155 protein-coding genes, 1 rRNA gene, 2 pseudogenes and 4 riboswitches (1 of these 162 running past the window's edge) are annotated in these 230,686 nt (G+C 44.3%); of the genes and pseudogenes, 64 read left to right on the top strand and 94 right to left on the bottom strand.

Annotated features, from left to right (window positions below; all coding sequences use genetic code 11):
* The 12 genes from HMPREF1536_RS11500 to HMPREF1536_RS11445 all read left to right on the top strand — a co-directional run.
* Nucleotides 1–666, top strand: the end of a protein-coding gene (locus tag HMPREF1536_RS11500) for a hypothetical protein (RefSeq protein ID WP_028728099.1). 1,350 nt of this gene lie to the left of the window's left edge; only the last 666 of its 2,016 coding nucleotides appear in the window; its start codon lies beyond the left edge, outside the window; it ends in the stop codon at nucleotides 664–666.
* A 68-nt stretch (nucleotides 667–734) separates the two neighbouring features.
* Nucleotides 735–1,559, top strand: a complete 825-nt coding sequence (gene lepB / locus HMPREF1536_RS11495; RefSeq protein ID WP_044192352.1) for a signal peptidase I — start codon at nucleotides 735–737, stop codon at nucleotides 1,557–1,559.
* Nucleotides 1,560–1,569: 10 nt separating this feature from the next.
* Nucleotides 1,570–3,489 carry a discoidin domain-containing protein gene (locus tag HMPREF1536_RS11490; RefSeq protein WP_028728097.1) on the top strand — a complete coding sequence of 640 codons (1,920 nt, stop codon included), beginning with the start codon at nucleotides 1,570–1,572 and terminating at the stop codon, nucleotides 3,487–3,489.
* Nucleotides 3,486–5,333, top strand: coding sequence for an O-antigen ligase family protein (locus tag HMPREF1536_RS11485; RefSeq protein ID WP_028728096.1), 1,848 nt, complete (start codon nucleotides 3,486–3,488; stop codon nucleotides 5,331–5,333). The genes HMPREF1536_RS11490 and HMPREF1536_RS11485 overlap by 4 nt, the downstream gene beginning before the upstream one ends.
* An 87-nt stretch (nucleotides 5,334–5,420) precedes the next feature.
* Complete coding sequence (locus HMPREF1536_RS11480) at nucleotides 5,421–6,494, top strand: efflux RND transporter periplasmic adaptor subunit (protein ID WP_044192372.1); 1,074 nt, start codon at nucleotides 5,421–5,423, stop codon at nucleotides 6,492–6,494.
* 5 nt (nucleotides 6,495–6,499) lie between these two features.
* Nucleotides 6,500–9,580 (top strand): efflux RND transporter permease subunit, encoded by a 3,081-nt coding sequence (locus HMPREF1536_RS11475; protein ID WP_028728094.1) that lies wholly within the window; start codon nucleotides 6,500–6,502, stop codon nucleotides 9,578–9,580.
* Between the two features lie 21 nt (nucleotides 9,581–9,601).
* On the top strand, nucleotides 9,602–11,089 hold the full coding sequence (locus tag HMPREF1536_RS11470; protein ID WP_028728093.1) for a TolC family protein: 1,488 nt from the start codon (nucleotides 9,602–9,604) through the stop codon (nucleotides 11,087–11,089).
* Nucleotides 11,090–11,232: 143 nt separating this feature from the next.
* Entirely contained in the window at nucleotides 11,233–14,469 is a 3,237-nt protein-coding gene (locus HMPREF1536_RS11465; protein ID WP_028728092.1) for an efflux RND transporter permease subunit, read from the top strand.
* A gap of 269 nt (nucleotides 14,470–14,738) precedes the next feature.
* Complete coding sequence (locus HMPREF1536_RS11460; RefSeq protein WP_028728091.1) at nucleotides 14,739–16,568, top strand: O-antigen ligase family protein; 1,830 nt, start codon at nucleotides 14,739–14,741, stop codon at nucleotides 16,566–16,568.
* A gap of 326 nt (nucleotides 16,569–16,894) precedes the next feature.
* Entirely contained in the window at nucleotides 16,895–20,113 is a 3,219-nt protein-coding gene (gene carB, locus HMPREF1536_RS11455; protein ID WP_028728090.1) for a carbamoyl-phosphate synthase (glutamine-hydrolyzing) large subunit, read from the top strand.
* Nucleotides 20,114–20,200: 87 nt separating this feature from the next.
* Complete coding sequence (locus HMPREF1536_RS11450) at nucleotides 20,201–22,273, top strand: ligand-binding sensor domain-containing protein (protein WP_028728089.1); 2,073 nt, start codon at nucleotides 20,201–20,203, stop codon at nucleotides 22,271–22,273.
* A 205-nt stretch (nucleotides 22,274–22,478) separates the two neighbouring features.
* On the top strand, nucleotides 22,479–23,852 hold the full coding sequence (locus HMPREF1536_RS11445) for an NAD(P)/FAD-dependent oxidoreductase (RefSeq protein WP_028728088.1): 1,374 nt from the start codon (nucleotides 22,479–22,481) through the stop codon (nucleotides 23,850–23,852).
* Between the two features lie 447 nt (nucleotides 23,853–24,299).
* Here the strand turns inward: HMPREF1536_RS11445 and HMPREF1536_RS11440 are convergent, their stop codons facing one another.
* The 3 genes from HMPREF1536_RS11440 to HMPREF1536_RS11430 are packed head-to-tail and all read right to left on the bottom strand — an operon-like array spanning nucleotide 24,300 to nucleotide 28,861.
* Nucleotides 24,300–25,409, bottom strand: coding sequence for an ABC transporter substrate-binding protein (locus tag HMPREF1536_RS11440; protein ID WP_028728087.1), 1,110 nt, complete (start codon nucleotides 25,407–25,409; stop codon nucleotides 24,300–24,302).
* A gap of 1 nt (nucleotide 25,410) precedes the next feature.
* Complete coding sequence (locus tag HMPREF1536_RS11435) at nucleotides 25,411–26,835, bottom strand: DUF5074 domain-containing protein (protein WP_028728086.1); 1,425 nt, start codon at nucleotides 26,833–26,835, stop codon at nucleotides 25,411–25,413.
* 19 nt (nucleotides 26,836–26,854) lie between these two features.
* Nucleotides 26,855–28,861, bottom strand: coding sequence for a TonB-dependent receptor plug domain-containing protein (locus HMPREF1536_RS11430; RefSeq protein WP_028728085.1), 2,007 nt, complete (start codon nucleotides 28,859–28,861; stop codon nucleotides 26,855–26,857).
* A gap of 34 nt (nucleotides 28,862–28,895) precedes the next feature.
* Nucleotides 28,896–29,099: riboswitch (cobalamin riboswitch) on the bottom strand.
* A gap of 156 nt (nucleotides 29,100–29,255) precedes the next feature.
* On the opposite strand from HMPREF1536_RS11430, the gene HMPREF1536_RS11420 reads away from it, so the two are divergent.
* The 10 genes from HMPREF1536_RS11420 (at nucleotide 29,256) to HMPREF1536_RS11375 (ending at nucleotide 38,043) form a co-directional block, all read left to right on the top strand.
* The gene (locus tag HMPREF1536_RS11420; RefSeq protein WP_028728084.1) at nucleotides 29,256–30,590 is read left to right on the top strand and encodes a threonine/serine exporter family protein; all 1,335 of its coding nucleotides are present in this window, start codon (nucleotides 29,256–29,258) and stop codon (nucleotides 30,588–30,590) included.
* A 365-nt stretch (nucleotides 30,591–30,955) separates the two neighbouring features.
* A complete protein-coding gene (gene atpD / locus HMPREF1536_RS11415; RefSeq protein ID WP_028728083.1) occupies nucleotides 30,956–32,473 on the top strand; it encodes a F0F1 ATP synthase subunit beta in 1,518 nt (505 codons plus the stop codon).
* Nucleotides 32,474–32,479: 6 nt separating this feature from the next.
* Nucleotides 32,480–32,734, top strand: coding sequence for a F0F1 ATP synthase subunit delta/epsilon (locus tag HMPREF1536_RS11410; RefSeq protein ID WP_028728082.1), 255 nt, complete (start codon nucleotides 32,480–32,482; stop codon nucleotides 32,732–32,734).
* A gap of 26 nt (nucleotides 32,735–32,760) precedes the next feature.
* Nucleotides 32,761–33,162 (top strand): hypothetical protein, encoded by a 402-nt coding sequence (locus tag HMPREF1536_RS11405; RefSeq protein WP_028728081.1) that lies wholly within the window; start codon nucleotides 32,761–32,763, stop codon nucleotides 33,160–33,162.
* Entirely contained in the window at nucleotides 33,143–34,204 is a 1,062-nt protein-coding gene (atpB, locus tag HMPREF1536_RS11400) for a F0F1 ATP synthase subunit A (protein ID WP_028728080.1), read from the top strand. The genes HMPREF1536_RS11405 and atpB overlap by 20 nt, the downstream gene beginning before the upstream one ends.
* A gap of 49 nt (nucleotides 34,205–34,253) precedes the next feature.
* A complete protein-coding gene (gene atpE, locus HMPREF1536_RS11395; protein ID WP_007655657.1) occupies nucleotides 34,254–34,508 on the top strand; it encodes an ATP synthase F0 subunit C in 255 nt (84 codons plus the stop codon).
* A 14-nt stretch (nucleotides 34,509–34,522) separates the two neighbouring features.
* The gene (gene atpF / locus HMPREF1536_RS11390; protein WP_028728079.1) at nucleotides 34,523–35,023 is read left to right on the top strand and encodes a F0F1 ATP synthase subunit B; all 501 of its coding nucleotides are present in this window, start codon (nucleotides 34,523–34,525) and stop codon (nucleotides 35,021–35,023) included.
* Between the two features lie 3 nt (nucleotides 35,024–35,026).
* A complete protein-coding gene (locus tag HMPREF1536_RS11385) occupies nucleotides 35,027–35,569 on the top strand; it encodes a F0F1 ATP synthase subunit delta (RefSeq protein ID WP_028728078.1) in 543 nt (180 codons plus the stop codon).
* 13 nt (nucleotides 35,570–35,582) lie between these two features.
* Nucleotides 35,583–37,172, top strand: a complete 1,590-nt coding sequence (gene atpA / locus HMPREF1536_RS11380) for a F0F1 ATP synthase subunit alpha (RefSeq protein WP_028728077.1) — start codon at nucleotides 35,583–35,585, stop codon at nucleotides 37,170–37,172.
* A gap of 16 nt (nucleotides 37,173–37,188) precedes the next feature.
* Complete coding sequence (locus tag HMPREF1536_RS11375; RefSeq protein WP_028728076.1) at nucleotides 37,189–38,043, top strand: F0F1 ATP synthase subunit gamma; 855 nt, start codon at nucleotides 37,189–37,191, stop codon at nucleotides 38,041–38,043.
* Between the two features lie 120 nt (nucleotides 38,044–38,163).
* Here HMPREF1536_RS11375 and HMPREF1536_RS11370 read toward each other — a convergent pair whose 3' ends face one another.
* The 5 genes from HMPREF1536_RS11370 to HMPREF1536_RS27085 are packed head-to-tail and all read right to left on the bottom strand — an operon-like array spanning nucleotide 38,164 to nucleotide 43,687.
* A complete protein-coding gene (locus tag HMPREF1536_RS11370) occupies nucleotides 38,164–39,840 on the bottom strand; it encodes a putative transporter (RefSeq protein ID WP_028728075.1) in 1,677 nt (558 codons plus the stop codon).
* An 18-nt stretch (nucleotides 39,841–39,858) separates the two neighbouring features.
* Nucleotides 39,859–41,391, bottom strand: a complete 1,533-nt coding sequence (locus HMPREF1536_RS11365; RefSeq protein WP_028728074.1) for an acyl-CoA carboxylase subunit beta — start codon at nucleotides 41,389–41,391, stop codon at nucleotides 39,859–39,861.
* A 1-nt stretch (nucleotide 41,392) separates the two neighbouring features.
* Nucleotides 41,393–41,914, bottom strand: a complete 522-nt coding sequence (locus HMPREF1536_RS11360; protein ID WP_028728073.1) for an acyl-CoA carboxylase biotin carboxyl carrier protein subunit — start codon at nucleotides 41,912–41,914, stop codon at nucleotides 41,393–41,395.
* Between the two features lie 41 nt (nucleotides 41,915–41,955).
* Nucleotides 41,956–43,470, bottom strand: a complete 1,515-nt coding sequence (accC, locus tag HMPREF1536_RS11355; protein WP_028728072.1) for an acetyl-CoA carboxylase biotin carboxylase subunit — start codon at nucleotides 43,468–43,470, stop codon at nucleotides 41,956–41,958.
* Nucleotide 43,471: 1 nt separating this feature from the next.
* The gene (locus HMPREF1536_RS27085) at nucleotides 43,472–43,687 is read right to left on the bottom strand and encodes a cysteine-rich CWC family protein (RefSeq protein WP_081693338.1); all 216 of its coding nucleotides are present in this window, start codon (nucleotides 43,685–43,687) and stop codon (nucleotides 43,472–43,474) included.
* Nucleotides 43,688–43,748: 61 nt separating this feature from the next.
* A riboswitch (cobalamin riboswitch) is annotated at nucleotides 43,749–43,958 on the bottom strand.
* Between the two features lie 285 nt (nucleotides 43,959–44,243).
* Between HMPREF1536_RS27085 and HMPREF1536_RS11340 the strand changes: the two genes are divergently transcribed.
* Together HMPREF1536_RS11340 and nrdG are read left to right on the top strand one after the other, a co-directional pair.
* Nucleotides 44,244–46,451 carry an anaerobic ribonucleoside triphosphate reductase gene (locus HMPREF1536_RS11340; protein WP_028728070.1) on the top strand — a complete coding sequence of 736 codons (2,208 nt, stop codon included), beginning with the start codon at nucleotides 44,244–44,246 and terminating at the stop codon, nucleotides 46,449–46,451.
* A gap of 16 nt (nucleotides 46,452–46,467) precedes the next feature.
* Nucleotides 46,468–46,968 carry an anaerobic ribonucleoside-triphosphate reductase activating protein gene (gene nrdG, locus HMPREF1536_RS11335; RefSeq protein WP_028728069.1) on the top strand — a complete coding sequence of 167 codons (501 nt, stop codon included), beginning with the start codon at nucleotides 46,468–46,470 and terminating at the stop codon, nucleotides 46,966–46,968.
* Between the two features lie 93 nt (nucleotides 46,969–47,061).
* On the opposite strand, the gene HMPREF1536_RS11330 is transcribed toward nrdG, so the two are convergent.
* Nucleotides 47,062–47,691 (bottom strand): hypothetical protein, encoded by a 630-nt coding sequence (locus tag HMPREF1536_RS11330; protein WP_147337568.1) that lies wholly within the window; start codon nucleotides 47,689–47,691, stop codon nucleotides 47,062–47,064.
* A 5-nt stretch (nucleotides 47,692–47,696) separates the two neighbouring features.
* Complete coding sequence (locus HMPREF1536_RS11325; RefSeq protein WP_081693337.1) at nucleotides 47,697–48,797, bottom strand: C10 family peptidase; 1,101 nt, start codon at nucleotides 48,795–48,797, stop codon at nucleotides 47,697–47,699.
* A 140-nt stretch (nucleotides 48,798–48,937) separates the two neighbouring features.
* Nucleotides 48,938–49,138: riboswitch (cobalamin riboswitch) on the bottom strand.
* Between the two features lie 819 nt (nucleotides 49,139–49,957).
* Nucleotides 49,958–50,163: riboswitch (cobalamin riboswitch) on the top strand.
* A 79-nt stretch (nucleotides 50,164–50,242) separates the two neighbouring features.
* Here HMPREF1536_RS11325 and HMPREF1536_RS11320 point away from each other — a divergent pair.
* The 6 genes from HMPREF1536_RS11320 (at nucleotide 50,243) to HMPREF1536_RS11295 (ending at nucleotide 58,988) form a co-directional block, all read left to right on the top strand.
* The gene (locus HMPREF1536_RS11320) at nucleotides 50,243–52,471 is read left to right on the top strand and encodes a TonB-dependent receptor (RefSeq protein ID WP_147337569.1); all 2,229 of its coding nucleotides are present in this window, start codon (nucleotides 50,243–50,245) and stop codon (nucleotides 52,469–52,471) included.
* 36 nt (nucleotides 52,472–52,507) lie between these two features.
* Entirely contained in the window at nucleotides 52,508–53,155 is a 648-nt protein-coding gene (locus HMPREF1536_RS11315; protein ID WP_028728065.1) for an HmuY family protein, read from the top strand.
* A 93-nt stretch (nucleotides 53,156–53,248) separates the two neighbouring features.
* Nucleotides 53,249–57,499 (top strand): cobaltochelatase subunit CobN, encoded by a 4,251-nt coding sequence (locus tag HMPREF1536_RS11310; protein ID WP_044192341.1) that lies wholly within the window; start codon nucleotides 53,249–53,251, stop codon nucleotides 57,497–57,499.
* Between the two features lie 3 nt (nucleotides 57,500–57,502).
* Nucleotides 57,503–58,057, top strand: a complete 555-nt coding sequence (locus HMPREF1536_RS11305; RefSeq protein ID WP_028728063.1) for a hypothetical protein — start codon at nucleotides 57,503–57,505, stop codon at nucleotides 58,055–58,057.
* A gap of 21 nt (nucleotides 58,058–58,078) precedes the next feature.
* Nucleotides 58,079–58,675 (top strand): MotA/TolQ/ExbB proton channel family protein, encoded by a 597-nt coding sequence (locus HMPREF1536_RS11300; RefSeq protein WP_028728062.1) that lies wholly within the window; start codon nucleotides 58,079–58,081, stop codon nucleotides 58,673–58,675.
* On the top strand, nucleotides 58,662–58,988 hold the full coding sequence (locus tag HMPREF1536_RS11295; protein ID WP_028728061.1) for a DUF2149 domain-containing protein: 327 nt from the start codon (nucleotides 58,662–58,664) through the stop codon (nucleotides 58,986–58,988). Before HMPREF1536_RS11300 ends, HMPREF1536_RS11295 begins: the two co-directional genes overlap by 14 nt.
* Before the next feature lie 24 nt (nucleotides 58,989–59,012).
* On the opposite strand, the gene HMPREF1536_RS11290 is transcribed toward HMPREF1536_RS11295, so the two are convergent.
* Nucleotides 59,013–59,924, bottom strand: a complete 912-nt coding sequence (locus HMPREF1536_RS11290; protein ID WP_225607946.1) for a helix-turn-helix domain-containing protein — start codon at nucleotides 59,922–59,924, stop codon at nucleotides 59,013–59,015.
* A gap of 197 nt (nucleotides 59,925–60,121) precedes the next feature.
* Between HMPREF1536_RS11290 and dinD the strand changes: the two are divergent.
* From dinD to HMPREF1536_RS11255, 7 genes and pseudogenes are all read left to right on the top strand, one after another.
* A pseudogene (gene dinD / locus HMPREF1536_RS11285) lies at nucleotides 60,122–60,958 on the top strand (DNA damage-inducible protein D).
* A 266-nt stretch (nucleotides 60,959–61,224) separates the two neighbouring features.
* Nucleotides 61,225–62,340, top strand: a complete 1,116-nt coding sequence (locus HMPREF1536_RS11280; RefSeq protein ID WP_028728060.1) for an efflux RND transporter periplasmic adaptor subunit — start codon at nucleotides 61,225–61,227, stop codon at nucleotides 62,338–62,340.
* Between the two features lie 14 nt (nucleotides 62,341–62,354).
* Nucleotides 62,355–65,567: an efflux RND transporter permease subunit gene (locus HMPREF1536_RS11275; protein ID WP_028728059.1), complete on the top strand. Its 3,213-nt coding sequence runs from the start codon at nucleotides 62,355–62,357 to the stop codon at nucleotides 65,565–65,567.
* Nucleotides 65,568–65,571: 4 nt separating this feature from the next.
* Nucleotides 65,572–66,939, top strand: coding sequence for a TolC family protein (locus tag HMPREF1536_RS11270; RefSeq protein WP_028728058.1), 1,368 nt, complete (start codon nucleotides 65,572–65,574; stop codon nucleotides 66,937–66,939).
* Nucleotides 66,940–67,168: 229 nt separating this feature from the next.
* Nucleotides 67,169–71,269, top strand: coding sequence for a hybrid sensor histidine kinase/response regulator transcription factor (locus HMPREF1536_RS11265; protein ID WP_028728057.1), 4,101 nt, complete (start codon nucleotides 67,169–67,171; stop codon nucleotides 71,267–71,269).
* Between the two features lie 156 nt (nucleotides 71,270–71,425).
* Nucleotides 71,426–74,506: a SusC/RagA family TonB-linked outer membrane protein gene (locus tag HMPREF1536_RS11260; RefSeq protein WP_028728056.1), complete on the top strand. Its 3,081-nt coding sequence runs from the start codon at nucleotides 71,426–71,428 to the stop codon at nucleotides 74,504–74,506.
* A gap of 25 nt (nucleotides 74,507–74,531) precedes the next feature.
* Nucleotides 74,532–76,013, top strand: a complete 1,482-nt coding sequence (locus tag HMPREF1536_RS11255; RefSeq protein WP_028728055.1) for a RagB/SusD family nutrient uptake outer membrane protein — start codon at nucleotides 74,532–74,534, stop codon at nucleotides 76,011–76,013.
* A 77-nt stretch (nucleotides 76,014–76,090) separates the two neighbouring features.
* Here HMPREF1536_RS11255 and rocF read toward each other — a convergent pair whose 3' ends face one another.
* The 7 genes from rocF to HMPREF1536_RS11220 form a co-directional block, all read right to left on the bottom strand.
* Nucleotides 76,091–76,987 carry an arginase gene (gene rocF, locus HMPREF1536_RS11250; RefSeq protein WP_028728054.1) on the bottom strand — a complete coding sequence of 299 codons (897 nt, stop codon included), beginning with the start codon at nucleotides 76,985–76,987 and terminating at the stop codon, nucleotides 76,091–76,093.
* Between the two features lie 9 nt (nucleotides 76,988–76,996).
* The gene (rocD, locus tag HMPREF1536_RS11245) at nucleotides 76,997–78,205 is read right to left on the bottom strand and encodes an ornithine--oxo-acid transaminase (protein WP_028728053.1); all 1,209 of its coding nucleotides are present in this window, start codon (nucleotides 78,203–78,205) and stop codon (nucleotides 76,997–76,999) included.
* Between the two features lie 196 nt (nucleotides 78,206–78,401).
* Entirely contained in the window at nucleotides 78,402–81,161 is a 2,760-nt protein-coding gene (locus HMPREF1536_RS26625) for a GLUG motif-containing protein (RefSeq protein WP_157395718.1), read from the bottom strand.
* Nucleotides 81,162–81,412: 251 nt separating this feature from the next.
* Nucleotides 81,413–81,880 (bottom strand): hypothetical protein, encoded by a 468-nt coding sequence (locus HMPREF1536_RS26620; RefSeq protein WP_150115618.1) that lies wholly within the window; start codon nucleotides 81,878–81,880, stop codon nucleotides 81,413–81,415.
* 180 nt (nucleotides 81,881–82,060) lie between these two features.
* Entirely contained in the window at nucleotides 82,061–82,459 is a 399-nt protein-coding gene (locus HMPREF1536_RS11230) for a hypothetical protein (protein WP_028728050.1), read from the bottom strand.
* Nucleotide 82,460: 1 nt separating this feature from the next.
* Nucleotides 82,461–83,354 (bottom strand): hypothetical protein, encoded by an 894-nt coding sequence (locus tag HMPREF1536_RS11225; protein ID WP_028728049.1) that lies wholly within the window; start codon nucleotides 83,352–83,354, stop codon nucleotides 82,461–82,463.
* 359 nt (nucleotides 83,355–83,713) lie between these two features.
* On the bottom strand, nucleotides 83,714–84,949 hold the full coding sequence (locus HMPREF1536_RS11220) for an MFS transporter (protein WP_028728048.1): 1,236 nt from the start codon (nucleotides 84,947–84,949) through the stop codon (nucleotides 83,714–83,716).
* A 222-nt stretch (nucleotides 84,950–85,171) separates the two neighbouring features.
* Here HMPREF1536_RS11220 and HMPREF1536_RS11215 point away from each other — a divergent pair, with 222 nt between their 5' ends.
* The 3 genes from HMPREF1536_RS11215 (at nucleotide 85,172) to HMPREF1536_RS11205 (ending at nucleotide 90,789) form a co-directional block, all read left to right on the top strand.
* Nucleotides 85,172–89,131: a hybrid sensor histidine kinase/response regulator transcription factor gene (locus HMPREF1536_RS11215; protein ID WP_028728047.1), complete on the top strand. Its 3,960-nt coding sequence runs from the start codon at nucleotides 85,172–85,174 to the stop codon at nucleotides 89,129–89,131.
* A 163-nt stretch (nucleotides 89,132–89,294) separates the two neighbouring features.
* Nucleotides 89,295–89,816: an RNA polymerase sigma factor gene (locus tag HMPREF1536_RS11210; RefSeq protein WP_181988981.1), complete on the top strand. Its 522-nt coding sequence runs from the start codon at nucleotides 89,295–89,297 to the stop codon at nucleotides 89,814–89,816.
* An 88-nt stretch (nucleotides 89,817–89,904) separates the two neighbouring features.
* Nucleotides 89,905–90,789 (top strand): FecR family protein, encoded by an 885-nt coding sequence (locus tag HMPREF1536_RS11205; protein WP_044192365.1) that lies wholly within the window; start codon nucleotides 89,905–89,907, stop codon nucleotides 90,787–90,789.
* Nucleotides 90,790–90,890: 101 nt separating this feature from the next.
* On the opposite strand, the gene HMPREF1536_RS11200 is transcribed toward HMPREF1536_RS11205, so the two are convergent.
* Nucleotides 90,891–92,702, bottom strand: coding sequence for a reverse transcriptase/maturase family protein (locus HMPREF1536_RS11200; RefSeq protein WP_046151773.1), 1,812 nt, complete (start codon nucleotides 92,700–92,702; stop codon nucleotides 90,891–90,893).
* An 871-nt stretch (nucleotides 92,703–93,573) separates the two neighbouring features.
* Between HMPREF1536_RS11200 and HMPREF1536_RS11195 the strand changes: the two genes are divergently transcribed.
* From HMPREF1536_RS11195 to HMPREF1536_RS11185, 3 genes are all read left to right on the top strand, one after another.
* Complete coding sequence (locus HMPREF1536_RS11195; protein WP_225607947.1) at nucleotides 93,574–96,927, top strand: TonB-dependent receptor; 3,354 nt, start codon at nucleotides 93,574–93,576, stop codon at nucleotides 96,925–96,927.
* An 11-nt stretch (nucleotides 96,928–96,938) separates the two neighbouring features.
* On the top strand, nucleotides 96,939–98,411 hold the full coding sequence (locus tag HMPREF1536_RS11190) for a RagB/SusD family nutrient uptake outer membrane protein (protein WP_028728281.1): 1,473 nt from the start codon (nucleotides 96,939–96,941) through the stop codon (nucleotides 98,409–98,411).
* Between the two features lie 77 nt (nucleotides 98,412–98,488).
* On the top strand, nucleotides 98,489–101,089 hold the full coding sequence (locus HMPREF1536_RS11185; RefSeq protein ID WP_028728280.1) for a glycoside hydrolase family 3 C-terminal domain-containing protein: 2,601 nt from the start codon (nucleotides 98,489–98,491) through the stop codon (nucleotides 101,087–101,089).
* A 104-nt stretch (nucleotides 101,090–101,193) separates the two neighbouring features.
* On the opposite strand, the gene HMPREF1536_RS11180 is transcribed toward HMPREF1536_RS11185, so the two are convergent.
* The 6 genes from HMPREF1536_RS11180 to HMPREF1536_RS11160 form a co-directional block, all read right to left on the bottom strand.
* The gene (locus HMPREF1536_RS11180) at nucleotides 101,194–102,354 is read right to left on the bottom strand and encodes a 1-acyl-sn-glycerol-3-phosphate acyltransferase (protein WP_028728279.1); all 1,161 of its coding nucleotides are present in this window, start codon (nucleotides 102,352–102,354) and stop codon (nucleotides 101,194–101,196) included.
* A 12-nt stretch (nucleotides 102,355–102,366) separates the two neighbouring features.
* Nucleotides 102,367–103,356 carry a D-alanine--D-alanine ligase gene (locus tag HMPREF1536_RS11175; RefSeq protein WP_028728278.1) on the bottom strand — a complete coding sequence of 330 codons (990 nt, stop codon included), beginning with the start codon at nucleotides 103,354–103,356 and terminating at the stop codon, nucleotides 102,367–102,369.
* Nucleotides 103,357–103,358: 2 nt separating this feature from the next.
* A complete protein-coding gene (locus HMPREF1536_RS11170; RefSeq protein WP_028728277.1) occupies nucleotides 103,359–104,435 on the bottom strand; it encodes an RluA family pseudouridine synthase in 1,077 nt (358 codons plus the stop codon).
* A gap of 2 nt (nucleotides 104,436–104,437) precedes the next feature.
* A complete protein-coding gene (locus HMPREF1536_RS11165) occupies nucleotides 104,438–105,061 on the bottom strand; it encodes a PASTA domain-containing protein (protein ID WP_028728276.1) in 624 nt (207 codons plus the stop codon).
* 123 nt (nucleotides 105,062–105,184) lie between these two features.
* Entirely contained in the window at nucleotides 105,185–105,337 is a 153-nt protein-coding gene (gene rpmH, locus HMPREF1536_RS27080; RefSeq protein ID WP_075555701.1) for a 50S ribosomal protein L34, read from the bottom strand.
* A gap of 174 nt (nucleotides 105,338–105,511) precedes the next feature.
* Complete coding sequence (locus HMPREF1536_RS11160) at nucleotides 105,512–106,477, bottom strand: tetratricopeptide repeat protein (protein WP_028728275.1); 966 nt, start codon at nucleotides 106,475–106,477, stop codon at nucleotides 105,512–105,514.
* A gap of 1,012 nt (nucleotides 106,478–107,489) precedes the next feature.
* On the opposite strand from HMPREF1536_RS11160, the gene HMPREF1536_RS11145 reads away from it, so the two are divergent.
* The 5 genes from HMPREF1536_RS11145 to HMPREF1536_RS11125 all read left to right on the top strand — a co-directional run bounded on the left by HMPREF1536_RS11145 (nucleotide 107,490) and on the right by HMPREF1536_RS11125 (nucleotide 114,256).
* Nucleotides 107,490–107,762 (top strand): OadG family protein, encoded by a 273-nt coding sequence (locus tag HMPREF1536_RS11145; protein WP_028728272.1) that lies wholly within the window; start codon nucleotides 107,490–107,492, stop codon nucleotides 107,760–107,762.
* Between the two features lie 17 nt (nucleotides 107,763–107,779).
* Nucleotides 107,780–109,675, top strand: coding sequence for a biotin/lipoyl-containing protein (locus HMPREF1536_RS11140; protein ID WP_028728271.1), 1,896 nt, complete (start codon nucleotides 107,780–107,782; stop codon nucleotides 109,673–109,675).
* Nucleotides 109,675–110,910: a sodium ion-translocating decarboxylase subunit beta gene (locus tag HMPREF1536_RS11135; RefSeq protein WP_028728270.1), complete on the top strand. Its 1,236-nt coding sequence runs from the start codon at nucleotides 109,675–109,677 to the stop codon at nucleotides 110,908–110,910. The genes HMPREF1536_RS11140 and HMPREF1536_RS11135 overlap by 1 nt, the downstream gene beginning before the upstream one ends.
* Nucleotides 110,911–111,143: 233 nt before the next feature.
* Nucleotides 111,144–112,997 carry a DUF349 domain-containing protein gene (locus HMPREF1536_RS11130; RefSeq protein WP_028728269.1) on the top strand — a complete coding sequence of 618 codons (1,854 nt, stop codon included), beginning with the start codon at nucleotides 111,144–111,146 and terminating at the stop codon, nucleotides 112,995–112,997.
* Between the two features lie 50 nt (nucleotides 112,998–113,047).
* Nucleotides 113,048–114,256 (top strand): hypothetical protein, encoded by a 1,209-nt coding sequence (locus HMPREF1536_RS11125; RefSeq protein WP_028728268.1) that lies wholly within the window; start codon nucleotides 113,048–113,050, stop codon nucleotides 114,254–114,256.
* Nucleotides 114,257–114,269: 13 nt separating this feature from the next.
* On the opposite strand, the gene HMPREF1536_RS11120 is transcribed toward HMPREF1536_RS11125, so the two are convergent.
* From HMPREF1536_RS11120 to HMPREF1536_RS11100, 5 genes are all read right to left on the bottom strand, one after another.
* Nucleotides 114,270–114,758: a cupin domain-containing protein gene (locus HMPREF1536_RS11120; RefSeq protein WP_028728267.1), complete on the bottom strand. Its 489-nt coding sequence runs from the start codon at nucleotides 114,756–114,758 to the stop codon at nucleotides 114,270–114,272.
* A 12-nt stretch (nucleotides 114,759–114,770) separates the two neighbouring features.
* On the bottom strand, nucleotides 114,771–115,445 hold the full coding sequence (locus HMPREF1536_RS11115) for a porin family protein (RefSeq protein WP_028728266.1): 675 nt from the start codon (nucleotides 115,443–115,445) through the stop codon (nucleotides 114,771–114,773).
* Nucleotides 115,446–115,523: 78 nt separating this feature from the next.
* Nucleotides 115,524–116,219: a LytR/AlgR family response regulator transcription factor gene (locus tag HMPREF1536_RS11110; RefSeq protein ID WP_028728265.1), complete on the bottom strand. Its 696-nt coding sequence runs from the start codon at nucleotides 116,217–116,219 to the stop codon at nucleotides 115,524–115,526.
* Nucleotides 116,216–117,238, bottom strand: a complete 1,023-nt coding sequence (locus HMPREF1536_RS11105; protein WP_028728264.1) for a sensor histidine kinase — start codon at nucleotides 117,236–117,238, stop codon at nucleotides 116,216–116,218. The genes HMPREF1536_RS11110 and HMPREF1536_RS11105 overlap by 4 nt, the downstream gene beginning before the upstream one ends.
* 21 nt (nucleotides 117,239–117,259) lie before the next feature.
* The gene (locus tag HMPREF1536_RS11100) at nucleotides 117,260–119,461 is read right to left on the bottom strand and encodes an outer membrane beta-barrel family protein (protein ID WP_028728263.1); all 2,202 of its coding nucleotides are present in this window, start codon (nucleotides 119,459–119,461) and stop codon (nucleotides 117,260–117,262) included.
* 125 nt (nucleotides 119,462–119,586) lie between these two features.
* Between HMPREF1536_RS11100 and HMPREF1536_RS27075 the strand changes: the two are divergent.
* Nucleotides 119,587–119,697: pseudogene (locus HMPREF1536_RS27075) on the top strand (type II toxin-antitoxin system mRNA interferase toxin, RelE/StbE family); the annotation flags it as partial.
* Here the strand turns inward: HMPREF1536_RS27075 and HMPREF1536_RS11095 are convergent.
* Both HMPREF1536_RS11095 and HMPREF1536_RS11090 read right to left on the bottom strand, forming a co-directional pair.
* On the bottom strand, nucleotides 119,694–120,278 hold the full coding sequence (locus tag HMPREF1536_RS11095; protein ID WP_028728262.1) for a hypothetical protein: 585 nt from the start codon (nucleotides 120,276–120,278) through the stop codon (nucleotides 119,694–119,696). The pseudogene HMPREF1536_RS27075 and the gene HMPREF1536_RS11095 overlap by 4 nt on opposite strands.
* Nucleotides 120,279–120,290: 12 nt before the next feature.
* Entirely contained in the window at nucleotides 120,291–120,779 is a 489-nt protein-coding gene (locus HMPREF1536_RS11090) for an RNA polymerase sigma factor (RefSeq protein ID WP_028728261.1), read from the bottom strand.
* Between the two features lie 168 nt (nucleotides 120,780–120,947).
* Between HMPREF1536_RS11090 and HMPREF1536_RS11085 the strand changes: the two genes are divergently transcribed.
* On the top strand, nucleotides 120,948–123,311 hold the full coding sequence (locus HMPREF1536_RS11085; protein WP_028728260.1) for an HzsA-related protein: 2,364 nt from the start codon (nucleotides 120,948–120,950) through the stop codon (nucleotides 123,309–123,311).
* A gap of 150 nt (nucleotides 123,312–123,461) precedes the next feature.
* Here the strand turns inward: HMPREF1536_RS11085 and folE are convergent, their stop codons facing one another.
* From folE to recG, 7 genes are all read right to left on the bottom strand, one after another.
* Nucleotides 123,462–124,055: a GTP cyclohydrolase I FolE gene (gene folE, locus HMPREF1536_RS11080; protein ID WP_028728259.1), complete on the bottom strand. Its 594-nt coding sequence runs from the start codon at nucleotides 124,053–124,055 to the stop codon at nucleotides 123,462–123,464.
* Nucleotides 124,056–124,058: 3 nt separating this feature from the next.
* Nucleotides 124,059–124,562 carry a cell division protein gene (locus HMPREF1536_RS11075; protein ID WP_028728258.1) on the bottom strand — a complete coding sequence of 168 codons (504 nt, stop codon included), beginning with the start codon at nucleotides 124,560–124,562 and terminating at the stop codon, nucleotides 124,059–124,061.
* A gap of 146 nt (nucleotides 124,563–124,708) precedes the next feature.
* Nucleotides 124,709–125,464, bottom strand: a complete 756-nt coding sequence (gene tpiA / locus HMPREF1536_RS11070) for a triose-phosphate isomerase (protein WP_028728257.1) — start codon at nucleotides 125,462–125,464, stop codon at nucleotides 124,709–124,711.
* Between the two features lie 39 nt (nucleotides 125,465–125,503).
* Nucleotides 125,504–126,781 (bottom strand): BT_3928 family protein, encoded by a 1,278-nt coding sequence (locus HMPREF1536_RS11065; protein ID WP_028728256.1) that lies wholly within the window; start codon nucleotides 126,779–126,781, stop codon nucleotides 125,504–125,506.
* A gap of 3 nt (nucleotides 126,782–126,784) precedes the next feature.
* The gene (locus HMPREF1536_RS11060; protein ID WP_028728255.1) at nucleotides 126,785–127,330 is read right to left on the bottom strand and encodes a DUF1599 domain-containing protein; all 546 of its coding nucleotides are present in this window, start codon (nucleotides 127,328–127,330) and stop codon (nucleotides 126,785–126,787) included.
* Between the two features lie 94 nt (nucleotides 127,331–127,424).
* Nucleotides 127,425–128,681 carry a M23 family metallopeptidase gene (locus HMPREF1536_RS11055; RefSeq protein ID WP_028728254.1) on the bottom strand — a complete coding sequence of 419 codons (1,257 nt, stop codon included), beginning with the start codon at nucleotides 128,679–128,681 and terminating at the stop codon, nucleotides 127,425–127,427.
* A 209-nt stretch (nucleotides 128,682–128,890) separates the two neighbouring features.
* Nucleotides 128,891–130,987 carry an ATP-dependent DNA helicase RecG gene (gene recG / locus HMPREF1536_RS11050; RefSeq protein WP_028728253.1) on the bottom strand — a complete coding sequence of 699 codons (2,097 nt, stop codon included), beginning with the start codon at nucleotides 130,985–130,987 and terminating at the stop codon, nucleotides 128,891–128,893.
* Between the two features lie 162 nt (nucleotides 130,988–131,149).
* Between recG and HMPREF1536_RS11045 the strand changes: the two genes are divergently transcribed.
* Both HMPREF1536_RS11045 and HMPREF1536_RS11040 read left to right on the top strand, forming a co-directional pair.
* The gene (locus HMPREF1536_RS11045; protein WP_028728252.1) at nucleotides 131,150–131,410 is read left to right on the top strand and encodes a hypothetical protein; all 261 of its coding nucleotides are present in this window, start codon (nucleotides 131,150–131,152) and stop codon (nucleotides 131,408–131,410) included.
* A 65-nt stretch (nucleotides 131,411–131,475) separates the two neighbouring features.
* Nucleotides 131,476–131,709, top strand: coding sequence for a type II toxin-antitoxin system RelE family toxin (locus HMPREF1536_RS11040; protein ID WP_310591729.1), 234 nt, complete (start codon nucleotides 131,476–131,478; stop codon nucleotides 131,707–131,709).
* Nucleotides 131,710–132,125: 416 nt separating this feature from the next.
* Here HMPREF1536_RS11040 and HMPREF1536_RS11030 read toward each other — a convergent pair whose 3' ends face one another.
* From HMPREF1536_RS11030 to HMPREF1536_RS10980, 11 genes are all read right to left on the bottom strand, one after another.
* Nucleotides 132,126–132,584: a hypothetical protein gene (locus tag HMPREF1536_RS11030; RefSeq protein ID WP_028728249.1), complete on the bottom strand. Its 459-nt coding sequence runs from the start codon at nucleotides 132,582–132,584 to the stop codon at nucleotides 132,126–132,128.
* Between the two features lie 90 nt (nucleotides 132,585–132,674).
* Nucleotides 132,675–133,874, bottom strand: coding sequence for a hypothetical protein (locus tag HMPREF1536_RS11025; RefSeq protein WP_028728248.1), 1,200 nt, complete (start codon nucleotides 133,872–133,874; stop codon nucleotides 132,675–132,677).
* Nucleotides 133,875–133,947: 73 nt separating this feature from the next.
* Nucleotides 133,948–134,283, bottom strand: coding sequence for a DUF3244 domain-containing protein (locus HMPREF1536_RS11020; RefSeq protein WP_028728247.1), 336 nt, complete (start codon nucleotides 134,281–134,283; stop codon nucleotides 133,948–133,950).
* Nucleotides 134,284–134,480: 197 nt separating this feature from the next.
* Nucleotides 134,481–136,091, bottom strand: a complete 1,611-nt coding sequence (locus HMPREF1536_RS11015; RefSeq protein ID WP_028728246.1) for a tetratricopeptide repeat protein — start codon at nucleotides 136,089–136,091, stop codon at nucleotides 134,481–134,483.
* Nucleotides 136,092–136,444: 353 nt separating this feature from the next.
* Nucleotides 136,445–137,380, bottom strand: coding sequence for a DMT family transporter (locus HMPREF1536_RS11010; RefSeq protein ID WP_028728245.1), 936 nt, complete (start codon nucleotides 137,378–137,380; stop codon nucleotides 136,445–136,447).
* Nucleotides 137,381–137,544: 164 nt separating this feature from the next.
* Nucleotides 137,545–138,894 carry a sedoheptulokinase gene (locus HMPREF1536_RS11005; protein ID WP_028728244.1) on the bottom strand — a complete coding sequence of 450 codons (1,350 nt, stop codon included), beginning with the start codon at nucleotides 138,892–138,894 and terminating at the stop codon, nucleotides 137,545–137,547.
* Nucleotides 138,895–139,044: 150 nt separating this feature from the next.
* Complete coding sequence (locus tag HMPREF1536_RS11000) at nucleotides 139,045–140,208, bottom strand: MFS transporter (RefSeq protein WP_028728243.1); 1,164 nt, start codon at nucleotides 140,206–140,208, stop codon at nucleotides 139,045–139,047.
* A 9-nt stretch (nucleotides 140,209–140,217) separates the two neighbouring features.
* Nucleotides 140,218–141,750, bottom strand: a complete 1,533-nt coding sequence (locus HMPREF1536_RS26615) for a glycoside hydrolase family 32 protein (RefSeq protein WP_052349857.1) — start codon at nucleotides 141,748–141,750, stop codon at nucleotides 140,218–140,220.
* Between the two features lie 95 nt (nucleotides 141,751–141,845).
* Nucleotides 141,846–143,564: a RagB/SusD family nutrient uptake outer membrane protein gene (locus HMPREF1536_RS10990; protein ID WP_028728242.1), complete on the bottom strand. Its 1,719-nt coding sequence runs from the start codon at nucleotides 143,562–143,564 to the stop codon at nucleotides 141,846–141,848.
* A gap of 23 nt (nucleotides 143,565–143,587) precedes the next feature.
* Nucleotides 143,588–146,788 carry a SusC/RagA family TonB-linked outer membrane protein gene (locus tag HMPREF1536_RS10985; protein ID WP_028728241.1) on the bottom strand — a complete coding sequence of 1,067 codons (3,201 nt, stop codon included), beginning with the start codon at nucleotides 146,786–146,788 and terminating at the stop codon, nucleotides 143,588–143,590.
* Between the two features lie 336 nt (nucleotides 146,789–147,124).
* Nucleotides 147,125–148,606 carry a glycoside hydrolase family protein gene (locus tag HMPREF1536_RS10980; protein ID WP_028728240.1) on the bottom strand — a complete coding sequence of 494 codons (1,482 nt, stop codon included), beginning with the start codon at nucleotides 148,604–148,606 and terminating at the stop codon, nucleotides 147,125–147,127.
* A 518-nt stretch (nucleotides 148,607–149,124) separates the two neighbouring features.
* Here HMPREF1536_RS10980 and HMPREF1536_RS10975 point away from each other — a divergent pair.
* Together HMPREF1536_RS10975 and HMPREF1536_RS10970 are read left to right on the top strand one after the other, a co-directional pair.
* Nucleotides 149,125–150,216: a GntR family transcriptional regulator gene (locus HMPREF1536_RS10975; RefSeq protein ID WP_028728239.1), complete on the top strand. Its 1,092-nt coding sequence runs from the start codon at nucleotides 149,125–149,127 to the stop codon at nucleotides 150,214–150,216.
* A gap of 130 nt (nucleotides 150,217–150,346) precedes the next feature.
* On the top strand, nucleotides 150,347–152,419 hold the full coding sequence (locus HMPREF1536_RS10970; RefSeq protein WP_028728238.1) for a glycoside hydrolase family protein: 2,073 nt from the start codon (nucleotides 150,347–150,349) through the stop codon (nucleotides 152,417–152,419).
* A 119-nt stretch (nucleotides 152,420–152,538) separates the two neighbouring features.
* On the opposite strand, the gene HMPREF1536_RS10965 is transcribed toward HMPREF1536_RS10970, so the two are convergent.
* The 5 genes from HMPREF1536_RS10965 to HMPREF1536_RS10945 form a co-directional block, all read right to left on the bottom strand.
* Nucleotides 152,539–155,073: an alpha-L-arabinofuranosidase C-terminal domain-containing protein gene (locus HMPREF1536_RS10965; protein ID WP_028728237.1), complete on the bottom strand. Its 2,535-nt coding sequence runs from the start codon at nucleotides 155,071–155,073 to the stop codon at nucleotides 152,539–152,541.
* A gap of 16 nt (nucleotides 155,074–155,089) precedes the next feature.
* A complete protein-coding gene (locus HMPREF1536_RS10960) occupies nucleotides 155,090–157,396 on the bottom strand; it encodes a glycoside hydrolase family 3 N-terminal domain-containing protein (RefSeq protein ID WP_044192510.1) in 2,307 nt (768 codons plus the stop codon).
* Nucleotides 157,397–157,484: 88 nt separating this feature from the next.
* Nucleotides 157,485–159,041, bottom strand: a complete 1,557-nt coding sequence (locus tag HMPREF1536_RS10955) for a RagB/SusD family nutrient uptake outer membrane protein (RefSeq protein ID WP_028728235.1) — start codon at nucleotides 159,039–159,041, stop codon at nucleotides 157,485–157,487.
* A gap of 22 nt (nucleotides 159,042–159,063) precedes the next feature.
* The gene (locus HMPREF1536_RS10950; protein WP_044192508.1) at nucleotides 159,064–162,426 is read right to left on the bottom strand and encodes a TonB-dependent receptor; all 3,363 of its coding nucleotides are present in this window, start codon (nucleotides 162,424–162,426) and stop codon (nucleotides 159,064–159,066) included.
* A 233-nt stretch (nucleotides 162,427–162,659) separates the two neighbouring features.
* On the bottom strand, nucleotides 162,660–163,580 hold the full coding sequence (locus tag HMPREF1536_RS10945) for a FecR family protein (protein WP_028728233.1): 921 nt from the start codon (nucleotides 163,578–163,580) through the stop codon (nucleotides 162,660–162,662).
* 93 nt (nucleotides 163,581–163,673) lie between these two features.
* Here HMPREF1536_RS10945 and HMPREF1536_RS10940 point away from each other — a divergent pair, with 93 nt between their 5' ends.
* On the top strand, nucleotides 163,674–164,258 hold the full coding sequence (locus HMPREF1536_RS10940) for an RNA polymerase sigma-70 factor (protein ID WP_028728232.1): 585 nt from the start codon (nucleotides 163,674–163,676) through the stop codon (nucleotides 164,256–164,258).
* Here the strand turns inward: HMPREF1536_RS10940 and HMPREF1536_RS10935 are convergent.
* The 10 genes from HMPREF1536_RS10935 to HMPREF1536_RS10890 all read right to left on the bottom strand — a co-directional run bounded on the left by HMPREF1536_RS10935 (nucleotide 164,255) and on the right by HMPREF1536_RS10890 (nucleotide 175,943).
* Nucleotides 164,255–164,983: a 2-C-methyl-D-erythritol 4-phosphate cytidylyltransferase gene (locus HMPREF1536_RS10935; protein ID WP_028728231.1), complete on the bottom strand. Its 729-nt coding sequence runs from the start codon at nucleotides 164,981–164,983 to the stop codon at nucleotides 164,255–164,257. The two genes, HMPREF1536_RS10940 and HMPREF1536_RS10935, sit on opposite strands and share 4 nt — an antisense overlap.
* Complete coding sequence (gene xseB / locus HMPREF1536_RS10930; RefSeq protein WP_028728230.1) at nucleotides 164,983–165,180, bottom strand: exodeoxyribonuclease VII small subunit; 198 nt, start codon at nucleotides 165,178–165,180, stop codon at nucleotides 164,983–164,985. The genes HMPREF1536_RS10935 and xseB overlap by 1 nt, the downstream gene beginning before the upstream one ends.
* Before the next feature lie 13 nt (nucleotides 165,181–165,193).
* Nucleotides 165,194–166,537, bottom strand: coding sequence for an exodeoxyribonuclease VII large subunit (gene xseA, locus HMPREF1536_RS10925; RefSeq protein WP_044192501.1), 1,344 nt, complete (start codon nucleotides 166,535–166,537; stop codon nucleotides 165,194–165,196).
* Nucleotides 166,518–167,894 carry a S8 family peptidase gene (locus tag HMPREF1536_RS10920; protein ID WP_028728228.1) on the bottom strand — a complete coding sequence of 459 codons (1,377 nt, stop codon included), beginning with the start codon at nucleotides 167,892–167,894 and terminating at the stop codon, nucleotides 166,518–166,520. The genes xseA and HMPREF1536_RS10920 overlap by 20 nt, the downstream gene beginning before the upstream one ends.
* A 100-nt stretch (nucleotides 167,895–167,994) precedes the next feature.
* On the bottom strand, nucleotides 167,995–168,462 hold the full coding sequence (locus tag HMPREF1536_RS10915; protein ID WP_028728227.1) for an Lrp/AsnC family transcriptional regulator: 468 nt from the start codon (nucleotides 168,460–168,462) through the stop codon (nucleotides 167,995–167,997).
* 170 nt (nucleotides 168,463–168,632) lie between these two features.
* Nucleotides 168,633–169,349: a BamJ family beta-barrel-assembly machinery protein gene (locus HMPREF1536_RS10910; RefSeq protein ID WP_028728226.1), complete on the bottom strand. Its 717-nt coding sequence runs from the start codon at nucleotides 169,347–169,349 to the stop codon at nucleotides 168,633–168,635.
* Between the two features lie 13 nt (nucleotides 169,350–169,362).
* Nucleotides 169,363–169,950 carry a BamJ family beta-barrel-assembly machinery protein gene (locus tag HMPREF1536_RS10905; RefSeq protein WP_028728225.1) on the bottom strand — a complete coding sequence of 196 codons (588 nt, stop codon included), beginning with the start codon at nucleotides 169,948–169,950 and terminating at the stop codon, nucleotides 169,363–169,365.
* A 117-nt stretch (nucleotides 169,951–170,067) separates the two neighbouring features.
* Nucleotides 170,068–170,568 carry a DUF1062 domain-containing protein gene (locus HMPREF1536_RS10900; RefSeq protein ID WP_316929441.1) on the bottom strand — a complete coding sequence of 167 codons (501 nt, stop codon included), beginning with the start codon at nucleotides 170,566–170,568 and terminating at the stop codon, nucleotides 170,068–170,070.
* 610 nt (nucleotides 170,569–171,178) lie between these two features.
* The gene (locus HMPREF1536_RS10895) at nucleotides 171,179–175,240 is read right to left on the bottom strand and encodes a DUF6383 domain-containing protein (RefSeq protein ID WP_147337570.1); all 4,062 of its coding nucleotides are present in this window, start codon (nucleotides 175,238–175,240) and stop codon (nucleotides 171,179–171,181) included.
* A gap of 466 nt (nucleotides 175,241–175,706) precedes the next feature.
* Nucleotides 175,707–175,943: a DUF4248 domain-containing protein gene (locus HMPREF1536_RS10890; protein WP_028728222.1), complete on the bottom strand. Its 237-nt coding sequence runs from the start codon at nucleotides 175,941–175,943 to the stop codon at nucleotides 175,707–175,709.
* 555 nt (nucleotides 175,944–176,498) lie between these two features.
* Here HMPREF1536_RS10890 and HMPREF1536_RS10885 point away from each other — a divergent pair.
* The 4 genes from HMPREF1536_RS10885 to HMPREF1536_RS10870 all read left to right on the top strand — a co-directional run bounded on the left by HMPREF1536_RS10885 (nucleotide 176,499) and on the right by HMPREF1536_RS10870 (nucleotide 181,214).
* On the top strand, nucleotides 176,499–177,680 hold the full coding sequence (locus tag HMPREF1536_RS10885; RefSeq protein WP_028728221.1) for a glycoside hydrolase family 76 protein: 1,182 nt from the start codon (nucleotides 176,499–176,501) through the stop codon (nucleotides 177,678–177,680).
* A gap of 26 nt (nucleotides 177,681–177,706) precedes the next feature.
* A complete protein-coding gene (locus HMPREF1536_RS10880; RefSeq protein ID WP_028728220.1) occupies nucleotides 177,707–179,176 on the top strand; it encodes a glycoside hydrolase family 125 protein in 1,470 nt (489 codons plus the stop codon).
* Nucleotides 179,177–179,250: 74 nt separating this feature from the next.
* Entirely contained in the window at nucleotides 179,251–179,949 is a 699-nt protein-coding gene (locus HMPREF1536_RS10875; protein WP_028728219.1) for an SIR2 family NAD-dependent protein deacylase, read from the top strand.
* 17 nt (nucleotides 179,950–179,966) lie between these two features.
* On the top strand, nucleotides 179,967–181,214 hold the full coding sequence (locus HMPREF1536_RS10870; protein ID WP_052349853.1) for a serpin family protein: 1,248 nt from the start codon (nucleotides 179,967–179,969) through the stop codon (nucleotides 181,212–181,214).
* 917 nt (nucleotides 181,215–182,131) lie between these two features.
* On the opposite strand, the gene HMPREF1536_RS10865 is transcribed toward HMPREF1536_RS10870, so the two are convergent.
* The 6 genes from HMPREF1536_RS10865 to HMPREF1536_RS10840 all read right to left on the bottom strand — a co-directional run bounded on the left by HMPREF1536_RS10865 (nucleotide 182,132) and on the right by HMPREF1536_RS10840 (nucleotide 195,769).
* The gene (locus HMPREF1536_RS10865) at nucleotides 182,132–185,590 is read right to left on the bottom strand and encodes an SUMF1/EgtB/PvdO family nonheme iron enzyme (protein WP_028728218.1); all 3,459 of its coding nucleotides are present in this window, start codon (nucleotides 185,588–185,590) and stop codon (nucleotides 182,132–182,134) included.
* Nucleotides 185,591–185,596: 6 nt separating this feature from the next.
* The gene (locus HMPREF1536_RS10860) at nucleotides 185,597–188,479 is read right to left on the bottom strand and encodes a hypothetical protein (protein WP_028728217.1); all 2,883 of its coding nucleotides are present in this window, start codon (nucleotides 188,477–188,479) and stop codon (nucleotides 185,597–185,599) included.
* 179 nt (nucleotides 188,480–188,658) lie between these two features.
* Nucleotides 188,659–189,216: an RNA polymerase sigma-70 factor gene (locus HMPREF1536_RS10855; RefSeq protein WP_028728216.1), complete on the bottom strand. Its 558-nt coding sequence runs from the start codon at nucleotides 189,214–189,216 to the stop codon at nucleotides 188,659–188,661.
* A gap of 373 nt (nucleotides 189,217–189,589) precedes the next feature.
* The gene (locus HMPREF1536_RS10850; RefSeq protein WP_028728215.1) at nucleotides 189,590–191,233 is read right to left on the bottom strand and encodes a RagB/SusD family nutrient uptake outer membrane protein; all 1,644 of its coding nucleotides are present in this window, start codon (nucleotides 191,231–191,233) and stop codon (nucleotides 189,590–189,592) included.
* Nucleotides 191,234–191,245: 12 nt separating this feature from the next.
* Complete coding sequence (locus HMPREF1536_RS10845; RefSeq protein WP_028728214.1) at nucleotides 191,246–194,644, bottom strand: TonB-dependent receptor; 3,399 nt, start codon at nucleotides 194,642–194,644, stop codon at nucleotides 191,246–191,248.
* Between the two features lie 120 nt (nucleotides 194,645–194,764).
* The gene (locus HMPREF1536_RS10840; protein WP_028728213.1) at nucleotides 194,765–195,769 is read right to left on the bottom strand and encodes a FecR family protein; all 1,005 of its coding nucleotides are present in this window, start codon (nucleotides 195,767–195,769) and stop codon (nucleotides 194,765–194,767) included.
* A 226-nt stretch (nucleotides 195,770–195,995) separates the two neighbouring features.
* Here HMPREF1536_RS10840 and HMPREF1536_RS10835 point away from each other — a divergent pair, with 226 nt between their 5' ends.
* Nucleotides 195,996–197,462, top strand: coding sequence for a Na+/H+ antiporter NhaC family protein (locus tag HMPREF1536_RS10835; protein ID WP_028728212.1), 1,467 nt, complete (start codon nucleotides 195,996–195,998; stop codon nucleotides 197,460–197,462).
* Nucleotides 197,431–198,621 (top strand): dicarboxylate/amino acid:cation symporter, encoded by a 1,191-nt coding sequence (locus tag HMPREF1536_RS10830; RefSeq protein ID WP_028728211.1) that lies wholly within the window; start codon nucleotides 197,431–197,433, stop codon nucleotides 198,619–198,621. The genes HMPREF1536_RS10835 and HMPREF1536_RS10830 overlap by 32 nt, the downstream gene beginning before the upstream one ends.
* Here HMPREF1536_RS10830 and HMPREF1536_RS10825 read toward each other — a convergent pair whose 3' ends face one another.
* The 16 genes from HMPREF1536_RS10825 to HMPREF1536_RS10750 form a co-directional block, all read right to left on the bottom strand.
* Entirely contained in the window at nucleotides 198,622–199,170 is a 549-nt protein-coding gene (locus HMPREF1536_RS10825) for a 3'-5' exonuclease (RefSeq protein ID WP_028728210.1), read from the bottom strand.
* A 216-nt stretch (nucleotides 199,171–199,386) separates the two neighbouring features.
* On the bottom strand, nucleotides 199,387–201,015 hold the full coding sequence (locus HMPREF1536_RS10820; RefSeq protein WP_225608064.1) for an arylsulfatase: 1,629 nt from the start codon (nucleotides 201,013–201,015) through the stop codon (nucleotides 199,387–199,389).
* Between the two features lie 68 nt (nucleotides 201,016–201,083).
* Nucleotides 201,084–202,442, bottom strand: coding sequence for a sulfatase family protein (locus HMPREF1536_RS10815; protein WP_044192892.1), 1,359 nt, complete (start codon nucleotides 202,440–202,442; stop codon nucleotides 201,084–201,086).
* Nucleotides 202,439–203,995, bottom strand: coding sequence for a sulfatase family protein (locus HMPREF1536_RS10810; protein ID WP_028728873.1), 1,557 nt, complete (start codon nucleotides 203,993–203,995; stop codon nucleotides 202,439–202,441). Before HMPREF1536_RS10810 ends, HMPREF1536_RS10815 begins: the two co-directional genes overlap by 4 nt.
* Nucleotides 203,996–204,013: 18 nt before the next feature.
* Nucleotides 204,014–205,486 carry a RagB/SusD family nutrient uptake outer membrane protein gene (locus tag HMPREF1536_RS10805; RefSeq protein ID WP_028728872.1) on the bottom strand — a complete coding sequence of 491 codons (1,473 nt, stop codon included), beginning with the start codon at nucleotides 205,484–205,486 and terminating at the stop codon, nucleotides 204,014–204,016.
* Between the two features lie 22 nt (nucleotides 205,487–205,508).
* Nucleotides 205,509–208,868, bottom strand: coding sequence for a TonB-dependent receptor (locus tag HMPREF1536_RS10800; RefSeq protein ID WP_081693373.1), 3,360 nt, complete (start codon nucleotides 208,866–208,868; stop codon nucleotides 205,509–205,511).
* A gap of 177 nt (nucleotides 208,869–209,045) precedes the next feature.
* On the bottom strand, nucleotides 209,046–210,071 hold the full coding sequence (locus HMPREF1536_RS10795) for a FecR family protein (protein ID WP_028728871.1): 1,026 nt from the start codon (nucleotides 210,069–210,071) through the stop codon (nucleotides 209,046–209,048).
* 71 nt (nucleotides 210,072–210,142) lie between these two features.
* Complete coding sequence (locus tag HMPREF1536_RS10790) at nucleotides 210,143–210,721, bottom strand: RNA polymerase sigma-70 factor (RefSeq protein ID WP_028728870.1); 579 nt, start codon at nucleotides 210,719–210,721, stop codon at nucleotides 210,143–210,145.
* 132 nt (nucleotides 210,722–210,853) lie between these two features.
* Entirely contained in the window at nucleotides 210,854–211,948 is a 1,095-nt protein-coding gene (locus tag HMPREF1536_RS10785) for a T9SS type A sorting domain-containing protein (protein ID WP_028728869.1), read from the bottom strand.
* Between the two features lie 20 nt (nucleotides 211,949–211,968).
* Nucleotides 211,969–212,673 carry a T9SS type A sorting domain-containing protein gene (locus tag HMPREF1536_RS10780; RefSeq protein WP_028728868.1) on the bottom strand — a complete coding sequence of 235 codons (705 nt, stop codon included), beginning with the start codon at nucleotides 212,671–212,673 and terminating at the stop codon, nucleotides 211,969–211,971.
* A 25-nt stretch (nucleotides 212,674–212,698) separates the two neighbouring features.
* Entirely contained in the window at nucleotides 212,699–213,523 is an 825-nt protein-coding gene (locus tag HMPREF1536_RS10775) for an Omp28 family outer membrane lipoprotein (protein WP_028728867.1), read from the bottom strand.
* 3 nt (nucleotides 213,524–213,526) lie between these two features.
* On the bottom strand, nucleotides 213,527–215,164 hold the full coding sequence (locus tag HMPREF1536_RS10770; RefSeq protein WP_087880962.1) for a DUF6029 family protein: 1,638 nt from the start codon (nucleotides 215,162–215,164) through the stop codon (nucleotides 213,527–213,529).
* Nucleotides 215,165–215,170: 6 nt separating this feature from the next.
* Nucleotides 215,171–215,659, bottom strand: a complete 489-nt coding sequence (locus tag HMPREF1536_RS10765; RefSeq protein WP_028728865.1) for a TlpA family protein disulfide reductase — start codon at nucleotides 215,657–215,659, stop codon at nucleotides 215,171–215,173.
* Between the two features lie 172 nt (nucleotides 215,660–215,831).
* The gene (locus tag HMPREF1536_RS10760) at nucleotides 215,832–219,068 is read right to left on the bottom strand and encodes a S41 family peptidase (RefSeq protein ID WP_028728864.1); all 3,237 of its coding nucleotides are present in this window, start codon (nucleotides 219,066–219,068) and stop codon (nucleotides 215,832–215,834) included.
* Between the two features lie 48 nt (nucleotides 219,069–219,116).
* The gene (locus HMPREF1536_RS10755; RefSeq protein WP_028728863.1) at nucleotides 219,117–220,301 is read right to left on the bottom strand and encodes an aldo/keto reductase; all 1,185 of its coding nucleotides are present in this window, start codon (nucleotides 220,299–220,301) and stop codon (nucleotides 219,117–219,119) included.
* A 109-nt stretch (nucleotides 220,302–220,410) separates the two neighbouring features.
* On the bottom strand, nucleotides 220,411–221,076 hold the full coding sequence (locus HMPREF1536_RS10750) for an MIP family channel protein (RefSeq protein WP_028728862.1): 666 nt from the start codon (nucleotides 221,074–221,076) through the stop codon (nucleotides 220,411–220,413).
* A gap of 199 nt (nucleotides 221,077–221,275) precedes the next feature.
* Here HMPREF1536_RS10750 and HMPREF1536_RS10745 point away from each other — a divergent pair, with 199 nt between their 5' ends.
* Nucleotides 221,276–224,536 (top strand): S41 family peptidase, encoded by a 3,261-nt coding sequence (locus HMPREF1536_RS10745; RefSeq protein ID WP_028728861.1) that lies wholly within the window; start codon nucleotides 221,276–221,278, stop codon nucleotides 224,534–224,536.
* A gap of 52 nt (nucleotides 224,537–224,588) precedes the next feature.
* Here HMPREF1536_RS10745 and HMPREF1536_RS10740 read toward each other — a convergent pair whose 3' ends face one another.
* From HMPREF1536_RS10740 to HMPREF1536_RS10720, 5 genes are all read right to left on the bottom strand, one after another.
* Nucleotides 224,589–225,185 carry a hypothetical protein gene (locus HMPREF1536_RS10740; protein WP_028728860.1) on the bottom strand — a complete coding sequence of 199 codons (597 nt, stop codon included), beginning with the start codon at nucleotides 225,183–225,185 and terminating at the stop codon, nucleotides 224,589–224,591.
* Between the two features lie 38 nt (nucleotides 225,186–225,223).
* Nucleotides 225,224–225,850: a LysO family transporter gene (locus HMPREF1536_RS10735; RefSeq protein WP_028728859.1), complete on the bottom strand. Its 627-nt coding sequence runs from the start codon at nucleotides 225,848–225,850 to the stop codon at nucleotides 225,224–225,226.
* Entirely contained in the window at nucleotides 225,847–226,125 is a 279-nt protein-coding gene (locus HMPREF1536_RS10730; RefSeq protein ID WP_028728858.1) for a LysO family transporter, read from the bottom strand. The genes HMPREF1536_RS10735 and HMPREF1536_RS10730 overlap by 4 nt, the downstream gene beginning before the upstream one ends.
* Before the next feature lie 122 nt (nucleotides 226,126–226,247).
* The gene (locus tag HMPREF1536_RS10725) at nucleotides 226,248–226,583 is read right to left on the bottom strand and encodes a hypothetical protein (protein ID WP_028728857.1); all 336 of its coding nucleotides are present in this window, start codon (nucleotides 226,581–226,583) and stop codon (nucleotides 226,248–226,250) included.
* Nucleotides 226,584–226,603: 20 nt separating this feature from the next.
* Nucleotides 226,604–226,858 carry a sigma factor gene (locus HMPREF1536_RS10720; protein ID WP_028728856.1) on the bottom strand — a complete coding sequence of 85 codons (255 nt, stop codon included), beginning with the start codon at nucleotides 226,856–226,858 and terminating at the stop codon, nucleotides 226,604–226,606.
* A 165-nt stretch (nucleotides 226,859–227,023) separates the two neighbouring features.
* Here HMPREF1536_RS10720 and HMPREF1536_RS10715 point away from each other — a divergent pair, with 165 nt between their 5' ends.
* Nucleotides 227,024–229,282 carry a GH92 family glycosyl hydrolase gene (locus HMPREF1536_RS10715; protein WP_028728855.1) on the top strand — a complete coding sequence of 753 codons (2,259 nt, stop codon included), beginning with the start codon at nucleotides 227,024–227,026 and terminating at the stop codon, nucleotides 229,280–229,282.
* Between the two features lie 11 nt (nucleotides 229,283–229,293).
* The gene (locus HMPREF1536_RS10710) at nucleotides 229,294–229,614 is read left to right on the top strand and encodes a YbjQ family protein (protein ID WP_028728854.1); all 321 of its coding nucleotides are present in this window, start codon (nucleotides 229,294–229,296) and stop codon (nucleotides 229,612–229,614) included.
* A 36-nt stretch (nucleotides 229,615–229,650) separates the two neighbouring features.
* Here the strand turns inward: HMPREF1536_RS10710 and HMPREF1536_RS10705 are convergent, their stop codons facing one another.
* A complete protein-coding gene (locus HMPREF1536_RS10705; protein WP_028728853.1) occupies nucleotides 229,651–230,460 on the bottom strand; it encodes an alpha/beta hydrolase in 810 nt (269 codons plus the stop codon).
* Nucleotides 230,461–230,561: 101 nt separating this feature from the next.
* Nucleotides 230,562–230,672 (bottom strand): 5S ribosomal RNA (gene rrf, locus HMPREF1536_RS10700).
* Nucleotides 230,673–230,686 lie beyond the last annotated feature (14 nt).

The following is a 230,686-nucleotide window of genomic DNA, read 5'->3' as shown; positions in this document are numbered from 1 at the left end:
ATCACAGTCAATACAACGACTCCTTTAAGCACGCGATTCATAAAAACGCTTGCCGGAGCTCATTTGATCGGATGCAATAATTCAGGCAATGAAGAACGATTGGATACTTTATATACATTAACCGATTCAATAGATGTCAGCTACAATTATATCACGCCCCATACCTCAAAAAAATATCGGAAGATTCGTCTGGCTTTGCCACAAAATACCATTGCCATAAGTGAAATTACTTTCTATGAAAGACATGACAATCAATTAAAAGAAATACCCAATGTCAAAGTAACCGCAAACATAAAAAAAGATTCGATCAAAGAACTTCATAAAATCGTAGATGGCCTATTCGGAACCGGATTTTTGGGATCTTTCGATTGCAAAGACAAAAAAGACAGAGATATATTATTCGATTTAGGCAAAGAAATAGAAGTATCTGCCATATCGATCATTCCTAAGTCAGGAATACAGGTAAATAACAATGAAAACTTTACATTGTACTATTGGGACAATGAATGGAAACCGGAAAAAACCGGAAAAGGAGATCAGGAATGCATCACTTTCCACAATATCCCTTCCGATGCTTTATATCTCATAAAATCTACTAAACCAGTGGATTCTTATTATGCAGAAAGAATATTTACATATAAAAAAGGGAGGATATACTGGTGGTAATTATAGACTTACATAAAAAGAACTTAAAAAGACATTTACTAACATGGACTAATCGGGCTGTAGACGGTATGTTCTGGTTATGCCTGCTAGCTGTTGCTTGGTTTATGACACAAGTGTTTTTGTTAGCTTCCTTCAAAATCCCCAGCAACTCGATGGAAGCAGAATTGACTACCGGAGATAATGTATTGGTTTGGAAACCGGCAATCGGTCCACGTATTTTCAACCTGTTTGCTTCCATGCGAAATGAGCAAACAGAGATTTACAGAATCCCCGGCTTCAAAAAGATCAAACGAAATGATATTCTGGTTTTCAATTTTCCCCATCCAAATAACTGGGATAAAATTGAAATGCATATTCTCAAATATTATATCAAACGGTGTATCGGGTTACCTGGCGATACATTATCTATCCGAAACGGATCTTTTCATATTGAAGGTGTACAAATACCCCTTGGCAATATAGAGTCACAAAAAGAGATTGCTGTTACAGAGAAATTTCAGGACGGAGTATTTCACAGTTTTCCTTATGATAGTATCATCGGTTGGAATATCAAAGACTTTGGTCCTCTTTATATTCCGGGAAAAGGAGATTCCATCACATTGGATCGGACAAACTACCGGTTGTATAAAAAGCTGATCGAATGGGAACAGCAAGGAGAGCTTCAATATAAGGATTCAACAACCTTTCTTAAGGGGAACCCGATCAACGGGTATCGTTTCCGGAAAAACTATTACTTCATGGCGGGCGATAACGGAATGAACTCACAGGATTCGCGCTATTGGGGGGTATTGCCTGAAGAATATATTGTTGGGAAAGCCTGGATTATCTGGAAATCAGTTGATCCGTATACGAATAAGTTCAGATGGGATCGTTTTTTAAAAGTAATTCATTAAACCGAAAGCCATGAAAAGTCTATTTATTATAGGATTAAACATATTTATCAGCATCATTCTGGTGGCTTGCAATTCGTCGAATAGCAAACGTTTGGAACAAGCCCTCCTGTTTGCCGGAGAAAATCGGGGCGAACTGGAAAAGGTATTAACACATTATGAGAACAATCCGGAGAAACTGGAAGCGGCTCGTTTCCTGATTCGTAATATGCCGCGATGGTATGGATATGAGGGGTGGCAACTGGATTCTATCCAGCCGATATTAGCGCAAGGAGCTAAAGACGGGTTCTTTGCCGAAGAGGTTATACAAAAATGGAAAAAGGTTTCATTCCATTCTTTACCGAAAATATATGATGCACACGTTATTTCTGCCGATTATTTGATAGAGAATATCGATTTGTCTTTCGATGTCTGGAAACGGTATCCGTGGAACAAGCATCTGGGCTTCGATGATTTTTGCGAACTTATTCTTCCTTACCGAATTGGTAATGAACCGTTATCGTCATGGAGAAAATTATATCATGATCATTATTCGGCAATGCTCGATTCTGCTTATCAGGGAAATGATGTATTTGAAGCTTTTGAAATTATTAATGCTGACCTGAACCAGGCTAACTGCATCTGGAATACTGATTTCTCTTTACCACACCAAAGTGCAGACTTTCTTTTTTATCATCGGATAGGTTATTGCCGGGATGCCTCGGATATTACACTATATGCCATGCGATCATGCGGCATTCCGGTTACAGCTGACTTTTTCGTCTACTCACCGGAATACCAGCAAAGCCATGAATGGAATTGTTTACGTGACACAAGTGGGTTATTTATCCCATTCGGGATGAACGAACAGGTTGCCGACCGGGAAAGGAAGAATACGGATGGGAGGAAAAAAGGGAAAGTATATCGCTTTTGTTATGGTATGCAGGAGGAACGTTTCCCCGGAATTACAGCCAACCCCAAAGTACCCGGTTTGTTCAGAAATCGTTTTATAAAAGATGTCACAAAAGACTATTTCGAAAATGAAGTACACATTCATGTTCAAAATAAAAAAGAGCCTTACATCTATTTAGGCATCTTCAGTCTGGATGGATGGATTCCTATTGACATAGCACGAAACAAAAAAGGAGATGTGACATTCTTAAATATAGAGCCGGATATTATCTACCAACCGCTCGTCTCGGACGGAACCAATCATAGCCCCGCAGGATATCCGTTCATTTACACAGAGAAAGGCATACATTATCTGGAACCGGATACAGTTTCCCGGAAAAATGCCATATTGAAAAGAAAAATGTCGCTTGTCAGAAAAATCAAAGAAGGATTATATCTGAATATTATCGGAGCAAAAATTGAAGGAGCCAATCGATTGTCTTTCGCTAATGCGGAATTATTGTATCAATTTAATGACACGTTACCTACCAATTACAATGAATTGGAATCATACAATCCGGACAAAAAATATAGATACATACGTTATGTATCTCCTTTGGACAAACACATCGAGATTGCTGAGATATCCATGTATAGCGATACGGCATGTACGCAAGCTATACCTTTGAATATTGCGGATTTACCAAGTCCCATGCGTACACAGGAAAATTGTATCGATGGAAATATTCTTACCTATTTTTACTCCGATGACACAAATTGTTCGATCGTTTTTGACATGGGGAAAGCGACAACTGTAAAAAAAATACTTTTCTCTCCGCGCAATGATGATAATTATGTTTGGCCGGGAGACGAATACGAGCTTTTCTATCAGGATGGGATAAACGGTTGGAAATCGCTCGGAACGCAAACGGCTAGCGGGAGGGTACTGAATTATCTAGTTCCTGATAACGCATTGTTATGGTTACGCGATTGGACTAAAGGGCGAGAGGAACAGGTTTTTATTCACAAAGATGGAAAACAGTATTTTACAGTTGATTTATGAAATATAGACTATACATAAGTTACTCCCTACTCGCTATCAGCGGAATTCTCCTGCTGTGCACCGTTTTTGCCACGGACATCAGTTTGGTAAACGGATTGGTGATGGGGAAGGTTTACTGGTTTCATCTGGCGATGTTGCTGCTGGCAGCATGCTGTCTGGTGGCTACTGTTCTGATAAAGACGGAAAAAACATTTGTTCCTTCGGTGGCAGATGGGCTGGTATTAGCTTTAACAGCTATTGTTGCGCTTACTTACAACTGGCAACTGAATCCCGAACCGGAAAAAATGTTGTTTGGGGGACAATTAGTTATACTATGGTTCCTGTTACGGTTCATATTTACAGGATGGCCGCAGTCGAAGATTTTTTTCCTGGTAATGATTGCAGGAACCGGATTGATTGAAGCCGTGTCGGGGATGCGACAGTTACATGGATTTGAAGGTTCGAACCATTCGCTGTTCAGACTGACCGGGGATTTTTATAATCCGGGGCCTTATTCCGGGTATCTTGCGATGGTGTTACCCATTTGCCTATGGATGATCCTGCAATTTGATAATTATAAAAAAGCAGGATGGCGGCAAGTAAATATTTACCTGTACTATCTGGGATGGATCAGCCTGCTGGCAATAATTATTGTCCTTCCCGCAGGGATGAGCCGGGCGGCCTGGATCGCTGCGGTCGTGTCGTGCGGATGGGTTTATTGGGTACAACGTATCGGATGGGAAAAGACGAAACGGTTTATAAATGGACACCGAATCTTAACTACAGTATCATCTTTTGTGATACTGATCCTGGTAGCCGGTGCATTGGCAGGTATTTACATGCTGAAAAAAGAATCGGCCGATGGCCGGCTACTTTTATGGAAAATAACGACACAGGCTATAACGAAACAGCCCTGGACAGGAACCGGACTCGGCGGTTTCCCGGCGGCTTATGCCGAAGCACAAGCAGAATATTTTTCTTCCGGTAAGGCTTCGGAAACAGAAATGCTGGTGGCCGGATGTCCGGAATATGGATTTAATGAATTCTTACAAATAGGTTTGGAACAGGGGCTGGTGGGTTTAATGGTTTTTGTATTGTTGTTAAGTTATTCCTTGTTCCGGGGGGTGAAAAACAGGCAGATCGGGGCGGCCGGGGGGATATTGGCGTTGATGGTATTCAGCCTGGCGTCGTATCCGTTGCAGCTGCCGGAGTTCTGGGTGGTGTTGGTGGTATTGATGGGAGTGATTTGTACATCTGTTGCCAGTGACACACCCCCTACCCCCTCTCGAAAGGGGAGGAAGATACTTTCGGTCGCTATGATCGGATGTTTAACCTTCTGTTGCGGATGGATTTTCTGGCAGCAGAAAGGATATTATCAAGGGTATAAAAAGTGGAATACGATGAAGATGTTGTACAATAACAAGGCTTATGAAGCGGCTTGCGACGGGTATGAAGAATTGGTGCCGTTGCTAGGGCATAAGCCGGAACTGCTGTTCGAGACGGCACAGTGCTTGAGCAAGGCGGAGCGCTTTACTGATGCGAATGTGTTGCTGGAACGGGCGATGAAGTTAAGCGGAGATCCCATGATACATTATATGGCGGCAAAAAATGAGCAGGCACAGGGAAATTTCCCGGAGGCCGAACGATTATTGCTGCACGCAATCGATATGTTACCGGAACGGATCTATCCGTATTATCTGTTAACAAAACTCTATGCGGAACCGACTTTCTTTCAGGAAGATAAGTTTATCAAAGCTACCGATGCCGTACTGACGAAAGAACCGAAAGTGGAAAGTACAGCTATCCGGGAAATGAGAACAGAAGTTAAAAGCATGCTCAACAACATACGACAAAATCGTAATTAATATATTTATGAACAAATTACGAGAACATCGTAACAATAAATTTGTATATTTGCGAATATTGAAAACAGAATCACAGTTTATATGAATATGAAATACTACAATTTGCTGGCAATACTGGTCTTTTTCGGAATGATAGCCTGTTCCGGTGAGAAAAAAGGAGACAGTGCAAAGGAAGAAACTGTAGAAACAGTTCTACCGGACGAGACCAATGAGGTGACCGTGATGACACTGAAGACAACCGACTTCAACCACGAACTGGTGAGTAACGGCAAATTGTCCGCCCGCCGTCATGTCGACCTGCGGTTCGAATCGGCCGAACCGATCGCTTCTATCTTTGTGAAGAACGGCGACCGGGTGACGAAAGGGCAAAAGCTGGCGGAACTATCCACCTTCCGGCTGAAAAATAAAACGGCAGTAGCAAAAGATGCCTTGGAACGGGCCAAACTGGAACTACAGGATGTCCTGATCGGTCAGGGATATGCACTGGCTGATTCCGGAAAAGTACCTCCCGCCACCATGCAACTGGTAAGGGTCAAAAGCGGTTACGACCAGGCATTGGTTCAATATCAACTGGCGGAATATGAAGAGAAGAATGCGGTGCTGACCGCTCCTTTCGACGGGATCGTAGCCAACCTCTTTGCCAAACAATATAATACGGCTTCCACTTCCGAAGCATTCTGTACGATCATCGATCCGCGTAGCCTGGAAGCGGCGTTCACCGTACTGGAAAACGAATTACCCCTGATAAAAAACGGCGACCGGGTGGAAGTGACTCCTTTTGCCTTCAACGAAGGAAAAACGGAAGGGCGTATCTCCGAGATCAACCCGCTGGTAGACGAGAACGGCATGGTACAGGTGAAAGCGGCCGTTACCGACAAAGGGAAACTGTTTGAAGGGATGAATGTACGGGTCAGCATCCATCGTTCAGTTGGCAGGCAGTTGGTCGTACCGAAAAAAGCCGTCGTTTTACGTTCCGGCAAACAGGTCGTGTTCATTCTCGACAGCACAAAAACAAAGGCATACTGGACTTACGTACACACCGGACTTGAGAATGCGGAGAACTACACGGTGGTGGACGGCCTGAAAGAGGACGATATCGTAATAACCAGCGGCAATATCAATCTGGCACATGAGGCTCCTGTCACTATCATTGAGAACTAAAAGTTATGGTTAAATTCCTACTACAACGTCCTATCGCGGTACTGATGGCTTTTACGGCCTGTTTTATCGTGGGATTGGTCACTTACTTTACCATTCCTATATCGTTGTTGCCCGATATTGCTATACCGGAAATCACGATACAGGTATCCGGACAGAATACGTCGGCCCGCGAACTGGAAAATACGGTCGTTAAACCGATCCGGCAGCAATTGATGCAGGTAGCCGCCTTACGTGATATCCAGAGCGAAACACGCGACGGGGCAGGTATTATCCGGCTGAGCTTCGACTTCGGGACAAATACGGATCTGGCTTTCATCGAGGTGAACGAAAAGATAGATGCGGCAATGAATTATCTGCCGCGCGAGGTAGAACGTCCACGGGTGATCAAGGCCAGTGCAACGGACATCCCGGTATTTTGTCTGAATCTGACGCTTAAATCGGGGGATAGCGAAACTGCTTTCCTCGATCTTTGCCAATTTGCCGAGACGGTGATCAAACGGCGTATCGAGCAGTTGCCGGAAGTGGCTATGGTAGATATTACGGGAATACTGAAACGCCAGTTGCAGATCGTGCCCGATATCAATATGATGGAAATGGCGGGGATTACGCTGAGTGATCTGGAGTCGGCATTGAGTTCGAACAATATCGAACCGGGAAGCATGACCGTACGGGACGGATACTATGAATACAACATCAAATTCTCGACCCTGCTGCGCACGCCGGAAGATGTACAGAATATCTATATCCGGAAAAACGACCGTATCTTCCAGCTGAAAGAGTTGGCAAAAGTGGCGGTAGTGCCTGAAAAAGAGGTCGGGGCTTCGCTGTCGGGCGGGAAGCGGGCGGTTACACTGGCTGTGATCAAGCAGGCGGACGAGAATATGGATAATATGAAAGAGGCGCTCGGCGAGGTGACGGATTACTTTGCCACGGTCTATCCGGATATCGAGTTCAGTATCAGCCGTAACCAGACGGAGTTGCTCGATTATACGATCTCCAACCTGAAGCAGAACCTGTCGCTCGGTTTCCTTTTCATTTGTATCGTGGCGATACTTTTCCTGGGAGACATCAAAAGCCCGGCCGTGATCGGCCTGAGTATGGTGGTCAGCCTGGTTATCAGTTTCCTGTTCTTCTATATGTTCAAGATGTCGCTGAATATCATATCCCTTTCAGGACTGATCATGGCACTGGGTATGATGATCGACAGTTCGATCATCGTGACGGAAAACATCACGCAATACAGGAACAAAGGATGTTCATTGGAAGAAGCATGCAATAAAGGGACTTCGGAAGTTATTACTCCGATGCTGAGTTCCACATTTACCACGATCGCGGTATTTGTACCGCTGGTATTTATGAGCGGGATAGCCGGGGCTATCTTCTACGACCAGGCATTTGCCGTAACTGTCGGGCTGATGGTTTCATACTTCACCGGGATCATGTTGCTTCCTGTTCTTTACAAGCTGGTTTACAGCATTCCTGACATCAAACATACCGGATTCAATCTACGGATCAATAATCTGATCAAAGAACATACGCTCGATCGTTTTTATGATGCGGGAATCGATTTCGTATTCCGTCATAAAAGATCGAATATGTTGTTCCTCATCGCTATGCTTCCGCTTTGCGCCATCCTGTTTTATGAAGTACCGAAAAGCAGGATGCCGGAGATCGACCAGAACGAGCTGATCGCACATATCGAATGGAACGAGAACATCCATATCGATGAAAACCGGGAACGGGTAAGCAGGTTGTTCACCCAGATGGAAAATGACGTACAGGAATATACCTCGTATGTGGGACAGCAGCAATTCCTGTTAAACAGGGATCGTGAGTTATCGACTTCGGAAGCTGAGTTATACTTTAAAACAGTAAAGACGTCGGATATTGCACCCTTGCAGGAGAAAGTGACGGGCTGGCTCGACAAGAACTATCCGCAAGCCGTTTTCTCTTTCTCCCCTCCGGTTACCGTGTTTGAGAAGTTATTTGTAACCGGCGAAGCGGATATCGTTGCCGAGTTTTATGCACGCAACAAGGCGGAAGCTCCGGAAGCACAGGCTTTAAAATCGTTGGAGTCGAAGATCAAGACAGAAGCCGGACAGGTACCGGTAGGCGTCGCTTTCGAGAACCAGATGAATATATCGGTCGACCGGCAGAAGCTGTTACTTTATAATGTGGATTACAACGAGGTGTATCGTTTGCTGAAAACGGCTTTCAAGGAAAATGAAGTCGCCACCCTCCGCTCCTACCAGCAATATCTGCCGATAACGCTGGCCGGTGACGGCAAGACAGTCAACAGTGTCTTGCAGCAAACATTGGTACAGACCCTGCCGGACAAAGAGGGTAAAAGCCAGTATATCCCTTTGCAATCGCTGGTACGGGTGACGCAGGGGGAAGACCTGAAAACGATCTCTGCCGGAAAGAACGGCGAATACATCCCGTTCAGTTTCTACGATGTTGATAAGGCAGAACCGTTGATGGAAGAGGTGAGAAAGTTAGGCGGACAGGACTGGGAGATAGATTTCTCCGGCAGCTTCTTCTCCAACCAGAAGATGTTGAGTGAGTTGGTCGTGATCCTGCTGATATCCTTGTTGCTGATGTATTTCATCCTGGCAGCCCAGTTCGAGAGTTTCCTGCAACCGCTTATTGTACTGCTGGAAATACCGATCGACGTGGCGGCCGCGCTGTTGATACTTTGGATATGCGGGCATACAATGAACCTGATGAGTGCGATCGGTATCGTGGTGACTTGCGGTATCGTTATCAACGACTCGATCCTGAAACTGGATGCGATCAACGAGTTGCGGAAAGAAGGTACCCCGTTGATGGAAGCGATCCATGAAGCGGGCAGACGCCGTTTGCGTCCCATTATCATGACTTCGCTGACTACGATATTCGGTATGGTTCCCCTGTTATTCTCATTCGATATGGGTAGCGAGTTGCAGAAACCGCTTTCCATCGCCATGATATCAGCCATGCTGATCGGTACCGCCGTCAGCCTCTTTGTCATTCCGCTGGTGTACTGGTTTATTTACAGGAAACATGACCGGTCGCATTTGACGATTGAAAAACAAACGGAAGTTTAACGAATTATATAGAATGCCGTTATGAAGATAGGTAAGATAATATTATCATTTCTGTTATTCACCTCTGTCTATTTGCAGGCTCAGCCGCTTTCCCTGTCGCTGGAAAGGACGATTTCGCTGGCGGCGGACAGTTCGCTGGAAGCGTTCAGGACAAAGAATATGTATCTGGCCGGGTACTGGCAATACAGGACATATAAAGCAGACCGTTTGCCGAGCCTGACGCTGAACCTGACACCGGCACAGTATTACCGGGATATTACGCGTAGGTATGACTCTCAGAATGATGTGGATGTATATAAAAAGCAACAATCGTTCTACGCCAGCGGAAATGTAGAGATCAAACAAAACTTCGACCTGCTCGGGGGTACTTTCTATCTGGACTCCGACCTGGGCTATATGCGTAATTTCGGAAACGACGATAACCCCGCAAACAACCAGTTCACCACCGTTCCTATCCGGCTCGGTTATCAACAGAGCCTGTTCGGTTATAACCCCTTCCGATGGGAACGGAAGATCGAACCGCTTAAATACGAGAAAGTGAAAAAAGAATTGCTCTATAATATCGAACAGATCAGCGAACAGGCTACGACCTATTTCTTCGCCCTCGCTATGGCACAAGCCGAATACGACCTGGCCAAAGAGAATGTGGCTTCTACCGATACGCTCTATCGTACCGGCCAGGAGCGGCATAAGATCGCATCGATCAACAAGGCCGAACTCCTGACCCTGAAACTGGATGCCGTCAATGCCCGCAATACCCTGCAAAACACGGAGATCGCTTTGAAAAGGGCGATGTTCAGCCTGGCATCTTTCCTCAACTTCGATAAGAATACGGAGATACGGTTAAGGCTGCCGGGGCGTCCGCGGGATATGCAGATCTCGGTAGATGAAGCGTTGGTGCTCGCCCGGGAGAACAACCCGAAGTTCCTCGGTCTCCGCCAGGAGATTATGGAAGCGGAACAGCAGGTGGACAAGACAAAGAAAGAGGCCATGTTCAATGCCTCCATCAATGCCAGTATCGGTTTCAACCAGGTGGCGAGCAAGTTGAAAGATGCTTATCGCGATCCGCTGCAACAGGATATTGTCTCTGTCTCCGTCTCCATCCCGCTTGTAGACTGGGGCGTACGCAAAGGGAAACACAATATCGCCAAAAATAACCTGAACGTGACGCAGATCTCCGCCCGGCAGGAAGAACTGACCGTAGAAGAAGATGTGATCATGACGGTAGGCGATTTCAATATCCAACAGAACCTGATCAGCAGTGCGGAAGAAGCGCTCGACCTGGCTCTTATGGCTTACAGCGAAACCAAACAGCGGTTTATGATCGGGAAGGCGGATATCAACAGCCTGACCCTCTCGCTGAACCGCCAGCAGGAGGCACAGCGCAACTACATCTCCGCCCTTCAAAATTACTGGCTGAGTTATTTCAAGATACGAAAACTGACATTACATGATTTTGAAACGGGGATATCCCTGTCCAGTGAATTCGACTATGCGCAGGGACTGTAAAAAATGACGGCACCCGTCAACGAGGCTTGACGACCATCGTCAACGGTAACTGACGACCACCGTCAACGAGCTTTGACGACTGCCGTCAATGGCTGCTGAGAATCATTATCGAAAAAACAGATAAATAATAATAGAATATACAGATGTCCGCATCTCCTAAAATATCATCCTTTACGATCATCGTCACCTTCCTTTGTGTGGCGCTGACAGGACTGGCGTTTATACCTCTCCTGCCGATCAAGCTGTCGCCGTCGCGCACCTTGCCCCGGCTGACTGTCAGCTACAACATGCCGGGTAATTCGGCACGTGTAATCGAGATGGAAGTGACTTCGCGGCTGGAGTCGATGCTGGCACGTATCAAGGGGATCAAGGAGATCAACTCCACTTCCGGCAACGGCTGGGGCTATGTGACGCTGGAGCTGGATAAACATACGAATATCGATGCCGCCCGTTTCGAAGCCTCCACGATCATCCGCCAGACCTGGCCGGGCTTGCCCGACGGGCTTAGTTATCCGGTACTTGAAATGAGTCGTCCCGACGATAAGGAGTCGGGGCCTTTTATGACCTATACGCTGAATGCCGCGGCCACCCCGATCTTCATACAACGGTTTGCTGAAGACCAGATAAAACCGCGCCTGGCTGGTATCCCGGGTATCTACCGGATCGACGTGCGGGGAGCCACCCCGATGGAATGGCGGTTGGAATATGACAGCCGGCAACTGGCCACGCTCGGTATCACGACGGAAGAGATACAGTCTGCCATCAACCAATATTACAAAAAGGAATTCCTCGGGACAGGAAATGTCAACAGGAAAGGGCACGAAGAATGGATCCGCCTGGCTCTGATACCCGAAGCCGGACAGCAGGACTTCGACCCGTCGCGTATCACCGTCACGAATAAGGAAGGGAAGCTGATCCGGCTGGATCAATTGCTTAAGGTGACCCGGCAGGAAGAAGCACCGCAAAGTTATTATCGTATCAACGGGCTGAATTCGATCTATTTGTCTATCCGGGCAGAAGAAACGGCTAACCAGCTGGAACTGGCCAAACAGGTGAAAGAGGAAATGGAGCATATACGCGGACTACTGCCCCAGGGATATGAGATACATACCAGTTACGACGCGACCGAATTCATCCAGAATGAGCTGAATAAGATCTACATACGTACCGGACTGACTATCCTGATCCTGTTATTGTTTGTCCTGCTGATCACGCGGAACGTGCGCTATCTCTTCCTGATCGTCGTCAGCCTGAGTGTAAATCTCTGTATCGCCGTCATCTTCTTTTACCTGGCCGGATTGGAGATGCAGTTGTATTCGCTGGCCGGGGTTACCATATCTTTAAGCCTGGTGATCGACAATACGATCGTCATGACCGACCATATCCGCAACCGGCATAACCGGAGAGCCTTCCTCTCCATCCTGACCGCTACACTGACTACAATCGGTGCGCTCGTCATCATCTTCTTCCTGGATGAAAAGATCCGGCTGAACCTGCAGGACTTTGCTGCCGTGGTAATTATCAACCTGGCGGTATCGCTGGCCGTCGCCCTGTTCTTTGTTCCAGCCATGATAGAGAAGCTGGGGCTGGGACAAAAGAAAAAGACAGCCCGGAAAGCCGGTGCATTAACAGCCGGTGCGGAACCGACGCGATGGGTACGTTTCAAAAAGCAGGTCAACAGGCAGATCAAACGGTTCCCTGTCCGGTTCAATCGGTTTTACCTGGGACAGATCCACTTCCTCTGCCGCTGGAAGAAGACGGCCTGCCTGGTTCTTGTCCTGATTTTCGGACTCCCCGTATTCCTTCTACCGGAGAAGATCGAGATGGACGACAAGGACAAGGTATATACCGCTACCGACTCGCTGCTTGTCGAGAAGTATAACAAAATAGTTTCCGGCGAAACATACAAAGAGAAAGTTAAGCCCGTCATCGACAAGGCGCTCGGAGGAACCTTGCGCCTCTTCGTCCAGAAAGTGTACGAAGGCAGTTATTTTACCCGAAATGACGAAACGGTTCTTTCCGTCAGCGCTTCGCTCCCCAACGGAACTACGCTGGAACAGATGAACCAACTGATGGGACGTATGGAGGCCTATCTGAGTACATTCAAGGATATACGCCAGTTCCAGACCAATATCTACAGCGCCCGGCAGGCAGGGATACGCATCTATTTCACCAAAGCGGCCGAACGGAGCGGTTTCCCGTATACACTGAAAAGCAGGATCATCAGCAAGGCACTCGAACTGGGTGGCGGCAGTTGGAACGTATACGGATTACAGGATCAGGGCTTCAGCAACGATGTAAGGGAAGGAGCCGGTTCTTTCCGTATAGAGATGTATGGCTATAATTATGATGAATTATATGAGTGGGCGGAACAGTTAAAGTCGAAACTCCTCACCTACCGCCGTATCAAGGAAGTACTTATCAACTCGGAGTTCTCCTGGTGGAAAGACGATTACCAGGAGTTCTATTTCAACCTGAACAAAGCCCGGATGGCACAGGAGAACATCCTGCCGATCGAACTGTTCGCCTCTATCAATCCGGTATTCGGCAAAGACATTTATAGCGGAACGATCATCGTGGACAACGAAACGGAGAAACTGAAACTGAGTTCCCGCCAGGCACGCGACTATGACGTGTGGAGCATGCAGCACGTCCCGCAGCAGATCAAAGGACGATCCTACAAACTGTCGGAACTGGCTACCGTCGAGAAAGGCCAGATGCCCCAGAAGGTGGCCAAAGTGAACCAGCAATACCGCCTGTGCCTGCAATACGAATATATCGGTGCTTCCAACCAGGGGACGAAAATACAGGAACGCGTACTGAAAGAGTTTAACGCAGCCCTGCCGATGGGGTACACCGCCAAGTCGGAAAGTTATTACTGGAGCTGGAATACAAAAGATAATAAACAGTATCTGTTATTATTGCTGATCATCGTGATTATTTTCTTTACAACCAGTATCCTGTTCAATTCGCTTAAGCAACCGCTGGCTGTTATCTTCGTTATTCCGATCTCTTATATCGGGGTATTCCTGACTTTCTACTGGTTCAAACTGAATTTCGACCAGGGAGGGTTCGCCTCTTTCGTCCTGTTGTGTGGTATTACCGTGAACGCCAGTATTTATATATTGAACGAGTACAACCAATTGCGCACCAACAAACCGCTGATGCCGGCCTGGCGTGCTTACCTGAAAGCATGGAACGCAAAGATCACGCCAATCTTCCTGACCGTGATCTCTACCATCCTGGGATTCATACCTTTTATGCTAGGCCCAGACAAAGAAGCATTCTGGTTTCCGCTGGCAGCCGGAACTATCGGAGGACTGATCATGTCTATTGCCGGAATCTTTATTTACCTGCCTATTTTTACCCTGAAAAAATAATCATATTGTAATCGGTTTAAACGATCTAAAACTATTTTCTTTCCTAAATTTGCGGGATTAATAGACAATTTGTTAAATCCTCTAAACCCTTCTTACCCCCGGAATGTTTATTCTAGGAGCTGAAAAGTAGCGCCTAAGAGAACATCTAAACTTGAATTTTATCGATCTTTTTCTATGGCGACATCTGGGATTATATAAGAAAAGGGAAAAGAAGTCCTCTCTTTATTGCAAGAAGCAGAGTCCGATATCACCCTAAAAATAAATTAAAGATGAAAGTTTTATTCAAGTACCTACGACTATTCTCCCTCTCTACGAGTGGAGCGTTACTTCTGTGCATTGTATTTGCCGCTAATCCCAATATTGCGGAAGGGACTATTACCGGCAAAATATTCTGGTTTCATTTTACCATTTTATTACTTGCATTCAGCGTTCTTTTTATGGAAGCCACTATCAGAAAATGTAACTTTACCTTTACACTGCCTGACGGACTTTTGCTACTGTTCTCCGGACTGGTTCTGCTGAACTACGACCATGATCTGAATCCCCAACCGGAAAGACTACTCTTTGTCGGCCAATTGACCATACTATGGTTCATGCTGCGGGCCGTTATGCAGACACATCCTGAAATCAGGCTCTTTTTCCTTTCAATCATCATGTGTACCGGTGTGTTTGAGGCCTTTTGGGGAATGGGGCAACTATACGGAACTCCGGCGGACAACCATCCCCTGTTTAATGGGAGCGGACTGGAATTTAGCCCGGGGCCGTTTTCCGGTTACCTGGCAATCGTACTCCCCTTATGCTTGAATGTTGCATTGCGATTTCGCGACTGCGACAAAATAGCCTGGTGGGAAACCAGAACAATGCTGTTTTACCTGGCCGTGTTCGGTATTATTATCATTCTCATCGCTCTTCCGGGAGGATTGAGCCGCCCGGCATGGCTGGCTGCAATCGCTTCTTGCAGTTGGGTATTCTTTCTTCGCAAATCCGGGTGGAAAATACTCAAACAAAGGGTTCTAACACATAGCAAAACCGTTGTGATCACTTGTGCTTTCTTATTTCTTTTCATTGCGGGGCTACCCACTCTGGGAGGTCTTATCCATCCCGATAAGTCGGCCGGGCGTATGCTGATGTGGAATGTCACCACCAAAGCCATACTGGAACAACCCGTAACAGGAACAGGGCTGGGCGGTTTTCCCACCTCCTATGCAAAATCACAAGCCGATTACTTTTCATCCGGAAAAGCTTCCGACATGGAACGGCTGGCAGCCTGTTGTCCGAGATTTGCATTCAACGAGTATCTGCAAATGGGACTGGAGTACGGTATCGTCGGATTGCTGCTTTTCTCTTTGTGGATCGGGTTTGTCCTCTACTACGGACTAAAGAATAAACAGGTCGGATCGACAGGATGTATCATTGCCCTGCTCTTCTTCTCCATGTATTCCTATCCGTTGCAGCTGCCGTCATTCTGGGTGTTACTGTTGTTTTTCTCCGCTACCTGCGTAACGATACCGGGCAAACTACAGAAGCCTTCCCCGAAAACATTCCCATATATCGGAACATTTGCAGCATTGGCCGCCTGTATGTTATTTTTCGGGCAGAGAAGTTATTACCAGTCTTATAAGGAATGGAAAACGCTACGGATACTGGAACAGAAGGACGAACACAGTGTGGCAGCCCAGGGCTACCAGAGCCTGTATCCCAAGTTATCGCACCAGGTAGAATTTTTACGGGAAGGAGCGAAGTGTCTCCAGCAGAACAAACAATTCGCAGATGCGGTTATCTGGACGAACCGCGCCTTACAGCTAAGCGCAGACCCTGAGTTCTATGATATAATGGCAGAGAGCCACCGGCAACTCGGACTTTACAAACAAGCCGAAAAATGCTTGCTGCAATGTCTCCACATTCTGCCGGAACGGATAGAGACTTATTATCAGTTGACAAAATTATACTCGGAAGACTCTTATTATCAACCTGATAAATTAAAGTTAGCCGCCTACTCCGTTCTTACCAGTCAACCTGCGGATAAATCAAAAGCGAGCGAATCGATGAAGGAGGATGTAAACAGACTTCTTCAGCATGCAATAACAAACAACAAATAAATAACTGATTATCGGACAAGCAATACCATTTTAGGACCACTATTCCCTCCATTTTTATTGCACAATTAAATTATATGCCCTATCTTTGCCGAAATTTTGCGAGGAAGAGTTTCATGACGAATAAGATACATAAGTGTAATCCGATGTTTATCTCCGGTTCAACGCCGGACATTGAAGCTCATTTCTTTACTTTACGGGAATATAATTTGTTTATATAGGATGCGTTAGTTATTTTTACTAACGCATTTTTTTTGTGTCCCGCGAGTGGCGATTATATAAGGAATAACATTCTATAAAATATTAATAAACAAAACAACCCAATTACTATGTCGAAAATTGGAATCAAAAAGGTGATTGTTCTGGGCTCGGGTGCCCTGAAGATCGGACAGGCCGGAGAGTTTGACTACTCTGGTTCACAAGCATTGAAGGCACTGAAAGAAGAAGGTATCAGTACCGTATTGCTGAATCCGAACATTGCAACTATTCAAACATCGGAAGGGGTAGCAGACAAGGTGTACTTCCTGCCTATCACTCCGTATTTTGTTGAAGAAGTAATCAAAAAAGAACAACCGGACGGAATCCTGCTGGCTTTTGGTGGCCAGACTGCCCTGAACTGCGGAACCCAGTTATACACCAGCGGCACACTTGCTAAATATGGCGTAAAGGTACTGGGTACTTCTGTCGAAGCTATCATGTACACGGAAGACCGCGACCTGTTTGTAAAGAAACTGAATGAGATCGACGTAAAAACTCCGGTAAGCCAGGCTGTTGAGACAATGGATGATGCCGTGAAAGCTGCCTACAAGATCGGCTTCCCGGTAATGATCCGCTCCGCTTATGCACTGGGCGGTATGGGTAGCGGTATCTGCAAGGACGAAGCAGAACTGCGTACGCTGGCAGAAAGCGCTTTCGCTTATTCTTCACAGATCCTGGTGGAAGAATCGCTGAAAGGCTGGAAAGAAATTGAATTCGAAGTAATCCGCGATAAGAACGACCATTGCTTCACGGTTGTAAGCATGGAAAATGTAGACCCGCTGGGTGTACATACCGGTGAAAGTATCGTAGTTGCTCCTACCTGCTCACTGACCGACAAAGAGCTGGATCTGCTGAAAGAACTGTCTACCAAGACAATCCGCCACCTGGGTATCGTAGGCGAATGTAACATTCAATATGCATTCAACTCCGACACTTGCGACTACCGCGTGATCGAAGTAAACGCCCGTCTGAGCCGTTCTTCTGCCCTGGCATCCAAAGCAAGCGGTTATCCTCTGGCTTTCGTTGCTGCTAAGTTGGCGTTAGGCTACAGCCTCGACGAAATCGGCGAAATGGGTACTCCGAACTCTGCTTATAAAGCTCCGGAAGTAGACTATATGATCGTGAAGATCCCGCGTTGGGACTTGACAAAGTTCGTCGGTGTCAGCCGCCTGATCGGTTCGAGCATGAAGTCTGTCGGCGAAATCATGTCGATCGGTAAGAGCTTCGAAGAGATCATGCAGAAGGGTCTGCGTATGATCGGACAGGGCATGCACGGTTTCGTTGGCAACAACGACCTGGAATTCGACAACCTCGACGATGCACTGGCCAACCCGACCGACCTGCGTATCTTCGCCGTAGCAAAAGCGCTGGAAGAAGGTTACACCGTAGAACGTATCCACGAACTGTCGAAGATCACTCCGTGGTTCCTGAACGGTTTGAAAAATATCGTAGACTATACCAAGGTATTGTCTCAATACAATAAGATCGAAGATCTGCCCGAAGAAGTGATGAAGGAAGCTAAACGCTTAGGTTTCTCCGACTTCCAGATCGCCCGTTACGTTGAGAATCCGGAAGGAAACATGGAAAAGGAAAACATCCGTGTACGTAACCTGCGTAAGAAAATGGGTATCCTGCCAAGCGTAAAACGTATCAACACAATCGCTTCCGAACATCCGGAACTGACGAACTACCTGTATATGACTTATGATGGTAGCGAACATGATATTCCTTACTACAAGAACGACAAGAGCGTGGTTATCCTGGGTTCAGGTGCTTACCGTATCGGTTCTTCCGTAGAGTTCGACTGGTGTTCGGTGAACGCTGCACAGACAGCCCGCAAACTGGGTTACAAGTCGATCATGATCAACTACAACCCGGAAACGGTTTCTACCGACTACGATATGTGCGACCGTCTGTACTTCGACGAACTTTCTTTCGAACGTGTACTCGACGTAATGGATCTGGAAATGCCGAAGGGTGTAATCGTATCCGTAGGTGGTCAGATACCTAACAACCTGGCCATGAAGCTGTATCGCCAGAATGTTCCGGTACTGGGTACTTCTCCGCTATCGATCGACCGCGCTGAAAACCGCCACAAATTCTCCGCGATGCTGGATACACTGGGTATCGACCAGCCGCGTTGGGCAGAGTTGACCAGTATGGAAGAGATCGACGGCTTTATCGAAAAGGTAGGCTTCCCGATCCTGATCCGTCCGTCTTATGTTCTTTCAGGTGCTGCGATGAACGTATGCCACAACAAGGAACAGATGATCGAATTCCTGGATCTGGCCGCTAAGGTATCTAAAGAATATCCGGTCGTTGTTTCCGAATTCCTTCAGGGAGCAAAAGAAGTGGAATTCGACGCAGTAGCCATGAACGGCGAAGTAGTTGAATACGCCATCTCTGAACATATCGAGTTTGCCGGTGTCCACTCAGGTGACGCCACACTGGTATTCCCGGCTCAGAAGATCTACTTCGAAACGGCACGCCGTATCAAGAAGGTGAGCAAGATGATCGCAAAAGAACTGAACATCAGCGGCCCGTTCAATATCCAGTTCCTGGCTAAGAACAACGATGTGAAGGTTATCGAATGTAACCTGCGTGCATCACGTAGTTTCCCGTTCGTATCAAAGGTCCTGAAACGCAACTTCATCGAAACGGCCACACGCATCATGTTGGATGCTCCTTATACAAAACCGGACAAGAGCGCTTTCGACATTGACTGGATCGGTATCAAGGCTTCCCAGTTCTCATTCGCCCGTCTGCATAAAGCAGACCCTGTACTGGGTGTGGATATGAGCTCAACCGGAGAAGTAGGTTGCATCGGCGATGATTTCAACGAAGCATTGCTTTCTGCCATGATCGCCGTAGGTAATACCATTCCTAAAAAGAATGTCCTGGTTTCTTCGGGTGCAGCCAAGAGCAAAGTAGATTTGCTGGAACCCTGCCGCCTGCTGAATGAGAAAGGATACCAGATCTATGGTACTGCCGGAACTGCTAAATTCCTGAACGAAAACGGCATTGCCGCTACAGCCGTATGCTGGCCGGATGAACAGGGCGACCTGAATATCATGGATATGTTCAGCAACCACGTATTCGAACTGGTTGTAAACATCCCGAAAGACCATAGCAAACGCGAGCTGACCAACGGTTACAAGATCCGCCGTGCAGCGATCGACCATAACATTCCGCTGATCACCAACGCACGTCTGGCCAGCGCGTTTATCGAAGCTTTCTGCACTATGGATGTGAAAGATATCCAGATCAAAGATTGGCAGGATTATAAATAAGCAAATATTTTTATTATATTTGTGACCATAATACGTAGAGACAGGACAAAACCCTGTCTCTACACGTTTAATTCTTATTCGAAGCTTATGTATAGACTACCGATATTATTCCTTGCCTTCATGCTCACCTTCTGGGTGGCGCGTGCATCATCGGTAGATGTTCCTAATATCTTCATCAAAAATTTTACTGTAGACGATTATAAAGCCAGTTGCCAGAACTGGGGACTATCGGTAGCCTCCGACGGGGTGTTGTATGTAGCCAACAACATGGGCTTGCTCACCTTCGACGGCAACACCTGGAAACACTATGAAACACCGGACAAGGAAGCCATTAACGGCGTCACTTTCCTGAACGATACGATTTACACCATCAGCGAGGGTTCTTTCGGAGGGTGGACACGCGACAATCTCGGCGTAATGCGTTACCACAAACTCAACAAGATACCGGCCGAAGTTAAATTCAAGGAACCGCCGGCATCCATTCCCTTCGTTCTTCCCGATGAAATACTTCATGCGCAGCCATCTGTCTTTATGACGATAGATGATATGTATTTCATAGGGACACAGAATCGTGGGCTGTATATCACAAGCCCCGACGGAACTATTCTCCGCCATTTATCGACACAGGATCAATCGTTGCCCGACAATATCGTGCGTGCTATCTGTATACAGGACGCCCAGCAGATATGGGTCGCTTTCGATAACGGGCTGTCACAGATATCATTCGAACCCTCCCTCGTCAGACTGGGAAAGAGAAGCGAGATAGGCAAGCTCAAAAATGCTTTTCTGCGCAACGACACGTTATATATCCAGACCAATACCGGCTATTTCAAAAGGACATTAAAAGGCGGCGACAGCTTCCAGCCTCTTGACATCAGCAAGGAGCTGTTTTATTTTCCTCCTCAGACAATCGCTTACGATACACTTCAGGTCAATTCCATATTCAATAATCCCGAAGCATTGGGTAATTTCGCCGATGCCGACCAGGTTTACCCGATCGGAAATGACCTCTACTGGCTCTGCGTGAAGAACGAAGCCGGACTGTTCCATAACGAAAACGGCAACGGGACACTAAAATGTAGGCTGCTGCTCGACAATTACAATATGAATATGGTGAGCAGAGACAGGAGAATGTTCCCACTTAGCGACTCTTTACACCTGATCTCGGCCATGCAAGGCGTATTACTGGTCAATATACGCGACCTGATCGGCAGTGGCCTGGGAGCCGGAACGCCCCTGCAAATATCGGAAATAGAATATGTAGACAAGCACGGCGAGCATAATTTACCCGTCAACTCGGAAAAGATCACATTACCCCATAATTTCCAGGAACTATCCGTTTACGTGGGAAGTACGATCTTTACGCCCAACCATCTGATCAGCTATATGATAGAGGGAGTGTCGTCCGATTGGTCGCCCTGGCAGAAAGACGGGGAGATATCCTTCCTTCAGCTACCGGAAGGCAAATACACCCTGAAGATACGAAAATACGTGGTCAGAGGCCCTTATATGGAAATAGCGATCCCGATCACCGTCCGTCCCCCCTGGTATAATACCATTTGGGCATGGCTGGCCTATATTATCCTTACCGGGATAATAGCCAAGTTCGTACTCGGTTATCACCTGCGAAATCTGCGTAAGGAAGAACTTGCCCGGCAGGAAGCCGAAAGACAGGCTGAAAAACAGAAGATCCAGCAGATGAAAAGCGACATGCTGGAAGCCGAACTGCAAAATAAGAACAATGAGCTGAGCCTGCAAACCTCGGCACTCCTGAAAAGAAACCAGGCCATACAGGCATTGCTGGACGAGTTGGAGCGTCAGAAAGAAACGCTGGGCGACCGTTATCCGAATAAGTTATATATACGGATGAAGAATCTGATAGAAGAATCTCTGAACGACCAGGCAGACTGGCTGTTGTTTGAAAGCCACTTTAACAGTGCACATCAGAATTTCATCGAACGTTTACGCCAGCAATATTCGGATATCACAACAGGTGATCTGCGTATCTGCTGTTTGTTGCGGATGAATCTCTCTACAAAAGAAATTGCATCGCTTCTAAACGTATCCGTACGTGCCATAGAACTACGCAGATACCGTTTAAGAAAGCGCCTTTCACTGGATGGGGACACCAACCTCATCGATTTCCTTATGAATTACTAAAAAATATTTTCTATTTTTCCACATTCGGCAATAAGCTACATATCAATGATATACCTATCATTGTAGTAGCGATGAGAAAGTATTGTAGCATTATTTTCCACCTCACAAATAAATTGTGCAAGTAGTGTAGTAGTACTTTTTATCCGATATACTTTTAAATATACTTCCTTTGCCAGTGCAAATGAATCTTAATTTCTAAGACACGATGAAACACGAGCTGGAAGAACAACTTGAAGAGTTGGAAAGGCAAGGCATCAGTCGCCGCCATTTCCTGAAAATATTAACAGCCGCTGGTATTATAACAGCTGTAGGTACACAAAAAGTTCACGCATTCTCAAGTGATGCAAAAGGTAAAATTGTAGTTATCGGTGGAGGGGCAGCCGGAATCAGTATGGCAGCACGCCTGATGCACTGGCTGGATAACCCGGATATTACATTGATCGATCCAAGCGACCGTCAGTATTATCAACCCGGTTTTACTTTAATTGCTTCAGGGGTTTACCAACCGGAAGATGTTTGGAAGAAGCAGGAGAATTGTATTCCGGACGGCGTGAAATGGATTAAAGATTCGGTTGCAGCAGTCGACCCGGTAATGAACCAGGTGACAACAGCCAACAACGAAAAGATCCCATACGACTTTCTGGTATTGACACCGGGGGTACAAACAAACTGGGAAAAGGTTGAAGGCATTACACACGATACGTTAGGAGCAGGAAACGCTCACAGTATATATGATTTCGAAGGTGCACAAAAAACCTGGAAAGCGCTTCAGGAATTCTCTAAAACAGGTGGCCGTGGTATCTATACCGATACATACACGAAACACAAATGTGGAGGAGCACCGAAAAAGATTTGTTTGCTGACAGAGGATTACACCCGCCAACACGGGACAAGGGACAACGTTAAACTGGATTACTTCACAGCCGCCAAAGAGCTGTATGATATTCCTTTTTATACTCCCCGTCTACTGGAGATCTATAAGGAACGAAATATTCCAATCAATCTCAACGTGCGTGTAAAAGGTGTCGATACCGCAGCCAAACAGGTACATTTTGAAAAGGTTGAAACAGTCGGAGAAGAAAAGGTGATCACTCCTTTCGTGGAAGATTACGATTTCTTTCACTTCGCACCGCCAATGTCGGCTCCCGATTTCGTTCGCGAAGCAGGCCTGGGATGGACAGAAGGCAAACTGGCTGCCGAAGCCTGGGTGATGGTCGACAAAGCGACACTGGTTCATAAAACGTATCCGAACATTGTCTCCCTGGGAGATGTTGCCGGAATACCGACCAGTAAAACCTCTGCTGCCGTACGTATGCAGGTGCCGATCGCAGCAAAGAACCTGATCTCGCTGATGGAAGGCAAAGAACCTGTTGAGAAATACAACGGTTACGCAGCCTGCCCGATTGTAACAGACTATGGACACGTACTTTTGTGCGAGTTCGACTATGATAAAAAGCCGGTTCACTCGTTCCCGTTCAGCATGCTGGACACATCGAAAGAACAATGGGCGGCTTGGTTACTGAAAGTTTACATGTTGAAACCGATGTATTTCTACGGAATGCTGAACGGTTACGCTTAACGGACCAAAAATAACAACTCCCTATAATTCAAATGCCAAACTACAGAAAATCCCCGGCTCAACTCCTTGAGACCGGGGATTTTGTTTTAAAAGCCTATAAGTACTAATTGTAAACTCCTTACTCAGTATTGCCAGGGTGTACTGGGGATTCCGCCAGGGTGTACAGGATAATTCACCAGGGTGTACTGGGTAACCGATTATCCTGTACACCCTGGCAATACTGAATCCTTACTTTTATACTAATAGGTAATAAGCTTTAAACTAAAAGACAGGCTGAAAAGGAATAATTTTCACAAGAGGGAGTGATAGATAAAGGGTGGCAGATGGTAGATAGGATGACAGATAAAAACATATCATCTGCCACCCTTATAAAACTAGTATTCAATCAAATAAATCATTTTATTGCAGATGGCAGATAATATTCATAAAACTCTTGTATAAAAAAAGTTATTCCATCTTCCGGTAATAACGCGGTGTATAATCCGGTAATAATTCCGGATGGAACACCCACACCAGGTCTTTCAACAGATAGTCGGGATGGATCGGAAACTCTTCATAATAAGGCACAACACCTGTATTGCAGGTATAGATACGACGGTTTTTGAAGGCATCGAAGTTTTCGTAAGGAGTATATTCGGTACGCAGATCCTTGTATGTCATATCGTTTGCCTGATTATACTTGATCAGCCACATATCGGCATGGATCGCTTTGTCGAGCACCGTTTCGAATGCCAGAGGTGTACTGCCTGCTCCGGGAAGGTCTTTAAAGACATAATCGGCTCCGGCATCTTTATACAGGTGGGCGATATAACTGTCGCCGGCCGGCATATACCAGGATGAGCCGAATTTCTTTTCGGAGATAACGGTAGGTCGGTCGGCAACCGTCTTTGTCAACTCCTTCAATGCCAGATAGCGTTGTTCCGTTTCGCGGAAAATAGAGTCTGCCATCGCAGCTTTATTGAACAGCAAGCCGTAGAAGCGCACCCATTCGGTTCGCCCCAAAGGCAACGACTCCATATAGTCGGCCGCTTCGATGATAGGAATACCCAGTTTCTCGGCAGGGCCGTAGCCTGCATTCTGGAAAGGGGAAGCAATGATGATCTCTGCACCAATATCAATGATCTTCTCGATATTCGGTGCCGTAGCCTCTCCCAGATCGGCGATCTTTCCGGCACGCAAACCTTCCTGAATAGAAGGAGTATCCATATACCGGGGCTCACATACACCGATAACCTTATCGGCTTCATTCAACTGGTCGATAATGGCGGCATGCACAGAGGTATAAACGACTATATTATGAATAGGGGTTCGTACAACCGTTCCTTTAGGCAGATTGCCCGGCACAGCGGACAGATCGCGATCCACCAGAAGATAACGTTGCAGAATACGCGTACTGTCCCAGGGGTCGCGTACTTCAACGGACGTATAATCCGCGAAATGCTGTACAGTGAAACCGCTGGCATAACGGATAGAGTCGGTAGAGAGGGATGATTGCCTGTTTGGTTGCGCACAAGACACAACCAGACAGGCAATCCAGAATAACAGTATTTGTTTCATGTTACTGTGCTATAAAACAAACTTTTTGAGTATCATAACCACCAGTATCAAACGGTTCGCCATCCTTCTTTCCTTCAGGAGTGAAGACATACATAGAAGCTGTTTCACCATAAGCAGCATTACTGATATAGATTTTACCGGTAATTGGGTCTACATCAATTGAGTTCGGATTTGCCAATGTTGTACCGTCGGTAATCAGATTCTGAGATTCTACAGCACCTGTCAATGCATCATACTTCATGAAAGAAGGAGCCGGTGCACCCCATTGTGCATATACCACATACAACTTATCGTTAACCAATGACATTTTCGAGCCATTGCCAATAACCGAAACTTTATCCGAAGCATCGATACGCTGTACTGTATTTTTAATATCTCCATAGTCACCCATAGAAATAACATATACGTCTCCTTTACTGCTGGCAGCCAGGTTACACGGGTTGACTATTACTTCTATTTCTTTTTCCAATTTGGCAGTGGCTGGATCGATCACTCCTACAGTCTTACCTTTGCCATATTCAGACAAAGCCACATAGATCTTACCGTTAGCAGCAGCCAACTGTTCCGGATAACGACTAGATTTCACTTCGTTTCCATCCTTATCGGTAGTAGTAGCCATTCCCAGAGATATTTCCTTTTCCAATTCCAAAGAAGTCGTATCGAGTACAGCGACAGAACTACCATAATAATAAGAAACATATACTTTTCCATCCAGTGCAGTAAAGCAACGTGGATTCATCGTTTCGCCCGCACTGTTCTTAGGAGTAAATTCTTTAATCTCCTTTCCTTGTTTATCCAGAACAACCAACCGGTTGGAAGAAGTAACAGATACATAAATTTTAGAGCCATACACAAACATTTGTTCAGCATCGGAACCCAGTCCTTTACCGTTAACAGATTGGTAATAATTTGATACCATCTTACCTGTAGCAAGATCATAATAACTGATTGAAGCATTGTTCGCGTTAAAATTACCGCGATTCAGGATATAATAACCTATCGTCTGCGGCTGGGGTTCGGGAACATCTACATTGATATCCTGTACTACAATACTTGCCATATTTTCGGATTCACCTACAACATTCTTTGCCACAACGATCAGGTTAGTATTATAGGTTGTACCGGCAGGAATATCAAAAGAATTCTTTCCTACAGCTACTTCTCCTAATTTCGTTGCTTTATCAGTAGCATTTCCGCCCAGGTAAATAACATAACCAGTGACATCAGTTTCTGATGAAGGAAGAGTCCATGACAACGTACCTCCGATTTTAAGAACCTCTTCATCCGTATCAGTAAAAGACAGGTTGGTAACAGCCACTGAAGGCACACGTACTTCATCCTTCTCATCATCATCACTACAAGAAGAAAAAGACACTGTAAACAGCGTACACAAAGTAAACAGCAAGAATAAGTTTCTAAGTTTCATTTGTTTTTATATTAGGTTATTAATAAGTAATCTTCAGACTAGCCCTGTAAGAACGTCCGGGCATAGGATAATAACGTATTACATCATACGTGACATTACCCAGGTTTACCACTTCCGCCTGCAACCGCAGGTTACACTTTCCTATCGTAAAGGAACGATTCAGCGTGATTTGTTGCTCTACATATCCATCTATTAGATTTATATCCAGATTCTGAGGGAGCGAATAACGGTCGCCCACCGCAGTAAGCGTCCAGCCAATATTCACCCACGGGTTTTCCAGAGTGACAGAAGTCATTCCCGTATGCTCGGGCGTATAAGGTATCTGATTATCATATATCTTAGAACCCTCTTCCGTTTTATCGACAGCATGCTGCCACGTATAAGAAGCATCCACCAGTAAAGACATGTTTAACGGCAAAGAAAAATGGGCTGACATATTCGCATCTATTCCTTTTATCTCTACAACTCCCATATTCATCATCTTCCAGATAAACATTGTCGGGATAGCAACAATCTTATCTTTTACCCGGTTGTAATAACCGTCGACAGTAAAGCTCAGATAATCAATATTGGCTTTCGGGAAAGTTCCGCTCCAGGTAAGTCCCAGATTATATTGAGTTGCCTTTTCCGGCTTCAGGTCTTTATTACCGAAACGGTCATAATAAAGATCATTAAATGTAGGCAAACGGAAAATATCTTTATAAGAAGCACGTAATCTTAAATTCTCATTTTTCAACAAACGGTAAGAAAGACTGACAGCAGGTGATAACTTTTTCCGATCATCGGCAGCATCTCCTATTTCCAGTTCTTCCGTGGCAAAAGTTCCCAATAGGCTGGCAGTTGCCGTCAACCGGGTATCTTTATATTGTGCAGCCAAAGCCGTCAAAGATGTATAGCGGGTTGGAAACGGACATTTTGGGATTGTCGCATCCAGTGTATTTACAAAAAAGTCTTCTGCCAAAGAGAAAGAAAGCGATGAAACCGGCTTATATAATAATGAAGCAGAACCATAATACTCACGTTGAGTATACACATCTGTCTGTACACCATTTGGATGACGACTGTGGAAATCCTGATAACGAGTCCAGGCATAATCAAACTTTCCCTTTGCTTTAAAAGACAGCTTATCATTCAGTTTATTATCATAACCCGCCTGGATAAAACCGTTTTTGTTTTTCAGTCGTTCTTCATGATAATCATTATACAAAATTACCGACCCCGGTAATCCCCGGTCGGAATCAAACCAATAACCTTTCAGTTGCATCTTGCCTGCTTTATTCCAGTCGGCAAATAAATTAAGTTCACCATGCCAGGCTGAAATATCGCTGTTTTTCCTCTTCTCTTCAGTTACTATATCACCATTAGTAAATGTATAGGGGTATTGTCCGTCAGCACGTTGCCAGTCAGCAAATACAGAAAGCGCATATTTATCAGAAAGCTTCTGCTCGTAACGGGCCGATGGATTGAACATACCGAATGAACCGGCTTTAACCAATCCTTTCAAGTTAAAGTTTTTTTCTTTAAAAGTCGGAGTTTCCGTCTTCACACTCAACGCCCCCGCTGAAGCATACATCCGGGCTGTCTGGAAAATATCATCCGTCTGTCCGATCGACAACGAAACCATTTCGACGTTATCGAGCGAGAAGCGGCTGATATCCACCTGTCCGCTCTGGGCATCCGTGATCGTTACGCCGTCATAGCTGACAGCCGTATGCTGCGCACCCAGACTTCGCACCGAGACAGTCTTCAATCCCCCTATCCCACCGTAATCCTTTACGGTAGCACCAGAAAAGCGTTTTACCGCTTCCGAAAGATCCTGTATGCCGAGCCGTTCGATACCGGTACGATCCATCACTTGAAGAGGAGTAGCCTCGCGGGTAGTGGAAGGACGCGCCTTCTCGACCACCTCGACACCCTTCAGTTGGTGATAAGTCGTCGTATCGATCTGTTGGGCAATCGCAAACACTGACGCATGCAACCATATGCCAAACAGGCATAACATTCTTATTATGTATAAATTACGCATATATCTTTTGGTCTACCAACACCTTACCCGAGGTATTGCATACAAAACAATGGCAGGTTTTCTGACTTGTTCTCCCATGATCGGCCGCCTTCCCGAAGTCATAAAGACTCAGTGGCAACAAGATTTGCCGGGGTTACAGAACTTACAGCTACGGGTACAGTTCCGGACTTGCACCGGATTCCCTTTTACTAGCGACCAGCGAAAGCCAAACCGCTACACCATAATTCGATGGCAAAAGTACGAAATATATCGGAATAGTCGTTATACTAATGTCATTTTGATATCGGAAAAAATCAGTACCTTCGCGCCCAAATTGATTCAAGACCTACTATTCACTCATACTCGTTCCCTTGTGGGTTTAGGTTATTAGATACATTTAGAATTAAACAAAAAGATGACAGACAAAGAAGTATTGTTACTACGACGCAAATTGGATCTTTTGCTCCGTACAGGCAAGCTATTGATGGAGAGTGCTGCCGATACGAACCGTATTGAACGAAACATGAAGCGGGTAGCGGCCTTTATGGGTATCCCGGAAGAGAAATTACACATCGATATCCGGTGGACGATGATCATGGTGAATGTGAGCGATGAGAAAAACTCATTCTCCAAATTCCAGAAATGCGAGAAGCATGGTATTAATATGACCATGATCTCACAGATCAGCGATCTGTCGTGGCATGCCATCGAGCAAGACTATTCGCTGGACAGATACGAGGAAGAACTGGAAAAGATAGCCTGCAAACCGCGTAACTATATACCTTATCTAGTAGCCATCGGAGCAGGGTTTGCCTGTGGAGGATTCTGTAAGTTGTTCGGATGCGACTGGATCGCCTTTTTGTTTGCTTCCATTAGTGCGTTTATAGGCTTCAGGGTTCGTGCCCGTTGCATAGAGGCCGGCCTGAATGTGTATATGGCTATAGCACTCGCCGCTTTTGTTTCCACATGCCTGGCGTATGTTTCATCCTTTTCGGGGTTATCCGTTACACCTTATCATCCGCTATTGGCCTGTGCCCTGTTCATCGTGCCGGGTGTACCGCTGATCAATTTCGTGGATGATATGATCGACAATCATTTGCTAGTCGGGATCACCCGTGCCGCCAATACGGCAATGATGGTCGGAGCCATGACTTTCGGTATCACATTTGCCATGCGTGTACTTGTGATGAATGACATCGCGATCGACCATAAGTTCAGTGAACTGAGTATGGTTCCCCATGAATCCTATCTTACATATGCAATCGCAGCCGCTATTGCCGCCATGGGGTTCTCTATGATCTTCAATATCCAGCGCCGCCTGTTATGGGTGGTGGCCGTAGGAGGTATAATAGCGGTATGTACACGTAACTTCGTCAACTTCGAACTGGGTTACGGGCCTGTTATCGGTTCGTTCATGGGAAGTTTCGTAGTCAGTCTCCTTGCGGTAAAGGCAGTCCATTGGTTTCATGTACCTAACCACGTACTGACGATCCCTTCCGTTATCCCGATGATTCCGGGGGTACTGATGTACCGGTCGTTACTGGCGTTTATCAATATGCACGGAGTGATTGGCGAAGTCACCAACGCTTTTGCCAACGGTATCAATTCGGCACTGATTATTCTCTGCATCTCGCTGGGAGTAGCCGTTCCTAATATTTTTGCCCGCCAGTACATCGCCAAAGACCGTAAAAGGTATCTGCAGGAGGAATTGGAAAAACGCCGTCAGCGTGGTAAATTCCTAGAATGGTAAAAACAAATTGTAATAATACATAGTAAGAGGCTGTCTCATTATAACATATGGGGCAGCCTCTTACACTTTTTATACGAAACCTTCTGAAAAAGCCGAATTTTAACAAAGAAAAACAGAATAAGGATTTTCATCCTACTTTTGATTGAGACCAAAAATAATCACTTCCGGAGTAAGATTTTAGCCAATTCGTCTCTGAATTGTTCCATATCAAAAAGTTATTGGTTCATTTAGGTACACATTCAAAAATAGTTTAAAGTTTAACTAAATGCAAAAAAGCCCAAAAAGTAATATCTTCGGAATTCCGGCAGGTTGTTTTCGTAATATTGCAACCTTGAAAACAGATTGTAAAGGTTAAAAAGAATTGTATGGGAGAAACAAAAGGTTACGTTTCGCAGGTTATCGGCCCGGTCGTGGATATTCACTTCGATAATGAAAAAGAAGTAAAAATAGTGCTGCCCCGCATCCATGACGCTATGGAGATAGCCCGCCCCAATGGGAAAGCGTTGATTGTCGAAGTGCAACAACATATTGGGGAAAACACAGTCCGCACAGTCGCGATGGATACGACAGACGGATTGCAACGGGGAATGGAAGCCGTTTCATGCGGCTCACCTATTACCATGCCGGTCGGCGACCAGGTAAAAGGACGTTTGATGAATGTTACCGGCGATTCGATCGACGGAATGGATGAACTGGATCGGAAAGGCGCTCTCCCCATCCACCGCGAACCGCCGAAGTTTGAGGATTTGACCACCAGTAAAGATGTACTTTACACAGGTATTAAGGTCATCGACCTATTGGAACCCTATTCCAAAGGAGGTAAGATCGGACTTTTCGGAGGAGCCGGCGTAGGTAAAACCGTTCTTATCATGGAACTTATCAATAACATTGCTAAAAAGAATAACGGTTTCTCGGTCTTTGCCGGTGTGGGTGAACGTACCCGCGAAGGGAACGACCTGTTGCGCGAAATGATCCAGTCGGGTGTGATCCGCTACGGGCAGGCCTTCCTCGAAAGCATGGAAGCAGGCCATTGGGATCTGTCGAAGATTGATCATGAGGAACTGGCCAAATCGCAGGCTACACTGGTGTTCGGACAGATGAACGAACCGCCGGGCGCCCGTTCTTCGGTGGCACTATCCGGATTGACCATTGCAGAGTCGTTCCGTGACCTGGCACCCGAAGGCGAAACACGCGATATCCTGTTCTTTATCGATAATATATTCCGTTTCACCCAGGCAGGCTCGGAGGTGTCCGCCCTGTTGGGACGTATGCCGTCAGCCGTAGGTTACCAGCCGACACTGGCCACCGAAATGGGAGCCATGCAGGAGCGTATCACCTCGACAAAGAAAGGTTCGATCACGTCCGTACAGGCAGTTTATGTGCCTGCCGACGACTTGACAGACCCGGCACCGGCCACCACCTTTACACACCTGGATGCCACCACCGTGTTGAGCCGTAAGATCACCGAGCTCGGCATCTATCCGGCTGTCGACCCGTTGGAATCGACTTCCCGTATCCTCGACCCGTTGGTCGTGGGAAAGGAACATTACGAAACAGCCCAGCGTGTAAAACAGATCCTTCAGCGAAACAAGGAGTTGCAGGATATCATTTCTATCCTGGGTATGGAAGAACTTTCGGACGAAGACCGCCAGACGGTAAACCGTGCCCGCCGTGTACAACGTTTCCTGTCGCAGCCTTTCGCCGTGGCAGAACAGTTCACCGGCATACCGGGGGTAATGGTCTCTATCGAAGACACGATCCGCGGATTCAATATGATCATGGATGGTGAAACTGACGATATTCCCGAACAGGCCTTCCTTAACGTAGGTACGATCGAGGATGTGATCGAAAAAGGAAAGAAACTGGCAGAACAAGCTAATTAATAACGTATGGAACTGGAAATCATATCACCCGCAGGCATCTTATTCAAAGGTGAAACAGACTACGTATCCTTTCCGGGTATCGCCGGATCGTTCGACGTATTGCCGCATCACGCCCCTATGATAGCCGCGCTGGAAGAAGGTGTCATCCGGTATCAGACAAAAGAAAAGGAAACACAACAGGAAATAAAGATACAGAGCGGATTCGTTGAAATAAAAGATGATACCCTATCCGTATGCATCGAAGAAAAAATACGATCATGAGCAGCGGTAGATTAAGAATGAAGCTAATGGGCCTGATTACTTTTATAAATGTAGTCATCGGTGTCACTTTAGGAGGTTTATTATACACGATATGGCCTTCGATTTACTTCGAATGGTATCCGTCTATCCCGGTCTTTTACTGGTTGATGGCCATGTTGATGACTTTCTTCCTCGACCATGTAAAACGAAAACATGGCGACGTCACGATCGTTACTTATATGGTAGTCCGGTTATGCAAAATCTTACTGGCGCTTGTTTTCTTATGGTTGTATGCCGCATTTGTCGGACAGAACCTGAAAGCCTTTGGCTTTACGATGATGTTGTTTTATTTCATTTATCTCGTACTGGAGACATATACCATGTATCTGTATGAGAAAAAGAGGTTGAAAAGTGAGAAAAGAGAAAAAGATGAACAGAATAAAAAGTAAATACCTGTTTTGGTTTACCTTCCTGCTACTGGCCTGTATCAGCGCCCCGATAAATGCGGCGACTGCAGGTGAAGAACCGGGAAAGGTGGATGTGCAGGATATCGTATTCTCCCATATCCGGGATGCCTACACCTGGCATATTACCGAATGGAACGGCAAGGAGATCTCCATACCGCTTCCCGTTTTGGTAAAGAGCGAGGAGCGCGGCTGGGATATGTTCCTCTCCTCCCACCTGCATCACGGAAATGTACATCATAATTATTATGTGGCAGGAGAAGGCGAACATGCCGGAAAAGTGGTGGAGAAGAACAGCAGAGGGGAAGAGGTGAAACCGCTCGACCTGTCGCTCACCAAGAATGTAGTCGGCCTGTTGATCAGTTGCGGGATATTGCTTTTTATCGTACTGCGGACAGCCCGTTGGTATAAGAAGCACCCCAATGAAGCACCCGGCGGATTTACCGGGCTGATGGAAATGGCCGTCATGTATATCCATGAAGGAGTTGTAAAGGAAGGGATCGGAAAGGAATATAAGCCTTTTTCATCTTATCTGCTGACGGTATTCTTCTTTATCCTGATCAATAACCTGATCGGTATCATCCCGGTTTTCCCCGGGGGTGCCAACGTCACGGGTAATATTGCCGTAACGGCGGTATTGGCAGGATGTACGTTCCTGGCGGTGAACCTGTTTGCTACCAAGGAATACTGGAAGGAGATATTCTGGCCGAATGCTCCCCTGTTCCTGAAGTTACCGTTGCCGATCATGCCCTTCGTGGAATTTTTCGGCATACTCACCAAGCCATTTGCCCTGATGATCCGTCTGTTTGCCAATATCATGGCCGGACACACGATCATTCTGGCACTGACTTGCCTGATATTCATCACCGCTTCGATGGGAGTAGCCATAAACGGCACGATGACAGTCGTTTCAGTACTGTTCACCGTGTTTATGAACTGTCTCGAATTATTGGTGGCATGTTTGCAGGCCTATATATTCACCCTGCTGTCGGCCAACTATATCGGACTGGCCAAAGTAAGAGAGTGAACAAACATATTTATTAAAAACAAGGTTACTAATTAAAAGATTAAAAACTATGTTATCAGCAATTTTATTACAAGCAGCAGCCGGTGCAGGCATAGCTAAACTAGGTGCAACAGTTGGAGCAGGATTGGCAGCTATCGGCGCAGGTATCGGTATCGGACTGATCGGAAAAGGTGCAGTTGAAGGAATCAGCCGCCAACCGTCGGCAGCCGGCGATATCCGTACATCCATGCTTATTATGGGTGCGTTGGTAGAAGGGGTTGCCCTGTTTGCGATCGTGGTATGTTTCTTAGGATTATTCCAATAAAATAAAAGTAAACTATGTCATTGCTCACACCAGACGCAGGGCTTTTATTCTGGATGATCCTTTCCTTCGGAATTGTCTTTGTCATTCTTTCCAAATATGGGTTCCCGGTGATCATCAAAGCCGTGGAACAACGGAAAGAATACATCGACCAATCCCTCGAATCGGCACGCCAAGCAAACGAACAGCTTGCCGGCATACAGGCCGAAAGCGAAAAGATCCTTGCCCAGGCAAGAGAGCAGCAGAATGAGATCCTGAAACAAGCCCTGGTTGAAAAAGAAGAGATCATCAGCGAAGCCCACAGGAAGGCTACCGCTGAAGCCCATCTGCAGGTAGAAGAGGCTACCCGGCATATTCGGGAAGAAAAGGAGAAAGCGATCCGCGAAGTCCGCACCGAAATAGCCGACTTGTCCGTCGCTATCGCAGAGAAAGTAATGAAAGAGAAAATCAGCCGTACCGATGAGCAGGAAAAGATCATCAACGGACTGCTCGACAATGTTTCGTTTAGTAAATCGTAAGATATGGATGTAGGTACAATCTCTTCCCGGTATATCAAAGCGCTCTTTTCGCTTGCGAAAGAGAAGCAGCAGGAAACCCGGGTATATGATGATATGAAGATGCTGGCCGTTAGTTTCGAACAGGAACCGGGGTTGAAAGTCGTACTGGATAATCCGATCTTTCCCGAAGAGGAGAAAGTAAAGTTACTGACGACGGCAGCCGGTCTGGAAGTATGCGACCTGTTTGCCCGGTTTATCCGGTTGGTACTGCAGCGTAAAAGGGAAAGCCTCTTACCGCTCATGGCCTATATCTATATCCATATGTACCGGAAGGATAAGAAGATCACCCGGGTATTGTTCAAGACACCGGTTCCGGTAGACGAAGCGACCCGGGAGCATCTGAAGAAACGGTTGCAGGAAGAGACTGGCGATACGATCGAGTTCACAGGAGTGATCAGGCCGGAACTGATCGGAGGATTTGTGCTCCGGATCGGTAATATCCGGATCGACGCCAGCTATTCCAGACAACTCCGGGAGATAAGAAACAAGCTGATCGAAAGAAATTAAAAAAGAAAAACGTATGACAGACCAGATAAAAGTAAGTGAAGTTTCCGCCATATTACGCGAGCAACTGGAAGGTATCAATACCAGCATCCATCTGGAGGAAGTGGGTACCGTGCTTCAGGTAAGCGACGGGGTAGCACGCATCTACGGACTGGATAATGCCGAAGCCAACGAGCTGCTGGCCTTCGACAACGGCATGGAAGCCATCGTCATGAACCTGGAAGAAGATAACGTGGGTGCCGTATTGCTCGGCCCGACCGACCAGGTGAAGGAAGGTGATACCGTAAAACGTACCCGCCGCATTGCTTCTATCAATGTAAGTGAAGATATGATCGGCCGTGTGATCGACCCGCTGGGTAACCCGATCGACGGAAAAGGCGAAATCGTCGGTAAGAAATACCAGATGCCTCTGGAGCGGAAAGCGCCGGGCGTGATCTTCCGTCAGCCGGTCAACGAACCGTTGCAGACGGGTATCAAGGCGGTAGATGCCATGATACCTATCGGACGCGGACAACGTGAGCTGATTATCGGCGACCGCCAGACCGGTAAGACTTCCATCGCGATCGATGCCATTATCAACCAGCGTAGCAATTACGAAGCAGGCAACCCTGTTTACTGTATTTATGTAGCGATCGGACAAAAGGGCTCTACCGTAGCCTCTTTGGTCAGTACGCTTCAGGAGAAAGGAGCTATGGACTACACGATCGTTGTCAGTGCTACCGCTTCCGATCCGGCTGCGATGCAATATTTCGCTCCTTTTGCCGGAGCTGCTATCGGCGAATATTTCCGCGATAGCGGACGTCATGCCCTGGTGGTTTATGATGACTTGTCAAAGCAGGCTGTTGCTTACCGTGAAGTATCCCTGATCCTTCGCCGCCCTTCCGGACGCGAAGCATACCCGGGCGATATCTTCTACCTGCACTCCCGCTTATTGGAACGTGCGGCGAAGATCATCAACCAGCAGGAAGTAGCCCGCGAAATGAACGACCTGCCGGAAAGCATGAAGGATCTGGTAAAAGGAGGTGGCTCGCTAACTGCCCTGCCGATCATCGAAACACAGGCGGGCGACGTTTCCGCCTATATCCCGACCAACGTGATCTCTATCACCGACGGACAGATATTCCTGGAGACAGACCTGTTCAATCAGGGGAACCGCCCAGCTATCAACGTAGGTATCTCGGTATCCCGCGTAGGTGGTAATGCCCAGTTGAAGGCGATGAAGAAGGTGGCCGGTACGTTGAAGATAGACCAGGCACAGTTCCGTGAACTCGAGTCGTTCACGAAATTCGGTGGCGAAATGGATGCGGTAACAGCCTTTACGATCGATAAAGGACAGAAAAATACCCAACTGCTGATACAGCCCCAATACAGCCCGATGCCTGTCGAGTATCAGATCGCGATCCTGTATTGCGGAACGAAAGGCCTGTTGAAGGAAGTGCCGCTGGACAAAGTGCATGATTTCGAAAATGCCTATCTTCAGACATTGATTACCAATCACCGGAAGGACGTACTCGACGTACTGAAATCGGGAGTGATAAACGACGATGTTTGCCGTATCCTGGAAGAAACTGCTCACCAGGTAAGCGGAGCATACAAAGCAGGTTGAATATAGAAACTAGATTATGGCATCACTGAAAGAGATAAAAATCCGTCTTGCGTCGATCAGGAACACACAGAAGATCACTTCCGCCATGAAGATGGTATCTTCTGCCAAACTGCATCATACACAGACGATTGTCGAACATATGCTTGCATACGAAAGTAAGCTGAGCACTATATTGAACGGAACCCTGGCTGCCGAAAGCGAACTGAATACCCCTTATACCGCCTGGCGGGAAGTGAAGCAGGTCGCTATCGTTGCCTTTTCGTCCAATACGGGTCTGTGTGGTGCTTTCAATGCCAACATATGGAAAGAGTTGTCCGCCCGCCTTCACCGGTATGAGGCGGATGGCATTGCCGTACGCATTTATCCCGTCGGCAAAAAGATCGCCGACGAACTGCATAAAGCCGGATACCAGACCGACAACAGCTTTCTTCAGGCAGGTGACAAGCTAAACTACGAAGATGCCAGCCAGCTGGCTACTGCGATGATGACGCTTTATACTTCCGGTCAGGCCGACCGGGTGGAACTGTTCTACCATCATTTCAAAAATATGGCGGAACAGATACTGACCGAAAAGGTATTCCTTCCGATCACGTTACCGGAGATAACTTCCACAAGCATGTCGGCCAATTACATCCTGGAGCCGTCGTCCGAACATCTGCTGGCTTTATTGCTTCCCAAAGTCCTTCACCTGCATATCTACACGACACTGCTCGACAATACGACTGCCGAACATGCCGCCCGTATGCTGGCTATGCAGACCGCCAACGACAATGCCAACGACCTGATCCAGGAACTGACATTGCAATACAACAAGAACCGCCAGCAGGCTATCACCAATGAACTGCTGGATATAATGGGAGGGGCAGGTTAATAACAATACTTCATTTCCTTACATATTATAAAAGAACGAAGCTCCGGCGAATCACTTCGGCGGAGCTTCTGGCTTTAAAATTATTATTGAACAATATTCTAACAACCAAATTTTATAAATTTAATAGAAGAATAGTATCATTAGTTGCGCGGTCAATACGCGCAGAAACATTGTCAAAGGATAAACCGTTGCATACCCTACAGCCGGCGCATCATTCCCGGCCGTTGCATTCGCATAAGCCAGTGCAGGGGGATCGGTCGTACTTCCGGCCAGTAATCCCATCAGCGTATAATAGTTCAATTTAAAGAAATGCCGCCCTACCAGTCCGATGATCAATAAAGGCAACATAGTGATAATGAAACCGTAACCGATCCAGGCAAAACCACCCTTATTTACAATCGTATCCACAAATTCCTCTCCGGCACTCAAACCTACGCAGGCCAGGAACATGGTTATACCGATCTCCCTCAACATCAGGTTGGCACTCTGGGTAGTATAAGTAACCAGTTTATAACGGTATCCGAACCGGCTTAACAGGATAGAAACAACCAACGGGCCACCAGCCAGACCCAGTTTGATTGGCTGCGGAATCCCCGGGATAGAGAAGGGAATACTACCCAAAATAATACCTAAAGCAATACCTATAAAGATAGGGATCAGATTAGGTTCATTCAAACGCTTCATTGAATTACCCAATATCATACTGACTTTATCAACGGCCAGTTCGCTACCGACCACCGTTACGCGGTCACCCACCTGTAATTGCAAGCCCTGGGTAGCCACCAGTTCGACTCCGGCACGGTTTACACGTGTCACGTTGATACCGTGTAAACGCCGCAACTGCAAATCTCCCAGCCGGGAGCCCGTCAGTTCCGGTTTGGTAACCAGGATACGGCGGCTGACAAATTCACTTTCAGCAGGGATCCATTGTTTACGATCCATTTCTATTTCCTGGCCGACAAACGTTTTTATTGTCTCCGCATCATGCTCCGTGGTAATCACAAATATCTTATCATCCTCTTCGAGGATCGTACTTCCGGTAACAATTTCGACCTTATTACTCTTTTTCCGCCAGATACGGGATATAACATATTGCCGGTGTTCGAGAAAAGCTCCGAGTTCCATCACCTTACGGCCAAAAAGAGCCGGATTCTTCACAACGAGCGATATAGGAGTAGCTTCACTGTTATGTACATCGTTCTCCGCTTCCAGTTGCTCTGTCTCTTTTTCAAAGCTAATATGAAAAATATACCGGACGAACAACATGGAAAGGATGATACCGACAACACCCAATGGATAGGCTACGGCATATCCCAGCGCAATCGTTTCATCCGATGTCCCCGTCATATCCGTAAACGCCTGTTGCGCGGCTCCCAGACCGGGAGTATTGGTTACCGCCCCCGATAAAATACCGACCATCGTCGGCATAGGGATATCCGTTATAAAATGGATGGCTAACGTTGTTACGACACCCAGAAAAACAATTCCGCATGCCAGCCCGTTCAGCGTCATTCCCCCTTTCTTAAAAGAAGAAAAGAACCCCGGCCCAACCTGCATACCGACCGAATAGACAAACAGGATCAATCCGAATTCTTTAAAGAAATGAACAACAGCGGGATTAATACTAAACCCGAAATGCCCCAGAAGAATACCGACAAAAAGTACCAGTGTGATACCCAGTGAGATACCAAATACTTTTATCTTACCTAACTGAATCCCGACAGCGATTACCAAAGATAATAAAAGGATAGAATGCCCTATTCCCTCTCCCCACAGCAATTCATTTATCCACTCCATATCTATTTATTTTCAATTTTATAATGGCATATTGCCATGTTTTTTAGGCGGATTGCTCTGGCTTTTGTTCTTTGCCATTTCCAACGCCTGTATAAGTTTGAAACGTGTCTGCCGGGGCATGATGATCTCATCGATAAAACCCTGTTCGGCTGCCCGGTACGGATTTGAGAAGTTCTCCGTATATTCAGCCATCGCCTGCACCTTCTCCTCTCCTGTCGCTTTCCGATAGAGGATATTAACAGCACCTTCGGCCCCCATCACAGCTATTTCAGCCATCGGATAAGCCAGGTTTATATCAGCTCCGGTCGGTTTGCTCGCCATCACGATATAGGCACCCCCGTAAGCCTTCCGGGTAATCAGTGTAATTTTAGGAACCGTAGCTTCGGCATAGGCATAGACGATCTTGGCTCCGTGGCGGATAATGCCGTCATGCTCCTGCTGGCAGCCGGGTAAGAATCCGGGAACATCTTCAAAAGTGATCAAGGGGATATTGAAACAATCACAGAAACGGATAAAGCGTGCGGCTTTGTCTGAAGCATCGATATCCAGTACACCTGCCAGAAAAGCCGGTTGGTTGGCGACGATCCCGACCGAACGCCCTCCCAAACGGGCAAAACCGACTACGATGTTTTTGGCAAAATGCGGCATTACTTCAAAGAAATAATGGTTATCGACCACTGGTTCAATAATATCTTTGATATCGTAAGGTATATTCGGATCATCGGGAATGACTTGCTGCAATGCTTCTTCCTCCCGGCGGATATCATCGGTACAGGAAATTACCGGCGCATCTTCCATATTATTAGACGGAAGGAAACTCAGCAATTCGCGAATGCTCATCAAAGTTTCCTCCTCCGTGTCACACATGAAATGAGTCACACCGCTTTTACTGCTATGTGTGTAGGCGCCTCCCAGTTCTTCCTTGCCGACCTCTTCATGCGTAACGGCTTTCACCACATCCGGCCCGGTTATGAACATATGGCTCTTTTCCTTCACCATAAAAATAAAGTCGGTCAATGCCGGAGAATAACAAGCCCCACCTGCACAAGGCCCCAGGATAGCCGATATCTGCGGGACAACCCCCGAAGCCATCGTATTCTGGTAAAAAATGGAAGCATACCCGGCCAAACTGCTTACCCCTTCCTGGATACGGGCACCTCCCGAGTCGTTCAGGGCAATGACAGGCGCACCGCTTTTCAGAGCCAGTTGCTGAACCTTTACGATCTTGGCCGCATTCGTGGCACTCAGCGTACCGCCGTAAGCCGTAAAGTCGTAGGCATAGACAAATACCAGCCGTCCGTCGATCTTTCCATAACCGGATACAATCCCATCCCCCGGGATCTTATTCTTATCCATACCGAAATTCGTACAACGGTGAACGACAAACTTATCCAGTTCGTTAAATGTCCCTTTATCCAGCAACATATCGACACGTTCGCGGGCGGTCATCCTTCCCGACTCATGCTGCTTCTCGATACGGGCAACGCCTCCACCCTGTAAAGCGGCCTTGTCCAGTTCCCCGAAGGTTTTATATAATTGTTCTTTTTCCATTTTAATCTTCTTTTTCCGTTATTACATCCAACGACAAGAGCACCTGGTTGCTGGTCACTGAATCCCCCTCTTTCACCAGGATTTCGCGAACCGTACAGGCAGAACTAACCTTATAGTTACTCTGCATCTTCATTGCCTCGATTACAGCGACAATATCACCGGCTTCCAACCGGTCGCCCACCTGTACGGGGATCTTCACCACCTTACCGGGCATCGGAGAAATAATCCGGTTCTCCTGCTTTTCCTCACTGCTCTTTCGCATACGCAGATATTTCACCTGTGTATCGAGTATATCGATATTATACGATAAGAAATAAGTATTTACAGTATAGTTCTTACCGCCTGCTCCACGTATCAGTTCGGCGTTATACGACACCCCGTCATGCAAGATAGAACAGGCTCCGTTTTCCGCCATTACGATATCGACGTCATAAGGAACTCCGTCGACGGTCAGTTGTACCTTATTCCCCTCCTTACTGACCAGCGACACGTCAGCAGTCCTTTTTCCTATATGTATTTCCATAAATAATAATTATTCGATGTACTAATTGCCATGTGCCGGTTCTATATTCTCAGAACCCCTTTTTGCAGGCCGAATTCACGCCAGCGGCTGATCGGGCGGCCATCCGCAGCGGTTCCGGAACTGTTTTCCTCCAGATTCATCAGATAATCGATGTAAGCAGCGATCATAGCGATATTCTCCGTTTCCGTACCTCCGGTTTCAACCGGATGCTGTAATTGCTCCGCATGTTTCTCTATAAAGGAAGTATCATATTTCCCTTTCACGAAATCGGAAGAATCCATGATACGGCGCAAATAGCTGATATTGGTTTTCAGACCGGTGATCTTGTATTCATGCAACACACGACGCATCCGTTCGATAGCATACTGCCGCGTAGTAGCCCATACGATCAGCTTTCCGATCATCGGGTCATAATAAACAGGTATTTCATACCCTTCATACACATAACTGTCTACACGAACGCCGATACCGTTGGGCTCGGTCAGTTGGCGTATGACACCGGGCGAAGGCATAAAACCGGCATCGGTATCTTCGGCGCAGATACGGCATTCGATGGCATGGCCGCGCTGCACAATATCTTCCTGGCGGATGTGAAGCTGCTCGTTATTCGCCACCCTGATCTGCTCTTTTACAAGATCGACACCCAAGACCTCTTCCGTTATAGGATGTTCCACCTGCAGGCGGGTATTCATTTCCAGAAAATAAAAATTCCGGTGTTTATCTACCAGAAACTCGATAGTGCCTGCACCGGAATAATTCACAGCTTTCGCCGCTGCAACCGCTTTCTCTCCCATATTCATTCTCAACTCCGATGTAATAAAGGGAGAAGGGCTTTCTTCCACGATCTTCTGGTTACGGCGCTGAACCGAACATTCACGTTCGCACAGCTGGATCACATTTCCGTGATTATCACCTAATATCTGAAATTCGATATGATGCGGCTCTTCCACAAATTTTTCCAGGTAAACCGTATCATCCCCAAAAGAAGAAAGCGATTCCGACCGGGCGGAGTTATAAGCTTCCTCCACCTCTTCTTCCTTGTGGATCAATCGCATGCCTTTTCCACCACCGCCCATAGAAGCCTTCAGCATCACCGGGAAACCGATCTCTTTACAGATACGGAGAGCTTCGGCCGCATCCTGTAAGGGTTGCTGTGTACCCGGAACAACCGGAACCCCCGCCGCGATCATCCGTTTACGGGCTGAAATCTTATCCCCCATCGCTTCCATCGTTTCAGCAGCCGGGCCGATGAAGATTATATTTTCCTCCTTGCATCTCCGGGCAAATCCGGCATTCTCGGAAAGGAAACCATATCCCGGATGAATAGCATCCGCCTGATGCTCTTTGGCTGCCCGGATAATTTTCTCTATATCCAGATAACTTTCCTTTGATGCGGCAGGGCCGATCAGGCAGGCTTCATCGGCATACAGGACATGCCTGGCTGTACGGTCGGCTTCCGAAAAGACGGCGACCGACTGTATTCCCATCTCACGACAGGAACGCATCACGCGTACAGCGATCTCACCGCGGTTCGCGACTAGTATTTTTCGTATCATATCAATGCTTTAATCGTTTATAGTGAGGATTTACTTCACAGGCGTAAAAATATTTCTTTATTTCATTCAGGCAGGAATTGCATAAACAGCCCGGATAATGCATTTTTACATAGGCAAGTTGAAGCTCATCCAGATTCACAGGTGCACATTGACAGGTAGCGATATTATCTACCCGGCAAACAAAGGAGACACCACAACGCGGACAATCTTTCTCCATGATCTAATAACTTTATAATAATAAATAATCTTTTCGAACCCGTATCCTAACCCACGAGGATATGAGCCTTTAACGAACGGCAGGTCTTCTGACTGACTCCCATCCTGAAGCCTTCCCGACGACTATCTACTGCATCGTCAGTGGCATAAGTTGTTTTCAGAATGTTGAACGGAGCTTCACAGCAGCGGGACTGTCCGGGATTTACACCCGATTCCCTTTTAATCTGTATTCCCGGAACCGAAAATACAGAACCATTTCGGTGCAAATGTATAGAAAAATTAGTCATATCAGGATCATTTTTCATATATTTTTTTCGCGTTCCACCAAAAGAAGCTGAAACATAAGAGCTAACAGCACAAAGAACGACATTTTCTTTTTTGGGAAAAAAAATAAAGCATCAAAATTCAAAAGTTTTCCACTTTTAGCAAAAACGCTACTGAATACCAGATAATTGACATAATTTAACCAGACAAAAGTTTTCCAAAAAGAACACCGTATGTAGTTACGACATACCTTTGCAAGTACAAAAACAACGTAATATACCAATACAATTATCATGATTCAGACAGTTATCAAAAGGGATGGTCGTATCGTCGGATTTAATGAGGAGAAAATCGTGACGGCAATCAGAAAAGCCATGCTACACACAGAAATAGGAGACGATTTGCAGCTAATTCGCCAGATCGTCGACCATATTTCATTCAAAGGGGAACCACAAATGACGGTGGAAGCGATTCAGGATGCAGTCGAACTGGAACTGATGAACAGTAGCCGTAAAGACGTAGCACAAAAATATATTGCCTACCGCAATCAGCGTAGCGTTGCCCGTAAAGCAAAAACGCGCGACATGTTCCTGGAAATTATCAATATCAAATCGAATGATATCACCCGCGAGAATGCCAATATGAATGCAGACACGCCCGCGGGTATGATGATGAAGTTCTCCAGCGAGACAACCAAACCGTTTGTCGATGACTATCTGTTAAGCGAAGAGGTGAAGGAAGCCATTTCCAACAATTACCTCCATATCCATGATAAGGATTATTACCCGACCAAGAGCCTGACCTGTGTACAGCATCCGCTGGATCGCATTCTAAAATACGGTTTCTCTGCCGGACATGGCGAATCGCGCCCGGCAAAACGTATCGAAACGGCCAGCATACTGGGATGTATCTCACTGGAAACTGCTCAGAACGAAATGCACGGTGGACAAGCGATCCCGGCTTTCGACTTTTATCTGGCTCCTTACGTGCGCAACAGCTTTATCGAAGAGATAAAAACGCTTGAAGAATTGAACGGAGCCGATTATTCACATCTCTACCAGGTAGAAGTAGACGACTATGTGAACAGCCCGCTGGATGGCCTGACAGGCGACCAACGGATCATACAACATGCGATCAATAAAACAGCCAGCCGCGTCCACCAGTCGATGGAAGCTTTTATCCATAATATGAATACTATTCACTCACGTGGTGGCAACCAGGTGGTATTCAGTTCCATCAACTACGGTACAGATACTTCGGCGGAAGGTCGTTGCATCATCCGCGAAATATTGAAAAGTACCTACCGGGGTGTCGGTAACGGCGAAACGGCTATCTTCCCGATCCAGATATGGAAAAAGAAACGGGGCGTAAGCTATCTGCCGGAAGACAGGAACTACGACCTGTATGTATTATCCTGTAAAGTATCGGCACGCCGCTTTTTCCCGAACTTCCTGAACCTGGATGCAACTTTCAACCAGCATGAGGATTGGAAAGCCGACGATCCGCAGCGTTATATGTACGAAGTGGCAACGATGGGATGCCGCACGCGTGTATTCGAGAACCGTTTCGGGCCGAAAACATCTATCGGTCGCGGAAACCTGTCTTTCTCTACGATCAACATCGTACGCCTGGCTATCGAATGTATGGATATTGAAGATAAAGAGGTACGTATTGCCCGTTTCTTTGCCAAACTGGATGAAATGCTGGAGATTACAGCCCGCCAGTTGCACGAACGTATGGAGTTCCAGAAAACGGCGTATGCAAAACAGTTCCCGCTGCTCATGTCTTCACTCTGGCTGGGTAGCGAAAAGCTGAAACCGACAGACACGATCGCTTCGGTCATCAACCAGGGTACATTGGGTATCGGATTTATCGGGTTGGCAGAATGCCTGGTCGCCCTTACCGGTAAACATCATGGTGAAGATGCAGACTCACAGGAATTAGGTATAAAGATCGTGACTTATATGCGCGACCGCGTAAATAAGTTTTCGGAACAGTATCAGCATAACTACAGCGTGCTGGCAACTCCGGCAGAAGGTCTTTCCGGCAAGTTCACAGGAAGAGACCGTAAGAAATTCGGCCCGCTGCCCGGTATCTGCGACCGCGATTATTATACGAACTCCAACCATGTTCCGGTATATTACAAATGCAGCGCCCGCCATAAGGCAGAAATCGAAGCGCCTTACCACGCTTTGACCGGTGGCGGTCATATTTTCTATGTCGAAATTGACGGCGATGCGACCCATAATCCGGAAGTGATCATGAAAGTGGTCGATATGATGGATAAATACAATATCGGTTACGGCTCGGTAAACCATAACCGCAACCGTTGCCTGGATTGCGGCTACGAAAACGCAGATGCCAACCTGGAAACCTGCCCGAAATGCGGCAGCCAGCACCTGGATAAACTGCAACGCATCACCGGCTATCTGGTAGGTACGACCGATCGCTGGAACAATGCCAAGTTATCCGAATTGAACGATCGTATTATTCATAATTGATTAACAGTCAACAACTATGTTATCTATTATCGATATTATAGAAGATACAACCGTAGATGGCCCCGGCTTCCGGACTGCCATCTACGCTGCCGGCTGCCCGAACCAATGCCCGGGCTGTCATAATCCGGAATCGTGGGATATCAACAAAGGCCGCCCCGTTCCTACCGAAGAAATATTGGAAAAGGTGCTGGCCGATGATTTCGCCGATGTAACCTTCAGCGGCGGCGACCCGATGTACCAGCCGGAAGAGTTCACCAAGCTGGCGCGCGCCATCAAAGAGAAAAGCCGGAAGAACATCTGGTGCTATACCGGATACAAATTCGAGAAACTACTGGAGAATCCCAAACAAGCAGCATTACTCCAATATGTAGACGTCCTGGTCGACGGCAAATTCAAACAGGCTCTCCATGACGAAAGTCTATTGTTTCGCGGCAGCACCAATCAGCGGCTGATCGATGTGAAAGCGTCTTTAAAAGAGAAGAAAGTTATTTTCTATAATTATAACCCATATATCTAAAAAAACAATCTCATAATCCTTTATTGAAATACATAGTTTAACATACAATATTTATAATAGGGAGTCAAAAGATCCTCCCTATTATAATTTTGTTCACCGCTTAAATTCAAACGATACTGTTTTTTGCCACATTTTTCCTCTAGTGTTCATACATTGAAGATTAAATTTGTAACTACCAGCTTCATTAGGAGCTGAAGTGAATACTAAATTAATGATGTTCGCTATCAGATATTTTTCAGACATTTCATTAAATATTTCTAAATTATACTGTTTCTCAACATTCAAATCCTGATATGATGAAGACAGCACCTCTTTACAAGAAATATAATGAATCTGAACAAGATCATCCACATATGAACCTTTCAAATGATCCACATCAAAATTTTCTTCACATATTAAATGAATAAAACTAATAGTATCATTAGCCAAAATAGGTATTTGCATACTCTCACTAATACGCCCAGAAAAACTATCATCTCCATATCTGGTAGATATTTCTTTATACTCTTTACTCTGTAAATAATTATTTGAAACAGTTTTTCCTTTCAGTTCGAATTGAATAGAAGAGTCACTTTCCAGAAGATGAATTGATCCAATCTCATTTTCATAAGAATAAATATAATGGCTCGTGTCTGAAAAATCACCCGGGCTATTTTCCAAGATTTTTTCTCTACAAGACGAACTAACAATTAGAATCAAAAAGAAATAAATTACTTTGTGCATGTCAATCATTTTCTAGGTATGAACATTTGCATATCACTATTATAATCATTTTTTCCTCCTTGAGAGTTATTATAAATAAAATGTCCCACACTACAAAAACCATCAGAATTTCCATATTGCCCCCAATTACAGTGAACAGATTCAATTGTATGAGATGTTGTAAAACTCGTCCCCGGCATATACTTAAGATTTTCCCATAACACTTCATCAACATCATTTACATCTGATAAATCCGGAATGGCATGAGCCATATATTTACTCCATTCAGTCACATAAATTTTCTGATAAACTTTCCTATATCCATCCATTACCCACGCATGTCCAACTGTTCCTGATTTTCCTCCTCTTACAAATACAGGACACTTATCTATAGCAATTGCGTTAGCAGCTTTTGTCATATCAAATCCGTTAATGATAGATGAACAAGTATAACCGTAAGTCTCAAAAGCAGCCCTTGTATTACTCGTAGTCGAAGTACTTCCATCACAACCATAAACCATATGAATACTTAAACCTATATTAGAAATAAACCTCGCCGCTTCCGAATTTGTGTCGGTATATTCTGCATTATCTAAAATACTCCAATTATACGTTCCTACTCCAAGATATCTATGATAATTACAAATTTGCCCCATTGCAATAGCACCACAACCTGCAGGAGCACGACCTGAAGTATTACTACACAGAGTTTTAACACTTCCATTAAACGGTTGATACTGTCCCCAACGAGTCTTCAACAATGGAGAATATTCTGTTATCTCTTCTGGTAAATATTCATATTCCCTAAGTACTATATATCCATCTTCAACAGAACGAACTTCTTCTATTCTATTTGCTAAAGCTACGACATCATTATTTGATAGCATCTGTACCTCTTGTGGAACTTTTACTGAATAAAAACGAGTTTCAGTGCTTTTTACTTGAGAAGATACACTTTTTGTAAAAGCACTATTTCCATATTGACTTGAGATAACTTTTATCGCTATTTCTTCTGGAGATGAACTTAACGCACAAAGTTGCGCTCTACTACTAATATTTGTCATTTCATTATTACATGAAAATAACGAAATAAAACAAACAGAAAAGGCTAATAATTTTTTTTTCATAACTAATATATTTAATATTAAACTAATATTGGGAATCCACAATTTTACAGGGGCACTATATAAATTTATCACAAATTCATAACATTAAATGAAATTGCCTCAGAGGATTACATCATATTTTTCCTAATCCCGGGATAAATATTTTTATTTTTAGTTTGGCAGGTTTCCTGACTTCATCGAGAAAGCACCCTTCCCATCTTTAAAAGACAGTGGTATAGTAGACTTGCTTTCACATTAAACAGATGTTACAGTAGCGGGCACTGTTTTGGTTTTACACCAAATTCCCTTTTTATATGATTCTCCGAATAAGAATACATATCACCAACTGTGCAAATATAAATAAATAATTAAGAAGTAAATACAAAAAGAATATTTAATTCATAATAAGATGAATTTATTTACAGAAACAATTAATTCGTCACATATAATATAATTGCAAATATATTTAGCTCAATATAGAAAAGCATCATATATAAATAAAAAAGTTACTGAACATTATCATTTGACAAAATGATATTTTATATACATCGTAGCCGTTCTATTTGACAAGAATTACAGGAGTACAGATTTTTATGAACTTATGGCAGGGTTATCCATTTTCATATTGTTTCCATTTTCTTTCAAAACGATTCAGTATAATTCTCTATTCCAACAAACACAACCATAAGGTTATGTTTATTTTCTATTCACAGGCATTATAACATTGCATTCTTATTCTTATTTTCAACCCTTGCAGAAAATAAAACTGCTATAAAACACCTAAATTTGATCTCAAAAAGCAAAAAACAAAGAAACTCACGCTTAAATTTAACAAAAATTCAGTAATGACACAATAAAATCTCAGCTTCAATAAAATTTTATTTCGTTTTAAACGAAATTGAAATTCGTTTAAAACGAGATTGAAAATAAATTCAACGCACTAAAATGTTAATATATATAACAAGACTTTATCTAAAACACGCTTTACAGCGAAGACACTCGTCACAAAAACAAACATTAGAAGAGCAATTTAACACAAATACACTCGTTCTAAAATCACTATGACATTCAACATCTTGCCTTTCGATAAGCCATTGCTACAACCTCACAGATTAAAAGGAGATAGTAGCCTCACAAAATAAATTACAAATAAATATCATTCATTTTCAAAAATACTTTACTACTTTTGTACCGGATTAAGGTGAATCACAATGCACTCTGCGAGTGATGAGAGGGAATCCGGTGTAAATCCGGAACAATGCCCGTTGCTGTAATTCCGTTCCGGCCTGTGCCGGAAATGCTTGCAACCTCATGCCACTGACCACAAGTCGGGAAGGCCATGCAAAGCCGGAAAAGTCAGAAAACCTGCCTGGTCGATTATATTCATGCTTTCGGGATAAAGAGCAGGAATTAACGAGGTGGAATTTCAATACGAATTCTTCCATTTTATTTATACGTTTACTTATATGAGACTGAAAGGTATTGCTATGTCTTTACTTTCGGTGTGTGCATTTACTCCTGCCATTGCTGTTGCCGGAGAAATGCCAACCAATACACCGGAGAAAGAACAGGTACAAACCGGCATTTGCGTGTTAACCGGCAAAATCATTGACTCCGAAACAGGAGAAGGTATACCTATGGCCACAATCAATGTTCCGGGAACATTGATTGGCACCGCCTGTGATGCAGACGGTCGTTTCCGGCTGGAACTGATCGAAGGAAAAAGCTATAACCTGCTTGTCCGTTCGACCGGTTACATGGAACAGACAATCAAGATCAACGCCAGCGGAGCACAAAAACAGATGGATATCCGTATGAATGCCGGAATATTCGACCTGAACGAAGTGGTCGTTACCGGTACCCGTACAGAGAAGACGATCAAAAACACCCCTGTCCTTACCAAACTGATCCCGGCTTCCCAATTACAACGCAACGATTTTGAAAACATTATGGATGCACTGGAATATTCCATTCCGGGATTGCAGTTCAACAGCGACCCGCGAGGAGATAATATCCGCATCCAGGGATTGGAAAACAAATATATCCTGATCCTGGTCGACGGCGAACGTCTGTCGAATACCCCCGGAGGCCCGATCGACTTCGAACGCCTGAGTACTTCCAACATCAAACAGATAGAAGTTGTCAAAGGTGCTGCTTCGGCTTTATACGGTTCCAGCGCAATCGGCATGATTATCAACATCATAACAAAAACTCCGGAACGTCCGGCCGAAGGATGGGCTAAAGTTCGTTATTCACGCTACAACGAACTGCTGATGGATGCCGCTTTCGGTACAAAATACAAAAACTTCACTTCGCAGACATTGTTCAACCGGAACTCGACGGACGGGTACGACCTGACACCCGACTCGCCGGCAAACTATACCCAGAACCCGTCCGCCAATATGACAATATCCGAGAAGCTGGCCTGGGAACACAACAACACCAAACTGGATGCGGCAGCCGATTTTTTCCTCAACGAAGAGAAAAACCCGAAGCTAAGCAACGAAGTAACACATTATAAGAGCTTCAACAAAACATTCCGTGCCGGACTTCAACAACAGTTGGGAGAAAAGAATTTATTGAAAGCTATCTATTACGGAGACTTCTACATCCGACGGACTGTTTTTGAAAAGCTGGATTCAGTAAGTAAAAATGCTACCTCAAACGTACAGACTTTACGTTTGACGGATATTTATACACCGCTCGACAACCTGCAAGGAATAGCCGGTATTGAGTTCAACTGGAATAAGGATTATAATATCAAACAATACGGAGAAGATATGAAAACCCGTAAGGTAAACGACATCAACGGGTTCGTACAACTGGACTGGAAAGTGATCCCGCAACTCGATATCATCGGAGGTTTCCGTTATACCCACCATTCTGTTTTCGGGAATGCCTACACACCGAAAGTCAACGTGATGTACTCACCCGGTAATCTTCGTCTGCGTGCCGGATACAGCAAAGGTTTCAAAGCGCCCGATGCAACCGAGCTGTTCTCCGACTTCCAGATGGGTTCCGTTTCACACAACATCGGTAACCCTGATTTGAAAGCCGAACATTCGAATTACTACTCTTTCTCTGCCGAATACACATTTAGCAAACTGAATATCAGTGGAGAAATCTATCAGAACGATATCAAAGATAAAATACAATCGTATAACGTTATCGTAGAATTGCCTAACGGAGCAGAAGAAGCACAGTTGCGATACAGAAATGTAGATAACGCCCGTATCCGTGGAGCGGAAATCTCTGTCGCTTACAAACCGTTCCGATGGGTAAACTTGCAAGGTACTTACGATTTTACAGATGCACAAGACAAAGCTACCGGCCTGCAGTTGACCGGGAATACCAAACATTCGCTCAGTTGCAACGCGATGTTCCTGTTCGATGTATTCAAACGGGAAGCCTCTGTTTCCATTGCCGGACGATGGACATCGAAGAAAATCAACTTCCGCGAAAAGACCGTGGTCGATCCTGAGACAGGAAAAACAATCCAGCAGATGGTAGACAGTCCGCAGGATGCATACAGTTTGTGGAAACTGACCGTACAGTATAGCATCTGGAAACATAAATATATGAACCTACTGCTGACAGCCGGTGTACAAAACATCTTCAACTACACCGATCCGGTCAATTATACGACATACGATCCGGGACGACGCGTGTTCGGTTCCGTCATCTTTAAATTCTGATAGCGATTTATGAACATTATAATTTTTAATCATTTTATGAAAACGAACAAATTGAATTTTGCAGTATTTGGTCTGAAACAGATCATGGTACTTGTTGCATTGTGTTTACTTTCCAGCGGTTTTGTAGCTTGTAGCGATGATGATGAAGAACCGGAAATCCCGGCAGAAGCAAAATCATTCTATCTTATTAACAATAGCACAGCCGCTAATGACTGGGTCTATTTTTCTTTCTCGAAAGGTGATAGTGTTGTAATCGATAAAGCGAATGCTGCTAAAGACCAGACTTGGGACATAGCTTTCCAACGTTTCTATATACGTACAAACAGCGGAACTTCCGGTGAAGGCCAAGGCGGTGCTCTGGACACTAAAGAAACAGCTTTCGACAAAGTAACAGTTGTTCCTACCAGTGGTTTTATTGCTGATACAAAAGTAGATATGATGACAATAATGGGTAAATTTGAAGAACGTTCTGCCAATACCGCTTTTCAGGTATTAGATCGTCCTGTTTGGGCATGGTTCGATGCTCCTACCGGCGATATGCAATGGCACTACAATAAGAATGTATTTATTATTAAAACTGCTGATGGAAAACATTACGCAAAAATAATAATGAAACAATACAAAAGCGATGACGGTAAAGAATCCGGCCACATCAAATTCGACTATGTATATCCGTTTAAATAACATTAGTTAATCAACGCAAAGGAGGGGGGATCATCAGACACACATATATACTTTTCTTTCCAATCTCCCTTCCTTTTGCTAATTTTCCACATTATGTCTGTAATTCAATTCCTCCGTCAACACAAATCCGCAGGATGGAAAGCCGGGCTGGCACTTTTGCTGGTACTCGGCTTATATGCTTTTTATAGCCTGTTGCTTTCTCCCACCCGAATAGCACTGGTAAACTTCCCATCCTACCAGGTGTCTAACATAGCGATGGCAAGCGACAGCCGCCTGATACAAGTCAGCGAGGTCAAGCCGGAAGACGCATCTTCGCTGAAGAAATACGATGCAATCCTGCTGTTCGGCCCAGGGCTGCGACTGACGGAAGAACAGACAGAAAATATTGAAGCAGCCGGGAAGAAAGGGGCAACCGTATATACCTTCATCTTTTCGTCCGGCTCCATCATTAACCATCATGTAGACAGTTTGCAACAGCAGCAACTGGACACCTACTACAACAACCGGAGCAAAGTAAACTACCGGAACATGCTGCATTATATCCGTAATACGTTCGACAGCCGGAAACTATTCCAAACAAAACCGGAAGAAGCAGTATTGATCCCTTCCGATATCTTTTTCCACTTGGAAGACGGTGTCTTTTACCGTACTGCCGACGAATTGACCAACCACCTGCGTGAAAAGAAAATTTATAAGGAAGACGCTCCCCGCATCGCATTCATATCGGGAATGACTTCCCCGCTGGAAGGGAACCGGAGCTATGTAGACAGCCTGATTGTCCGCCTGACAGATGCCGGATTCAATGTCTATCCCATTGCCGCAGCAGCCAAACGGCAGGAGCTGATGGAAAGCGTTCATCCCGACGCTGTTGTCTATCTGCCGATGGGACGCCTGGGAGGCGACAAAACAGTGCAATGGCTGACAGAAAACAATATCCCGCTTTTCTGCCCGCTATCCATCATGTTGAGCCGGGAAGAATGGCTGAGCGACGACAAGAATAAAGGAGTGACAGGCGGTTACCTGACTGCCCGTATCGTGCTGCCGGAGATAGACGGAGGGATCGATCCCTTAGTGATCTCTACCCAGAATGAACATCAGAACGGCTATTATATGTTTGATGCGGAAAGTGAACGGTTGGATAATTTCACTGGGAATGTCAGGAAATACCTGCAACTGCGCACCAAGCCCAATCAGGAAAAACGGATTGCGATCTGCTATTTCAAAGCAGCCGGACAGGCTTCTCTGGTAGCCGCCGGACTGGAAGTGGCTCCCTCCCTATACGAACTGTTGAAACGGTTGAAGCACGAAGGCTACAACGTAGACGGGCTTCCCGACACCTTCGAAGCGTTCAATCAATTACTGAAAAAACAAGGAGCCGTTTTAGGAGCCTATGCCAAAGGGGCACAGGATGAGTTTATGAAGAATGGCAACCCGCTCTGGGTCAGCAAGTCCACCTATGAGCAATGGGCTGCAAAGACGCTTGTCCCCGATAAATATAAGGAAGTGGTAAATAAGTACGGAGAAGCACCGGGCAATTACCTGAGCGCCGGGCATAACGGAGAGCCCTCGCTGGCTATCGCCCGCCTGCAATTCGGAAATATCGTACTCTTCCCACAGCCGCATGCAGCAGAAGGCGACGATGAGTTCCAAATCGTCCACGGCGCAAGCGTCGCTCCCCCACATGCTTATATAGCTCCCTACCTTTGGGTTCAGAACGAATTCAAGGCAGATGCCCTGGTTCATTTCGGCACACATGGAAGTCTGGAATTTACACCCGGCAAACAGGCCGGTTTATCCAACAGGGACTGGCCGGATTGCCTGATTGGCAATCTGCCGCATTTCTATTATTACAGTATTGCCAATGTCGGTGAAGCCATCATTGCCAAACGTCGTACGCATGCCGTCATGCTGTCGCATATCACGCCGCCTTTTATGGAAAGCCGTACACGCGGCCGGTTTGCCGGTTTGTTCAATGATATAGATGCCTGGTATCAGACACCGGAAAACAAGCAAAAAGAGATCGGCCTGAAGATAAAAGCAACGGTATTGAAAAAGGGATTACAGCGCGATCTGCAACTGGATAGCATATCGGGGACTCCTTATACCGCTGAAGAAATTGAACGCATTGAGAACTTTGCCGAAGAGATTGCCAATGAAAAAATGACCGGACGCCTTTATACATTGGGGCAACCGTATAGTAAAGAGGATATTGAGTCGACAGCCATCGCCATGTCGGCCGATCCGCTGGCCTACAGCCTGGCACGCCTGGATGCACTGAACAAAAAGATTACCAAAGAACAATTGGAAAACAATGCCTATATATCCCGTCATTATCTTACCCCGGTGAAAGCAAAGATCAAACAGATACTGATCTCACCGGCTAAAAGCAGTGACCTTCTGATACAGGAAATAGCATCGCTGACCCGGGCCGACCTGATGAAGGCACGGGCAACGGAAATGGCCGTCAATCCCCGCCAGATGTCGATGAGCGAAATGATGGCGATGGCTTCCGCCGATAATGACGAAAACGGTTCGGATGAAAACGGAGAGATGAAAATGCCGGCCGGAATGCCGAAAGTAGGTAAAATGCCGGACTGGGTAAAGAAACGGATCGAAGCACGTAAAAAAGCGAAAAAAGAAGGAAAGAAAGCCGAGATGCCGGAAATACCCCAGGAGGAAAAAGATTTCTCTTTCGCTGTCCTGGAGATTGAACGTACGTTGAAAAACGTGCTCAACTATAAGCAATTGCTGGAGACATCGCCCGAGTCGGAATTACAGAGTTTCCTGCATGCCCTCAACGGAGGGTATATCGCTCCCAGTCCGGGCGGTGACGTGGTTCTTTCGCCCAATACGTTACCAACCGGACGCAATATGTATTCGATCAATGCCGAAGCGACTCCGGGAACCCGTGCGTGGGACAACGGAAAAGCGCTGGCAGACGCTACCTTACAGACCTACTTCAAGAAACATGAGGATTGGCCGCGTAAGGTCAGCTATACTTTCTGGGCCGGTGAATTTATCGAAACGGAAGGAGCAACATTCGCACAGGCGCTGTATATGCTGGGGGTAGAACCTGTACGCGACGGAATGGGACGTGTTACGGATCTCCGCCTGATCCCTTCCGAAGAGCTGAAACGTCCGCGTATCGATATCGTCGTACAAACTTCCGGACAGCTTCGAGACCTGGCCGCATCCCGTCTGGCCATGCTGAGTAAAGCCGTATCGATGGCTGCCAAATCGGAAGGCGACCCCTATGGAAACTATGTAGCCGAAGGAACGATCGAGTCTGAAAAGATGTTGGTAGAAAAAGGTATTTCTCCCAAAGAGGCACGCGAACTGTCCACCATGCGTATATTCGGTGCCGTGAACGGCGGCTACGGAACAGGTATCACCAGTCTGGTAGAGAAAGGGGATGCCTGGGACGACGAATCGCAGATAGCATCTACTTACCTGAATAACATGGGAGCGATCTACGGCGATCCCGACAAATGGGGCGAAGTGGTGAAAGACTTGTTCAGCATCGCTTTGCAGCATACGGATGTGGTAATGCAGCCCCGGCAGAGCAATACATGGGGCGCACTGAGTCTCGATCACATGTATGAATTTATGGGAGGAATGAACCTATCCGTGCGCAACGTGACCGGTAAAGAACCGGAAGCTTACCTGTCCGATTATCGTAACCGTCACAATATCCGCTTGCAAAACCTGCGGGAAGCGATCGGCGTGGAAAGCCGTACGACACTGCTTAATCCTGAATATATCAAGGAAAAGATGAAAGGGGGCGCAACGACAGCGGAGAACTTCTCCAAAACGTTCCGAAACACGTATGGTTGGAATGTAATGAAACCCTCTACGATCGACAACGAGCTTTGGGACGAGTTATACAAAATGTATGTTCTCGACGAACAGAAACTCGGAATTCATGCTTTCTTCAAAAAGGAAAGTCCTGCCGCCCTCGAAGAAATGACAGCCGTCATGCTGGAAACAGCCCGCAAAGGCTACTGGAAAGCGACAGACGAACAGTTACAACAGATTTCCGAACTCCATGTCGGACTGATCGAGGAGTTCAAGCCGGCCTGTACCGGATTTGTCTGCGATAATGATAAATTGAAAGAGTTTATTGCCGAACGCATTACGCCGCAACAGGCAAAGATTTATCAGCGGAATATCTCTGAAATAAAGGAAGTTGCAGTAGAAACCGGACAACAGGTGGTATTGAAGAAGGATCAACTGACGCAGGCTCCGCAGCAGGAAAGCCAGACACTGAATGGCATTCTGATCGCGGTAATAGTGACCCTGTTGTTTATCATGCTGGTATTTGTGCTGAAGCGGAGAAAAAAATAACAAATGGAATATGTTATCGGCATATTGCTTGGATTTATCACCCTGAACTTTCTGCTGAAGATTGGGTTTTACAATTCTTTTTCCGGTATCCTGGCCGCCGGGGTGGGATGCAGCCTCTTTGTAATGGCTATCTGGCCGTGGGCTACCGAACAGTCGAAGACACAGATAGCCGATTTCCTGTCATCACCGGAACGAATGCAGGATGCTGCCGTAATGATCACGCTCGAATCAGCCGTGATGATCGCTTTCTGCTTCGATTGCTTTGCCGGATTTCGCAGGCACGATACATTCTTTAAACGGGGGCTGACTCGTTTACTGAAAATATATCCGGGGATGCTGATCACCGTTGTTCTGGCATATAGCCTGACACAGCTCATCTTCGCTTATCCCGGGATCAGCTTCCGCACGGTTGCGTGGCTGTTTGCCGGTGCAACGGGAATCGGTATTATCGGTATCGGATGGTTTCTCAGGAAGTATCTGGCAGACGAAAGCCTGAGACTGGAATTACTGTTCGTCACCAATCTCTTTATCTTATTGATGGGAATCATCGCTACATAAATTTATTAAAAGACATAGGATATGACATCAATCTCTAATGCTTTATTCTGGATATCTAACGGGTTATTGGTTCCCGTAGTAGTATTGCTGCTGCTATTCTTCGGGCGGGCCATTCTGATGGTAGGCGGTTTTTTCGGTGAGTTCTGGCAGAAAACCCGTTTACAGCAACAGGTAAACGGAATACTTGAAGAAATGACACCTGATACAGCCGGAGAACTTTACAGCCGATTACCCGAAAACAAAAATATCCCGCTGTTGCGCTGTCTTGAAAAGTTATATACCCACAAGGAAAACGCCGCTTATTGCGAACGCCTGCTGGCGAACTACGAAGTGGAAGCCGAAAAAGAGCTGGGACGTTCACGGACTTTTATCAAACTGGGCCCGATGCTGGGGCTGATGGGAACACTGATCCCGATGGGGCCTGCACTGGTGGGCTTATCGACCGGCGATATAGCCTCGATGGCTTACAATATGCAGGTGGCTTTCGCCACTACGGTAGTCGGTATGGTAATTGCGGCGATCGGTGTCGTCACCCTGCAAATCAAACAGCGATGGTATGCCCGCGACATGAATGATCTGGAATATATCTATAAAAACCTGCGGAATGAAACGAAATAGGTTATTTCATACGGAAGGTGACTCCGATCCGATGGGTGTAGTTGCCAATCTTTTTGATGTGGCGATGGTATTTGCCGTTGCTTTGATGGTCGCTCTTGTTACCCGCTTCAATATGACGGAACTTTTCTCGAAAGAAGATTTCTCGCTGGTTAAAAATCCGGGAAAAGAGAATATGGAGATCATTACCAAAGAAGGAGAGACAATCCACCGGTACAGTCCTTCCGAAAACCAGGAAAGCAGTAGCAAGAAAGGCCGCAAAGTAGGGATCGCATACGAGCTGGAAAACGGGGAAATCATTTACGTACCGGAATAATGGGATTACCAGACAATCCTTTCTCTACTCCATTACAAACTGCTTTTTGTAAGCCAAAGGAGAAATGCCCCGATGCTTCTTAAAAAACTTTCCGAACGATGACTGGTCAGAGAAGTTCAGCATATCGGCCACCTGCTGAATGGTCAGGTCGGGGTTACGCAGGGAGATTTCAGCTTCACGCATCAATGCTTTACTGATCCATTGGTTGACAGTTTTTCCGCTGAAACTCTTCATTATACGCGAAAGATATTCAGGAGTGATACATAACTCGCCGGCATAAAAAGAGACGGAATGTTCCGTACGGCAATGTTTGTTCAGCAGCTGGATAAAAAGGAACAAAAGCACGTCTTTACTGGGTGGGTTCGGGTTTACTTTTCCCCGGTTGGCCTGGTAAATGATATCATTCATTTCCAAAAGAAAGCCACGCAGTTCGTTCAGGACAATATCCCGTTGCCAGGCATGACCGGTGCGTTCCATGTTACGTTCAATCCGCAACAGGCAATCTTCCAGCAAAGCCCCTTCTTCGTCTTTCAATTTCTGGATCGGACGGCTATGGCGCGAAGCGATATAAGCAGCAGGCATACGGCGGCTATTCAGCATGATCTCAGCAAACAGGTTCCTTTCGATAATCAGGTGATACCCTCTGAAGTCCGGAGATAAACGAAAATCCTTTACCGCATGCATATCCATAATATCCAACAGCACATTATCCGTCAGATAATAGGTAAAATCATCAATTGTAATCTCTATCTTGCCCCGACGCACCAGAAAAATAGAAAAGGCATCCAACCGAATGGATACACCTTCCTTAAATCCCGGATTTTCATGACCGTCACCATTTATCCGGGCAATGATCAACTTATCCTGATAGGACTTAAAAACCAATTTATAACGCAGCAAATCCTCGATACTGAGTTGTAAGACAGATTGTTCCATGAATACTCTTTTGTAAGTTGGCAAAGATAAGAAATATATCTTAAACCGATTCGGATCATTTTGCTGACGTCAGCAAAATGATCCGGGTTAATTCAAGCATTGAAAGAGAAGGAGATATAAACAAATAATAATAGAATAAATCCTGTTATTATTAAATACTAATCCATATATTTGTGGAAACTATAAAAACAGTAACTATGAAAACTGAAGAAATCAAAGAATTATTTACTCGATTTGAAAGTATTGTCTGTGAATACAATGGGGTTGAATGTTGGAGTGCAAGAGAATTATATCCCCTATTAGGATATACCCAATGGCGTAACTTCCTGCCAGCCATAGAAAAAGCAAAAGCATCCTGCCAAAATGCAGGAGAAGATACAGTCTATCATTTTGCGGACGTCCGCAAAATGATCACTCTTGCCAAAGGAGCTGAAAGAGAGATAGATAACATACTCCTTACCCGCTATGCATGTTACCTAATTGCACAAAATGGAGACCCTCGTAAGCCTGAAATAGCTTTTGCCCAAAACTACTTTGCCGTACAAACACGCCGTGCAGAGCTTGTAGAACAACGCTTGTTGGATTACTAACGCATCAACGCCCGCACCAAACTAGCCGAAACAGAGAAGCTTCTTTCGGGTGTATTATACGAAAGAGGCATCGATAACAAAGGTTTTGCTACTATACGTTCAAAGGGAGACAAAGCCCTGTTTCGCATAGATACCAAGCTGTTAAAACGCAAGTTAGGTGTACCGGAAAGTCGTCCGCTTGCCGATTTCCTACCGACAATCAGCATTAAAGCAAAAGATTTTGCTGCAGAAATGACCTCTGTCAACGTACAGCAAAAAGACTTGTACGGACAATCGCCCATCGAACATGAGCACGTAGATAATAACCTGGCTGTAAGAGACATGCTAGTCAACAGAGGTATTTTTCCGGAACATTTTCCAGCTGGTGAAGATATTAAAAAAGTGGAAAAACGCATGAAAAAAGAGACGAATAAGCTGAGTGACCCCAGGAAGAAAAAGAAATAACGCAATGAAATCAATATAGTATCCTGATCATTTTGCGGACGTCCGCAAAATGATCAGGCGCTATCCCCCTGTTCAAATTTGGAACAACAATATTCAATTTTCGACCACATGAAATCGGGGAAAAAGTCGGACATTTGCACCGGTTATTAGTTAAGGCAGTATATATCAATGAGTAGCAAACTTTCACACTCTGACATTACCGTGTTGATGTTTTGATTTTGGAACAATCCTACTGCCGGGATTATAATTGAAATAATAGCAGAAAAATGAAGAAAAATTTTATTGCCCGATGCCTCAGCGGCCTCGGGGTAGGGCTTATGTGCCTTATTGTAAGCTCGTGTAAAGAGCAACCGGCAACAATGGTTAACAGTGAGTACAAGGTACTAAAAGTGTCGACAACCGACAAAACCCTGAGCAGTCTTTATTCCGCCACTATACGGGGACGACAGGATATAGATATCTATCCTCAGGTGTCAGGATTCATTACCCAACTATGCGTAGAAGAAGGGCAGGCTGTACGAAAAGGACAGTTATTGTTTGTTATCGACCAGGTACCCTACCAGGCAGCCTTGCAGACTGCACTTGCCAACGTAGAAGCGGCAGAAGCAGCCCTGAGTACGGCCAAACTGACGCTCGACAGTAAAAAAGAACTGCATGCACAAAATGTAGTATCCGCTTTCGACCTGCAAACAGCAGAAAACAACTGGCTGAGTGCCAAAGCACAACTAGCCCAGATGAAAGCGTTGGAATTGAATGCGCGCAATAATCTTTCCTATACGGAAGTGAAAAGTCCGTCGAACGGCGTTGTAGCAACACTCCCCTATCGTGTCGGAGCATTGGTAAGTGCCAATTCTCCTAAGCCACTGACAACCGTTTCCGACAATTCGGATATGTATGTCTACTTCTCCATGACTGAAAACCAGCTCCTGTCATTAACCCGTCAGTATGGTTCGAAGCAAAAGGCACTGGAGATGATGCCGGAAGTAGAACTACAGTTGAATGACAAGTCTGTTTATCCGGTAAAAGGGAAGGTAGAAACAATCAGCGGCGTTATCGACCGCAGTACAGGGACCGTGAGCCTGCGTGCCATATTCCCGAATGAAGACGGCATACTCTACAGCGGCAGTTCCGGTAACATCATTCTGTCTACAGAAAAATCAGGAAGTATCGTTATACCGCAGACGGCCACTTTTGAAATACAAGATAAAGTTTACGCCTACAAGGTGGTAGACGGTAAAGCACAGTCCACCCTGGTTAACGTAACCCGCGTGAACGGCGGACAGGAATATATCGTGAACGAAGGTTTGAAAACCGGTGACGTGATTGTTGCCGAAGGCGTAGGTTTACTGCGCGAAGGAACCCCGATTCAGGTTAAACAATAATTGAAAGAAGGAATATGAAATTAAGAACCTTTATAGAACGCCCGGTACTATCAGCCGTTATCTCTATCGTGATAGTATTTATGGGTATCATCGGATTGTCGACGCTGCCTGTCGAACAATATCCGGATATCGCCCCGCCTACCGTCATGGTAAGCACCACTTATTTCGGAGCCAGCGCCGAAACACTTCAAAAGAGTGTGATCGCCCCGCTGGAAGAAGCCATCAACGGTGTTGAAGATATGACCTACATGACCTCTACCGCAACCAATGCCGGTACCGTCTCCATCATGGTATACTTCAAACAGGGAACTGATCCCGACATGGCTGCCGTAAACGTGCAGAACCGCGTATCGAAAGCCAGCGGTCAGCTCCCCGCAGAAGTAAACCAGGTAGGTGTAACGACGACGAAACGGCAAACCAGTATGTTGCAGATATTTTCTATCTACAGCCCTGACGACTCATACGATGAGAACTTCCTTTCAAACTACCTGAGTATCAACCTTAAGCCGGAGATCCTTCGTATCTCGGGTGTCGGCGAGTTGATGGTAATGGGAGGCGATTACAGCATGCGTGTCTGGATGAAGCCGGACGTAATGGCACAGTACAATCTGATCCCGGCTGATGTTACAGCCGTCCTGGCTGAACAGAATATTGAGTCGGCCACCGGTTCATTCGGAGAAAACTCAACGGAGACGTACCAGTACACGATGAAGTACAAAGGACGTTTGATACAGCCGGAAGAGTTCGGAGACATTGTGATCCGCTCGTCGGAAGATGGAGAAGTTCTGAAACTGAAGGATATCGCCGAAATAGAACTCGGCCGCGAAAGCTACGCATATATCGGTGAGACATCAGGGCATACCGGTATATCCTGTATGATCTTCCAGACAGCCGGTTCGAACGCAACCGAGGTAAACAACAATATCGACGCCTTTCTGAAAGAAGCACGTAAAGACTTACCTAAAGGAGTAGAGATCGTACAGATGATGAGCTCGAACGACTTCCTCTACGCCTCTATCAATGAAGTGGTGAAGACACTGATCGAAGCGATTCTCCTGGTAATCCTTGTCGTATATATATTCCTGCAGGATATCCGTTCGACCTTGATCCCGTTGGTAGGTATCATCGTATCGCTGGTCGGTACGTTTGCTTTTATGTCAATTGCCGGATTCAGTATCAACCTGATTACGCTGTTTGCCCTCGTGCTGGTGATCGGTACGGTGGTCGACGATGCCATTGTCGTCGTCGAGGCGGTGCAGGCCCGATTCGATGTCGGGTATAAGTCATCGTACATGGCAAGTATGGATGCCATGAACGGTATCAGCACCGCCATTATTTCTTCTTCACTGGTGTTTATGGCCGTGTTTATTCCGGTATCGTTTATGAGCGGTACTTCGGGAACGTTCTACACCCAGTTCGGTCTGACGATGGCCGTTGCCGTAGGTATTTCGGCTATTAACGCGTTGACATTGAGTCCCGCTTTATGTGCCCTGATCCTGAAACCGTACATCAATGAAGACGGTACGCAAAAGGAAAATTTTGCCGCCCGTTTCCGCAGGGCATTCAATACGGCTTTCGATGCGATAATCACCAAATATAAGAAAGGTGTATTGTTCTTTATCAAACGGAAATGGCTTACCTGGTCGTTGCTGGCCTGCTCGATTGTCGTACTTGTTTTACTGATGAAGACAACGAAGACCAGTCTCGTTCCTGACGAAGACCAGGGAGTATTGTTTGTCAATGTAACTACCGCAGCCGGTAACTCATTGGCTACAACCAATATCGTCATGACCGATATCGAGAACCGTATCAAAGATCTTCCGCAGATAAAGGAATATAATAAGGTCTCCGGCTACGGGCTGATCTCCGGACAAGGTAACTCGTTCGGTATGTTTATCCTGAAACTGAAGCCCTGGGATGAACGTACAGCCAAGGAAGATCATGTACAGTCTGTCATCGGACAGATATACGGGCGTACCGCCGATATAAAAGATGCCAATATTTTCGCTATGGCTCCGGGTATGATCCCCGGTTACGGTATGGGTAACGCGCTGGAAATGTATATGCAGGACAAAAAGGGAGGCGATCTCACCGAGTTCTTCAATACCACCCAGCAATACCTGGCCGCCCTGCGCGACCGTCCGGAGATCGCAGCAGCTTATTCCACCTTCGCCATCAACTACCCGCAATGGGAGGTGACAGTGGATGCGGCGAAATGTAAACGCGCCGGTATCACGCCGGATGCTGTTCTGAGCACACTCTCGGGTTACTATGGCGGACAGTATGTCTCCAACTTCAACCGTTTCTCGAAGGTATATAAAGTGATGATCCAGGCTTCACCGATCTACCGTTTGGATGACTCTTCGCTGGATAATACGTTTGTACGTATGGCAAACGGTGAAATGTCTCCGCTGAGCCAGTTCGTAACGTTGACAAAGGTGTACGGTGCCGAGTCGCTGAGCCGTTTCAATATGTACAACTCGATCAATGTGAATGCCATGCCTGCTCCGGGATATAGCTCCGGTGATGCGATCAAAGCCGTAAAGGAAGTAGCCTCAACCGCCCTTCCGAAAGGATATGGTTACGACTTTGCCGGTATCACCCGCGAGGAAAATCAGCAGAGCGACACGACGGTCGTTATCTTTATCATCTGTATCCTGATGATCTACCTGATCCTGAGTGCCCTTTACGAAAGTTTCCTGATCCCGTTCGCTGTGATCCTCTCGGTTCCTTTCGGGTTGATGGGTAGCTTCCTGTTCGCTAAAATTATGGGATTGGAAAACAATATTTACCTGCAAACCGGATTGATTATGTTGATCGGATTATTGTCAAAGACAGCGATCCTGCTTACCGAGTATGCGACCGAACGCCGGGCAGCCGGTATGAGCCTGACTTCTGCCGCACTGTCTGCCGCCAAAGTCCGCCTGCGTCCGATCCTGATGACGGCGTTGACGATGATCTTCGGTCTGCTGCCACTGGTAGTTGCTACCGGTGTAGGTGCAAACGGTAACAGTTCGCTGGGTACAGGTGCCGTTGGCGGTATGCTGATCGGAACACTGGCATTGCTGTTCGTCGTACCTTCCCTGTTTATCGTATTCCAGTATCTGCAGGAAAAAGTGCGTCCGATACAGTTCGAGCCGACACACGACTGGCAGATCCAGGAAGAAGTGGAAGAGGTAACTGCCGAGCGGAAAGAATATCTCGATAGTAAAAAGAAAGAAAAATAAGCAGATGAAAAATAACATCATATTATTATCCGTCGCCACCCTCTCGTTACTGAGCGGGTGCGGCATCTATACATCCTATAAACCGGAGACTTCTGTTCCTGACAATTTATTCAGGGATGAAGAGATGGCTACGGATACGACAAGCATCGGTAATCTCGACTGGCGGGAACTTTTCACGGATCCGCAGTTGCAGGTTCTGATCGACAAAGGGTTGGAGAACAACACCGATTTCCGTACCGCCCACCTGCGGGTACAGGAAGCCGAAGCCGCCCTGATGACCTCGCGCCTGGCGTACCTGCCGGCACTCAATCTGACCCCACAGGGTACGTTGAGTAGCTTCGACGGTTCAAAGGCAGCGAAAAGCTATCAGCTGGCCGCTTCCGCCAGTTGGGAAATCGATATATTCGGGAGACTGACAAACGCGAAAAGAAGCGCTCAGGCAGCCCTCGAACAGACCAAATCATATAAGCAAGCCGTCCGAACACAGCTAATAGCCACTATTGCCAATTCCTATTACACTTTATTATTGCTAGACAAACAACTTGTCGTTAGTGAACGGACGGCTTCACTTTGGAAAGAAAATGTACAGGCGATGTACGCCCTGAAAAAAGCCGGGCTGACGAATGAAGCAGCCGTCTCACAGTCGGAAGCGAATAGCCTGAATGTGGAAGCCTCTCTCCTGACTTTACGCCAGCAGATCAATGAAATGGAGAACAGCCTTTCAAACCTGCTCGGAGAAGTTCCGCGGAAAATAGAAAGAGGCGACCTCGATGGGCAGGAGTTTCCCCAGTCACTATCAGCCGGTGTCCCGGTTGCTCTGCTCAGTAACCGGCCGGATGTGCGGCAGGCTGAATACTCGCTAGCACAGGCGTTCTATGTTACAAACGGGGCACGGAGCGCATTCTATCCGAGCATCAACCTGAGCGGCGTGGTGGGATGGACGAACAGCGGAGGCGGTGTCATTGCCAATCCCGGCGGTTTATTGTTGCAGGCTATCGGCTCGCTGACACAGCCATTGTTCAATAAAGGAGCCAATATCGCACAACTGAAGATAGCCAAGGCACAGCAGGAAGAAGCCTCACTCGCCTTTCAGCAGAGTATCCTGAATGCCGGCAGCGAAGTAAACAACGCATTGACCCAATGGCAAACAGCCCGCGGACGCATCGTGTTGGCCGACCAACAGATTGCCGCCCTGCAAAAGGCCGTAAAAAGCACACAGTTGTTGATGGATCACGGAAACACGACGTATCTGGAAGTGCTGACCGCTCAACAATCCCTGTTGCAATCCGAATTGTCGCAAGCAGCCGACCGCTTCGACGAAATACAGGGAGTGATCAACCTCTACCATGCTTTAGGGGGAGGACAAGAGTAGTAAAATGAGGATGCCGCAAACAGCCGTTTGTTTACGTGACAAACAAGCGGCTGTTGACACGACACACAAACGGTTGTTTATGTGGCAAACAAAGGGCTGTTGATGTAGCAAACAAGGGGCTGTGACCGCCGCCAACATCAGGCAGTCACAGCCCCTCTTCTTTTTATACAACCGATATGCGCGTTACAGCCATTGTTTTCTTATATTTGCAGCGTAATGCTTATACGTTATGAAGAGAACATTTCTGATCACTCTTATCCTTTGTTGTCTGAACGCCTTGCTCTACGGGAAAGTCTCCCCCTTCTCCTTTTCCTCACTGAAAATGGAAGACGGCCTGTCGCAACTGTCCGTATTAAAGATATATCAGGATAAAAGAGGTTTTATGTGGTTTGCCACACGCAACGGACTGAACCGCTATGACGGTAATAGTTTCGTTGTTTATAAACATAGCAACAGCGACTCACTCAGTCTCTCCGGTAATCATATAACAGCACTGGCTGAAGACAGCCTGGGTAATCTGTGGATAGGCGCAACAAACGGATTGAACCGGCTGGATTTGAAAACCAACCAGATCGTCTCTTACAACAACCAGGCCTCATCCTCCGACTCCCCTGTTTTCCGGGCCTGGATATCCAGTCTCCACATCGATAAGCAACAACGCTTCTGGATCGGGACAAATCATGGCTTATATCAGTACAACTATGAAACCGACTCATTTATCCAGCCGGATCTGAACGGCGAATTACCCCGCGACCAGATCATGGTCATCTATGAAGCCCATAACGGGAATCTGTTGATCGGCACACTGGGAAACGGACTTTACATCTTCGATAAGCAACTGAATCTCTTATCACACTATTCTAAAAATGACACTTCCCCGTCATTAACCGATAACAATATTTCTGCTATCCATGAAGCGCCGGACGGCAGCCTATGGATAGGAACCCGCACAGCCGGAGTGAACCGGATCGATATGAAGACCCGCAAAATTACCTGTTTCAACACTCAAAACGGAAATCTGGGAAATAACTCCATCCGCACAATCTCCAGTTATAACGGGAAAATCATCGTCGGTACATTCAATGGATTAAGCTTACTGGATCCGGATACCGGCACTGGCACCAAATACACCAACTTCGATGAATACCAGGGAGGACTCAGCCATTTCTCCGTTTACTCTTCTTTCGTTGACAACGCCAATACATTATGGATCGGGACGTATGCCGGAGGAGTGAGTTACAGTAATCCGCTAAACAGCCGTTTCACGTTTTATGATCTGCGGAACGATCCGGATCTATCGTTCGGTATTTATGCCACTATGGATTACCACCCGGATCATACCCTATGGGTTGCTTCGGAAGGAAGAGGACTTCTTTCGCTAGACCTGAAGACGAATACCTTTGAACGTTTCCCCCTGAATTCACAACCGGATGCTTCGAACGCGCTGAACGACCGGAACATCATCAAATCGCTGTTCGTAGAAGGTGATATCATCTGGTGCGGTACCCAGAAAGGGACTATTTACCAATTCGATATCAAAAAGAAGAAGTTCACGCTCTTCCATTCCTTCAACAGTGAAATCAGTATCTATACGATCGACCGGTGCAGTGACGGTGCATTATGGGTCGGAACAACCGACAATACAGGGATCACCCGTTTTCTGCCGGACGGGACAGTAGCCCCGAAGGATAGTCTGTTCCCCCGGTTACCCAGCGTCCGTAGTTTCATGGAAATACGAAACGGCATCTACCTGGTGGGAATGCATATGGGCGGACTGGCCATATACGACTCCAACACCCGGAAACTGGAATCCTTCAACACCCGCCAGGAAGGTAGCCACAATCTTTACAACGATCACATTACGAATATCGTAAAAGACAGTAAAGGACGCATCTGGATCGGTACTTTTGGCGGAGGACTTTGCCGTCTGGACGAACAGAAAGGGATCGTTGAACGGCTCACAAGCGATGACGGACTCAGTGACGATAACATCAATGCGATCGTTCCCGGTGATGACGGGAAACTCTGGATGAGCACGGGAAACAGTATTTCGTCCTACGATCCGGACACACAGACATTTGTCAACTACACGGGAAAAGCAGAAATCCCTCTGAATGAATTCAGTATGAAAGGAGGTATCAAACTACCCGGCAACCAGATTTATTTCAGCGGTAGCAACGGTGTCGTATCCTTTTATCCCGAACAGCTGAAAAAGAACCATTTCATTCCCCCGGTTGCACTAACCTCTTTTACCGTCAACAACAAACCGGTTGTTCCCGGTGACGCCTCCGGACTGTTGGACAAAACGCTCGATTATACGAAAGAGATTAAACTGAATTACAACCAGAACAATTTTTCCGTCGGATATGCCGCACTGAATTATCTGTTCCCGAATCAGAATAAATATGCTTATATGCTGGAAGGCTATGATACTGACTGGAATGACGCCGGTTATCGCAAGGAAGCATTCTATACCAACCTGAAACCGGGACACTATACCTTCCGCGTCCGGGCATCCAATAACGACGGACTTTGGAATAACGAAGGAAGGTCGATCCCGATTTATATCCGTACTCCACTCTGGCAAACCTGGTATGCCTATTTACTGTATCTGTTAATAATCGGTAGCATTTGCTATACAATGTGGCATTATCTGCATGTGAAACGGAAGCTGGAACGCGATCTAGATGAAAAGCAAAAGGAACAACAAAGACAGGAAGAGTTTCATCAGTCGAAAATCCGTATGTTCACCAACTTCTCGCACGAATTACGAACCCCGTTGATGTTGATCCTTTCTCCTTTGGAAGAGATCCTGCAGCGGGTCGATATGAATCCGAACCTGAAAAGTTCGCTGAGATTGGTTTACGGAAACGCGCAGCGACTTTTATTACTGGTCAATCAATTGATGGATCTCCGGAAAAACCAGAGCGGAAACCTGCAATTACGCATATCGCATAACGACTTGTATTTATTCATTCAGGAAATATATATTGCTTTCAACCAGATCGCAGCAAAAGAACAGATCGTTTTCCGGTTAGACTCCGACGAGTCCCGCATCGATGGCTGGTTCGACCGTACACTGTTGGAAAAGGTGGTCTTCAACCTGTTATCGAATGCCTTCAAACATACCGTTCCTCACGAATCGGTCACTGTACGATTACAATCCTTATCCGTCTCCCGCTTACAGGAACTATACCCGGATCATGCCTCAGGAATTCCTCTTTCATCTTCCCGATATGTATGCCTCTCGGTTGAAGATACTGGAAAAGGAATAGAAGACTCCGACAAGAGCCATATATTCGCCCCTTTCTACCAGGGGACGGACGAAAGCGAACAGAATACAACCGGAACAGGAATAGGACTCAGCCTGGTTCTTTCCATAGTCAAACTGCATCATGGCATTGTCTGGGTGGAGAATAACAATCCTAAAGGAGCAGTTTTCCGTGTCCTGATCCCCATAGACCGGGAAGTATACAGCAGCGAAGAAATTACAACCGAGACAGAGACCGTCGAAACTGAAAATTCATCCGAAATGCAGGAAGAAACGCAGGAGCAGACAGTTGCTACCGGGCAGCGATACACATTGTTACTCGCGGAAGACAACCCGGACGTACGGCAATATATCAAAAAACACCTCGATCCCTACTTCGAGGTGCTGGAAGCCGAAAACGGAGCAGAAGCATTCGACAAAGCGGTGGAAGTATTGCCGGATATGATCATCAGCGATATTATGATGCCAAAGAAAGATGGCTTGCAACTCTGCTCGGAAATCAAACAGGATCTGAGAACAGGGCATATCCCGGTTATCATTATCACAGCCAAATCGATGGTTATGCACATCAAGGAGGGCTTTCAGTGCGGTGCAGACGATTACATCGTTAAACCGTTCAATATGGGTGTCCTTTTATACCGTATCCGTAACATCCTGGCTGCCCGCGAACGGCTCAAAGAGCTGTATGGCAAAAAGTTTTCTTTAGAATCGATGGGAATCGAAACCGTTTCGGCCGACGACAAGTTTATGCAAAAATTCTTTGAGGTGATCGAACAGAATATCTCGAACCCGGAATTGAATGTGGATCTTTTATGCAAAGGCACCGGCATCGGACGTGCCAATCTGTACCGGAAACTGAAAGCGATCACAGACCTTTCACCAATCGACCTGATCCGTAATAAGCGGCTCGAAATGGCAGCTAAGATGTTAGTGGAAACAGATATGAATATCTCCGAAGTCTCCGCTAATATTGGCTTTAACTCACATGCCTACTTTGCCACCTGTTTCAAATCCATGTATGGCATGTCTCCTACCGAATATGTATTGCAACACAAGTAATTAATACCTTCAAAGCATGCTCCGTGAGCATGCTTTTTTCATGTCTGATATAGTTTTAAAAGGAAAAGAGATAAATTTTAAACAGTCGCTTACCGTTTCCCCCTAGATTTGCAGCCGAAGAAAAACACAACAAGTTCAATTAACAGTATTAATATTATGAATAACACGTACATGAAAAGTTGTGCCTTGTGCATGACATTGTGCCTTACTTCCGCCTCTTTGCCTCATATAGTAAAAGCAGACGGTTCGGTTATCGAAAACGGAGTTTTGCAGTCATCTTTGATCAGAGGTGTAGTGAAAGACTCGAACGGCGATCCCCTCTTGGGAGTGAATGTGATCGTAAAAGGCTCTACTATCGGTGCCGTGACCGATATAGATGGCAACTTTTCTTTTGAAGCTCCTGCCGGTTCCATCCTGGTTGTTTCTTACATTGGTTTCAAATCACAGGAAATCAAAGTAAAAGGAAATACCCCCTTAAACATCATCCTGAAAGAAGACTCTGAAGCACTGGACGAAGTTGTGGTAGTAGGATATGGTGTACAAAAAAAGAGTGATGTTACAGGAGCTCTTTCTTCCGTAAAAGGAGACGAACTGACAAAACTGTCCATATCCCGTACCGACCAGGCTTTACAGGGCCAGATGGCCGGTGTTATGGTACAAAACAGTGTCGCAGCCCCGGGAGAAGAACCCAATATCATTATTCGCGGGGGAAACTCCCTGAAAGGTGACAACGCTCCCCTTGTCGTTATCGACGGCGTGTTAGGCGGTGATCTGTCCCTGATCGATCCGAACGATATTACCTCTATCGAAGTATTGAAAGATGCCTCCTCCACCTCCATATATGGTTCACGTGGTGCCAACGGTGTAATTATGGTGACAACCAAACGAGGCAGCACCGGTAAACCTTCTGTTTCATACAGCGGTTATGTATCCGTATCGCAGGTCTCTAAAAAAATGGATATGCTAAACGGACAGGAATTATACGACCTGTTAAAAGAAGCACAGGAGAACTATCCGACAAGTGCATTAAAAATACCCTCCTGGGTCGATCCGAATAACCTGAACAATACAGACTGGCAGGATGAAGTTTTCCGCTCGGCTCCTATGACCGGACACTCCTTATCTGTCAGTGGCGGTACGGAAACGACAAAATACAGCCTGTCCGGCAACTACCTGTTGCAACAGGGTATAATCAAAAACTCTGACTTTAACCGTGCAGGTGTTCGCGCGAACGTCGAACAGAAGTTAGGGAAAAACGTTACAGTCGGCATGTTGCTGAACGCCTCCCGCTCGTCATCTACCAGCGCCAGCATTAACCAGATGAATGGTTCCGATGGTGGTGGCGTTACATTCTCTGCCCTGGGTTTCGGCCCCTTGGTACCCGTATATAAAGAAGACGGATCATTCAGCGGCCCTCTGAAAGACGGGGCACAGATGAATAACCCGGTAGCGCTGATCAACGACCAGGTAGTGGATAAAGACCGCAGTTATTTCCAGGGGACTGCTTTCCTGGAATGGGAAATACTAAAGGGCCTGCGTTTCCGGACAGCCTGGTCGTACACATACAGCGATAAACGCCAACGCCAGTTTACTTCCGGGGAAAACCTGCTGTCTTACAAAGGACAAGGATATGCGTATGTAGAGAATAAAGAGACAACGAACTGGTTGGGGGAAAATACGCTGACCTATTCAAAAACATTCAATAAAGACCATTCGTTGAATGTGGTGGCAGGTTTCACGGCAGAAGCATCCGATTACTTTTACAATACATCCAGCGGTAAAGGCTTTGATATCGAATCGCTGGGATACTGGAATATGGGATTAGCCGACAACAGCCTGTTAAGCGTGGGTAGTGGGGGAAACCATTCTGCGATCGCTTCCTGGCTGGGACGTGTAAACTATGCCTATAAAGGCAAATATCTGGCATCCGTCAGTTTCCGTGCCGACGGTTCTTCCAAATTTGCAAAGAACAATAAATGGGGTTATTTCCCTTCGGCGGCATTGGGATGGCGCATCAGTGAAGAAGATTTCATGAAAGATATTTCATGGATACAAAACCTGAAACTGCGTGGTAGCTATGGTGAAACAGGTAGCCAGGCAATCACTCCTTACCAGTCATTAGCAAGTTTCAGTACGACTAGTTATGTATTAGGGGGAAACTCTGCGGTCGCCCTCGTTCCGGGACGTGTGCCGAACCCTGACCTGAAATGGGAAACAACCAAGCAAACGGATATAGGTATCGACCTGAGTGTATTGGGTGGACGTATTTCACTGGTTGCCGACTATTACTATAAAAAGACGATCGATCTTCATTATGACAAGATACTGCCTTATTATACCGGATATTCATCACAGACCCAGAATATCGGAAGTAAACAGAATAAAGGATGGGAGTTTTCTTTGAATACACAGAATCTGGTCGGCGACCTCAAATGGTCAACCTCCGTAAACATTGCTTTGAACAAAGAGAAAGTACTAGACCTGGGTGACGATCAATATTTCTATACCAACGGTTCCGGCGGCGCTTTGGGAGCAGGGTTTAATGAAACCGGTATCGTACAGGTCGGCAAACCGCTCGGTAACTTCTACGGATATGTATTCGACGGGATCTATCAGAACCAGGCGGAAGTAAATAAACTGAGTAGTTCCACTGCCCGGGTCGGTGCCGTCAAATTCAAAGACTTGGATGGCGACGGAAAGATTACGACCGAAGACCGTACCATCATCGGTAATGCCAACCCCGACTTTATTTTCGGTATCGGCAACGACTTCTCCTATAAGGATTTCGACCTGAGCTTCTTGTTTCAGGGTACATATGGGAATGATATTATGAACCTGATGACAGTAACATTCAGCGAATTACCCAGTAACTCGAACAATACCGGCAACGCATTCAGATATGTAAAAGACTCCTGGAGAGGCGAAGGCACATCCAATACACAGCAAGCCCTGAACGAAGGGGTCGGCCCGGCATCTACACGCTTTATCGAAGACGGTTCCTATATCCGCCTGAAAAACCTGACACTGGGTTATACATTGCCTAAGTCGCTTACCTCCCAATGGGGTATTTCCAACCTGCGCCTCTATATCAGCGGACAGAACCTGTTCACCATCACCGGTTATTCCGGCTACGACCCAGAAGTCAGCTCCCGCACAGGTAACTATAACTTAGGTTTCGATGGCGGTAGCTATCCGGCCATCCGCTCTTATACCTTTGGATTGAATCTTACATTATAATTAAACCATTTAAACGAACATGAATATGAAATCATATATAAACAAAGCAGTTGCGGGAGTATGTTCCCTGATGTTATTAATGAGCAGTTGCGATTCTTTCCTCTCGGAAGAACCGAAAGACTTCCTTTCGCCCGAGAACCTGCCGAATACGGAAGCAGAATGTAATATGCTGCTGATGGGAACGCTTTCCTACTGGCGCAGCAACGATTTCGAGCGTCATATTAATTTCATCGCGGAAGCAACCACCGATGCCGTTGTCAGTGCTACCGCCAACAACGTTGCCCGCGACGAAATGAACTCCCTGACCTGGCAAAGCGACAACGAGAGTCTCTTCAAGCCCTGGAAACAGTTCTATGCCTGTATCAATGCTTCTAATATCATTATACAGAAAGTCCCGAACGCCTCGAAAGTGAACGACGAAGTTAAAAACCATTACGTGGCTGCCGCCCGCTATATGCGCGCCATGTCTTATTTCTACCTTGTACGTATCTTCAATGATGTCATTTATCTGGATACGCCGGTGGAGGATTTCAACGGTGCAACGAATATGACAAAGGTTTCCGCCAAAGAAATTTATGGCCATATCATCGAAGACCTTGAATTTGCGGAAGCCAATTTACCGGAAAAATGGAGTGAAGGGACAGAGCGTCCCACTATCGCAGCCGCCAAATCACTGTTATCATGGGTATATATCACAATGGCCGGCGAACAGATCAAGGATCAGTCGATGTGGGCCAAGGCAGCAGCCAAAGCCAAAGAAGTCATCGACAATAAAGGCAAGTACGGAATTGAATTAGTGGCCGATTACGAGGATTTGTGGAAAGTAAGCAACCGTTACAACAAAGAGTCGATCTTTGCACTGAACTTTGCCGAAGGCCTCGGAGACAACCAATGCGGAGCCGAATGGCGCCCTTCGAGCATCGGTTCCGAATCCGGCTGGGGATTCTTCTACACGCTGCAAACCTATATCGACAGGTTCGATGATAAGGATAAACGCAAAGCAGCTACGTTCCTGACCGAAATAGTCAGCACTGTAGATAAGAAAACTTATACAACGACTGATTTCGGCAGCCCGTACCCTCACGGAAAGAAATGGTGCGACGGTGGCCGCGAAAACTTCTCACAGCGTAATAAACGTACCGATATGTACATTCCGATCATCCGTTACGCCGATATACTATTGATATTTGCAGAAGCAGAGAACGAAGCCAACGGCCCGACGGCAGCAGCCTATAAAGCAGTAAACCAGCTACGTACACGTGCCGGCCTGGATAATCTTTCCGGCTTATCCAAAGACGCTTTCCGCCAGGCTATCCAGAAAGAATGGGTGCTTGAAACATCCCACGAACGCATTTATCGTTTCAACTTGGTACGCTGGGGAACATATTTGTCTACCATGAGGGATTATTTCCAAAAGAACTTCCCGGATAAGGTAAAGAATGTAACAGAAGAAAGGCTTTATTTCCCGTGTCCGGATCACGACGCCATGCTGAATCCTAATTTATAAGCAAGTCGTTGACAAAACTTCATAAGTAAATCAAAAAGGGTATGAAATTCTATTAGTCTTTCATACCCTTTCACTTTTCAGATCCGTGCCGTTATATAATCGATGATATCCAGACAGAGATTGGTGGTCTGGTCATTCGTATCCAGATCCGGATTCAGCTCCACGAGATCCATCGATTTGATCAGGTTGGTCGACAGCATGTGTTTGACAAACTCATTGAACTCGTCGGGAATAAGGCCTTCACAGACACGCGTTCCCGTTCCCGGGGCAAAACGGGGGTCGATACTGTCTACATCGATGCTGAAATGGACGTTGCGTATTTTCCGCTCCTTCAGTTTCCGTTTGATATCTTCGGCCACAAAATTAATGCCTTTCAGATGAATGGTTTCCATCGTATAGACACTCAGTTGCTCCTTTTCTATCAGGGCCTGTTCGCCCTCGTCGAGGCTGCGGGTTCCTACCAGGAAGACATTCTGGGGATTCACCTTGTTGCCGGGAGCATAGATATTCACCAGTTCTTCACTCCCCATCCCCATCAGGGCGCTCAACGGCATCCCGTGGATATTTCCGCTGGGAGAGGTTTCGTTCGTATTGATATCGCCGTGGGCATCGAGCCAGATGATACCGAAATCATCGAAGCACTTCCCTACCCCGGAAGCGCTGCCCAGTCCGAGCGAATGGTCGCCGCCGACCACAAGCGGGAAGGCGCCGCCCCGCAACGTGTCGTAGACCAACTCCGCCAGGTTGTTGTTCACCTCGACGATAGCGTCGAGGTATTTCATGCTCTTGCTTCGGGCAAATTTATCCGCTTCCGACACGGGAGGCACATAGAGATTACCCAGGTCGAAGGCACGATGGCCGTTCTTCCGGATAACCTGCATCAGCCCCCGCTCGCGAAGATGGTTCGGGGCACGTTCAACGCCTTCGCGGTCGCAACCCAGATTCAGCGGGACTCCTATTACGTTTATTTTCATATAACCGGTTTAAAATTGAGCGAACGTTTCTTTAATAATACCGATTGCTTCCATCATCTGGTCGCGGGTAATGATCAGGGGCGGGGTGAAGCGGATGATATGGTCGTGCGTCGGTTTGGCTATCAGGCCGTTCTCTTTCAGGGCCAGACAGATGTCCCAGGCCACCTTACCGTCTTTGGGTTCGGTGACTACGGCATTCAGCAAGCCTTTGCCACGAACCTGTTTGATCATCGGATTGTCGATCTTTTCCATTTCATTACGGAAGAGTTCGCCCATTGCATAGGCATTTTCCGAAAGCTTTTCATCGCGTACAACTTCGAGGGCGGCGATGCCCACAGCTGCCGCCAACGGATTTCCGCCGTATGTAGAACCATGTTCGCCCGGCGCGATCGTCAGCATGATCTCGTCGTTGGCCAACACAGCTGAGACAGGCGTCACGCCACCGGAAAGAGCTTTTCCCAAGATAAGGATATCGGGATGGATATCTTCATAATCGCAGGCCAGCAGTTTACCGGTACGGCCGATACCAGTCTGTATCTCATCCGCGATAAACAGGACATTATGCTGTTTGCAGAGATTGTAGCACCGGCAGAGATAACCGTCGTCAGGCACTACCACACCTGCTTCGCCCTGTATCGGTTCGAGCAGGAAGCCGACTACATCGGGATCTTTCAAGGCTTCCGCCAGCGCATCCACCTGATTGTATTCTACTTTGATAAACCCCAGGGTATAAGGGCCGAAGTCTGTATACGAACTCGGATCGGTACTCATCGAAATGATCGTGATTGTCCGTCCGTGGAAATTCTCGCTGCAAACGACGATCTTTGCTTTTTCGGGAGCGACGCCCTTGATACGATATCCCCAGCGGCGAGCCAACTTCAGGGCGGTCTCCACCGCTTCGGCTCCGGTATTCATCGGCAGTAGCTTGTCGTAACCGAAGAACTTGCAGGCAAACTCCATGTATTCACCCAGTATATCAGCATGGAAAGCACGCGATACGAGTGTCAGCTTCTGCGCCTGGTCGGTCAGTGCTTTAATGATCCTGGGATGGCAATGCCCCTGGCTCAGGGCGGAATAACCGGACAGGAAATCAAAGTAACGTTTGCCTTCCACGTCCCACACAAATACGCCTTCTCCTTTCTCGAGAACGACAGGCAGGGGATGATAGTTGTGTGCACCAAACTTCCCCTCACGGGTGATGTAATCTTCCGGTCTCATACTATTTCTGATTTAATTGTTTTGTCAGACTGTAAGCGTTTCATACAGCCATTGAGCCAAAGGTAGTAAATCAGCTTGACAATATGTTACGGAAAGGTATATGTTAAGAAACACACGACGGCGCAGAAAACGCAGAGCCAGCGATGCTCCGGGTGTCTTCTACGCCGTTTGTGTAGGATCGGTTTTGGTGGTTATCTTACCGGACGAGCACTTTGCAGACCGAACGGGCGGTCTTTACGATGTATACACCGGGCGACAGCTCTCGGCGGGTCAGGCCGGGTTGGATATCGAAGACGGCTACCGTTGCACCGGTTATCGCAATGATACGGATTTCTTCGGTGCGGTCGGTTTCAAGACAGAGGGCGGATCGTTCCGTCCAGAGCTTCAGACCGGCTTCGAGGGTGGCGCTGTTGGCGACATCGGTATTCTTTTCGATACCGGTAATCGAGACCACGACCGGGGTACGAACATATTTGATAATGTAGACTCCGTCGCTGTTGCGGGGCTCGATCGTTTCGCCGCGGCTGGTGGTTACGACGGGGACGGATTGGTCGTAGTCCTTATCCGGCGTAAGGTAGAAATGAAAATCACTCCAACTTTCCACCTCATAGCTGCCCGCAACTGGGTCGGTAACGGCTCCTTCGACAGCAGGAAGGGTCACGGTGTATAACTCCGGCTCAGGCGTAGACTTCACTTCCCAGGAGATACCGAACGGACTGAAGCTGGAAACGGAAAACTTCAATCCGGTAGCCGTATTTCTAAGGAGACCGTTTGCATTAGAATAAACTTCCGTTGTTCCATCCGACTTCAAGTGAACGACAGTAAAGGTATAACCGGCATCCGTTCCAGCAGGATAAGGATAGATTATTGTTATCGGAGAACCTGCCTTAGGTTGAAGCGGAATTTTTGTACCATCCTGCTTTACTTCTACCAAAGCGATCTCAGTATAGACTAATTTATCATACTTTACCTTTTCATTGCTTATAGCCTTATCAATATCCTTTTTATATATCTTTTCCAGATTACCGGTCAATAGTTTGATGGTTGAACTTCCTTCTATATCAGGTCGCTCATCGACAGGAATAACGGTTGTCGGTGCATCAACGGGATCGACAGGAACTGTTTCCTGAACCTCCTCTTCAGTGATAACCGCTTGTGCATTTTTTTCAAACTTTACGGTGAAAGCGACCGATGTCGCATCCGCTGGTACCGTATAGCTACCGGATGAAATATCGACCGGACCACCGGATACTCCACCGGACAGGGTGGCCGTATAACTTTTTAATCTGTAACCGGGGATAGTACTGTATTTACACGTCAGCTTCGCTCCATCAGGAATCACATCATCAGCTGCTACAAGGTCATCATTGCAGAAGATAGAAATGAAGCCACCATTGACTGTCTGAGTAATGTTCGCCCCAACAGCAACCTTCATATCCGTAAAGACAGCCAGACCATTCTTTGCCGGAGCCTGAAAGTATACGACAGATGTACCATTCGATTCTTTTCCCTGCAAGCGGGCAAGACCTTCGCCATCACTATTATCCATTTTCCAGAGACGATAGGTCTTACCGGCTGTAACGGTTGTAGCATACGCTTTCGTATCGCATATCTTTCGCTTCAGTGTTTGATCAACGGCATTGGTGGCAATATAGTCTATGCCATTGAATGGTTTTGCAAACTGCCATTCAATCCAGGTATTGCTAAGCGTGCCTGTATTGTGAATAGCCTCTTTGTTGCATCTAAGGATGATCTCTGTCTTTTGATCGGAGATTCTCAGCGTACCGGAGTTTTCAATACCATAATAGTCATTATTGGTATTATAGATATATAACCCTTTTCCAGCCAGCGTCAGCCTGCCTTTGTTGACCAATGTATGTGCCGCCCCAGAGTTGAGTTCCAATACGCTTTCATCTGAATCGATTGTCAACTCACAACCTTCATTTATAGTCAATGGCGTACCATTACTGTTGATCATTTTTACGTTATCAAAAGTAAGTGTCGGGTTACCGATGACGTTATCGATGATGAGTTTTGAAGACGAAGAAGTATCGTCATACTCTATTAGGATTCTCCCGCTAAAAGGTATAAGTGCGTCATCATTATTCTTTTTGTAAGTCCATTTATTATTCGGATAAGAGATAGTATAGGTGTCCGTATTACTTTCGAAAAGAACCAAAGGATCAAGGGCCGACAGAAAATCGTCGGTAGCCAGGCTAGCAGCAGGCTGGTTGGGGATAGCATCGCCATAAGTACCCGTAGGCTCGCCATTAGCGTTAAAATTGACGGTTTTCAGTTGCGGCAGCTTACCATCGTCGTCAGTACCGATAACGGTAAAGGCTTTTGTATCTTCAGTGCCCGCCCATGAAGCGATGGCGGCGGCCACCTCATTGAGATAAATGTCTGCACCATTAATGCCGGATGCTGTGAGATCTTGGGTCGGAGGAGCGGGTTCTCCGTTACCTAGCGTCAACTCGATGTGCGTACTGGCGTAGTTGTCGGCTAAGGAAGAGTTGCCATTCTTCTGTCCGATAATACGCCCGGCTGATTTGTCATCTGCAGTGCCGAGAGCTTTAATGCCGTCTTCATTTAAGGCCAGACAGTTTTGGATAATAGCATTGTTTGTATATCCTGCAATACCACCTGCTTTACTTTTATTATCATTATTATGTGCAGAAACTAAACCAGTTGCATAGCAAGAGATTATTAAAGTATTAGTTGTTGTATACCCAGCAATGCCGCCACTATAACAACCATTAGTAGTTGAAGTACCGGTTATCTCACCTGTAGAATAGCTATTCGATATTTTTACCTGACAGAAACCGGCGAGGCCTCCTATCATAGCCTCTTTTCCTGAGCCATTTATCTTTCCGGAATTAAAGCAAGAAGCAATGCTGCTACCACTCATTAAATAACCAACTATTCCACCGACATAACATCCGTCCAGACTAGTCATATTTATTTCCGCGCTATTAGAAGACGCGTAAACAAACAATGTATTATGTATTTGCCCCGCAATTCCTCCGGCTCTAATATTTTTTTCTATACCGCTGCCAGTAATCTTACAGGCATTATGACAATTTATGATTTTTGTTTTATTTAACACCACACCGGCAATGCCACCGATAGAGATTGTAAACATAGTACCATTATAACCAGTTAAGCTGATCTCTCCCCCCACTGTCAAATCCATAACGGTAGCCTCATCTAGTCCACCAAAAAACCAATACTAATGAAATCCACAGTTCCTCCGATTTTCATTCCTGAAATCGTATGGTTGTTGCCCTTGAAGGTTCCTTTAAATCTTTTATAGTCGTCTTTACCTATCGGCTCCCAGTTTTCCTTGAAGCCTTCAGCTACACCGCTTCCAGGTTTTGCCAAAGAGATATTGCCGTTAAGCATAACTGTGCAATCTTTAAAACCTGCGGTGGCAGGATAATAAGCGGAGTGAGTTTCGCCTTCATTGGCTGTTGTCTTTACTTCATTCGTCACCCAGGCGATCCAGGCAAGGCCACGCGCGGTCTTGACGGTGTAAGTCTTATCTCCTACATTGACAGCAACGTCATCGCCATTATTACTCACAGTGGCTGTCTGGCCATAGGCCGCCCAGTCGGCAGGAGCGACTTCGATAACTCTCGCCTCCCCACATACCGACCATAATAACATCAGTATCACGATATTGATTATTCGTGCTGCATCCCTTTGGCTCGCAGCACGATAACTATTTTTTACTGTAAAAAATGTCTTCATAAATAAAAGAATTGTTTTAATTGATTCGTTTCTTATTGATCAAACTCTCCGCAGAGCTACTAAACGATCACTATGAACGGAGTCGTAGCGCTACGGAGTCTTTTTTCACCGGAAACCGAAATATAAATTATTATACGGCAGCGGTACGATAGGAGTCTGGATCTCATACCCCGGCTCTTCACGCATACCGACGATACCGCCGAAGCCGTCTACGTTACTGGATGCGGTAATACTACCGGTTAACCGGGTAATTCCGCTGATTTTGAGCTGACCGACATCGTCTTTATTGGTTTTCACATGCAGAGAACCTATCGCTCCCCCCGTACAACTTGAAGATGTGATAACGATCTTGCATGTATTCGTACCGTTAATTATCAGGGTTACCCCGCTCGTATTCGTCAAATTCATATAGCCGCATATACCGCCGACAGACGTGTTTCCATATATATTAGCATAGACAACCGGAAGATTATTTATGATGTACGATGCAGAACCTACCACCATATTATATCAGTTCCTTGCTGTATCCAACCAGTCCGCCTACATAATCATGTCCCTTGATTTTGACATGGAGAGCAGTCACCATCGGTTGTTCCAAAAACACTTCCCAGGGGAAAGCATACGAATTGTAGCTGAGCGTGGCTCCGACCTGGCAACCCGTAAAGGAGCCGCCAGCCTCTCCCGTGATCCCTCCCGTATAGTTATACCCTTCTATCGAACCGCCTACGTAACAGTTGGTAAACGAACCGCCGGCTCCCTCTTCCGAAAAGCAAGCTGCTGTCCCGATATAATCTTTCCCAGCCAACATCACAGAGGTAAATTTAATATCATGCAAATGGGCTTGTGAACCCAGTTTATAGAAAAGTCCGGCATAATCTTCCGAAGAACTGCTGGCAAGTAAGTCGATCGCATTGCCGTTGCCATCCAATACACCGTTGAAAGAGGTGGAACTTCCGTTGATATTATGTCTTCCGGCGGGTTCCCAACCTTTGTCGATGGTAATTCCGGGCATCTGGAAATTAATATTCTCCGTGAGTTCAAAATAATGCCCTTTCAAGTCGTTGCCGGTAGTCAATCCTGCACATATAATATCGTAGAAATTCTTTCCGCAGGCAATGGCAACAGGGTCTGCTGTAGCAGAAAGAAACGTGTTGATGGGATAAGTGATCCGGTCGTCAACTCCTTTCATATGAATACGGCAATTGACTTTAGAGAAAAGGATCTCGAGCCGTCCCAGGCGAGGTAGTTTCACAGATAGCTGGCGTATACCGAATTCTTGCCCGGTTATGCTGTTGTCCGGAGGAACGATCGCATCTTCCTTATCGTCGCCGCAAGCAAGGAAGAAAGCCTGGAAAAAGAATAATACCAAAGTTACGAAAATTGGTTTGAAGGTGTTCATTAGCATTCTTAATTATTTAGTTTAACATCAATATCTCATAATAGTATTTTAATCTACAGACAGCCTTATTCCAGCCGTTGTATTCAGTCGTTGGTGTTGCCTTTTAGGTACTGAATGAAATGCCCGACTCTCACCTTCAGCAAAGTAAAGGTATGTAAAGAGGTGTGATAAACCTTAAAACACCAATAGACAATTCAATAGACAATTACTTTACGCAGGAAGAATGGAATGAAAAACATAGGATATAAAAAGAGTCGTACAGGGAAAAACAGCTTATTAAACTAAAAAAGGGATGACCCTCGTCATCCCCTTTTTTCATGTTTGGCGTGATATATATAGTCTTGAGAATTAAATGCGTATTATTTACCGGAAGTTTTAAGGCTTACCGGTTTGAACAGGAATACGAACAAGAACAGCAGCACCGCCGTGCAAACCGAAGAGATCAGGAACAATACCGGCCAGTCGCATTTGTCGCCGTCGCGGAAAAAGCCGATCAGCCATCCGTTCCATAACGTCCCGATCAGGAAGCCTACGCCCCATACCAGAAAGAAAAGCAATCCCTGTGCCTGTGCTTTCATCTCTTTCGGGGCTACATTGTCCGTGTACACTTGTCCGCCGACATAGAACAGTCCGAAGATCAGGCCATGCACGATAATACCTATATAGTAGAACCATTGCTGTCCGGTTTCCGCACCGAAGAAAAAGGCTCCGTAACGAACCAGCATCGCCACCATACCAAAGATCAGCGTGTTCTTGATCCCCGACTTTACGAGGATCGTTGTTGTAATGATCAGGAAGAACATTTCAGCCAGCTGGCCGAAGTTCATCGTTACTGTAATATTACGTACCTGCTCGTCCGCCAGGATCATGGAACCGTACACATGATAGAGCGTAAACGGGATGATCGACAGGAAGGTCAGGATCATAAACACCCGGTAGTTCTTATCTTTCATCAGCGAGAAAGCAGAGAATCCTGTAATATCCATCACCGATATCTTCGACGTTTTCGCTACCGAAGGCGGTGTATGCGGAAGTGTCAGGTTAGCGAAAGCGGCTACAAAGCAGACACCTGCACCGCAATACATCGGCAGGTTCGTATCGTCGAACGCTTCCATACCCATCACGTGGATCGCCACCAGGCTGAATATCCCCGAAGCCACCCAGCCTACCGAACCGAACATACGTATGCGTGGAAACTGCTCGGACGGGGCATGACTCATCGCAATCGTACTTGTCAGGCTCTGTGTCGGCATGTGACAAAGCATAGCCATTACAACAAAGAACATCAGTGGAGGAAAATCCTGCTGCTGGGCAGCCAGCAGCAAGAAGACTCCCGTTAATATATTCAAAACTGCCAATATCTTTTCTGCGGCAAAGTAACGGTCGGCAATCGCTCCGATAAACGAAGATCCCATTGCACCGATAGCCATTGCACTTAATACTAAGGATACCTGATAGACTTCCAGCTTGAGCGTGTGCGAAAGATAGGCGGCCAGCGGCACCCACCAGACAGCACTCAACATGTACTGTAAAAACATCATCAGACATAGCTGAACTTTTGTTCCGAGTCCTTTATTAGTATGTAGTGTACTCATGATAGTAAAAAAGGTTATTTGTTGTATTCTTCAAATCGATGATCAAAAGTAGTCCTTCCCAGAAAGAAAGTCTGTCCGTTCCGGTTGCATTAATTCCCGTATTTATCTCATTCCAGGGTGTTCTCGCACGGTATGATACGATTTTTTAAAACCGTGATACGATAAAAGGAAACCGGTAATACAATTTTATATATCTTGCAGTGTCAAACAACAAACTTATTTATGAGCTATCTGAAGTTGATCTTATCTATACTTTTCCTGTCGTGCTCCCTCTGGATATTTGCTGACGAAAGCAACTACCTTTTCCGTCATTACCAGGTGGAAAACGGGTTAAGCGATAATATGGTGACAGGCTGTGTGCAGGACAAAAGCGGCTATATATGGATCGGGACGCGCGACGGCCTGAACCGTTTCGACGGATATACCTTCAAAGTGTTCCGCAACGATCCCGACGATGCAGAATCGCTCGGTAACAACTGGGTCACACATCTGAACTGCGACAACGAGGGGAATTTATGGGTAGGAACGCTTTCCGGATTGTATCAGTATAACGAGACAAAAGAATCGTTCCTCCACGTTCCTTTCACCAAGAACAAAGGGATCGACCTCTTTCAGTTCGATGAGAACAACCTGCTGTGGCTGCTGATGGACGGGGCACTCATACAATATAATATAGCCGATGGACAGTTCCACATCTTTACCGGAAATAACGGGCAGACTTATACCTCTTTCTGTATCATGCCCGACAATTCCATCTGGCTGGGAGACTCGGAAGGTTTTATCTCCCTGCTGAACACGGAAGACGGGACGCTCGACTCGTACGATCTTTTTGCGCATTCCCCGGCTACGACTTCCCGGAAGCTCTCCATGCTCTACCGATCGCCTTCGTCGGCCAATATCTATGTGGCTTTCGAACACGACGACGTGAAGATATTCAATGTTCTTACCAAAACATACCAGGATCTGAACATCCAGGAGAAAAACCAACTGACTATCCTGATCAACTGTTTTCTTGAAAAAGATAAGGAGGAGCTGTGGATAGGCACAGACTCCGGCCTGTTTATCTACGACCTGCAACTGGGCACCTGCAAACGAATCCGGCAAGATCCACTCGACCCCTACGCCCTTTCCAGCCATTTCGTCTCCGCCCTGTTTGAAGACCGGGAAGAAGGCGTCTGGATCTGTTTCCACCAGAACGGGCTGAACTACTACTCCCCTTTCCGCCCCTTCAACGTATATTATCCCTGGAACGAAACGCATTCACTGAAAGGTGAAGTAATACGCGACATTTGTAGCGATGCCTATGGAAACAGATGGATCGGTACGGAAGACGCGGGTGTGAACTGCATGGAAAAGAAAACGGAGACATTCACCAACTACCAGCCTGTACCGGGTGTGAAAAGTCTCTCCCACACCAATATCCGCGGACTGGCCGCTTCGGGCGACAACCTGTGGATCGGCCATGTGATACACGGCATCGACCTGATGGACATAAAGACCAGGAAGGTGATCAAGCATTACGACTTGCTGAAAGACAGCCATACGGTCAAAAACAGTACGGTGCGTTGTATCAAGGTACTGCGTGAAGGGGAAATACTTGTCGGTACGGAAGACGGCATTTTCCGTTACGACTATCTCAACGACCGTTTTGTCTATGCTTCCCAGTTCCCGCCATTTGCCGTGAACAGCCTGTACGAAGACCGTGCAGGGAAGATATGGCTCGGCATGTTCAACCGTAGTTATTACTTCAACACCACCAGCAACACGGGGATGTATCTGCCGTACGACAAGCTGAATACCCAACGGCACAATACCGTGAACGATGCCTGCGAAGATAAGGACGGGAATATGTGGTTCGCCACCGTCGAAGGCGTGATCAAATACGATTTCCAGACCGGCGAGTCGCTGCATTATACCGTAAAAAATGGCATGCCGAGTAACGTGGCCTTCCGCATCCTGCCGGACGAAAACAACTGCCTTTGGATCAGTACGGCCAACGGCCTGGTCTGTCTCAACACGCAGACGGAAAAGATCATGACTTATACCGAGGCGCACGGCCTTGTCACCCGCCAGTTCAATTACAACTCGGCATTTAAAGACGATGACGGTACGCTCTACTTCGGTACGGTAAAAGGATTTATCCACTTCAAGCCCGGCGACGTAAAGCCTGCGGCCGAAAAGATGGATGTACACATCAGTTCGCTCGACATACAGAACGGGACGGGAGGACGGCAGATCATCAACAGTTCTTCCTCTTCGGAAGTGAAAAGGATCACGCTGAACCACGGTCAGTCGACCTTCAATATTAATTTTTCTTCCCTCAACTTCATTGCTCCGAAGTCCATACAATATGCCTACCGGATGGTGAGTCTCGACAGGGACTGGATACCGTTGGGCGAACGTAACATCGTCTACTTCACCGAACTGCATCCCGGTGACTATACGTTTGAAGTCAGGGCGGCCAACCTCTCGAACAATTGGGAAGGCAAGATCACCCGCCTGCACATCACGGTACTTCCGCCCTGGTGGGTCTCTACGTCTGCCTACATTATATATTCTATCATCATCCTGGCCGTTATCATCTACCTGATTTTCTACTGGAGACGGAAAAACAAACGCAGCATGGCTTACAACATGCAGATATTCGAAAGCAAGAAGGAGAAAGAGCTTTACCAGGCCAAGATCGACTTCTTTATCAACATCGCCCACGAAATACGTACGCCGCTGACCTTGATAAAGAACCCGCTCGAACGTCTGCTGAGATCGGACAAGATCGGCGAGAAAGAGAATAACTCACTGATACTGATGGATAAGAACGTATCGCGCCTGCTCTCGCTAGTCAACCAGCTACTCGACTTCAGAAAGACGGAGATAGAGGGTTACCGCCTGAATTTCATTCGCACGGAGGTCGTTTCTCTATTAACTGAAACAGCCAAGCGTTTCCAGGAGATAGCCACGGAAAACAACCTTTTGCTGAACCTCGACCTCACCGTTCAGGAGCTGTACGTATTCGTAGACCGTGAAGCCCTCACCAAGATCATGAGCAACCTGTTCTCGAATGCCGTCAAATATGCAGCCGGCAGCATTGTCGTACGCCTGCAACCGTCAGCCGATTACGAGACCTTCACGATCGACTTCATTAACGACGGCGTTCCTGTTCCGGCAGAAATGAGGGACAAAATATTCGAACCTTTCTACCGCATCAAAGGGAACGAAGACAAACCGGGCACGGGCTTAGGTCTCCCTCTGGCACGCTCTCTGGCAGAAATGCATCACGGTACGCTCTGCCTGGCCGATACTTCCGGCAATCAGACCCTGTTCCGTATCACTTTGCCGGTAAAACCGGTCGGTGCCGTTAAGACAACCGAAGAGGAAGTCCAATCGTTACCGGAATCCCGCAAAATCACTTATACCCGCGAAGAAGGCCGCCCCACTATCCTGATCGTAGAGGACAACAAGGAAATGAGCGCTTTCATTGCCGACGAAGTCAACGAAAACTACAACGTGCTGATCGCAGGCAATGGCTCCGAAGCGCTGGAACAACTCAAAAAAGAAAGCATCCAGTTGATCATAAGCGATGTGATGATGCCTGTCATGGACGGCTTCTCCTTGCTCCGGAGCGTAAAGACAGACATCGAATTCAGCCATATCCCTGTTATCCTGCTGACGGCCAAGAACACCATGCAGGCGCGCCTGGAAGGGTTGGAACTGGGAGCCGACGCTTATATCGACAAACCGTTCTCCACCAACCTACTGATGGCACAGATATCCAACCTGCTTTCCAACCGGGACAATATCCGTAAGTTCTACTTCAATTCGCCGATCGCCAATATGAAGTCGATGGCCTATACCAAAGCGGACGAAGGTTTCCTCGAAAAACTGAACGAGATCATCAACGAAAACATCGGCAACCCCGAATTAGATGTCAACATGATCGCCGACCTGATGCACCTGAGCCGCCCGACCTTATACCGCAAGATACGCGCTATATCGGATCTGACCCCGAACGACCTGATCAAAATCAGCCGTTTGAAGAAAGCGGCAGAGTTGCTGTTGCAGGGGAATATGAAGATATACGAAATATCGGAAGCTGTAGGTTTCAGTTCGCAATCTTACTTCTGGTCAGCCTTCATCAAACAGTTCGGCATGAGCCCCTCGAAATATGCTAAGGAAAACAGGTAAATAGTTCGTCTCTCATCCAAAGATGAAAATGTGCACTGATAAAATAATTTTCGGTGCTCAGACTAGGGGTTTTTCCCCCTTCCAAACGACTTTATAAGAAGATCAATCAATAAGACATTCGTTGGAGAAGAATTCGGAACATATCATACAGTGGGTCTGTGAAATGGCATCATCTGATTCGCAGACTGCCTTCAAATCACTTTATTTAGCTTATTTCCAAAAGCTAATAAGATTTGTATCTTTATATATTTCCTGTGAAGTTGAAACAGAAGAAATTGTATCAGATACTCTGCTTGCAGTATGGAATAATCGTCGCACATTACCTGACATTGCAAATTTTGATTCCTATATTTATACGATTGCCAGAAACAAAATAATTAATTACTACAGAATAAAACGGGTAGAAAAAGTTGAACTGGAGGAAAACACCATCGACCTTTTCATTCATACAAATACAACTCCTGAAGAAGAATTGATCAGCAAAGAAGATATTGAACGTCTTAACGCTGCCATCAATTCACTTCCGAATAAATGCAAAATGGCCTTCAAGCTCGTCAGGGAAGATAAATTGAAATATAAAGAAGTCGCAATCATCCTGGATATCTCTGTCAAAACCCTGGAAGCCCACCTGGCTACAGCCGTACGTAAACTTCGTGAAACACTCTCTAAAGAAATGACCAGCTGAAATTTTTTTAAACTAATCTGAAAAAGAATATGCACGGACTAAGGGTTTTTCCTGAATGGTACGACTATTATAATAGAAATGATTAAAAATGGAAAACAGAATAGAATATATTATCTCCCGCGTTATAAGCGGAAATGCCTCAACAAACGACATTCTCAAGTTGAGTGAATGGTTGAATGCCGATAAAAGAAATGAGCTCGAATTCCAGAAATTAAAATGCTATATGGATGCGGAAGTTTCTTTTAATCATTCCATAAGCCCTTCTCTGGCTTTTGAAAAAATGCAACAAAAGATTAGGAAGCAGAAACAAAGACGGTTATGGCAAATTGTATTACCGGTAGCAGCTGCAGTTATTTTACTACTACTTATACCGACCATCTACCAAAGTAATAATAAAGAAAAAGAACAATTATACACCTATCTGAGCAATAACAACAAATCCGAATTCCAACTGAAAGACGGTACAAAAGTTGTTTTGAATAAAAACAGCAAACTCACTTATTCAGAAGCCTACGGAAAAGAAAAACGTCATGTCGAGTTAGTTGGAGAAGGATATTTTGAAGTTACTAAAAATGCCCAAAAACCTTTTGAAGTACAAGTCGGAGATGCATCCATTAAAGTATTAGGTACTATTTTCAATGTAGAAGCGATCGAAGATGATGAATATATTACTGCGACTCTCATAAAAGGCTCCATTCGTTTCGAAAGCCCCAAACAGCAGGTTATCCTATCTCCTAACCAACAATTAAGATTTGAAAAATCAACCCAGCAGATCGATGTAAGCACTGTAGATACAGACCTGGAAATAGCCTGGAAAAATGATTTACTTAAATATAAATCGATCAGTTTCGTCTCTTTATTAAAAGATCTGGAAAAAAGATATAACGTTAAGTTCACCATTCTCAACAAAAAGCTCACTGATCCGGCTGTAACCTTGTCCGGCACTTTTACTCAGGAACAAAGTTTAGAGTAGGCTAAGCACCCAGCGCCTTGTCATATTTCTATGGTAGGTTTCCAAATGCTCGCCCCCGAACCGGACTTACACCTCTCAGCGTATCCGGCTCTCCACTAATTTTAGTCTATCTTTCCGTCATGTATCTTTTTGTGACAACTCCTGCACACGGCAATCGTTTTGCGTTTGCGGGCAATCATGTGTCGTTCCCAGCTTTCCTTACCCTGCAAGTTCTTTAGTTTCCTTACATGGTGCATAACAAGGTCGTCTGTCGCTCCACATAATTCACACTCATGGGCTTTCAGCCTTTCAACAAGACTTGTCCGCCCCGCAGTATAAATTGTTCGTGGCATGGTGTCACATTCCGATTTATAGGTGGGCTTCTTGCGTTTGAAGCCACCGTCGTAAAAGTATCTTTCCTTTACACCTGTTTTAGTCATGTGCTTTATGATAAACCTACCGTTCTTACGATATTTCTTGTTTACCTTGCGTGTGCGGCACTTATATTTGCCTGCAAACGTTTTGTACATGCTGTATTCCATGATGTACTTGAAATTATTCAAGGCATGGGCACAGTTGTTGGCTATGGAGTAGTAATTATAGAAACCCACGATTTCCCGATTATAGCTATCAAGGATTTCAAGGTCGTCATTGAATATCAGTCCCGATTTACATTTCGGTTTCCATATTTCCTTTCCGTTACGGTTTGTCATTTCCAAGACTCCCCAATCGAACAGTTTTTTACGGACAGTTTCCATACTGACATTCAAGCAGACCCTTTTACCATAGGTTCTTCTTAATCTACCCCGTTTATCACGTCTTTGGTCGTTGGACTTTCTTACAGTAATTTCATATCCGAGAAACTTGGCAGGTCTTTCGGTATGGGTGACAAGTGTCTTTTCATCAGACAGTTCCAATGCCAGTTTATCAGCAAGGAAGTTTTTAATATCTCCCTTTATCTGTTGCGCATCTTGCTTACTTCCGATAATTCCCACGAGAAAATCATCTGCATATCTCGCATATTTCATTCTCCTGTAATCGGCATCCATTTCTTCGCCATTGGGATATTTAGCCCGTCCTTGTTCTATTGCTTTCAGTTCAAGGATTAGCTTTACCCTTTGCCTTTCGTCTTTTACGGACTTCAATCTTCGCACAATACGTTTTCTTGCATTGCCGAAGTCCAAACTTTCTCTACTGAATTTTCGTTTCTTCCCTTTATCGAATTTGGCTATGTATTCCTTTATATACTTATCCAGCTTGTCAAGGTATATATTAGCCAATATCGGGCTGATGATACCCCCTTGCGGTGTGCCACTGTAAGTATTGTGGAATTGCCATTCTTCGATATATCCCGCTTTCAAAAACTTGCGTACTAAGCGTATGAAGCGTTCGTCCGCAATGCGCTCCTTGAGTATGTTTATTAATACATCATGGCTTATATTATCAAAGAAACCTTTTATATCTCCCTCTACAAACCACTTTGCACCGCTAAACTCCTTTTGGATGTGAGTTAATGCAGTATGGCAGCTTCGATTGGGTCGAAACCCATGCGAGGTGTATTCAAAATTTCCCTCGTATATGGCTTCCAATACCATTCTTACTACTTCTTGTATTAACTTGTCATTGAAAGTCGGTACGCCAAGAGGTCTTTTCTTACCGTTTTTCTTCGGTATGTACACCCTCTTTGACGGTTGGGGCTGGTACGTTTCATCTTTTAACGTATCAATCAACTTTTCAATTCGTTTCAGGCTCATGTTGTCAATGGTCTGACCGTCCGAACCTTTAGTCATGTTGCCCTCTTTGGCGTAGATGTGCTGATAGGCAACATAGAACATTTCCTCATTGAACAAAATTCTGTAAAGACGTTCAAACTTGTAGCTTACATCCTTACTGTGTTCTGATAGACTGTTTAATACTCTTTCTGGACTTCTCATAATGTCTCTCACATTTTCCGTTAATTGTATTAATAATTAGCTGCTTCCCTTCGCCATGTACAAGGCGTTACCTTGCTCGGACTACTATGGAAGCTCCGTTACCACTCCGAATTTTCATAGGTCAAACCTAATAGCCTTTCGGCACTTCGGGATAGGTAATCCCCGTTTATTACATCGTAACTGTTGGCATGATAGATTGTCGGATACGACTTCCGTCCTTCACTCGCTTACTGCGGTTGTGTCGTGATAAGTTCTTGCTACATTCATACCTATACACTGAAGTAGTATCACGATATGGCGATTGATAGTTACCTTACGCCATAGCCTAAAGGGGAACCACTCGGACTATCGTTTAATCAATTCGGACTTTATCCTCATATCTATCTTTTCATCTCGCCATTCAGTCGCAGTTTGGTAACTAACTGACTTATGACTTTTCCGACATGCTACACTCCCTGCTCGGTTAAGTTTTCCCGAAAACAGATAAGTCGGCTGATGATAGGTTATTTTCAAAGAACACTTTCCTAATCTCTTGCCAAAGAGATGTTTACGATGCAACCTTTACGGGCGCACACAGATATTACAAGTAATCAACAAAAGTCTCCCTATAAAATGGAGTTATAAAGAAGGAGTCTATTACATAAAATAATAAATAATCAGTTGCCTATGAATTAATACTAGTAAAACAACAAAAACCGGCCATACCAGGTATAGCCGGTTTACATAAAAAGGAATAACCGCTTCTACTTCTCCGCGACCAAACATCGAGGTAGAAGCACATTATTAATCTTATTATCTGTACAAAAATATGGAAAATGTTTCGTATTACAGATCTTTCCTAAGTAAAGATCTCAATAAATTATTTTCAATTATGAGAATCACAATTATTATTCTCTTTATTGCTTTGTTTCAGGCAAAAGCTTTAGAGTCGTACTCACAAACGACTAAAGTATCTGTGGAAGCCAGACAAATGGCTCTTACCGATTTATTTCCAATCATTGAAAAGCAAAGTGAGTTCTTATTTTTCTATGTTGACTCTGATGTAAAAGGTATCTATGTCAATGTTAATGCTAAAGACAAGCAGATTGGGGAGATCCTGTCTAATGCATTATCCGGAACCAATCTGACATATACGATCAATGACAGAAGCATAAGCATCACAAAGCAAAACGATGTTAACCAACAGACAAGACTCATTTCCGGTAAAGTAACCGATCCGAATGGAGAACCGGTTATTGGTGTTAATATTATGGTACAAGGAACGAGTAACGGAACCATTACAGATCTCAATGGTGCATTTAAGCTGGAAGTTCCTTCCGGAGCAATATTGCAAGTTTCATATATTGGTTACCTACAACAAATAATTCCGGTAGGCAATCAACAAAACTTCTCTATTGTTTTAAAAGAAGACACACAGAATTTGGATGAAGTAGTTGTTGTGGGCTACGGCATCCAAAAAAAGAGTGTTGTTACGGCAGCTATCAGTAGGGTTACTTCCAAAGATTTATCGAATGCCACCCCGACACGTGTAGAAGATGTACTAAAAGGGAAAATCTCCGGTGTACAAATCACCCAGAACTCCGGCCAGCCGGGAACATCATCCGTAGTACGCATCCGTGGTATCGGTACAATCAACAACAGTGATCCGCTCTATATCGTAGACGGTATGCCAGTCAGCAGTGGCATAGACTATCTGAATCCAAAAGATATAGAGTCTATTGAAGTATTGAAAGATGCCGCCTCAGCCGCTATTTATGGAGCTCGGGCTGCCAATGGTGTAATCCTGGTGACTACTAAAGAAGGAAAAATCGGAAAAACAAGAGTAAACTACTCTTTCTCCTACGGCATCCAGAATCCATGGCGAAAAAGAAAATTACTAAATGGACAACAGTATGAGGAGATAATGAATGAAGCCTATATAAATGCGGGTATGGATCCTATATACGACAATCCGGCAAAAGTTGGAAAGGGGACAGATTGGCAAAGTCTTATATTCAATGATAATGCTCCGGTCATTAACCATAACGCCAGTATAAGTGGAGGTAATGAAAAGGGTTCTTATTTCTTATCATTCGGCTATCTGGATCAGGAAGGTATCGTCGCTAAAGATAAGTCAGACTACAAGCGCTACAACTTCAGGCTGAATTCAGCTTACAATATTTTTGAAAGCAATGATCGTTCATTTTTAAAGAAAATGCGTGTTGGTGTTAATGTAGGTTATACTAAAATAGATCAGAAAGGTATTGATGAAAACAGTAATGGCAGTGGTCCTCTATTTGCAGCAACCATGTCTCCGAGTAACCAGCCTTTGTACGAGACTGATGAATCAGTTATCAATGATCTGACAAACCGATATGGAGACCAACTGGTCAAAGATGATAACGGTAAGCTATATAAAATCATCTCAGGTAGTGAACTTACAAATCCTGTTGCTCAACTGAAAATTATCAATCAAAGAAATGCAACGCATAAACTGGTAGGTTCTATTTGGGGAGAATTAGATATCATAGATAATTTAGTATTTAAAAGCAGTTACTCCACAGACCTCGCTTTTAAGGAATCAAACAATTGGAGACCTGCTTATTACTTATCGGAAACCCGAATGGATGATGTATCCAGGATCGAATCAAGCATGAGTAGAAACACCGTATGGAACTTTGAAAATACGTTACGATACAATAAGCAGATTGGTGTTCACTATTTTACCGTGATGGTCGGTTCTACCATCCAAAAAACAACGTATACAGATATCAGAGGGAAAAATACAAATCTGATTTCCTATTCTCCTGATAAAGATTATCTTGATTCAGCCCTGGGATCCAAAGCAGATCAGGAAGCTTTCGGTTCTGCCAGAGAACATGCTTTGGCTTCATTCTTTGGACGTATAAATTATAATTATGCAGAACGCTATTTAGCAGAAGTTGTTTTAAGACGTGATGGTTCTTCCAACTTCTCATCGAAGCACCAATGGGCTTACTTCCCATCTGTATCATTAGGCTGGAATATTCACAATGAAGCATTCTTTACAGAAAACAATACCCTTAATGCTCTAAAGATAAGAGCGAGTTGGGGTAAAAACGGGAATGAGGCAATTAACGGTTTCCAATATACTTCACTTATTAAACCGGGAGCCAATTATATTTTCGGAGATAATGTAGCAGCATCCGGTATGGCAGCATCTAAACTAGCAAACTCTGAAGTCCGTTGGGAAGAATCAGAACAATTTAATATAGGAGTCGATGCCCGATTATTCAACAACAGCCTGTCTGCAACCATTGATCTTTTCCATAAATCAACCAACGGAATGTTAATGGCTTTACCTATCCCTCAGTTTATCGGGAATGATGCCCCGGATGGCAATGTCGGAACAATGACTAATAAAGGTATAGAAATGGAAGTATCATACCAGGGAGACATCTCCGATTTTACCTATCAAATAGGGGCTAATGCTTCTTATATGAAAAATAAAATCAAAGATATCGGAGTAACGGCCGGATATACAGATTATGCAAATTACGGAACTGTCGGGGTTATCCAAAGACATACGACAGGATATCCCATAGCCCACTTTTTTGGTACTCCGGCTATCGGAATATTCCAAAATCAGGAACAGATCAACAACTATAAAAACAACAAAGGAGAATTAATACAACCCAATGCTGTTCCTGGTGATGTTATCTTTCAGGATGTCAATAACGATGGTAAAATCAATGACGACGACCGTACTTACTTAGGAAAACCTACTCCGGACTGGACTGTCGGTTTCAATATGGCTCTGTCTTATAAAAATTTTGACTTCTCCATGTTCTGGCAGGGAGTATTCGGCAATCAGATTTTTGATGCCTCAAGAAGACCCGACCTGGCTCATGTAAACTACTCGACTTATATTTTGGATAGATGGCATGGTGAAGGAACTTCCAACTATTATCCTCGTGTAGTATATGCTAATCAGGAGAACAATAACAATACAAGAGCATCCAATCTGTATCTATACAATGGTAATTATTTCAGACTAAAAAATCTACAGTTGGGATATACTTTACCTAAAAATCTGACACAGAAATTTCTCACACAGGAACTCCGGGTTTATTTCATGTGTGAAAACCTTCTCACTTTGACAAAATATCATGGAGGCGATCCTGAAATCGGAGCCGGAATGGGCGTAGACCAAGGAATATACCCACAGGCCAGGACGTTTTCTTTTGGTGCAAGTATCTCATTTTAAAATTATAAGGTATGAAAAAATATGCTATTATATTAGGAGTTGGATTATGTTTAAGCTTAGGATCATGCAACGATTTTTTAGATGTAAATCCGAAGACTGAAATATCCGAAGAAGAATATTTTAAGAATGAAAATGAAATATTCAAGGCATTAACAGGGGTATATGATATCCTGCAAGCCGGACATAATGATCCCCATTATTATTTTTCATTCTGCGCAGACATCATGTCTGATGATTTGAACGCAGGGGGTGGTGACGCTACAGACCTCATGATATTACAGGTATTAGATAATTTCACGATGTCCCCCATCACAGCTCCACACGGATTATGGAATCAATATTACAAAGGCATTAACCGTGCCAATACGCTTATGGCAAAAATTCCTAATGCAAGTGGTAATCCGAATAATCTGGCGCGTATGAATACAGAAGCGCAACTACTACGCTCCATTTATTATTATTGGTTATGGCTATATTATGGCAATCTGGTGATATTGACTGAAAATATTACTAATCCGGATGAATATTATACTCAACAGCAAAGAACTGCTACCGACGTATATAACTTCCTTATAAAAGAGTTAGATGAGATAATCGGTAAATTGCCGATGACCGTTACAGGTGATGAAACCGGACGTTTAACAGATGCTGTAGCCCGCACACTGAAAGCAAAAATCGTTTTACAACAAAACGATGAATCCAGGTTCCCGGAAATCATAAATGAACTGGAGGTTATTATTAATAGTGGCAAATACAATCTGGTAAGCGATTTTGAAAAAATGTGGTTACGGGAGGGTGAGCATTGCGAAGAATCGATATTTGAAGTAGAGTTCTCCGTAGATGATAACAATCGTATGCCGCAGATCTCATTCCCCCGAGGTTTCACAGACCCTACCGGAACCTTTCTGGAAGGATGGGGATTTGGTACAATGCAAAAAGCGACAGTTGATATGTATGAAGATTCTGATATACGGAAATACGCTACCGTTTTTGCTATAGACGATTCGATTAAAGCTTATGAAGGCCGGGAAAAAAACTGGAGTTATACACCTGCCTATCAAAACACTGGTTATTTCTTAAAGAAATACGCTCCAAGAGTAGGTTACTACGGGCCTAGCCGTTTTGATTTTGAAAATAATATCCGTGTATTTCGTTATGCAGATGTTTTATTAATGGCTTCAGAGGCTTTATTGCGTAGCGGAGGTTCAACAGCTAAAGCACAGGAATATTTTTCTATGGTTTATAAACGGGCAAGACCCGATGTCACCGATGTCCCAACAGTCAATCTGGATATCCTTTATCTGGAACGTCATAAAGAATTTGTTGGTGAAGGACACCGTTATTGGGACTTAATAAGGACAAATCAGGCTGCTACCTATCTATCCGATAAAGGATGGAAAAAGCACAATTGCTATTTACCTATCCCTGATTCCGAGATAAGTAAAGCCCAGGGTTCTTTAAAACAAAACGAAGGGTACAATTAATCACTTTCCTGAAATCTATGCAGCTTTCTTTTTGAGAAAGGTCTGCATAGATTTCTGAAAATCAATATATAACACTCATGAGAACAAGTTTTCTTTTCACAACAATCCTGGGATTTGTACTATATCCTTTAATTAATCATGCTCAATCTTATTCTTATAAATTCCAGAATCCGGACTTACCTATAGAGGAAAGAGTCGATAATTTGGTCGGTCAACTCACTCTTGAAGAAAAAATAAGCCAGATGATGAATAATGCCCCTGCCATCCAAAGACTGAACATTCCTGCTTATAATTGGTGGAATGAATGCTTACATGGAATAGCCAGAAGCCCTTACCATACCACTTCATATCCCCAGGCAATCGGTATAGCTGCAACCTGGAATCCGGAAGCAGTACAGAAAATGACCGATCAGATATCGGATGAAGGCAGGGCTATTTATCATGATGCCACACGCAAAGGGAAAACAGGCATCTTTCTTGGATTAAGCTTCTGGAGCCCGAATATCAATATCTTCAGAGACCCTCGCTGGGGAAGAGGCCAGGAAACATATGGAGAAGATCCATTTTTAACAGGAGCAATCGGAACAGCATTTGTAACCGGCCTGCAAGGCAATGATCCGCACTATTTGAAATCATCAGCTTGTGCAAAACATTATGCCGTACATAGCGGGCCCGAATGGAACCGACATACATATAATGCACAAATCAGCAACTACGACTTATGGGATACCTATCTTCCCGCTTTCGAACAATTAGTGAAACAAGCCAAAGTTACGGGCGTAATGTGTGCCTACAATTCATTCTTCGGGCAACCTTGTTGTGGTAATGACTTACTCATGACCGACATTTTAAGAAACCAATGGAAATTTGACGGGTATGTAACTTCCGATTGCGGAGGTATAGAAGACTTCTATAAGCACCATAAAACACATCCGGATGAAGCCAGTGCTGCCGCAGATGCAGTATTACACGGTACTGATTGTGAATGTTCCCATAATGGAGCTTACCAGGCATTGGCCGATGCAATCGGTGAAGGACTTATCACAGAAGAACAGCTTGATACTTCTGTCAAACGTCTTTTTAAACTAAGATTCCAAATGGGAATGTTCGACCCTGAACAACGAGTTCCATATGCCCGGATCCCAACCTCTGTATTAGAATGCCGGGAACATCAGGAACACGCCCTTGAAATGGCACGCCAGTCAATCGTTTTATTAAAAAACGAGAATGACATTCTCCCCTTAAAAAAAACACTTAAAAAGATAGCCGTTATTGGCCCTAATGCTGACGATAAAGCCGTGCTTCTAGCAAATTATTATGGGTATCCAAGTAAAGTAACTACCTTACTGGAAGGCATCAAACAAAAAGTAGGAAACAATACCGAAATTATATATAAACAAGGTATTGGACTAACCGATAATCTGGTCTTTACTTCAACATATGATACAAATCTTTTTTCTTATAATGGTACTCATGGTTTCTTTGCCGAATATTACCAAAACATGGACAGAAAAGGAAAGCCAGGGTTATCACGTATGGAAAAAAAGATAGATTATCAGTGGGGAGATGGAGAGGATATCGCTAATGGGATAATCACCCGAGAATTGTCCGCCACATGGAAATCGACTTTTATCCCCGATAAAACGGGAGAAGTATGTTTTAAGCTACATGCCGATGACCGGGCTAATTTATACATCAACGGAGTGCTGCAAGAAAAAACAGGTAATACCGCTAACTATTTCCCACTTAGTGTACAAAAAGGGGAGAAATATGACATATTCATCGAGTACTGGCAATTTGCAGATAATGCAGAAATAACTTTCGACATGGGAATCTTGGAAGAAACAGATTGCCAGACAATCGCCTCTTCCGTAAAAGATGCAGATGTGATCATTTATGCAGGAGGTATTTCTGTGAAATTGGAAGGTGAAGAAATGGGAGTCAATATAGAGGGATTCAAAAAAGGAGACCGCACATCCATAGCACTTCCTTCCATCCAATCCGAAATGATCAAAGCATTACATGCTACAGGAAAACCAGTCGTATTCGTATTAATGACCGGTAGTGCTATCGGTTTGGAATGGGAATCAAAAAATCTACCGGCAATCTTAAACACATGGTATGGAGGACAGGCAGGTGGAGAAGCGATCGCCGATGTTCTATTTGGAGACTACAACCCAGCAGGTCGTTTACCTGTCACTTTCTATAAAAAAGTAGAAGACTTACCCGATTTTGAAGACTATAATATGAATAATCGTACATATCGTTATTTTACAGGAGAAGTAGTTTATCCGTTTGGCTACGGATTAAGTTATACGACCTTCCAATACGACCAACTGGAGATTCAGTCTCTTCCGGGAAGTAAAGGGATTAAGGTTTCTGCCATTGTCAAAAATTCAGGGCAACGAGACGGAGATGAGGTCGTGCAACTTTATCTCTCCCATCTTAATAAAACACATGTACCATTAAAATCACTCAAAGGATTTAAGCGAATCCACCTGGCTGCAGGAGAATCTCAAAAAGTAGAATTCTTACTAACCCAAAAAGATCTTTCCATTGTAACAGAGACCGGCGAATCAATCTATTCTCCAGGAAATATCGATATAACCGTCGGAGGTGGACAACCCGGTTCAAATGCTTCGGGAACGATATTGACAAAATCGTTCTTTTTGCAGTAAAATATCACATCTATTTCCGGTATACTTATTTCCCAGGTGTAATTAATAAAGAAGCCTGAACTTTTGAAAAGTTCAGGCTTCTTTATTAATTGTCGTATTACGTTTTATTCCTGACTCGCCAAATGGTTCTTTAGCGGATTAGTGTACATTTCCAATATCTTTGTACGCAGGAATGCTTCGTCCTTATTAGGAAGAACGATCTTATCCAGTTGTCCCTGCAGGTATTCTTCGAAATGTTTCTTATCTCTTAGTCCGTAATTGCCGCTGAAACGTTTGGTTCCGGTCAGCATATCATAAGCAACATAGTTGCAAGGATAGAAACGGTAATGTTTGTAGATTTCCTTATCGATGATGGAGGCGATCGCTGCGATCAGTTCGTTCTTTTCCATATTCCTGTCGAGAGCGGCTAACTGGTCGTTGATCGGCTCTGTCAGTGTGAAGTGAACGCGGCCTTTATTATTCAGTATACCGGTTTCCATGCTCAACAGGTCGTCGCGCTGGCTTTTTACATAGTCAGGATCATCCCGTTTCATCTGGAACTCTTTTGCCTTCAGGAAGTCGCAAGGGTCATACTCGTAAGAGATAGCGACCGGGAAGATATTCAGATCCATGATGTTAGAAACGATATCCTTGTCGCCGCTCATGTTCAGCATCTTCAGGACACTCCCCTGTGTACGGTCGTTCGAATCCTTGGCACGGCCTTCACGCTGGGCGATCCAGATAGACTCTTTCGTTTCGTTGATCGTATGGCGGACATAAGCGGAAAGCGTACGGCTGACATCCAGCATCTGACGAACAGAAACTCCGCGTTTTACGATAAAACTGTTGTTCAGGCGAACCAGTGTTTCGATCCAGGGACGGATCATCAGGTTATCACCTATCGCTACCTGCGTCATGCCATAACCCACATCATACAGCATAACATTCAGGAATGAGGCATCCAGTACGATGTCGCGATGATTGGAAATAAACGTACAAGGCTTTTTGTCTTTCGGAAGACGGCTCCGTCCGGAGATTGTCAGTGAGAAAGTCGTCTTATTGGCAACCATCATCACCGCTTCGTAAGCCAGCTTCGATTTAAAGTCTTCTTTTGTCTTGAACGAACGCATCGTTTCAGAAAACTCTTTCCAGTTCACATCCGGCTTGATATACCGGAAGGCCCGCTCGAAATCTTCGTTGGTTACCAGTGCTTCGATAGCATCCTTCACCTCGTCGTTGTTCAGCGGACGAATGTCGTCAAAATTATAGGAAACTTCTGTATCCATATCTTTTTATTATTATTTACCTACCTTTTGCAGTTCATTTTCAATGATGTCAGTCATAACATCCTTGATATCCAATCCGGCAGCCCGAACTTGCTGCGGGATAAAGCTGGTAGCCGTCATACCCGGTGTCGTATTTACTTCGAGCATTTTCGGTTTCCCGTTTGCTTCGATAATAAAATCTACCCGGATGAGTCCTTTGGCGCCCAGTATGTCGTAAATCTTCGATGCTTCGCGTTGTACTTTCTCCGTCAGTTCGGGAGAGATACGGGCGGGAGTGATCTCGTCGGACTCGCCGTTATACTTCGCGTTGAAATCAAAGAACTCGTTCTTTGTAACCACTTCGGTAAGAGGTAAGATTACTTCTTTTCCTTCTACCTTATAACAACCGCAAGTCACTTCTGTTCCGGAGATAAAACTCTCCAGCATGACCTCGTCGCCTTCGGCAAATGCCTTTGCAATAGCCGGTTGCAATTGTGAAGCTTCCTTAACTTTGGTTACTCCGAAGCTGCTTCCCCCATCGTTGGGTTTCACAAAGACCGGCAGTCCTAACCGACTGATCGCTTCTTGTTCCGTCACAGTCTGTCCTTTGAACAAACGGATAGAGTCGGACACATTTATACCAAAACTACGCAAATAATTATTGCAAACAAACTTGTTGAAGGTAAGTGCGCTGACCAACTGACTACAGGAAGAATAAGGCATCCCGATCAAATCGAAATAGCCCTGCAACCGACCGTCCTCTCCCGGAGTACCATGAATAGTAATATAAGCAAAGTCAAAATGCTTCACCTCACCATTCTCCCGGAAACTAAAATCATTTTTATCAATTGGTGTATGTTCCCCGCCAGGAAGTTTAACCGCCCATCCTTCTTTCTTAACGATTGCAATATATAAATTATATTTGTCTTTATCAATAAAAGAGTAGATTCCTTCTGCACTTTTTAATGAAACAACAATCTCGGAAGAATCTCCCCCGGCTACAATAGCAATGTTCTTTTTCATTTTTATATTTCTTTAGTATTTGCATATATCCGCCACTTCTCTATCAATTGTGCCATATCAGCGGGAATCTCGGAATCAAAAAACATTTCCTCACCGGTAGTAGGATGCACGAATCCCAGCGTTTTGGCATGCAGTGCCTGCCGGGGACAGATGGCAAAGCAGTTCTGTACGAACTGTTTATATTTAGTAAAAGTTGTTCCTTTCAGAATTTCATTTCCGCCATACCGCTCATCGTTGAAAAGGGTATGACCGATATATTTCATATGTACACGTATCTGGTGCGTACGTCCTGTTTCGAGGCGGCACTTCACCAGCGATACATACCCCAAACGTTCCAGTACGGAATAATGGGTAACGGCCGTTTTTCCCTGATCTCCTTCGGGAAAGACCGTCATCTGCATCCGGTCGCGCGGATCGCGTCCGATATTACCTTCTATACGGCCTTCGTCCTCCTGCACAATTCCCCAGACCAGCGCACGATATTCGCGTTTGGTAGTCTTATTAAAGAATTGCAGGCTGAGGTTGGCCTTCGCTTCCGGTTTCTTGGCCACTACCAGCAGCCCGGAAGTATCTTTATCGATACGGTGAACCAATCCCAACCGTGGATCGGAAGGGTCGTAGGTCGGATCGTCTTTCAGATACCAGGCCAATGCATTTACCAGCGTACCGGTGTAGTTACCGTGTCCGGGATGCACAACCAGGCCTGCCGGTTTATCCACCACCAGCAAGTCTTCATCTTCATATATTATTTTAAGAGGGATATTTTCCTGAACGATTTCCAGTTCACGACGGGGACGGGTCATTACGATCGTCACCACATCTTCCGGCTTCACGCGGTAATTACTTTTTACCGGCTTACCGTTTGCCAGGATACATCCGGCTTCGGCAGCGAGTTGTATCCGGTTGCGGGTCGATCCGAACATACGGTCTACCAAGAACTTGTCTACCCGCAACAAGGATTGTCCGCGATCGGCAACGAAGCGGAAATGTTCATACAGTTGGGGAGTTCCATCCTCCTCTTCCTGTCCTAACAGGCCGTCAGCCTGTTCATCATCCATTTCGTCAAAAAAGTCATCCATAGTTAAAACCAGTTTTCTTCTTCACTATCCAACGATTCGACAGGCATGGTCGACAGCGAGTCTTCGGGAAGAATTTCAGCCTCGCCACTGCTCACCTTCAGCACCAAAGGAGCCGTAAGCGGGACATGTTCCCCTTTATTCAACGTCCTTCCACGCAAATCGACAGAGACTGCCAGATCCTTAAAATCGCCCGGCACATATTCGATCTCCACATTTTCAAATCCGCGGGCCCGCAGCAAGGCATACGCCTGGCGGAACGACAAGTCTTCCACTTCCGGTATGGTAGCCATCTGCGAAGTCATCGCATTCACTGTAATGAACACGATCCGCCCTTCTTTCACCTTCGAACCAGCCGAAGGTACCAGCTCTACGATCGCTCCCGGGCTGACATCTTTCGAGAATACCGAGTCGATCACATTATAACGTAAGTTGTTATTTTTGAAGAATTCAGCGGCTTCTTCCACTCTCAGGCCTTTCACATCCGGCACGACAACAGCCTCATTATGCCTCGTATACTTATCGAGCCATTTCAGGGTGCCATAGATCAGACCACATGCCACGACCACAGCCAGCAGCAAGTTCAAGACGTACGGATTCTTTATCAGTTTAACAAAAAAGTTATTCATTTCTATTTTGTGTTTGTAGGCGGGATCAAAAGTAGAAAACAAAGCCGTTAAAACAAAGAAAGTAAAGGCTTTTTAGTAAAAACCTCTACTTTCTTTATGAATAATTTCTTTAAAACGGGCTGATTATCCGTTGTATTCGTCAGAAACAGATAACTTAGCTCTTCCTTTAGCACGACGAGAAGCTAATACTCTACGACCATTAGCAGTTGCCATTCTTGAACGGAAACCATGCTTATTCTTTCTTTTTCTGTTGGAAGGTTGGAATGTTCTTTTCATCTTTCTATATATTTATTTATTATTATCTTATACCAATTCGGGCTGCAAAGATAGAGGCTTTTTTTTAATAAACAAAGAGTTAGCTGTTTTTTTCGATACAAATGTACGATTTCTCAAAAAAGAGAATAAATCATCCATTGTATAGAAATCAACTAATAAACTGATATGTAGCTGTTAAAAAATACCCCCTTTGTACATATTATCGAAATTATGCTGTCCTTCAAACTTCTTAGCCTCCTCTCCTTCCGGATTCAATTCGATCGATTTTTTCAGATCATCGAAAGCACCTTCCTTATCGCCTTTCAGGTTCTTTGCCCGTCCGCGTTCGGCGTAAGCCTTGGCAAAATCGGGTTTGATATCAATGGCATCATCAAAGAAAGCGATCGCTTCATCCAATTGCTCTTTCGTAATCAGAAGGGTTCCTTTCAGGATACAGGCATCTTCGTTGAAGGGGTTCAGGTCGAGTGCCTGCTGGTAATCAGCGGCGGCGGCTCCCAGGTCGCCCAAGGATTCATGAATCTTTCCTCTTACTAGATAGGTTGTTTCCTCTTCCGGAGCCAATGAGATTGCTTTTTCGATATCAGGCAATGCTTCTTTTCCCTGTTTCATAGCCAACAGGATTTCTGCACGGAGCAGGTAAGCATCTGTAAAATCATCTTTCAGCGCGATCGCTTTCGTCAGGTCGGCAATAGCGCCCAGCGGATCGCCGGTCGTTCTTTTAGCTTTCGCCATCAGGAACCAGGGAAGATGGTTGGAAGCGTCGAGCTCGATCACGCGCATACAATCGGCAATCACTTCCTGATCCTTGTCCAGCATGAAAAGCACGCTCACCCTTGTCAGCAAGGTATTTACATGCTCCGGCTCCAACTCCACCATGCGGTTCAATACATCCAATGCCTTTCCGGTTTCATTGGTCATGGAGTATGCCGATACCAGATAGTTCATTGTTTCAAAATCTTCTTCGATATTCAACGCCTCGGTAAAGCATTTAATAGCATAAGCCACCTGCCCCATTTTCTGGGCACGAACGCCATCATATTTTAATATGTCAAAGTTTTTCTGATCGTTTTTCACTTTCTCTTCTACTGTATCCTCATTTTTTTTAGAAGAAGAGAACAAGGATGTAAAGAAATTTCCCATGATAATACATTTTATTCTGAGGGGCAAAGGTAAAAAATAAAACAAAGATATTCAGCATTAACCGGAGAATTCCGTGATAAACAAAATGACAGCAACATTCCGTAGACCACCATAATATCAAATTGTCAATTCAGCCCGTTCTTAGAGAAGCTGTACGGGTACAAATCAAGGCCTGTTGTTTTTTACGCTACTGTCAGCGATTTAGCAAATAACATTTCAACTGATTTAGACTCACAAAAGCAACATTGTGAAGCACCCAGAGAATAACACAGAGCAGCTAGTCGCAGATTACCCGAACATACCATCAATACGATCTTTCATCCATGACGTATATTCACCTTGCTACAGAAAATAAAAATGTTATTCAACATGCCTTTCCCGCACAAAAAAGCCTCAAAAAAGGCGATAAGCAACAGCTATTAACATATTTTTCATCTAAGACAAAATTTCATTTCGCTTCAAATGAAAAAAATTTCGTTTTAAACGAGTTGAAAATTCGTTTAAAACGAATCGTGAAAGATGTATATCCGGATAAAATTGTTAAATATTGTATTTTGAAATATTCTACAACATCGATTTGACAGAATACATACGCCACAAGAAACCGATATATAGAATCTTTTTACTCAAAAAAACGCTCTATATCACTTCATTTTGTTAGACCCACAACCTCCAACAATTAAACCTCAAAAGCGTAAATATTATCTTTTCTTTGTCTCATATACTTTAATCCTCTCTTCACAGCATTGTTTCGCAATATCCCGGAGCAATTCGACGCTGGACAGAAGCGTTTCAGAAACTTCATCTCATAAAAATAACTATTTATCACAAAAACCCACATTAATCCTACGAAACCAAACATTCAAAAGAACATATCTTCTATTCTTTCACTTTTTTTATAGTCCTACAACACAAAGATTTGCGAGATTTTGTTATTTTTGCATGCAATTTATAACTTGGCGGAGATTGTTTTGATCGCTTCCCACAACACTTATTGTCATAAATATTAGATATGGAAAACATAGAAACTGGACTTTTGTTAATGGTAGTCGGAATGACCACGGTTTTTGCAATTCTTTTGATCGTTATCAACCTCGGAAAAGGATTAATCGCACTGGTAAACAAATACGCACCTGAAGAAGTCGTCGTAAAAAAACAAGCAGCAGTACGAACCACCGCGGCACAAGCCGGAAATATATCCGGTAAAACAACGGCCGCTATTGTAGCCGCTGTGAGCATGGTAACCGGTGGACAAGGAAAGGTTACCAAAATTGAAAAAATATAATACTAGCATAAAATATCATGAAAAGAGAAATCAAATTCAGTTTGGTCTTTAGAGACATGTGGCAATCTGCCGGAAAATATGTCCCCAGAGTAGACCAACTAACCAGAGTTGCCCCCGCTATTGTAGAGATGGGCTGTTTTGCCCGTGTTGAAACCAATGGAGGAGGATTCGAGCAAGTTAATTTACTATTCGGAGAAAATCCTAATAAAGCCGTACGCGAATGGACGAAGCCATTCCATGATGCAGGTATCCAGACACACATGCTTGACCGTGCCCTGAACGGACTTCGCATGAGCCCGGTTCCGGCCGATGTCCGCCAGCTTTTCTACAAAGTAAAGAAAGCGCAGGGTACAGATATCACCCGTACTTTCTGCGGGTTGAACGACGTACGCAACATTGCCCCTTCTATTAAATATGCAAAAGAAGCAGGCATGATCTCCCAATGTTCATTGTGTATTACCCACTCACCGATTCACACGGTCGAATATTACACAAAAATGGCCATGGAGCTGATCGAGTTGGGAGCCGACGAGATCTGTATCAAAGATATGGCCGGTATCGGTCGTCCCTATTCATTGGGACAAATCGTTGCCAACATCAAAGCGAAACACCCGGAAATACCTATCCAGTATCATAGCCATGCAGGCCCCGGATTTAACGTAGCTTCCATCCTGGAAGTTTGTAATGCCGGTTGCGATTATATCGACGTAGGTATGGAGCCGCTTTCATGGGGTACAGGCCATGCCGACCTGCTGACCGTACAGGCCATGTTGAAAGATGCCGGTTATAAAGTACCGGAGATCAATATGGAAGCATATATGAAAGTACGCAGCATGATCCAGGAATTCATGGATGACTTCTTAGGATTGTATATCAGCCCGAAAAACCGCTTGATGAACTCCCTGCTGATCGGCCCCGGACTTCCCGGCGGTATGATGGGTAGCCTGATGTCCGACCTGGAAAAGAATCTGGAGTCTATCAACAAAAGCAATATAAAGAACAATAAGCCTCTGATGTCGCAAGACCAGTTGCTGATCAAATTATTCGACGAAGTAGCTTATGTATGGCCGCGCGTCGGTTATCCCCCACTGGTAACGCCGTTCAGCCAGTATGTTAAGAATCTGGCCCTGATGAATGTGATGCAGATGGAAAAAGGGAAAGCTCGCTGGAGTATGATCGCGGATGATATCTGGGATATGCTTCTCGGAAAGGCTGGAAGGCTGCCGGGAACACTTGCACCGGAAATCATCGAAAAAGCAAAAGCCGAAGGACGAGAATTCTTTACCGGCAATCCGCAGGATAACTATCCCGATGCGCTCGACAAGTATCGTAAGATAATGAACGAAAAGCAATGGGAAACAGGCGAAGACGACGAAGAATTGTTCGAATATGCCATGCACCCGGCACAGTACGAAGCCTACCGTTCAGGAAAAGCGAAAGTTGAATTCCTGGCCGATGTGGCTAAAAAGAAAGCGGATCTGCACGAGAAGAGCGCACCGGCTGTTCCGGCTACCGCTACAGCTTCTGCCCTGCCTACCACTCCGCAGATACTAACCGTAGACGTAGACGGGCAACCTTACCGCGTAACCGTGGCCTTCGGAGAAACAGCGAATACTGCCCCCGCAGCAGCTCCTGCCCAACCGGCAACCCAACCAACCGCAACTCCCGCACCTGCCGGAGCTGGCAACGAGATCCTTTCACCGCTGGAAGGTAAATTCTTCCTTGTGAAAAATGCATCGGACGCACCGGTAAAAGTGGGTGACGTTGTGAAGGAAGGGGATGTGCTTTGTTACGTAGAAGCGATGAAAACATACAATGCCGTACGTTCGGAATTCAGCGGAACAGTTACTTCCATCAATTATGCGGCAGGTGACACAGTTTCTGAAGATGATGTATTAATGACGATACAGTAATGAACGAGATCTTTCAAAATCTGTACGATATGACTGCGTTCAGCAACATCATTGCTGAACCGCAGTTCCTGGTCATGTATGCAATCGCTTTCATATTGCTTTATCTTGGTATCAAGAAACAATATGAGCCTTTGCTGCTTGTTCCTATCGCTTTCGGGGTTTTGCTCGCCAACTTCCCGGGAGGTGATATGGGTGTGATCCAGGCAGACGAGAACGGGCTGATCAATGTACACGGAGTGATGAAAAATATCTGGGAAATGCCTTTACACGATATTGCGCACGAACTGGGGATAATGAACTTCATCTACTACATGTTGATCAAGACCGGATTTCTTCCGCCTATTATCTTTATGGGCGTGGGAGCTTTGACCGACTTCGGGCCGATGCTCCGTAATCTGCGCCTGTCTATTTTCGGTGCGGCTGCCCAGTTGGGTATCTTCACTGTATTATTAGTGGCTATCCTGATGGGCTTTACTCCGAAAGAGGCTGCTTCCCTGGGTATTATCGGTGGTGCCGATGGCCCTACCGCGATCTTTACAACGATCAAGCTGGCTCCGCACCTGTTGGGACCGATCGCTATTGCCGCGTATTCTTACATGGCACTCGTTCCGGTCATTATCCCCTTGGTAGTTAAAGCATTGTGTTCGAAGAAAGAGCTTTGCATCAATATGAAGGAGCAGGAGAAAAAGTATCCGTCCACTACGGAAATCAAGAACATGCAGGTGCTGAAAATCATTTTCCCGATCGTTGTTACGACAGTCGTGGCCTTGTTTGTTCCGAGTGCGGTTCCCCTGATCGGTATGTTGATGTTCGGTAACCTGGTAAAAGAGATCGGAACAAATACATTCCGCCTATACGATGCGGCATCAAACAGCATTATGAATGCCGCTACGATATTCCTGGGGTTATCGGTCGGAGCGACTATGACAGCCGAAGCTTTCCTGAACATGACGACAATCGGCATCGTGATCGGCGGCTTCCTGGCATTTGCTTTGTCTATCGCCGGCGGTATCTTCTTCGTGAAACTGTTCAACCTGTTCACCAAGAAGAAAATCAACCCGCTTATCGGTGCAACCGGACTGAGCGCCGTACCGATGGCCTCACGTGTTGCCAACGATATTGCCTTGAAATATGATCCGAAGAATCACGTACTTCAGTATTGTATGGCGAGCAACATCTCCGGTGTGATCGGTTCTGCCGTAGCAGCAGGTGTATTGATCTCGTTTCTTGGATAAAGATTGATAAATCAACAATAAAAAAATCCTGTAATCGGCTCAATACCAATTACAGGATTTTCTATTTAACACCTGCAACGGCCTGCCGGTACAGGTTATTACAGCCTTTCTGCAAGTTTATTAACCTTTTCTAATAAATAAATCGCTCTCAAATGCTGTAATCCAAAAATAATTACTTTAATTTGTGACTTGATATAGGAATGTATTTATCCTTTTCTTAAATGTGATTGAATATGAATGACACTCATGAAACTAATTTACCGGTTGAAGAAACTGGCAAATTAGAAGAAACTAAAGCTCCGGAAGTGACTCCGGAAAACACTGCGGCTGAAGTTGAAGTAACCGAAACAGTGGAAGAAGCAACTGCGAATGCGGTCGGTAAATTATCAAAAGAAGAAATTCTGGAAAAGTTGACCGAACTGGTAAATGCTGCTGCCGAAGCAACGCGCAACGAAGTAGAATCGTTGAAGCAGGCATTCTATAAAATCCATAGAGCCGAAGTTGAAGAATTGAAAAAAGCATTCCTCGAAAACGAAGGAGAAGAAAAGGATTTCGTAGTACCTGAAGATGAAGACGAAAACAAACTGAAAGAATTGCTGGCTGTTTACAAAGAAAAAAGAGCTGCAATCATGGCAGAAGAAGATCGTGTGAAAGCCGCTAACTACGCACTGAAACTCCAATTGATCGATCAATTGAAAGCGCTGACCGAAAGTCAGGACGACTTCAATAAACTATACAACGACTTTAAGGATATCCAGCAGAGATGGAAAGAGGTTAAAGCCGTGCCACAGGAACATGCCAATGAACTGTGGAAAAACTATCAGACTTACAGCGAAAGATTCTACGACATAATCAAGATCAATAACCAGTTCCGTGATTATGACTTCAAGAAGAATCTGGAAATGAAAACCGCCTTATGCGAAACAGTTGAAAAACTGCAAACTGAACCGGATGTAGTATCCGCGTTCCATCAGTTGCAGAAGCTGCACCAGCAATGGCGCGAGATCGGCCCGGTGGCTAAAGAACTGCGTGAAGAACTCTGGACACGTTTCAAAGCGGCTTCTACAGTGATCAACAAACGCCATCAGGAACATTTCGAATCGCTGAAATCGAAAGAACAGGAAAACCTGACAGCAAAGACTGCGATCTGCGAAGAAATTGAAGGTATCGACTTCGATGCTTTGAAAACGTTCAAAGATTGGGAAGATAAAAACAAGGAAGTGATTGCTTTGCAGGAAAAATGGAAAACAATCGGTTTCGCTCCGAAAAAATCGAATGTAAAGATATTTGAACGTTTCCGTGCTGCATGCGACGTTTATTTCAATAGGAAAAGTGCCTTCTACAAGAGTATCAAAGAAGATATGGAGAAGAATCTGGAGCTGAAAAAGGCTTTATGCGAAAAAGCAGAAGCTTTGAAGGACAGCACAGAATGGAAGAGCACTACTGAAAAGATGATCGCACTTCAGAAAGAATGGAAAACAATCGGCTCAGTTGCCCGCAAGCATTCGGACGCCGTTTGGAAACGTTTCATTTCTGCCTGCGACTATTTCTTCGAACAAAAGAACAAGAATGTTTCTTCTCAGAAGAGCGTAGAACAGACTAACTTGGCAGCGAAGAAAGAATTGATCGAAAAGATCAAAAACTTGGATGAAGCGCTGGCTGCAGAGGATGCAATGATCGAACTGAAAGCGATGATGGCTGAATGGAATGGAATCGGTCATGTTCCTTTCAAGGAAAAAGATAAGATCTATAAAGAATATCACGAAGCGGTAGACAGTCAGTTCGACCGTCTGAAAGTAGATCAGAGCGACCGTAAGATGCAAAGTTTCCGTAGCAACCTGAGCGATATGGCCGGTGGCGAACGCGGAAAAGGCAAGCTCTACGGTGAACGTGAAAAGCTGATGAGAATGTTTGAACGCATGAAGAACGAATTACAGACTTACGAAAACAATATCGGCTTCCTCAGTATCTCGTCGAAAGGCGGTGGTGGTCTTGTCAAAGAAATGGAACGCAAGATCGAAAAGCTGAAAGATGAGATGGCGCTCATTATCAAAAAAATCGATGCGATAGATGAAAATCTCGAATAAATAAAAACGAAGCCGTCTCCCAAACAGACGGCTTCGCTGTTTCTAGACTTATGATATCTCAAATACACTATTTTAATCCGGGACATGAAACCGCAGTTTTACTGGGGTCGGAAAACTATACTCCGCCTGCCAATGTACAGAGGATGATAAAAGAATTATCATATCTCCCTGTTTGGTATGCCGACAGTGATGATTTTGTTTTTACGGAAGAGATCACTTCTCCCCGCTTTTTCTCTTTACAGCCTAAAGAGTTCAGGCCATTCGCTACGCTTATCTCCAGAAAGGAACTTAAGCAGAAAGGGGCTTCCTTACCGGAAATGGTTGCTGCTCCGTGGGGATTATCTCCCCATAGCCTGCATCTGTTTGATGAATTAAAGAAGAATTGCGGGTTGAATTTATCTGTCCCTTCCTGGAAAGAAGACTATTTCAAATTGACCGGCCGCCAGACAGCAGCCGAATGTCTCGAACTGATCCGTCAGCAATTGCCGGATTTACAGATACCCGTTGCACCCCGGTTCTGTAAAAAGATCAGGGAAGTGGAGAAATACCTTATCCTACAAAATGCTCCTTTTGTATTAAAAACGCCCTATTCTTCATCCGGACGTGGTTTGCACTGGATACCCGAACGCAAACTAACCACCAAAGACCGTACATGGATAGAAGGGGCGATCAACAAACAAGGCACTGTCAGCATCGAATGCGGCTTGGACAAGGTACAGGATTTCGCAATGGAATTCTATTCCGACGGAGAAGGAAATGTTACCTACGAAGGTATTTCGGTTTTCGGCACGGAGCAACAGGGCAGTTATTCCGGTAATATGCTGGGTAATCAGGAATATTTACGCAGACAGATCACCCTGCGGGTCGGAGAAGAGGTTTACAATCAAATACAAACGGCTGTCACTGATGCATTAAAAAGCTTCTACGGGAATATCTACCGGGGATATCTGGGAGTAGATATGATCGTTTATAAGACTACCAAAGGTGCTTATGCTATCCACCCCTGCATAGAGATCAATATGCGTTATACAATGGGAATGGTAGCTCTCCGCCTCAGCCAGAAATATCTTGCTCCTTCAGCAGTCGGAGACTTCCATGTCACCTACGAGAGTAAGGAAGGTGAAACATACGAACGGCATCGTTTCATGAAAGAAACTTATCCGCTGATAATAGAGGATGGAAAAATAAAAGAAGGATATTTATCATTATGCCCGGTCACGAAAGAGACGCGTTACAGGGCTTATATATTAGTTATGTAGATAGGAGCTTTTCCTATCTACATAACTGATCGATTATATCTTTATCCAAAGGGAACAAGTCTATCAAGATTTCTTTTCGAGCCAGTTCGAAGTCTTTATATTCAAATCCGGGAGCTACGGCACAACTCACCAGGGCAAAGCCTTCCGGCTCTTTTAACCGGGCAGCGAACCAGGTCTCCGGCTCAATCGTAACCTGCAATTGTCCGCTTTCCCGATCTGACAACTCACGACAAACGAGTTGTCCTTCTTCAAAAGAAAAGATCAGCAAAGGTTCCCCTTTATGAAAAAACCAGCTTTCCGGAGATTTTATCCGATGAAAGGCAGAATAATCCATATCTTCCAACAGATAATAGATCGTTGTCAACGCCCTCCGGTCAGCCGGATATCCGGCTATCGGCTTCCAGGTAGCCGGACGATATTCTTCTTTAAAGTAACCGCCTTCGGGATGTGGAGACATTTTTAGTTTCTCAATCCAAAAAGCAGCTTGTTTACCAAGATCCATTTGCTTATTTAATTATTTATGCCGGCGAACGGAACGAATAGTTTCCGCCTTTTCTTTACCCGCACCCAGTTTATACCCCAAAGATAAGCCAAAAGTAAATGTTCTATCGCGAGTAACCGGATTTAAACGAGTGAAACTTGGTAAATAAGCGAAATTAAGTCCGATTTGCATACAACCAAAATCCTTCCGGATACCTCCTACACATTTCAAACCGAATAAAACAGAATGATATCCATCTATTGTTCGTTTAGAATAGTCATTATCACTAGCATAAAGATCAACTGATGATTTTAACAGAAAATCAATTCTGGGCCCTACACCTATATAACAGGTATAACCATCACGACTCATTTTCTTCAAATCAAAAGTTGTATTTAACGTCAGATAATGGAGATTTATTCCTATGACCTGATAGCTTCCCGCCCATACGCTTGTCGGATCCTCCTTATCCCGTTCTCCTCTCCTCAAATAACCAACATTACTTGATAAGTTAAACCAACCCTTATCCAGATATTGCATACCCAATGAGACATGATAAGGATGTATTTTATCCAGCGCTTGACCAATACCTTTGTAGCGCATAGAAGAAATACCAAATCCATTTTCCAACGTAAACACCTGTGCTTTCCCCATGACAGTAACACATAACAAAGCACACACTAACCACACACAACTCTTCTTTTTCATAACTTGTATTTAATTTGTTATGATACTTAAACGACAGCAGAAAGAGTTTCGTATATCAACCGGGGATATTTAGGACAACTACAGGGGATTTTTTATTATACGGGCCAAAACCGTCTCCCGATAATTACGCGCAATGGGTATTTCATGGCCTGCAATATTCAATATGTTACCTTCGATCAGGCTGACGTGATGGATATTGACTATAAAAGACCGATGAGTCTGGATAAAATCACTTTCCGGCAAAGAATTATATATATTTTTCATTGTCGAGTGAACCAGAATCTTATCCGAAGCAGTATAAATACAAATATAGTTCTCTAATCCCTCAATAAAAAGAATATCCTTCAAAAAAACCTTTTTCATCTGTTTATCGCTCTTGACAAAAAGAAATTCCTCTGCTGCAGGGGCTGTTTCTTTCTGTAAAAGGTCATGCACCTTATTTACCGCTTTCAGAAAACGTTCGAAAGAGATCGGCTTCAATAAATAATCAGTCACATCCAACTCATAGCCTTTCAGGGCATATTGCTCGTAAGCGGATGTAATAATGACTTTAGGGGGATTAGACAGGGTAGCCAATAAATCCAAACCGGATAAATAAGGCATCTCTATATCCAGAAAAAGTAAATCCGGCTGCTCAGTCTTTAACAAAGTATTCAGTTGGATAGCATCTTCACACACACCTGTCAATGCCAGGAAATCCACTTTCTCCACATACGACTGCAATCCTTCGCGGGCTACCGGTTCATCGTCGGTAATTATACATTTTATTTTCATACGCTTTCTATTTCAATCATTAACTTTGCCACAAAATGATCCGGATCATCCTCTATGTCCAGACTATACTTCTCAGGATACAAAAGAGTCAATCTTCTTCTTAGATTCTCCAAACCGATTCCTTTTCGTGGCAACTCTTTTTCTGCATACGGCGGTTTGGAATTAAATATAGTAAATAGGATTCTCTCTTTATTCCACGACATATCCAGATCAATATGATAATCACCACCTACATATTTAAATGCATTCTCAATCAACGGAAGGAAAAGTAACGGATAAATCTTCTGTTCTTTCAACTCCTCTGATATATGGATATTAAGAATCAAGCGTTTACTCATACGCAAACGTTGAAAATTCATATATGTTTTCAGGTAATCGATCTCTTTTTGAATCGGTACTTTCTTATTTCCTCCATATAATTGATAACGCAACAAGTCCGACAACATTTCCAATGTATGACGCGGCATCGTATTCTTCTCGTCAATCTGAAAATAGACTGTATTCAATGCATTAAAAAGGAAATGGGGATGATATTGCGCCCGAAGAAATTTAAGTTCGATTTCGAGTTGATCGACCTTTATCTTTTCCAACTGTAAAGATTGCTGATTATACTCCTTTTCCAGTTTATCATTACGAATGATGATATAATACAGAAAGAAATATAATATACAAACGACATCCGCTATCACATAATCGGCAACCTTATCACCCAGATATAAAATACCAATGTAATCACCCAGATACAATATCAGATTTACACCCAAAAACAAAAACACCAGCAATATAGAATACTCCAATGTGACTGAAATGTTTTTGGCCCGGACTTTTTCCATATAGTAACGACCCTGAAAGTCAAATCCATAACTCATCAATACCGACACTAATAATGCCAGCATATGAAAAGGAACCGAGTCTGCCCAAAATGGATTATGTGCAGGTAAATCAGTCACTAACCGGATGGTGTTAAACATGACAACACCCAGGATCAGCGGAGATATCCAACGGGAAAATGGCTTCATATCCTTTTATTTATTTTATTCTTACAAATTTATTCTTTTACTCTGATCTATATCACTTTTCCGACCGGATTCTTTCGTTTCATACCCTTTGCTGAAGCGCCAGAAGAAAGATACGCCGACAAGGGTGTTATCATACCGTTCTTTGGTAAAAGCCCGTTGCCCCGGCACTGTCAGTTCCATATTGTATCGATAAGAATGGAAAATATCCCGTGCAAACAAACTGACGGTAGCCTTATTTTTCAGGATACTCTTCTGTATTCCGCAGTTTACCTGCCAGACAGGGCTGATCGTGGCCTGTCCCGCCGCCATTCTTCCATTATAATAACCGGATAGCTCGGCACTCCATCCTTTACTGAAGCTAAACTGATTATTTAATCCAGCGATCCAGGTACAGTCTTCATTTACTTTATTGGATAATTCCTCCGACCATTGATAACGGTTGTAGACAAATGCTGCATTGGCACTCAAATTCCAGAAAGAAACCGGCGAAAGTATTCCTGTATTCACACGCGGGCCTAACGAGATGGCCCGATTCAGATTGAGAGGAGTAACAAAAACCCGTTTATTCTCCTCTACGATATAACTTTTCACCATTGCTTTACTGGTATAAGAAAACAGAAAAGCGGCCTTGAACAAATCTTTAAACGCATAGGAAAGCTCCAGATTGTCCGTCTTTTCCGGCTTTAACAATGTATTGCCCCGTTCATAAGTGTAATTATCAAATATATAAGTCGACGGATTCAAGTCGCCGTAGTTGGGACGGTTGATACGTTTTCCGTAGAACAGGGATAATTTATTTTCTCCTAAAGCGTATTCCAGTAATACGGTCGGAAACAAATCTATACTATGATCGGAAAACGAAGAATCGCAGGCTACAGCTGTTTGACGCCCTTTATATCTAGTATTTTCCAGGCGAAGGCCGGCTTGTACGGATAATTCACCCAACCGGGCATTCCCTTCTATATAAGCGGCATTGATATTTTCTTTATAAGAGAAGCCCTGGGTCAATCCCTCATTGCTACTCCATGCATTCTGTATACGGTTTGCATACAGGGCTTCGTTATCAATGGAAACATATGACGATTTAACGCCGGCATTCAATACCCAACCATTTTCAAACGGGAATTTCATGTTGATCTGTCCGGCATACAGGTTTATGTTTCCTTTGATATCTCCCCGCATGGAGTCTTGTCTTTCAATCTGATTGATCAGATTGCGGAAAGAGTTATATATGAATTGATCTTCATCTGAATGAAAGTTCAGGTAGTCGAATGAGGCATCCAGCACTTTGCCAACGGAATCAAACCGATGCGTCAAACTGATCCCGCCGGAAAAATTGATCTTATGCCTGTCATTCAGGTTTAACGTATGTGCCGTCGAATCCGGAGCAGTCCGTGGATACAGGGAAAAAGAAGAGTCCATATCACCTTCGTTCTCCCCATGAAAAATATTTCCATTGGTTGAAACACCGATTGTCGTTTGAGGGGAGAGATAGAAGTCTACACCTGCCCGATAATAATGAGAGGCATAAGGGGATTCACTATAAGAATACTGATACAGCTTCAGATCAGAAGCCAACCCCGTTAACTCACTGGAATACAAACGATTTATTTCCAGATCATGCTGATCGTTTCCCTGGTAAAAAGAATATGTCAGGTAAAAATTAAACTTACCGTTCCGCCTGTTTAAAGAAAAGCTACCGTTTCCTTTGCTTCGTATACCTTGTGAAAATCCACCGTTTACCGAGAGATTCAATCCCTGAAGCTTAATCTTTTTCGTATGGATATCGATCAGACCGGAGTTACCGCTGGCATCATAGCGGGCGGATGGGTGGGTGATCAGATCTATCTTGTCAGCCGTGGATGCCGGGGTAGCCTTAAGCAGATTCACCAGTTCCTGTCCGGAAAGATAGGTTTGTTTTCCATCTATCAGGACATTGATACCGCTTTTCCCGTTCATATAGATAGAACCATCCTTATTAACAACCACTCCGGGGAGCGTTTCGAGTACCTCATACAGGCTGCCTTGTTTACGTACGACGGATGCATCCAGATGATACGTCATTTTATCCGCCTTTATCTCCAGTTCCGGCAACTTGGCAACCACTACAACCTCCTCGATATCTTGATCGGGAATGGTATCCGGCATGATGAACTGTGCAAAGACATCACTCACATAAAAAGCCAACAGTAATGCGATTAAAAGAAATTTACTTCCGCCCATATCTTTTGTTTTTGTTTCAAAAGTAAATAAGCAGAAACTCCCCGGGAAATTATTGTGACAAACGACAGGAGTTCGTTGACGAATGGTTTATTATTCTTAAATATGGATACGACCAAACAATCTCCGGTCTATGGGAGTACCATATCAAAAGCGACTGGCTTCTGATATGGCAACAAAATGATACGGAATTGATCTTGATCATGACCGATACGGGGACACATGCAGATTTATTCTAAACAGTTTCCTCTTCCTCAAACTCCTGTAATTCTTCCAACCCTTTTTTCATTGCTTCCACCTTCGATGAATCCCATCGATACTCGATAAAACTACCTACAAGCGCTATAACAGATGCTGAAATAAAGATAAAAGTTATTCTGTTCGCACCAAATTTCCCATACGAAGAAAAGAGAACTGTCATCAAAACCAAGCCTGATATGACAATAACAGGATAGCCCAATCTCATAAATTTCTGATATAATAATAATCGCCGGAAAGAGTCCGTCAACGGCTTCTCCACACTAAATCCGTAAAAAGTAATAAAAGCCGGCAATCCCCCTAATATGATAGCAACCATGAAGCCGACCAAGCAACAGGCCATAAACAACGGAGTTCCAAATAAGAAAGGACTGAAGACTGTCAGCAGTATACAAACAAAATATATACAATATCCGATTATAATCTTCCACATCAAACGTTCCCTAGCCGTTAATATACAGCCGGTGATCATATCTTTAACAATCCTCCTATTCAATATTTCATTCTTTTGCAAACGTTCATTTAATATATTCCAGTTCGCTTTCAATTCATTCAAGTCCATAAAGCTGTTTTTTTATTCGTTCGACATCTGTTTCAGTTTCTCTTTAATACGATTGAGTTTAACGGCCACATTATTACGTGATATACCGGTGATATCCGCCATTTCCTGATAACTTCTTTCTTCCAGCCAGAGCAGGATCAAGGCACGCTCCAAACGTCCCAGGCAATTGATCATCCGGTAGAGCTCATGAAGTTGAGCCGTTTTATCTTCTTCCTCTGCCACCGCTTCCAGGTCGACCGAGATAGGTACCACTTCCGGCCGTGATTTGGATTTACGGAAAAAGGAAATACAAGTGTTCAGTCCGATGCGATACACCCAGGTCGAAGCCTTACACTCGCCCCGGAAGCGGGGAAAAGCTTTCCATAGGTTGATCACGACTTCCTGATACAAGTCGTTCAGATTGTCCGGATCGGTAGCGTAGATATAGCATACCTTATATATCACTTGTTTGTATTCCTCTACAAGTTCTATAAACTCCTTCTCTTGTTGTTGTGCATTCATTAAGCTTGCTCTATCGTATTATTTACTATATCAGTCGTCAAAGAAATCGGATAATTACAGTAAAGGAAGGAAAATTAACAAAATAAATAAAGTTGATTACTGCAAAAGGGCTATTTTTGTCCTTATCGATAAGTAGACCAATCTATTACACATTCAAAGACGTAGCATATGAAAAACTACAAGCTAATCTTTATACTCCTGGCAGTTGTATATGGTGGAAATATACAGCTCCCCGCCCAGCAAATGATTCCCAAGACAATTACACTGACCCCAAAAGCAAAAGAACAACTGGCCGGTAAGCAAATATTGTATATCGAGCGGGAACAGTATGCACCCGACCATCACAACACAGCGACCCTATTCCAGAAGGGAGAGATCAACGAGAGTAGTTTCTGCCCGGGAGGAGCCATGCGTATCTATGACGTCAACACCGGAAATATTACCACACTGATAGAACTGAAAGACGGCGTGATACGTGATCCCGAACTGTCTTTCGACGGGAAAAAGATCATCTTCTCCATGCGAAAGAATAAGGACGATTTCTACCATATCTATGAGATGAATACAGACGGAAGCGGCATGAAACAGCTTACGTTTGCGGAAGGGATATCAGATATCGACCCGCTTTATCTGCCCGACGGCGGCATTGTATTCAGCTCCACCCGCCAACCGAAATATTGCATGTGCAACCGCCATATCATGTGTAACCTCTACCGGATGGAAGCAGATGGTGCCAACATTACACAGATCGGTGTCAGTACGCTGTTTGAAGGACATTCCTCTCTGCTGAGCGACGGACGCATCCTGTACGACCGCTGGGAATACGTAGACCGTAACTTCGGTGATGCGCAAGGCTTATGGACGGTAAATCCGGACGGGACAAAGCATTCCATCTATTACGGTAACAATACCCAATCGCCGGGCGGAGTAATCGATGCCCGCCAGATCCCCGGAACCGACCAGGTGATCTGTATCTTCGGTTCCTGCCATGACCGCCCCTGGGGTGCACTGGCTATTATCGACAGGAAAAAAGGAGTGGACGGTGTAGAACCTGTCCTGCAAATATGGCCGGAAGAAAGCCTGAAACTGGTAGATAAAGGCGACCTGGACTCTTTCAAATGGATCGAATACTTCTTTGAAGATCCTTATCCGCTGAACGAAAACTTCTTCCTCACCTCACGCACGATCTGGACAAAGCCCGGCGGATGGATGCACCTGGACTCTAAATCAGGTATCTACCTGGTTGGCCGCGACGGCACACAAGAGTTGCTCCTTGAAGGAAACAGAAGCCTTTTCGACCCGATGATCATCGAGCCACGCCCCAAACCGCATGCAATCCCTTCCAACAGGAACTATACGGATAAGAAAGGCACGTTCTACGTACAGAACGTTTACCACGGCACACATATGAAAGGCGTAACTCCCGGCACCGTAAAATATCTGCGTATCATCGAGTCTCCGGAGAAAAGAACCTGGACACAGAGTGGCTGGGGCGGACAAGGCGAACAGGCTCCCGCCGTAAACTGGCATAGCTTCGAGAACAAACGTATCCTGGGAGAAGTACCGGTAGAAGCCGACGGCTCTGCCAACTTCGAAGTTCCTTCCGGCACCTTCGTCTACTTCCAGTTGCTAGATAAGGATAAGAAAATGATCCAGTCCATGCGAAGCGGCACGATGGTCATGTCGGGCGAGGTAAACGGTTGCATCGGCTGCCATGAAGACCGCCTGAGCATTCCGAGCGCGATGGGTACGACACCGTTGGCCCTGAAGAAAGCCCCGGCCAAGCTAAACGGCTGGATGGGGAAAGCCCCGAAGAACTTCTCCTTCATGGAACAGGTACAGCCGATCCTCGATAAGAGCTGCGTACGTTGCCACGACTTCGACCCGAAGAACCGGGAAAAACTCGTACTGGCAAAAGACAAGAACCCGTTCTTCAACGCAGCCTATGTCAACCTATACGTAAAGAAAGAGATCACGCTGATAGGCGGTGGCCCGGCTCCGATACAGGAACCGTACACCTGGGGATCGCATGTCAGCAAGCTGACCAAAGTGATAGACGGAGATCATCATGGCGTCAAACTGTCTCCCAAAGACAAGGAAGTCCTTTACACCTGGATGGATCTGAACGGCGTTTATTATCCGGTCTACGAGTCCGCATTCGACTCTACACTGGCCGGACGAAGCCCGCTCTTTAACCACGAGATAGAAGAGTTGAAACAACTAACCAATATAAATATCTGGGATCTGAACCACCACGGACGAAAGCTGACCGCACAAATCTCTTTCGACCGTCCCGAAGTAAGTCCCTGCCTGGACGGTATACGGAATGATAAACAGAAATATTCCCGTGCCTTAGAAATCATCCGTACCGGACAGAAGCGGTTGAAAGCCACTCCGCGGGGGGATATCGAAAAAGACCTTGTTCCTTGCGAGCGTCACAAGGCACAACTCCGCAAATACGCCGAACGGCTAAAGGTGGAACAGCAGAACTGCACGGTCATCAGCGAACAAGGCAAAGTGTACGACAAATAAGAAGACAAGTGCCTCACTTATGGCACAAAAGTGCACTATAAGTGGCACACTTGTGCGCTGCCTGTGGCACAAATGTGCAGACCGCATGGCACAAAACTTCCCTGCATAACTAATTACACAGGGAAAGCAACAAATGGGGAAGAGAGCTGACTATCTGTTGTTCTTGATCAGGTTCATAAACTCCTCGCGGGTCTTTGCCTGCTGGAAGAAGCCTGTGAAATCGGAAGTTGTAGTCAGGGAATTCTGCTTTTCCACACCACGCATCTGCATGCACATGTGCTGTGCTTCGATCACGACCATAACGCCCAGTGGATCGAGTGTCTGCTGGATACAATCTTTGATCTGCATTGTCAGGCGTTCCTGTATCTGCAGGCGGCGGGCGAAGATATCCACCACGCGGGGTATCTTGCTGAGTCCCGTAATATATTTCTTAGGAATATAAGCGACATGTGCCTTACCGAAGAAGGGAAGCATGTGATGCTCGCAAAGAGAGAAGAAATCAATATCTTTCACAATAACCATCTGCTTGTAATCTTCTTCCTGAAACATGGCGGAAGCCAATACCTTTGCAGGGTCTTCGTTATATCCTTTGGTTAAAAACTGCATAGCCTTTGCTACGCGCTCCGGCGTCTTAAGCAGGCCTTCACGTTCGGCATCTTCACCTAACAGATTGAGTATTCCTTTGTAATGGCCAGCCAGTTCCTCACGTGCCGCCAAGGTCTTGTCGTTTATTTCTTCTATCATTTCTTAATTCAACGGGATCTTTACTTCTTCTCTAACAATATACATTTCCTTTCCGAACGAAGGGAAGGCCGTCATCAGCAGGCGCTGCATGTGATAAGCCTCTTCGTGTGAACGGAAATCTCCTACACGCAACTTCCAGAACGGTGCCGTATAGGTAACATAAGTCGGAACAGTCGGGAAAAGTTCTTTGATCTGCTTTTCCTTATCAAACGCTTCATCTTTCGACTTGCGCTGGTTATTACCGGAGAAAACCTGTGTCCGGAACCCCTGTATCTTCAGGAAAGCGGTGCTATCCGTCTTTTCCACATTTTCACCCGACAAGCGTACTCCTACCATATTCCGGAGAGCCTGCGACTGGTTGATTATCACCTCGCCTTTACCCGGTTTCGATGTCTGGAGATCATCGAAGATTGTCTGAACCGATCCGTCGACACTTGTCTGTGCAGACGCTCCGGTCACACAGGCCAGCAACATGAATAATAAAACGATACAAGGGGAATTCTTCATTGTGATTGTTTTTTTGTTTAAAAGAGAGACTTGTCCCCGTGCTTGACACGGGGCCGCAAAAGAACCAGCGACATCAAATAAAGGACACTGTCCGTTCCTTTGCGATCCCGTGTCAAGCACGGGAACGGTCTCTACTCATAATGTCATTAAAATGCTTCGATGATAGGCATGAACTTATCAACAGCCAGAGAAGCACCACCGATCAGACCACCGTCTACGTTCGGTTTAGAGAACAATTCCTTCGCGTTACCGGCATTTGCGCTACCGCCATACAGGATTGTGCAATCGTCAGCTACTGTGTTGCCATATTTAGCAGCCAGTGTAGCACGGATATGAGCGTGGATTTCTTCAGCCTGTTCTGCAGAAGCAGTCTTGCCTGTACCGATAGCCCAAACCGGTTCGTAAGCCAATACGATCTTACCGAAGTCTTCAGCAGAAAGATCGAACAATGATTCTTTGATCTGAGCGTCTACTACTTCGAAGTGTTTGCCTGCTTCTCTTTCTTCCAATACTTCACCGATACAGAAGATCGGAGTCAGACCGTTAGCCAGAGCCAGTTCAACTTTAGTTTTCAGGATAGCCGGAGTTTCGTGATAGTAAGCACGTCTTTCAGAGTGGCCGAGGATTACATATTTAGCACCTGTTGAAGCAACCATAGCAGCTGAAACTTCACCGGTGTAAGCACCTTTTTCCTTATCTGCACAGTTTTCAGCAGCTACACCGATCTTATCTGTATCGATAGCAGCAGCGATGCTTGCCAGGTGAGTGAACGGAGTACCGATGATTACATCACAGTTGATAGCTTTGCCTTTCAGGGCTTCGTTTAATCCTTTTGCTAATTCCAGGCCTTCCTGAAGAGTAGTGTTCATCTTCCAGTTTCCTGCAACAATATTCTTTCTCATGACTTAATTAATTAAATATATAAATACAATAAAATCTTTTTATTCTGCCTTGTCTTTACGTCTCCGGCGGAAACGAAAGAAGTCGTAAACCCAAACGAGCAGCAAAGGTACGGTAAAAGTTAATAGGATGGTTATTAGCCAGCCATCTTCTTTATCTTTTGTTTTATTTACGTCAAGATACTTCTCTACTTCGGCCTTTACATGTTCCTCATCGGGGATGTCGTTGTAATGCCATTTAGCCAGTACCGTTCCGTCTTTCAGCAAGACTAGGCCGGGATTCGAGCGGATGATCGTCTTCAGCAGCACTTCATCGGCCATACGGAACGGATATTCGGCTCCGGTGTTGTCGCTCCACTCGTCGATCACTTCCGGCGAAGATCCTGTGACGCAATAGAACGGTAAATCATATTCGAGGGCATAATCGTACACGCTGTTGATCTCGTCGATGCGTTCGTCGTCCGCCGTTTCCAGCTTCGGGGCGATCAACAGAAGGACAGGGTTCGGATTATGCAAGATATCTGCTGTCACATCGTCTCCTTCGGCATTGTAGATATTGAAGGATGCCACAGGCGGTTCATACCCTTTCTTCAACAGCTCGGTCTTCGACTCTACAAAAGTCCAGGTACTGTCATTCTCCGGATAATCTTCCAGTGAGAATTCTTTTTTAACACCATCTTTCTCGTAGACAAATGTATAACGGTATTCATCTTCGGGTGCCCCGTCGGGGATTTCCATCAGGGAAGGAATGTTCGCGCCGATCTTATACGGGCGGAAATCTATCACCGGCAGATGATTGTAATTCCGGTAAGCGAAGCCGATACCGAAGAAATAGGAAAACAACGCGATAAACCAGTAGACCTTAAAGGTGTAGCACTGGAACATCTTGCCGGAGTTCATAAACACCATAATGGCAGCGGCCGACAATACAAGGTTCTTGAAGAAGGTCTCCCAGTTGGAAATAACGATCGCATCACCGAAACAACCGCAATCGGACACCGGATTGAACAGCGCCAGATATAACGTCAGCGGTGTCATAAACGCCATGAAAAGCAGGACAAGGAAAGAGTTGTAACGGCGGTACACGCCCAACAACATGCAAACGCCCATAGCAAACTCGGCCGCCGAAAGGGCGAAAGAAGCAAGGACGGTAAAAGGCTGCAGGAAATCCAGTCCGAAAGAAGTCAGGTAATCGCCAATCTTAATGGCTCCCCCCATCGGATCGACCGCCTTCACAAAACCGGAAAAGATAAACACAACCCCGATCAGCAGACGGCTGCACTCTGTCAGTATTTTTATTGCAGTCTCTTTATAGTTCATATATTACTCTTCGCCGTACTCCAGTTTGATCAAACCGAACAGAGCGTAATTTATCATATCCATATAGTTGGCATCCACACCTTCCGAGACGATCGTCTTACCGCCGTGGCTTTCGATCTGCTTCGTGCGATAGATCTTCATCAGGATCAGGTCGGTATAAGAGCTGATACGCATACTGCGCCAGGCTTCATCGTAATCATGGTTCTTGGCATACATCAACTCTTTGGTCTCCGTTATGTACTTATCGTACAATGCCAACGCTTCCTCGTTTGTCATATCGGTGGTATCCGAAAAGCCCTTAGCCAGCTGGATCAATCCGATCACCCCATAATTAACGATGGCAACAAATTCGGGACGTATCCCTTCATCCACCATGCTCACCCCTTTTATCTCGAGGCTGCGGATACGGTTTGCCTTAATAAATATCTGGTCGGTCAACGACTGCGGACGCATGATCCGCCACGAGGGACCGTAATCTTTCAACTTCTTTTCGAACAACTCCCGGCATTGGGAGATCACTTTCTCAAACTGTTCTTTCGTATCAGCCATATCCTACATTTATTATGCCGCAAAGATAGTAAAAAAACAACAAAGGCACAGATGTATGATTTCATCCGTGCCTTTCCTTTATCTTAAAAATAACTTATTTACAACGGATGGAACGACCTAATTTTAACACGGTTGTTTTAGATATTCCGTTCATTTCGCACAACTTGCTTACTGTTGTTCCGTATCTGGCTGCTAATGCACCTAACGTATCGCCGCTTTTGATGCGATGATAAACAGGATCGGCAGTCTGGGTAGTAGAAGCATTACCTGTCAGTGAGGCAACCGGGGTTGCAGCTTCTACAGTTGTTGTTTTTGTAGTCTTAGCCGCTGTTGTCGTAACCTTTGCGGTAGTTTGCTTTGCTTCCGGTTTAGCTGCTACGCTGGCACTTCTGCCTGCACTGCAACGGATGGACTGACCCAGGCGGAGCATAGAAGTACTCTTGATGCCATTCAAACGGCAAAGTTCGTTCACTGTCGTTCCGTACATACGGGCGATCTTACCTAATGTATCTCCGGATTTCACACGGTGATAAACCATCTGGTCGCTTGAGGAAGTATAGATATTACTCTTGCGTCCGTTAATCTTTATATTATGAAATACATAAGTATCCTGGTGGGGAACTCCGTTTTCGAAGTCAATAATGTCGGCCGGGTTAAGAGCCTGTCCCAGAAAGCGGGTTTCGAAGTGAAGATGAGAGCCGGTCGAACGTCCGGTATTTCCACCTAATGCGATCGGATCGCCTGCACGTACAATATCATTTACATCGACAAGTGATTTGGATAAATGCCCGTAAACTGTTTCCAGTCCGTTCGGATGGCGAACTACCAGATAATTTCCATATCCGCGACGTTCGAAGTTACGGATACGTACCTTTCCGTCAAATGCTGCACGGATCGTATCGCCTACCTGAACTTTCAGGTCGATACCCTTATGCATACGACGACGGCGGGGGCCATATTTGGAGGTAACTTTAATCTGACTGTCTATAGGAAGAGTAAAAGCGGAACAATCGATTGCACAGGAGTCCGGCATCTCAATCTTTGAACCGCCGCGGAAAGGATCCACCCAACGGGTATCCCAGTTAGAACCGTATAATTCATCTGCCGGGAACAGTAAATCTTCTTTTGCTGCAAGTGATTCATCCACTCTTGCATTAATTTCTGCCAACTCTTTCAGTCCCATATCTTTCCGGATCGTTACGCGGTCAGCCATCAGTTCCGATACGCGCTTATCCATCTTTACGATATGGATTGTCTGCTTTGGTGTCTCTTTTCCTTCCGGATCCTTAGCTGATACAGCCGATACCATCAGGGAGGTACAGCAAACAAAAAGTAGTGTTCTTATCTTCATTTTTATCATTTTTCGAAATAGAATACAGGGGTAAAATAAGTCGTGAAACAGACCCTATTTTTTTACAAATCGACCAAAGTTCGTTATTTTGAGTAAGTTGACAAAATTCAATCCGGAAAAATTTCCGCAATGAAAGTGAAGATATTCAAAAGCGCCCGGCATTCACATTGAAATACAACCGTTTTAAAAGAAATATGTTTCACAACATATCAACTGATCATGCCCCAATTTATCTTCCTGGAAAAGAGCGTTTTTAACCTTTCGTTCAAAATCCGGTTAGGTTCGGATAACAATTCCGGGTCTTTGTCCAAAACTTCCAACGCGATATCCCGTGCATATTGGAGGATCTGTCCATCGGCTGCCAGGTTGGCTATTTTGAGGTCGAGCCCTTCACCGCTTTGCTGGGTTCCTTCCAGGTCTCCATGACCGCGAAGACGCAAATCGGCTTCGGCTATTTCAAAGCCGTTATTACTGTTCACCATAATTTCCAGCCGCTTACGCGTGTCGTTGCTTAATTTATAGGAAGAGACCAGAATACAATAGGACTGTTCCGCACCACGTCCGACACGTCCGCGCAACTGATGCAATTGCGACAGTCCGAAACGTTCGGCACTCTCGATCACCATGACGGAGGCATTCGGCACATTCACACCGACTTCGATCACAGTCGTCGCCATCAGGATATGGGCTTCGCCCGATATGAATTTCTGCATTTCCGCATCCTTGTCCGCAGCTTTCATCTTTCCATGAACCATACAGACCTTATACTCCGGAAAGACTTCCTTAAAAGTTTCGAAGCCATCTTCCAGGCTCTTATAATCGAGCTTTTCGCTTCCTTCGATCAAAGGATAGACCACATAGATCTGGCGGCCCAGCCCGATCTCCTTCCGCAGGAAATCATACAATTGGGCTTTCTTGTTGTCGTAGCGATGCATTGTCTGGATCGGCTTACGACCGGGGGGCAACTCATCAATGACGGAGACATCCAGGTCGCCGTATAGCGTCATGGCCAATGTCCGGGGAATAGGCGTCGCCGTCATCACCAGCACATGGGGAACAATGGCATTCTTTTTCCATAAACGCGAACGTTGTTCGACTCCAAAACGGTGTTGTTCGTCGATGATAGCCAGTCCCAGCGAAGAAAAAACGACTGTCTCCTCTATCAGGGCATGCGTTCCTATGACGATCTGGATTTCTCCGTTGGCAATAGCCGGAAGTATCGCATTCCGTTCTTTCTTTTTCGTAGAACCGGTCAATAAGGCGACACGGATATCCATATCCTTCAGAAATGCCATGACCGTAGCATAATGCTGGGTAGCCAATATTTCAGTCGGCGCCATCATACAGGCCTGGCAATGGTTATCGACAGCCAGCAACATAGAGAGCAATGCGACCAATGTTTTCCCGCTTCCCACATCTCCCTGCAACAAGCGGTTCATCTGCCGTCCGCTTCCCATATCGGCACGGATTTCTTTTACTACCCGCTTTTGTGCCCCAGTCAGTTCGAAAGGCAGGTAATCTTTATAGAAGGTATTGAAATAATTCCCCACGGTAGGAAAGACTATTCCTTTCAGCTTCAGTTTCCGGAGACTGGCAGTACGGAGGATATTTAATTGTATAAAGAAAAGTTCGTCAAACTTCAAACGTACCTGTGCCTGTTTGAGTTTCTCAGCCGATTCGGGAAAATGAATATTCCGGATCGCCTCTTTCAACGGCATCATCCGGATACGCGACAACACATCCGGGGGAAGTGTCTCGGGTAACTCCCAGTTCAACGCACTTAATAAGGTGTATTGCAGATTTTGTATCGCCTTCGAATGAAGGAACGATTTCTTCATCTTCTCCGAAGTATTATAGAAAGGGGTCAGCCCGGCCGCCACCTGCCCTTCCTGGTCTACCGGATCGATATCAGGATGGGGGATATTATAGATATGCCCGAATTCGGTGGGTTTACCGAAAACGATATACTCTGTACCAGTCTTATATTTATCCGTCACATAATTCAGCCCCTTGAACCAGACCAGATCGATCGTCCCCGTTCCATCCGTAAACTTAGCCACCAGACGACGGGTTCGTCCCTCGCCCACCGTATCATAATACAGGATACGCCCTTTCAATTGAATATAAGGCATATTTCCCGTAATCTCGGCCACCTTATAGAAACGGCTACGGTCAATATATTTATACGGAAAATAAAACAACAAATCTTCATACGAAGATATTCCGGCTTCTTTCCGTAATATCTCCGCTTTCTTCGGGCCTACACCCGGCAGATACATGAGGGATCGTTTGTCGAGATCAAGCATAGCTGTCTATTTGGACAGCGAATTTATTATTTTTATGGTCACAATGCAAATTTATAGCCGATAGAGAAATGCAGACGGGCACAATTTTGATTGATCCGGATATATACTATATATATTGTATATATGATATATTTATCGTATCTTTACCCAAAATTCAAAGTGATGGATACAGTAATACCAACAAATAAAAGAAAAGTAATCGATCTGAAAGACAATACCTTTAGATCATTATCCGTAATGGCGGCCCAACAAGGCACCAACCTTAAAAGGCTCATTGAAAACCTTTTAGATCGTACAGCAGAAGAGTATAACGATACGGCTATGTACCGAATGTTATCCGAACAAAGACCAGAAGGGAAAATGAAACTTAACCCACAGGAAAAGAAGGATTTTGAAAACTGGTTAGGATTGAATGCCGAATGAATGTAGATTTCTCTAAAGACTTTGAAAAAAGCGTCCGGAAATTATCCGGAAAAATGCTTTCATCTGTGAAAGAAGTGATCCAAGAAGTTATTGATGCGAAAGATCTGGATGATATAACGAACTGCATAAGACTGACCGGCTATGATTACGTATATCGGATCAGGATTGGGGATTATCGGGCTTTTTTCGTGTTTCATGTTCAAATTATTGGCGATACGGTAATGTTTGAATACTTGGTATCCAGAGGTGAAGCATACAACAAGAAAATGGAACAGAAGCTAAGAAGAAAAAACAAATAAAACTAAAGGGGACGAGAGTAGCTGAGTCAGCCCGGTTAATAAGCGATAGTCACAATGCAAATTTATAGCCGATAGAGAAATGCAGACGGGCACAATTTTGATTGATAAAGTTTTGAAGCCAAGAAACGCCGACATAATATTTATGATATTCGATACCACCTTCTACTGCTGTTCCTAGATTTAGAGGAGAAGCAAATCCGATAAAAGGCCCTGCATTCAAACGAACTTTCAAAGTATTATTTACAGGTATCCGAAAAGAGGCATACAGAGGGATATCCAAGCCAAAATTCCAATCGCCGGTTTTCTTATAAAATGAATAACAACACTTCGTTTTAACTGAAGTGTTGTTATTTTTATTATAATCAAATTCTCACAAAGGTAAGATTTTAAACGTCTCGCAATCAAAACTAGATTGATTATAAATGGAATTTATAGCCAACAGATACTCCAATTAAGAATTCCTGGCTATTTATACAATTTTGGAAGCAGTTTACGCTCAAAAAAAATCTTTTTACTTCCACACCAACTTCTGCTGTAGCACCAATCTGCAATTCAGACCCTGTGCCCAAATACGCACCACCATTCAAACGAAGGTTAGCCTTTTCATTTAAAGGTACATGGAATGATGCATAAACCGGAATATTTAAATCAATACCCCATGTACTATTGAAAATAGCTGATCCGTTAGCTGTATGAAACAAGAGTCCAGTCTGAATTGAAAACAACTTTGATTGCGGAAAATCTATATAGGCTCCTGCTTGAAGTCCCCAAACATCACCTCCCATAATTCCTGTACGCGCTTCAATATCGGCAGCTTGTACCTGACTAAAAATAGAGGATAATATGAATCCCATTAAAACTAATATCTTTTTCATTACTGACTAATTAGATAAGTTAATAATTAATACTTTTTATTTATATGAACAAATAATTTTTATTATAACGGGATTTCTCATTATTTATTATTAATTAAAGCCTGGAGTTGGCAAAGTAAAATAAATGCCACTACCATGATATTGCTTATACGATCCATCACTAGCTCTATTAGCAGAACTAAAAATCTTGCTTCTTTCAAAAATTCCGTCATATAACCATTCATCCCGTCTCTCATATTTAAAATCAATTGGAACTGTCACATCTGTCATTCCACTAGGATTTGTATAAATCAAATTTCTTGTTGCAGTCTTATCTTTACCTCCGTCTTTTTCAAGAATAATCAATGCATTTGTTTTTTGATAAGATGTCCAATTCGGTTGAATATTCAAGTTGAGCTGTTTTACCAAACCGACTTCGCCTAGCGACAAATTCAGTCTATATGTATTTATATACCCTTGTATTGGTAATCCCATACCACCGCCAGCATGTCCCCACATAAAATAAACCTCAGGACCTCCAGAGCCATCTTCTTCATAAACAGTCACTTCCCCTATGTGAACAGGATCCATTAAACCTAAGCGAGATTTACTCTGCATTTTATTTAACCATTCATTTGCTATTTCGCTATAAAAGAAAACTCCATTTTTATTTACATACTCGCCATTTTCAAAATCAGGCAATTCATCATAAGATGTTTCATTCACAGATATTATCCAGACTGTGTTTTTTTTCATAAAGTCTTGTGTAGTTCTTATTGTATCTACTCCTATTAGTCCATCCTCTAAATGAATTTTACATGCTTTATTATTATCGTTAGTTGCATATAATAATACAGGCTGGGTACATCCATCCCATTTTTCAGAAAAAGGCCAATAAATTTGAATATCACTATCTGATAAACAATTAAAAAAATCAGAACTAGACATTCCCGACTTTAATTGTTCTTGCTGTACATTTAATGCATCGGTCATTTTCTGCAGCAATAAAGAAGGCCCAGAAGTACGTTGTATTTTACTCAAAGAAGGTTTTAACAGATCTGTAAATCGATACTCTTCATCCAATCCATATTTTAGAGAACGTTCAACACCAGCTTTAACCTCATTCATCACTGTTTGATCAATTTCGATAGAAGCCAATAATTGAGCTACGGTTGATAACTCTACAGTATTTTCTACAGACTTAGTTCTAGGCATTCCATCAGGCACAGATACATTTTCCAAATCTTCGTTAGAACAAGAAGCCACCATAAAACAAAATACTGTGGCGACACATAATTTAAACACATTCATTTCATTAATAATTAGTTAGTAATTTTTATATTATATCAAAAACTTGTAATTCTAACTTATCAAAAGCATATAATTATTCTTCTATAGAAAAATTCCCCAAAAGAATATTTTCTTTATTTGCAATAATAAGTACATAGTCTCCTTTTTTCAAATCCAAACCCAGAGGAATAGCAACATGATTTCCACCAATTACTGAACTGAAAACCACATTTCCTGAAACATCTTCTATTAATATATCCAATGTTCCCAACTCTTCTGAAATCTCAAATTCTAACATCTGATTATCGATATATACTTCGATAAAAGGCTTTAGAGACCGAGATTGATCATCCAAATCAATCTTATCCCTTTTTGCAAAACCAGCCATTGTTACGCATAACAACGCCATAATTAATAGAAATCTTTTCATTATTCTAATTGTTCTATTTTCGGTAGCAAAGGTATAGAGTCTATGAACGAAAGAACAAATTTTAAACAGCAAATGCCATGTACAGTGAGCCAATTCCACAAAATACGATAACAAACAGATTATCAGACAACAAACACCCTCTGTACATATAATTATATATGTACAGAGGGTGTTTATACCCCATTCCAAAGTTATATTTAAAACTCGGAAATGACTTCTTCCAAGGTTATTCCTGTATTTTCCAAATACCCCTTTTTCCGGATCCTATAACGCTTACGATCAACAGATGTCGGTTGTATATCTAAGAATACAGCTAACTGCTGATTATTCAAACCTAATTTCAGTAAACAACAAAAACGCTTTTCTGTTTCAGTCAAACCAGGGAACTTCTTTTGCAAGCTATCCATAAAGAATGGATATGCCATTCGCAATAACTCATACAATGCCAGCCATTCCTGATCCGTCAACAGATTCTTTTTAGCGTCCTCTATCGATTGGGCATTTCGAATCATTTTTTTATATACATCCGAATTCTCCAATATACCCTTTCGGATACCTGATATTTTTTCACTTAACCCCTGCACTGCATATTCTTTCTCCTGCAATACATTATTTATTTCCATTTGTTTATTTCTCAACTTCTCATTTTTTTTAGTAAGACTATATTTATATTTAGCAACAAGAATAACAAACATCAAAAACACAAAAATACTACAAATGAAATATCGATAATATCCTAACTCTAATTTCGTATTTTCATTCAATATTTCTGCATATTCATATCGCTTTTCTGCTTTTAAAACATCTGTCTTAGCCTGTAATTCAGCAATGGAATCTGCAAAGTGGTTAAAACGTTCATAATAGTCCAACGACAAAGAATAATTACCCAATTCTTTTTCCAGCATATACGATCTGTATAATATTCCACCGGTCAGTGGTCGGTCAGCCGTTTTATGCAAAATAGCCATTTCTATATATTCACGTGCTTTAGCGTATTCTCCTTTTTCTGTATACAAATCAGCCAATGCCAAATAAGTCGGTGCACTGCCTGCTTCATCATAAGCTATCGATTTAAACAGATAATCTTCTGCCAACGAATAGTTCTTCATTTCTTTATAATTATTCCCCAACCGATTTGTCAAAGAACTCAACAATAAAGAATCATTCATAGGCAAAGCCTGTCGATAAGCTTTCTGAAAATATTTCGATGCCTCTTCATATTCTTTTTTTAACAGATAAAGCCTTCCAATATTCCGAATCGAATAAATATAATTTACACTATCATTCCCCTGCAGATAAGATTCACCACTCAGTAAAAGATAGCGTTCTGCCTCATCATAATTATCATCAAAATCATGTAATTCAGCAATCTTGTTATACAATTTCCCCATCAACAAATATTTTTTCGCTTTTTTCGCTATCTCCACCGCTTGTAAGTACGATTTCATCGCCCATTCGAAATCTGTTTCCTCTTCATAAGACATCCCCAAATACAACAAACAATTCATCTTTTCTTCCGGAGAACCATGCTTTTCAAAATACGCATTTGCCCGTTCCATCTGCGGGACAAACGGCATATCTTCACCCAACTGTTCAGACAATCGGGCATAAATCAAACAGAAATGAGCAAAGGCCTTATCATTCAGCACATCCGGATTCGTAATGCTCTCCAAAAGCACAAAAGCACTATCCGGTTTTTCGGACATAATCAGTTCTTCTGCATCTTTTATCTTTAAGCGGGCTTCGCTGTCTTTATTACAACCAAAGAACAGACAGGAAAGAAGGAATAGTAATACGGCGTTTTTCATAATTAATACTTGTGTGTTATTTGGAACGAAAATACGAATAAAATTAATTTGGACATCAATTATGGGAAAGAAATGATCTACCGAAGAAACTGAATTTTCCTGCCGATCTATTTGGGATTACTATACGTACTAATTTAAATTAGTACAGCGACTAATCAACGGTTGATAGACATCAGCCGAATGGCCGATAACCGTCAGCCGTATGGTTGATAATTATCGACCGTATGGCTGACAATTATCGGCCATTAATTTGAATAGGAGATTATTTAAAGTAGAATGGGATAAGCCCCTGATAACTAAGGTCTATTTCGAGAGAGGAAAGATATACAAATTCCCTGTATTTACAAATACATTCAACCATTTTTTTTCTTGAGCGGAAGCCGGGGAAACAGCTTTCTGAAACGGATCAGATAAGTCGTGACATTGCTTCCGGCAATAATGAGCGTGACGGCCAGAATGATCATCACAATGCCACAACCCAGCCGGGGTGTTAGCACTTCGCCGAAGATGGTAACACCGAAAAAGACAGCTGTCAAAGGCTCGAGAGCACCGAGTATGGCTGTCGGAGTAGAACCGATGTATTGTATGGCCTGCGTGGTACACAGGAAGGATATGGCAGTGGGAAAGATAGCCAAAGCGATCAGGTTACCCCACAGATACCAGTCATTGGCTATATGCAGGCTCCGCCCGAAATCCACACGGATCAGAAAAAGCGACACACCGAAAAGCAAAACGTAAAAGGTCAGCTTAAGAGTCGCTATATCTTTCAGCCTCGGACGGTTTACGCCTACGATATAAATAGCGTAGCTGAGTGCCGATCCCATGACCAGAAGGACACCCACCGTATTGAGTGTCGCACCGCTACCGGTTTGATAAAGCAACCCTATACCTCCTAATGCGAGCATTATGCAAAGGACGGTTTGCAAGGTCAATTTCTCCTTAAAAAGCAGCGACATGATCAGCGCAACCATGATCGGATAGACAAACAACAAGGTCGATGCAATGCCGGCTTCCATGTAATTATAACTTTGGAACAAAGCAAGCGAAGAGAAAGCTACCAGAAATCCCAGGACAACCAACGGCACCAAATCTCTCCGGCATAGCTTAAAATTCCGGCCTCTCGCCTTCAACATAATACCCAGCACCGGAATGGCAAACAGGTATCTGAAAAACAAAACAGAGTCAGGATCCATCCCCGCTTTATAAAGAGGAAGAGCAAAAAGAGGATTCATACCATAAGTGGCAGCCGCTATGGCTCCCAGCATGTATCCTTTCACCTTTGCATTCATATAAGTAGATATTTGCTGATTAATATATCGATAATGGGCGGCAAATGTAGAATGTACTTTTTACATACACAACACCATTAAACGATATTTTCAGAAAAACATCCTGGCAACAATTTATACTTTTCCTTCTTTTAAAAGAATCAGTCCTTCTGCTTCATTTTTCTTTAAGCGATTTCACATCTGTCTTCTCCTTTAACAGCACTCAGACAAGCGCCAAAAGCGGCCTCCTCCTGATACAAAGAAAAAGATAACTTGCATCCGAATAATTCTTCAAATGCCTGACACAGGAGCGGATTTCTCTTAAGGGCATTCCCCGAACCAACGATAACATCTTTCCCATGACGGATATTCTCCGGCAGCCTTTGATAAAAATCATGCAGTTCACGACTGATACCTTTCAGAAAACCCAATATTAAATTTTCCGGAGTAAAATTAGAAAGAGATATATTTTCAATATGGCCACGTTTCCACGGAGCAAAACGGGTTCCGTCAAATAGAGTTTCAACAATGGGAAGATCACAAACGTCTTCTTTATAGGGAACAGAAGTCATCACCCGGTAAAGATCCAAACCGCCGGCCTGGAGTTGTTCATCTGATAATGCCGGTAGAAAAGCCCGCAGAGTCTGCTCAAAAAAGTTTTTCAACATAACAAATGCCTGACCGCCACAAAGAGCAGCTCCCACCAGTATGTATCCACCGCCGGGGAAGGGCCTTGTATCCAGTTCCGGTATTTTTATAAACTTATCGGAGTAGACAGAGATCTGGCTGCTTGTCCCTACGGTTATATGAATAGAATGATGGATATCCTTTACCGATCCGAGGAAAGCGGCCTGGTTATCTCCTATCGCTGAATATACGGGTATCTGCCGCTTATTATAACCACAGCAAGTGGCAGATTCCGACAATTCCGGTAAAATAGAAAGATCGATCCCCACTTTTTCCAGAGCGGCATGATCAAAACACAGGTTTTTCGTATCGAAAAAGCCGATGCTTGCGCCATTCGAGTAATCAGTAAGAGGCGTTTTCTGTCCGGATAACTTCATGACGACATAGTCCATGATCGTACAGATCCGTTTCGCATTGTCGGGAACCAGCCCATTTACCTGGTTATAGAAATGCGTTACCAGACCGAAACCTGTTGCCAGCGCATAGCCTGTTTCTTCCGACAAATAAGCTGCATAGGTCTTATCCTCACGATATAACTGATTTCCTCTTCCATCTTGCCAGGTATAAAGCGGACTGACCGCTTTGCCTTGTTCATTCAAATAAAGTATTCCATGCATTTGCCCCGTAACACCAATTCCTTTAATATCCGGGTAACGGGAAGAGAAATCCTCCATTATTTCTTCCACAATCTCGATGATTCTGTCCGGAGATTGGGTTTTCTCCCAAAGAACCTCCGAGACAATCACTGAGTCGTTGGCGATTGTGAGCGATTCTATTTTGTTCTTTTTCAGATCATAAGCTACACTGCTGATAGAACTGGTTCCGATGTCTATTCCAATAAAGCACATATTTTATTTCTTTAATTACTAATCATTAAATGTATATTCAGGAAAATCCTATCTTTAAATTTTATTATAGAATTGTAGGACACAGCTAATTAACAGCAAAGTTACGTATTTTGGCATGAATGTTCGTCCAATATCTATATTTCGACAGGATTATATCTTTTCATGTATAGATTTAAACTTCAACATAAGAAATACAAGGTAAGCCACACAAACCGTCAACACAACGACAGCTCCGACCTGGCCACCGAGATTATCGGAAGCAAGCCCCATCAGCAATGGGAAAACAGCACCTCCGGCTATTCCCATGATCATCAGTCCGGAAATCTCATTGTTGCGTGCCGGCTTATACATTAAGGCACGTGAGAAGATGATCGGAAATACATTCGAGTTTCCTAAGCCGATAAATGCCACACATATATAAATTGTCATCGCATTAAAGCTGAAGTAAAGCCCAAGAATACCTAAAAGCATCAGACAGACGCTAATGATAAAGAAATTCCTGGAAGAGAACCTGGCCAGGATGAAAGTACCTGCAAAACATCCGCAAGTACGGAACAGGAAATATAAACTGGTTGCATAACCAGCTTCAGCCAGCTCCATACCGGTACGTTCAATCAATAGTTTCGGAGCTGTAATATTCACTCCTACATCGATCCCAACATGAACCAATATACCCAAAAACAGGATCAGAATGATGCGATCCCCCAGCATTCCGAGACATTCTTTAAAAGAGGAGGGCTTACCTTCGATGGCATGTTCTTTGATTTCGGTAAAGTAAAGGTAAAAGATAGCAATCAGCGTGATAACAGCAAAAAGCGGGAAAAGTAGTTTCCAATTGCCATAATGAATCAATGCCTGAGCTGCAATAATCGGAGCAGCAAAAGAAGCTATAGCTTTTACGAATTGTCCCAATGTCAGGAAGCTGGGTAGTTTATTCCCGCTTACGATATTGGTTAGTAAAGGGTTTAATGATACTTGCATCAATGTATTCCCCAGTCCGAGAAGAGAAAAACATAACAGCATGGAAACGCTGCTGTAAGCGATAAAAGGAACACATAAAGCAACAAAGGTGACTATCAGGCTCAGCAGCACCGTCTTTTTCCGGCCGATTTTATTCATAAGTATTCCTGTAGGAACAGAAAAGACCAGGAACCACAGAAAGACCATCACCGAAAAGGCATTGGCTGCCGTATCGGAAAGGTCAAAATCACTCTTCACATAATTCGTAGCTATCCCGATAAGATCTATAAAACCCATCGTAAAGAAGACCAGCATCACCGGGATAATTCTTGCTATCACATTTTCATTCTTCATGGTATTTGTTTATTTATTTGTTTTCTTTTCAATACTTATCAAAGAGGCTTCTTTCAGATTAATATGCCCTGACTCCGTATAACAATCAATCGATTCTATAGCCTCATCCGTAAAACAGAGAGAGGTCATAGCGACTTTATTGTCTCCTGCAAACCATTCAGCCGAGCCCCGATCGACAAGAAGGTACCACTCATCGGCCGGAGGATTTACCCGGTAAGCGGCCCCTAACTGGCTTGTATAATCTTCCGAAAAAGAAATATCCGACAATCGGGAACGATCCACATAGTAGTAATTCATCTCAGCCCGATAAGCAAAGGTTATTTCTCCGCCGGAAGCTGTTCTCAAACGAATGCCATATTCACGGGGATGCCACATCGCATAACGGTCGGATGCATCGAAAACCAAATGAATAACGAAAGGATATCGGGAGACTGATTTTTTATTGAAAATAGTTTGAATACCTGCTATTTCCGTATTCTCGATTTTCCGTGTCTTGCCGTATAAACCGGTCAGTTCACGCACCGGCTTTGAGCAAAGCGTATAATTGTTACCTTCATAAGTCAATGTCAATTCACGGGGGAATGTTATGCTTCCACGCTTCCCGGTTTGTGGTGTCAGATTTGCATATAACCAACAATTCATCCAACCGACCATGACAGTACGGTCATCCGGCAGGTTATTACATAAGATGCCGCCATAATTATCTTTCCCATAATCGACCCAGAGCTCTTTCGATTGTGTCATATGAAAACCGGAGTTATTGAAATCGCCAATAAAATAGCGTGTGCCCGGTGCCCCATCCGACACTCCTTCGTTTACATTGATAAATAATACCCACTTCGTATCATTCGAGCCCTCTATCTTCAGCGGGCTAAGCGTTGAGTTTTCCCAACTTCCCGTTATCTCCATCTCCCCGCCGAACTCATTCAGGCTTTTCCAGTGGATAGCATCCGGCGAAAAATAAAACCGGATTGTACGCCCTGTAGAAACAGTCATTACCCATGCATCTATTTGTTTATTCCAGCAGACATTGGGGTAACGCTTATTATCGGAACCATCTTCCCACTCCATAGCAATATCCGTCCAGGTCATCCCTTCGTCTCTGCTGTATGCCGTTCCAACCGAATAGGGAGAGGAATTGCTGTCTGTACCTTGTTTCGGTTTATAACGGGTGTAGTAGGCGATAAAAACCGGGTGATCCGCAGTGCCTAATCCGGAAGTATTATCCTTGTCGACAATGACACTGCCGGAATAAACCTGGCCGTTCTCATCTGCGGCTATTGCGACCGGGCATTCCTCCCAACGGATCAGGTCTGTACTGACGGCATGTCCCCAACTGATATTCCCTGAAACGACATCCGACGGGTTACATTGATAAAACAGATGGTATTTTCCGTTATGATACACCAAACCGGCCGGTTCTCCCGTCCAGTTCTGTTCCTGTGAAAAATGTATCTCCTCACCGCCAGGAACGTTTCCCTCTCCGCAAGAGGACAGAAGTCCGGTTATTATTCCTATAATCAAAAAAGCAAACTGTTTCATTTTACTATTACATTAAATGTGCCAGGCGATTTTAAAATTGCAGAAAGGAGCCATACTCAGGAAACTGAGCACAGCCCCTACAATCACCAGGTATATTACCATCCGGTATTCTGCTTGTATAATCCTTTCACATAACTGATCTGTACCTGAGGGATCGGGAAATATTCATCCCGGTTCTTTGTAAACTTCGCATCCTTCAAATAAGAACGGCGTGTCTTCTCCACTTCAAAATATTCGTTCATGTATTCTGCGGCAATACCCCAGCGTACAAGATCGAAGAACCATTTACCCTCTGTCGAGAATTCAAGGTGACGTTCCCAGCGAAGAGCCTGCATCGCAAAGTCTTTTGTCCATGCCGGACAATTCACTCCCGGTCGATAAGGTTGAACATCAAACTTACCGGTAGGAGTTCCATCTTCAAACTTCAATCTGCCTGTACTTGCAGCAGCACGCATACGGATCTGATTGATCAGGTTTAGAGCCTCGTCCATTCCTTCTCCTAATTGAATCAGCGCTTCCGCTCTCCACAGCATCACTTCATCCAAACGAAGCACATCCCAGTTCAAGCCTGCTCCCATAAACGGGTTGGTCTTTTTAAAGCAATCGCATGTCGGTAAAACAAGTAATTTCTGACTCATAGAATAACCATATACTTCAGGCGTACGTGTCCAATTCTCCTGCATCACATAAGAAGGTTCGTATTTCCAGGGCATCCCCGGAACACAAGCCGTATGCATTAAACGTGGATCCATCGGTATCTTTGCAAAAGCTTCTTTATTATCCAGTGTTTCACCATTGTTGAACTTTTCGAAATCAGGCACTCCGTTCACTGTTTTATACCGGTTCATCATATTCACAGATGGTTGCAGGAATCCGCAACAGCCATAGTCCGAATTAACGGGAGACACCAACCAGGAATTCAATCGTCCCTGAGGAGTATCTGCTGTATATTGGATTGCCCATATAGACTCGGGGCCATTTTCGAACTCACACAAGAAGTTTTCCGCAAAATCAGATGCCAAACTCTTACCGGAGTTATCTATGATATCTTTACACAGACTTGCTACTTCCGTTAGTTTCTCACGATTAATATTCACTACATTGTGCTTATCATCCTGTTCATAAGCGGCAAAAATCAATACTTTCGCCAAATAAGCCTTTGCGGCGAATTTATTTGGGCGTCCTACTTCATCTTGTTTATCAGGTAAAGTACTCACTCCGTAACGAAGATCGTCAATCAATTTTCCCCAAAGTTCCTGATCGGTCAACTCATCGTTGCTTACCTTATCATACATATCCTGTGGGGTATCCTCATCGATATAAGGGAAGAATTTGAAACATTGCTTCATGTACATGTAGATATGCGCCCGTAAGAAACGCAACTCTGCGATCCGCTGGTCTTTTAACGGGTATTCTTCCGGTGTCAAGGCTTTTACTCTTCTCAAAGCATCATGGATCCTGCCTATCGCTACATAATGAACCCACCAGAGGTTATCCAGGTCTCCCACATTGGTTGCCTGCATATATGTGAATGTTTCCCAGCGGTTTCTTTCCGCATTGTCATTTGTACCGGAACCTCCTTTATACGCTTCCCCACCACGAACAGATCCTTCTTCATAGGGCATACCCATCTGTTTATTGAAATGGTTTTGTCCGCAAAAAGAATAAGCCGCATTCACCATCTGCTCAACTCTTTCAGGTGTATTTAGGTCTTCATCGGATACAACTCCCTGTGGCTTCGTATCCAACATGGAATCACATGAGGTACAAAAGAGTAGAGATAAACCGAAAATGGCTATTGTTATCGCTTTCATATTTCATTATATTTTAGAAGTTATTAAAAAGATACATTTACCCCGAATGTCATAGAGAATGGTAACGGGTATCCATTGCCGGGAGTTTCAGGATCAAGGCCGGTATAGGCATTGTCACCCCAGGTTTTCTTCAAGGTGAGCACATTATCGGCTCTCAATGAAAGTCTCGCTCTGCTCATTCTCACTTTTGCCAGCACATTCTTGGGTATAGTATATCCTAATTCGATATTCCGGATTTTCATATAAGAACCACTTTCCACATAATAGGTAGAAAAGCGTCCTTCGTCATTATAGTTATTAATTGACATCGCCGGGATGGTTGAACCGGTATTCGTCGGAGTCCAGGCATCCAACATACGTGTTCCATAATTCTCACCGGAAGTACTTAATGCATAGATATCAGTCCATGACTTCCATCCGCTGACATCCAGTTTTTTCCCAAATACCCCATTGAAAAATACAGAAAAATCAAAGTTTTTCCAGTTTAAGGCAACATTTATACCATATTCAAGGGCCGGATTTTGATCGCCTAACCATGTTCTGTCTTCACTATCGATCTTTCCGTCTTTATTGATATCCTTGTATCGAATACGGCCTGGAGCAGCACCTACCTGCGTAGCATGTGCATCGACCTCTGCCTGAGACTGGAATAGTCCGTCAGCGATATAACCATACATAGAAGATTTGGGACGGCCAAGAATATTCTGGTCTGTACCGTTACCGGCAAAATTATTTATTACTTCATCGGGAACATGGATTATTTTCTGTTTATTATGTGAGAATACTCCACTTACGTCAAAGCCTACATCACCAAATTTATCGGTATAGTTCAAGGTTAATTCAAACCCTTTGTTATCAATATCAGCACCATTCAACCACATATGGGCTCCTTCACCTAAAGTGGCAACAGTACCCGGCTTCATCAGGATATCGGATGTCTTCTTTATATAGTAATCAAACGATCCGCCGAACTTTGAATCAAAGAAACCAAAATCCAATCCAAAGTTATGCTGTGCGGTTGTTTCCCATTTCAGGTTAGGATTGTCTCTTTGAGTCCTGCGAAAACCTGAAGGTAAATTATTTCCGCCTTGCCCTGTAAAGTCATAAGCCGTACCCCAGTTCCAATCTTCCGCATAATGGTCGTAGAGAGCCTCGTACATCAGATAAGCGGCATAGTCATCTATACGTGAGTTACCGTTTTGTCCCCAGCCATAACGAAGTTTCAAAATAGAGAAGTTGGATAATGCATCTTTCAGGAATGCTTCATTATTCAATACCCAACCCAATGAGAATGCAGGGAATGTTGCCCAACGGTTATTCGCTCCGAATACGGAAGAAGCATCGCGGCGGAGAGTAACTGAAGCAAGGTAACGATTTCCATAATTATAGTTGAATTTACCAAACCAGGATATCAGCGTATTATAACTGGAAGAGCCTCCGTTATCCCGGTCTTCTTCACCTGCCCCCAATTGCATATAATCAGGAGTCTCCAATGCAAATACGCGTCTGCTTCCCCAGTGTTTCTGATAGCTATGATCTACTGTTTCCTGCCCCAGCATAATATCGAAACCATGCTTATTTATATCAAAGACATACTGCAAAATATTACTGTTATTCCAGTCGAAATTATAGTCTGAAGTCTGGGTTACCTTGTTCCGGCTTTCGCTCATAAAACCGGAGCTATAAGTCAGATTCATTTCTCTTCTCCAGTAACCGACAAAATCTGCTCCAAAAGAAGAACGGAAAGTCAATCCCTTCAGTATCTCAATACTGATAAAGGCATTACCGAATAAACGCAGGTTATCCTGATAGTTCTGGTCATTATCCTCAATTAAGCGGACAGGATTCTGACGGTCACTCATACCACCTATAGGGCCGCCCCAACCAATACCATCGACCGTATGAACAGGGACAATAGACATCAAGGATTTACAACCTCCCAGATTGCCGTCCCCGACATTCGAACTAGTCCTCCATTTGGAAACAGTAAAATTCTCTCCGACTTTCACACGTCCGTCCAACCAACTGTAATCGGTATTTACACGGGCATTGAAACGATTAAAATAACTTCCTTTTATCGTACCTTTGTTATCGTAATAGTCAAGAGCGAAAAGAGCATTTCCGCTATCTGTACCGGACGATAAAGTGACATTATATTGCTGGATCTGTCCCGTACGTAAAATTTCTTTTTGCCAATCCGTATCAGCCGAACGCATAGTCTTTTCGACCGGATCCAGATACTCTCTCCAGGAAACATTGTCCAAAATCCAATTTCCGTTCGAATCCTGATGATCCTGGTATTGATACAAACCACCATAACCATTCACATATCCGATACCCACCTGGTTAGGATCAGCTTGCGAATTATCGTTTTTGATCGCCCAGTATTGAGCAATACCGCGCTGTTCGGTATTCATCAGTTCATAAGGCTTCTTACTGCTTGCCACTGTATAGGATGCCTTAAAATCGACTGTTGTTCCTTTCTTTCCTTTCCGGGTCGTAATAATAATAACCCCATTAGCTGCACGCGAACCATAGATAGAAGCAGAAGAAGCATCTTTCAACACCTGGATCGATTCAATATCCATCGAGGACAGTTCTTCCATGGAACGGGTTGTAGGCGTCCCGTCGATAATATACAACGGGTCGTTGTTGTTTAAAGTACCTTCTCCACGTATACGGATAGTTGCCTTGGAATCGGGAGATCCATTGGTAGAGATAGCCATACCGGCTACTTTTCCCTGAATGGCACGCATAGCATTACCTGCGATATTTGAACGAATCTGGTCGACCTTGACAACAGACACGGAACCGGTCAAATCAGCTTTGCGCTGGCTGGTATAACCTGTTACTACTACCTCATCCAAATTCTGTGCATCTTCTACCAATCTGATCGTTATGTCTTTCGCTGTCGAGATTGGGATTTCCTTCGTCTTATATCCGATAAAGCTCAAAACTAACGTGCCTTGGCTTCCGACATTTAATGAAAAATGTCCATTAGCATCCGTTATGGTGCCATTACGATCTCCATCTTTTTCAACAATAGAAACGCCGGGCATAGGCTCACCGGTCTCATCTAAAACAGTACCTGTCGCAACTATTTTCTGCTGATTGACAGTACCTACCTTATCCACGGCAGATGCATGTCCGGTAATAGCACACAGGGAAAACACAAGTGTCAGGTAACACATTGCTTTTTTCACACGAAATGTTGTTTGATTCATGAAATAGATTTTTAATTGTTATTAAACTTAAGGTGCTTTTTAATATTCGCCTTTTCACTTTGCTCTCAAAGTATTTATCATACTTTCCTAAATCAGATTCATCCACTATTCAAATTCTTCATATATATATAAATTTGTCACTCATTTACATTTACCAAACCTGGCTATTATTTCCCCTGACAGAAAAATATCCAATCAAAAACTCACCTTTTAAAGACAAAAGGGGCCCTGTCAACCGGATAATCCGGATGATTCACACATTATATTCAAATAAGTTTTCCGGGTCTAAAACCCTAATGGAAAGAAGTAGAAGTTTCTAATTTAAAACCATAAACACTAATTTTTAATTTCCTTAATTTGTATATCACGGATAACGGCATTACCGTTTTTCACATAGAAGAAGAGGTTTTTCCCCTTTTGCTCTGGCAAACGATTAAGCACACATCGTTTGTTATTTATAGACACATCAAAAAATTCTCCGTTCACAATCACATCAAGCAAGATAGGTTCATCCAACCCTTCTACACCATGAATGGATGTGTTATGCATTAAAACTGTTTGATTGTCCGGATTTAACTCCAAACGGTAACCATTCTTCCGACCGTCTGTTGCACGCAAAAACAAACCTAACTCTTCATAATTTCCTTTAGGTTCTATCTTCATCGAAATGCGGTAATTATCCGGAAGGTCAGGAAGAGAAGCTACGCCGATATCGCCCGAAGCATTCATTGTTATATTCCCATTGGATACGGAAACAATATTTGCAGGTGAAGATATTTGTATGGCAGGAGTCGCTATCGGGTGCATAGCCGGTAAAACTTCTTTTAAAAATTTGGTAGCCAAGGTTCCATCCGGCTCCTGATACACTTCCCTGAGTAAAATAGTACCACCCCAAATCCTATCCCCGTTATCTTTATCATCCTTACGGCAGGGAGAATAGGCCACTGCAATACGGCGTCCGTCTTTAAAACCGGCTGTTTTATAGACACTTCCAAAATATTCAATCAAGGCCTGTGATTCCGGATATATCCAGGGGCCATACGTATCTTTGGACATCAGATAATAGGTGTGGCCACCAATACTGTATAATAAATAATACCAATCGTTCCACTTAAAATAATCCGCGCATTCGGGAGTTCCGCGTTGTCCTTTCAACGGAGATTCCACTTCCTTCCAGTTTTTCAGGTCAGTTGAAGTAAGATGCACCAGATATCCGCCAAAACCGTCTAGAGAGGGCTCTTTCAAATTACCGGGAATGAACAAATGGAAAAGACCGTTTTCATCCTTAAAGACTTTCGGGTCTCTAAAATCGCGGCTTATACATTCTTCCGGAGCATAATAGAACGGATTGGGTTCCTGCTTTTGATAAGTATATCCGCCATCCGTACTTATTGCATAACTCAGTTGTTCATGTACTCTCTCGTTTTCCTTCACACGCGTTGCATAAAATGCATAGAATTTATCACCTTCCGCAATTACCGATCCTGTACAGATAGACTTTTCCCATTCCTCGTTTTCAATACCTAAAGCAACCGGATAGTGTTTCCAGTTTATCAAATCAGTTGTAGTGCTCAATGCCCACTGATGACCTCCCAAACCACCAAGACCTGCATGATGCCCTTCGTCCAACAGCCAGTACAAATAGAATGTTCCATTATGATAATAAGGCATACAATCACCGGAAAACAGATGTTCTTCTACCGGTTTAAAATATTGCATATGGGTAGTACGCTGAATGGCCGGATTATAATCTTTTACAACCTGTGCAAAAGAAGATATCGTAACTAATAGAAAAGTTGCTAAAAGTCCTTTTTTCATTTGAGTATGATTTAATTTTTATACATTAGTTATAAAGTAAATAACAAAGCAGTATGATAGTCATATTACATTTAGCTAACAAAACATCCCTTGTCTCCCGTTGCAAATATAGAGATCAGATCATAACAAACAAAGAACAATTTACATTTTAGCGTATTTTAATTTATCATATTTATTACATTTACTCTCATACGCAATGCACATACGAGAGTAACCAAGAATATAAACCACTAGACAAACTTCAAAACAGGAAAGAATATAATAAGCTGTATATCAAAGCATAGACATCAATATACACTTAGAGATAAAATTTTATATCCTACAAATATTACATTCTTCAAATGTAAACATCGATACTCCCCACTTTAACATTTCGAGAAGAACAAGTTACATCTGTCAAGAATTATATTTTACATTACAAATGCATCCACAGAAAAAAAACTTCACATTTGTCACTTATAAATGCAAACTATTTGCAAATAATAATTACATTTGCACATCACTTTAAAATTACCCTTATGGAATCTAAAATAAGCTACAAGGTTATTTACAATACATTAAAAGATCAAATACTCAAAGAAGCATTTCCTCCGGGGTCTATGTTGCCTACGGAACAGACGCTCGCTCAAAAATATTCTGTTTCCAGGCCAACCATCGCTAAAGTATATAATCAGTTACAGGAAGAAGGTTTTATAAAAAAAACGAAAGGGCTCGGTACAGTCGTTATATACCAATGTAAAAATACAACCTATACATTTGGCCTACTTCTACCCGGAGCAGGTGAGTCGGAAATATTCTCCATCATCAATGACCAGCTTTTGAAGCAATCCGAAATCGGAAGATTCAATTGTCTTTGGGAAGGTGCAACAGCAAGTAGCGCGGAAATCAGAAAAACGCTTATTGAAACATGCTGTGAGAGTTACATAAATAAAAAGGTAGATGGCATTTTCTTTTCCCCACTGGAAAGAGTACCGGATGCATACAATTTGAATTTAAAAATCTGTGCCGCTATACGGGAAGCCAATATACCTTTGATACTTATTGACAGGGATATTCTGACTTTTCCCGAACGAAGTGAATTCGATGTGGTATGCCTGGATAACTTCAGTGCCGGTTGTATCATGGCAAAACATCTGATCGATCAGGGCTGCAATAAACTTCATTTTTTCTATCGTCCTGATTCGGCCAGTTCTGTAGACTTACGCCTTTCCGGTGTTCGTGAAACAGTCCTTAAACATCAGTATTCATTTACGGAGAATAATATTTTTTGTGGAAATCCGGAAGATCTGGACTTTGTCAGACAAATGGAGATCGTTCCCGGGAAAACAGGCATTGTATGTGCCAATGATTCCACTGCAGCAGTGCTCATGTCTTCCTTGGATGCTTTAGGCATCAAAATATCATCGGATATTCTGATGTGTGCGTATGATGACATGAAATATTCCAAGCATCTCAAACATTCATTGACATCTTACAGGCAACCATGTGTGGAGATTGCCAACATCAGCATCGAGTTATTGATGCGGAGATTAAAAGATAACAACCACATTCCCATTACAGCAAACCTGACAGGAGAAATAGTGATTCGTGAATCCAGTCAATTTCTCTAATATTATACAAATTACATTCTGATCCTTTTGATTTACATCAGGCATCAGAAATTACAAATTATTAATTCTAACAGTCACAGTCTTTGAAAAGATTGTGACAGGTAATTGTTACACTTAAATTTCTGGAAAAATGAATACAAAACTTATTACTTCGTTTGCCGCAATCATACTAATTATCAGCAGTATTATTAGTGTCGGCTGTACTGAAACACAAAAGCCGGTTCAGCTAGAGCTCCGATCTTCTCCCTGGAGTTTTACAACCCGGGAAGCTCCACTAAATACCCTCACACAACAGAATGCAAAAGGTAATTTTACATCACCGGGGGATAGTAGTAGTTTCACTATTAAACTGCAGACCGACCTGAAAAAAGTCGCTTCAAAAAAATCGTTACTTACAATTCCGGGCGTATTGGAAGTAAATACATATCAAAACGATCCGGAAGACCGCAAACAACAAAACTATCCGGCCTACCCTATGGCTGATGGTTCCGTACCTGTATTGGAGGCTTCCCTTCTGCTCCATTTACCGGTTCAACCGGAAGAAGCCCGTTATATGTCGGTCGGTATTCCGTTGGCAATGCTGGATAAGCCTGAAGGAGAACATGAAATCGTCCTTCATTTTTCAGGGGTTCGATGGACTATATACGTCGACAATGAACTCCTGGATAATGACTTTCCTTTAGGTTATCCGCAATGGGGAGAACAAACGACCTGGGAAATAGATCCTTCTCTTGTTTCAAAAGCGGAAATATATTTTCCGGGAATTGAACCTCAAAAAACAAATTTAGATACACCACGCACCTCACCGGAAATCCAATACTGGACACCAGAAGGCCATAATTCCTGGGTGGGCGATGTAGCAACCTTCTTCTATCAGGGACGTTATCATGTATTTTATTTGTATGACAGACGCGGACATGCCAGCAAATTCGGCCGGGGAGGCCATTATTTCGAGCATATCTCAACAACCGACTTCAAGACATGGACAGAACATGATGCAGCCACACCTATTGAAGAACAATGGGAAACATTAGGTACAGGTACACCTTTTGTTTTTAACGATAAACTTTGTATCAGCTACGGCCTTCATACGACCCGTATTTATCCAAAAGAGAAGACAACCTTACCACAGTTATGGGATTACTATAATGAACATGGTGCAACAGGCTCCTTCCGTTACGATACGCTATCCGGATTCCCTGCCGGTTCGACCTACTCTATCAGCCAGGATGGTATAAGCAACTTCAAAAAGACACATATATTATTCCACCCATGCGAAAACCCTAGTGTGTACACCGATCCGGAAGGACGTTTACGTATGTTGGCCAACTATGGAGCCAAAGGAACCTGGGAGTCCGGCTCAATCGATGGTGGTTGGTGGTCTGTCAATCCCGGATTTCCTCCGGGAGGTGATTGCACATTCTTTTTCCGCTGGGGAAATTTTGATTATGTAATCGGTGGATTTACCGGCTTATGGTCAAAACCATCCAATGCCGGTGAGGATAAATATACGGATGTAGTCAAACAAGGACTGGATTTTTATAACGGGATGTGTGTACCGGCCATTACAGAAATTGCTGGCGGACGCTTCTTGATGGCTGGTTGGATTCCTATGGTTAACTGGGGCGGGACATTAAACATTCATGAAATGATCCATTACCCTGACGGCCGTATCGGAACAAAATGGATGGAAGAAATTATTCCAGCCACTCAAAAGGCAAAAACTCTGGCTAAAGAAATAATGGAGCCATCTTCCTTTAGTGTTGAAAACCCCTCATTTATGCTGACATTCGATGTAGAGCCAGGAGATGACCTGTCCGGGAAACTCGGAACTTTACTTCTCGGTGCCGACGAAAACGATCACGCCTGTGAAATCCAGGTTAGCCCCAAAGAGAAGAAAGCACAGTATGGGAAAGGTAATCTTCAGAAATTCTCAGAAGCAGAAAAAACATTACGTGAAGGAGGTTATCCAAACCAGGCGCGTGATTATGCCATTGAAAACCTGATCGATACCGACAAACCATTTACAGTTCGTATGATTGTTAAATATGAGGACAAATTTGGCGGTTCACAAATAGATACGGAAATTGCCGGCCAACGTACCATGATATCTTTCCGTCCGGGTTTAAAAGTAGAGAAATTACTTCTTCGCTCAGAACAAACCGGAATTAAAAATGTAAAAATAGCATCTCTCAAATATTAATGATGCTCATTGAAATCTCATGCAGGTTTCAAAATATACTCCCGGCGGAATTAAAGAAGGTTCATTATATAAGAAAATATGAACTAAATTAATTCCGCCAGCGAGTATTCTTATTGTTATTAGCGTTCGCAAGGAACCCTAAGGATCGTAAATGAATTAGGCTGACAAACCATTTCGAAAGAAGAATTCAGGCCTTTCAGTTTTGTTTCTACCGGAACTACTTTTTCCGGATCGGTAAAGCTGTTTTCTGCATCCGGATTTACGGAGCCTAAGGTGATCTGCGTCCCTTCCGGTTGTATTGATTTTACATTTGCCAGATTGATGGAAGCACTCCAGGGCGTATTCTCTCCATTCACCAATTTGATCACGATTTCGTTAGTAGCCTTATCATATCCTGAAACCGCATAATGACGGATCACCGGTTGATACGTATATTCATACTCCAGCTGGTTATCCAGATAGCATTTCCAATGGTTCCCTTTCACTTCAACACGAACATCATACCAGTGATCCGTATGCACGCTCGTTGAATTACGGTAATCGAACAGGGAAACATTCCCGGCTGCATTCCTTTCACCAAAGATTACAGACTCGTTCGTATGGCTACCGATATCGGCCATATAATACTGTTCCTCCCCTTTGGAACCGAAGAAGATACGGAAACCTTCGCGTCCTTCGATCTTCCGTGCTTTTAACTCGATCGTGCAATCGCCAAGCTCTTTTCCATTCAACCAGAGATAAGAGTCGCCTTCTACCTTCGACTGTTTCAAAACTCCGTTATCCACCTTCCATTCACCTTGTGAGGCAGTCCATGCGGAAGCCAGATCGTTCCAGTCTGTCGAATAGAAGGTTTTGCCATCCTGAGTCACTTTAAAGTCTTTGAATTCGGCTACCGTATTGCAGGTTCCGATACCAACAATTCCTTGTGTCTGGAAAACAGGTTGTGTTTCGGCAGGAAGAACCTGTGTTTTCAGATTGACGTCCGGACGGTTCTCGGAGAACATTTTCAAAATATGATAGTTGGTACGGCCATATACCGAGTCATTCTTTAAAACGATCAGGTGATTACGACCATGACCGTCTGCATTCTCCAGCAGAGGAGCGTAAGAAACCAGCTGCACTTTATCGGCATTGCGTTCCACGCCGGTCAGGTAAGCGGCTTCAGCCAGCGAAGAATATAAAGAAGAACGTCCGGTAGCGGCATATTCTCCCACATAGATCTTATAGGGATAATCCGCCGGAAGTTTATCATACAGATCCCCGTTACGATAGAACCAGTCGGCTGTCTCATAGTAATGCGGGTCGATAATGCCGATAGGGCCGGCTTCTTTCAGATACGGACTGAACATCAAGGCACAGATCGGTGTGATCTGAGGATATTTCTCTTTGATGGCGGCATAGAAACGTTTGTAGTTGGCCGCATAGCGGGAACCGATGTTCTCGTTTCCTATCTCAACATATTTCAGAGGGAAAGGAGCCGGATGTCCATTCTCCACCCTTTTCTTTCCCCAGTAAGTATCTGCATCGCCAATCGCATATTCAATAGCATCCAATGCTTCCTGGATCAGTCCGTCCACCTGGTTATCATCATAGAAATCCCCGTTACGGAACAGGCAGGACATACCGGCGTTGCAAACGAACATACCGTCGGCATGCACGTCCTCGCAGAACTGTAGGAATTCATGGTATCCGAAACCATACGTACTCCGGTAACCCCAGAGATTATATTCACCCGGACGGGTCACAGGATCACCGATCGTTTCTTTCCATTTGATCCGGTTTTCCATAGTCAGACCTTCCACAATACAACCACCCGGCCAACGGATAAAGGCTGGATGAAGATCAGCCAATGTTTCGGCTACATCTTTCCGCATACCGTTCGGACGGTTCATAAATGTTTCTTCCGGGAACAAAGAGACATAATCCAAGTACACGTTCCCTTTATTCTTAAAGGTAAGTGCCAGGCGGTATTTGTTTCCTGTCGAAGCAGACACAAGTGCGCCTTCATATTTATGCCATTGGTTATCCTTCGTGATCTTAAAGCTTTGCGAAGCTGCCGGCTGTTCGTTTTCATCGATCAGAGAAACAGTTACCTCTTCATTGCTGGCTGCATCAGCTTTCAGGTGAAAAGCCAGTTTATAAGAACTCCCTTCGGTAAGAGCCATATTCCAGTAGCCGTTGTTAATAACCTGTATGTCTCCTGCCGACTTACCCAGTTCCAACTGCAACGCATGGGGCGTAGCCGGATGCAGGGGTTGGTTATCGACAATCTTATAAACAGGCTGACCGGCCGCACAAACCACCTGCCAGCCATTCATCGCCTTATCATCCTGCCATTTTACCTTGAAATTATTGATCGAGTCATTCGAATAGCAAGGCAAGCTTTTAGCCACTGCGTATCCATCCTTGTAAGTGGTTCCGGAAGGCAGGTTACCATCTTCAAATCCACGGTTTACAACCATTTCCGCATATAATCCTCCATCGCCGGAATGAGTGATTTCCTCAAAGAACACACCATACAACGAAGAGGGCACCTCTGCTCCTTCCTGTGCGACATCGATAATAATCTGATCCGACTTAGTACAAGCAACCATCGACAGACACAACGAGAGCCCTGCCAACCAACCTTGTCTTTTATTCCATTTATTTTTCATTGTATTCAAAATTGATTTAATTATCTACATATTCTACGGTTTGCCGGCATTGTATATCTTCCGCCGACTTTGCAAACATAAATTCAAACTCGCCCGGCTCCGTAACATATTCCATCCGGGAATTCCACAAGCCGAGTTCTATATAGGGTATTGAGAATGTAACACGTTTAGTTTCGCCTGGTTTTAGTTCTATCTTCTTGAAACGTTTTAAAGCAATTACCGGGGTAGTGACACTGCTCACCTTATCATTTACATAAAGTTGCACGACTTCCTTTCCCGTCCGGTCACCAGTGTTCTTCACCTGTACGGACACCTCGATGCTTTCTTTACCGAAAGTTTTCTTTGAGACCTGCATGTCGGAATACCCGAAGGTGGTATAAGACAGACCAAATCCGAAAGGAAATAAAGGTGCCGGTGATGAAAACACATAATCACGTCCGGCCTTTTCTTTTGTACCCGGTTCGCAGTTGATCCCTTTGGCTGAAGGTTTATAATCATAAAAGACAGGAATATGTCCGACAGACTGAGGGATCGTCGCATTCAGGCGACCGGAAGGATTCACTTTACCGAACAGGATATTGGCAATCGCCGCACCTCCCCTTTCACCCGGATACCAGGCTTCCAGTATCGCCGGGACATTTTCTTTCTCCCACGAGATACTCCACGGACGGCCATGCACGAGAACCAGAATAATCGGTTTCCCGGTTTCCTTCAAAGCCTGTACCAGTTCACGCTGTACTCCCAGCGGATTAATATCGGTCAGGTCATATCCTTCCCCGCAGGTAAACGGATCGCCCACTTCGTTCTCGCCCGGCCCTTTTCCCCAGCCTAACCCGGAAAGGATCACACTGGTTCCACCTAAAACGACAACAACAGCATCACTCTTTTCTGCTGCTTTGACCGCTTCCGGAAAGCCGTCTTTACTCAATCCTGAGATATCGCAGCCTTTGGCATAATGGACATTCACCTGATTTCCTACCGCCTGCCTGATACCTTCCAGGACAGTTATCCCCGTTTTATTATCGCGTGTATAAGAGTAATCACCGTATTGCACCTGATCCGCATTCGGACCGACCACTGCTATATTTTTCAACCGGCTGATTTCCAGCGGGAGTGTATTGTTCTCATTTTGCAATAAGATGATGGATTCTTCTGCCACCTTCTGCGCAAGCGCTATATGAGCCGGAAGATGAACCCTTTTCTTTATATCAGCTGCATCAGGATAAGGTTTCTCAAACAAGCCGGCCTTAAACTTAGCAGTCAGGATGCGGCGCACCGAATTATCAATCAGCGATTCCGGGACTTTCCCGTCTTTCACCAATTGAACCAGATGTGTAAAGATATCCGGGCGGGCAGCTTCCAGGTCGACACCGGCCGTTACTGCCATTTTTGCCGCTTCGGCTTTATCTTTGGCTACATTATGAAAGTTATATAGTTGGGAAACACCCCCGTAATCAGAGAAAACATATCCCTGGAAACCCCATTCGTCACGCAGAACCTGCGTCAGCAAAAAATGATTTGCATGGGCAGGCATTCCGTCCACCTCATTATAGGAAGGCATCACCGCATATACGTTTGCATCTTTTACTACTTGCTGAAAAGGAGGCAAATGAAGAGCCCGCATCTCCCGTTCACCGATCGAAGAGGGTGCCAGGTTGATACCCGCCCACGGCTGGCTGTATCCGGCGAAATGCTTGGCCGTACACATCAGTTTACCGGCAGGAATACCGATACGGGTCTGTTCCGGCTTGCCTTGCATACCGGTTACAAACGCCGATCCCATCCGGCCTACCAGATAAGGGTCTTCGGCATAGCACTCTTCATTCCGGCCATAACGGGCATCGCGGATCAGGTCGAAAAGAGGGGATAATGCCTGGTCTACTCCCGAAGCGGAAGCTTCATAGGCAATAACAGAAGCCATCTCTTCTATCAATTCCGGGTTCCAGGTGCTCCCCTGAGCTATGGCCTGCGGAAATATGGTCGCCCCGTAAGCCAGTTGACCGTGCAGACATTCTGCTATCTGGATGGGAGGAATACCCAAACGGGTATTTTCCCGGGCATGACGTTTGGCACGCGCCGATTGCTCGACAATCTTCTCCAGGCTTTCAAAAGGGCTGTCGCAAACACCGTATACAGCCGGCGAACGCGGGAAATCACCCAATCCGGTCATCGACATTTGTTCCACCTTTTCTTCCAGTGTCATACGGCCAAGCAGGTCTTCGACACGATCTTTCACCGGAGCTTTCGGATCCTTATACAGTTGCGGATAAACTGCCTGTCCGCAAAAGACTGCCAAAAGAATACATATACTTTTTCTGATCATATATTGTTCTTTATAAAAAAAGGGCAAAAGCTCTGTTTGATAAATCATCCAAAAAACTTTTACCCTTTTTATTATTTACATTGAATGATTACCAACCGGGATTGTTCGGCAGTAATTTCGGATTCGTATCTGTTTCGGTAGACGGTATCGGCCACAGCAGATATTTCTCGTCGAATGTAATGCCGCTTTCGTTAGCGAAACTATTATACGCATCGTAGCTGTTTGCCTTTACATTATAAGCTTTACGGGTACGCTGAATATCGAAATAGTCTTTATTTTCGAAACACAACTCATGTGCGCGTTCTTTCCATACAGCCTGCAGGAAATCATCTTTGCTCAATCCGGAAACAGGCGCCAGGTTGGCACGGCTACGGATAGCATTCACCATATCGTAAGACAACTGGTCGGGAGCCCCGTTTGCCTGTGTATAAGATTCTGCATAGATGAACATTACTTCCGGCAAACGGTATAAAGTAAAGTTAATATCACACTGGCCGGTCTTTGTCGCACCTTCTATATCATAATATTTATACAAGGCCGGAGAACCGAACTCGATAATATTGGTCTTATCGTCACGGTGTCCGTCTTTGGTGAAGAACATTTCCTTTTCTTCCGTTCTCTTATCCCCTTTTTCATAAGAATAATAGAAATCCCAGGTAGGCATCAAAGCGCCGAACTCATCATAGATCTTGATGATCTGTTTCATGGTCGGAACGATCATGGATGTGATCTGGTTGGTGGTGATACCTTCCTTATATTGTACCTGGAAGATTAGCTCACCTTTATTCTTATTATCGTCATCATGCAGTTTTTCATACGAGTCGAACAGGGAATACCAGGCTGTTCCGGCTGCGCTTGCGTTATAATCCGGACTGGTTGGAGAGACGCAATAGGATTTGTCCAATACTTCTTTAGCCTTTTCGTAAGCCAGTTTATAGTATTCGGCTCCCTTATTCAACGGAGCACCGGCCATATATTGATAGACATCGGCCATAATTGTCTTTACCAAACCTAAAGAAACACGGCCGGTACGGTCGGTTTCCGGCAAACCGGATTCTTCGGCTGCCTTCAAATCGCTCAAGATAGATTCGAATACCTGTTCCTGAGTCGAGCGCTCAGGATACAAATTTTCAGAGTCTGACGTTACAGGTTCCAGAATCAAAGGTATATCGCCGTACAGACGTACCAGATAGTAATAGTAAAGGGCGCGCAAGGTATAAACTTCCCCCATCAGGCTCTTCGTATCACCATTTACCTTCTGAATACCCGTGATACACATATTACAATCTGCAATCCCTTCATAAAAACCTTCCCATATATTTTTGAAAGAAGGGCTGTTTGTTCCTGTCGTATGGCGGATATAACCGTTGTTATAGGTACTCTGTCCTAATGTAGTTGCATGACCGCACAATAATTCCAGGGTTACCCAGGGGCCTTCACCATAACCGTCATAAGCCTGCAAAGCTCTCAAACGTTCATAAGCACCATCTACGGCAGTCTTTGCCTGATTAATGTTCTGAAAATAACTATCCTGGGTAAAGTCCGTCTTAGGATTTTCTTCAAGAAAATCCTCACAGGAGGTACCTCCTGCTAAAAGCAAACCGCTTAAAGCGAATATATAAAATTGTTTTACTGTTCTTTTCATGATCGATATTGATTACGTTAAATTAAAAAATTGCACTAAGACCGAAGGTGTAGCTTCTTGCTTTCGGATAATCGTAGAACTGAATATTCTGTGAGAATCCGGTATCCCAGGTAGAAACTTCAGGATCATATCCGGAATAGGATGTGATCAGGAAAAAGTTCTGGGCAGAGAAAGAAACACGCAGTTTGGAGAAGCCAATTTTATTGATCAGCGTTGTTGGTAAAGAATAACCGATAGAGATATTCTTACCACGCAGGAAGGAACCGTTTTCAACCTTATGCGAGTCGATCAGCGTAGTATATCCGGCACTGGCCAGACGAGTCTGTGCGATCGGAGTATTCTGGTTTTCTTCTGTCCAGGCATTCAGCACGGTCTTTTTGGAGTTGGCAATGCTGGTACGGTCTTCCGAAGAGTGATTGGTATTATTCAGTACGTCAGCACCTACGGAATACTGCAATTCCAGAGAGAAATCGAAGTTCTTATATTGCAGGTAGTTGTTGAATGTACCATAGAAGTCAGGTGTACCGCGACCAATGATCTGTTTGTCAGCATCATTGATCTGGTTATCATGATTCAGGTCTTCATGTTTCAGGTCACCCGGTTTCTTGCCATATTTAGCAGCTTCGTCCGCTTCATTCGTACCCCAGGTTCCTAACAACTTATAACCCCAGAATGAACCGACAGGCTCTCCGACACGAAGAATAACATTCTTACCCAGGAAGTCCGGATCAACCAGTTTATCTTCATTATTTACACCTAATTGGGTAATCTCGTTTTTCAGGAAAGAGATATTAAACGAAGATGACCACTGGAAATCGTTTGTCTTGATGTTTACGGTATTCAATGTCAGTTCTATACCTTTATTTTCCATGCTACCGATATTCGACATCATAGCACGTTTACCGCTGGTTGCAGGAACCGGAGCTTCATACAAAAGATCTCTCGTCTTTTTCAGGAAGAAATCGAGTTCCATAGAGATACGGTTATCCAATACGCCCATGTCGACACCGACGTTCCACTGTTCTGTCTTTTCCCATTTCAAATCAGGGTTTGCCAGCTCTCCGATCACCATACCCGGAGCTCTCTCGCCTCCAAAAGTATAGGTTGTCGAACCTAACATCGCCAATGAACGGTACTGCCCGATATCCGAGTTACCTGTCAAACCATAGCTTAAACGGAGCTTCAGGTTAGACATCCAGTCTTTCGTGTTTTCCATAAATGCTTCATCAATAACACGCCATCCCAGTGCGGCAGACGGGAAGAATGCATACTTGTTATTCTTACCGAATTTGGAAGAACCGTCCACACGACCTGTAACAGTCAATAAATAACGGTTTTTCAGGTTATAGTTGATACGGGCAAAATAAGATTCCATCTGCCATCCCAGATAACTGGAAGCGATAGATTGCGTTTTTGCCTGTCCAAGATTGTTCCAGCTGAAAAAATCGTCTGATAAATCCGCACCGGTCTGTTCCATGCGTGATCTGTGATATTTCTGGTATTCAGCACCGATCATTGCATTGATCGAGTGATCTTCAGCAATAACGGTACTATAAGTCAGGTGATTTTCCCATTGCCAGAAACGACGGCGTTCGCTGTTGACATTCGCCTTGTTTTTACCCATACCGGTACGCAGGCTGATTGTTGTCGGAGCAAAGATAAATTCATGCCAATCGGTATTGGAAGCACCTAAAGTCGTTTTAAATTCGAGCCCTTTCATAAACGTAATATTAGCATATACGTTTCCGTTGAACACGGCACTCTTATTCAGCCATTTCAATTCACTTGCCAGGCTGGCAGGCGTATCGGCATCTTCCATACCGGCAAAATCGGCAGGACGTGCAAAAGTTCCGTCAGCCCATTTAACAGGAATGATCGGAGTTGTTTCGATCATCGTTCTGGGAATATTTCCCGAACCCTGTTCCTGATCCTGGAAGCTCTCGCGGATATCACTGAAGCTCAACATAGTTCCGACCTTCAACCAATCTTTAACCTTCGTATCCAGATTAAGACGTCCTGAAAAACGTTTTTTGTAAGTCGATTTCAGGATACCCTGATCATCCGTATAATTCAGGAAAGCAGCATAAGATGTCTTTTCCGTACCTCCGGTGAATGACAGGTTATGGTTCTGACTTATCGCTACACGGGTAGCTTCATCTTGCCAATCCGTATCGTACAGAGGTTTACCATTGGCATCGAACAATTCGCGGTTACCGTATGTATTGCCAACTTTATAATGTTCGCGAACATATTCAGGACTGAACGAAGTGTATTTTCCAGACTTCCATCCCTCCGGGTCAAACTTTTCTGCATTCTTATAACCGGTATCCCAAACGCTCATAAACTCTTCCGCATTCAACACATCGATTTTGCGGGCCAGTTTACTAACTGAAAGATTGGCATCATAGCTGATGGTCGGCTTTTGTCCCAGTTTTCCTTTCTTTGTCGTAACGATGATAACACCGTTTGAACCGCGTGTACCGTAAATAGCTGTAGAAGAAGCATCCTTTAATACATCGATCGATTCGATATCGTTCGGGTTGATCGCATCCAGGCCGCCACCTTCCCATACGACACCATCCACTACATAAAGCGGGTTACTGGTGGCATTGATAGAGCTATAACCACGAATCTGTATGCTGGTTCGTCCACCGGGGCGACCTGAGTTGGTCGATACGTTCACACCGGCCACACGTCCTGCCAAAGCCTGTTCGACAGTCGTTGCCGGACGTTCCATCAACTTCTCCGATTTGATATTGGAAACAGAGCCTGTCAGGTCTGATTTCTTCTGGACACCGTAACCGACCACAACAACCTCATCCAGGTTCTGTGTATCTTCTGCCAGTTTAACGGCGATCCGGGAATTGTTTCCCACCGGAATATCTTTCGTCAAATAACCGATATAGGAAATAGTTATAGTAGCCGAAGCCGGAACTTCCAATGAAAAGTTTCCATCGATATCGGTAACCGTACCGATAGTTGTTCCTTTGATCGTGATATTAGCTCCGATAATAGGTTCTCCCAGATTGTCTGTAACGATACCCGTTATAGTACGGTTCTGCTGCTGAACAGAAGCAGTCATCGCTTTTTCAGATAAAATGATCTGTTTATCTACAATCTGATATTCGACATTCGTATTCTTGAATATCTGCGATAAGATATGATTGATATCCCCTCTGTTCACCTTCAGGTTGACAATCCGGTTAACATCCACGGTATTATCTCTGAAAAGGAAAGAGAAACCTGTTTCTTTTTCAATCTGGTCGAGCGCTTGTTCAACCGTAACATTTTTCAAAGATAACGAGAGTGAAGTTGTCTGTGAATAGGATACTCCGGCATATAGCTGAGCAGCCAATAAAAAGGAAAATACGACACTTAACTTCATAATGCGGAAAGATTTAAGCAAACATCGGGCATAGTTACCCTTGCGTAATTTAAATAACTTCATAACTTTGTAAATGATTTATATTTATTGTTTTTTTGACAGGTTGGCGCCTGTCAAAAGATGTTTCACACGGGCAAGAATAAGTTGGCGCTTATTCTTGCTTTTTTAAGGTACATTTCTTTCTCTACACCATAGGCATATTTGATTTAAGTATAACATTATATTATTTGTTTCTATTTTTGATACACATCGATCCGTCCCCGGGCAAAGGAAGAGTCGTTGTTCTGTTCCAGCCCTTTCACAGTCCACTCAATAGGTGTTGTCAGCTTCAGATAGTTCAGGATCTGCTCTACCGTCTCTGTCGTAAACGCTGCGCGATACCTGTATTCCTTATCGTTACTTTTATGCAGTACGATATCTACATTATACCGTTTGGACAATCTCTTCAATACCACATCCAACGGGGTATTTCTAAAGACTAACCGCCCGTCTTTCCATCCTATTTTCTCTTCGAGATTCACGGTCGAGACCGTAAACTCTCCTGTTTTTTTATCGAACAAGGCTTGTTTCTCCGGATCCAGGGAAACAGTCTTATCCCGGCTGATCACGTCGATCTTTCCATTTGCCAGAACAGCCTCTACACTGGATTCATCCTCGTAAGCATTCACATTAAATTTAGTTCCGTAAGCCATGACTCTGACCCCTTCATCTGTTGTAACGTAAAACGGATGCTTCCGATCCGACTGAACTTCAAAATATCCTTCACCCGACAGTTTTACATCCCGCTCCTTGGCATTGAAAACAGAGGGATAACTTAACGAACTGCCCGAGTTCAACCAGACAACAGACTGGTCGGGCAAAACCAACCGGGTGACTGTGCCGGGAGCCGAGCTGACCTGGTTATAGGTAACCTGTGCCAGTTCTCCTTTCTGTTCCATATATAAATAAGAAAAGACAATCGACGAAACCAGCAACGGTAACAGCAAAATAACGGCCACACGGGAAACAGCATGCATATAAATGTGGCGCGCTTGCTTCTTTTGTATCCGCTTGTCCATCCGCATATATCCCTTCTTCACTTCTACTGACTGATATTCAAGAATATCTTCGGAGAGTGCCTTTATTTGTTCTATCGTATTTTTATGATCAACCATTTTCGAACCTTTTTATAATAGAGACACGTGAAAACGAAAATCACGACAACAAAATCCGTTTTTTTTCAAAAAAAGAAATACATTTGTCACATCATGGAAAAGGAACACGCTGGCGCAGTTAATATTGAGCTCTTATTATGGAACATTTCCACGAATGACGACGAGAGTTCATTTCGTAATTTATTCGAATATTATTACCCGGCATTATGTCTCTATGCAAAGCGCTTTATCAAGGAAAGAGAAACCCGGGAAGACATCGTTCAGGATGTATTTTTTTCTATTTGGGAAAATAGGAAATATATCTCCGTGCAAACTTCCGCCAGGAATTATTTGCTGACTTGCGTACGAAACCATTGCCTGAATTTCCTTCGCCACCAGCCCACAGAGTCTTTCGACCAGATCATACAAGAGAATATTCCGGTATATGCCGAAAACAATGACGATTTCTATACGCTGACCGAATTGCAGGAGCTACTGGCCAAAGCCCTTGCCAAGCTCCCGGAAGATTATCGCCGCGTATTTGAGTTAAATCGCTTTGAAGATAAAAGTTATGGTGAAATTGCCGAGTCGATGGATATATCGACACGGACAGTCGAACGCTATAAAAATAAGGCGATCGAGCTTTTGAAGAAAGAGCTGAAAGATTACCTGCCTCTTTTCATCGGCCATTTATTTTAAAATCCGGCCCTATCCCCGTTCTCTCTGCCCGCATGGATAAGCAGGCTCTCTGCAATTATTAAATCAAAAGGCGTCGTTATCTTTATGTTTTCCCGATTTCCGGAGACCAGACGGATCGTTTCACCCATCGCTTCCACGACCGATGCATCATCCGTAAAAAGAGAGGAAAACTCCTGTCCGTAGGCCTTCAACAATAAACCGGAACGGAATACCTGCGGTGTCTGTACCGCGAAATAACGGCTACGATCCACCGGGTGAGAGCCTTTCTCATCTGTTTCACGCAACGAGTCAATCATTGGCATAACAGGGATAGCCGCCCCCTTTTTCTCCGCTTCATCAAAGCAGGCTTCGATCACTTCGGGCGAAACAAACGGGCGTACACCGTCATGCACTGCGACCAGGACTTTTTCATTTCCTTCGGATGCATTTTTAATTTCTTCCGAAAGGAATTCCAATCCGTTCCGGACGGAATGAAAACGCGTCTCCCCGCCATTGGCAATCCGGTGAGGCACTTTACATCCGATTTCCCGGCAAAGCATATTCCAGTAAGGCTGATGATCTTCCGGAAGCACCAACACCAGTTCGGCCGAAGCATCCCAACGGTGAAACACTTCCAGTGTATGCATCAGGACAGGCTTCCCTTCGAGCGGGATAAACTGCTTGGGAAGATCGCCGCCCATCCGGAGACCTTTACCTCCGGCCACGATCAGTACATATCTGCGCATTACTCCAATTCCTCCAACACCTTTTTAACCTCTTCGTCCACCTTATATAGTTTCTCTTTGCACAATTTGATCAGGCGGGTCGCTTCCTTCACCTTCTCGGAAAGGATATCCACATCCAGCTCGCCGTTTTCAATGTCAGCCACGATCTTGCGTAGTTTCTCTACCGCTTCGTTGTACGTTTCTTCTTTCTTTGTCATATATCGGAGTGATTTATTTTTTAACGATACTCTTTACATCACCGTCTGCAAACCGGGTAACCAGTTCGTCACCGGAAGCCAGATCGGTTGCGTGTTTAATTATTTTGCCGTCTTTAAGAGCCAGGCTGTATCCGCGTTTCAGTACATAATCGGGAGAGGCCATCTTGATGAACTGTTCTGTCAACTGGATAAACCGGGTTCCTTCCGTGATCCGGGAAACTGTCCGGTTCTGCAACTGCATCTGCAATGTATCCAAGGTTGAACGGCGGCGCGACAACATAGCCGAAGCCGACACCGGGAGTTTATTCCCCAACAGCTGTAAAAGGGAACGGTTCCGCTCGATCCTGTTGGTAGCGATAACAGGAAGGCGGGTACCCAGCAATTGCAGGAAGTTCCGTTGCTTCAATAATATACCGGTAGCCAATTCGCTTACCTCCTCCTGAAGTTCTTCCAGATCCATCGCAGCCGCATCCATACGCCCGATCAGGAACTCAGCCACAGCCGTTGGCGTTTTCATCCGGGTATGGGCTACCATATCCAGGATCGTATCATCACGTTCATGGCCGATACCGGTAATAACCGGCAACGGGAATTGTGCACAGTTAGCCGCCAGTAAATAAGAATCGAAACTATTCAGATCGGACGTCGCCCCACCGCCACGGATAATCACCACCACATCAAAATGATCGAGATGTTGATAAATACGATCCAGTGCCGCAATGACCGACTCCTCCGTCCTTTCCCCCTGCATCAAGGCAGGAAACAGTTTGGTATAAAATGGATAACCGGACTTATTATGTGCCAGCTGATTCAGAAAATCCTCATATCCTGCCGCCGTCGGCGAAGTGACAACAGCAATACGTTTGGGCAATACCGGAAAAAGCAATTCCTTATTGAGCGTAAACACCCCTTCCTCTTTCAACTGACGGATGATCTCCATCCGCCGCCTCAACATATCCCCCATCGTATAGGCCGGATCGATATCCGTCACGGTCAGGCTATATCCATATAATTCGTGAAACTCGATGGAGACTTTCACCAGCACTTTCAGTCCGGAAGCAAACAATTGCCCCGTCTCCATTTCAAAATAAGGCTTCAGCATCCGGAATGTTTTCGCCCAGATAGAGCCGCGCGCCCGGGCGACCAGTTGTCCGGTCACCGGATTCTTTTCTATAAACTCCAGATAGCAATGGCCGGAAGCTGCATTTGTCCGTACATCGCTCATTTCGGCGCGCACCCAGCAAGTACCCGGAAAAGCTTCGCTGATGGCTCCACGTACCCGGTTATTTAGTTCCAGCAGGGAAAACTCACGGCGTTCATTGCCCGTGTATTCCGGATCAATGTTCAGTCCTGGCATATTGAAGTCCTTTCTTATAGGCTTTATACATATTCGGGATACCATATCCCAGTTCTGCATCAGGCCTCTTGGATTGGCTCGAGACCTGGTGCAGTAAATCTATAATATCTTTATTGCTCAGCCGCGGCAATGCCTGCCACAGGCAAACACCCAATCCGGCCAGGATAGGCGTGGCAAAAGATGTTCCGCTGGCATAACGCACATTACCTTTCGGATCGATCACACAACTACCGGAGCCCAAAGCCACCACATCCGGCTTCACCCGGTAATCGGCCGTAAACCCGACAGAGCTGAATATACTCTTTTTCTTTTCTTCCGTTATCGCCCCTACCGTCAGCACATCCGAAGCATCCGACGGGAAAGTGATCTTCCCCCAGATTCCGTTTCCCTCATTTCCTGCACTGCAAAACATAAGGATACCTTTCTGAGCCGCCATATGGGCCGCCTGGCTGATCAATGTCGTCTTACCGTCCAAGGCAGACTGATCGTATGACAATTCATCCGCATCGAAAGCAAAATACCCCAGGGAGGATGTGATCACATCGACACCCACACTATCGGCATACTCCACAGCGGCAGCCCAATAGTCTTCTTCTATCGGATATTCCGAATCGCTGTCTTCGCTTTTGATCAGCAGATAAGACGCTTTAGGCGCCGTCCCTACCATAATACCCGGCATATCGGCAGCCAGGCAAGATAAAACCTTCGTTCCATGATCATCGGCATTATATACGCTCTGTCCCGGATACACCACATTGTGCGTACCGATCAGTTTCAGTGAATCGAACACACTGATACGGTCTACATTCTGGAAACCGGCATCTATCACGGCCACCCGCATTCCTTCACCCTGGAATCCGGCCTCATGCAATTTTACGCCATTAAGCATTTTAATCTGCTCCCCGGCATATCCGTAGCGATCCTTCAGCGGAGTCTCCGCCGGGAAGAAACGCTCTTCCTGTTCCGCTTCTTCAGCCGTAACCACATTGCTTCCTTTCCAGACCCATTTAACCGAATCGACAATAGCCAGTTCTTTCAAGCGGTCGGCAATAGTGCTGTCCCTGCTCGTCACCACCACGGTCGAAAACCACCTGCTTTGCACAACCGGTTCGGCACCGGCCGACACCAGGGTATCCAGATAAGAACGCGCTATCGGAAGATCCGACACCGACACCGGCGTACCTGTTTTCTCCCGACGCTGAATGGATTCTTTCGAAAGGAATGCTTCCGGCTGGTCAAGCGTATAGCCGGAATCGCCTTTATCTTTCAGATAGACACGGAAACAATAGCTTTCTCCGGCAGCAAGCCACGAAGAAATGCAACTTAATAATATAACAAGTCCTAAATATTTTTTCATGGAATAAACAATACTCAACCCTACAAAGGTAATAATTGCTATGGAGATAAAAAAGCCCGGCTTCTCGTCAGGAGGGCCGGGCCATCTATAATATTACAAATTATTCGTTCACATTGCAGATAGGGATCTCACGTTTCACGCTCTGGCGTAATGAGATCAGCGTTTCTGTAGCTGTCACCCCCGGTATTTCCTGGATTTTAGAGTTCAGAAGCTCCATCAAATGTTCGTTATCACGGGCATACAACTTGATAAGCATTGTATACGGACCGGTAGTAAAGTGGCATTCAACCACTTCGGGTATTTTTTCAAATTCCGGAACCACGTCCTTATACATAGAACCACGTTCCAACTTAACACCGATATACGTGCAGGTATTATATCCCAGAATTTTAGGATTAATATGATAACCCGATCCAACGATCACATTCATATCAATCATGCGCTGTACCCGTTGATGAATGGCAGCACGAGACACACCACACTCTTCAGCTACATCCTTAAAAGGAATCCTGGCATTCTTTGAAATAATGTTCAATATCTGCCGATCCAGCTTGTCTATTTTCTCCATGTTTTCTATCGCTTTATTATACGCTCTAATTTATTTATATATCAAAAGTATATAATTATTTTCAACAATCTATCATTCTGAAAGAAAAAAGTAGCAAATAAATAATAAAAGCGGGCAATTAATGCTTTTCAGCATAAATTACCCGCTCCTTTATCTACTAAAATGAGAAATTACTTTTTCTGATCGTCTTTTACGATATCCAGCAATTCCACTTCAAATTTCAATACGCTGTTCGGTTTGATACCACGAGTTCCGTGTTCGCCATAAGCAAGTTCAGAAGGAACCCAGATCACATATTTAGAACCAACCGGCATGATCTGCAGGATTTCAGTCCATCCTTTGATCACCTGTCCAACGCCGAATACAGCAGGTTCGCCACGGTCTACAGAGCTATCGAATTTAGTTCCGTCCAGCAGTGTACCTGTGTAGTGTACTTTTACCTGATCTTCAGCAGTCGGTTTTGCACCTGTACCTTCAGTTTCCACTTTGTACTGCAAACCGCTTTCTGTAGTGATAACACCTTCTTTTGTTTTGTTTTCAGCAAGGAACTTTTCACCCTCTTCTTTCACCTTGTTAGCGTCACGAGCCTGAGCTTCAACAAAATAAGTATTCAGGTAAGTCTGAGCCTGTTCCGGAGTCATTTTCATTCCGGTAGAGTCACCCTTCATAGCTGCTTCGAAACCAGCCAATAAAGCGTCTACATTAGCAGGGCCACCAGGCATACCATCCAGGTTCTGTTTGAACATGCTACCGTTAGCAACACCAATTGCATAGCTCGCGCTATCCACAGAGGATTTCAGGTTCGCGCTCTTTTTTGAGTCACAAGAAGTGGCAGAAACGCCCAATGCTACAATAGCTGTAGCGGCTAAAACACTAATCTTTTTCATTTTTCTCTATAAATTATTTTACTATGTCTAACAATTCAACATCAAATACCAATGCACTGTTCGGTTCGATCGCTTCTCCTGCACCATGTTCGCCATAAGCCAGGTCAGACGGGATGAACAATCTCCATTTAGAACCTACTTCCATCAGTTGCAACGCTTCCACCCATCCCGGGATTACCTGCGATACACCGAATACAGCCGGTTCGCCACGCTGTACAGAGCTATCAAAGACTGTTCCATTGATTAATGTGCCGTGATAATGACATTTCACCTGATCAGAAGCGGTCGGTTTTGCACCGTTTCCTTTTTGAAGAACCTGATATTGTAATCCGCTCGGTAATGTAACAACACCGGCTTTACCTTTGTTTATGTTTAGAAATTCTTCTCCGGCTTTCTTGTTTACTTCAAATTTTTCTTTCTGTAGCTTCATGAAGAAATCGTTGATCACTTGCTTAGCTTCGTCATAACTGAGTTCAGGGGTCTGATTACCCAAAACATCTTTCATTCCCTTTACAAAGTCTTCAATCTGAAGATCATTAATGCCTGAGTTCTGGAAATTATTTCCGATACTTAAGCCAAGTGCATAACTTACTTTATCCATTCTTTTTCGTTTTCAACTAATTACAAGCTACAAAAGTAATGCTTTTAAGTACACAAACGTCATCAGAAGCTACTTTTTTATTACTTTTGCATCTGTTATGGGAGAACCGACCGTCTTTCATTCTTTACAGACACTATGTAACCGATCTTTACTAATCAATACTACATCTCCATTCCTTACTTTATGTTTCTTTACCGAATAATCTTCCGGTGTATAAATGGCATTTGCTTCAATCATTTGATTTAACTGATTTGCCGACAATCCCAGACACGACCGGATGACAGAAGATAATTTCAGTCCGAAATCGAAAGGTGTCCGAACTTTGAATGTTATAATTTCATTATCGCCGCTTAAAATATCGTCAATCGAAACAGGCTCATGTTGTATCTCATATTCAACACTGCCGTAATCCAACTCGACACTGTTCTTTCTTACCGTTTCAGCAGAAAACGCATATTCCCACGCCACCGCTTCGTCATTCTCAGTAAATTTAAGGTAGAGATCCTTTTTGATCAGTTCGGATTTCGTACGTGACAATATGGTTAAGTTGTATGTGCTGTCACATTCCATACATCTATATATCAGCCACACATCTGTGTTCTTTTTCTGCGAGTTCATCCGGAATTTGCCACTGCAATAAAATCTATCGGAACTACAGCGATTACATTTTCGTTTTAAGATTGGGGTATTTTTGATCTTTATTTCCCATATATATTCTTTTTCCATTTCTATACTGTGCTTAATGTATTGTGAAAAATCCGTTATATCCACACAGCATCACAGCTTATGAAAACCCGAAGGTTGCCATAAACGACAATAGCAGATGCTATCGACCTCAAAGGACGACACTGTGAAGACAAATAATGATATGAAAAACCTGTTCGGGAAGGATTACCCGAACGAATGAACTACTAACCCGCGGTTTATGGGGCTAATATTAAGCCAGTATAAGTCTGAGAATTACTTTCAAAATGTGACTATTATGGTTATCGGGAGACAAAGATAGGTATTCTCCCCATACAACACAAACCCCTGAAAGACGAATCTCCCAGGGGTTGCTTTTTGTCTGTTTTTGCTCTTCACAGAGGTAGAACAGAAGAACTTTATTTCATTACTTTAGTATTAATATCGACCGCTTGTTCGCCTGTCACAGGGTAATTAGTTGATTCTTGTATAGGGCATCAACCGCGCAGTCAAATTTAAATTTATTGATTATAAATAGTTTCTATTATTTTACGATTGCTTTTACAGCAGCTTCACCTTCTACGGCTACTACAACTACACCTGCAGGTGCAGCGATTTCAGCCTTATCAGAAGAAAGAACAGTGTTAGCAACTGTCTGACCAAGAACGTTACTGATTACTACTGTCTTGCCTTCAGCACCCTTGATCGTTACAATACCGTTACCTGCAACAACAGATACTTCTGAAGCGCTGATATTGTCATTTGCTGTCGGAGTAGAAGATTCAGCAGCCAGGTTGAATTCTTCACCCTTGGCAATACCTTCTGTTACTACAACCACACCATTAATAGTTTTCAGATAACCTTCGTTGCTTTCGTAACGATCTTTCTGGTCGTCTACTTTTACAGCAGAATTGTAATCTACATAGCGAGTCTGAATCTTGAATGCACCTTCTTTATCGTTTGCTGATGGATTCACATAGCGGAATGCGAACTTAGCAATATTGAAATCAGGAGTACCCAGATCGATTATAGACTTAACATCACTAAAGTCTTTACCATTTGTCAGATACAGGTGGTCGCCTGTACGATAACCCCAAACAAAGCCAGTCTTTACATAAGTTTCATCTGCTTCTTTATCGTTGATGAAGATGTTGTTATGGATTTCGCCATGTTTGTTGGTGTAAATTGCAGAGTCGATCATATTTACCAGGAAGCGACCGTAAGTTGTATCCGGTTCAATCAGGTGACCTTTGTTATCGAGTACTTCTTTTACGCGAGTCGGGTTTACAACCAGCAGATACTGGTAACGAGTGTTCAAACCACGGTTGATATAAGCCGTATCCACATACATAGCCGGAGCCATATTTGTCAACTGAGACTTATTACCCAAGTTCAGGAACTTGCCGTTTTCGTACATCATTTCCTGATTGTTTTCTTCACGGAAGATACGAATTACATCATCCTGAGCACTCTCACGATATACAGGAGCATCGATTCTTTCCAGACGGAACAAGTCGTTAGAGTTGATCTGTGTATAAGCTGTTTCTACTTCAACAGTGTTCTTGGTAGAAGCGCCATACAGTTTCTTATTCAGATTCAAAGAATAACCGCTGGCATCAGCATCCATACCGCTTACACCCAGAATATTAACCAATTCGCCGTCTTTTTCCTTTACTACGAAACGGTATGATCCATTCAAGTAAGCCCAATTAGTCTCGTTTGTCTTCTCATTAAAGAAATGATTCCAGTAATTCTGAGATTTTTCTTTGCAAGCCATCGATTCGATATCTTGTGACTGCATATTTTCATAAGTCAGATATTCACCGTTTTCAGTATTCTGCAATGCATAAGTTACCAATGCCAATGTATCATTATCTGCATAGAATTTCTTATCACTCATATACTTCTGCGGATGGTGAATGATATAGATAGAGTCTGTTGCATACTTAACATAACCATCTACGTCCATCTGAGCTTTGCGATCCATGCGAACGACTCTCCAGGTTACAGCTTTATCCTTATTGGTTGTGATACCCAGCAAGTGGCTGCCACCATGATTTTCCGATACATAGTAATCTACATCACTTGTCGAGTTCATGATCAAACGATATTCTACATCCTGAATATCAGCATCTGCATAGTTCTTGTAACCGTCCATCAGACGAGTATTGTTTGTAATATCTACAGTCGTGATTTCCACTGTATCGCGACGGATAGAACCCGGATTCAAGTTCTCACTGAATGCACTGCGCGGAGAATCATATTCAACTGCATAAGTATTTCCACTTAACCAGTACATACGATCTACTATATATGATGCTTTTTCGTTTTCACGGTTTACAAATTCGAAGCGAGTATCATCATCACCTAATGATTTACCGTTTACAGCATCAGCGTCTGATACATCAGCCATTTTAACGACCCACTGTCCTTCTGGTTTAGATGCCAGAAATTTGCCAGCTTCGGCTGGATATGCTTTCCATTTCTTTGTACCGTTATCGCGAGTCATACCCAGAACCTTACCGTTTAGAACAGCCTTATTACCATCTTCTGTTGCATATTTCACTGAAGAATGGTTTACAAATTTGATATTTACATACTGAGACAGTAACGGATTGTTCTTGGCATCACTACCGTGTACCAATGTCTTTTCTTGTAAAGCTGCATACAGAATTACTGCATCTTTTTCAGCATTAACAGTCAGATAAGTAGTTCCGTTTGCTTCGAAAGTTGTCAGGTAAACAGGATACTGAACAGCATCAGCCGACTGACGATTATCTGCAGTAACTGCAGGAATAGTAGTCGCAGCACCATGAGCTCTTACGTAATCAGTTACAGCAACATATTTGATCTCTTTATCCAACTTAGCATGTTCCATTTGGAATGCGAAGCCTAACTTACGAGCAGCTAATTGAGCATTTGCATACCCATTCACATAAGCCAACAGGTTGTCTTCAGACAGTTTGTCAAACATGAAGCCACCTTTAGTCACATGATTGCTGATTCCGCTAGCAGACCAGGTTTTGCCCCAATCCATTACGATGTAAGCATCGTCAGCTTTTCTCTTCAAAAGGAATACTTCAGCATCAGCAGCAGCTTCTTCCAAATAATAAGTTCTACGATTCGTATCATACTTTATTTCCATCGGAACAAGACCACCTTCAAACAAATTGCCTTGCAGTTTGTCCGTATTACCGGTACCATCTTTCCAGTTCTTCAACAGAAGATCGAAATAAGTATTGTAGTATTGGCACAGGTCAGCCACAGTAAAGTTATCTACACCAACACTATACAAACCTAATATTTCTACACCAGTACTTGCTGCAGCCTTTAATTCTACCTTATTGCCTGATGCCGTTAACTGAATAGTGTTAGTACCAGCCAGATCTGTCAAAGTGAAACCACCGGCATATTTAGCATCACTATAAAATTCGGATATACCGCCGATCTTTAAAGTTACCCCCTTTTTATTTACAAATGAATACTTATAAGAGTTATTTGCCAGCTTTGTTTGAGAAACTTTCCAATATGCTGTTGTCAAATCAGTAACACCACTAACAGCCGTAAATGTAGCAGCTTTGGAATTAGATTCTTGAGCCAAGACTAACTGGGTTGCTGTTCCATCATTACTACTGATCAGATAATATTCAGAAGAAACAACAGTGTTTGCCAACGCATATGTTCCTAATGTCGTATTGGCAGTAGGAGGAGCTACAACAGGAGCAGTAGCAACGATTCTGATATCGTCATCACTTGCTGTAGCAGAAGAGATTAGTCCTGTTCCTGCTGTATTTACTTTTACATAACTAAATCCGTTTGTAGCATCCCAGATACCGAACAGACCTTCGTCATCGTTACTTTCAAACTTTGATTCGGTAGAACTAGCCGCCACCAAAGTCATTGCCGAACCGGTTATTGACAAGTATTTATTGGCAGCAGTAGTCAAACCCGAATATTTGGATTCATACGTACCATCGGTATTAAGTTTCCATAATGTTTGCTCATCCTGATTTAATTTCACATAAGCCTGATACGTAGTTTCATCTACCAAAGCCAATGTCCCGGTAGCAGCAGTTACTACTAAATACTTATTACCAATTTTCAAGGTTACATTGTCTACAGCCGCAGCTACCTTTGAAGTGTAAGCATAAAAATCAATTGCAACGCCTACTCCCCAAGAAGCATCTGTGTTTGAAGAGAAAGTCAACTTATCGGCACCAGTAGTTAAAATACTACTTGACAATACAAATTGAGATGCATTATCAAGTGTACGCATAGCAGGAGTACCACCTAATTCTGCTTTACCCAGAGCCGCAGAACCCTGAACCAACATAAATTGGCCATTCATCGTTTCTGTGTATTTCCACAAATCAGTTGAAGCAGTCACACTAGCCGCATCTCCTGTGACATTAGTGATACCTTTAACTCCATTAGCTGCTGTTGACTGTAAATACGTTTTTGAAGATGTAGCATCCCAACCCTGCTCTCCAATAACATAAGAGTTACCATTTGTAGGATTGGTAACTTTTACAACCCCCGCCTCTGCTGTCAGAGAATAACCGGCAACGGCGAACGCTGCCAACATCAGAGATAACTTTTTGTTCATAATTTAAAATTTAATATTAATAATAGTGTTACTTAAAAGCCTACCCATATCGATCGTAAGTGTTGCCATTTGTTAAATGGCGAGCTAAAAGGATCGTTTTTTCTAGTCATTTTGTTTTGGTCATGATCTGTTCGTAATTCGAAACGGTATTTTTGTACAGACTTTCGTATTCTATTGATAAGAAAGAAGATAGGAAGGGAAAGAATTTTATCGATTTCTTTGTCGGTTTGAAAACTATAAGTACCTTTGTTGACGAATTAAAACGATCGTTTTTCCTAGTCACTTCATTTCTCAGCTATACCTTTTGTTTTATATACCTTCAATTCGTTATTACACACCTTATACCTGTTTTTTCTCCAGTTTTTATACATATATAATGTACGCGCACGTACATCTGTTAAAATAGAGTTAAACCACGGCCTTTTTTACCATTGCCCTAAACGCTTCGTTAATTATTGTTTCTATTTTAACATTCTTTCCTGGTTTCGGGGTCACCTAAGTGATCTCTCAGGATTGCCACCTGACGGGGCGTATACATACGCTGGCCTTTTTTATAACCTGCTTTTTTCAACTCTGCCAATAAGTCTTCATCGCGATTGATCCACGAAGACAACTGCGATGATGCCGATTTATCTAATATCCCGAGAAAATAGAGTCTGGCCAGTTCTGTATGGCCATATACTCGATTTATAATGATGCTCATATACTTATTTTATTTATAGCAATTAATAATACTAGTACAATCTGAAACGCCGCCGGATAAGAAATGCATATTGCTGCTTACCAGCGCATATATTCCGAATTTGAGAGTTTCATACTCCATGAGTTCTCCTTTTTTTAAGTTGTTTTACACTTGAAGCACCGAAGGTTAACAGCACGGTGCACAAGCAATGAAGATGTATCGATGTAAGGTTAACTGATTGATGTAAACAAAAAGGCCCAGCCACCGGATATCGCTATCCGGCAGTCGAGCCACCTTTTTCTGTTCTTTCACAAAGTTACTATTTGTTTCTTATTTCATCTCAACGCTTTCCTTTTAGTATGTTAAAAAATATTAGTCGCGATACTAATTCATTTTACCCGCTATATTAATCCCGATTAGTCGCTATACTAGTGTCATTTTGATAATCGGGAAAAACAACAAAAATAGCAGATTTCATAAAAGAACATTCAATTTTCAGTATAACGCCTTGACTTGAAAAGAGAATCTATTACTTTTGTAGCACTTTTAATTCTTTAGACTAACACATATTCTATCATGAAGCAAATAACCTTATTTTGCACTTGCTTGCTATTGGGCATAACATCCTGTAGCAATCCTTCTGTCACGACAACTAACAGTGACATTTCTATTGCCGACTCCATGCTCACCAATATCCTGGAGAAGTATAATGTCGAAAAGTATCATCTCCTTTCAGAAACCTATCCGGTAAACCCGGAGAATCAGGTCACTTATCTTGCCGAAGGAAGCGAACAGAAAAAGGATCAGGAAGTATCGTTCCTGTGGCCTTACTCCGGCATGTTGTCGGGCTGTATCTCCCTGTATGAAGCGACTGGGAATGAAAAGTACCTGAAAGTCCTGGAAGAGCGCATTATTCCCGGACTGGATCTATACTGGGACAATACACGTACCCCGCACTGCTATCAGAGCTATCCGATGTTCAACGGCGAAAGCGACCGCTTTTATGACGATAACGACTGGCTGGCCATCGACTTCTGCGACCTGTACGCACTCACCAAAGACCAACAGTATCTATTGAAGGCGAAGGAACTATACGAATACATCTATAGTGGTTGGGATGAAATGCTCGGCGGCGGTATCTACTGGTGCGAACAGAAAAAGACATCCAAGAACACCTGTTCCAATGCTCCGGCAACCGTCTTATGCATGAAACTGTATAACCTGACGAAAGAACAAAAGTATCTTGACCAGGCCCTGGCAACCTACCACTGGACGAAAAATAACTTATGCGATCCAGCCGACCAGGTCTATTGGGACAACATAAGCCTCGATAAAACAATCGGTAAAGCCAAGTTCACCTACAACAGCGGACAGATGATCCAGGCCGGTGTACTTCTCTACCAGACTACTTCCGACGAAACCTTCCTGAAGGATGCACAAAATACGGCCAAAGGCGCTTACAATCATTTTTTGAGCAAACGTACTGGTATTGACGGAAAAGATGCTTACTTTTACCCCTCAAATCCATGGTTCAACGTTATCCTGCTGCGCGGACTTATCGCCCTGGCAGAGGTGGATAATAATTATGAATATGTAAATACGATGGCAGACAATGCCCGTTATGCCTGGAAGTATACCCGTGACGAGAACGGTTTCCTGGGTAACGACTGGGCCGGAACTAAAAATAAGAAGTTCAAATGGTTGCTGGACAATGCCTGCATGATTGAACTTTTTGCAGAGATCAATAACATTCAATAATCATAAAACAAAAACGTAAACTCACCATGACTACACGTAGAAACTTCCTGAAATCCGGGAGCCTCTCACTGGCAGGGTTGTTAGTCGGACAGAAATCGTTCGCTCACATGGCTGAATCAGCTTCCACCGGTTCTCCGGTTATCTCCGAGACTTCACAGTACACATGCCTTCGCCCGGCACCGGAAAAACGGCAATTCACTTCAGCAGCCGTAGAAAAGGCGATCAAGGCTACTAAAGCGAAACTGAAAGACCCTAAACTGGCCTGGATGTTCGAAAACTGTTTCCCGAATACGCTGGATACCACCTGCGAACATAAGATGTTGAACGGCAAGCCCGATACTTTCGTCCTGACAGGCGACATCCACGCCATGTGGTTGCGCGACTCGTCGGCACAGGTTTTCCCCCATATTAAATTCGCCAACGAAGATCCGGCGGTAAAAACCATGCTGGCAGGTGTTATCAACCGCCAGACCTGGTGTATCAACATCGACCCGTATGCCAACGGCTTCAACGAAGGCCCGACAGGCAGCGAATGGGAAAGCGACCGTACCGACATGAAGCCGGAACTCCACGAACGCAAATGGGAGATCGACTCGCTTTGCTATCCGATCCGCCTGGCTTACCATTTCTGGAAAAAGACCGGCGACACTTCTCCTTTCGACAAAGACTGGGACAAAGCGATGAAATCGGTCTACAAGACTTTCATCGAGCAACAGCGTAAAGACGGCCTCGGCCCTTACCGCTTCTCACGTGTTACCGACCGCCAGGGCGATACTTTGCTGAACGATGGTTACGGTAGCCCGGTAAATCCGGTCGGCCTGATCGTTTCGTCTTTCCGTCCTTCGGATGACGCTTCTTTGTTCGGCTTCCTGATCCCGTCGAATATGTTTGCCGTAACGTCTCTGCGCCAGCTGGCCGAGATGATGCGCGACATCAGAAAGGATAACGATTTTGCCCGCCAGTGTGACTCATTGGCTGACGAAGTGGCTGCTGCCATCGAGAAATATGCTATTGTAGAGCATCCGGAATTCGGCAAAGTGTATGCGTTTGAAGCAGACGGTTTCCACAATCACGTATTCATGGACGACGCGAATGTCCCCAGTTTGCTGGCTATGCCTTACCTGGGATGTATCGACGTAAACGATCCGGTATACCAAAACACCCGTAAGCTGGTGCTCAGCTCTTCCAACCCTTACTTCTTCAAAGGTAAAGCCGGCGAAGGTATCGGTGGCCCGCATATCGGCTTCGACTTTATCTGGCCGATGAGTATCATCATGCGATGCAACACCACCAACGACAACGAAGAGATACGCCAGTGCGTAAAAATGCTACGCGACACGGATGGCGACACCGGCTTCATGCACGAGTCGTTCCACAAAGACGATCCAAAGAAATTTACACGTTCCTGGTTCGCCTGGGTAAACACCCTGTTCGGCGAAATGATTTACCGCCTGGTACAGGAAGGTAAAACGGATATTCTGAATAATCTGGGATAAATATAAATAACCGACTTGGTAAGGGCAGGCTCCAAACCTGCCCTTTGTGCCAAGGGGTTCAAAACAACTGCCTTATGAAAAAGAAATTAGTCATATTGACCGGTGCCGGCATGAGTGCCGAAAGCGGTATCTCCACCTTTCGCGATTCGGACGGACTATGGGAAAAATACCGGGTAGAAGATGTAGCGACTCCCGAGGGATTTACTGCTAACCCTGAGTTGGTACTCAACTTCTACAACCAACGGCGCAGGGAACTGCTGAATACTAAACCGAATGCCGGACATATCGGACTGGCCGAACTGGAAAAGGATTTTGAGGTACACATCATCACCCAGAATATCGACAACCTGCATGAACAGGCAGGAAGTACGGACGTAATCCATCTGCACGGGGAACTGATGAAAGCCTGTTCCGTCCGTGACCTCAACACAACATACGATATTTCACCTGAAAATCCGGATATTCATATCGGAGATAAAGACCCTCACGGCGTACAGCTCCGTCCTTTCATCGTCTGGTTCGGCGAAGCTGTCCCGATGATCGACCCGGCCATACGCATGGTGGAATCATGTGACATATTCGTCGTTATCGGCACGTCGCTCAATGTTTATCCGGCCGCCGGATTACTGAACTACGTACGCCGCGGCCAGCCTATCTACCTGATAGACCCCAAAGAGGTGAATACCTACCGCAACGATATCCACTTTATAAAGTCAGGGGCTTCGGAAGGTGTTAAAGAGCTTAGTAAAATACTAAAGGTATCCGGACACTAACTCTAAAACGAAACTCTATGCCCTTTTTTGATAATTTCTGGAGACAAGAAACATTGCTTACCATTGTATCCCTACTGTTTCTCCTGCCGGGTTGCCATGTGGACAAACAAAGTAATTATCCGCCCGAAACCATCACGAAATCCAATCAGGAGTTCACTTTCAACCTCTATAAGAAAGTCGTCCAATCCGAAACCGGGAATATTTGCCTTTCTCCTTTCAGTGTCAGTTTCTGCCTGGGAATGATTATGAACGGGACAGAAGGAGATACTTATGACGAAATAAGACAGTTGATGGGTTTTCAGGATTTTACCCGCGAAGATATCAACCGGTATATGCAAACGATTCGCAAAGAATTATCAACAGCCGATACATCCGTCACGATTATAAATGCAAACAGTATCTGGATCAACAATCGGTTCAATGTTCGTAAAGCATTTACCCGGCTGAACAAAAAATACTACCAGGCGGAAATATACAACGAACCGTTCGACTCAAACACCATATCAAAAATCAATCAATGGTCGGCCGATCATACCAACGGAAAAATAACGAAGCCGGTTCAACAAATAGATGACAAATTTCTAAGTATTCTGATCAACAGTATCTACTTCAAAGGTAGATGGAACTATGAGTTCAGAAAGTCGGCGACAATCGACGAACCTTTCCTGACCGCAGACAGTTGCCTGATAAATACTCCGACAATGATCAAGAAACACTATATCAATAGTTACAGGGATGAAAAAGTAACCGTGGCGGAACTGCCTTACGGAAACGAAACGTTCAGTATGGTGTTGTTTCTGCCTACTCAAAAAGATGGGGACATCAATGAAATTATAGCCCATCTCGACAAAGAGCAGTGGGAAGGATGGTTAAATAACCTCTCGCTCCATAAATTCGAGCTTCATCTGCCACGCTTTAAAATGGAGCAAAAGATAAACCTTGAAAAACAACTAAAGGCATTAGGCATAAAGAAAGCCTTTATTGCATCTTTGGACTTTGCCCAAATGTGTCAAACAGAAAAGTTTTATATTCATAGTCTTTCGCAAAACTCTTTTATCGAAGTGAACGAGGAAGGGACGGAAGCAGCTGCCACCACTGTAGCATCGATCATCGCAGAAGAAGAGATCGCTTCAAACTTTCCTGCGATTATCCGTTTCGACCGTCCGTTTGGCTATATGATTCAGGAAAAGAACTCCGGGATTATCCTCTTTGCCGGGAAAGTTGACAATCCGAAAGAGTGTTTTTTGAATATAAAGCCGGAATAATCCTTGGCTTGTTTTAATGTTCAAAATAATATTGCAAAAGAAGTATTTTTAATACATGGATGGACGAATAATGGTTTTGATTTTACATGATAAAAAAGCATTAAAACCGTTCACTGTTCACCTGGCAGAGTGCGACAGCATGCAAATCAATGGATAAGACGCTTATTTCCCAGGTGAATGGTCACTCAAAAAGGTGAATGGTTTATACGAACCTTTCACCCTCGTCTTATCCGGATTACTTATTTTTACAGCTTATACTATTGCTCAGTAAATAAAAGGTCTGAACTGATTAAGGTCAATATTATAGCTTATTTACTTAACGACCAACGTCGATAAGCTTGCTGAGCATCGTCGCAAAGCTTAACAACTAAGGTCGCAAAGCTTAACGATGGCGGTGTCCGGATTTATAAGTAATAACTAAAGAGTTAGTTTGCAATAGGTTTAATGGTAATGGATAATAAGGAGAAAGATACTTTTTAAGTTGCCGGATAAATGCTTATATATAGGAAGGTGAATGGTTGGATCCAACCATTCACCTTTTTATCCAACCATTCACCCTGTATATACGTTGTTAAACAACATATAATCAATAAGTTATTATGTGTAAGGTGAAGGATGAAAGGTTTATTGCCTGATTTTGCATGAATAGTTGCTCCGGAGCAAAGATTGCAACACTGATAGCTCAAATCGGGCAGTAAGTGAACCTTTTTTGTAACAAGAAAGTCGATATATCTTGTTTCGTCCTTACAGGACTTAAGAAAAGAGGATAGACTATCAGGAACCCAGGGTTAAAAACCCCGGGCTGATTTTGTGATCAGGCTTACAGCCTGGCAATACGTGAAACATTCAAATCTGCCCAAAAAATGAACTGAAGAATAAATTCAAAACACTTTCCAAATCAGACAGATTTTTTATTTTCAATCCTCGATAACCAGCCGTACCCCTACATTATTCACCTTCTGCCAGGGCAGATAAACGCGGCGGGCGGTTGCCGTGGCGTCTTTCGGACGATCCAGCCAGGAACCGCCGCGAGCCACTACCTGACGAGTATTTGCTGCTGCCTGCGATTTATCATTATACGGATACGGCGCATACATCGAACGAGTCCATTCCTGCAGGTTTCCATGCATATTGACCAAGCCGAACGGGTTTGCCTGATAGGTGTAGCGGTCGGTCGGGATCATCATGCCGTCGTTCACGGTTTCTACTTTCGGGAGATAATCGTAATATTGGAACCAGGGATTATCTTTCTCCATCGGCTGCGGATCGATACCTGTAACCGCCATCTTTTCGAGCTGCACATCCGCCAGGTTCTCATACGAACCGAAGTTGGCATCCATACCGCCATACCAGAAAGGCTGGTCGCTACCACCCCGGCAAGCCCACTCCCATTGTACTTCGGTAGGAAGCGTCACTTTTAAACCGGTCTTTTCCGAAAGTTTGTTGCAATAGTCCATCGCTTCTTCGTAACTTACACGGATAACCGGCTGATCCGGTTTATTGGCCGGATAACCGGGCGTCGTATGATCTTTCCAGAACTGGGCATAGATACGGCTGTCGTGATCCGGTACCAGGGCGTTATACTGTGCATTGGTCAGCTCTTTCTCCGACATCCAGAAACCGGACTTCACATCCGCTTTGAACTCCGGAGCCTGATCGGGATAACCGTTGTTCGATCCCATGACGAATTTACCTGCCGGAACGCGGACGAAAGCGATCTTCACCCCGTCGGCTACTTCGATCTCTTTCCGCAAAGATTTCTCTTTCGATAAGATCTTCTGAATCTCTTCGGCAGACAACGGCCAACCTTTCAGCTTCACCGACTTATGTTTGACAGGAGCGACCTGTTCGGGCACTTCCGGGAGGATCTCTCCTTTACCCTTCAGGAAGGAAGCATAATCGGCCAGTTCCTTACGCCAGTCGACACCCGCATTCGCATACTTATCGGCCAACTCGATACGGCGTTCGTACTGGTCGTATCCGTTCAGCGGATCGGCGTCGAACTCACCGCGTCCGGGGGCATTCATGTCGATCCACATATACAGATGATCCCATTCGTTGTCGGTCAGCTTCACGTTGTAGTGGCCGCGTTCCAGGAGACGGACGATCTCACTGGTGGAAGCGTGGTATTCGTACGGGGTCATCACGTACATATCGGCTTCGGGCCCCTGACGGTTCACGTAAGGATGGAAGGCCAGGTAACTCTTTTGCATATAGCGTGTGCCACTCCAGTCGGTAACGCCAACGGAAGTCGTATCCTTAAAGTTCGGGCGACCGGCTTTGCTTCCGTCATGGCAGGCTACGCAGGCACGGTCGAGGATCGGCTGTATCTCGTATTTGAAGGAATAGGAACGGACACCGCCTTCTGCAATGGCCAGTTCATGCGGTTTGCGGGTAGAAGCCTGCACTCTTTTAGGCACAGGAATCGTATTCTGGTCTTCATGGCATCCCACGCAGGAAACCACTTCGCCCGGCATACCGGTCAGCCAGCTACGCATCCATTGCACGGCACGTCCTTCCCCATCGAGCGGTTGCAGGGAGACAGGGGTATTGGCTGGTATTTTGAAGATGGCCGAACCATCTTCTTCCACCGGAACAGTACCCAGCAGACGTTTGATATCCCAACCGGCCTGGATACCGTGGTTATAATGGTCGGACAAGGTTCTGCGGTAAGCATATTCGTAAGCATAGACACGGAACGATTTGATCTCTCCGCGGGGAACGCCTTTCAATCCTTCCCCTTCGTAAATATCCTGGATAAAGACGGTCGCTTCCTTTTCATTCAGCTTGACACGATCAGGGATGGCGGGGGGAACAGGGGTGCTCTTCACCGGAACGGAGTAGATCATACCGGCATTGTCGGCATTGGCAACCAATGTCAGGTTATCGTAAATATCCACCAGATAGATCCCCCAACGGCTATAAGGAGACAGTTTGGCTGTCACCAGGAAAGTCTCGTCCGTCAGCGGATAAGGTTTGATAAATTGCGGCCATACGCCGTTCACCAGTTCATCTTTTATTTCCGGAATGATCGGACGGCCCCGGAAAGGCAGTTCCTGTATCATTCCTTTTTCCTCCTTACGGCTCTTGGCCGGATCGAAGATCATCAGGCGGCCGGAACGGGCAACGCCGTGATGGCCGGAGATAACACCGACGAAACGGTTAGTACGCTTGGGTAACGGCTGCACATCGAAGATACTGTTCGGGAACATGGAGCCACTGCCATACAACGATTTCTGCTCCGTCCCGTCCGGGTTCATGTGCATAACGATACGGGAGAAATAATGCGTCAGGTCGGTATATTCCCAACGGACATACATCACCTTCCCGTTAGCCATGACGATCGGGTGCCAGTTGGCATCCTGGTCGAATGTGAGGCGGCGCATATCATGGGTACGGGGATCATACAAGACCATATTGCCCACGGCATCGCTACCATTTACGCAAGGGACGCCCTGATAGCCGATATTGGAGATTGCCAGCATACGTCCGTCGGGAAGGTAGGTGGCATCAAAAAATTCAAGGTCGGGTTCGGGGATGTTGACGGCTTGCTTCACGCCACTTCCGTCGATATTCATTTCATGTACCTGCCAGCGGCGGGTCGTATCCAGCGCGGTAAATAACAAACGCTGCCCGTCCCAATGGAGCACCAGATCGGTTACGGATGATCCGTCCACTTCCGGTTTGTAAAGGGTTTTCTCCTGCAGGTTACCGCTTTTCAGGCCTGACAGTTCGACCAACTCCGCTTTGAAGTTACGGCGACTGGCGGAACTCAGGTTCGACCAGTTGTTAGGCTGAATCCCCAGGCTGCCGGCTCCCACGAAGTTGGCACGGTCGCCCAGGTCGAATTTAACGGTCAGCATCTTATCCACATTCACATCCGGACTCATCAGGAGTATCTCTTTCTTCAGCGCCAACGCTTTGTTGGCTTTTTCGAGGCTCGGCTGATCGCCGGTGTAAATTCCGTCGAAACCTCCAGCCAACAGTTTCTTCAGCTCATTCAAGCGGCTTTCTGCCTTACCGGCATCGAAGCTGGATTGTTTTTTCATGACACCGATCGCTTCTTCGATAGCGGCCGGTTTCATCCATTCCAGTTCCGCCTGTACTTCTAACACGGTCAAGACACGGCCTGCCAGGCATTTGTAGGCCTGCATCTGTTCAGACGGCGTACCGGCCGACGCTGCTTTTTTCAACTCTGCCTGAAAGAAGGAAGCATTCTTCAACTCTTTCAGCATAGCTTCCAGGCCTTTACGCGTCCTGTCCAGTTGTTCGATGGTTACTTCCTCTTTTGTTTCACAACTGGGTTGTGCGGACAATACGCCTCCACCCAGTAAGCAGAAGGCCACACATCCTGTAATCAATAGTTTTTTCCACATAGACGATTATTTTTTAGTGATAAGTTTATCCATCTCTTTCCCATCCATATATTCCTCATCGGGAGAAGCATACAGACAATCCATAATGATATTTGCCTGCGGGAAAGCAGACAGAATCTTGCGTATGGCCTCCGTCTTCGATGATTTATAGATCGGGGCATTCGTATTCCACAACTGGTCGTGAATATCTTTTTCAGGAGCTGAAACAAGTAGTTCCTTGATATCCATCTGTTTCAATCGCGACAAGTTACTATCCAGGTTGGCCTCATCGTTCAGCAATAATGAAACAGCCGGAGCCAAAGTGAAATTAGGACGGTTCACCTCTCCTACCAGTTTCTGAAGGCCTTCGACAGTATCCGGCGTACGGGAAACGGATTGGCGCAGGATCAGGCGGATATTCTTTGCCGCAGCATAGTCGGCCAACGTACAGAAAGACTCTTGCAACGACTGGTAGAATTGTTCCATTGTATAATTGTTCTCGATAGTACGCTGGGTAGAGATCAGCAACTCGTCCGCACCCAGTATTTCCATTTTATCGATGACTCCTTTCATTATTTCCATGCTTTTCTGATAGAACGGGGCATCGTTGTTTACGATACGCAGATCGGGGTACAGGTTCAGCCCTGATGTCAGGTCGACTGTCATCTTCAGTTTCTGTCGTCCCAGCCAGCCCGATTCATGTTTCAGTACCTCTTTCTCTTTGTCGTGCAGGTAACGCCAGTCGATCACCACCCGGTCGTAATGTTCAAAGAATGTAGGACGGGAAAGGATCTCCTCTTTTACATTCTGAATATTCCGCAAGGTAAGAGCCCGGCCGGTGACATTAGGCACAGAAGGGATCTCCGGTATTGCCGTAATATCCGCATCACTCAGCCGGACACGGAAGATACGTACGTTACCACCTGCTATCCGGTTGCCCGAATTCTTTCCCGGACGGCTGTTCAATGCCACTTTAGGCGTATAACCGATCGCATTCATTTCAGAACAATCGGTCGGCAACTCACGGATAGAGGTGATCTTTCCGGTTTTTGCACGAAGGGTAAACTCTTTCGGTTCCCAATATTGGTTGGACACCAGCACGGTATATTCGTTGTTATCTTTCGAGCAGGTGACAAGGCTTAGCTCCGGATTGGTATCGAACAGTTGAGCCGAAGCGAAAATGTCCTGCATTAAGGCTTTCGTATGGCCGAGCATCGGATAAGGTTTATCCAGCGGTTGCTCTTCCTTCACCTTCACGGGCAACGCGCATTGAGGTTGTTCCGAAACGCCGTACAGAGAAGCGATAACGGTAACCTTCCCTTTGCCGGCTTTCATTTCGATTGCGGCGGGCTGCTCCCCGCTCTTTTGCAGAACGACGGCGGAAGACGGATAAACCAGTTCGGCCAAGGTATAGGCTCCCTTCTCTGTCAGCAACTTTCCGTTATAAGTGACCGGAGCCGTACAGGTATTTATTTTTCCGGAGGTACGGATGCCGGCTATACCGTCCGGCATATTCTTCAGCGAACCGGCAGTAATAACCAGATGCCCGCCTTCATTTACATAGGCGTTCAGTTTATCATTGATCTCTTTCCCCGGACGAAGCTCATCGGAGATAACCAGGATAGGGAATTGTTTCATTACCCATAACGGGGCATCGCTCATCAGGCAATCGGCAATATCGCCGTAAGGTGTGGGAGCGATAAAACCTCTCTCATCCTTATAATAGGAAGCATCCTGGTAGCCGGGATACAGGATATCGAGCATGGCATCCGTCAGATAGTCGGGCTGTTCGTAAGGAAGATTACCCCACACTTTATAGGCCTGCCGGGAATACAGATGGCGGGGGAACGACCAACCGGAAAAGAAATCGGTCATCAAGGCAACCGGCGTGTACATAACGCCCGGATCACCGTATTTGTCGAGCCATTTGACCGCGCTCTGTTGTATCTTACCGATCGGGCTGAGTTTCTTGTCGTCTATCCGCATCGCTCCTTCAAAACCGACCGCCACACAGTCGTACATCAGATGCGTATAGATCAACCGTTTCAGAAGACCGAGAGAGGTTCCTTTCAACGGGCCTCCGCTTCCGTAATCTTCATCTATATTGGTGGCGTTCGAGTCGTAAGTCTTATGTCCCCAGCGGTTCCATACAGAAGCATTGCCAAACCAGTTGACCCCATATTGCTTACCGGCTCCGCGGATAAAAGAGTAATAGATCTGTGAGTTAGGCAAGCCCTGTGCCGTTTCCGCACCGATCAGGGTGTAGACACCTTCCTTCAGGAAATAATGTCCGAAGTTGAGCGAGACAAGGGTAGCCATTTTATTACCCAACTGATCCCCCATCTCCTGGAAATGACGCTGGAAGTTGAAATATTGTTGCTTACGGTCGGCACCGAGCGGGTACATACGGGGGGCAAAACTGCCTACATACCGGCCGTCCTGTTCACCGTTATCCATTCCTAGCCAGCGGTCACCCAGCTCCGACTCGAACAGGTCGAGCACTCCGTCGGGAATAACGAACTGTGTCCAGTACCCGCCGGGGCCCGAACCGGGAATATATCCCCAAAGGTCGAACAGGTAAAGGTTCCTTTTCTTTATCTCGCCAACAACTTCCTTCAGGTTATCCTGAAAAACCAACGGATAAGACACCCACAGGATATCCCCCAGTTTGTCTTTATCAACCCATTGATCGAGCTTTTGTTTATAATCGCCCGAAAGATCACGGAGAGCGATAAACTGTATCTTGTTATTAAAAAAAGAGGCATCCGGCGATTTCACGTGATAACGGGAGTAATCGGGATGATGGGACGGTGTCATCTGATAAGGATACAGCCTGATACTGTTCTGCGCAAACGATTGGTTGGGATACAACAATCCCAACAGAGTTAGAAGTACTAGAATTTTTTTCATAAGTATAATATATTGTTGTTGCGTTAACAAGCCGACAACCGATAGGGCGATCACTCCTTATCGCAACAAAGGTGCATTTATATTTTGACAACAGGTGTCTATTCGTTCTTAAAAAAGCTGATAATCCACTAATTAGAATATATTTACGAATAAATAATAACGATTTTCGTACATACAGCCTAATCGAGAGAGGCGGGAAGATAGTCTTTCAGTACCAGACGAAGCTGTGCCAGGGCTTTCTTCTGATATAATTTCACTGCATTTACGGAAACTCCCATTTCAGCAGAGATTTCAGCATAGGTCAGGTTCTTATACCGACTAAGCTCAAAGACCTTTTTATACTGTGGGGGCAATTCCTTCACCGCTTTGTCGACCCGCTCTATCAGTTCCCTGGACAAAACATAATCGAGAGGGGATTCATCCAGCGAGAACAAGGTATTTTTGTCTTTTACCTCTTCCAGCTCTATATACTGAAGTTGATTTTTCCTTAGATAACTCAAGCAGGCATTATGAGTAGCTTTGATAAGATATGCCCTGATGGATGTCGTGATCTCCAGCGTGTCCCTGTTCTCCCATAACCAACGGAAAACATCCCCCACCAGCTCCTCGACTATATGTTTCTCCAGGATATAAGAACGTGCTTCATAACACAGAAGGACATAATACTTTCTGAATAAGAATTCAAAAGCTTTATGATTTCCTTGCTGCAACTCCACTAATTCATCACGAGTATCCATCCTAACAGATTATAGATAATGCCACAAACCTACTTATCCATCTAAATATCAACACAATAAATATCACATGACGTTTTAACAAAAACCATGAATGACTAAAATAAACGGTCGTTTTTTTTAGTCACTGTTTTTCAAGAAAATCTTTTGAATTTTACACTATTAAATTGAATGGTATATCACACATTATTAGTACTTTTAAAGCTCAGAATCGACTTTATTTGATCAACACAAAAACGACTAGAAAAAAGGACCGTTTTTTTTAGTCACCATAAAACACATCTACACTTATTAATTTTCAATAGACACGCTCGATTTACATAACAAAACAAGCCTATTCATTCAGCATTGTCTATCGGCGTCAAGAAGCAGGTACTTATTTATAATTCGAATCTTGAACCAAAACGCCACCTGCTTTATCGATTTCACTTTGTGGTAACGGGAAATAATAGAATGCCGGCTTAAATACCTTCACATAAGTAGGTAAAGCAGGATCTGCCGCTCCATTCACCAGTTTTTCCATCAATTTCCAACGTTTCAACTGGAAGTAACGATGACCTTCAAATACAAATTCGACACGCCACTCATTACGAATACGCTCACGCATCTGCTCCTTTGTCAGGCCTGCAGGTAATTCCGGTTGTCCAGAGCGTACACGAACCTTATTAACGGCATTGTAAACTTTTTGAGTCGGTCCATTTGCTTCGTTTTCAGCTTCAGCAATCATCATTAATACTTCAGCATAACGCAGAATAACAACATCTGCATCAGAGATCGTTGAATAACTTGGCATTTCTGTAGTCGGCTGAAGTAATTTCATCATACCGAAACCAGTCTGCATCTGATTGGTTATTGTAATTGGTCCGTTTTCTTCATATCCTTCATCCGGGAAAATGGCTACTCCACTATGGCAAACCGTTTCATACAAACGACGATCACGAATATGAACTCCACCTGCACCAGAAAACAATTTTTCTCTTTCAGCCTTATTAGCGTCCGACAAGGATCCCGTTGCTAACAACGATTCATCAACTGTTGCAGTCAATGGAGATTCCCCCCATTTCAAACCATCCGTACATTCAAAAGCATTTACCAAATCACGGGTTACTCCACATGTTGTCCACGCCCCGTAGTACAAGTCCATACTATGTGTAGTGTTAGGTGCTAAATAACGAACAGAGAACATGATTTCAGGAGAAGCTAACTGTTGCGCAGAAATAAAGTTATCTCTCATTCTATCCGCCAGTTCATATCCCTGAATACCTTCCAGCAACGTTACGATTGTACCCATTTTTGATGCATCCGCATTACCATTATCATCATAAGCTTCGGCCAACATTAAGCGAGCTTTAAACGCCTTCATCGCTCCCGGAGTAAAATACCCGCTCATCTGTGAATCCGAATATGGTTTATCGGGCAAAGCTGCGATTGCCTCATCAAAATCCTTTATAATCTGAGTATACACTTCAGCACGGGTAGCTTTCGGTTGATACATATTTTCCGTTGTCAAAGAAGACGTCACCAAAGGAACTTCCCGATAACACTGATACAACCAGGAATAATAGTAAGCTCTCAACGCTTTGCATTGCGCCAGAATAAAACTCTTGTCTGTTTCCGACATATCCGCACCCTGATAAGTTTCCAGATTCTCCATGACCAAATGAATACGGGCAATGCCTCTGTAACAATGATCATACATATAAGAAACATATCCGCCGGTATTCGGATCCAAATCACCCAATGCGATTGTTTGTGAACTACCATAAGTAGACTCATTATGCTGACAAATAGAATTATCTGTCAGGTTATCAAAACAAGCTACAATCTGTGACATAACTCCGGGCCATTCATACATCATGGAAAAACTTCCTGCCAATGCTGAATCGAAATCACTTTTCTTCTGCCAGAAAATAGACTGTGATGGTGAAGAAGGAGGATCTTTCTGTAAGAAATCACTACAAGATGTCGTAGAACCCACCAATAAAGCCGAAGCCAATATTATATTTATTACTTTTTTCATTGCATTCTACTTTTAAAATTCAACATTCAAACCAAATGAACAAATCCGGTTCTGAGGATACTGGGCTGCACGACCGTCATCATTACGTTCAGGATCCAAACCATAATATTTTGTAAATGTCAACAAGTTATCTCCGGAGAAATAAACTCTGACTCTCGACATTTTAACCTTATCCGTAACAGATTTAGGCAAAGTATATCCAAAAGTCAAATTTTTCAAACGGAAATAAGAGGCGTTCTGTAAGAAATAACTGTTTGCCCTTGTATTCTTATTACCTCCCAAATTATCGTTATATAATCTCGGATGCTCTGCATTATAAGGATTTTCCTCTGTCCACATGCCTTCTATATATTCACGAGTAGGAGCAGAACCTTGGCGGAAGGGTTGCATCCCCCAGTCAGTCGTATACCATTTCTTTCCGGAAACACCTTGTCCTAATAAAGATAAATCAAAACCTTTCCAACTTACACCGGCATTTACCGAATATTCAAACCCCGGAAAACGTCCGGACATCGGGACACGGTCGTCATTATCGATTACACCGTCATTATTCTGATCTTTATATTTCAAATCGCCCGGCAATGTATTATCATTAAACTGCTTCGGAGAATTTTTCACTTCATCTTCCGTTGCAAAAACCCCGATACATTCCAACATATAATATTCATTATAAGGAAGTCCCTCTCTTCTCAGTTTATAACCATCGATTTCTTCCGCACCAAACTGAGTCAGTTTGTTTCTTGAACGATCGAAATAGACACCGGCATTGTACTGCAAACCTTTGAAAACGCCGTCTGAAATCATATTATTATAGTTAAATGCGATTTCAAAACCCTTATTTTCAACTTCTCCATTATTTACAGTCGGAGCAGAAAGTCCCAATAAGTAAGACACTTGTGATGAGCGTAAAATATCGGAAGTGGTTTTCTTATACCAGTCAAAAGTCATAGTTAAGCCATTGAATACTTGTAAGTCGACACCTATGTCGGTAATAGTCGTTGTTTCCCATTTTATATCACGATTTGCATAGGCTTTTTGCTGATAACCGACAGTTTCTGTTTTTTTATCAAACGGATAATTGGAAACACTTTCTATCATAGCCTGATAAGGGTACAAACCGATATTCTGGTTACCCAATTGTCCCCAGGAAGCACGTAACTTGGCATTATTCAACCAATTAAGATTCAACCCTTTAATAAAATCTTCTTCCGTAAGACGCCATCCAGCAGAAAAAGAGGGGAAAATACCCCAACGGTTTTCAGATGAAATACGGGAAGTACCGTCATAACGCATATTTGCTTCAAACAAATAACGTTCTTTAAAGTTATAGTTCAAACGGCCGAACACAGACTGAATAGCCCATTCTTCCTGCTTTCCCCCATTAGACCAGTTTGCATTAGACCCCGCATCGATAACCGGAAGATCAAAAGCGAACTCTTTCCTATAAGCTTTCAATGTTTCATATTTCTCTGACTCCTGGTTGTAACCTGCCATAATATTAAAATTATGATCGGTATTCGGAGTCGTATAATCATATTTCAAATAGGTGTACAGATTTTGATAAAAACGACGCTGATCTTCCACCGTCAAACCATTGCTTCCTTTATCCAGATTTCCAGTCTTTACACCTGTATGGTAATCGTAAACAGGTTCATCCGAACCTCCCCATTCTTTTGACTTATTAGACTCCAGACGGACTGCACCTTTCGTATGCCATGTCAATCCTTTTGCCAGATTCACTTCAACCCATAATTGAGCATTGATATCAAAATTCTGGAATTTCTTAGATGTATTCGATGCAATAATGGCCGGCATATTTTTATTATGGTCTTCGTGCGAATAAGCGGAACCTGTCCAACGACGCACACCGGATCCATCATCCGGCAACCACGGCATATAGGTCGGAGCTTGTGACATTGTTGATAACAAAACATCATCCTGTCCCTGACGTGGCTGAGAACGATCACCATACATCATACTGGTATAAGTACCGATCTTGATAAAATCTGTGATCTGGGAAGTCAAATCTACTGTCGCGTTATATTTCTGATACTCGAATCCTCTTAAAGTTCCCGGTTGATTCACAAAATTCAATGCGACGTTATAAGTCGTTTTTCCTGAATTTCCAGCAATAGACAAGTTATGATTCTGAACGACAGCCGTCCTGAACATATAATCCAACCAATCGAAATTCGGATACTGTTCGCTGCCTCCACCATTTCTATAGGCATCGATCTGTTCTTGTGTATAAGCCTTACCCGTTCCGGAATTCTTCTGTGCCAAATTATATAGTTCCATATATTCGACAGAGTTAGTAACCAGATCATACATGCGAGTCGGATTATATAAACCCACATTTCCATGATATGCAATATGTGCTTTACCATCACCGACACCCGCACCTTGTTTAGTTGTAACAAGAATAACACCATTAGCCGCACGGGCACCATAGATCGCAGCTGAAGCAGCATCCTTCAACACGGAAACACTTTCAATAACACTCGGATCCAAATTAGATATGCTACCGGGCACACCATTAATCAAAACCAATGGATCTGAACCGGCACTGGAGAAAGTGCCCTGACCACGTACACGGAAAGAGGTAGACTCGTCACCCGGAGTACCCAAACCTTGATTTACACGTAATCCCGGCACCTGGCCCTGTAACATTGTTGCAGTATTTGTTACCGGACGTTTAGCCATCTCTTCACCCGTCACGGCCGTTACAGCACCTGTCAAATTCAATTTCTTCTGTGTACCGAAACCCACCACCACCACTTCATCCAGTGCCTGTGAATCTTCTTTCAGGATAACAGAGACAACAGATTTATTCCCAACCGGAATACTTTGCTCGATATAACCTATATAAGAAATTTTCAATGTAGCACCTTCAGGAATATCCAATGTAAAGTTCCCATCCACATCCGTAACCGTTCCGATTGCCGTTCCATCTACTACGACATTTGCACCGATAACAGGTTCGCTATTTGCATCCATAACACGACCTGTGATACGTTTTGTCTGTTGCATCACTGACTCCGGTCCGACTTTTCCGGCACGAGTGATTACAATATGGCGATCGTTGATTTCATAACGAACATTCCGCCCATTGAACAGAACGGCCAGCACTTCATCAATCGATTTATTCGCCAGGGAAACAGATACTTTTTCATCCAGATTCAAGTCTTTTACATCCAGACTGAATGAGAACTCGCTTTGACTCTTAATCGACTCAATAGCTTCGCGGATCGTGGCATTTTTAAGATTTAAGGAAAGCATATGTTCAGTCGCATACGTATTTGCGCTAAGAGTGAGCGTTCCGGCAACCAGTAACACACCAGCCAGGTTAGCCAGACGTCCTGCTCTTGTAGCCAATAAGGCCTGAACAGATCTTCTAAATGTTTTTTTCATACTTCACTTGTTTAAGATTTAACATTTTAATTACTTCGCAAAAGGGCCGGAAATTCTATCCACCCGTGGTTCAAATACATTTACTTCATTCAATTTCTTTTTTAATTGATTAAACTTCTGTTAATTATAAATTCTGACAAGCTCCGGCCTCACCTCATATCTGAACTTATTGCCGGAAGAGAGTATCTCCAATACTTTTTCTATTGTTACATTCTCCTGGAAATCGGAGTAGTAGACTATTTTCTTCAGCCGCTCGTTTTCTATCCGGACAGGTATATCGTACAGGCGTTTTAATTCTTTTGTGATCTCTTCCAATGATACTTTATCGAACACCATCGCTCCGTTACGCCAGTTATCGATATGGCTGGCATCTACCGAGTCGACCGAGACAGTCAGGTCTTCCTTTTTTAATGTAAAACGTTGGTTCGGTTGCAACACGATAGGGGCGGCATCGGCCAGAAAATCTCCGACCTTCACCGCACCTTCCTTGAGGGTTACTTTCACCTCCGAGTCTTCTTCATAGGATTTCAGATTGAATTTTGTACCGAGAACCCTTACTGCCAGTTCTCCGGTATTTACCACAAAGGGTAATTCCTTATTCTTGCTTACTTCGAAATAGCCTTCTCCCGACAGTTCGATACTTCTCGATTCTTTCGCAAAATTCGAATCGTATGTCAGTTTACTGCCTGCATTGAGCCATACCACCGATCCGTCCGGAAACGTGACTTTCGATTTTGCTCCAAGCGGAACTTCAACGACGTATTCTTTATACTCTTGTACAACGGCAGGTATAATTTGTTCGGGTTGCTGCCAAAAGAGAAGGGAAGATATTCCGCCTAATAAAAAGATGATAGCAGCAGCCGAAACTCGCAGGGCATACTTATAGCGGTCTATTCGTTTTATTGTAACATGCTTGGTTTCTTTATCAAAACGCCCGATCGCTTTTTCCACATCAAATCCATCTGCATTCGCAACTATTCCGGCTGCCTTCCAGATACTCACCGCATGATGAAAATAAGTTCTATTCTCCGGATTCGCTTTGATCCATTGCTGTAAAGCCGTATGTTCCTCCACGTTCAGAGAGCCATCCAGAAAAGATTGTATATAATTATCTATTTGATCCATTTTCTTCAATTAAAAAGCGGGAATTTCCCCACTCATTAATTAAAGGCGCAAAAAAGAGGAAGGCGGGTATATCAGTGTTTATATTTTTTGCATAAATCCTGAATATTTATCTGAATGTTAATACTAGCAAAGTCTTCAAAAGCCATTATAAAATGAAAAGTCGAGTATTATATGTACATTATTTTTCCGTATTTTTGCACTCAAAATTCATAAGCACTTATTTATAATGGATCATACTCCTGCTAAGATACCTTCACCCTTACTCTCGCTCGTTCCCATACTTGTATTGGTTGCACTCCTGTTTGTCACTATCCGTACCTTCGGCAGTGATGCCCTGAGCGGCGGAAGCCAGGTTGTTTTGCTCACGGCTACAGCCGTTTGCTGTCTCATTGCTATGGGATACAGTAAAGTGCGGTGGAAAACGATCGAGCTGGCAATGATCAATAATATTACCGGGGTGGCTACGGCCTTGATCATCCTGTTGATTATCGGAGCGTTATCGGGTAGCTGGATGATAAGCGGGGTGGTGCCGACATTGATCTATTATGGAATGCAGATCATTCATCCGAGTTTCTTTCTGGCATCGACCTGTATTATTTGTGCGATCGTCTCCGTTATGACGGGGAGCTCGTGGACGACGATTGCCACGATCGGTATTGCTTTGCTGGGTATCGGGCAAGCGCAGGGATTTGAAGTGGGATGGATTGCCGGGGCGATTATTTCGGGTGCCTACTTCGGGGATAAGATATCTCCGCTTTCGGATACGACGGTGCTGGCTGCATCGGTAACGGATACTCCGCTGTTCAAGCACATCAAATACATGATGATAACGACAGTCCCTTCCATGCTTATCACACTGGCGATCTTCACCATAGCCGGTTTTACACATGAAGCGACAGCCAGCGATCAGATTGCCATGTATTCTGCTTCGCTCCGAGAGACGTTCAATATCTCCTTTTGGCTACTGATCGTTCCGATCGTTACCGGGATATTGATAGCCAAACGGGTACCTTCCATTGTCACACTGTTTATTTCGACAACACTGGCCGGTATATTTGCCCTGATATTCCAACCGCATTTATTACAGGAAATATCCGGCTTACCCGTGCAGGATATGCAATCGCAGTTCAAAGGCTTGCTTATGACGTTTTACGGAAGCACAGGGATTCAGACCGGTAATCCGGATTTGAACGACCTGGTTTCCACCCGTGGGATGGGCGGTATGATGAACACGATCTGGCTAATCATCTGCGCGATGTGTTTCGGCGGGGCTATGACGGCCAGCGGAATGCTGGGAAGTATCACTTCCGTATTTATCCGTTTTATGAAACGTACCGTGGGACTGGTGGCATCCACCGCCATGTCGGGATTGTTCCTCAATATCTGCACGGCCGACCAGTATATATCGATCATCCTTACCGGAAATATGTTCAAGGATATCTATCAGAAGAAAGGATATGAAAGCTGCCTGCTGAGCCGTACAACGGAAGACTCGGTGACAGTTACTTCCGTTCTTGTTCCCTGGAATACTTGTGGTATGACGCAGGCTACCATCCTGGGTGTTGCCACGCTCACATATTTACCTTATTGTTTCTTTAATCTAATCAGCCCGTTGATGAGCATAACGGTTGCCGCCATCGGGTATAAAATCAAGCGGACAAATGAAAAGACTGAAAGTATCGCTACTGACTAAAGTAGTTATTGCCATTGCAGCCGGTGTGTTGTTCGGCCAGTTCCTGCCGAATGGTATCGCACGTATCTTTGTAACCTTCAACTCGTTATTCGGGAATTTCCTTTCGTTCTCCATCCCTCTTATCATCCTGGGATTGGTAACGCCTGCCATCGGCGATCTGGGGAAAGGCGCAGGGAAATTGCTGGCTATCACTGCCCTGATAGCATACGGGTCAACGATATTTTCCGGATTCTTTACCTTTTTCAGCAGTTCGGCGATCTTCCCGCATATCTTACCTGCCAACGCAGAACTTACAGCGATGGACAATCCTGAAGATTTCATGCTACAACCTTATTTCACGGTAGGTATGCCGCCATTAATGGATGTAATGACAGCCTTGTTATTATCATTTACAGTCGGGTTGGGGCTTTCTTATATCAGCGGGAATGCTTTGCGTGAGGCTTTCAACGACTTCCAGAAAATCATTACCATACTGATCGAAGCGGTTATTATTCCTTTGCTTCCCCTGCATATCTTCGGTATCTTCCTGAATATGACAGTCAGCGGACAGGTAATGAGTATTATAACGATGTTCCTGAAAGTGATCGTGGTGATATTCGTTCTTCACGTGCTGCTTTTACTTATTCAGTTTACTATTGCAGGAACTGTCAGCGGTAAAAACCCGTTCCGCTTATTAAAAAATATGCTGCCGGCTTATGCTACCGCATTAGGCACACAATCGTCGGCCGCGACGATCCCGGTTACACTGGCCCAAACGATCAAGAACGGGGTTCGGGAAACGATTGCTATTTTTGTTATCCCGTTATGTGCGACTATTCATCTTTCGGGTAGTACGATGAAAATTACAGCTTGTGCGATGGCTATTATGTATATGGCCGGAGAACCGGTAACTTTTGCAAGCCTGGCGGGTTTCATTATGATGCTGGGAATAACGATGGTAGCCGCTCCGGGAGTTCCGGGCGGAGCGATCATGGCAGCCTTGGGATTACTGCAAAGCATGCTGGGCTTCAACGAGACTTTACAGGCTTTGATGATCGCCTTATATATTGCGATGGATAGTTTCGGTACGGCCTGCAACGTGACAGGTGACGGGGCTATCGCAGTGGTGGTGGACAAGATTGCGGGAAAACAGCAATCTACCGCCAACGTATCTGAATAGCTAACGCTTGCGGGTAACTTCTTCGAGTAGTTCCTGCAAGGTTTTCACACCTTTTTCGCGCATCATCGCAACAGCGATATGGCCACAGGCATAGGCATCCGCCATCGCATGGTGGTGATTTCTCAGATCATAACCACAATAGGCGGCTACCGTATGCAGTTGATGATTGACGAGGAAAGGATACATTTTTCGAGACAAACGGCAGGTACAATAGAACTGATATTTCGGATAAGCCAGTTCATACGTTTCATGCACAGCTTTCAGGCATCCTTCATCGAAGGGGCTGTTATGGGCAACCAATGGTAAATCTTTAATCTTAGGAGAGATCACTTCCCACACCTCTTCAAAATCGGGTGCGTCATTCGTGTCGGCCGGTGTCAGGCCATGAACAGCCGTAGTCCATTGGGTATAGTAGTTCGGATAAGGACGGATCAGGCTGTATACCTGGTCGATTATTTTGTTATCCTCAATAATAGCAACCCCGACACTGCATACACTACAGCGTTTCCCATTGGCTGTTTCAAAATCTATTGCGGCGAAGCGTTCCATATAGCGTTTATCATTATTTTCTACAAAGATAGGATCTTTTAAACACTGGAACACGAAGGCGCCGGGAAAGAACAAAAAAAGTACTTAATAAGTAAGCTTTAATCTACTTAATAAATAGACATCCGTCTACTTATCGAGTAAGTTAACAACTACTTAGTAAGTAGGCGTGCATTTACTTACTAAGTAGTTTTTTAGATATTGCGATATGCTTTTTCACTAATCAGGACGGGGAACAACCATATAGTCTTTCTCCCATTCCAGATAACGTGCTACCATATCTTTTACCTTATCCGGATACTGGTCAGCCAGATTATGCATTTCGCTGCGGTCTTCGTTCAGGTTGTACAGTTCCCAGCTTTTCGTACTGTTCGGCCAGACGATCTTCCAGCCTGAAGCGTCGATCAGGGCTTTCTCGTTGAAATGCTCGAAGCATAATTCGTCATGCCCTTTACGTGTACCGGTTTTAAATATAGGGTTCAAGCTCTCGCCTGCCAAGGGAATTATCTTATGGCCGTTATATTCGGTGGGATATTTTGTACCGGAGATATCCAGACAAGTTGCCATGATATCCATCACATGTCCCATTTGCGTATTAACACTTCCTTTCGGCTGCTTGATCCCTTTCGGCCAGTGGGCGATCATCGGGGTACAAATTCCTCCTTCATACGATTTCGCTTTCCAGAAACGGAATGGGGTATTGGCGGCATTCGCCCATCTTGCTCCGACTGAAGCATAACTCGTTTCCGGGCCGGGCATTACCTCTTTCTCTTTCGGATAAACAATCTTACGGCCATCGCGTGTTTCTGCCGGACGGTCGTTTTCCCCTTCCGAATAATTCTGACAGTCCTCGTTACTACAACCGTTGTCCGACATAAAGAGGATCAGGGTATTATCCAGCTGACCGTTCTTGCGGAGCGACTCTATCACACGGCCGATCTCCTGATCCATACGGTCTACCATCGCTGCATGGACTGCCATCGCACGGGCATCCCATTCTTTGGTCGGGTTCTCTTCCCAGGAGTCGGAGAACTGGCGGGGAGATAGGAAATTATCGGCATCACCGAACAGTTTCATTTCTTTCATCCGCTGGTAACGGGCTTCGCGGATAGCCTGCCAACCGTCTTTATAGGTATCCTTATACTTTTCTATATCTTCAGGCAATGCATGCAACGGCCAGTGCGGAGAGTGGAAAGCCAGGTACATAAAGAAAGGCTTATCGGTTTCCGCATATTTATTCACGTAGGCGACTGCCGTATCGGCCAGTGCGATCGTGCTGTAATAATCATCCGGAACAGAATTCACCGGCTTATCTCCACTGATCAGGCTGAACGGGTCGAAATAATCCACTACTCCATAGATCGTACCGTAACAATCCTGGAAACCACGGTTGATCGGATAGTTATCTTTGGGTGCAAATTCATCGTGCTGCACCTGGTGTGCCAGCCACTGACGCTGATCGGGGCGCAAAGGTGTTTCAGCAATATGCCATTTACCGACCCAGGCTGTCTGGTAACCGTTTTCCTTCAGAGCTTCGGCGATGGTAACTCCGTTGTGTGTCATCGTACCGCGATAACCCGGCTGATTATCGTCGAAGGTCATACGTCCGATACCTGCCTGATGCTGGTAAAGCCCTGTCAACAACGATGCACGGGTCGGACAGCTACGGCTTGTATTATAAAAATGGGTGAAGCGAAGCCCCTCTGCTGCCAGCTTATCCAGGTTGGGAGTATGGATCTCTCCACCATAACACCCCAGGTCGGAGAATCCCATATCATCCGCCAGGATCACCAGGATATTCGGACGGGAATCCTGTTGGGCAGACAAACCGGGAGCCAATGTTGCCATTGCTCCCAGATAGCCTAATTTTAAAATATTTTTATTCATACGACAATTATATATGTATTGATACTAGCCTATTTTGTCCGTACCTTTCTCTTGGTAAAATACCAGTCGATCACCTTCTTGCTCAGTTCCGAACAAAGTTCCGGATGTTTGGCCGAGAGATCGGTCGTTTCGTTCGGATCTATTTTGATATCATAGAGTTCGATATTTTTCCCGTCCGAGTCTACCAACAGTTTCCAATCGCCCCGCCGGATACCCAGATGCGGACTCCGTTGTTTCTTCTGGGGTTTATTGAAATATTTGTTACGCCCGAAATCCCACATCATATCTTTGGTACGTCGCTGCTCCTTTATCCCCAGCAATGCTTGGCTCATATCTTCTCCGCTATAATCGAAACCTTCGATCAGTTTGGCTCCTGCAATCTGACACAAAGAGGGATAAAGATCGACAGCGTTAATAACACTTTCGTTGTCCGTTTCACCGGCATTGATGGTTCCCGGCCAGCTGACAATAAAAGGCATATTGACGCCTCCTTCGTAGATACTATTCTTCGAGCCGCGGTGTCCATTGGTTCGTGCATTATCGAAAGTCGGTAGTGCCCCATTGTCACTGGTGAAGATTACCAAGGTATTTTCACGTATCCCCAGTTGTTCAAGCCCTTCCATCAAACGACCGATCTGTTTGTCGTATTGGGTCAGTACGGCTACGAAGTTATTACGGCTTGCCCAGGATTCGGAGATCGGATAAAAACCGGAAGACGGAATCCACGGATCATGCATATCGTCCGGCCAAAGGTTGACGAAACAGGGTTTGTCTTTATGGCGAGCCAGGTAATCCAGGGTCTTATCTACAAAGTAGGCTGTACGATCCCAACGCTGAATGCTGTCTTTTTCACTCCAGATCCAATTGGATGCTGTAATAAGAGGATCAGGATCAGGGCCTTCATACGTCGTCACATATTCATCGAAACCATATTTGGGTATTTGCGGGGCATCGTCAACATCGCGGCCGCCACCCATATGCCATTTCCCAATATGTGCGGTTGCATAACCGGCGGCTTTCAACGATTTGGCCATCGTGGGTGCATTACTATCCAGATAGTCGCATTGTTCGCAATCGGCATTCCCTTTCCGCTCGTGCAGGAAAGTGTTAATACCCCACTCGGTAGGGAACATCCCGGTAGTCAGCCCCACACGGGACGGCGAACTCACAGGCGACGAGGTGTAATAATGATTAAACTTCAAGCCTTGCGAGGCCAGTTTATCGATGTTAGGAGTGGCTACCCATCCGCTGTTATAACATGATAAATCGCCTATTCCCATATCGTCCGTATAGATAATAACGATGTTGGGTTTCTGTTTCTGAGCAGTCGCATCCATCGTATGGATCAGGCCACCACAGGCTGTTAATAATAAGATTGCTTTATTCATGGTATACTTCTATGATAATTATAAGGATTCCGTTTGAAAGGATATTGTCTGCGCGGAACAGGCAGGGGATCTTGCAAACGAATGTTCCAAGTTAGTAATTCTTTCAGTAAATCAAGTTGTTCGGATATATATTTTTTATTACCGAACAGGTTATTTATTTCGGAAGGGTCTGCTTTTAGATTATATAGTTCCCCTCGTCCGTTATTATCCATCGCCAACTTCCAGTCGCCTTTTCGCACCATCCGCAAAGAGCCGCTTTGTGTCCAGGGATTAAGACCGTCAAAACTACCTTCTACGTCTGTTCTACAACTTCCGGCATTTTCAAAGGTGAGAGGTTCTTCCATCGTAAAGTCTTCCCCTCCGTATCCTTGCTCCACCATAATACTGGAAAATTCTTCACGAGGATAATCGTCCCCTTTCAGCATCGGCCAAAGGCTACGTCCTTGCACCCCGACAGGAATCTCTGCCCCGATAACACTACATAATGTAGGAAATATGTCAACAATCGATACATGTGCATCCATCGGTTTATTTTGCGGCTTAATACCGTATCCGGCCCAAATCATAGGAATACGGGTAAGCGACTCAGCGACTCCCGAACCTTTACGGATAAGTCCGTATTCGCCGCAATAATCTCCATGATCTGAAAGAATAATAAACAGTGTATTATCATCCAGTCCATACGATTTTATTTCCTCTACCAACCGTTTCATCTGATCATCGATCATACGAACCATACCTAAATAGATACTCCTTAGCAGAGGTATCTGTTGTTGCAAATTCGGACAGGCTTTATCCTCCAACGCTGCCAGAGCCATGTATTTTTCACCTTTCTTTTCCAAATCCTTACGAGATGTCAAAAGCGGAGGTAAATCTTCAGGCGGGAACATTGAGAAATAAGGATCACATACTTGAGAAGGAGTGTGGGGTTCAGGAATAGATACCTGGATAAAGAAAGGAGTATCTTTCTGTTGTTGAATCCATTCCAAAGCATGGCTCACAATCTGATAAGGTTGTTGTTGCTCCACTGAAATCGGAGCTGGTTTCAGATAATGCCCCGGAACTTCATTATTAAGGAAACGTGCCAACGCTTTTTCGTCTTCTGTTTCGGGTTTATCTTTTCCTCTGTGCCCATAACCGATGAAATAATCGAATGCCTCATCCGCTTTTCGATATGTATGATTTTTACCAATCAAAGCTGTACGGTATCCGTTCTCTTTTAACATATCCAGCATATCTTTTTCATAATATGCATCAGGAATATTATGATTAGTCCGTACATGAGTCGCACTAGGATATCTTCCGGATAATAAAGAACAACGAGCCGGTGCACTTGCCGGTGCCGCCGTATAAGCTTTATTGAACCACACAGATTGAGATGCTAACGAATCTGCATAAGGAGTAACAGGTAAAGGAAAACCTTCACGGCCACAAAGATCTGCCCGTTGCTGATCTGTAATGATCAGGACGATATTCGGCTTTGTCGATTGGGCAGACACCGAAGTTGCTGCCCAACCAGCCAAAGCCAAACATGTATATAAACAATACTTCATTTTAAACTAACATTAGGCTTAATAGCCATCGTTTTGTTTCAGTAATGAACTAGCATCGATAGCTGACTGGGGTATAGGAAACCAAACATGGAAATCTTGTGCATTAGTAATACCACGATCATGCGCACATTTGATAAACCTATTAGTACGGATCAGGTCTCTTCTCCGCTTACCTTCATTCCAGAATTCCCATTTTCTTTCATTCATTAGTTGATCTACAAATGCATCTTTTGAATTAAAATCGGATAAAGCAACGTTATCCAAACCTGCTCTGTGTCTAATCTGATTCACCAAATCAACAGACTCTTGGTTAGGACCATTCAACTCATTCAAAGCCTCCGCTCTGGCCAATAAAATATCTGCATACCTGAAATAAGGAAAGTCATTACCATGATTGTTGGCTGAAGCATTCGGATCAGGCGGAAATTTCATTCCTCGGGTAGCATCTTTATAATCAACAAGCAAATCTACAACTTTACCTTTTGAATCTTCATATTTAGTTAAAATCCGTCCTTTACGTTGATCTTCAGGAGCAAAACTGTAATAAAAATCATCATAAAAACGATATTGAGAAGCAAAATTCGACCATTTTTCATTAATTACTCCATCCATACCACCATCAAGGCCTTTATAATAGTCCCAAGGTAAATTCGTTGCTAGGAGAATATTGACACTGGCACTATTGGCCAAATAAGTTTTAGCCCAAATAAACTCTTCATTCTTTTCGTTTTCCAAAGCGAACATTTTATTATAATCCGGACACAGAGCAAACTTATTACTTGACATTACTTCTTTTGCCATATCTGCACAGTTTTGCCACTGATGCGTATTCAAATACCAAATACAAAGCAATGTCTGAGCAGCACCTCTATGAGCTCGTCCATAAGCCGGCTGCTTTCCTGTTTCATAAAGATCAGGAATAAGAGCTTTCAACTCAGACTCTATAAACTCTTTGAATTCTTCATCTGTTGCACGGGGTAATTCAAGAGGATCATCCAAACTTTTTCGTATAGGTACCGGACCAAACTGATCCCATAATTGATAATAGGCCCATATTCTGATAAATCGTGCTTCAGCCAACAAACCATTTCGATCCTCTTCACTGTTAAATCCAGAAGCAGTTGGAGCATTGGCTAATACTATATTTGCATTCCTGATCTCTTCCCAATGATTCATCCAGTCAAAAGCCTCTAATGTACTGGAGGAATCCCAACGAAAGTTGATCAAAGGTACAGCCGTTCCATTTTCACCACCGCCGGATTGCCACAAAATATCAGTAGTCATTTCTCCTCTTTTCACAATATTTCGACTTCCTCCATCTTTGGAATATGCATCAGCTAAAACAGATTCAATACCTGATTTTGTAGCCAGTAAAGTACTTTCTGTAAATTCTGATCTGACAGGTTCTTCCAGAATACCTTCACATCCCTGAAGAGAAAGTAACCCACATAAAGAAAACAGATAAACTGCTATATTATTTATTGATTTCATATACTTATCTTTTTATTATTCTTTAAAAATCAATTTTTGCTCCGAAAATGAAAGTTCTAGCACTTGGATATGCGTTAAAATCCATTCGGAAATTAGAGTTACTATTTGGATTAATAGCAGGATCCAATCCAACATAATCAGTAATTGTAAACAAATTTTCTGCTGTTACATATAATTGCAATGACTGAATCAGGCTATTAAATTTAGGCAATGTATAGCTCAAACGGATCGTTTTAAGTCTCACATACGATGCATCTGACAATGTACGTGAATTAACTACTTTACGTCCTTGTTTTAGTGGGTCTACAAATGATGGATATTCATTTGTAGGATTTTCTGGAGTCCACCTATTTAAATAAGGTTCTGCAAATTTATTTCGCCGGAAATTAATGGGAAAATAACTATCTATTAAATTACCATTCAACATATCTACTCCCTGAACACCTTCGAAAAAGACATATAAATCAAAGTTTTTATAGGTAAATGTATTGCCAAAAGACCACTGAAAATCGGGGAAAGAATCACCAAGAACCACTCTATCTGCATCGTTAATAACACCATCATGGTTCTGATCTACATATTTCAGATCACCAGGTTTATAATCTTCTTTCATTTTACCGAAATCATCACCTTCCTGCCAAACACCAGCTACTTCCCATCCATAATAAGAGTTTAATGGTAATCCGGGTTTACGAATTGCAACTTGTTCAACATGGGTATAACCTGCACCAATAATAATTTCATCAATACCACCTAAATCTTTTACTTTATTTCTCATAGAAGTAAATGTGATATTTGATTCCCATTTAAAATCACGAGTATCGATATTAACTGTGTTCAAGAAAAGTTCAATACCTTTATTATCAATTCTTCCAATATTCGATAAAATACTGTTATAGCCGGTTGACTGAGGAACAGGTAACTGCAAAAGCATATCTGTTGTCTTCTTCCAAAAATAATCAATTCCACCGTTAATACGGTTATTGAATACGCCGAAATCAAGACCCAAATTGACCTGGTCGGTTGTCTCCCACTTCAAATCCGGATTAGGAATTTTAGCAGGTCCAGTACCAACAACTTGTTTACCATCCCATATTGCAGAACCAGCCGACTGATAAGTACTTAATGCCGGGTAATCTCCGATCTCCTGATTTCCGGTTCTACCCCAGCCTAAACGAAGTTTTAATGAAGTGAGTTGATCAACACCTTTCAGGAAAGACTCATTAGAGATTCTCCATGCCAAAGCGGCAGAAGGGAAATAACCGAATTTATTATTCTTACCAAAACGCGAAGAACCATCTGCTCTAAAAGTTACCGTAGCTAAATATCTATCATCAAATGAATAATTTGCACGGCCTATATAAGAAGCCAATCTATTACCAGTCACAGAGTTTTGCATTCTGAAAGTCTCCTGATTTCCCAGATTTAGGTTCTCCGCTCCTAATGATTCATTCGGAAAATCAGCAGCTCTGTTATTCAAATAACTTGTAACATAACGTTGATAAGAGATTCCCGCCAATGCCCCAAAACTATGTTTCTTTATTGTCTTATTATAATTAACAGTACCTTCTACTATATAGTTACTTTTTTCTGAATTCTGATTCGACCCGATACCTCCATAAAAACGGCCTTGCTGAGTAAGGCTCGATACAAAGTTTTTTCTACTTTCATTCATAAAGTCAGTACCCAGATTCAATCTTAGAAATAAATCTTTAGTAATATAATACTCCCCAAATGCTGAAGCTAAAATCCTATATGTATCAGAATAAGATGTCATTCCTTCATCCAATGCTACAGGGTTATCTAGTGTCAAGATAGGTGATGTAGCATAATTGCCTTCCTTATCTTTAACTGGTATTGTTGGATCATAATTATAAGCAGTATACATCACGCCTGCATTTTCATTTACACCAAATCCATTTGCAACAAAATGATCTTTCATATAAGAACCGGTAACATTCATACCAATCTTCAATTTCTCATTAATATCGGATTTCAAATTCAATCTGGCCCCTAATCTTTCAAAACTGGTATTCTTTACAATACCTTCCTGATTTACATAATTGAATGAAGTGTAGTAAAAAGTTTTACTGTTACCTCCGGAAAAAGACAATTGATGTTCGTGAGTAATTGCATTTTTTTGAGTTACTGCATCCTGCCAATCTGTACCGATACCACCATTTGCAATATCTCCAACCCGATTCGCTTCATTATCGCCCCCGGCATCGATAATTTCATTCAATACTCTTTTGTAATCGGTTGCACTCAACAGATTCAATTTATTTGACGGACTCTGAATCCCGATAGAACCGGAATAGCTGACCTTCATCTTTTCTGCTTTTCCGCTCTTTGTCGTAATCAGGATAACGCCATTCGCACCTCTCGAGCCATAAATAGCGGTAGCAGATGCATCTTTCAGAATTTCAAGAGATTCAATATCGGCAGGGTTAATGGACGACATCGGATTTCTTGGACTTCTGCTATCACTAAACCCCACAATGGAACCCTGAGATACTGGACGGGAGTTATCGATAGGCACACCGTCAATTACATACAACGGAGAAACACCGCCATTGATAGAACTTGCACCACGGATATTAACAGAGAAACCTCCGCCCGGTTCACCACTGCTCTGAACCACATTTACACCGGCACTCTTACCCAGAAGCATTTGATCGACTGAAGTCGTGGCACCTTCTTTCAAATCATCCAATTTGACAGATGCCACAGAGCCGGTTATATCACTTTTCTTCATTGTGCCGTAGCCGACTACAATTACTTCGTCCAGTGTTTGAGTGTCTTCTTTTAAAATAATATGTAATGATGTACTTTTACCGACCTTAACTCTCTGATCCAAATAACCGATATACGAAACACGTAATTCTGCATTTTCCGGAACCTGTAAAGAAAAGTTTCCGTCCAAATCAGTAATTGTACCGTTCGTAGTACCTTCCACTACGATATTAGCACCAATCACCGGTTGCTTAGTCTCATCCACAACGGTACCTTTTATTTTCTGGTCATTGTTTGACTGCTTCGGAGAAGTAGCCTTCAAAGTAAGGACAATCAGGTTATTATTATCCTGTTTGTAGGAAATATCCGTACCAGCAAGAAGTTTGCTCATAACAGACTCTATGCTTTCGTCTTTTGCAGACAGGGTAACAACTTTATCCAGACTGGATAAATCATTATTATAAAAGAACTTATAGTCACTTAGACGTTCGATTTCTTTTAAAGCCTGACGGATAGATTGATTTTTCAAGGTTATCGTTACCTGAGCGAATAACGACGGGGAGATCAACAATATAAGTAAGATTAATTTAATTGACTTAAATTGCCGTTTTTTAAGGGCATAATATGCCCTAGTTAATAAAATTCTCATAATTTTGTAGACTTAATGGTATTTATAATTGCACTTGATATTTGCAAGATCCCAAGTGCGGTTTATGAACTACGAGATGGGATGGTGCCTTGCATTGTCCCATTCTTTTTGTAATAAATTTATCCTGTATTTTCCATATCGATAAAAATTAAATATTAAACATGGTATTATTTATTATTATTTCAATGCTTTCTCATAATAAGCCTTCTCCTTCATATTCTCACGCAAGACAATCACACTATCCTTTACTTCATACGTCAAAGGCGAAGTGAGAGATAATATCTGCAGAATACTTTCCAGACTTGTATTGCCGGGAGTTCCGGTAAACCGATATTTCTTCAGTGATTCCGATTCAAATATAATCCGGGTATTGTAATAACGTTCCAATGTATGAGCTATGCTCTCGAATGTTTCACCATTGAATGTCAACTCATTATATTTCCAGTTTATGTAATCGGCCGCATTATCTACGCTACTTTTTTCCATATGCCTTGTTTGTTTATTAAAAATGATCCTCTCGTTAGGATTTAAGACAAGGCAATCCGAGTCAGTCGTCACTTCTACTTTTCCTGTCCTTAATACAGTCGAAGCATTTCTTTCTTCCTCATACGATTTCACATTAAAGCTGGTACCCAGAGCGCGGACTTCCATTTCTTTTGTCTCCACGATAAAGGGACGATCCTTATCGGGCGTCACTTCAAAATAAGCTTCTCCTTCCAGAGACAAGACCCTTTCTTTTTGATTGAAACGGCTGCCATATGATAGTTTGGAATCCGAATTCACCCATACTTTAGAACCGTCAGGCAATACGATATTCGCTTTCTGTCCTTTTTCAACCGACACGATCATATCCTCCATAATTTGCCGGCTCATGGTATAATAATAAACAGACAGTCCCGTCATCAACAATAAAATGACAACAGCTGCTACACGAGTTGTCCATGAATAGAGACTACGCCGTTTACTTTCTTTTGCGGATAGCTCTTCCTTCTTTTCACGGTTGATCTTCGCCTTTATCTGTCCCAACAATTTTTGTTGCAGGCGGGCATCCATCGTAGAAGAAGCCATGCTCCACTCTTCTTCCGCCCAATTCTGAAACGAACTTTCGCTTTTCAGCCATTGGATAAGTGTTTGCACTTCTTCCGGAGTAGCCTGCTTTTGCAGAAACTTATCGAATAATTGTATGTAATCTGTCTTTTCCATTTTATTGTGTCTATTAAGTATACAGGCAACGAAATAGAATCCGTTACCCGAGTTTACGGTTTTAACTTTTATTAATCAATGAACAAAAAAAGAAGCAAAGGAATAGAGATACTATAGTGACGATCTATCTTGCTACGAAGGAAAGCAATCGCTTTGGTCAACTGCGATTCGACAGTATTTTCAGAAAGATTGAGCTTCGCGGCAATTTCCCTATTTGTCAACAATTTACGGCGGCTCAGAATAAATATTTCCCTGCGGGCAGAAGGCAGTTGTTCGATTAAAGAGTCAATATATTCTTCCAGTAGATGATAGTCCACTTCTTTCTCTGTTGTATTTTCAGTTGGTTCGGTTGTTTTTATTTTTTCCTGATAAAGGTATTCCAACATTCTATGCTGATAGATATTGACAAGTTGATTTTTGGCAATTGTACAGAGATAGGCGCCGAATGATTTGTCTGTATCGATCAATTCTCTACCCTCCCATACCTTTATAAATACAGATTGTACGATCTCCTCCGTCAGATAGGTATCACCCCGGGATATACGCATTACAAAGTTGTAGAGCTTACCACTCCAAACATTATAAAGGTATTCAAAAGATGCTATATCTCCTCTTCTCAGATTACAGATGTGATGTGATTCTTTATCCATAACGTGTACAGTTATCTTTGCAAAGGTAAAAGAATTATCAGATGATAGCACAAAAAAGATAAAAGGTTGCATACTATTTACAAATAGCATGCAACCTTTCCAGAAAAAGTATGTAGGCTTTTTATTCCTTTATTACCGATAAAGGACTTTCTTCACGACAGTCTTTTTTCCATCTGTAATACGGATAAAGAACAAACCTGAATTATCCGGGACAAAAGAAACCGGACTGTTGGTTTCCATCGTTTTCCTTTTTACCAGTTGCCCCTGTGCATTATACACCTCGATAGAATACTTACCGGCATCGGTGTCCTTTACATTTATGACCAAAGAAGAACCCTCCTGACGGGCTACCACCTCAATCTCCGGTTCCTGGATATGAGCTGAAGCTGTTGCCATTCCCGGAGAAATAGCTTTAGCTGCATTTACAATCTCACCGGTCGAATGATCGATCAGTAAAACAACGACTTCGATATGATCCTTATTCTGTATATTAAGGGGTAATTCCAGGTCATACGTCGAACTTAATACCTCATCTTTTGTGAATTTTCCGGGGATACTTGACAGCATACCATCAAATCCGGGGAATATGGTACGGGCTACATCCTGATATACCATCCGGGAAGCGGGTACCGGAGAAGGCAACGAACTGAAATCTCCCATAGGACTAGAGCTGCCGGAATAACTATTATTTTGCGCATAACCGGATGCCGTTCCTTTCACATCATTTTCCAGGATAACGAACGCATATACATATTGTGCTTCTTCTGCATCAAAAGCAAATTTAGTTCGAACATTTGCAGATAACATTGTCTTCTCCTCATCCGCATAAGATACGGAAACCGTTACCGCAGAAGTGACAGGTTCTGCCATCTCTGACTTATACATGGATTCCAGATTGAAATAAGGGTCTCCCTTTCTTTGCCGGTTCACAAGTATATTAGGCAAGCTTGTAAAGAACCCCAGTAAACCGTCTGCATAAGGTCTCAATCCCATCGGATCATAATTATAGCTATAGTCATGAACTGCTATACCGATAAAAGAATCCGGATATTTCTTCTTCATCTCAGCCATTCCCACAATTCCCCGCGGACAATAGCCGCACCAGGTAGCAGTCAATTCTTCGCCAACAACCACACGACGGTATTCCAATGGCGGAAGATTATTATCCTGTGCACGGGAGACAAAAAGAGGAAATAAGACAAGAAATAAAAGTATAATTTTTCTCATAAGCGATCTTTATTTTCAGATTATCTGACAGATACTTTCCGGGATGTTATAACTTTTCCTCCTTGATAAAGCGCAACGACATAAATACCATTTGCCAAAACAGGCGAACTGATATCAGCATTAGAAGAGAGAGGTTGTTCATAAACCGATATCCCGTTCATATTTACGATACGGAGATCCATATCCTCTGCATCAGGCGCTTTCACATAAATGCGTCCTGCCGAAGCATATATCTTCCAGTCGGCATCAAGGCCAATCTTTTCATTTGCCACAGTTCCCGAATAATTGAAATGAACTTTGACCGATATGCTTTCATCACCGGAAAGTAATTTAAAGATAACTGTACTATTCCCGTATTTGCTCTCATCCAGAATTAAGTAATTAGCATGAAAAGAGGTATTCATTTCGTTGGGTTCCAATGTAAACTCATCCGATTTGACAACGCTTCCCGGATAACAGGTAGTACCTACACACAGCTGGACAGCACCACCTTCCGCCAATTCCAGATTGTCTTTGCTTACCGATACTTTCAGTTGCTTGTCGGTATTGTTACGAATTCCCAATTCCAACAACATCTGTCCCATTACAGGATCATATTCCGTTACAGTAACCTCCGCTCCCTCTTCAAGAGCTTTATCGTTATACACCCACTGGACATTCTGCCCCCAGGATGACATACAGCACAGCAGTACTGGCAATATAAACAATGCTAATTTTCTAATCATGATACATTCTATTTAATAATTAATACTATTCCTGTTCTATTTCTGTCTTAACAGCCTGAAGAATCTCGTGTGATTTCCGATCATACACGAAAGCCACGATCTGTAAATCTTTCTTTTTCCAGGTGATATCCGGCTGATAAATATATTCCTTCTTTATCGTAGCACCTTCCGTCAAACCGGTTCCCATGCTTTCTCCCCAGGTATAGTTTATCGCATCACGAAACACATGACGGTGCAGATAAGCGGTATTGATCGTATTATCAGGCATCAGCTGGGCATCTACAATATGATCTTCTATGATCCATAACTGCAAAACCGGTTCATTTCCTACTGCCCGGAGAAAATCGACAGCGGCATGGAGTTTTATCTCTTCCATTCCCGGTTGCCACACGGCTTCCAGTTTTATTTCCACAGGAGACTCTTCGCTTAAACGATCAATCACCTGTGAACTCCAGGTCGGAACATTGTTATTTGTCACTTTTCCGTTCGAAGCTACCCGGTCGACCATCGCAGCCGGATAACCATCCGGTTTGAAATAATCGTTATATGCTTCGCCTGCCTTTGTACGGAAGTCTGTTTTCCAGGCGCTACCGAATGTATTGGCATAACTTCCTGCATGGATACTCACTGCGATCAGGTGCCCTTCGCACCATTCTTCCAGTCGTGCGATTTCGTCGGCAGCAACCGGGCAATTCACACATTTATGTCCTGTGAAGTCTTCCAGAAGAACGATTTTATTGGTAAAGTGCAATTCGTCTGTTTGGATAACACGATCCTTTTCATCAATAATATCACAACCGGCAACCAGCAGCAATAATGATAAGATATAATATAGATGTTTCCTTTTCATCTGTTAGAAATTAAAATTGTAGGACAGCTGAAAACCTCTGCTGGCGGGAACATACCGGCATACACCACCGGCACAATTATATCCTGCCCTTGTACGGCCATATCCTAGCTGGACACGGTGAGATTTATGCGAATAAGTAGCCGAAACCATATAATAATGCAGATAGGTTTCCCCACTATTATACATATCGGAAACGGTAAACATAAGAGACGGAAGGACAGAGACTTCCAGCAAAGCAAACAGCCAATCGCCTTCATCCTGCCGGGTATTCAGATACTGAAGTTCCCCACGGAAAGTCAATTTACGATTTGCCTGGTATTTACCTTCCAGCACATAGATGTTCGATTTAATCACATCGCCGTTGGTTGCATGCCCCTCAACTACCCGTTGATTATAACGCTGGTTCATATACATGGCATTCAGTTTCCATGAACGGCTGAGTTTCTTCTCAAACATAATATTGATATCCTGATAATAAAGATTATCCAGGCCAGAAACTTTATGGAGAGCACGGATATGGGAAGCATGTAGCTTGATCAAAGTTCCGTATTTACCACCTAAAGCTGTATGGCGACGGAAGTTATAACTAGCTTCTCCCTGGAAAGCCCACTCGCCCAACGGTTGGGTAGCATACGGATAAAGGGCAGGCAATACATATGTTTGCTGCATGGTGAAAGCCGGCAGATAATTTATAAAGGAAGAAATACCCGTCATCGACCGCAGGCTACGGAAAGCCATGTTCTCACTTCGCTTCACCTGCAACAGGAAACTCATACCTTTTCTGGAATAAGAACCTGAAAGCAGGAGAGCGCTTCCCCGGTCATAGCTGTATTGGTTATCGAAAGACGGATCGTTTATCTTCCAGGCATAATCAGCCATCAGGTTATAGCCATTTTTCTGGAACTGCAAACGGGCATCAAAAGCTGCTATATTTAACGGTAAATTCAGTTTCTTATCTGATGCGATATAGATATCTTCTTCTTTCTCATGCTTTCCGGTGTACGACAATCCCAGCAGCAACCGTGCATCCTGTTCTTCCAGCTTTCGCAACCACTGATCCAGGTTCAATTCGGCATCTCCACCCCATAAGAAACTGTCGTTATGATCCCAGTAACGGCGTTGCTTACCACCCAAAGCCTTCAAACGAAGTCCTTTCAAGGGATGCAGGATCAGCCTTCCGCCACGGATCGAATTATCGATACCCAAGCTACGCTCTTCGTAGGTACGTAAAGTCAATCCGTTACCGAACTGTTCATAGAAATCACCGACCGTCAGTTCCGCATTCCGGTAACGTCCGGTGGCATAAAAGTAAGGCACACCCCAGCCGGCAAAGTCTTTTTCAAAACCAGGCAGCGGGTGATCCAGGTATTCGAAACGACCGCCCACCGTTAAATAGTCGGCAACAGACAAGGCCAGATCGACATAAGTATTTGTCAATACCTTATCTTTATAAGAACCGGTTCCGATGGCATTGTCTTCTTCCGGAAACAGGATATCCGACTGGATACTTCCTGTCAGACGTATTTTAGAAGGGTTCTTTCCCGCAGATTGCGTTTGTAATGAGTCAGATACCGGTAATGCCTCCTGTGCTTGAGCTGCATAGATAAACAGAGCCGTCATGATCAGGTAAATCTTTTTCATCCGGACTTATTTATTAACCAGTTTCTTCACTTCATCGAACAAAACGGCATCGCCTCCTTCTGTGTAACCAATATGGCTGGAAACAATATTTCCCTCTCCATCCAGTAAAAATACATGGGGGATCACATTTACTCCCATTGCCCGCTTCAGGTCGCTTCCCGGATCGAGTAATACGTTGAAGTCCCAGGCAGAACCGTCAACCAGCGGTTTTACTTTGGCAACATCCTGTCCCTGATCAATAGAGACTGCGATCAGTTCGACACCGGTTTCTTCCTGCCAGTCTGCATATACTTCGTTGATCGCAGATAATTCACGCAGGCAAGGTTTACACCAGGTTGCAAAAAAGCTAAGTATGACAGGATGCCCTTTCTTGTTCAATTCGGACATATTCATACTCTTACCGTCAGTATCTTTTAATTGAATGGCGGGTAATTGTGCAGAGGCAGAGATACATACAACAATCAATAAGATAGATAGAACTAAGGCTTTACGCATAATTTCATGCAGATTTGGAAATTCATAACTTCTGATCTGCCAAAGGTAGGAAAAGATATAAAAAGAATATCACCGAACCGATAGGTTTTATCTATCAGTCCAGTGATATAATCTATTAGCATCCGAAAATAACATGCAGAATGATATTCCGGGGCTTTATATATTTAAAAGATTACTTGCTGAAATCCCTCGGAGCCGGAACCGGAGCCAACGGTTTACGACTTTGAAGATCCTTCATAACCTCTTCGATCGCCTTGTTCAGCTGTTGGTCTTCGCCGTTCCATTCTTTGACCGGATCATTGTCAATCAGGATATCCGGATCTACACCGTGGTTTTCGATGATCCACTGGCCGGTCTTCGGGTCATAGCTGGTGAAGAAAGGCACGCGGATATCGGTTCCATCCATATAAGGCAGCGGGCCACTGATACCGACAATACCTCCCCAGGTACGTGTACCGATCAGCTTACCCAATCCCAGTGCACGGAAGCCCCACGGGAACAGGTCGCCGTCGGAAGCTGAGTATTTATTGATAAGGCATACCTTCGGGCCTACCTGTACGGCATCAGGAACAGTACCGATATGGTTGGATCCACGACGCATAGTCAGACGATACGGTTCGCGGGAGAGACGTTCGAGGATCATCGGGGAAACATTACCGCCTCCATTGGCACGGTCGTCGATAATCAGGCCTTCCTTATCCAGCTGGGGATAGAAATAACGGGAGAACTCATTCAGACCTTCTACACCCATATCCGGGATATAGATATATCCTACACGACCATTAGTTGCTTTGTCTACTTTCTTGATATTATCCTGTATCCAGTTATAATGATATAAAGAATATTCCTCTTCAAGCGGACTGATCACGATCTTACGGGCTCCTGCCAGTTGCGGTTTGCTGTTCAGTGAAAGTTCGGTGGGTACACCAGCTTTACCGACCAATAAAGAATACATATCTTTCACACTGTTGGTCGGAATACCGTCGATAGCGACAATAAACTCGCCTGCTTTTGCTTCGATACCCGGTTCGGTAAGCGGTGAACGCAGGTCTTTGCTCCACGAAGCTCCCGGAAGGATCTTTTCAAGACGGAAGAAACCACTCTTATCGCGGGAAATTTCGGCACCGAGCAAACCTGTTTGTATACGCTCCGGACGATCCAGTTCACCGGGGTTCACATAGGCATGACCGCAATTCAATTCACCGATCATTTCACCGATCACATAGTTCAGATCCAGACGGGTCTTTACATATGGAAGCAGGACTGCATATTTTTCTTTGATCGCTTTCCAGTCTACTCCATGCATATTCTCTACATAGAATCCATCACGGTAGGCACGCCATGCCTCATCGAAGATCTGTGCCCATTCTTTCGGATAATCGGTAGTAATCTTCATATTGGAAAGGTTGACAGCTTCACTAAGATCCGCTTTGCCGGAAGGGATATCGGTTACATAAAGTTCTCCTCCTTTATAGAAAAGAGCTTTTTTACTGCCGGGAGTTACAGACATGGTAGCACCATCGGCAACGATATCTTCTTTCTGTTTCTCTAAGTCATAGACCTTCGTTCCGCCACGGCCGAAATAATAGACCTTATTTCCATCTGCATAAAAATTAAAATAACGGGACCCTGCCAACGGAAGCTGAATAATACGGTCGGAAAGACCTTCTACATCGATCTTCACTGCCGATGTTTCAGAAGTAGTCTCTTTCTTAGCAACTTTCTTAGGTTCTTCCTTCTTTGCTTTATCTTCTTTGACCGCAACCTGTGCATCTTTTTCAAGGAAAGGAGAAGGAGTATCTTTCGATAGCAAAGCAAGATAAACACCACCCATATTATTATAAACATGATTCCATTCCAAAGAGCCATAAGTAGGATTGAAATCGCGGGCAGAAGAGAATACCAGATACTTGCCGTCATTACTAAAGACAGGTGAACCGGAGTTGTACCATTTATCTGTTACAGGATATTCTTTCCTATCGGCAATATTATAAACATAGATAATGCTATATTCGTTATTGGCCGGACGGGAATAAGTCAACCATTTGCTATCGGGAGAGAATGTAACATCCCTTATTTCAGCCATCGGATCCTGCACTGCCTGCGTCACTTGCCGGGTTGCGACATCCAACAGGTTGATGCGGTTCTTACGATCGGTATAAACAATTGTTTTTGAGTCCGGGCTCCATTCGAAAGAGCGGATATAGGTATCGTTATTTTTAGTCAACTGCACCGGTTCACCGCCTGTTGCATCCTGCAGGTAGAGTTCTGTCTCACCTGTGCCGTCGGAGATATAAGCGATCAGCTTTCCATCGGGCGACCATTGTGCTTCACGGTCATGTTGTCCCGGGGAGCGGGTGATATTCTTTGTTACCCCTTTATCGACAGGCAAATTGAATACTTCTCCACGGGAAGTAATGACAATACGTTCACCATCGGGAGAAATACTTGCTTCAGTAATATATTTCGATCCGTCTTTTAATTCACTACGGGCATATATATTATCGGAAGTTAATTCGATATTTACCTTTTCCGGCTTTTTGGACGCTGCATCCATCTTATAGATATAACCGCCATTCTCAAATACGATCGTATTTCCGTTAGCACTCGGGAACTTTACATCGTATTCGGTAAAATTGGTTACTTTACTCGTCTGTTTTGTTTTTGTGTTGTAAACAAAGATGTTCATTGTACGGTCGCGATCGGAAATATAGAATATTTCATCACCGATCCACATCGGAATAATATCCTGGGCTACATTATCCGTAATATTCTCTACCGACTTCTTTTCCGGGTCATAAATCCAGATATCGTCGGCCATCCCGCCTTTATAATATTTCCAGGTACGGAACTCACGCATCACCCGATTGTAAGCCAATCGCTTTCCATCAGGCGAATAGCTACAGAAACCTCCTTCGGGCAAAGGTATTACTTCCGACAGACCGCCTTCCTTATCTACCGTATAAAGTTTTCCGGAAAAACCGTCGCTGATACGGTTGCGGTAAACGATACGGCTGCCATCGGGAGTCCAGGTCATTACAATGTTGTTAGGGCCCATACGGTCGCCCAGGTCATCACGTTTGTTGGTCGCAGTATAGGTTACACGTAAAGGTTCACCTCCGGTTGAAGGCATGGTGAAGACTTCCGTATTCCCATCATACTGTCCGGTAAACGCGATTGTTTTACCATCCGGTGAAAAACGGGGGAACATTTCATAACCAACATGTGAAGTCAAGCGTTGAGCTTCTCCACCTGTTGCCGGAACTTTATATAAATCTCCGGCATACGAAAATACAATCTCGTTACCGTTTGTAGCCGGGAAACGCAATAGGCGTGCGTCGTCCGCTGCCATCATCAGGGCAGGTACTCCGGCTAAAGCGAGCAAAGAAAGAATAAGTTTCTTGTTCATGTTATCTTAGTTTAGTCTATTGGCAAAGGTAAAAAAAGAGAATGGTTTTTAAGTAAGAAACTCATCCGGTATTTGCATTAGGGGGGTAATCGATGCGATCTTTTTTGATACATCGAAGCCGGAAGGGCAGTTCACCTGACAGACATCGCAATCCGTACACATATCCTGCTTCAATCCCAGACCGAGTAGTGTCTCTTTCGACTGTTGGGCATGTTTGTAACCGTAAGCATACATATAGGCACGCATGATATCGGGTATAGGCAATTGCTCAGGACACTGCTCGCGGCACTGACCACATTGTTGACAATATAAAGACTCCTTATCGCATAACGCCTGCAAATATTTCTTTTCATCCTGTGTCAGCTCCATATCATATGCAGCAGCCAGGCATTCATCCAGATGATCATAATTGGTAAGACCGGGAATAACAGTCGTGATATTTTTATTCTGCCAGATCCATTTAAGACAGGCCCGCCCGTTAATTATTTTCTTGCCATCAGCATCTTCCGTTCCTCCTGCCATAGTCTTCATGGCAATAAAGCCCATCCCGGCCTTTACTCCCCGCTCGATCGCTTCATCCGTTTCCTTTATATTCTTCATCTTAAAGTTATAACTGATCAGGGCGACATCATAAATTCCTGTTTCGATAGCTGCGTCAATCAGTTCCGGTTTCTGGTCGTGAGAGGAGAAACCGACAAAACGGTTTTTACCTTCAGCCTTGACCTTTTGCAGGATATCGAGGATACGCTTGTCCTGTATCTTTTCTGCGGTACTGATAGAATGAGTATAGAAAAGATCAACATGATCCATTTTAAGACGTTTCAAACTAATTTCAAGTTTGTCGAGCAAGTCTTGCTCGAAATCATCCCTCAACGGATAATCGAACATTACTTTCGTGGCAATAAAACAGGAACTGCGCGGCTTTCCATTGAAAAAGTTACCGATCATTTCTTCGTTCCGTCCGTTCTGGTATCGATGAGCAGTATCAAAATGAATTATCCCGGAATTAAAAGCGGCACGCAATACATTATTGCTATCGGGACGATCAACGCCCATGCTGAGGATAGGAAGTTTTACACCTGTTTTACCTAAAGAACGCATGGGGATTTTTGCCTCTTCATATTCTATTGCTCCCGGAACAGACGCCAAAGCATCCGGAACAAATAATAAACCGGCTCCCGCTACTGTCGAGAGCTTCAGAAAGTTTCTTCGATCGACACTTTTATTTCCCATAACCTGAATCAGAATTAAGTAAACAGAGAATTAAACTGCTCAAATATAGCAAAAAAAATCCCGGAAGCTGTGCCCCCGGGAATTAAATATATAATGTAGTAACAAAGGATTATGCTTCTTCCGTATCAATTCCTTTCCATACAACCGCTGCTATGGCAGCTCCAAGGAAAGGCGCAACGATAAACAACCATAATTGTGAGAGTGCTTCACCTCCCTGGAACAGAGCCGGGCCGATACTACGAGCCGGGTTCACCGATGTTCCGGTAATAGGGATACATACAATATGGATCAAAACCAGCGCCAGACCGATAGCAATACCGGCAAACTTCGTATTTGCTCCTTTGGATGTAGAACCTAAAACAACAAGCAGGAAGATAAATGTAAACACTGTTTCGGCAACGAAGGCAGGAAGGACATTGGTATATCCGTTAGCACCGGTAAATGTCGTGACAGAACCGGAATCTTTTGCCAGTATATACAAGATAGACGACCCGATGATCGCACCGATCACCTGAAAGACCATATACATACCCGCATCTTTTCCGGAAATTCTTTTAGAAAGTAACATTCCCAGTGTGATAGCAGGATTGATATGACATCCCGATATCTTACCGATCGTGTACACCATTGTAAGAACGGCCAGCCCGAAAGCAAAAGCAACTCCTAGTGTTCCAACTGATGCAAAAGGCTGAACTGCCCCTGCAAATACTGCGCTACCGCAACCCATCAGGACAAGTACCATCGTCCCGATCATTTCTGCTAAATACTTTTTCATTAGTGAACTTAATTAGTTTTTAAATAGTATTTGTATAGGAATAAATAAACTATCTCGCCTTATTGACTATACTTTATATTTATTAAACATATACTTATAATAATTTGTTCGGGAATTTCAGTTTCATTTTTCGGAATCTCTTAATTCAAGGCATGCTGTATAAAAATAATCTTGTACTTTTACGGAAATTAATAAACGCATGAAAAAATTACTAGTCTTAACATCGGCGCTTTTGTTTGCAGGCTCCGTATTTGCAGAGAATGATCCGTTATGGATGCGTTATCCTGCCATATATCCAAATGGTGAAACCATTGCGTTTACGTATAAAGGAGATATTTATACCGTTCCGGTATCCGGTGGTAAAGCCACCCAGTTAACAACACATTCGGCTCATGATACACGCCCTGTATGGTCGCCAGACGGCAGCCGGATCGCATTTGCTTCCGATCGTAACGGAAATTTCGATGTCTTTATTATGGATAAAGACGGGGGAGTACCTAAACAACTAACAACTCATTCGGCAAACGAATATCCGGAAACATTCAGTAATAATAATGAGATCCTTTACTCGGCTTCCATACAACAGGATGCAAAGGATAGCCAGTTCCCTTCCGGTACATTCTCACAGATCTATCAGGTTAGTACAGAAGGTGGACGTCCGGTATTATTCTCTTCGCTGGCCATGCAAAACCTATCGGTGAACAAGAATGGCGACAAAATTTTATATAATGATATCAAAGGTTATGAAGATCCGTGGCGTAAGCATCACCAGTCTTCCATCACACGCGATATCTGGTTGTGCTCGCTCGATAAAGACCGTACATTTAAAAAGATAACAACCTTCCGTGGCGAAGACCGTAACCCGGTATGGACTGCCGATGGGAATGCTTTTTATTATCTGACGGAAGAAAAAGGCAGCTTCAATATCTTTAAGAATGATCTGACCGGAAAGAGTGACAAACAAATCACACAGCATACAACGCATCCTGTCCGTTTTCTGACTTCCGATAATAACGGTAAACTTTGTTACAGCTATGATGGTGAAATATATACGGTAAAAGAAGGTAGTCAACCGGCTAAGGTAAATATACTGATCGTTTCCGACCAAACAGAGAATGATTTGATCCATCGCCTGATGTCGAGCGGTGCAACCGATATCGCCGTAGCACCGGGCGGGAAAGAAGTTGCTTTCATTGTCAGAGGGGATGTATATGTTACATCTGTCGAATATGAAACAACCCGTCAGATAACAGATACTCCGCAGCAGGAACGCAATATCGACTTCAGTCCCGACGGACGTTCATTGGTTTATTCTGCCGAACGAGGCGAAACATGGGGTATCTACCAAAGCAGCCTGGTACGTAAAGACGATAAGTACTTTACCTATGCACAGGAGATCAAAGAAGAGCCATTGGTTGTGACTGATAAAACATCTTTCCAACCTTCCTACTCACCCGACGGAAAAGAAGTTGCTTTCCTGGAAGACCGTACCACTTTACGTGTAATCAACCTGAAAAGCAAACAAGTCCGTACAGTATTGGACGGTAAATTCAACTACTCCTATAGTGATGGAGACCAGGATTATAAATGGTCGCCCGACAGCAAATGGTTCCTGGTCGAATATATTGCGATCGGCGGATGGAATAACAAAGACATCGCCCTTGTAAAAGCCGATGGAAGTGGTGAAGTAACAAACCTGACGGAAAGTGGTTACTCGGATGGTAACCCGAAATGGGTGCTGGACGGAAAAGCAATGATCTGGTCGTCCGACCGTGCAGGCTATCGCAGTCATGGTAGCTGGGGTTCACAGGCTGATACCTACATTATGTTTTTCGACGGTGAAGCCTATGATAAATTCCGTCTGAGCAAAGAAGAACTTGCCTTGACAGAAGATGAAGAAAAGGACGAGAAAAAAGACGATAAGGATAAATCGAAAGACAAAAAAGCAGACAAAAAGAAAGAAGATACTAAAGATGATGAAAAAGAGAAAGACAAACCGGTCGATCCGCTGAAGTTCGATCTCGAAAACCGTAAAGACCGTATCATCCGTCTGACCATCAATTCTTCCAACCTGGGTGATGCCGTACTGACACCGAAAGGAGATAAGTTATACTATTGTGCTGCTTTCGAAAAAGGCTACGACTTATGGGAACGCAACTTCAAGGAAAACAGCACGAAGCTATTAATAAAAGGTGTTGGCGGAGGAAGTATGTTTGCCGATAAGAAAGGTGAAAATTTATTCCTCGTTTCCGGTGGTAAACTGAAAAAGGTCGAGATTAAAGACAGCAAAACGAAAGATATCGACTTTAAAGCCGAGTTCTCTTATCGCCCGGCTAAAGAACGTGAATACATCTTCAACCATACCTGGCGTCAGGTAGAAGATAAATTCTACGATCCGACTATCCACGGTATCGATTGGAAAGGATATAAGACAGCTTACAACCGTTTCCTGCCGCATATCAACAACAATTACGATTTCCAGGAAATGTTGTCTGAGATGTTAGGAGAACTGAATGGCTCACATACCGGAGCCCGCTACCGTCCGTCTTCCTCTACTCCGGCTACTGCCTGCCTGGGTGCCTTCTATGATAATAAGTATGATGGCGACGGATTAAAGATTGAAGAGATCATCGCCAAAGGCCCGTTGACAAAGGCGGATACACAGATAAAAGAAGGATGTATCATCGAAAAGATTAATGATACACCAATCAAAAAAGGGGTGGATTATTATCCGTTACTGGGAGGTAAGGCCGGCAAAAAAGTTCTGCTGTCCGTTTACAACCCTATTACAGGCAAACGTTTTGAAGAACAGGTCAAACCGATCTCTTATGGCGAACAATCCAACCTGCTATACAAACGCTGGGTAGAGAACTGCCGTAAGAAGGTAGATGATTTGTCGGGAGGTAAGATCGGCTATGTACATGTCAGAGGAATGAACAGCGAAAGCTTCCGCGAAGTCTATTCCGAATTGCTGGGGCGTTGCCGCAATAAAGAAGCGGTAATTGTAGATACCCGTCACAACGGTGGTGGCTGGTTGCATGACGATCTGGCAACACTTTTAAGTGGTAAGGAATACCAACGTTTCGAACCGCGCGGTCAGTATATCGGTAGCGATCCATACAACAAATGGTTGAAACCTTCCTGTGTGTTGGTTTGCGAAGATAACTATTCCAATGCACATGGTTTCCCCTGGGTTTATAAAACACTAGGTATCGGAAAATTGATCGGTGCCCCGGTTCCCGGAACAATGACTGCCGTATGGTGGGAAACACAGATTGACCCGTCATTGGTGTTCGGTATCCCTCAGGTCGGTGTAAAGGATATGAAAGGCAACTATCTGGAGAACCAGGAACTGGAACCGGATATCGAAATCTACAACACACCGGAATCTCAGTTGAAAGGTGAAGACCATCAGTTGGAAGAAGCGGTTAAAGTGATGTTGCAAACGGTAAATAAATAAGAATTACATTATAGAATTAAGGAGAGGCGATAAACAGCTTCTCCTTATTTTTTTAATCTGGTATAGCAATGTGGGAAGCGGGAAAATCAAGTTTTTTGTATTTATCCTGCATTTCTTTATCGGTTTCTTCCTTGTCGTTGGTAAAGAATACGGGGGAGTCCTCGAAATGCCAGGTTCCGAGATAGTTCAAAGTATTTTCAGCAACAGTAAATTTGAAAAAGACTAATTCATCGGGACGCTGTTCCTTATTCTTTATCTTTCGTTCCGTTTCAAATATGGAGTCTTCCCCTTTATAGATCGGTTCCATATAAGACTTGCCGCCATACCATTTACTTTCAGTCCACCAGTAATTCAGGATGACATACGTACCCGGTTCGATCAGATAACAAAATTGATTTTCTTTCGAAGTCTTAAAGGTCGACTTTACCCTGAAAACAAATACCTCATTCGTTTCAATATTGATCAGCCGGATATCCTGGGGATAACCACCACTCTTGAACTTCTTCAAACGCTGAATAAATTGACCGTAGAAGGCTGCTTGCCCGGCCGGAATGGTATCGTTCGTTCCCAACTTCTCCAATCTTCGTCCCGGTTGGGCGGCAGCTCCCAATGAAACTATCAGCAATATTGCGATCAGTACGTGCTTCATAAAAGTTCCAACTCTACTTATTAATCAACAATGCTATTTTACATCGAACAGAAAAACGAAACAAAGAACGGTACCGTAAAATCAACCAGTATTCCGTGAAAGATAGAAACGAATACCAAATCCTTTCCTGAATAACGTGTAATAATGGGTAATGTTGTATCCATCGTGGTCGCACCACCGGCACAGATCGGAGCCAGACGACCGAAATACCTGACAAACAACGGGGCACCCAACAACGCGAATATTTCACGGATAATATTAGCCATCAATGCGATTGTTCCTAATTCTGTTGCCATCTGAACACCCAATGAAGCCTCTTTCAATTCCGTTATCAGGATAGACGACAACGAATAATAAGCAAACCCGCTCCCAACTGCCAAGCAATCGAAAACACTCCATTTACTGATCAGCAAACTGACCAGAGCCGATGCCGTAAGCGTCCCGATAATAGTAGCCAAAGGTACCAGCAACAACTTCGGACGGATACTGCACAATATATCTTTCAGTTTCTTATCACTCCCGATGCTTAACCCGACCTGGAACATCAGCAGATAAAGTACATACATCGTGATATCATTCTCCACGATTACCTGCGGCAGATAACCGCTCCACCCCAGGATACATCCGAGCGCAAAGAAAGCGACAACGATCAGACTTCCTTTCATTCTCTCCTCCTTTCCTTAAAGAAAAAGTGATATACCCCCCAGGCTGCCAATACGCTTCCGAGTGTTCCGGCCAGGGCAAGCAGAAAAGCCTGTCCTCCCAGTGTTGTCAGGTTACTTACAATAGCCTCATTAGCTCCTACCGAAATACCCAGCAGGAATAACAGAAGTAGAATCGTATAGGAAATAGGCTTACCTATCTTTTGCAAAAGCTCCACTTTACGCAACAGGTATCCTATGGCTATACCGCCAAACATAATTCCGATTACCGTGAACATAATTATAATTTTTCGGCAAAGGTAACAGAAAGAGCCTTGCAGTACAAGTCTGCAAGGCTCTACCGGTGTCATATATGATCTACATTTTTACTACTTCCGACGATATACGAAACCCGAATATATTAAACACAGCAATTTTCAATCATAAAAGAAGAAGTCAGCAGCAGGACAAACAGGAGAACAATGATAAACGTCACCAAGGCTGAAAAAGAGTAAAAAAGACGAAGATGTCGCTGTCTCTTTTCCTTTGCAATCCGTTGCAGTACTTTCAAATCGAATTCCTTTCCCAGCGGTGGAAGTATTTCCGCCTCAGGAGTCAGGAACCACGCTTTGTAAGGACGCAACTCCAGCGGTAAAGTGTCTGACGAGAAAAAGTGTCTTAACTCCCGTTCCTCGTCGATGGTGGTGGCACATTCCCAATATTTCTCCAACAATATTTTAATACGGTCGTAGTCCATACCTGTGAGTATATGTAATTTTATCTGACAGCGAAACTCTCTGTCCGCATCTTCTGCAAATTGATAGCCTCCAGAGCCAGGTTGCGTGTAACCATCAGGCAGTAGGAAGGGATATCTTCTATCACAATCCAGGCAGCCCGTTCTCCCCACACCTTCAGCATCACGTCCTGAACGATTTGCTCGGAACGTTCTGCATTTCCGGTGATCCTGAAAGCAACCCGCAAGAGGTTATCTTTTAAAGGCAATATCCTTGTTATGAATTCGTCTGTTCTCATCTCTGTTATATTAGACGAGTCCCCCCCATAAAAGGTTGCAGTTTTTGGTTACTTTTTTTATCAGATTGTAGAAAAAGACCGCTATATAGTTCTTTTTCATTATATTTGTAGCAGTTCTAACAAAACAGTAAATCCGCATATTTAAACTAAATCAATAAATAAACAGTGAAAAAGACAATCTTATTCTTCCAGGCTGCTGTTCTTTGCCTGCTGGTCGGATGTAAACCGGCTCCCAACAGTGGTTTATTAAGCGATGAAATCAAGTATGTCGATCCGTTCATCGGAACCGGATTCCACGGACATACTTTCCCCGGCGCTACCCGTCCCTTCGCCATGGTGCAAGTCAGCCCCGACACACATATCATGGGCTGGGATGCCAGTAGCGGTTATCATTATGATGATCGCGAAATCTACGGCTTCAGTCATACACACCTTTCCGGTACCGGTATCGGTGACCTGGGGGATGTAGCTTTACTTCCTTTCTCCGGTGGCGACTCGATCAAACCGGTCGGCCTTTTCAACAAAGACACGGAGAAAGCGACTCCGGGTTATTATGCCGTACGTCTGGATAACTTCGGCGTAAACGTAGAACTGACAAGTACCGATAAAGTCGGTTTTCATAAATACACTTACGATAATCCCAAAGACCGCCGCGTCATGCTCGACCTGGGGCATATCCTGCAGCCGAACTGGGGACATAAACTGGTTGATAACAGCTACCTGTTCGTAAACGATTCGACAGTGGAAGGTACGGTACGTACGCAGGGATGGGCTCATTTTCATGCCGTATCCTATCGTATTACCTTCTCTGAGCCGATCGAAACGATCTACCAGTATGTCGGAGGCAAACTGCGTCAGGACTCTTTATTCCTGCGCATCAATACGGCTGAAGACTTGAAATTCCATTATAAGTTCCCGGAAAAGGCAGAACCTCTGTATGTAAAGGTGGCCCTTTCTATGGTGGATACCGACGGAGCGGAAAAGAACCTGATGGCAGAGCTCCCGGGATGGGATTTTGAAGCAACCCGTATCAAATCCGCCGAAATATGGAATGATGCGTTGAACGCAATTGAAATTCAGAGCGCTGATCCAACAGTGATGGTTAATTTCTATACAGCACTCTATCACACCATGATCGCACCGTTCGCCTATCAGGATGTAGACGGCCGCTATCTGGGTATGGACAAGAAAGTACATAAAGCGGAACCCGGCTATGTAAACTATTCCGTATTCTCCTTATGGGATACTTTCCGCGCCCTTCATCCGCTGATGACGATCATCAATCCGGATCTGGCAGCCGATTGGGGAAAAGTTTTGGTACAGGGATATAAAGAAGGAGGTATCCTTCCGAAGTGGCCGCTGGCTTCAAGCTACACCGGCTGTATGGTCGGTTACCCGGCTGTATCTGTCCTGGCAGACCTTGTGTCCAAAGACCTGGCAGACGGTGATCTGAAAACATGGGCTGAAGCTGGAGCCCGTTCTTCCGTATATCGCGAAGACCTGGCTGAAAAATTTAAAGGGACACGCGAACTGGATCTGATCACCCTTCATCCGTACTTTAAAGAAAAATACGGCTTCGTTCCGGCCGACTCTGTTCCGGAATCCGTATCATGGGGACTGGAAATGGCTTACGAAGACTGGTGTATCTCACAAATCGCCGCTAAAGCAGGATTAGATTCGCTGGCTAAAGCCTACGCAGCCAAAGGAGAATATTACAAACGTTATTTAGACCCGGAAACGAAAATGATGCGTCCCGTTATGGGTGACGGTTCATTCCGTACTCCGTTCAATCCACGCTATTCAGCTCACATGAGAAGCGATTATACAGAAGGAAATGCCTTCCAATGGAGTTTCTTTGCTCCGCATGATATGGATAACTTCATCGCTACGATCGGTGGCAAGAAAGAGCTGGAAACACGTCTGGATACCTTATTCACCACCTCTTCGCAGGTTGACGGCGAACATGCTTCCGGCGACATCACCGGTCTGATCGGTCAGTATGCCCACGGAAATGAGCCGAGCCACCACATGGCTTACCTGTATAACTGGACTGATTCCCCCTGGAAAGGACAAGAACGCCTGGATTATATCATGCGCGAATTCTATACGAACAAGCCGGACGGTATCATCGGAAACGAAGACTGCGGACAGATGTCTGCCTGGTATGTAATGAGTGCCCTGGGATTCTATCAGGTTGCTCCGGGTATTCCGGTTTATACATTGGGACGTCCGATGGTAGATCGTGCCCTGGTTCACGTAAAAGGCGGCATATTTGAAATCCTGGTGAAGAACAACAGTCCGGAGAACAAATATATCAAAGAAGTTACATTGAATGGAAAGGCACTCGAAACCCCGTTCTTCTCCCATGCCGACATCGTAAAAGGCGGTAAGCTGGTATTTGAAATGACCAATACGCATCCATAAAAAATAAAATCATGTTACTGACTACAACAAACAATATTGAAGGGAAAAAGATCGCCCAATATTACGGGATCGTTTCCGGTGAAACAATTATAGGAGCAAACGTATTCAAAGATTTCTTTGCCGGAATACGCGATATAGTAGGTGGACGGGCCGGTTCATATGAAAGCGTATTGCGCGAAGCAAAAGAAACGGCTTTACAGGAAATGAGCCAGCAGGCTGCACGAATGGGAGCCAATGCCGTTATTGCAGTCGATCTGGATTATGAAACTGTAGGAGGAAGCGGAAGCATGCTGATGGTTACAGCTGCCGGTACCGCAGTTCGATATGAATAAAATTACGGATGGGGGATAAAAGTCCCCCATCTGTTTCTATTCCCCTAAAATTCTTCTGATATGGTTCTTTAGTATGTGAAAAGCCGGTGCCGCCATTGAGCCATGATCGTATCCATCCAATTCATAGATATAAGTCTCTTTATGCCCGGCCACCTTCATCATTCTCCAGAAATAAGCATTCTCTTCATAACGTCCCAACATTTCCATTTCGCGGTCACCTGATACGATTATTAAAGGAGGAGCATCAGGACGGACATAATAAAGCGGAGCAAATTCATCTATACTAGGCTGCGTTTCCTTCATTCCCAGCGATTCCCGATAGGCAAAATGGCTGATAGCATGTCCACTGAAAGGTATAAGGGCTGCAATTGAATCTGCATCTATACCGTAAACCTGCAGCCATTTCTTATCCAACCCGATCATATTTGTCAGATAACCGCCCGCAGAATGTCCGGATACAAATATCCGCTGCCAGCTACCGCCATATTCTTCAATTGTTTTAAATGTCCAGGCCACTGCAGCAGCCGCGTCATCAATACAATCTTTAATCGTACATTTAGGCAATAAGCGGTAATTGACTGCAACGACAGCCAAACCACTATTCTTTAACTCTTCCGGAATAAACTTACTTCCACCGGATAAACCACCACCGTGGAACCAAACAACCGTCCCGAAGTCCTTCCCGTTTTCAGGATAATAGACATCCAGCTTGCAACGTTCCAGACCATACGGGTCACCTGTAGTCCGGTAAGGGATATCTTTTACTACAGCATAATTAATACTCTCCTGTGCACAAAGAATAGCGGAGATAAAAAAGAAAACAAATAAGATATAAGACTTGATCATAAAGCATTGATTTTTGGACAAAGATAAACGATTTATCTAAATGCAAAAAGGGATCAACCTTACGATTGATCCCTTTCATTTGTTTTGAGTTCTTGACTCTAAAACGGCGGCTATCTACTCTCCCACTTTTACGCAGTACCATCGACGTGGTTGGGCTTAACTTCTCTGTTCGGAATGGGAAGAGGTGGATCCCCAACGCTATAACCACCTTAATACCTTTAAGATG

This window comes from Parabacteroides gordonii MS-1 = DSM 23371, from assembly GCF_000969825.1.
Classification (GTDB): Bacteria; Bacteroidota; Bacteroidia; order Bacteroidales; family Tannerellaceae; genus Parabacteroides; species Parabacteroides gordonii.
Note: the sequence above shows the minus strand (reverse complement) of the source record. Positions and strands in the feature narration are given on the sequence as shown.

Bases quoted from the DNA above. Each gene is read 5' to 3' on its own strand.
- lepB (WP_044192352.1), top strand. From the start codon at position 735: ATGTTCTGGTTATGCCTGCTAGCTGTTGCTTGGTTTATGACACAAGTG.
- HMPREF1536_RS11490 (WP_028728097.1), top strand. From the start codon at position 1,570: ATGAAAAGTCTATTTATTATAGGATTAAACATATTTATCAGCATCATT.
- HMPREF1536_RS11485 (WP_028728096.1), top strand. From the start codon at position 3,486: ATGAAATATAGACTATACATAAGTTACTCCCTACTCGCTATCAGCGGA.
- HMPREF1536_RS11480 (WP_044192372.1), top strand. From the start codon at position 5,421: ATGAAATACTACAATTTGCTGGCAATACTGGTCTTTTTCGGAATGATA.
- HMPREF1536_RS11475 (WP_028728094.1), top strand. From the start codon at position 6,500: ATGGTTAAATTCCTACTACAACGTCCTATCGCGGTACTGATGGCTTTT.
- HMPREF1536_RS11470 (WP_028728093.1), top strand. From the start codon at position 9,602: ATGAAGATAGGTAAGATAATATTATCATTTCTGTTATTCACCTCTGTC.
- HMPREF1536_RS11465 (WP_028728092.1), top strand. From the start codon at position 11,233: ATGTCCGCATCTCCTAAAATATCATCCTTTACGATCATCGTCACCTTC.
- HMPREF1536_RS11460 (WP_028728091.1), top strand. From the start codon at position 14,739: ATGAAAGTTTTATTCAAGTACCTACGACTATTCTCCCTCTCTACGAGT.
- carB (WP_028728090.1), top strand. From the start codon at position 16,895: ATGTCGAAAATTGGAATCAAAAAGGTGATTGTTCTGGGCTCGGGTGCC.
- HMPREF1536_RS11450 (WP_028728089.1), top strand. From the start codon at position 20,201: ATGTATAGACTACCGATATTATTCCTTGCCTTCATGCTCACCTTCTGG.
- HMPREF1536_RS11445 (WP_028728088.1), top strand. From the start codon at position 22,479: ATGAAACACGAGCTGGAAGAACAACTTGAAGAGTTGGAAAGGCAAGGC.
- HMPREF1536_RS11440 (WP_028728087.1), bottom strand. From the start codon at position 25,409: ATGAAACAAATACTGTTATTCTGGATTGCCTGTCTGGTTGTGTCTTGT.
- HMPREF1536_RS11435 (WP_028728086.1), bottom strand. From the start codon at position 26,835: ATGAAACTTAGAAACTTATTCTTGCTGTTTACTTTGTGTACGCTGTTT.
- HMPREF1536_RS11430 (WP_028728085.1), bottom strand. From the start codon at position 28,861: ATGCGTAATTTATACATAATAAGAATGTTATGCCTGTTTGGCATATGG.
- HMPREF1536_RS11420 (WP_028728084.1), top strand. From the start codon at position 29,256: ATGACAGACAAAGAAGTATTGTTACTACGACGCAAATTGGATCTTTTG.
- atpD (WP_028728083.1), top strand. From the start codon at position 30,956: ATGGGAGAAACAAAAGGTTACGTTTCGCAGGTTATCGGCCCGGTCGTG.
- HMPREF1536_RS11410 (WP_028728082.1), top strand. From the start codon at position 32,480: ATGGAACTGGAAATCATATCACCCGCAGGCATCTTATTCAAAGGTGAA.
- HMPREF1536_RS11405 (WP_028728081.1), top strand. From the start codon at position 32,761: ATGGGCCTGATTACTTTTATAAATGTAGTCATCGGTGTCACTTTAGGA.
- atpB (WP_028728080.1), top strand. From the start codon at position 33,143: ATGAACAGAATAAAAAGTAAATACCTGTTTTGGTTTACCTTCCTGCTA.
- atpE (WP_007655657.1), top strand. From the start codon at position 34,254: ATGTTATCAGCAATTTTATTACAAGCAGCAGCCGGTGCAGGCATAGCT.
- atpF (WP_028728079.1), top strand. From the start codon at position 34,523: ATGTCATTGCTCACACCAGACGCAGGGCTTTTATTCTGGATGATCCTT.
- HMPREF1536_RS11385 (WP_028728078.1), top strand. From the start codon at position 35,027: ATGGATGTAGGTACAATCTCTTCCCGGTATATCAAAGCGCTCTTTTCG.
- atpA (WP_028728077.1), top strand. From the start codon at position 35,583: ATGACAGACCAGATAAAAGTAAGTGAAGTTTCCGCCATATTACGCGAG.
- HMPREF1536_RS11375 (WP_028728076.1), top strand. From the start codon at position 37,189: ATGGCATCACTGAAAGAGATAAAAATCCGTCTTGCGTCGATCAGGAAC.
- HMPREF1536_RS11370 (WP_028728075.1), bottom strand. From the start codon at position 39,840: ATGGAGTGGATAAATGAATTGCTGTGGGGAGAGGGAATAGGGCATTCT.
- HMPREF1536_RS11365 (WP_028728074.1), bottom strand. From the start codon at position 41,391: ATGGAAAAAGAACAATTATATAAAACCTTCGGGGAACTGGACAAGGCC.
- HMPREF1536_RS11360 (WP_028728073.1), bottom strand. From the start codon at position 41,914: ATGGAAATACATATAGGAAAAAGGACTGCTGACGTGTCGCTGGTCAGT.
- accC (WP_028728072.1), bottom strand. From the start codon at position 43,470: ATGATACGAAAAATACTAGTCGCGAACCGCGGTGAGATCGCTGTACGC.
- HMPREF1536_RS27085 (WP_081693338.1), bottom strand. From the start codon at position 43,687: ATGGAGAAAGATTGTCCGCGTTGTGGTGTCTCCTTTGTTTGCCGGGTA.
- HMPREF1536_RS11340 (WP_028728070.1), top strand. From the start codon at position 44,244: ATGATTCAGACAGTTATCAAAAGGGATGGTCGTATCGTCGGATTTAAT.
- nrdG (WP_028728069.1), top strand. From the start codon at position 46,468: ATGTTATCTATTATCGATATTATAGAAGATACAACCGTAGATGGCCCC.
- HMPREF1536_RS11330 (WP_147337568.1), bottom strand. From the start codon at position 47,691: ATGCACAAAGTAATTTATTTCTTTTTGATTCTAATTGTTAGTTCGTCT.
- HMPREF1536_RS11325 (WP_081693337.1), bottom strand. From the start codon at position 48,797: ATGAAAAAAAAATTATTAGCCTTTTCTGTTTGTTTTATTTCGTTATTT.
- HMPREF1536_RS11320 (WP_147337569.1), top strand. From the start codon at position 50,243: ATGAGACTGAAAGGTATTGCTATGTCTTTACTTTCGGTGTGTGCATTT.
- HMPREF1536_RS11315 (WP_028728065.1), top strand. From the start codon at position 52,508: ATGAAAACGAACAAATTGAATTTTGCAGTATTTGGTCTGAAACAGATC.
- HMPREF1536_RS11310 (WP_044192341.1), top strand. From the start codon at position 53,249: ATGTCTGTAATTCAATTCCTCCGTCAACACAAATCCGCAGGATGGAAA.
- HMPREF1536_RS11305 (WP_028728063.1), top strand. From the start codon at position 57,503: ATGGAATATGTTATCGGCATATTGCTTGGATTTATCACCCTGAACTTT.
- HMPREF1536_RS11300 (WP_028728062.1), top strand. From the start codon at position 58,079: ATGACATCAATCTCTAATGCTTTATTCTGGATATCTAACGGGTTATTG.
- HMPREF1536_RS11295 (WP_028728061.1), top strand. From the start codon at position 58,662: ATGAAACGAAATAGGTTATTTCATACGGAAGGTGACTCCGATCCGATG.
- HMPREF1536_RS11290 (WP_225607946.1), bottom strand. From the start codon at position 59,924: ATGGAACAATCTGTCTTACAACTCAGTATCGAGGATTTGCTGCGTTAT.
- HMPREF1536_RS11280 (WP_028728060.1), top strand. From the start codon at position 61,225: ATGAAGAAAAATTTTATTGCCCGATGCCTCAGCGGCCTCGGGGTAGGG.
- HMPREF1536_RS11275 (WP_028728059.1), top strand. From the start codon at position 62,355: ATGAAATTAAGAACCTTTATAGAACGCCCGGTACTATCAGCCGTTATC.
- HMPREF1536_RS11270 (WP_028728058.1), top strand. From the start codon at position 65,572: ATGAAAAATAACATCATATTATTATCCGTCGCCACCCTCTCGTTACTG.
- HMPREF1536_RS11265 (WP_028728057.1), top strand. From the start codon at position 67,169: ATGAAGAGAACATTTCTGATCACTCTTATCCTTTGTTGTCTGAACGCC.
- HMPREF1536_RS11260 (WP_028728056.1), top strand. From the start codon at position 71,426: ATGAATAACACGTACATGAAAAGTTGTGCCTTGTGCATGACATTGTGC.
- HMPREF1536_RS11255 (WP_028728055.1), top strand. From the start codon at position 74,532: ATGAAATCATATATAAACAAAGCAGTTGCGGGAGTATGTTCCCTGATG.
- rocF (WP_028728054.1), bottom strand. From the start codon at position 76,987: ATGAAAATAAACGTAATAGGAGTCCCGCTGAATCTGGGTTGCGACCGC.
- rocD (WP_028728053.1), bottom strand. From the start codon at position 78,205: ATGAGACCGGAAGATTACATCACCCGTGAGGGGAAGTTTGGTGCACAC.
- HMPREF1536_RS26625 (WP_157395718.1), bottom strand. From the start codon at position 81,161: ATGACTAGTCTGGACGGATGTTATGTCGGTGGAATAGTTGGTTATTTA.
- HMPREF1536_RS11230 (WP_028728050.1), bottom strand. From the start codon at position 82,459: ATGGTGGTAGGTTCTGCATCGTACATCATAAATAATCTTCCGGTTGTC.
- HMPREF1536_RS11225 (WP_028728049.1), bottom strand. From the start codon at position 83,354: ATGAACACCTTCAAACCAATTTTCGTAACTTTGGTATTATTCTTTTTC.
- HMPREF1536_RS11220 (WP_028728048.1), bottom strand. From the start codon at position 84,949: ATGAGTACACTACATACTAATAAAGGACTCGGAACAAAAGTTCAGCTA.
- HMPREF1536_RS11215 (WP_028728047.1), top strand. From the start codon at position 85,172: ATGAGCTATCTGAAGTTGATCTTATCTATACTTTTCCTGTCGTGCTCC.
- HMPREF1536_RS11210 (WP_181988981.1), top strand. From the start codon at position 89,295: ATGGCATCATCTGATTCGCAGACTGCCTTCAAATCACTTTATTTAGCT.
- HMPREF1536_RS11205 (WP_044192365.1), top strand. From the start codon at position 89,905: ATGGAAAACAGAATAGAATATATTATCTCCCGCGTTATAAGCGGAAAT.
- HMPREF1536_RS11200 (WP_046151773.1), bottom strand. From the start codon at position 92,702: ATGAGAAGTCCAGAAAGAGTATTAAACAGTCTATCAGAACACAGTAAG.
- HMPREF1536_RS11195 (WP_225607947.1), top strand. From the start codon at position 93,574: ATGAGAATCACAATTATTATTCTCTTTATTGCTTTGTTTCAGGCAAAA.
- HMPREF1536_RS11190 (WP_028728281.1), top strand. From the start codon at position 96,939: ATGAAAAAATATGCTATTATATTAGGAGTTGGATTATGTTTAAGCTTA.
- HMPREF1536_RS11185 (WP_028728280.1), top strand. From the start codon at position 98,489: ATGAGAACAAGTTTTCTTTTCACAACAATCCTGGGATTTGTACTATAT.
- HMPREF1536_RS11180 (WP_028728279.1), bottom strand. From the start codon at position 102,354: ATGGATACAGAAGTTTCCTATAATTTTGACGACATTCGTCCGCTGAAC.
- HMPREF1536_RS11175 (WP_028728278.1), bottom strand. From the start codon at position 103,356: ATGAAAAAGAACATTGCTATTGTAGCCGGGGGAGATTCTTCCGAGATT.
- HMPREF1536_RS11170 (WP_028728277.1), bottom strand. From the start codon at position 104,435: ATGGATGACTTTTTTGACGAAATGGATGATGAACAGGCTGACGGCCTG.
- HMPREF1536_RS11165 (WP_028728276.1), bottom strand. From the start codon at position 105,061: ATGAATAACTTTTTTGTTAAACTGATAAAGAATCCGTACGTCTTGAAC.
- rpmH (WP_075555701.1), bottom strand. From the start codon at position 105,337: ATGAAAAGAACATTCCAACCTTCCAACAGAAAAAGAAAGAATAAGCAT.
- HMPREF1536_RS11160 (WP_028728275.1), bottom strand. From the start codon at position 106,477: ATGGGAAATTTCTTTACATCCTTGTTCTCTTCTTCTAAAAAAAATGAG.
- HMPREF1536_RS11145 (WP_028728272.1), top strand. From the start codon at position 107,490: ATGGAAAACATAGAAACTGGACTTTTGTTAATGGTAGTCGGAATGACC.
- HMPREF1536_RS11140 (WP_028728271.1), top strand. From the start codon at position 107,780: ATGAAAAGAGAAATCAAATTCAGTTTGGTCTTTAGAGACATGTGGCAA.
- HMPREF1536_RS11135 (WP_028728270.1), top strand. From the start codon at position 109,675: ATGAACGAGATCTTTCAAAATCTGTACGATATGACTGCGTTCAGCAAC.
- HMPREF1536_RS11130 (WP_028728269.1), top strand. From the start codon at position 111,144: ATGAATGACACTCATGAAACTAATTTACCGGTTGAAGAAACTGGCAAA.
- HMPREF1536_RS11125 (WP_028728268.1), top strand. From the start codon at position 113,048: ATGATATCTCAAATACACTATTTTAATCCGGGACATGAAACCGCAGTT.
- HMPREF1536_RS11120 (WP_028728267.1), bottom strand. From the start codon at position 114,758: ATGGATCTTGGTAAACAAGCTGCTTTTTGGATTGAGAAACTAAAAATG.
- HMPREF1536_RS11115 (WP_028728266.1), bottom strand. From the start codon at position 115,445: ATGAAAAAGAAGAGTTGTGTGTGGTTAGTGTGTGCTTTGTTATGTGTT.
- HMPREF1536_RS11110 (WP_028728265.1), bottom strand. From the start codon at position 116,219: ATGAAAATAAAATGTATAATTACCGACGATGAACCGGTAGCCCGCGAA.
- HMPREF1536_RS11105 (WP_028728264.1), bottom strand. From the start codon at position 117,238: ATGAAGCCATTTTCCCGTTGGATATCTCCGCTGATCCTGGGTGTTGTC.
- HMPREF1536_RS11100 (WP_028728263.1), bottom strand. From the start codon at position 119,461: ATGGGCGGAAGTAAATTTCTTTTAATCGCATTACTGTTGGCTTTTTAT.
- HMPREF1536_RS11095 (WP_028728262.1), bottom strand. From the start codon at position 120,278: ATGGACTTGAATGAATTGAAAGCGAACTGGAATATATTAAATGAACGT.
- HMPREF1536_RS11090 (WP_028728261.1), bottom strand. From the start codon at position 120,779: ATGAATGCACAACAACAAGAGAAGGAGTTTATAGAACTTGTAGAGGAA.
- HMPREF1536_RS11085 (WP_028728260.1), top strand. From the start codon at position 120,948: ATGAAAAACTACAAGCTAATCTTTATACTCCTGGCAGTTGTATATGGT.
- folE (WP_028728259.1), bottom strand. From the start codon at position 124,055: ATGATAGAAGAAATAAACGACAAGACCTTGGCGGCACGTGAGGAACTG.
- HMPREF1536_RS11075 (WP_028728258.1), bottom strand. From the start codon at position 124,562: ATGAAGAATTCCCCTTGTATCGTTTTATTATTCATGTTGCTGGCCTGT.
- tpiA (WP_028728257.1), bottom strand. From the start codon at position 125,464: ATGAGAAAGAATATTGTTGCAGGAAACTGGAAGATGAACACTACTCTT.
- HMPREF1536_RS11065 (WP_028728256.1), bottom strand. From the start codon at position 126,781: ATGAACTATAAAGAGACTGCAATAAAAATACTGACAGAGTGCAGCCGT.
- HMPREF1536_RS11060 (WP_028728255.1), bottom strand. From the start codon at position 127,330: ATGGCTGATACGAAAGAACAGTTTGAGAAAGTGATCTCCCAATGCCGG.
- HMPREF1536_RS11055 (WP_028728254.1), bottom strand. From the start codon at position 128,681: ATGAAGATAAGAACACTACTTTTTGTTTGCTGTACCTCCCTGATGGTA.
- recG (WP_028728253.1), bottom strand. From the start codon at position 130,987: ATGCTTGATCTCGACAAACGATCCCTCATGTATCTGCCGGGTGTAGGC.
- HMPREF1536_RS11045 (WP_028728252.1), top strand. From the start codon at position 131,150: ATGGATACAGTAATACCAACAAATAAAAGAAAAGTAATCGATCTGAAA.
- HMPREF1536_RS11030 (WP_028728249.1), bottom strand. From the start codon at position 132,584: ATGAAAAAGATATTAGTTTTAATGGGATTCATATTATCCTCTATTTTT.
- HMPREF1536_RS11025 (WP_028728248.1), bottom strand. From the start codon at position 133,874: ATGAATGTGTTTAAATTATGTGTCGCCACAGTATTTTGTTTTATGGTG.
- HMPREF1536_RS11020 (WP_028728247.1), bottom strand. From the start codon at position 134,283: ATGAAAAGATTTCTATTAATTATGGCGTTGTTATGCGTAACAATGGCT.
- HMPREF1536_RS11015 (WP_028728246.1), bottom strand. From the start codon at position 136,091: ATGAAAAACGCCGTATTACTATTCCTTCTTTCCTGTCTGTTCTTTGGT.
- HMPREF1536_RS11010 (WP_028728245.1), bottom strand. From the start codon at position 137,380: ATGAATGCAAAGGTGAAAGGATACATGCTGGGAGCCATAGCGGCTGCC.
- HMPREF1536_RS11005 (WP_028728244.1), bottom strand. From the start codon at position 138,894: ATGTGCTTTATTGGAATAGACATCGGAACCAGTTCTATCAGCAGTGTA.
- HMPREF1536_RS11000 (WP_028728243.1), bottom strand. From the start codon at position 140,208: ATGAAGAATGAAAATGTGATAGCAAGAATTATCCCGGTGATGCTGGTC.
- HMPREF1536_RS26615 (WP_052349857.1), bottom strand. From the start codon at position 141,750: ATGAAACAGTTTGCTTTTTTGATTATAGGAATAATAACCGGACTTCTG.
- HMPREF1536_RS10990 (WP_028728242.1), bottom strand. From the start codon at position 143,564: ATGAAAGCGATAACAATAGCCATTTTCGGTTTATCTCTACTCTTTTGT.
- HMPREF1536_RS10985 (WP_028728241.1), bottom strand. From the start codon at position 146,788: ATGAATCAAACAACATTTCGTGTGAAAAAAGCAATGTGTTACCTGACA.
- HMPREF1536_RS10980 (WP_028728240.1), bottom strand. From the start codon at position 148,606: ATGAAAAAAGGACTTTTAGCAACTTTTCTATTAGTTACGATATCTTCT.
- HMPREF1536_RS10975 (WP_028728239.1), top strand. From the start codon at position 149,125: ATGGAATCTAAAATAAGCTACAAGGTTATTTACAATACATTAAAAGAT.
- HMPREF1536_RS10970 (WP_028728238.1), top strand. From the start codon at position 150,347: ATGAATACAAAACTTATTACTTCGTTTGCCGCAATCATACTAATTATC.
- HMPREF1536_RS10965 (WP_028728237.1), bottom strand. From the start codon at position 155,073: ATGAAAAATAAATGGAATAAAAGACAAGGTTGGTTGGCAGGGCTCTCG.
- HMPREF1536_RS10960 (WP_044192510.1), bottom strand. From the start codon at position 157,396: ATGATCAGAAAAAGTATATGTATTCTTTTGGCAGTCTTTTGCGGACAG.
- HMPREF1536_RS10955 (WP_028728235.1), bottom strand. From the start codon at position 159,041: ATGAAAAGAACAGTAAAACAATTTTATATATTCGCTTTAAGCGGTTTG.
- HMPREF1536_RS10950 (WP_044192508.1), bottom strand. From the start codon at position 162,426: ATGAAGTTAAGTGTCGTATTTTCCTTTTTATTGGCTGCTCAGCTATAT.
- HMPREF1536_RS10945 (WP_028728233.1), bottom strand. From the start codon at position 163,580: ATGGTTGATCATAAAAATACGATAGAACAAATAAAGGCACTCTCCGAA.
- HMPREF1536_RS10940 (WP_028728232.1), top strand. From the start codon at position 163,674: ATGGAAAAGGAACACGCTGGCGCAGTTAATATTGAGCTCTTATTATGG.
- HMPREF1536_RS10935 (WP_028728231.1), bottom strand. From the start codon at position 164,983: ATGCGCAGATATGTACTGATCGTGGCCGGAGGTAAAGGTCTCCGGATG.
- xseB (WP_028728230.1), bottom strand. From the start codon at position 165,180: ATGACAAAGAAAGAAGAAACGTACAACGAAGCGGTAGAGAAACTACGC.
- xseA (WP_044192501.1), bottom strand. From the start codon at position 166,537: ATGCCAGGACTGAACATTGATCCGGAATACACGGGCAATGAACGCCGT.
- HMPREF1536_RS10920 (WP_028728228.1), bottom strand. From the start codon at position 167,894: ATGAAAAAATATTTAGGACTTGTTATATTATTAAGTTGCATTTCTTCG.
- HMPREF1536_RS10915 (WP_028728227.1), bottom strand. From the start codon at position 168,462: ATGGAGAAAATAGACAAGCTGGATCGGCAGATATTGAACATTATTTCA.
- HMPREF1536_RS10910 (WP_028728226.1), bottom strand. From the start codon at position 169,349: ATGAAAAAGATTAGTGTTTTAGCCGCTACAGCTATTGTAGCATTGGGC.
- HMPREF1536_RS10905 (WP_028728225.1), bottom strand. From the start codon at position 169,950: ATGGATAAAGTAAGTTATGCACTTGGCTTAAGTATCGGAAATAATTTC.
- HMPREF1536_RS10900 (WP_316929441.1), bottom strand. From the start codon at position 170,568: ATGAACTCGCAGAAAAAGAACACAGATGTGTGGCTGATATATAGATGT.
- HMPREF1536_RS10895 (WP_147337570.1), bottom strand. From the start codon at position 175,240: ATGAACAAAAAGTTATCTCTGATGTTGGCAGCGTTCGCCGTTGCCGGT.
- HMPREF1536_RS10890 (WP_028728222.1), bottom strand. From the start codon at position 175,943: ATGAGCATCATTATAAATCGAGTATATGGCCATACAGAACTGGCCAGA.
- HMPREF1536_RS10885 (WP_028728221.1), top strand. From the start codon at position 176,499: ATGAAGCAAATAACCTTATTTTGCACTTGCTTGCTATTGGGCATAACA.
- HMPREF1536_RS10880 (WP_028728220.1), top strand. From the start codon at position 177,707: ATGACTACACGTAGAAACTTCCTGAAATCCGGGAGCCTCTCACTGGCA.
- HMPREF1536_RS10875 (WP_028728219.1), top strand. From the start codon at position 179,251: ATGAAAAAGAAATTAGTCATATTGACCGGTGCCGGCATGAGTGCCGAA.
- HMPREF1536_RS10870 (WP_052349853.1), top strand. From the start codon at position 179,967: ATGCCCTTTTTTGATAATTTCTGGAGACAAGAAACATTGCTTACCATT.
- HMPREF1536_RS10865 (WP_028728218.1), bottom strand. From the start codon at position 185,590: ATGTGGAAAAAACTATTGATTACAGGATGTGTGGCCTTCTGCTTACTG.
- HMPREF1536_RS10860 (WP_028728217.1), bottom strand. From the start codon at position 188,479: ATGAAAAAAATTCTAGTACTTCTAACTCTGTTGGGATTGTTGTATCCC.
- HMPREF1536_RS10855 (WP_028728216.1), bottom strand. From the start codon at position 189,216: ATGGATACTCGTGATGAATTAGTGGAGTTGCAGCAAGGAAATCATAAA.
- HMPREF1536_RS10850 (WP_028728215.1), bottom strand. From the start codon at position 191,233: ATGAAAAAAGTAATAAATATAATATTGGCTTCGGCTTTATTGGTGGGT.
- HMPREF1536_RS10845 (WP_028728214.1), bottom strand. From the start codon at position 194,644: ATGAAAAAAACATTTAGAAGATCTGTTCAGGCCTTATTGGCTACAAGA.
- HMPREF1536_RS10840 (WP_028728213.1), bottom strand. From the start codon at position 195,769: ATGGATCAAATAGATAATTATATACAATCTTTTCTGGATGGCTCTCTG.
- HMPREF1536_RS10835 (WP_028728212.1), top strand. From the start codon at position 195,996: ATGGATCATACTCCTGCTAAGATACCTTCACCCTTACTCTCGCTCGTT.
- HMPREF1536_RS10830 (WP_028728211.1), top strand. From the start codon at position 197,431: ATGAAAAGACTGAAAGTATCGCTACTGACTAAAGTAGTTATTGCCATT.
- HMPREF1536_RS10825 (WP_028728210.1), bottom strand. From the start codon at position 199,170: ATGGAACGCTTCGCCGCAATAGATTTTGAAACAGCCAATGGGAAACGC.
- HMPREF1536_RS10820 (WP_225608064.1), bottom strand. From the start codon at position 201,015: ATGGCAACATTGGCTCCCGGTTTGTCTGCCCAACAGGATTCCCGTCCG.
- HMPREF1536_RS10815 (WP_044192892.1), bottom strand. From the start codon at position 202,442: ATGAATAAAGCAATCTTATTATTAACAGCCTGTGGTGGCCTGATCCAT.
- HMPREF1536_RS10810 (WP_028728873.1), bottom strand. From the start codon at position 203,995: ATGAAGTATTGTTTATATACATGTTTGGCTTTGGCTGGTTGGGCAGCA.
- HMPREF1536_RS10805 (WP_028728872.1), bottom strand. From the start codon at position 205,486: ATGAAATCAATAAATAATATAGCAGTTTATCTGTTTTCTTTATGTGGG.
- HMPREF1536_RS10800 (WP_081693373.1), bottom strand. From the start codon at position 208,868: ATGAGAATTTTATTAACTAGGGCATATTATGCCCTTAAAAAACGGCAA.
- HMPREF1536_RS10795 (WP_028728871.1), bottom strand. From the start codon at position 210,071: ATGGAAAAGACAGATTACATACAATTATTCGATAAGTTTCTGCAAAAG.
- HMPREF1536_RS10790 (WP_028728870.1), bottom strand. From the start codon at position 210,721: ATGGATAAAGAATCACATCACATCTGTAATCTGAGAAGAGGAGATATA.
- HMPREF1536_RS10785 (WP_028728869.1), bottom strand. From the start codon at position 211,948: ATGAGAAAAATTATACTTTTATTTCTTGTCTTATTTCCTCTTTTTGTC.
- HMPREF1536_RS10780 (WP_028728868.1), bottom strand. From the start codon at position 212,673: ATGATTAGAAAATTAGCATTGTTTATATTGCCAGTACTGCTGTGCTGT.
- HMPREF1536_RS10775 (WP_028728867.1), bottom strand. From the start codon at position 213,523: ATGAAAAGGAAACATCTATATTATATCTTATCATTATTGCTGCTGGTT.
- HMPREF1536_RS10770 (WP_087880962.1), bottom strand. From the start codon at position 215,164: ATGAAAAAGATTTACCTGATCATGACGGCTCTGTTTATCTATGCAGCT.
- HMPREF1536_RS10765 (WP_028728865.1), bottom strand. From the start codon at position 215,659: ATGCGTAAAGCCTTAGTTCTATCTATCTTATTGATTGTTGTATGTATC.
- HMPREF1536_RS10760 (WP_028728864.1), bottom strand. From the start codon at position 219,068: ATGAACAAGAAACTTATTCTTTCTTTGCTCGCTTTAGCCGGAGTACCT.
- HMPREF1536_RS10755 (WP_028728863.1), bottom strand. From the start codon at position 220,301: ATGGGAAATAAAAGTGTCGATCGAAGAAACTTTCTGAAGCTCTCGACA.
- HMPREF1536_RS10750 (WP_028728862.1), bottom strand. From the start codon at position 221,076: ATGAAAAAGTATTTAGCAGAAATGATCGGGACGATGGTACTTGTCCTG.
- HMPREF1536_RS10745 (WP_028728861.1), top strand. From the start codon at position 221,276: ATGAAAAAATTACTAGTCTTAACATCGGCGCTTTTGTTTGCAGGCTCC.
- HMPREF1536_RS10740 (WP_028728860.1), bottom strand. From the start codon at position 225,185: ATGAAGCACGTACTGATCGCAATATTGCTGATAGTTTCATTGGGAGCT.
- HMPREF1536_RS10735 (WP_028728859.1), bottom strand. From the start codon at position 225,850: ATGAAAGGAAGTCTGATCGTTGTCGCTTTCTTTGCGCTCGGATGTATC.
- HMPREF1536_RS10730 (WP_028728858.1), bottom strand. From the start codon at position 226,125: ATGTTCACGGTAATCGGAATTATGTTTGGCGGTATAGCCATAGGATAC.
- HMPREF1536_RS10725 (WP_028728857.1), bottom strand. From the start codon at position 226,583: ATGGACTACGACCGTATTAAAATATTGTTGGAGAAATATTGGGAATGT.
- HMPREF1536_RS10720 (WP_028728856.1), bottom strand. From the start codon at position 226,858: ATGAGAACAGACGAATTCATAACAAGGATATTGCCTTTAAAAGATAAC.
- HMPREF1536_RS10710 (WP_028728854.1), top strand. From the start codon at position 229,294: ATGTTACTGACTACAACAAACAATATTGAAGGGAAAAAGATCGCCCAA.
- HMPREF1536_RS10705 (WP_028728853.1), bottom strand. From the start codon at position 230,460: ATGATCAAGTCTTATATCTTATTTGTTTTCTTTTTTATCTCCGCTATT.